We start from the raw sequence: 230,686 nt of genomic DNA, 5'->3' as shown, positions 1-230,686 counted from the left end.
CCACCCCACCGCTTCGGACAGCGCAGCAGCGCGGACGTCGCCGATCAACGGCACCGCCCCACCCGGGTTCGGCCGTCGTGAGGGTCACAGGGTGGGCGATGAGGGCCCGAGGATGACGATCGGCGCTTCGGCCTCCTCGCGGGCGCGTGCCGAGCCGGCCTCGACCTCCTCGCGGGTGACTTCCCTGTAGATCCGTTCCCCGTGTGCGTCAGTGATGTCGATGACGACCTTGGTCCACTCCTCGGCGGGCTCCTCAGGCACGTGCCCGAGCTGGTACACCGCATCCTTGAGCAGTTCCTCCGTGACCCGTACGCCGGTCAGCCGCTCGGCGAGGGCAAGGACCGCTGCCTTGGTGTCGGTGCTCGGGCCGGTGTCGTCCTCGTCCTCTGACAGATCGAATCCGATCTCACTCATCATGGGGAGCAGATCGTCAGGGGTGCTGCCATACCTGTCAGTGGGCCATTCAAAGGTAGTCCGAAGCTCACCGGCCTCGTACCAGTGGAACAGGTCGATCGGTGCGCCGCCGTTGGTGGAGTGCGTCACGGCGCGACCATCCGCCGACAGGGCCTCCAGGAATCGCGGCCGCATCCCCACACCGCCGTCGAACTGCAGGATGAGCGTCCAGCCGCCCTGCGTACCCGGCACGGTGAAGACACCCGCGATGAAGGCATCGTCCCAGTAGTCCGTCGCATCACGCTGGTCCAGATGCTGCTCGATCAGCTCGTCCAACCCCGTGCACGTGCCCTGCACCTCCGCCCCCATCGCACGCAGTACGTCGTCGGGAGCGACGTCCCGTACGAGGGTCAGGCCGTATCCGCCCTCCATCGCATTGCGGAACAGTGAGGAGGAACGAATCCAGGCGTAGTCATGTCCGGTTGCCGAGGTCATGCATCACAGTCTGCACGCCATCGCTGACAATCCTTTCGGCTGCGACGACGCCGTCGCGGGCCCCGAAGCCGTGGCGGCGCTACTGCTCGTAGGCCCACGCCCGGCCGGTCTGGCGGTACTCCTCGACGGGGATGGGAGCGACGCCCGTCCGCATCCGCGCGGTGTAGAGCAGGCCGTCGAGGTGGTCGATTTCGTGGTGGACCAGCCTCGCGAGCCCGCGTTCGTAGGTGGTGGTCACCAGATGGCCCTCCAGCGTCGTGGTCTCCACGGTGATCCGTAGCGGCCGGGGGACCAGGCCGCGGACGTCGAAGAACGACAGGCAGCCCTCGTACTGCTCGTCCTCGTCGCTGGAGCGGTCGGTGATGCGGGGGTTCAGCAGGACGATCGCCGGGGCACCGGGGCCAGGGGGCTGGACCACGGCAGCGGCCCGGCCGATCGCGATCTGCGGGGCCGCGATGCCCATGCCCTTGGCGAACGGGTGGACCTGCCCGATCCGCTCCATCGCGGAGAACAGCTGCTCGATGACCTGCTCGCCTGCCTCGCGCTCGGCCGGGAGGTCGAAGACGCGGGCAGGCTCGGCGAGGACGGGGGCACCGTTCTGCACGACGCCGAGGCCGCGCATCTGCTCGCTGGGCCGCACCTGGATCACCTGAACTCCCCTTGGTTCGCTTCACGTTCGGGTCGCGCCCGGAACCGCCATTCCAGACGGTACCGGGCGTGGAGTGCGGGTGTGGACGTGCTCCAGGAGAAGACCCGCATCCCGTTCTCCTCGCGCTGGACCGGTGCTGTTCGCAGCGGCGCCGCCTCGGCGGTCATGGAGGTCTCGGTGCCCCATACAGCGGGGTCGAGCTCGGCAGGGAAGGCGAGTTCGACCGCCAGGTGCTCCGTGGGCAGACGGACGGCGCGCTGGAACCAGCGGCCCCACTTCTCTTCGCCCACCGAGTAGGCGTATTCGATCCACACCGACTCGCCCGGGTACAGAGGGAAGCGGCCCTGTTCGTTCTCGAACAGCAGCCACACCTCCTTGAAGGCGTCGCGATCATGCTTGGCCTGCCAGCGCATCGCCTCACCGCGACAGGTCGCGGTCAGGGAGAGCTCGTCCCAGGTCAGCGGGTGCTCGCGGTAGTGGGCGTTGGACCGTTCCGGCTCGCCCGGGTAGCGGTCGACGCTGATGCGGATCAGGTAGCGGGTGATCGGCTCACTGCCGGTGTTCCGCAGCAGCCGGCGCATCGTGAGCCGGTAGAGGCGCCCGTCGTAGTCGAGGCGGGCCGCGTCGTGCTCGACGACGATCGCCGAGCCGGTCGCGTACGGCTGCTCGGCCCTGCGAGGGGCGGGTACGACCGCCGCCGGTGCCACGGGAGCCTTGGCCGTCTCGTAGTCCAGCCAGCGCTTCCAGATGGCCTTGCCCGCGTTCAGGGCCTCCTCCGCGCGGCGGGCGAAGTCCTCGGTCGGCTTGTGACGGCCCGACTCGACATGGCTCACGTAGGACGGGTCGAATCCCATCCTTCTGGCTAACTCCCGCTTGGCCAGACCCCGCACCTCACGCCAGTAGGCGACCTCCGCCGCGAACGCCTCGGCGGCCTGCTCGACCGTCAAGGCGTCGTCCCGCGCGTCCATCGAAGCCCCCGCCCTGGCCGTCGGATGAGATGAATGAACCGTGAGTGATCTCGATTCACCATTCTGTCACGGTCCCGGTCGCCAGTTTCCTTCCTCTACCGGCCCAGGTCGACCCCCGGGCCCAAACCAGGAGGGTCCCAGCGATGCGCGTGCTGTATCTGCTCAACGTCTCCAACTCCAGTCAGCTGTCCGCCGACTCCGGCTACACCTTTGCCGACATGCTCGCCCCGGCTCTGACCGACGCCGGGGCCGAGGTGACCGTGGTCTCGCCGGTCCCAGTCGGCGACACCCGCGTGCACTTCGCGCCCACCGCCTCGCCGTCCACCAAGTACCGGGCCCGCTTCGACCCCGGCATGGACGCCCTGGTCACCCTGATCCGCGACCGGCGGCCCGAGGTGGTGGTGGCCAACCAGGTCGAGGCCGCCCCCGCGATCCGGGCCGCGCTCCTGGAAGCCGGGGTGGACGCGCTGATCGCCGGCTACTGCCACTACCTGCCGTACTCCTTCACCGACACCGGCGTCCTGGAGCTGGACCCGGCGATGAACGACCGGGACCTGGGCCGAAGCGTGCTGCTGGCCTTCGCCGCCGGCCTCGCGGCCTGCGACCGCATCCTGGTCCACTCCTCCACCGCCGCCTCCTGGACCACCGCTGCCGCCGCCCGCACCGGCGTCGACCTCGGCGACAAGCTGCACATCGTCCCCGCCCCCAGGGACGTACGGCTGGTGCGCGACCCGGCCGACATCACCCCGCCCGAAGGCAGGGCCGCCGGCATCTACAACCACCGCCTGTACAAGCACTACGGCACCGCCCGCTTCACCCAGCTCGCCCGCCGCCTCGTCGCCGACGCCCCGGTACGGCTCACGGTGATGGACCTGTTCGGCACCCGCAGCCCCGAGCGCATCCGCCTCGACCCCAGCCCCGAACAGCACCTGGAGGAGCTGGCGACCACGGACGGCGTCACCATCGCCTCCGACCGCGGCGACCGCATCCGCTACCGCAACCTCCTGACCGGCGCCCACTTCGGCATCGCGCCCTTCCGACCCGGCTGCCCCTGGTCCATGTCGGTGATCGACTGCCAGGCCATGGGTCTGCCCGTGATCGGCCCCCGTACCGGCTGGCTGGCCGAGCACATCGACCACGAGCTGCTGTTCGGCACCGACGAGCAGGCCGTCCAGATCACCGAGCGCCTCGCCACGGACGCCGAGTTCTACCTGGTGCACGCCAAGCGCGCGTACGCCTCCACCGCCGACCTCACGCCCGCCGTGGTGGCCGCCCGCTACCTGGAGGCGATCAAGTGACCGGCTTCGACGCGGTCCAGCTCTCCTACGACGAGCCGCTGGCCGGCTCCCTGCACACCCGCCTCACCCGGGTGCTGGGCGGCACCGTCAAGCGCCTGCACGGCGTACGCGGGATGCGACGCGCCTACCGGCTCACGGCCGAGCTGGTCGACACCGAGCAGTTCTTCCTCGCCGACGGTGACTTCGCCATCGACCCCGAATTCCCCACCGCCGCGGTCCAGCCGCTGGCCGACGGGGTGGCGATGCGGGTATGGCAGGCGGTCAACCCGGTCAACGGCCTGACCTACGGCTACGGCGGGCTCAAACTGATCCGCCGCTCGGCGCTGAGGGAGATGGGCCAGGCCGTCGACGTGCTGGCCGCACTGCCCGGCCGGGTCGAGTTCTGCCGCCAGACCGCCGGGGTCACGCGGTTCAACCAGAGCCCGTTCCACGCGTGGAAGGCGGGCTTCCGCGAGTGCGCGATGCTCGCGCGCGGCAGCGAGTACGGCATGACCGACGCCTCCGCCCAGGAACGCATCGCCGCCTGGACGGCCAGTCGTGACGGCGAATTCGCCGCCTACGCGGCGGCCGGGGCCCGCGACGGAATCGGCTTCGCCAAGGCCGCAGCCCGCGACCCGCAGCGCTTCGAGGCGCTCAACGACCCGCCCTGGCTGCACCAGCACTTCACCACGCTGTACGGCGAGCAGGCGGTCACCGGATGAACACCGCCCCCGGACGGCTGGTGCTGATCGAGCCGTACGCGCACCGGGTCGGCGGACACCACCAGCGCACGCTGGCGGCGCTCGCCGCCGCGTGGCCGGACAGCCTCCTCATCGCCCCGGGCGGCCTGAGCGAGGACCTGGGCCCGCTGGTGCGGGCCGGTACCCAGGTCGCCGTCGGTCCGGCCGGGCCCGCGGCGAAGATCCTTCTGGCTGCCGCGAAGGCGGCAGCACGGGTCTCCGCCGCCGGCCAGCAGGTCTTCGCCTCCCGACGCTGGCCGCTGGCGGTCCGCAGGTCCCCGCACCAGGTCACCCTTCTCGCCCGGTGCCTGACCGAGGCCGCCTGCCTTCGCACCGCACGCCACCTCGCCTCGCGGGCCTCGGCGGTGGTGATCCTCAGCGCGAGCGAGGCCCTGCACGGCGTGGCCGCCCTGCTCGGCGGCACCCCGCACCTGCGGTTCATCCACGAGGTAGTCACGACGGAAGACCGCCTGGTCCGGTGGCTGGGCCGGCTTGCCCGCGCGGGCGAGAAGCGCGTGATCGCGTTGTACCCGACCACCGCCGTCCGCGACCAGGTCGCACCGGCCTTTCTTGACCTTCCCGGCGAGGTGCGGGCGTTCGCGGTTGATGACGGCCGCCCGCTGACCGACGCCGAGCGCGACGGCGCCCGCACCGCCTTCACCATCCCCACCGACGCGACGGCGGTGTGTGTGGTCGGCGGCTGGTGGCCGTACAAGGACATCCCCACCATCGACGCCGCCCTCGCCCGTCTCACCACCCCCCTGCACGTCCTGGTGTGCGGCACTCCACTGGACGACGCCGTCCTCACTCGCTGGCACCAACTCCCCAACGTCCGCCTTCACACCGTGCCCGGACCGGTCGGTGATCAGGTGCTGCGACTCGTCTACGCCGCCGCCGACGCGGCCCTCGTCGCCCGGAAGCCCGGCGTGGGCAAGGAATCGGGACTGGTCATGGACGCCGCCCGCCTCGCCGTCCCGCTGATCGTCTCCGCACACGACCCCGAGCTGACCGCCCGCCTCGACGGGGAACCATGGGTCCGGATCTTCCCGGCCGGTGATCCGGACACCCTCGCCAAGACGCTGGACCACCTCACGGACCAGGCGCCCGTTCGCCCGGGACCTTCGGCGCCCGGGGCACTGGACATGAACTCGGCGGCCGGGCAGGCCGCCTTCCTCACCGACACCTACACCCGTCTGACCAAGGAGTGCCGCCGATGACGTTCATTCCTCCCACTCTGGTCGCGGTCGTCGGGCCGGTCGAACCGGCCCTGCTGGCCGCCTGGATCGCCCACTACCGCCGGCTCGGCATCGAGCGGTTCCTGCTCGCCTTCCACTTCCCCAACCACGTCCCCGACGCCTGGCGGCACCAGCTCATCGCGGCCAGCCACGACCTCGGCATCGTCCCCGCCCAGATCAGCACCGGGCCGTGGCATGAGCACATCAACACCCAGCTCCGCGACGCCTTGCGCGAGCAGGCCGGTACCGGCTGGCACCTGATCGCCGACTCCGATGAGTTCCAGACCTACCCCGCCCCGCTCGATGAGATGATCGCCCGGGCCGAGGCCGCCAGGCACAAGGTGATCGGCGGGCTGATGCTCGACCGCGTCACGAACGACGGCCGCCTGGCCCTGTGGCGCCCGGAGATCGGGCTGGACCGGGCCTTCCCGCTCGGCGGGCACCTCACGCGCCGGCTCCTCAAGGGCGACCCCCGCAAGATCGTCCTCGCCCACTCCTCGGTGACCGTGGCGTCCGGCAACCACCGGGCACCGGACCACAAGCCGGACTCGGACACGCTCGCGTGCGTGCACCACTTCAAGTGGCGCTCGGGTGTCCTGGACGACCTGCGCCGGCGGGTCGATCTGTTCACCTCCGGCGAGTGGGCCGAGCACACTCCGGCCGTCCGCAGCGAGGCGTCCCGCCTGTTGCAGCACATCGACCGTCACAACGGCCGCATCGACGTCGCCGATCCCCGTCTGGCCTTCCGCCGCGTCACCCTCGACCGCCTGCCGGACGGCTGGGCCCCCGAAGCTGCCAAGATCGCCACCACCTGGCGGCCGCACACGGCTCAGAGCCAGCCCGGCTCCACGATTTCCTCGCCCTCGCCCTGAGGCGCCTCGAAGCGGGCGAAGAAGTCGTCCAGAGCCTCTGGCGTCACGACGAGCGCGTTGGCGTCCTCCCGGTCGTTGCGCTCCGCCAGCCTGCGCAGCAGCTCGTCACGCACAACCGGGAAGTACAGCAGCCGCCACCGCCCGCCGGCCGACTCCACCAGCTCCTTCATCGCCTCGCGGTCCTTACGCGGCCACAACCCGTGGTCCCACACCACATCCCGGCCCCCCGCGACCAGCTCAGCAAGCCGCTCGTGCAGCTCAGCGACGACCGGGGCCTCCTTCTCGAAGTAGGTGTTCTCCGGGTAGTCGACGCCGTACCGGCCGTGCCGTTCATAGAGGACCTCGTCCACCGATAGCCGCACAGCACCCTCGGGCTCCAGCTTCCGCTGGGCATAGGTGGTCTTCCCCGAACCGGTGAGCCCCACCAGCAGGAACACCACCGGAGTGCGCTCGGCCACCGCCAACTCCCCTCAACATCACAAGCGTTCCTTGGCCAGTCTGCCACCGCCGGCCGGCCCAGGACCCCGTTCCTCATCACCACCACCCGAAGGAGCCGCCCGTGTCCACCTCCGCACTCGCCCGCTCACTGCGGGCCTATGTCCGCCACGCCCCCGGAACGGTGGCCAAGGCCGGGCTCGTCGGCCGCTTCCTCGACGAGCACCTGCGAACCCATCCCGTCCACACCACCGTCCGGCTGCGGACCGGCGACAAGATCGGCGTCACCACCAGCGACGTCATCCAGCGCTACCAGTACCTGTTCGGCGAGTGGGAACCGAACCTGAGTACCTTCCTACGCGCCCGGCTCCGTCCCGGGGACACCTTCATCGACGTCGGAGCCCACCGCGGCGCCTTCAGCCTCCTGGCCTCCCACGCCGTCGGCCCCCACGGCCACGTCGTCGCCATCGAGCCCTTCCCGCAGTTCCACGACGACCTGACCGCCGCGGCCACCGCCAACCACCGCACCAACATCCGAGCCGTACGCTCCGCCGCCTCCGACACCCACGGCACGCTGACCCTGTACCTGGAGGACCCTGCCAACCTCGGCCACACCACCGCCGTCCAGCCCCGCCACGTACACATGGCCTTCGAGGTGCCGACCGCACCCCTGACCGACCTGGTCAGCAGGGCCGAGCTCGCCACCACCCGGATCATCAAGATCGACGTCGAAGGCGCCGAAGCAGCAGCCATCCGCGGATTGCTACCCGCGCTCACGTACCTGCGCAACGACGCGGAACTCGTCGTGGAAGTCACCCCAAAGCTGCTTGCCAAGCAGGGCGAGAGTGTCGCCGACATCATCGACACCCTGCACGAGCACGGCTTCCACGCGTACACGCTCACCAACGACTACGACCCGGCCACCTACCCCCGGGCCATGCGCCGACCGCAGCCGCCGGTCCGGTGCACCGAGACCCCGAAGCACATGACCGACCTGATCTTTTCCCGCGTCAACGCCGATCGCCTCACACTCGGGCGCTGAGCAGCACCTACCCCCACGTTTCGAGCGGCCCGGCCGGTCCGAGCCGCCCGCCAGGACCACCGACACCTTCCGGCACGTCGACGAGGAGTGGGCACGTGATCAACACAAGCGTGATGAACAGCCGCAACGCAGTCTGTGTGATCGTCCATGACAAGCACGCCGACACGATCGCCGCCGTTCTCTACACCGCCCGTAACTGGTCCCCGCAGCCGGCCTGGACCCTCCCCGGTGGCAAAGCTGAACCCGGCGAAGCCGTCGACGAGGCCGCTGCCCGCGAACTCCAGGAGGAGACCGGCCTGCTCGTCGACCCGGCGGATCTCGTTCTCGTCCACGTCATCCACGTCGAACAGGGCTCGGACCAGGCCGGGCAGTTCGTCCTGTTCGTCTTCGCCACCGACACGTGGACCGGTGAGCTGACCAACACCGAGCCGGACAAGCACCTGACGGCCGAGTGGGTCACCGCGAGCCTTCTGCCCACCCCCGCGTTCCCGACCCCCACGCAGGCCCTGGCAGCGTACCGGGACGGAGGCCCGTCCTTCTCACGCCATGGGTGGTCGGTCACCGCCGCGCAATGAGTCGGCACCAGGCGATCGGCGGGCCTGGTCGCCACACTGAGACGGCTCCGTCGGGTACCACCCACCTCGCACCAGACCGGATCGCCGCAGCGTGAGGACGTCACGTTCCGGAGTCGCACGGGAACACCCCAGGGTCCGACGTAGGCTCGGTGGCATGAGCCTGCGCCTGAGCACCGTGATCCTTCCCGTCGACCGCTGGCACGAGGGAGGCCGTGCGAAGTGGCAGCACGCTGAGGAACTCGGCTTCCACGCCGGGTACACCTACGACCACCTCTCCTGGCGGACCTTCTGCGACGGCCCCTGGTTCGGCGCCCTGCCCACCCTTACCGCCGCCGCCACGGCCACGGACCGCCTACGCCTGGGAACCCTCGTCACGTCGCCTAATTTCAGGCATCCAGTGACGCTCGCCAAGGAGCTGATCTCGCTCGACGACATCTCCGGCGGGCGGGTCACCCTCGGCATCGGCGCGGGCGGCAACGGTTTCGACGCCACCGCGCTCGGCCAGGAGGCGTGGACGCCGAAGGAGCGGGCGGACCGGTTCGGCGAGTTCGTGCCGCTGCTCGACCGTCTGCTCACCGAGGGCGCGGTCTCGCAGAAGGGCGACTTCTACACGGCGGAGGAGGCGCGGAACATCCCAGGCTGTGTCCAGTGCCCGCGACTGCCGTTCGCCGTGGCGGCGACCGGGCCGCGCGGGCTGCGGCTGGCCGCCCGGTACGGGCAGGCGTGGGTGACGACGGGCGACCCGAAGTTGTACGAGGAGGGGACCCCGGAGCAGTCGGTGGCGGCCCTGCGCGCCCAGGTCGAGAAGCTCGGCAAGGCGTGCGCCGAGTCCGGGCGGGATGTGGCCGAGCTGGACAAGATCCTGCTGACCGGCTTCACCCCGGACCGGGGCCGACCGCTGGAGTCTGTGGACGCCTTCGTCGACTTCGCCGGCCGCCACCAGGAGCTCGGCTTCACGGAGATCGTGATCCACTGGCCGATCGCGGGCTCCGACTTCGCTGCTGACCACGCGGTCTTCGAGCGGATCGTCACCGAAGGTCTCAAGCAACTCGGCTAATGACTGCGCTGCCAGGAGGAAAGGCCCAGCAGCTTCGCTGACATCCTGGTTCAGCTTCCTGGCACGCAAAGTCGCCGTTCAATCACACGGGATCCCTCAGAGAGTCGGCTGCCGCGTACTCCACGACGAGGGGGCTCGCCACGACGCACCGAGAGGTGGCACCGGCACTCGAAAGGAGCCCTGTGACACGTGCGTACCCAGTCATCATCGCCGACGTGTCGATGCTGTCGTCCTCATCGTCCAACGCATCCAGTAGCTCCTGCACGCCCTGGCGGTGCAGGCGCACCGCTTCCCGGGATGGAGTCTGCTCCAGTGGCAGCGGGTCGCGGTGCCTGGTGAGCGCCTCCACGACCTGCCCGGCCCTGGTGACGAATGCGGTCCCCAGGCTGGAGGCCGAGTTCTCCACTTCCAGCGCGGGACCGTCTACTGACATCGGGGTCCAGCCTCTGAGATGACGGACCGACCCATGCATGAGCAGACGACAGTCCTCGTCCGCTACGGAGCCTGTTCTCCCTCGGCCTGTAGGGTCCACGAACAGTACGAGATCTTGGTGAGCGCCACCGAGCGTCACGCAACGAAGTGGTGCTTCGAACTGCACCCACTGGCCAGGACGCAGGTCAGGTTGCGCGTACCAATCCGACATAAGCTCAACGTGCTTGGATACATCGCGAAGGTGCCGTAGCTGCCCTTGCTCCGCGTTTGCCGCGGGCGCGTCCATGTCGATGCCACCCAACGGCGTGGTCACACGGAGAGCACCCGTACGCGGGACACGCCGTGGCGCAGGTACGAATTGCCGCAGTTTGCTTTCCGACAGATAGACGATCTCGCGCACGGTGCGCTCCCGTTCGGTCGGTCTGGTCACGTGACACGCCATACTGCCACCCCACACTGACAGTGGCCGAAACAGCTCAATTGCGGATTGAATCAAGCCAGTTGCTCCACGGTTGTCCAGGCGGAGTCGACAATGAGCAGGCGCACACCGCAGGTGGTGATGACCTCTGGGGATGTCATGGACGACGAGCTTGATCTGGACTCGGCACTTCAGCGAATCGGCGAACGGATCGAAGGCATAAGGGAGAGGCAAGGGCGTCACGAGGAGACGCTGGACGTCTTCAGGGAGGGGCTGCACGACGTGGAAGCGGACGTCGTGAGGCTCAGCGGTGAGGTCAGCAATGTGCGGCAGGAGATCGCAGGGCTGGAGAGCGCGGTCACCGACACACGCCAGACGCTCGACACCTTCATCGAACAGTACGGACGCGACCGGGAAGTCTCCAAGGCCCAGGCGGAACTGTCTCGTCTAACTACTGAGTGGCACGCAAACTTCGCACAACGTAAGCAGACCCGTGCCCTGGCCCGCGGCCTTGTGCACACCCTCACCGCGCAGGCCGTCTACAGAAACGTGGTGAACACAGCCACCGTGCGGGCATGCTCCGAAGAGCGACTGCTACTCGAACCGACGTACTGGCTTGCGCCTGCCACCATGGCGGTCGCAGCCAAGTTCCGCAATGAGGAAGAGCAGGGTGAGCGAGCCCGGGCGCACGCCTGCGCCTTGGACGCCGCAAAGGCCAATCTCTTCTTCTCGTTGACGTGTTCTCGCCTCGGAGACGAGACCGAAGCCGCTGCATGGATGGACCTCTACCTCCAGTCGCTCGACCCCGATGAACTGGGCCAGGACTTCTTGGTCGTTCTGGACGCGATCGCCGGCAAGGAACTGGGCGAGAAAGCGCTTGGGTACACCCAGCAGGCCATGGCGCGATGGAACCGAGGCGGCTCACCCCTCTCAAGCACCAAGCATGCATCGCCCAGCAGGGGTGGTGGCTCCCCCCTGGAGTCCCGGCTGCTGGCCCTCCGCGGTCGCCTTACTGAGAATCGGTACGCAGCTCTGCGCAAGACATGCGGAGACCAGTGGGAGGTACTCCGGGGCGGTTGGGAACTGTCGACCGTGCCCGACAGGACCTTGACCCACCTCGAGTACATGTTTCCGGATGGGTTCGACGGGGCCGACGAGGTCGACACGCCGGTCGGCAGTGGCGGCCATGTGGAGAGCGCCCTTGAACGGCTCATCGACCAACTCGAGCCGGATGAAGCAGACATGCGCGAGAAGATGCGACGACTCGAGCGCGTCATCGAACACGGCGGCGACCTTGTGGCAGCCGACCGGGCGCACGAGTCGCCATTGACCCCCGACGCAGCCCCGGTCGCACTCATGACACTCCTCGATCAGGCTGTCTTCGATCCAGACGAAGTGCGGCTCGGCCAACCGGCTCGCCGCATGGCCCTGCGGGCCATCTGGCCGGATTTGGAGGAGGCTGCACAGCGCCTCGTCACCGCCTCCCGAGATCGCCTTCCGCGTCACATCACGTTGAGCGTCGCAGGCTGGGACTGCTCCGTCCCGACGGACCCGCAGCTGATGGTGCAGCCGGGCCGGCTTATCGATGAACTCGCCACGCACATCGAGCGACAGACTCAGGTCCGGTCGGACGCTGTAGTACGCAGATGGCCACGTGTGATCGCCGCCTTGGTGATCGGCACCTTCACCTTGGCGCTGGTGGTGCCGTTCGTCGACGGCGCGGCGCGATGGATCTTCGCGCTGCTCACGATCGGCCTGTTCACGGGGGCGGGGTGGGAGTTTGGAAGCGTCCCGCTCCGCAGGAGGCGCGTACGTGATCAGGGAGACCGATTGCGACACGAGGCTGTCGCAACAATGGACAAGGCGCTCCGCCAGTGCGAGAACCTTCTCGAGGATTGGCACGAGGCCGTGGAGCAGTTGGATCTCCTCACTCGTTGGGGAGAGAGTCAGAAGCGGGACTGATCGCCTTACGTCGGGATCCTGCCAGGGAGCGGAAACGGAACCAGATGGACACCTCCAAGCTGATCGGCGGCCGTTTCAAGGTGAAGGACCGCGCGGTCAGCGGTGCCATGGGTGACGTCTGGCCAGCCGAGGACACGAAGCTCGGCCGCACCGTGGCCCTGAAGTTCCTCGCACGACGACGTCTCCGACAGCAGGGAGCCGCCACGGAGTTCACCGATTGGACGGTGAAAAGGTTTGGGCGGGAGGGCGTTGCCATGGCACGGGTCAGCCATACCCACGTCGCGCAGATCTACGACACGGGCGAACACGAGGGTGAGCTCTACATCGTCATGGAGTACATCCAGGGCAGATCGCTCGCCGGCCATTTGAAGGAAGGGCCTACTCTCACGCTCGAGCGAACCGTGAGGTGGACATGGGAGATCTGCGAGGGCCTGGACGCCGCGCACTCACGCAAGGTGCTCCACCATGACATCAAGCCCGACAACATCATGATCACGAACGCGGGCGAGGTGAAGATCGTGGACTTCGGGCTCGCGTCCTTCGCCGATGTCACCCAGTCCCACACTGGTGTGGGAACCGCGCTGTACAAAGCGCCCGAGAGGTGGGCCGGTAGTCCGGGCAGTGTGCGCAGTGACCTGTACTCCGTGGGCTGCGTCCTGTACGAGATGCTGACGGGGCGCCCGCCCTTCGGCAGCCCGCAGGACGACCCCATGACCGTGGGCAGAATGCACCAAGACAACTCGCCGGCACCACCCAGCGCCCACCGCCCAGGCGTGCCCGATCAACTCGACCTCATCGTCCGAATCCTCCTGGCCAAGGATCCAGGAGAGCGCCCGCGAAGCGCGGAAGCGGTTGCCGTGGTGATGAGCGATATCCAGCACTCCTTGGGCGCTGAGGAGGTAGCCGTTGCGATGGGGCGGGGGCAGGCGCTTGACGCCGTGGACAGCAATGCTGGCCATTCGGAGCGTATTCGGGAATTGGATCGCCGCATCTTCGAACTGGAACTCCGGTTCGGGCCGTATGGCCATGCAGTGATCGATACGCGCATAGAGCATGCCGAACTCACTGGCCAGTCTGGCGACGCACGAGGGGCCGCAGCCCTGTACAACCGCCTCGGCCGTGACTGTCAGGACCTCTTTGGGCCACATGACGCGCGGGCGCTCAATGCCTTCGAAGGTGTGGCCCGGTGGATCGCCAGATCGGCGGAGTAACCGGCTCGTGCCTGAGGGCGTGCACAGCTCGGAGTTACCGTTCCTGGCGGATTAGGCCGATCCCCGACTCGGATTTCTCTGCGGACCTGATCGGTCTTCGAGAAGATCGCCGACGAGGCCGCAGCCCGGCTCGGCTGACGCTGCCCGGCACACCAGCACTCTGAGTTGCTTTGAGTATCCGTACGGATGCAGCAGGTGTCCGTGATGCTGAATGATCGCTCCTGGCTCGGCACGATCGACAAGGAGCGCGATGAAGCAGTCACGACGGCGGCGCGGTCAGACTGAGGTGGGCAAAGCTCGTCGCAAGGGGGTGTCTGTGGAAGATAACCCCACGCAGCAAAAGGTCCGCAGGCAGGGCACCAGCAAGCCACGCGTCGGCTATCTCGTTGTGCACGGAGTCGGCAACCAACATCGGGGCGTCGACTCCGAACGCTCGGTCCTGCGCCACATGGGCAAGACCATCGTGGCCCCACTCGCCAAAGCTCATGGCGCGTCGTCGGTCACCTGGACGGACACGGCGGAGTGCCGAGAGAGCTCTGCCGAGTGGCCGCTCGGGTCTCCTGCTCACGCGACCGTCAGCTTTACCATCCCCGGGCACCGAGCGGCAACGGTGCTCATCGCGGAGGCCGTGTGGTCGGACCGCTTCCGTCGACCCCCCTGGTACCTCCGCTGGCTGCTGACCCTGACCTACCTCGTGCGAAGTCTGCCTGCGGTGCTTCTCCTGGTCGGGCCAGATCGCCGTGACCGCTCTTTCTGGGTGCCGACCGAGACCTCCTCCAAGAGCACCTTTTTTCGTTCCATCCGCAATGGGCTGTGGCCCATAGGCTTTCTCACCAGTCCGGACATGGGGCGCATGGGTTGGCGGTTTCTCACTTCGCTCATGCTCTTGGCCGCATTCATGGCGCTACTCTCGGAGCACCCCTGGGTTGCCTGCGGTGCCGCCGGCGTACTCGTAGTCCTGCTGAGCACTCGCCTGAACGTTGCCGATCACGTGATCACGGCAGCCGTCCGGGACCAGGAGCGCGAGAAACTGCTCGACTATCTGGAAGATCGACTGCGCTGGATGCGAGAGCGCTGCGACAAGGTCGTGATCGTCGCTCACTCTCAAGGGGGCTTCCTGGCCCACCAGCTCATGGCTCGCCACGGAGGCCGTAATCAGCGGAAGGTAATTCGGCTGGTGGGGGTTGGATCAGGGCTCAAGCCCATCTGGATCCTTCAGCAGGCCAGGCGGCCATTTGTCGCAGCCGTGGCATGGGTGTTGCCTCTCGCTTCCATCTGTTTGGCCTGGGGAACCTCACCGCTATTCGAGCCGAGCAACTCCGCAGTAGCAGCAGGCATGTTGATGCAACTGACGGCGACCACGTCATCGCTGGCCCTTCCACTGGCCGCGCAGTCCCCCGAGTTCGGTACGACCATGATGCAAGGCGTGGCCGAGTCGTTGGAGAGGATTCAGTCGGGCATTCTCCTCGTGGGCGACATGACCTGGGACAGGTGGACAGCGATCGCCGTAAGCGGGGCATTGACCGTCGCGTGCGGGTTGATCATCAAGTTCCGTATCGCGCCCGACGCGAAGGCGCCGTTCGTCCTCCCGACGCCCAACGGGGCGAAGCCTCTGAAGTGGCATGAGTACAGCAGCCAGCACGACATGGTGGGCAGGATGCTGCTGCCCACGCTCCCTGCGGGAGTGGAACAGGAGGCCACACCGGTCCTGGGACACCCACTGCGCGACCACACGACGTACTTCGACGGCGAGGGACTGCTCACTCGCCGCCTGGCAGCCGGGCTGCTCATGGACGTCGAATCTTCAACTCGCTGGCGTCTTGGAGGACGCAGGTGGATGGAAACAGTTGCCCGCTACGAGCGGGCCCTGCGCAAGCAGCATGACCGGCGTCGCTGTTTTCAAGCAGTCCTCATGCTGTGGGCGGCATTCGCTGTCCTGGTACCTCGCATGGCGCGTGGAGCGACCCTGGTCGAGGCGGTCCTCGCAGGGTGGCTGCCCCTCGGGCTGATGACGGTGGTGCTGAGCGTTGTGTTCACCTGGCGCGGTCGGCGAAGCCACCGGAAGATGGTCGCCCTGCTCGACGCGGAGCTGCGAGGGCAACTCCAGGCCGACCCGCCTGTCAGGATTGTTCCACCCGAGTATCGAACCACCACTTCCCTGTCGTTGGCGATCGGCGCCGTGCTCGCCTTCTACGGAGCCTTGTGGTTGCGGATCCTGTCGGATCTGCACCCGGCATGGCATGTTCGCTCACCTGGAGCGCCACTCCTCGCCGCGATTCTGCTCGCGACCATGTCTGCTGCGGCGTGCTCCGGCTATCGGGTCAAGCGGCGGTGGGCCGCCGGTGCGGCACTGTTGGCCGCGCTGCCTGCTCTGACCTCTGGCGGGCCCATCGGTCTGCAGGCGTCTGGATGGACGACAGCCCCTGGGGGGACACTCGCCGCCACTGTTCTGGCAACCGTGGTGGTCGCCGTGATCAGCTTGTCTCGGGCGCGTGTGGTTCCGTTCCCCGAGGCGGTACTTGGCTCGACGCTGGAGCTACCCGGACAGCGGATGGCTGCTGGAAGCGGAACGGAAGGCAGCGTTATCAGCGTCTCGGGCGGTGACCACTCCAGCAGATAACGCCAAAATCACAGGTCAGCCTGCGATAGGTGAACGAGGCTTGACTGAGGTCACAAGGGTGCCCAAGCGGATACTCTGCGTTGCCATCGCGGCGGCCGTAAGGGTGGGCACGGAACCGAACCACGGCCCATCCCGGAAGGTCCGCCAGGAGAGGTGGTCGTACGTGTACGCGGTATGGAACCCGAGTTCTTCGGCCCGCCGCCAGATCTTCTGTCCTTCGGCCCACCGGTGGATGGGAAGGATCACCGTGCTCAGACGCATGGCCTCGACCATACGCGGCCTTTCCACTGCCACGGACACCACGGGTATACCGACGAAGCAGATTCGGGAAGCCACGACGGCGTCGCGATGGGCGTCGCTACCGTGGCGTCATGGGCACACGGGGTAGGGCCGAAATCGAGGCCGTGATCGAAGAGGCGACAGTGGACGCCTACGGCGAGGACGAACAGCGGACCGGTCTGTTCACCATACTTGAGGAGCGCCTCGGCCTGCCCTTCGTCACCGTGGTTCTCCGGCGTCGAGGTGACGGTGTGCGGCGTCGCCCTCACGCCGGACGGCAGAATCGTCGCCCTGTGCTCGCGTGGCCGTGTCCGGCAGTCGATCGGCATCCTTGACCTGCCGTTGCCCGCCCCTGCGCCCGAAGGTGTGGAGTGGATCGAGGCGTACCGCCATTGGGCCGGCCGTTCAGTCGGTCGGCGGCGCGTGGCTGGTGTCCGGGGCGATGTCGTACTACCCCAGGTCCAGTGCCAGCGACATCGCTCAGGCGGCGCTCGAACTGGCCACCAGCCAACCCGAGCTGGTCTTCCGCAACCCCCAGAAGATCGAGCAGGGGTGACAGCGGATGCGGGAGGACCGGGCCGCGTTCGTCGAGTTCTGCGGCGGCGACGAGTTGGTCCTTCCGCCTGCTGAAGCCGAGGACCTCCTCAACGGCAACGGCGCGATCGACTCCTCGCGCAGATACGTGCGCAGCCGGTAGTCACCGCGGAGTCGCCGACGGGTTAATAGGTCATGTACTACACTTCCCCTATGGACACGCCCCGCCCCGGCAAGACCCGAGTCACCAGCGTCTCCCTGCGAGCCGAGACCCTGGAGGCGATCCGCGCGCGCGCCGGCAAGCAAGGCGTCTCCTCCTATATCGAGGAGGCCGTGCAGCGGCAGCTCCAGCGCGAGGCCATCGACGAGTACATCGCCGCCGCTGAAGCGGAGCACGGCCCTGTCGACCCTGCCGAGGTGTCGGACAAGGCCGAGCGCATCCGTGCCCATCACGCAGCCCGCCGCGGTGAGTCCGCCCCGGCGGACGCCGCATGAGCGGGACCCTCGTTCTCGACAGCGAGGCCCTCTCCAAGCTCTTCCGTCGGCACCGCGATATGACCGTATGGCTGGACGTCGCTCGCAGACTGGACCTGCTCGTCGTAACGAGCGCCGCCACTCTGGTGGAGGCACGCGACCCGAAGGTGCCGCAGGCGGCGTTCGACCATGCCGTTTCCCTGGCCAAGGTGCGCCCGGTCACGGAGGAGATCGCGCGTGCGGCATGCAGAGTGCTCGCAGCAGAAAGCCTGCACGGCCACAAGTACGCCATCGATGCGATGCTCGCGGCCACGGCCCACTTGGAGCACGGCGATGTCACTGTGATCACGAGCGACACGGATGACCTCCGCCGGCTGTGCCTCCCTCGCATCGCCGTCGAGCCGATCTGAGCGCCGACGGCCGCTCCTTGCCCTGTTTCCACAGGTCAGCCCTTCTGGTCCCTGTCGGGGAACGCCTTGCCGGCGTGAAAACATGATCGCGGCGCCCGCTCGCCGACTCCGGTTGCTCGTTGGGACACCAAGCCCGTAGGTCAGTCTGGTGCAGGGGCCGCTGCGGGGCCTTGCCTTGTTGCCGTAGAGCACGCCGGTCAGATTTCGTCTTCCCCGTGGCCCCTTGGGGCGGGCGCCGCCTGTACGAACGGAACGAGGGGGAAGGGGCACGCGCCCGTGGCGGAGACGGATGCCGAGGAGAGCGAGCAGGGACCGGAGCTGGTGGAGCGGGTCGCGGCGATCGATATCGCCAAGGCATCCGGGATGGTGTGCACCCGGGTGCCGCACGAGGACAAGCCCGGCCGGAGAGTACAGCGTGTGTGGCACGTGGCCGCGACCAGCGGCGCCATCCTGGATCTCGCGGACCACCTGATATGCCAGGGCGTCACCCGGGTGGTCATGGAAGCGACCTCGACGTACTGGAAGCCGTTCTTCTTTCTCCTGGAGGCGCGGGGGCTTGAATGCTGGCTGGTCAACGCGCGTGACGTGAAGAACGTGCCTGGCCGCCCGAAGACCGACAGGCTCGATGCGGTGTGGCTGGCCAAGCTCGCCGAACGCGGCATGCTCAGAGCCTCGTTCGTGCCGCCAAAGCCGGTGCGGGAGCTGCGGGACCTGACCCGTTCCCGCGCGGTCCTCACCCACGAGCGCACCCGGCACAAGCAGCGCGCGGAGAAGCTCCTGGAGGACGCGCAGATCAAGCTGTCCTCGGTGATCTCCGACATCTTCGGCGTCTCCGGCCGCGCGATGCTCGAGGCGCTGATCGCGGGCGAACGCAGCCCCAGGGCCCTGGCCGACCTGGCACACGGCACCATCAAAGCCAGCCCCCAGGCCCTTCAAGAGGCACTGGCGGGCGGGTTCGAGGAACACCACGCGTTCATGCTGCGGATGCTGCTGGACACCGTCGACTACCTCACCATGCAGATCGACAAGCTCACCGCCCGCATCACCACCCGTCTCACCGAGCTGTCCACGACCCACGACGACAGGGACGGTGACAGGGACGACGACCGGCCCGGTCAGGGCATGCTGATGCCGCTGACCGACGTCGAGCGCCTGGACGAGATCCCCGGGGTGGGACCGGCCACCGCCCAGGTCATCCTCGCCGAGATCGGCACCGACATGAGCGTGTTCCCCACCGCCGACCACCTGGCCTCCTGGGCCCGCCTATCCCCACGCACCTTCCAGTCCGGCCCGAAGAACACCTCCGGACCCGCCGGCAAAGGCAACCCCTGGCTGCGCGGAGCACTCGGCGAAGCCGCCATCTCCGCCGCCCGCACCGACACCTTCCTCGGCGCCCGCTACCGCCGCATCGTCAAACGCCGAGGCCACCTCAAAGCACTGGTCGCCGTCGCCCGCTCCATCCTGGTCACGGTCTGGCACCTCCTGAACGACCCCACCGCCCGCTACCGCGACCTCGGCCCCGACTGGCACACCAAGAACCTCGATCCCGCCCGCAAGACCCGCGACCTCGTCCGCCAGCTCACCGCCCTCGGCCACGACGTCACCCTCACCCCGGCAGGCGCCTGACACACCACCGCACCGCCCCTCAACCCCGTCGGCACAGCCCCAGGGGCCACATCGCCATGCCCGTCGAACCCCCGAGTTTTCCGGTCAGCCCTTCTGGTCCCTGTCGGGGAACGCCTTGCCGGCGTGAAAACATGATCGCGGCGCCCGCTCGCCGACTCCGGTTGCTCGTTGGGACACCAAGCCCGTAGGTCAGTCTGGTGCAGGGGCCGCTGCGGGGCCTTGCCTTGTTGCCGTAGAGCACGCCGGTCAGATTTCGTCTTCCCCGTGGCCCCTTGGGGCGGGCGCCGCCTGTACGAACGGAACGAGGGGGAAGGGGCACGCGCCCGTGGCGGAGACGGATGCCGAGGAGAGCGAGCAGGGACCGGAGCTGGTGGAGCGGGTCGCGGCGATCGATATCGCCAAGGCATCCGGGATGGTGTGCACCCGGGTGCCGCACGAGGACAAGCCCGGCCGGAGAGTACAGCGTGTGTGGCACGTGGCCGCGACCAGCGGCGCCATCCTGGATCTCGCGGACCACCTGATATGCCAGGGCGTCACCCGGGTGGTCATGGAAGCGACCTCGACGTACTGGAAGCCGTTCTTCTTTCTCCTGGAGGCGCGGGGGCTTGAATGCTGGCTGGTCAACGCGCGTGACGTGAAGAACGTGCCTGGCCGCCCGAAGACCGACAGGCTCGATGCGGTGTGGCTGGCCAAGCTCGCCGAACGCGGCATGCTCAGAGCCTCGTTCGTGCCGCCAAAGCCGGTGCGGGAGCTGCGGGACCTGACCCGTTCCCGCGCGGTCCTCACCCACGAGCGCACCCGGCACAAGCAGCGCGCGGAGAAGCTCCTGGAGGACGCGCAGATCAAGCTGTCCTCGGTGATCTCCGACATCTTCGGCGTCTCCGGCCGCGCGATGCTCGAGGCGCTGATCGCGGGCGAACGCAGCCCCAGGGCCCTGGCCGACCTGGCACACGGCACCATCAAAGCCAGCCCCCAGGCCCTTCAAGAGGCACTGGCGGGCGGGTTCGAGGAACACCACGCGTTCATGCTGCGGATGCTGCTGGACACCGTCGACTACCTCACCATGCAGATCGACAAGCTCACCGCCCGCATCACCACCCGTCTCACCGAGCTGTCCACGACCCACGACGACAGGGACGGTGACAGGGACGACGACCGGCCCGGTCAGGGCATGCTGATGCCGCTGACCGACGTCGAGCGCCTGGACGAGATCCCCGGGGTGGGACCGGCCACCGCCCAGGTCATCCTCGCCGAGATCGGCACCGACATGAGCGTGTTCCCCACCGCCGACCACCTGGCCTCCTGGGCCCGCCTATCCCCACGCACCTTCCAGTCCGGCCCGAAGAACACCTCCGGACCCGCCGGCAAAGGCAACCCCTGGCTGCGCGGAGCACTCGGCGAAGCCGCCATCTCCGCCGCCCGCACCGACACCTTCCTCGGCGCCCGCTACCGCCGCATCGTCAAACGCCGAGGCCACCTCAAAGCACTGGTCGCCGTCGCCCGCTCCATCCTGGTCACGGTCTGGCACCTCCTGAACGACCCCACCGCCCGCTACCGCGACCTCGGCCCCGACTGGCACACCAAGAACCTCGATCCCGCCCGCAAGACCCGCGACCTCGTCCGCCAGCTCACCGCCCTCGGCCACGACGTCACCCTCACCCCGGCAGGCGCCTGACACACCACCGCACCGCCCCTCAACCCCGTCGGCACAGCCCCAGGGGCCACATCGCCATGCCCGTCGAACCCCCGAGTTTTCCGGTCAGACCGTGATAGGTGAACGAGGCTTGACTGAGGTCGCGGGTGTGCCCGGTCGCAACCGGCCGGTGGCCCTGACAGCGGCTGTGAACGTGGGCAGTGCGCCGAACCACGGCCCGTCCCGGAAGGTGCGCCACGACAGGTGGTCGTGCGTGTGGGCGGCACGGAACCCGAGTTCCTCGACCCGCCGCCACTTCTGGCGGCCTCCGTGGTGCCAGCGGTCGACGGGGAGAATCGCAGTGCTCAGACTCAGGTTCTCGGAGTCGAGCCTACGTCCCTCGCACAGACGTCCCGGCAGATGCCCTGTCCGTACCCGACTGGTGCCGATCACCCTGCCCGCGACAACCACTCTGAGTCTCCATGCGCGTACTCATATGTGCACCCTCCCGCACGCACGTGCGGGAGGTACGCGAGAATGCGCGTGTGACCTCAGCGAACGAGACCCAGCCGCTCCCCGCCGTAGTCCGGCTGATCGCCACCGACCTCGACGGCACCCTGCTGCGCGACGACAAGTCCGTTTCGGACCGGACCATCGCCGCGCTCGCGGCCGCCGAGAACGCCGGCATCGAGGTCTTCTTCGTCACCGGCCGCCCGGCCCGGTGGATGGGCGTCGTGAGCGACCATGTCCACGGTCATGGCCTGGCGATCTGCGCCAACGGCGCCGCGGTCGTGGATCTCCATGCCGGAGGAAGACTGATCGAGGCACGGCCGCTGGAGCGGGCGACCGCACTCAGGGTCGTCAGGGCCCTGCGTGACGCCGCACCGGGCACCACCTTCGCGGTCGAGCTGAGCACCGGCATCCACTACGAGCCGGACTACCCGCCCTTCCATCTCGACCCGGGCGCCACCGTCGCCACCGCCGAGAAGCTGCTCAGCGACGACGGCCCGGACTCCACCGCCCCGGTGCTCAAACTGCTGGCCCAGCATCCCGAACTGGCCCCGGACGGCTTCCTCGCTCTGGCGAGGGCAGCCGCAGGTCACATCGCCTCCTTCACCCGCTCCAGCCCCACGGCCCTGCTGGAGGTCAGCGGCAAGGGTGTCTCCAAGGCGTCCACGCTCGCGCTCTGCTGCGCCGAGCGCGGGATCTCGTCGGACCAGGTCGTGGCCTTCGGGGACATGCCCAACGATGTGGAGATGCTGACCTGGGCGGGCAGGTCGTACGCCATGGGCAACGCCCACCCGGAAGTCGTCGCCGCGGCGTCCGGGCGTACCGTCGCCAACAACGAGGACGGGGTCGCCGTGGTCATCGAGGAGATTCTCGCCGCACTCCAGGCCTGAGGCTCGGGGGAGCGGACCGCTCAGACGAAGACCCCGCGGTCCGCCAGCCACCCGACCGGGTCCACCCCCGACCCCAGATACGGGGTGACCCGCGTCTCGAAGTGCAAATGCGGGCCGGTCGAGTTCCCCGTGGTTCCCGACTGGGCGATCCACTGCCCGGCGTTCACCGACTCCCCCTGGTCCACAGTGACCGCGGCAAGATGGGCGTACTGCGTGTACCAGCCGTCCTCATGCTGGATGACGATCTCGATGCCGAAGCCCCCGCCGCAGGACACCGAGACCACCCGGCCGTTGCCGACGGCCCGCACCGGAGTACCGATGCTGACGGCGAAGTCCTGGCCGGTGTGCCGCTTCGCCCAGCGTTCACCCGCCTTGTCGAAACCGGCCGAGAGCGAGTAGTTGCGCACCGGCGCGACCCACTGGGAGCCGTCCGGCGACTCCGACTGGTCAAACCGCACCGCTCCCGCGCACTGACCGGCCGCGGCACTGCGGTTGGCCTTGTCCTGCAGCATCCACTGCGCCGCCTGCAGTTTGGTCTCGATCTTCTTCTTGATCTCGGCCAGGCGCGCGGCCTGCACCTCCAGAACCTCCAGTGCCTCCTGCGCCCTCTGCTCGGCTTCGGCGCTGCGGCGTTCGGCCTGTCTGGCGTCGTCCAGCAGCCGGTTCACCGCGAGCTCCATCCGCAGGGCCAGCTGCCAGCCCCGGATCATCTCCTCGGGATCGTCTGCGAGCAGCAGCTTCGCCGTGACCGCTAGGGACCCGCCACTGCGGTACTGGGCGCGCGCGACCATGCCGATCCTGTCGTGCAGCCGCCCAAGTTCACGGCGCGCCTGCCACAGCCGCTCCTCCAACTCCTCGGTGTGGGCCCGCTCGGCGTCGGCTTCGCGTCTGCCTTGCTCGTACGACGCCGCCGCCTCTGACGCCTCTTCATAGAGCCGTGCCACCTGTGCACTGACGGTGGGCCCGTCACTTGCCGAGGCCGGCGGCGCGGGCAGGAGGAGCACCAGACAGGCCAGCGTCACCAGTCCCTTTCCCCAGCCGAGTTCTGTCAGCAGTCGGCAGCGATCGCGGTGGTGGGAGCCCATTCACGGATCGTCACACCTCATTTGTCGGATGTGCGGCATTTAGCCGGTGTCGTCGCGCCAATCGGCCCGATCAGCGGTGCGGCACGGCAAGCGGCTCAGCGGCACGTTCCCGCTCCAGCATGCGCCGCAGCGGCCCTTCCACCACGGCCAGTTCGGCGTACGGACCACGCTGGACGGTCCTGCCGCCGTCCAACACCAGGACCTCGTCCACGGCATCGAGACCGTGCAGCCGATGGGTGATCAGCACGGTGGTACGCCCCTGCGTCGCCGCCAGCAGATCCGCTGTAAGGGCGTCCGCAGTGGCAAGGTCCAGGTGCTCGGCGGGTTCGTCGAGCAGCAGTACGGGGAAGTCGGCGAGCAGCGCACGGGCGAGGGCCAGGCGCTGGCGCTGGCCTCCCGAGAGCCGGGCGCCGTGCTCGCCCACCAGGGTGTCCAAGCCGTCCGGCAGGCTCTCGACCCAGTCCGACATCCGTGCGCCCGCAAGCGCGCTGCGCAGATCGGTCTCGGACGCGTCGGTACGGGCGAGCCGGAGGTTCTCCCTGATGGAGCTGTCGAAGATATGGGCGTCCTGGGCGCAGAGCCCGACGAGACGACGGATCGTGTCACCGTCCAGCGCGGCCGCATCCGCCCCCCCGAGGGTGTACGTCCCCTCCCTCACATCGAGGAAGCGCAGCAGCACCTGGGCGAGGGTGGTCTTGCCCGATCCCGAGACGCCGACGACGGCGACCCGCTTGCCCTCGGTGAGGCACAGCTCGAATCCGCTGAGGGCGTCACGCACCTGCCCCGGGTACCGCGCCGAGAGCCCGCGCACCTGGAGCGGAAAGGCCGATCGGGGCGCGGGGTCCGGATCCACCGGCTCCCGGACGGGCACCGGGGCGTCGAGCACCTCGAAGACCCGCTCCGCGCTGCGCACCGCCCGCTGCCGATAGCGCACGGCGAGCGGCAGCCCACTGACCGCTTCGAACGCGGCGAGCGGTGTCAGCACGACCACGGCCAGCTCCACGCCCTCGATCCGGCCCGCCTGTACGGCCGACACACCCGCATACGCGGCGAGCACGACGGTCAGCCCGCAGACCAGGGCGGACAGCGCGCCCCCGAGCGCGGACGCCGAAGCGGTGCGCGCCTCGATCCGGGCCAGTCGTGCGTCGGCCTCGCGCACCGCGCCCACCCTGCGGCCGAGCGCTCCGGCCACGGTCAGCTCGGCAGTGCCTCGGAGCAGTTCCACGATCCGGGTGGCGAGCACACCTCGCGCGGGGGCAACGGCGCGTTCGGCCCGCCGCGCCCACGCCGCTCCGGCCATCGGCACGGCGATTCCGGCGACCAGCAGCCCCACCGCCAGTACGGCCCCGGCCTCGGGCAGCAGCCAGGCCGTGAAGCCGACGGACAGAGCACCGACGATGCCGGCCGCTCCCACGGGCAGCAGCCAACGCAGCCAGTAGTCCTGGAGCGCATCCACATCGGCCACGAGCCGGGACAGCACATCGCCGCGCCGTGTCCGCAGCAGCCCTGCGGGGGTGATGCGCTCCAGCCGCCGGTAGACGCCGACCCTCAGCTCGGCGAGCATCGACAGCACGGCGTCATGGGACACCAGCCGCTCGGTGTAGCGGAACACGGCACGACCGATCCCGAAGGCGCGTGTGGCCGTCACCGCCACCATCAGATAGAGCACCGGCGGCTGTTCGGACGCTCGCGAGATCAGCCATCCGGAGACCGCCATCAGGCCCACGGCGGACCCGAGCGCCAGGCTTCCCAGCAGCAGCGCCAGCCCAAGCCGCCCGCGCAAACCTCCGGCCGTCGCACGCACCCGGCCCAGCGGCCCGCCCGAAGTGGTGGCCTTGGACAGCACGTCCATGGAGGACACCGGCTCGGCGTGATCCAGCTCGGCGTGATCCGGCTCGGCATCGTCCCGCGCGGCATCCTCATGGCCGGTATCCGGGCTCGTCTCCGGGTCGTCCGCCCCGTGAACCACCCGTGTACCGCTGATGTCCGAGGTGTCCGTACCGTCGCACGGGGCCGCACCCGGGCTCAGCTCGACCACCCGGTCAGCCACCGCCAGCAGGGCTGGCCGGTGCACGACCAGCAGCACGGTGCGCCCTGCGGACAGCCGCCTTACCGCCGCCACGACGCCCGCCTCCGTCTCACCGTCCAGCGCGGCGGTCGGCTCGTCCAGCAGCAGCAGCGGGCGGTCGGCCAGAAACGCGCGGGCGAGCGCGAGCCGCTGCCGCTGCCCGGCGGACAGGCCGGAGCCGTCCTCCCCCAGCACGGTCTGCGCTCCGTCCGGGAGCCCGGCCACGAAGTCCTGGGCCCCGGCGTCCCGCAGCGCCGCCGCGATCTGCGCGTCACTGGCATCCGGGCGGGCGAGCCGTATGTTCTCGGCGATCGTTCCGGCGAAGAGATGTGGCCGTTGCGGCACCCAGGCGATGCGCTCGCGCCATGCGTCGAGGTCCACGCCCGACAGGTCCACCGCCGCAGCATCGGCCGCCCCGACCCGTACTGCACCCTCGTCCGGGCGGATGAAACCCAGCACCACGTCAAGCAGGGTCGACTTCCCCGCCCCGCTCGGTCCGACCAACGCGACGGTCTCACCGTTCCGTACGGTCAGCGAGGCACCGTCGAGTGCGGGCACCGGGCGCCCCGCGTGCCGTACGGTCACCGAGTCCAGCTCCAGCCGGATCCCGCCGGAGCCCGGCAGTACGCCGGTACCGGCAGCGGGTACCGGCGTCTCCAGTACCTCGAAGATCTCCTCGGCGGCCGACAGGCCCTCCGCCACGGCGTGGTACTGCGCCCCGACCTGCCGGATCGGCAGATAGGCCTCAGGTGCGAGGATCAGCACCACCAGACCGGTGTAGAGGTCGAGTTCGCCGTGCACGAGGCGCATACCGATACCCACGGCCACGAGCGCCACCGAGAGCGTCGACAGCAACTCCAGCGCGAACGACGACAGAAACGCGATACGCAGTGTCCGCAGCGTCGCCCGCCGGTACTGACCGGTGATCGTCCGGATCGACTCGGCCTGCGCCTGCGCCCGCCCGAACACCTTCAGAGTCGGAAGCCCCGTGACCACGTCCAGGAAGTGCCCGGACAGCCGGGACAGCAGTGCCCACTGGCGCTTCATCCGCGCTTCGGTGGCCCAGCCGATCAGCACCATGAAGACGGGGATCAGCGGCAGCGTCCCCACGATGATCGCCGCCGACACCCAGTCCTCGGTGATGATCCGGGCCAGGACCGCCACGGGCACGACCACCGCGAGCCCCAGCTGCGGCAGATAGCGGGCGAAGTAGTCGTCGAGAGCGTCGAGCCCGCGCGTCGCCAGGGCCACCAGGGAGCCCGTGCGCTGCTGGTTCAACCAACCCGGACCCAGCCGTGCCGCCCGCTCCAGCAGCCGCATCCGCAGTTCGCTCTTGACCGCCGCACTCGCCTGATGCGCCGCGAGCTCCGTCAACCAGCTCACCAGCGCCCGTCCGGCCGTGACGGCGACCAGCAGGCCCAGCGGCAGCCCCAGCGCGGCGGTATCCAGCCCCCGCTGGAACGCCCCCACAACCACCTCGGCGATCAGCATCGCCTGGGCGACGACCAGCGCCGCTCCGACCGCGCCCAGCACCACCACCGCCACGATGAAGCGGCGGGTGGCGCGAGCGTACCGAAGCAGGCGCGGGTCGATGGGTTTCACGTGAAACATCCCTCGCTCGATGCGATGCGGTCCGGACCGGGGCGGCGGGCTCAGTGCGGGTCGGCGATGTGCTGCGTGCCGATCCGCTTGCGGAACACCCAGTACGTCCAGCCCTGGTAGACCATGACCAGCGGGGTGGCAATCACCGCGCACCACGTCATGATCTTCAACGTGTAGGGGCTGGAAGAGGCGTTGGTCACCGTCAGGCTCCATGCCTCGTTGAGCGAGGACGGCATCACGTTCGGGAAGAGCGTCAGGAAGAGCATCGCCACCGAGGCCGCGATCGTGACTCCCGACAGCGCGAACGACCAGCCCTCACGACCCATCCGGATCGCCCCGATCGCCCCGAGCAGCGCGACCACAGCCACCAGCATCGCGACCAGACTGGAGCCGTCCCCCTTGTCCGCCTGCGTCCAGCTCAGGAAGCCGACCGCAAGCACCGCCGTGACCAGTCCGAGCTTCAGCGCGAGGCCGCGCGCCCGCGGCCGGATGTCCCCCACGGTCTTGAGCGCGGCGAACACCGCCCCGTGGAACGTGAACAGGGACAGCGTGACCAGGCCGCCGAGCAGCGCGTAAGGGTTGAGCAGATCGCCGAGGGTGCCGACGTACTCCATCTCCGCGTCGATCTTGACCCCGCGCACGATGTTGCCGAAGGCCACGCCCCACAGCACGGCGGGGACCAGCGAGGTCCAGAAGATGGCGTGCTCCCAGTTGCGCTGCCAGCGCTCCTCCGGCCGCTTCACCCGGTACTCGAAGGCGACGCCGCGCACGATCAACGACACCAGGATGACCAGCAGCGGCAGATAGAAGCCCGAGAAGAGCGTGGCGTACCAGTCGGGGAAGGCGGCGAAGGTGGCGCCCCCGGCCGCCAGCAGCCACACCTCGTTTCCGTCCCAGACGGGTCCGATCGTGTTGATGAGCACGCGCTTCTCGGCCCGGTCGCGGGCGAGCAGCTTCGTCAGGATGCCGACCCCGAAGTCGAAACCCTCAAGGAAGAAGTAGCCGGTCCACAGGACGGCGATGACGACGAACCAGACGTCGTGGAGTTCCATGTGTCAGCTCCCAGCCCCAGTCTCGATCTCAGTCTCAGACGCGGGTTCAGTACGAGAAGGCCATCGGGCGGTCGGGGTCGCGGTCATGGCCGCCGATCTTGGTGGGCGGGCTGAGGTCCGCCTCGGTGAGCTCGGGAGGCCCGGCCTTGACGTACTTCACCAGCAGCCGGACCTCGATCACGGCGAGTACCGCGTACAGCGCGGTGAAGACGATCATCGAGGTGAGGACCTCGGCCTGGGACACCCCGGGGGAGACCGCGTCACGGGTGCGCAGCACGCCGTACACCACCCAGGGCTGGCGGCCCATCTCGGTGAAGATCCACCCCCAGGAGTTGGCGATCAACGGGAATCCGAGTGTCCAGACCGCCGCGAACCAGTAGAGCCCGCTGAGCCTCGCGCCGAGCGGTTTCCTGAAGAGCACCAGATGCGGCACCTCGTCCTCACCCACCCGCAGCGCCGCCGGAAGCAGGAACTTCTTGCGGGTCAGCCAGAGCCCGATGAGGCCCAGGGTGAGCGAGGTCATGCCGAACCCGATCATCCAGCGGAAGGCCCAGTAGGTGACGGGGATGTTGGGCCGGTAGTCGCCGGGCCCGTACTTTTCCTGCTCCGCCTTGTTGGTGTCGTTGATCCCCGGCACGTAGGAGGTGAAGTCGTCGTTGGCGAGGAAGGACAGCAGGCCGGGTATCTCGATGGCGACCTTGTTGTGGCCCTCGTCCACATCGCCGTACGCGAAGACTGAGAACGGCGCCGGCTGCTCCCCGTCCCACAGCGCCTCGGCCGCGGCCATCTTCATCGGCTGCTGCTTGAACATCACCTTGCCGAGGAGGTCACCACTGAGTGCGGTGAGCAGGCCCGCGATGGCGAGGGTGATCAGACCGAGCCGCAGCGAGGTCTTCATCACCGGAATGTGCTTCTTGCGCCTGAGGTGGAAGGCCGCGATGCCGACCATGAACGCGCCACCGGTCAGGAACGCCGCGGTCAGGGTGTGGAAGGCCTGGGTGAGCGCGGTGTTCTGGGTCAGGACCAGCCAGAAGTCGGTGAGCTCCGCCCGCCCGTTCTCCTTGTTGATCCGATAGCCGACAGGGTGCTGCATCCAGGAGTTGGCGGCCAGGATGAAGTACGCCGAGAGAACGGTGCCGATCGACACCATCCATATGCAGCCGAGATGGATCTTCTTGGGCAGCTTGTCCCAGCCGAAGATCCACAGTCCGATGAAGGTCGACTCGAAGAAGAAGGCGATCAGGGCTTCGAAGGCGAGCGGGGCACCGAAGACATCTCCGACGAAGCGCGAGTAGTCGGACCAGTTCATACCGAACTGGAACTCCTGCACGATGCCGGTGACCACGCCCATCGCGATGTTGATCAGGAAAAGCTTGCCCCAGAACTTCGTCGCCTTGAGGTACTTCTCCTTCTGCGTCCGCACCCAGGCGGTCTGGAGGCCTGCCGTCAGAGCGGCCAGGGAGATCGTCAGCGGTACGAAGAGGAAGTGATAGACGGTGGTGATGCCGAACTGCCAGCGCGCCAGGGTCTCCGGCGCCAGAGCCAGGACTGGGTCCACATCGTCCTCCTTGCGGGCGAGCTTGCGAACGAGCTTGTGAACGCGTTCACATTCACAAGCATTATGCCCCACCTCAAAACCGCACTGGTGGGCGGGTCCCCTGCCTGAGGGTGATCAGCTACCCGGCACAACCAGGGACCGGGCGGCGCAGAGGAACCGGAAAACCCCGGGTGGAACGCCGAGGACCCTGGTGAGCAGTGGCTCACCAGGGTCCTCGGCGGTGCCGATTTCCGCGCTCGGCGTCGGTCCGAGCCCGACTACATCTCCGCGCGGAAGGCCTCCGCCGTGTGCAGGAACACATCATTCGCCTCGCACTCGCCGACGGTGACGCGCACGCCCTCCCCGGGGAACGGCCGCACGATGACCCCGGCACCCTCACATGCCGTCGCGAAGTCGACCGTACGCTCGCCGAGCCGCAGCCAGACGAAGTTCGCCTGGGTCGGCGGCACGGTCCAGCCCTGCTTCAGCAGGCCCTCGTAGACCCGGTTGCGCTCGGACACCAACGACCCCACCCGCCCCAGCAGTTCGTCCTCGGCCCGCAGCGACGCGACCGCCGCGTCCTGCGCGAGCTGGCTCACCCCGAAGGGCACCGCCGTCTTGCGCAGGGCGGCAGCCACCGGCTCGTGCGCGACGGCGAAGCCGACCCGCAGCCCCGCGAGGCCGTACGCCTTGGAGAAGGTGCGCAGCACGGCGACATTGGGGCGGCTCCGGTAGAGCTCAAGGCCGTCTGGCACGTCCGTGTCCCTGATGAACTCGCGGTACGCCTCGTCCAGGACCACCAGCACATCGGACGGCACCCGATCCAGGAAGCGCTCCAGTTCCTCCCGGTGCACCACCGTGCCGGTGGGGTTGTTCGGGTTGCAGACGAAGATCAGCCGCGTGCGATCGTTCACCGCATCCGCCATCGCGTCCAGGTCGTGCACATCGCCCGCGGTGAGCGGGACCTGGATCGGTGTGGCACCGCTGATCCGAGTGATGATCGGGTAGGCCTCGAAGGACCGCCACGCGTACATGACCTCGTCACCCGGGCCCGCGGTGGCCTGGATCAGCTGCTGGGCGACGCCGACCGAGCCGGTGCCGGTCGCGAGATGCGACAGCGGCACGCCGAAGCGGTCCGAGAGCTCGTTCATCAGCCCGGTGCAGGCCATGTCCGGGTAGCGGTTGAAGGCCGAAGCGGCGGCGACCGCCGACTCCATCACACCGGGCAGGGGCGGATACGGGTTCTCGTTGGAGGACAGCTTGAAGGCGGTGGGCCCGTCGGCGCCGGCAGCGGCGGGCTTTCCCGGCTTGTAGGTGGGGATGCCGTCCAGCTCGGCGCGCAGCTTGGGGCTTGTCTCGCTCACCGCAGGTCCTCCTCGACCGTCATACACGCGTTCACTCGCCAATACTGCTCACCATATGAGGATTCCCGGCCCCTGTGCATGGGGGGGGAGGCCTGGGAAGGGGGCGCTTTTCAGCGACTGCACGCCGGTAGCTCACTCCGTGGCGCGCATCACCCGTAGTAGTGACTTGAGACCTCTTCGATACATCGCACCATCGACAGGCACCTCCCCCACGCAACCCGTAAGCCATCCCTGAAGCCCGTCAACTTCCTGTTTTTCAAAGGCATTTATGCCCGCGACACCATGCAGAATCGTGCCTGTCAACGGCTGCATATGCGGCCGGACCAACCGCTCGTCATCGCCCTACTATCGGCTCGCCATGACAGCAGCAGGGAAGCACCAGGTAAGCCGGACAGAGACAGCGCGCCGGGGCCGCCGGCAGGGCAGGGCGGGCATCCGGGACGTGGCCGCCGCGGCCGGTGTCTCCATCACGACGGTCTCCGACGCGCTCAACGGCAAGGGCAGACTTCCGGACGCCACCCGCCGCCATGTACGCGAGGTCGCCGACCGGCTGGGCTACCGTCCGTCGGCCGCCGCCCGGACCCTCCGTACCGGCAAGTCGGGCCTCATCGGTCTGACAGTGACCACCTACGGGGATGAACCTTTCACCTTCACCGAGTTCGCGTACTTCGCCGAGATGGCGAGGGCAGCGACCTCCGCGGCCCTCGCCCGCGGCTACGCCCTCGTCATCCTCCCCGCCACCTCCCGCCATGACGTCTGGTCCAATGTCGCCCTCGACGGCACCGTCGTGATCGACCCCTCCGACCACGACCCGGTGGTCACCGAACTGGTCCGCCAGGGTCTGCCCGTGGTCTCCGACGGCCGTCCGGCGGGCACCCTGCCCGTGACCGCCTGGGTCGACAACGATCACGAAGCCGCCGTACTCGATCTGCTGGACCACCTCGCGGCGGCCGGCGCACGCCGGATCGGCCTGCTCACCGGCACCAGCACGGACACCTACACCCGCCTGTCCACCACCGCGTACCTCGACTGGTGCGAGCGGGTCGGCCAGGACCCGGTATACGAGTCCTATCCGGCGCACGACCCCTGTGCGGGCGCCGTCGCCGCCGACCGACTGCTCGCCCGCCCCGACCGCCCCGACGCGGTGTACGGGCTCTTCGACCCCAACGGCACGGACCTGCTGGCCGCCGCCCGACGCTACGGCCTGCGCGTACCCGACGACCTGCTGCTGGTGTGCTGCAGCGAGTCGATGGTGTACGCCAACACCGAACCCCCCATCACCACGCTCTCGCTCAAGCCCCGGCGTATCGGCACGGCCGTCGTGCAACTGCTCATCGACGCCATCGAGGGTGTCGACGGCGGGGGACCGATCGAGCAGGTGATACCGACGGAGCTGATCGTCCGTACGTCCTCACAGCGCCGTTCGCCCCGGACCACCATCAGCCCGCCACGCTCGCCGTCCCAGGACTGAGAGCCCCCAAATCCGGGCGAAACGGTCTGTGAATTCGGGGTGTACCCGGATTCAGCACCCCTGGTGCATCACACAACACGGGCCGCATTCCTATGATGGGCGCACGACACCGCGGAGCTCCCCGACCAGGACGGTCCGACGGTGTACGGCGGCGCGACGGTGGTGGAGGGGTCGATGACTCAGGGGGCCGGTCAGGGACCCGTGGTGCGGACGGACACGGTGCGCGACTTTCGGGTGCCTCCGTACGCACAGGTCCCGGTGCAGTCGCAGGTCCCCCTGCCCGACGGGATGCCCGAGCGTCCGGAACAGGAGCCCGTGCATCCCGAACCGGTGCCCGCGCACACCGAGCCGCTGCCGGAGTCGTCCGCCGAGCAGTCGACCGCGGAGGGCATGGGCGCTCCCGCGGTCCCCAGTGACCCCCGCACTGCCCCTGCCCCTGCCCCTGCCCCTGCCCCTGCCCCTGCCCCTGCCCAGCCTCCCGTCCACCCGGGCAACGCTCTGCCGGGCGACGAACTCCCTGAGGGCTACACCCCCACCGAGCGCGACCTGCCCGTCATCAGCCGCCGCGGGGACACCGTGCAGGTGGAACTCGCTGCCGCCGAGGCACCACAGCAGGCACCCGACGGCCTCGGCCCCCTGTACGTCGTCGGCGATGTCCACGGGTACCTGGACGAACTCGTCGCCGCGCTCACCGAGCAGGGCCTGATCGACTCCGACGGCAACTGGGCCGCCGGCAACACCCGGCTGTGGTTCCTCGGCGACTTCACCGACCGCGGTCCCGACGGGATCGGCGTGATCGACCTCGTCATGCGGCTCTCCGCGGAAGCCGCGGCGGCAGGCGGCTACTGCAAGGCCCTGATGGGCAACCACGAACTCCTGTTGATCGGCGCCAAACGCTTCAGCGACACCCCGGTCAACTCCGGCGCCGGAACCGCCACCTTCCAGGCCGCCTGGCTCCTCAACGGAGGCCAGAAGAACGACATGGACCGGCTCCAGGACGTCCACCTCCAGTGGATGTCCCGGCTGGACGCGGTGGCCGAGGAGGACGGTCATCTGCTGCTGCACTCCGACACGACCGCGTACCTGGAGTACGGCACCACCATCGAGGAGGTCAACGACACCGTCCACGAGATCCTGACCCGAAACGACGCGGACGAGTGCTGGGACCTGTTCCGCAAGTTCACCAAGCGCTTCTCCTTCCGTGACGACGAGGAGGGACCGGAAGCGGTGCGCGAACTGCTCGCCGCATACGGCGGCACACGTGTCGTGCACGGCCACAGCCCGATCCCCTATCTCCTCGGGCAGGTCGGGACCGAGGACGCCGCCGACGGCGAGGAAAGCTCAGGGCCGGTGGTCGACGGTCCGCATGTGTACGCGAGCGGGCTGGCGATCGCCATGGACGGCGGAGTGACCATGGCCGGAAAACTGCTGGTGGTCCGGCTTCCACTCGCCGACTGAGGAAATTTCACGGCGATACGACATCAGCGATTTCCGGAAACCCCCTGTCACCCCGTGCCGTGACCGCTCTACCATCGGCTTATCCGTAGCAGGCTCTCCTCCGTTTCCGCCCAACCGCCCACCCAAGCGGGCGATACGGCCCTACGGAGCATCGGGGGATGCAGATGAAAAGCGCTCCGCACCTGCTGTCCGAGGATCGCGCCGCGTACGAGCGGATCCTCGATGACGTGCTGCGCCAGGCACACGACCGCCCGGATCTCGCCGCGGTCGGTGAACGGCTCAACACCGAACAGCTGCGCACCATGGCGCTCGGCGCCACCGCACTGATAACCAGCGCGGCCGCCGCCGAGTACGAACACTTCGTCAAGGTCCGCGAAGAACTGCGCTCTTCCCACGCGCCTTCATCCGCCGACGGCAGCACGATCGACCTCGCTTCGTCCGACCTGTCGGAACCCGGCTCAGGCGCCGGCCTCGGCGCGGTGCTCACCGTGCTGGCACCCGTACTGGCCGGTACCACCGCGGTGATCCTGCTCTTCGTGGGCTATGTGCTGAAGGCCCTCAAGCCCGAACCGTCCTTCGCCCGGACCTTGCTGGCAGCAGGCTGGTTCTTCGGGGCGCTCACAGCGGTGAGCCTACTCGCGGCGGTGATAGGGCTGCTGATCACCGCACTGCGCAACAGCGCGACGGAGGTTCCCGCCGACGAGACAAGCGGCGTGGTCCCGGAGGAGGTGGCGGAGGTCGCCCGGGCCCGCGAAGCCTGGCGCCACGCGCTACTGGAACGAGGCGTCATCCCGTTCCTCCGCTCCGCACTGGCCGACCCGAGCGCAGGTGTTTCGTCCGGCACACCCCGTCCGCTCAACCGCATCCCGAAGGTCGGCTACAGCGGCCCCGACTTCACCAGCCCCAGCGAGGGTTCATCGGGCTCGTCCCGTCCGGCCTTCACCAGCCCGGACTTCACCAGCCCGGACTTCGGACCGCCGGAACACCAGCCGGACTAGGGAAGAACGACCCGAACGCACCCAAGCCGAACAGCATGGTCGTCGCAGCTTCGGCTGTCGTCACCGACGAACAGGGGCGCATCCTGCTCCAGCGTCGACGCGACAACGATCTGTGCGCCCTTCCCGGCGGGGGCAAGGCGGACCGACGACTCCCCGGAATATCGTCGGTCAGCCTCGTTTGCGCAGGTCAGTCAGCCAGCGGAAGATAGACGCGGTTACCGGAAGCCGCGAACTCCTTTGACTTCTCCAGCATCCCGGCCTCGATCTCCTCCGGTGTAGCCTCCGAGTCGCCGCCGAACTGCTCTGTGATGCTTCTGCTGATCTTCATCGAGCAGAACTTCGGCCCACACATCGAGCAGAAGTGCGCGGTCTTCGCCGGTTCCGCGGGCAGTGTCTCGTCATGGAACTCCCGCGCCGTGTCCGGGTCCAGAGCCAGATTGAACTGGTCCTCCCAGCGGAACTCGAAGCGGGCGTCCGACAGAGCGTCGTCCCACTCCTGGGCACCCGGGTGGCCCTTGGCGAGGTCGGCGGCATGGGCGGCGATCTTGTAGGTGATGACGCCGGTCTTGACGTCGTCCCGGTTCGGCAGGCCCAGATGCTCCTTGGGCGTGACGTAGCAGAGCATCGCCGTGCCCCACCAGGCGATCATTGCGGCGCCGATGCCCGAGGTGATGTGGTCGTAGGCGGGCGCCACATCCGTCGTCAGGGGGCCCAGGGTGTAGAACGGCGCTTCCTCGCAGATCTCCTGCTGGAGGTCGATGTTCTCCTTGATCTTGTGCATCGGGACGTGCCCCGGCCCCTCGATCATGGTCTGCACGTTGTGCCGCTTGGCGATCCGGTTGAGCTCGCCCAGCGTCCTCAACTCGGCGAACTGCGCCTCGTCGTTGGCGTCCGCGATCGAGCCAGGCCGCAGTCCGTCGCCGAGCGAGTACGTCACGTCGTACGCGGCGAGGATCTCGCAGAGCTCATCGAAGTTCTCGTACAGGAACGACTCCTTGTGGTGCGCGAGGCACCAGGCCGCCATGATCGAGCCGCCGCGCGAGACGATTCCGGTCTTGCGGCGCGCGGTCAGCGGCACATACCGCAGCAGCACTCCGGCGTGGACCGTCATGTAGTCGACGCCTTGCTCGGCCTGCTCGATGACGGTGTCCTTGTAGATCTCCCAGGTCAGCTCCTCTGCCCTGCCGTCGACCTTCTCCAGGGCCTGGTAGAGCGGCACGGTGCCGATCGGCACGGGGGAGTTGCGCAGCACCCACTCGCGGGTGGTGTGGATGTTGCGGCCGGTGGAGAGGTCCATGACCGTGTCCGCGCCCCAGCGGGTCGCCCAGGTCATCTTCTCCACCTCCTCTTCGATGGAGGAGGTCACGGCGGAGTTGCCGATGTTGGCGTTGACCTTCACCAGGAACCGCTTGCCGATGATCATCGGCTCGATCTCGGGGTGGTTGACGTTCGCCGGGAGCACGGCGCGCCCGGCGGCGATCTCCTCGCGTACGACCTCGGGGGAGACGTTCTCCCGGATGGCCACGTACTCCATCTCCGGGGTGATCTCACCGCGGCGGGCGTACGCGAGCTGGGTCACCGCCTGTCCGCCGCGGCCGCGGCGGGGCTGGCGCGGGCGGCCCGGGAAGACCGCGTCAAGGTTGCGCAGCCCGCCGCGCGGCGAGGTGTGCTTGATCCCGTCGTCCTCCGGGCGGACGGGGCGGCCGGCGTACTCCTCGGTGTCTCCGCGGGCGATGATCCAGTTCTCGCGCAGCGGTGACAGCCCGCGGCGGACATCGGTGTCGGTGTGCGGATCGGTATACGGTCCGGACGTGTCGTACAGGGTCACGTCCTTGCCATTGGTGAGGTGCACCTGACGGACCGGCACGCGGATGTCGGGGCGTGAGCCCTCGATGTATCCCTTGTGCCAGCCGATGGACTTCCCGCCCTCGTTCTCACCCTCGTTCGGGCCGGAGGGGGGCATGCGTGTGTCCTGAACGGTCATCGTGACCTACTCCCTACGCCGGCATTACCCGGTAACAGGTTCGGCGGTCGGCGCAGCTGGTCTCAGCGCCCTCTCAGCCCGGTGCTCCGAGCTCCCGCGTGTGCAAAGGTGTCACCACGCTAGCGCCCCGTCTGGCGTGCTGAACAGTGGGCCCCCTCCGGGGTTGGGATGATCTGGCGGTGACTTCCTCGCCGCAGCCCCATGGACCCGACCACGAGCCGGATGGCGCCCACGGCCCCGGGCACACTCCCGTGCCCGTCCACGCACACAGCCACGGGCACGGACCGGCCGCGCCCGTGTCGCGTCATCTGCGACGGATCATCGCCGCGGTGGTGATCCCCTTCGCCGCCGCCGTGGCGGTGGGTCTGGTGGTGCTGTGGCCGGGCGGTGCGCCGGACCACGAACGCACCGGTGTCGGCTTCGACCGACAGACCGAGCAGGGGCGGGTGGTGCGGGTCGAACGGGTCGACTGCGCCGACGTGAACGCCGGACAGGTGCCGCCTACCGGGGACACCACCACCCCTGAGGGGCGCGCCGATCCAGACTCGCAGCAGGATGCGTGTGGAAAGGCCACCGTCGAGGTCACCACCGGTAAGGACAAGGGGCGTACGTTCGTCGAGATCGTGCAGCCTGACTCCTCACGGCAACTTCAGGCAGACCAGGGTGTGGTGGTGGCCTACGCCCCCGACGCGCCCCGCGAGCTCCAGTACTCGGTCACCGATGTGGACCGGGAGCTGCCGATGGCGCTGCTCGCCGGACTCTTCGCGCTCGCCGTGGTCCTGGTGGGGCGGATGCGCGGGGTGATGGCACTGATCGCGCTGGCCGTGAGTTTCGCTGTGCTCACCCTCTTCATCCTGCCCGCGATTCTGCAGGGCTCGAATCCGCTGGCGGTGGCGGTGGTCGGGGCGAGCGCAATCATGCTGATCGCGCTGTACATGTGCCATGGGGTCTCAGCCCGCACCTCGGTAGCGGTGCTGGGAACCCTCATCTCGCTGCTGCTGATCGGGCTGCTGGGTTCGCTGTTCATCGGCTGGGCGGTGCTGGGCGGGAACACGGACGACAACACCGGTCTGATCCACGGTCTCTTCCCGGAGATCGACATGTCCGGTCTGCTGCTCGCCGGCGTGCTCATCGGTTCGCTGGGTGTGCTGGACGATGTGACGGTGACCCAGACCTCGGCCGTGTGGGAACTGCACCAGGCCGATCCCACGATGGGTCCGCGCAAGCTGTACCAGTCAGCGATCAGGATCGGCCGGGACCATATCGCGTCAGTGGTCAACACCCTCGTACTCGCTTACGCGGGCGCGTCATTGCCCTTGCTGCTGCTGTTCTCCATCGCGCAGTCCAGCGTAGGCACGGTCGCCACCAGCGAGTTGGTGGCCGAGGAGATCGTGCGGACGCTGGTGGGCTCGATCGGACTCGTCGCATCGGTCCCGCTGACGACCGCGCTGGCTGCCCTGGTGGTCTCCGCCGACCGCCCGGGCACCACTACTGCCGGTGCGGCAGCACCGGCTCGCGGCGGCAAGGGCCGTCGGCGCCGTAAGTGAGCAGCACGGGCACGCGGATCCCCACCGGAAGTCCTCAACCGGCGTTCTCCTCCGCGAGGATGCGCCCGAGTGTCTCCTCCAGATGCTCCTCGAAGTCGCCGAGTGTGCGCTCCTGGCCGAGTGGCACGAGCTTGTCCGTGCGATCGAGGAACGCGACGAGGGGAGCGGCGCTCACCCGGAACAGCGCCCTCTCGGTTCCGACTTGGAGCCGGATGGCGACCTCGGAGCCCGCCTCCGAGCCGGTCGGCGCGATGCGCACATCGCCCTCTCCACTGGGTGCGCCCATGCCGTCCAAGAGCAGCTCGCGGGCGAAGGCCCAGGTTACGGGGGCATCGCCGGGCAAATGGAAGGTCATCCGAACCGCATACGGATCCTCCGTGTCATATCGGAGTTCCACCGGGATCCGAAAGGACAGCTCCTCGGAGACCAAGAAGCTCATCAGGACCTCGGCCCGAACAGACTCGCGCATCAGTACCCCGCAGTAGATGAAACGGCCAAGGAACGCCTTGCACTGGCCCTCTTGCCCGACATGGTGCTGCACATGCCCGGAGATCACAAGGAGTGATTTTTCAGATACTGACAGAGAGCGCCCATCAAGCGGGATGCCGCGTGCATATTCCATTTGCGCCCATCAGGGCGTGGCCACCAGGAAGGCCGAGATAGGCATGGTGAGAAGCGGCATTCCCGCCCACCAGGACCCTCGCCCGGCCGGATGGATTCATGTCCACCTTCCCCCGAGCGGGCTAACACGGGTCTTCGAATTTAGTGGGGGTGCGCCTGCCGTCGGCTCCGGCGGGTGGTCGCACAGCGTGAGCGTAGGCGCTGGTTGGCGCGGTTGCGGAAGCCGAAGGCGTTACGCGCTTCGAGCTTGATGAGGCGGTTGTTGCCTTCGGAGGCGGCGTTGGTGATGCCGGTGGTCAGGTAGGTCTCGATGCCGTCCCACCACTGCTCGATGGTCTCGGCGAGGGTGAGGAGTTCGTGCAGGTGGGCGTGGTCGGCGACGTGGGTGAAGAAGCGGTGGCGGGCGGCGGAGATCGCGGAGCGGTCGGGGGCGTGGTGGGTGCGGCTGACGGCCAGGCCGAGGAGGTCGCGCAGGAGTTCCTTGGCCTGCCAGGCCGCGTGGATCTGCCGGCCGTAGGTGCCCATGTACTCCAACTCGGTCTTCAGGAGGAGGCGTTGGTCTTCGGTGAGGTCTTCTTTGTTGCGGCGCAGGAGTTTGCGGACGGTGTAGATGCCGTCGCCCTTGCGGGCCCGGCGGCCGTGCTGCCGCCAGGTGAGGCGTCGGCGCAGGTCGGCGAGGTGGCGCTGGGCGAGTTGCACGATGTGGAAGCAGTCGACGACCACGGTCGCGTGCGGCAGGGCACGGTGGACGGCGGCGCGGAAGGTGGAACACAGGTCGATGGCGACGTAGCGCACCTGTGCCCGCCAGGATGCGGGCTGGGAGCTGAGCCAGTCGGCGACCGAGGTGGCGTTGCGGCCTTCGACCTGCCCGAACAGTCCTTGCCCGCCGATCACGTCGACGAAGCCGATGTGCCAGGCGTCCGCGACCAGTTCCCACTTCTGCGTGGCCGGGTTCTGGGCCCAGACCGGCTTGCCCCGCCGGGTCTCGTCGATCCCGACCGCCTCGGTCGCGGGCGGCGTCTCGGGCAGGACCGTCGCGGCGTAGTCCTCGAAGCATCGCTGCACGATGGGCCAGCTCAAGGACAGGTCGCGGCCGGCCTGCACGACGGTGCGGGATCCGTCGCAGACCGCGGCCCCCGCCGCCCGGCGCAGGGCGGTGGTGGTGCGCATCCCGGCGGGCACCGCGTGGATCGCCTCGGTGAACGAGCCGCGCTCGCACGCGGGTTCGGCGCAGTACCAGCGTGCCTTGCGCCACCGGATACTCACAGGGCGTCCACCGCAGGGCAGGTGCCGGGGCCGGGTGGTGCGGTAGTCCTTCAGCCGGGTGGCGAAGACCCCGCACGAGGGGCAGGCCCGGGCGGAGTCCTCGCTCGTGACCACGTACACCGTCGAACCGCCCGCCCCGTCGTCCTTGACCTGCGTCACACTCACCCCCTCCAGCCCCAGAAGTCGCGTTGCCGCTTCGTTGATGCCGGTATCGTCGCTGTTCAAGCCCGTGGGGTTTCATGATCGGTTGCCTAGACAACAACCATGATCACGAAGGCCCGCGGGCTCCTTGCGTCCAGGGCGCCCGCACCCCAACCACCTCACACAGCGTGACCGGCGAGCGCGCCCGTCACCGCCGCACCCCCCACTAAATTCGAAGACCCGCTAACACGCGTACGCACTACCACTTGCCGTGCGAGGACTCGTCCGACGAGCCCTTGAACTTCCGTACGAGGTAGACGAGTCCACCAACCAGCGCCGCGAACAGCAACACCTTGAAGAGCAGGCCTATGACGAACCCGATCACGGTCGCGATGAGCCCACCGAACACCACGATCGCGATCAAAGGGATCGCTACCCACTTCACCCACCATGGCATTCCCGAAAGCACTTCCTGCACCGCCATCGCCCCTACCTCGCTTCTGTGTGAGTTGTTCCGGTTTCGATGCTAGGGCGGGACAGGGGGCTCGCGGGGGCTCGGCAGCCCTTGGAGTCCCCTGATCCGCCCCCTAGGGAAAGCCGGCGCGGCGAGTCAGCTCTCAGGCGGAGAGAAGACCACCAGGACCCGCAGATCCTCGGTGATGTGATGGAACTTGTGGGCCACCCCTGCCGGTACGTAGACCACGCTCCCCCGGCTCACCTGGGTGGTCTCCATCCCGACAGTGAGCGAAGCCCGGCCGCTCACCACGAAGTAGATCTCGTCCTGACCATGCGGGCGCTGGGGGTCGAGTTCCCCTGCGTCCAGCGCGTAGAGCCCCGCCGACATGTTCCGCTCGCGCAGAAACTGCAAATACGCCCCGTCATTGGCGGCACGCTCCGCCTCCAGCTCATCCAGTCGGAATGCCTTCATCACTGTTGCTACCCGCCTACCCCTGCACTTGGTCCCATCGCGTCTGCCACGATCAGACACATGATGAATTTCCTCGTCAAGACGATCGCCAACGCCGGGGCCCTTGCCGTGGCAATCTGGCTCATCCAGGACATAACCCTCACCGGGGACACCGCCGGGCAGAAGACCCTGACGCTGATCCTCGTCGCGCTGCTCTTCGGCCTGGTGAACTTCTTCGTCAAGCCGATCGCGAAGCTGCTGACGTTCCCGCTCTTCATCCTCACGCTGGGGCTCTTCACCCTGGTGATCAACGCCCTGATGCTGATGCTGACCTCCTGGCTGGCCGACAAGCTGGATCTGGGATTCCATGTCGAGGGCTTCTGGACGGCCGTGCTGGGCGGTCTTGTCATCTCGATCGTGTCGTGGGCGCTGAACATCGTGTTGCCCGAGAGGGACTGAACCACCATGAACGGCGTCAGCGGAACCGAGGACATGGGCGAGGGCACCAGAGCCGTACGGGCAGGCCTCCCCGAGGCCAGGAAGCACGAGCCGACGCTGCCCGGGCCGGTGTTCGCCGCTCACTACCACCTGCCGGGCGAGCCGACCGGCCCGTACGCCTACGGCCGGGACGACAACCCCACCTGGACGCTGCTGGAGCGGGCCATCGGCGAACTCGAAGCACCGTCCGGCGGTACCGGGACAGCCGAAGGCCCCGAGACCGTGGTCTTCGCCTCCGGCATGGCGGCCATCTCGGCCGTGCTGCTGTCCCACGCGCAGGCCGGCGACACGGTCGTGCTCCCGGACGACGGCTATCAGGCGCTGCCACTCGTGCGCGAACAGCTCGAGGCCTACGGGGTCGAGGTCCGCACCGCGCCGACGGCCGGCGACGCACAGCTCTCCGTACTCGACGGGGCGAAGCTGCTGTGGATCGAGACACCGTCCAATCCCGGGCTCGATGTGTGCGACGTGCGACGGCTCGTGGCAGCGGCGCACGCCGCAGGGACCCTGGTCGCGGTCGACAACACCTTGGCAACCCCCCTCGGCCAGCGTCCGCTGGCACTCGGCGCGGACTTCGCCGTGGCCAGCGGCACCAAGGGCCTCACCGGTCATGGGGACCTGCTGCTCGGCTATGTCGTCTGCCGCGACGCCGAGTCGGCGGCACGCGTACGCCGCTGGCGCAAGGTGGTCGGTGCGATCCCCGGTCCGATGGAAGCCTGGCTCGCCCACCGCTCCCTGGCCACGCTGCAACTGCGAGCCGAACGCCAGTGCGCGAACGCGCTCGCGGTCGCCCTGGAGCTGAAGGACTTCCCCGAGGTGTCCGGGCTGCGGTATCCGGGGCTGCCCGACGACCCCTCGCACCCGATCGCGGCAACCCAGATGCACCGCTTCGGCTCTGTGCTCTCCTTCACACTCCCCGACCGTGCGCATGCCGAACGGTTCCTGGCCGGGCTGCGCATCGTGGACGAAGCCACCAGCTTCGGCGCTGTCCGCTCCAGCGCCGAACGCCGCGGACGTTGGGGCGGCGACGCCGTTCCCGAGGGCTTCGTCCGGTTCTCGGCCGGCGCCGAGGACACCGCCGACCTGGTGGCGGACGTACGACGCGCCCTGGCCGCCGCCTTCCACTGACGGGGCGGCACGACCGAGTCACCGGAGGACGGTGCGTGGCCCACAGCATGGACGGCCGGTCCGAGCCTCCCCCCTCGTGGCTCGGACCGGCCGTCCGATTCCGCTGCGGTGATCCGCTCGAACAAGGCTAGTTGACTCTGCGTCAGTGTCCAATCACACCAACGACAGCAACCTATCGACTTATTTATAGTTGGACGATGGACTTGGCCTTGTTGCGCACATTCGTCACGGTGCACCGGGCCGGCTCGTTCACCCGCGCCGCCACACTCCTCGGCCTCTCCCAGCCCGCGGTGACCAGCCAGATCCGCACTCTGGAGCGCCAACTGGGACGACCGCTCTTCCTGAGGCAGCCGCGCGGAGTCACGCCCACGCCCATCGGCGACGAACTCGCCCACCGGGCCGCACCTCATCTGGACGCCCTGGTGGAGATCACCGAGGCAGGGCTCGACCTGGACGAGGAGTCGGGCGTGGTCCGTACCCTGCATCTGGCCGGGCCGCCCGAATTCACCTCGCTGCGAGTGCTTCCGGCGCTCACCCCGCTGATAGCGGGGGGCCTCGCGTTACGGACCTCCTTCGCGGGCGACGCCGAGGAGACCCTGGAAGGACTCGCGGCCGGGCACCACGATCTTGCTGTCACGACGGCCCGCCCTCGCGGGGGGCTGCTCACCCCGACTCCCCTCTGCGACGAGGAGCACGTCCTGGTCGCAGCGCCGCGCTGGGCGGCGCGCCTCGTACCCGAGCTGCGCCGGGGCAAGCACTCCCTGGTGCTGGAGCAGCTGCCGGTGGTTGAGGTCCATGAGTCCCTGCCCTTCGTCTCCCGCTACTGGTCCGCCGTCTTCGACAGCCGTCCCGCCGCTACGGCGACCGTCATCGCACCGGACCTGCGGGCTGTTCGGGACTCCACGGCAGCCGGCGCCGGGCTCGCGGTGCTGCCCCGCTACCTGTGCCAGCGGGATCTGGCGAGCGGCCGGATCGTGACCCTGCTGGAACCCGACGTACCACCACTGCGCACTTACTTCCTCGTCGTCCGCGCCGGGACACTGGCGCTGCCGCACATCGCCCCCGCGCACGAGCAACTACTGCGCGCGGCGGCTGACTGGTGACGTGCGGCGGATCCGTGACGTTCGCGCGAACCGCGGTGACACCGAGCGACAACGGGTGGAGACGAGTTTCAGAACGGGTGTCATGGGCCACTCTCTTGCCATGACCGAACGGCCAGTGGTCAAGCGCACCGCACGCGCCATTCTGCTCGACGGCGACGATCTCGTTCTGATCAAGCGCACCAAACCGGGCATGAACCCGTACTGGGTCACGCCGGGAGGCGGAGTCGAATCCACGGACGCCACCGTCGTGGACGCCCTGCACCGGGAAGTGGATGAGGAACTCGGCGCCAAGATCGTCGATGTCGTGCCCTGCTTCGTCGACACCGTCGAGCACATCGTGGACGGAGGAGTCGCCGGCGTGAAGGTCCAGCACTTCTTCGTCTGCCGCCTGGCCTCGATGGACACGTCGAGGCGACACGGCCCTGAAGTGGAGGAGCCTCTCGGCGAGTACGAGATCGTCCGGGTGCCCTTCAGTCGTGTCGGGATCGCGGCCGTCCATCTGGTACCGCTGTCCCTGCGGCACTATCTGGACGGCAACATCGAGGGCGTACGAGCCATGCACGCTCCCGACCTGGGTTGACGGAAAGCGGTCCTGAGTCGACGAGCAACGGTCCGTCGAATGAGCCTCGCCGCCCCGTGCGGGCCCCACCCTGTCCCCGCACACCTCCGGCGGCTGTCTCCGGCCGGCCCCTGTCGCTCATTCCGCCGCGGCGACCAGGTCCTCAAGTGAGTCATGCCGGATCCGCTCGAAGGGGATGCCGATGCCCCGGAGTGTGTGCACGCCATTGCGGATCATGCCAATCGGTCCCGACAGATAGGCGTCGTACTCGTTCCAGGGACCGTATGCGCGCACGAGGTCCGGCAACTGGGCCCTGTCGTCGATGATCGGACGCACCTGGAGCCAGGGATGGCTCTGCTGGAGCCGCAGCATCGTGTCGATGTCATAGAGGTCGTGGTCGCTGCGCGCCCCGTAGAAGACCTCCACAGGGCGGCGCTCGCCGTGCTTTGCGACATCTTCGACCAGCGCCTTGATGGGGGCGATCCCCGTGCCGCCGCCCAGGCACAGCAGCCCGTTGTCGGAGCTGTGGTCCACCGTCATGGACCCGGCAGGAGGTCCGAGGCGCAGCACATCGCCGGGACGGGCGTGATGGACCAGCGCGTTCGATACCCAACCCGCGGGGACGGCCTTGACGTGGAAGGACAGCAGCCCGTCGTTACGCGGAGCCCCGGCGAATGAGTAATGCCGCCAGACCCGCGGCCACCACGGGGTCTCCAGACTCGTGTACTGCCCGGCCAGGAACGAGTACGCCTGGTCGGGACGCACGGTGATGACCGCGATCTCGGGGGTCCTGAGATCGTGCGAGACCACCTCGGCGTACCACCAGGGCGGGGCGTACCGCTCGTTCTCGGCGGCGGCGTCGATCATGACCTGGGAGATCGTCGTGTACGTACGGATCCAGGCGGCCTCGGTCTCGCGGTTCCAACTGGTCGCGGCAAAGCGGCTGAGCGCGCCGATGAGCGCCTCCCCCACGGCGGGATAGTGCGCGGGCTGGGTGCCGTACTTGCGGTGGCCGCGGCCCAGGTGCGCCAGATAGTCGACGAGCACTTCGGTGTTGTCCATGTGCTCGGCCGCCGTGAGCAGCGCCCTGAGCAGCCGGTCCCGCTGAGCATCCATCGCCACTGGGAACAGGGCGCGCAGCTCCGGGTGCCGAACGAAGAGCAGCGCGTAGAAGTAGGACGTCACTTTGTCCGCGACGGGGGCTATCTCCTCCATGGTCCGCCGCACCAGGACGGCGTCCGGTGAGGCGTCGTGGTTCCGGTCGCGGGGATTGGGCGCAGGGGTGGCCGGTGCTGCCGGCTGGGGGGCCACCGGAGGATTCGGCACGGCAGGCGGGGGCATCGCAGGAGGGATCGGTACAACAGGCGGGGGCATCGCCGCGGCTCTCGCCGCCCCCGTTCCGACCGGCCGTATCGCGGCGACGGGGCGGCGCGGCACAGCTCTCCGTCCCTCGGCGCCCCGGCCCCCGGCGGTACCACTGGCGGCAGCACCGTCGCCGTTCCCGTCCTCATGGGGCGTAGAACGATGCGCGGTGCCCCGCTTTCGCGGTGTGAACCAGTCGGCACCGTTCTCACGGCGCTCTCGGTCGTCTCGACCGTCTTGGCTATCGCTGTTCTCGTCTGAAGTGCCCTTGTCCGCCGACGCGGTGGTCGGAGCGTCCATGTGTGCCTCGCCTCGAGCGTCTTTCGGTCGGTCTACGCACTTCCCGCTGCCCAGGAACGTGCCTCAGATCCCCGCTCCTGCGGGAATCAGGACGAGTGGGACTGAACTGTGACACTGTCCGCAACACCTTCGTCGCAGCATGCCAGCCGGACACCGCCACGGAGACGAAGAGAGGAAAGTCCGGGTCTCCGCGGCTGTTCTCCCGTTACGCTGCATTGCCCCATGCCCGTAGCCCGGTTTCAAGAACACCGGACTTGTCTCGGCCAGTTCTGGTAAAGCACTGGACGAACGATCATCCGGTCCGACAGCCTGACCTCATGTCAACACCGCTCGGCCAGCTCCCCATCCGGCGCCTGACCAGGTCAGACGTGACCATATGCGCTGATCTTTCGGAAGACCGCGGCTGGCCTCGCGAGGAACACAAATGGGGTCTGCTTCTCGCCTCGGGCACGGGCTACGGCATTGATGACCCATCAGGCAAGGGCCTTGTCACCGCGTGCGTGGTGACGCGCTACGGGCCTCAGTCGGGGCAGCAGGGCGAGCTCGCCGCCATCGGCATGGTTCTGGTGGCCGAGCGGTTCGCCCGCCAGGGTGTGGGTCGGCGGCTGATGGAATACGTCATCGCGGAGACCCGCGAGACACCACTCACCCTCCATGCCACCCCGTACGGCCGGCCTCTGTACGAGGAGCTGGGCTTCGGTACCGTCGGCAGCGCCGAGATGGTCCGGGGCTTCTTCCGGCTCACCGGGCCGGTGCCACAAGCCACCACTCGCCCGGCGACCGCCGATGACCTTCCCGCCATCCTGCGGCTGGACGCCGAGGCTTTCGGTAAAGACCGCACCCACATGATCACAAGGCTTCCGGCCTTCGCCGATCAGTTCAGGGTCGCCGAGTCCGATGGCGCGCTGACGGGCTACGGGGCGCTCTGGCCGAACATGGAGACCCATGTGGTGGGCCCGCTCATCGCCCGTGACACGGATACCGCGAAGTCCCTGATCGCCTCGCTGGCGGCGAGCACTGACCGACCACTGCGTACGGACATCGACGTACGCCATGGCGAGCTACTCCACTGGCTGAAGTCATGCGGATTGGCGACGGTCGCCTTCAACACCGTGATGCTCCGGGGCGCCGGGGAGCTCCCGGGCTCCTGGGGTCGTCGTTTCGCGCCCCTGACGGTCGCGGCGGGCTGAGGAAGGCGGCACGAGGGGCGACCGGTTCGGGGATCGGAGCCCCGCCCGGCTTCGGACTGTTTCACGTGAAACACGATCCCGTCAGCGCGCGAGCACCTCACCGCGGAAGCCCGCGCCAACCTTCCGGGTCCACTCCCCCCGGGACCTCCGCCGCCGGATCATAGGGCTCACGGGTGAAGACGAATGACCCCAGGTCGAGATGGTCCACCGTGCCGTCGCTCCGCCGCACCACGGTCAACGTCTCCCCGGCGTAGTACCCGTCGAGCCCGATCCAGTCGACCTCGCTCACACCGGCGCGGAAGCGGGCACCACGTCCGACCCCCTTGAGTGGATACAACTCCAGACCACGGTCGGCCAGCACCTTCAGCCCAAACGCATGGGTGCCCCAGTACCAGGGCCCGGCGAGTTCCAGAACAGACGGGTCCACCTCCGGCATAGGACGCCAAGGTTCGGGGAACCTCGGCTCGGCATCGGCCACGATGCCGACGAGGTCGCCTGCCACAGTGCCGGTCAACGGACCCGATGTGGCGTTGGCGAGTGCGACCCCGGTGACCCCCTCCTCCACACTCACCCAGAGGCCGGCGACAAACCCGGGCAGCGAGCCGGAATGGCCGATCAGTGTGCGTCCGGCCCTGCGTACCAGTTGAAGTCCCAGACCGTAGCCGCTCTCCCAGTCCCCCGTCTCGGGCGGCACGGAAGGCGTACGCATCTCCCGTACGGACTCCGCATTCAGCACCCGCTCATCGCCGTCAGCGAGGAAGCCCCCGAAGCGGCAGAGGTCGGACGCGGTGGACCACAACTGCCCGGCAGGGGCCATCAACCCGAGGTCCTGGACGGGTTCCGGCATCATCACATCGGCCCACGGATGCACCGCCCAGCCCCCCGCATGCGGTGACCGCGGCTGGGCGCTCGTCCGGTCCATCCCGAGTGGTTCGAGGATCTCCTGACGCAGCACGGCTTCCCAGGACTCCCCACGCACCGCCTCGACCAGTGCACCGAGCAGCGTGTATCCGGGGTTGGAGTAGTGATGGCGGCGCCCCACGGGGTGCGCCAACGGCTGGTCACCGAGCACATCTCGCAACCCGGGCCGGACCGTACCCGGCGTACGCTCCCACCACGGAGACGGACTCTCCGCGGCCAGCCCCGCTCCGTGTCCGAGGAGTTGGGCGACGGTCACCTCACCGACACCGGTGCCTGGCAGGTACTTCTCCAACGGATCGCTCAGATCCAGCAGCCCCTCATCCCTGAGCCGCATCACCAGAACCGCCGTGAAGGTCTTGGTGATGGACCCGACGCGGTACTGGGTGTCGGCATCCGGCACCTCATCGGCGACGCAACTCCGCGCCCCACTCCACAGACACCGGCCGTCCCTTCCCACTGCCCCGACCAGGGAAGGCGCCCGCCCCTCTGCCTGCCCTACGGCGACACGGTGCAGCAGAGCTCTTACGGTGCCGGGGAGCAGGGGCGGGACATCCGACGACGGGTACGGCGAGTGCGCTGAGTTCACGCCCAAGCTCTACCAGACGGACTCACTGTCCCCACACGGCATTTCCGTCCAGGCCCGCAGGTTCCTGAATTGAAGCAACGGAGAGCGGTGAGATCTTCTGCCCCTCCTTCACATGCGATGAGATAGATCTCAGAGAATTCGCGACAACACGAGCAACTATCCATATTCATTCCATTTTGCCCGATGGGTTCCTCTCGACCGTGAGGCGGCCGGATCGAGATCTCGATACCCCCGTCCCCGATACCGGCCATACGATCACGCCTACGGCTGCCACATGAGCGTGTCAATCCCCGGCCGTCCTCAGACCACCACACCCGAAAGGGATCAAGTGAAGCTTCGCCGTGCCCTCGCGACAGCTGCCGCCGTTGCCTTGGCCAGCCCCGTCATGCTGCTCTCCGCCACTTCGGCATTCGCCGACACCGAGCCCGCGACGCAGACGGTGAACCAGCCGAAGACCTACGCCGAGTTGGAGAAGGCCGCCGCCGACGCGGAGAAGGCGTACGAGGACGCGGTCGCCGCCAAGGCGGCCGGGCTGGAGAAGCTGAAGGCGACCATGGCCGCCCTGGCCCTGGACACGCACCCGCTCAAGGCCACCGCCCTGGCCAAGGATGCGGTGGCCAAGGCCGCGGCGGTTGACAAGACGGTCGCGGACAAGGCCGTCATCGACGCCGAGGCCGAGCTGGAAGCGGCCCAGGACGATGCCGCGAAGGCCAAAGCGCAGGAGGCCCTCACAACTGCCAGGGCGAATGCAGAGAAGGCCTCCGCCGCCAAGGCGCAAGCCGACGCCGAGAAGGAGGCGGCTTGGGACGCATGGAACGACGCCAGGATCAAGGCGGCGCAGGAGTACGGCCTCGTCCAGAACGCTCCTGAGGAAGCCCTCAAGATCAAGGAAGCCGCGGGCAAGGCGCTCGCCGCCGCCAAGGAGTGCGTGCGTGTTTCGGGACTGACCGTCCTCGCGGACGGCCTGCCGTCCGAGATCGTCGCCGGAACCACGGTCGACTTCTCGTTCACGGTGACCAATGGCACCGACAGGACGCTGGATGTGGACCCGCTGGCCGTGGTCGTCCTGAATCCGGTGAAGAACATGGACTTCCTCAAGGTGGAGTGGTCCAACGGGTCCGACTGGCAGGAGCTCGACGCCGGGAGAAACAACTATGTCGCGACCGTCGACGCCATGAAGCCGGGCGACCGCAGCGCTGTGAAGATGAGGCTCACTCTCGATGAGGCGGCTCCGTCGGCCAAGGGCTTCGCCCTGTTCGCCGGCGATGCCTCCAGCGCATACAACCCGTGTATCCACGGCCCGATGAAGCGCTATGACTACGAGGTCCTGCCTGCCGGAAGCGAGCCGGGAGAGATCGACGACGCCAAGCCCGGCACGGTCGATGACAAGGACCGGCCGACACCCAAGCCAAGCCCGTCCGTGCAGGGCGGCACCTCGACCGAGTCGGTTGGCACGTCGGGCACTCCGGAGACGACCACCGCGAACGGAAGCGCCCTCGCCAGGACCGGTTCGCCCTCCGTCCTGCCCCGGCTCGCTCTCGTGAGCGGTGCTGCCGTCGCACTCGGCGCAGGTTCGGTCTTCGCCATTCGCCGCCGCAAGGCCGACAACAGCTGATGCCTGTCCGCTTGCGGGGCCACGGACGCGAGTCCTGACGCCGGTACCGTCATCGCGGAACTGGGGCCATGACCGGCAGGAGAGCCATGGCCCTTCATGCCGCAGCCCCAACCAGGGGCAAGCCGCATGCCTCGGCCTGCGGAAGCTGAGCCGGACATCCAAGCGAGGAGACCGGCCGACGCCGGTATGGCGGTCGCGGTCTCCTCGCCCAGGCTTCGTTCTGGTACGTGCTGTTCACCGATCCACTGGGCGGCCCGGTCACTCGTCCACGTTACCGGCACCGGCAGAACGCCCGAGTGACGTGACCATTCAGACCGCCGGTAGCTGGACGCGATGTCCCCTTCCGGCAACTCACATCGTGCTGAGGAACTCCCTTACGGCTGCGGCGAACTCTGCTGGGACGGTCCCATGGACGGTGTGCCCGGCGGGGAGTTCGACGAGCCTGGTGTGGGGGCGACGTGCCGCCATATCCTTCGCATGCTCGGCGCCGAGCACCGTGCTGCGGCTGCCTCGGATGAGCAATGCCGGGCAGTCGCTGGCAAGCCAGTCCTCCCAGTGATCCCCGTTGAGCTGCTGCGGGGAGGCGTTCATGTCCTTCGGGTCGAAGGCGAGCCCCCATCCGTCGGCGTACTCGCGGACGGCGTCCATGAGATGGCTCGCTGACAGTCCGAGTTCTTCCAGCAACTCGGCGGCTCTGCTGGCGCTGGCGCTGCTGCCCGCGTCACTGCTGCCCGGTCGCCGGCTCACCGATGGACGCTCAGTCGGCGAACGACCGTAGAGCGTGACGCCGCAGCCGCTGGTCCTCGAGCTGAACCTCCAGATGAGGCCAGGACGTGGTCAGGCGCGAAAGATCGCCGTCCAAGCACCTCGGTCTCGGGGAAGTCGAAGAACCGGAGATCCCTGGTGGCCATGACCGGCTTCTTCACGCTCTGGCCGTGCTCGTCGACCCGGGTGTCAGTGCCCCGTCCATCGTCCCGCACGGACAGGGAACCGTCGGGATGGAGAACTACGACGCATCGCCCCCCGCCCCTGCTTGCCGCTTCGTCAGCGGCATAGCCAAGCACCTCAAGGACGAGGTGCCACGGCCCTCCCGGAGCGAACTCGTCGGGATTGTGGCGGATGTGCGACAGGTGATCCACATCAACGAGGCCGGACCAATCGTGCGTCGTATTGACCCAGGAAGCCCTCGATGTGTCCACGAGACGAGTATCCCAGGTGATGACAGCCTCCACATGAATGTGCTGCCCGGTCTGAATTGTCAGACCCTGCGCTGAGAGTGCGGCGAGATGGGGCCGGTCCCGAGGCGCCTCCACGTTGTAGGTTCTCACTTTCGATGTCATTCGACGACGCCGTGACCTGGGCGTTCTCTCGCTGCCTCACGTCGTGTCAGGCCCTGCCGGTCTCAGATCCGTGTCATTTCCTACTGGCGCCCACGTAGGTCCGTCAGACGGGCCAGCCAGCGAGCACGGAGACTCAACCTGCCCCGGCGCGTCATCTGGGGACCGTCCTGCTCCGGGGTGCCCGGTCGCGCAGGACAAGCAGGGTCCAGCCGCGGCCGACTGGATCGAGTGGTCTGGTCGCGGCGGTGAAGAGCTCTGCGGCCCGGCGGTAGGAAAGCCGCCCTCGGCCGGTCACCGGGCAGCGGTCAGCTGCCGGTATGGAGGCGGGGGCCCTTCGGTCGGTGACGAACACCGGCCCCGCAGTGCGCCCGGCCAGCAGCATGGGCAGCAGGCGTGCCGTGCCCCATCCCCAGCTCAGGGCTGCTGCCGCGCGCGCCCTGGTGCGTCGGCTGGACAGGTCGAGGTGATCGATGTTGAGGGCGAGCACCTGTTCGACGGGGGCTCTCGACTCGTGGAGGAGGTGCCACAGAGTCAACTCCCTGAGTGGCGCCCGCAAGGCGAGGGCGGCGCGGGCCCGATCCGGGTCGGCGGCAGTCGCCCTCGCAGCCGTGAAAGCGTCGGAGGGGTTCGGTGCCGGTCCAGGACACGGCGCCGGCGGTGCCAGTCCGGCGGCCGGGTCTGCGGTGATCCAGCCTTCTGCCAGCCACCATGCCGTAGCGGCTCGAAGGCAGGCCAGTTCGCGGGCCAGTGTGCGTGACTCCGCAGCGGCGGCACGGTCGGCCAGTGCCCGTTGCAGCCGCTCTGGGGCCTTCGGGTCGTCGAGCAGGGCAAGAGGAACGACGGGCGGGTGGGCCCCCCGGCGCTCGCGACCGGTCGGAGCCCGGCGGTCGACCAATGGCCAGGACCACCCGACCAGCGAGATGCGGTAAACGCGGCGGGAGGCGCTGCCGAGATCGGCCGCGGCGAGATAGCGATCAACGGCTGCGCTGTACTCCACCGGCGCCAGGCGAGGTGTTCCCGCTCCGTCGGTTTGGTGCTGACTCATGCTGGCCATCCGCAGTAAATGAACTCCATGGAGCCTGCCCCATCCTTCTTCCGCTGAGCCTACCACCAGGCATGTTGCAGTAAATATAGGCCATTTACTGCGCCAATTACCCGGAATGGAAATTACTCGTGGAAGAATCAGATTTCTTTCTCGGAAACGCTTGCAGGGAATAGGCTGACGGAGGAAAAGTGCGGAGCCATGACGCTTCGCACTCGCCCGCCCGCTGCATCCAAGCCCCAGACAGCCACTCACCGCCTGCGCACGCTGCGGCACTCCTCGTTCCGCCGCTTCCTCATCGGCCAGAGCACGTCGTTACTCGGCACCGGGATGAACACGATCGGGACGACCTTCGCCGTGCTGCAGATGCCTGGCGGCGGGGTCGACGCCGTCGGCGTGGTGATGGCGGCGCGGATCCTCGCTGTGCTGGTCGTGCTGCTGCTCGGCGGCGTGTTCACCGATCGTCTCGGAGCCCGTGCAGTCATGCTGACAGCGGATCTGCTCCGGTTCACCGCCCAGGGCACGCTGGCCGTACTGCTGCTCACCCATAGCGCGAGGGTCTGGGAAGTGGTCGCGCTGGCGGTGGTCCTCGGAATCGGTGAGGGAGGGTTCAGCCCGGGTCTGACGGCTCTGGTGCCCGGTCTCGTTCCGGCAGATGACCTTGCGGACGCCAACTCGCTGCTGCAGATCGTCCAGGCTGTGACCTCGGTCGCAGGTCCAGGTCTGGCCGGTCTGCTCATCGCTGTTTCTGATGCTGGCACCGTGCTCGCTGTCGACGCGGTCAGCTACGGCGTGAGCGCCCTGGCCCTGGCTGGGCTGCCCCTGTCGCAGTTGGCCACGCCCCGCCATGGGTTGTTCACCGACCTGGGGCGCGGCTGGAAGGAGTTCACCTCCCGCACATGGCTGTGGGTCACGACCCTCCACATCAGCCTCTTCAACTTCGTTCTCTGGGCACCGTTCCTGGTGCTGGGTCCGACTCTTGCTCAGCAGCGGCTCGGCGGTGCCAGTGCCTGGGGGCTGGTGCTGGCCCTGTACGGCATCGGGTCAATCGGCAGCGGCCTGGCACTGCTCGGCAGGAACCCCAGCCGGGCGCTCGTCTGGTCCGTGGCCGCATCCGCAGGCTGGGCACTCCCGGCAGCAGCGTTGGCGGCGCGGTTGCCGCTGGGCTGGGTGGCCGCGGCCGCACTCCTCGCAGGGGCCGGGGCAGCGGTGTGTAACACCCTCGTGACGACCGTCATCCAGCGCGAGATCCCCGCCGAGGTCCGCGGACGGGTCAGTGCGTTCGACAGCCTGGGTGCCTTCGCCCTGGGGCCGCTCGGGCTGGCGCTGGCCGGGCCCGTGTCGAACATCGTGGGGGCAGACCGGCTCCTCGGGCTCGGTGTGTTGTGGCAGCTGACCGCGGTCGGGGTGGTACTGGTGTTCCCGTCCGTTCGACGGCACGGCGCAAGGTGAGGTGTGGGGCTGTCTTCTTCGTCCAGTGACAGCGCATCCATGTCGTCATCTGCTCATGACGGCGGGGGCGACTGAGCGCGGTCGCGCGCTCGGAGGGCAACGTTGTGGCTTGCTCCACCACGGGGCCGGAGAGGGATGTTGTGGGTGTGGGCCCACCGAGCCATGTTCGCAGTACTCATACCCGTCTCGCGGGCAAGGTCGGGCAGGGTTCGTCGGTGGACAACGTACTGCTCAAACAGCCATTCCCGTTCGATGGTGCCACGGTGTCTGTAGTCCTGGGGACCCTCCCTGAGCGGGATGCCGTACTCCTTGGCGAGATCGGTCAGCAGTCTGCGGGAGAAGCCGGTAAGGGTGGCGATCTGCTGGAGGGACCGGTGTTCGTCGAGGTAGAGCTGAGTGAAGCGCTCTGCCGGGATGGCTTGCCGGGCTTGCTGCCGGATGCGGCCGGTGGCTCTGGCAGCGTTCTTCGTCAGCGGGGGTGCGGGGGCTGGGTGTTCGTCGAGGACATGCCGGATGGCCTCGACGTTCGTGCCCAGGACTTGGGCGGCGTGCTGAACGGGGTGCCGCCGTTCTCGGACGAGTTGGTGCAGGCGGGGGAGGTCGATATGCGCCGGGTCGGGGCCAGGAAGGGAGAGTCCGGCCAGCAGGGCGGTGGGAGGCTGCCAGGTCGCGGGCTCTTCGTGGATGTGTTGCGCGGCGAGGAATTCGAGGGCTTCCTGTTGGAGGGCGTGTGCGAGTTCGGGGGTCTGAAGGGCGGTGAGCCTCAAGGACGTCGCCCGGAACTCTGCGCTGTCGAGCCCGCCCAGGTCGGGGACGGACTCGGCAGGCAGGCCGCTGAGGCGTTGGAAGAGTTGGCTGCGGGCGATGCGTTCGCGCCGGCTGGTCCCTGGCGGTGTTCCGGTGCGGCGGCAGATCTCCAGCCAGCGGTCATGGGGAAGCAGTCCGGTGTAGTCCAGGAGCCGACGCCGGCCGTAGTCGATGGGGATGTCATCGGCGTCAAGGCGGTCGGCGAGCCGGTCCAGGGCGGTGACGATGTCCGGCCATTGTGGAAGGTCGTCGAGTTCCTGGAGGAGGCGTGAGATCTCGATGCCGTCGATGGCATCGCCGACCAGCCGAGCGGACTGGTCCAAGGAGGTGCGGCTGTCGGGGATCAGCAGCAGGGCGGCGAGGGCGGGGGCCAGGGTCCGCGAATGTATTCCTTCGGGCGGTGTGAGCCGGACCGTCCAGTACGGCCAGAACATCGTGGGGATCTTTCTGGCTCGCTGCTCGATGTCCCGAGTGGTCCTTGCAGGCCGGCGGGGAGTCTCGGTCGTGCGGTAGCGGATGTGCTCGCTGGGGCGGAGGGAGGGGTCGAGGGCGGCCAGGTGCACGGACTGCAGCACCGGGCTGATGCCCTGGCCCCAGTCGTCGATGCTGGTAGCCGAGATCTGCGTGAGTTCCTCGCGTACTGCTTCCAGCAGGCCCCGCAGGGCCTCACCAGCCCGGTGGATTCCTGGCTGTTCCAGGATGCCCAGGGCCATGGTGACCGCGACCGCGGCATCCGCGGCTCGTGGCGGGGCCATGAACCCCGGGCGGTCCGCCGCCTGTTCCGTGCGCGGGACGATCGGATCGGTGGCGAGGTGCGCTTCTGCGATGTCGGCCGGCATCTGTTCACGCAGGACAGCAGCGGGAACGTCGCTCAGGACGCGGATGCCCAGGGCCCGGATGTCGGCCAGCACCGCCGGTGTCGGCTGGGGAACAGTCCGGTAGGGGCCGAAGGCCGCTGTCGGCCCGTCGATGATCTCCGTGACCCGGTCCTGCGCCATGAGAACCGGATGGCCAGGAGGCAGGCGAAGCGTCGAAACACAGGTCAGATCGGCGCCGCAGCCAGTCGTGACCGGACCGCCTGGGCGGATCGACGGATTGCCGCAGAACGGACTTGCTCCTCCGGGTGATTAGGCAGGCTGACCGCCGCGCGTCGCAAAGAGACTCCATCGAGTTCAGCGCCACGGAGTTCGTCGACGAGCCCACGATCGAACAGCCAGTCCCTGCGGTAGCCCGACAAGAAACGGACGTTCTCCAGCTCAGCCGCAGGTGGCTCGCTCCAGACCTCGTAACTCCACCCGCGAACCTCCATCGCCTCACGGGTCCAGCCGAAAGTGAAGGCCACCTCCGGCTTGGACAACCGGTGCAGTGGCTTCACATCCACGATCACAGGCCCCTCGTCGGTGACCAGAAGATAGTCCGGGATGTGCTTGCGCACGGCCCCGTCCACCTCGGCCTTGAGCAAAAAGGGCTGGGCCACGATGTGCCGTACGGACGGATCGAAATCAGCGAAGAGGAGCCTCTCCAGTTCGAGGCGCGACTCGTAGATGACGTGGTCGCGCATTGTGGCGGACCAGTAGGTGCCCGAGTAGTGCCGCTGGCCTCGGTACCAGCGGAAGGTCCGCCACGGGTCCGCCGCCGCAAGCCCGTCGATCGAGGAAGCAGTCCACTCCCGGTTCTCAAGCAAGCTGCCGTTCGGGCCCCGCAGGCTCACGGTGATCGATCCCGGGCTCAGCCCTGCCGCCATAAGTCACCCCCGGATCGCAGGCAGTCCCCTTCACGGACGCTACGTTCGCATCCGCGGGAGGCTCGCAGGCCGGACCTGAGACAGGGTCACCCAAACGAGTGACGGCGATGAGCAGCGATTCTCAATCCCGTGTCAGATCGGCCACTCGGATGACATCGCGACTGAGAAAATGACACGAGATTTGAGAACCTACACGTGGTCGTCAGGTCTGCGCCATGTCCACGAACCGCGAGTAGTGCCCCTGGAACGCCACCGTGATGGTGGCCGTCGGGCCGTTACGGTGCTTGGCGACGATCAGGTCCGCCTCGCCGGCGCGGGGGGACTCCTTCTCGTAGGCATCCTCGCGGTGCAGCAGGATGACCATGTCGGCGTCCTGCTCGATGGAGCCGGACTCACGCAGGTCGGAGACCATCGGCTTCTTGTCGGTGCGCTGCTCGGGGCCACGGTTCAGCTGGGAGAGTGCGATCACCGGGACCTCCAGCTCCTTGGCGAGCAGCTTGAGGTTACGGGACATGTCCGAGACCTCCTGCTGGCGGCTCTCCGCCCGCTTGGAGCCACCGGACTGCATCAGCTGGAGGTAGTCGATGACGACCAGCCGCAGGTCGTTGCGCTGCTTGAGTCGGCGGCACTTGGCGCGGATCTCCATCATCGACAGGTTCGGAGAGTCGTCGATGTAGAGCGGGGCCTGGGAGACGTCCGGCATACGGCGGGCCAGCCGGGTCCAGTCCTCGTCGGTCATCGTGCCCGATCGCATATGGTGCAAGGCCACCCGTGCCTCGGCGGACAGCAGGCGCATCGCGATCTCGTTGCGACCCATTTCGAGGGAGAAGATCACGCTGGGCAGATTGTTCTTGATCGACGCAGCACGGGCGAAGTCCAGCGCCAGGGTGGACTTACCCATGGCGGGACGTGCGGCGATCACGATCATCTGGCCGGGGTGCAGACCGTTGGTGAGGGAGTCGAAGTCGGTGAAGCCGGTCGGGACGCCCGTCATCTCACCGCTGCGAGAACCGATCGCCTCGATCTCGTCGAGCGCGCCCTCCATGATGTCGGCGAGCGGTAGATAGTCCTCGCTGGTGCGCTGCTCGGTGACGGCGTAGATCTCCGCCTGCGCGGAGTTCACGATCTCGTCGACGTCGCCGTCCGCCGCGTATCCCATCTGGGTGATGCGCGTGCCCGCCTCTACCAGGCGGCGCAGCACCGCCCGTTCATGGACGATCTCAGCGTAGTACGAGGCGTTGGCCGCGGTCGGCACCGACTGGACCAGGGTGTGGAGGTACGAGGCACCGCCGACGCGGGTGATCTCCCCACGCTTGGTCAACTCGGCGGCCACCGTGATGGGGTCGGCGGGCTCGCCCTTGGCGTAGAGGTCGAGGATGGCCTGGTAGACGGTCTCGTGGGCGGGCCGGTAGAAGTCATGGCCCTTGAGGATCTCGACGACATCCGCGATGGCGTCCTTGGACAGCAGCATGCCGCCGAGAACGGACTGCTCGGCGTCGAGGTCCTGCGGGGGAACCCGCTCGAACCCGCCGGGTGCGCCGTCGTCCCACGGGCCGCTCTCATGGCCGCGCTCGTGCTGCTCCTCGCGGCCACGCCCGCGGCCCTCTCCGCGCCTCTGGCGCGAGACGGGCAGTCGAGCACCCGGACCGACGTCGGTCCAGGGCTCGTCCAGGGGCTCGGGAATGCTCACCGGCCGCCTCCCCTCCCGTCCGCTCCACGGACCTCTCCGTGCCCTCTTTCTACGGCACGGCACTGACAGAAAACGTGCGGCCCGACTCCACCTGTGGCGCGTCGAGCGCCGGTCTACGTTAGGGCTCCCGGCACCGTCAGCCAATCTGGTTATCCACAGGCCATGTGGACGAGCGACGAGATGCTGTGGAGAACCCCCCGGAACCTGTGCACGGATCGGGGGACACAGCTGTGGACAAGTCGGGGCCCTCCTCATGACACACCATTTGACCTGCATGTTTTCCATCCACGGGCTGTGGGGGAGAAAAACTTTCCCAGGCGGGCCAAGATCAGAACAAACGGCGCACAGCCGAAGCCCCATCTCAGAGATTGGTAAGGATCACATATGCCTTGTATTCCTTACCTGTGGAAGATTAGATTGCCCGCATGACCCAGGCCACCGTGGCGCCGCACAACAGCCGGCGAAAGCATGACCGCGAGATCGTCGCGCTCGCGATCCCCGCCTTCGGCGCACTGGTCGCAGAGCCGCTCTTCGTACTCGTCGACAGCGCCATTGTCGGCCATCTGGGCACGCCCCAACTCGCCGGTCTCGGGGTCGCTGCCGCGCTGCTGATGACCGCGGTGAGCGTGTTCGTCTTCCTCGCCTACGCGACCACCGCAGCGGTCGCCCGACGCGTCGGGGCCGGTGAGCTGGGCGCCGCCATCCGTCAGGGGATCGATGGGATCTGGCTCGCCCTGGTGCTGGGCGCCGGCGTGATCGCCGTGATGCTGCCCGGCGCCCCCTGGCTGGTCGAGTTGTTCGGAGCATCGAATACCGCCGCGCCCTTCGCCGTCACATATCTGCGCATCTCCAGCCTGGGTATCCCGGCGATGCTCGTCGTCCTGGCCGCCACCGGGGTGTTGCGCGGCCTTCAGGACACCCGCACCCCTCTGTATGTGGCCATCGCGGGCTTCGCGGCCAACGCGGCACTCAACGCCGGGCTCGTCTACGGTGCCGGACTCGGTATCGCCGGGTCCGCCTGGGGAACGGTGCTCGCCCAGTGTGGGATGGCCGCCGCCTATCTCGTGGTCGTCGTCCGGGGGGCCCGTCGGCACGGCGCTTCCCTGCGGCCCGACGCCGCGGGTATACGCGCCAGCGCCCAAGCGGGAGCACCCTTGCTGGTGCGTACGCTCTCGCTGCGTGCCGTACTGCTGATCGCCACGGCCGTGGCAGCCCGCCTCGGCGACACCGAGATCGCCGGGCACCAGATCATCATTTCCCTCTGGTCCCTGATGGCCTTCGCGCTTGACGCGATCGCCATAGCGGGCCAAGCGATCATCGGCCGCCATCTCGGCGCCGACGACCCCGAAGGCGCCCGGCAGGTCTGCCGTCGCATGGTGCTCTGGGGCATCGTCTCGGGCGTCGTGCTGGGTGTGCTGCTCGTACTGGCCAGGCCGCTCATCATCCCCCTGTTCACCGGAGACCAGGCGGTGCGCAGTGCACTGCTTCCGGCACTGCTGGTGGTGGCTCTCTCCCAGCCGGTGGCCGGAGTGGTTTTCGTGCTGGACGGGGTGTTGATGGGCGCGGGCGACGGCCGCTATCTGGCGTTGGCCATGCTTCTGACGCTGGCCGCCTTCGCTCCCGTCGCCCTGCTCGTACCGGCCCTCGGCGGTGGCCTCACCGCACTCTGGGGAGCCATGACACTGATGATGACCGTGCGCATGCTGACTCTGTGGCTGCGCACTCGCTCCGGCCGCTGGATCGTCACGGGTGCGACCCGCTGATCGGGCACGCACCCGCGCCGTTTCACGTGAAACAGCACAGAGGGCCGCACCCGACGGGTGCGGCCCTCTCAGGCTCTATGAGCAGTCGCCTCAGGCGGCGACGACCTCGATGCCGAGCTTCGCGGCAACCTCGGGGTGCAGACGCACGGACACCTGGTGCGAGCCCAGGGTCTTGATCGGCGAACCGAGCTCAACGCGACGCTTGTCGACGTCCGGGCCGCCCGCGGTCTTGATCGCCGAAGCGATGTCAGCCGGGGTGACCGAGCCGAACAGGCGGCCGGCGTCGCCGGAGCGAACGGCCAGACGCACCTTGACGCCCTCGAGCTTGGCCTTGATCTCGTTGGCCTGCTCGATGGTGGCGATCTCGTGGATCTTACGGGCGCGACGGATCTGCTCTACGTCCTTCTCGCCACCCTTGGTCCAGCGGATCGCGAAACCACGCGGGACCAGGTAGTTGCGAGCGTAACCGTCCTTGACGTCAACGACGTCGCCGGCAGCGCCGAGGCCGGAGACCTCGTGGGTGAGGATGATCTTCATATCGTGGTCACCCTTCCCTTAGCGCGCGGTGGACGTGTAGGGCAGCAGCGCCATCTCACGGCTGTTCTTCACGGCCGTGGCGACGTCACGCTGGTGCTGCGTGCAGTTGCCGGTAACGCGGCGGGCACGGATCTTGCCGCGGTCGGAAATGAACTTCCGCAGCATGTTCGTGTCCTTGTAGTCCACGTACGCGGTCTTGTCCTTGCAGAATGCGCAGACCTTCTTCTTAGGCTTGCGCACAGGCGGCTTCGCCATGGTGTTTCTCCTGTGTGATCAAGAAGTAGGGGTACGAGCTGCCTCTTGGTCCTGTCCCTGAGGGACCAGGTCCTAGAAAGGGGGCTCGTCCGAGTAGCCGCCGCCGGAGCTTCCGCCGGAGCTTCCGCCCCAGCCGCCACCGCCGCCGCCCTGCTGCTGGCCGCCGCCGGCCGGCGCGCTGGTCGCCCAGGGGTCGTCGGCGGGAGCACCGCCGCCACCCTGCTGGCCACCGCCGGGGCCGCCGCCCCAGTTGCCGCCGCCCTGCTGCTGGCCGCCGCCGTAGCCGCCCTGGCCGCCCCGACCGGTGGTCTTGGTGACCTTGGCCGTGGCGTTCTTGAGGCTGGGGCCGACTTCCTCGACGTCCAGCTCGAAGACCGTGCGCTTCACACCCTCGCGGTCCTCGTACGACCGCTGCTTCAGCCGGCCCTGCACGACGACGCGCATGCCTCGCTGGAGCGATTCGGCGACGTTCTCCGCCGCCTGACGCCAGACCGAGCAGGTCAGGAAGAGGCTCTCGCCGTCCTTCCACTCGTTGGTCTGACGGTCGAAGGTGCGGGGAGTCGACGCGACACGGAACTTCGCGACGGCCGCACCGGACGGGGTGAAGCGCAGCTCGGGGTCGTCGACAAGATTGCCGACGACCGTGATGACGGTCTCGCCTGCCATGGGTGAACCTCTCGGCGGGATTGCTTCTGGCTGCTTGCTGCTACTCGAACCCGATGACCTCTGAGCTAGGCGCTCAGTGGGTCTCGGGGCGGAGGACCTTGGTCCGGAGGACCGACTCGTTCAGGTTCATCTGGCGGTCGAGCTCCTTGACGACCGCAGGCTCCGCCTGCAGGTCGATGACCGAGTAGATGCCCTCGGGCTTCTTCTTGATCTCGTAAGCGAGACGACGACGGCCCCAGGTGTCGACCTTCTCCACCTTTCCGTTGCCCTCACGGACGACGGAGAGGAAGTTCTCGATCAGCGGGGAGACAGCGCGCTCCTCGAGATCGGGGTCGAGGATGACCATCACCTCGTAGTGACGCATGTGGAACCCACCTCCTTTGGACTCAGCGGCCACGGTCGTTCCGTGGCAGGAGGGTCGTGATGCGTGAGCATCGATGTCTACGAGTAAATCAGGGCCCACTGACAATCGGGCTCGAGAACCGAGAATCCGAATGCAGGCCTGGGCAGACACCGATGCAGACGGTACACACTACCCTCACCCCTGCTTCCGGTTGAAATCCGGCGGCCCCTGGCCGCACCCTGTACACATCGGGTGTGGGCGGCGTCACAGTGCGCCGCCCTCCGGGAATGCGGGCCCGCAGGACCGCCAGGAGGTGCTTCATGGCACAGACAATGCGCTCGAACCCCACAGGCTCCCTTCTCGCCACGGACGGCAAGCCCCATCGGCTCCAGGACACCCTGATGGTGGCCACCCTGGTGCTGGGTTTGGTGTCGCTCGTGACGGCGCAGTTCGACTTTCTGCATCTACTCGCCTCGTGGACCGGGCTGATCGGCATCCTGGCCGGTGGTTACGGCCAGTTCATCTCCGTCACGACCCGCGAGCGCTTCCTCACGGTCGTCGGGCTCGGCGCCTCCGGCATCGGCTTCTTCCTCGGTATGGCCCGCGGCGGGCTCTTCGGCGGTCTGATCGGATACTGACTTTCCGCGGCCTGCCGCCGCCCCACCCGGCCCGTCCGCCACCGCGGATTCCCCCACCCCGCGGCCACGCGGGGCGCTGCACTGGACAAGTAGGCTTCCGGCGAGAGCTGGAACCCCTGTACCCATGGGGACACACCTGCCGAGGAGCGCCCCGCATGAGCCTGACCCTGAGGACCATCAGCCGAGAGCAGCATCTGGCGTACGTCCAGAGCCTGCCGTCGGCGAGCCACTGCCAGGTTCCCGCATGGGCGGACGTCAAGACGGAGTGGCGCTCGGAGAGCCTCGGCTGGTTCGACAGGAGCGGCGAGCTCGTCGGCGCCGGCCTCGTGCTCTACCGCCAGCTTCCCAAGATCAAGCGGTATCTCGCCTATCTGCCCGAGGGCCCGGTGATCGACTGGTACGCGCCGAACCTGGACGAGTGGCTGACGCCGATGCTGGCGCACCTCAAGAACCAGGGCGCGTTCTCCGTGAAGATGGGCCCGCCGGTGGTCATCCGCCGCTGGGACGCTCCCGCCATCAAGACGGGTATCCAGGACCCGGATGTGAAGCGGCTGCGCGATGTGCAGGCCACCCATGTCGAGCCCCGCGCGTTCGAGGTGGCCGACCGGCTTCGCAGGATGGGCTGGCAGCAGGGCGAGGACGGCGGGGCCGGCTTCGGTGACGTGCAGCCTCGGTACGTCTACCAGGTACCACTCGCCAACCGCTCGCTCGACGACGTCCTCAAGGGCTTCAACCAGCTGTGGCGGCGCAACATCAAGAAGGCCGAGAAGGCCGGGGTCGAGGTCGTCCAGGGCGGATACGACGACCTCGCGGAATGGCAGCGGCTGTACGAGATCACCGCTGTGCGCGACCGCTTCCGGCCCCGCCCGCTCTCGTATTTCCAGCGCATGTGGACCGTCCTCAACAACGAGGACCCCAACCGCATGCGCCTGTACTTCGCGCGGCACAACGGAGTGAACCTCTCCGCCGCGACCATGCTCGTCGTCGGGGGACACGTCTGGTACTCCTACGGCGCCTCCGACAACATCGGCCGCGAGGTCCGTCCCTCGAACGCGATGCAGTGGCGGATGCTGCGCGACGCGTATGCCATGGGAGCCACGGTCTACGACCTGAGGGGCATCAGCGACTCGCTGGACGAGACCGACCACCTCTTCGGTCTGATCCAGTTCAAGGTGGGCACCGGCGGCGAGGCGGTCGAGTACGTCGGCGAGTGGGACTTCCCGCTCAACAAGCTGCTGCACAAGGCTCTCGACATCTACATGTCGCGCCGCTGATCCTCCCGCGGTCCCCCACAGCATGTCCGAGCCTCCGGCCGTACCTGTGACTCGATCTGCATCCACCCGCAACCGATCCACCCCCTGCACCCTTTGACCCCCCAGAAAGGTCCCGGTCCCGGCCATGGCGCTCTCCCTTTATGTCGACACCGCGCGCTGGCGGGCGCACCAGAAGTCGGTGATCGGCCAGTTCCCCGGCATCGTCCCGGTCTGCAAGGGCAACGGCTACGGCTTCGGTCATGAACGGCTCGCCGAGGAGACGACCCGCTTCGGCGCGGACATGCTGGCCGTGGGTACGACGTACGAGGCGGCGCGGATCAAGGACTGGTTCAGCGGTGACCTGCTCGTCCTCACCCCCTTCAGACGGGGCGAGGAGCCCGTGCCGCTGCCCGACCGGGTCATCCGCTCGGTGTCGTCGGTGGACGGCGTGCACGCGCTGGTGGGCGCGCGGGTGGTCATCGAGTGCATGAGCTCCATGAAGCGCCACGGTGTGTCCGAGCAGGATCTGGGCCTGCTGCACGCGGCCATCGAGGACGTGCGGCTGGAGGGCTTCGCCCTGCATCTGCCGCTCGACCGCACGGACGGTTCGGATGCGGTCGAAGAGGTCATCGGCTGGATGGACCGGCTGCGCAATGCCCGGCTTCCGCTGCACTCCATGTTTGTGAGCCATCTGCGTGCCGACGAACTGGCCCGGTTGCAGCAGCAGTTCCCGCAGACCCGGTTCCGTGCGCGGATAGGAACCCGGCTGTGGCTGGGCGACCACGAGGCCACCGAGTACCGGGGCTCCGTCCTCGATGTGACGCCGGTGGTCAAGGGCGACCGATTCGGCTACCGCCAGCAGAAGGCAGCGTCGGACGGCTGGCTGGTCGTGGTGGCCGGTGGTACGTCCCACGGGGTCGGCCTGGAGGCTCCGAAGGCCATGCACGGTGTCATGCCGCGTGCCAAGGGCGTGGCCCGCGCGGGTCTGGCGACCGTGAACCGCAATCTCTCACCGTTCGTCTGGGCGGGCAAGCAGCGCTGGTTCGCGGAGCCCCCGCATATGCAGGTCTCCATCCTGTTCATCCCGGCGGACGCACAGGAGCCGCAGGTCGGTGACGAGTTGGTCGCCCACCTGCGTCACACGACCACCCAGTACGACCGGCTGGTCGACCGCTGAGCCACGGGACGGGCGTGCCGGGCCCGGCCGGGCCGCGTTCGAGCAGCGGCCCAGGCCCGGCAGCCGGTCAGCAGCTCGACATGGGCTCGGTCCCCCATTCCACCCGCGGTCCCTCCACCGCCGGGGCGGTGCCGCTCCGGCTACCCGGACGAACCTCGCGACCGAGCACGAACACGTCCGGCGCCCGGTCCAGCACCCCACCCGCGGGGTCGTCGGACCCGTCCTGACGCACGACATCACGCTCCGGCATGAGGATGTCCCTGATGATCACGGCGCAGAGATAGAGCGTCCCCAGCAGATGCACGGCGATCGCCAGCTGGTAGCCCTCGGTCGGCAACCCCTGGTGCTTGTCACCACTGGTCGTGTACGCGAGATACATCCAGATACCCAGGAAGTACCCGATCTCGCAGCCCTGCCAGATCAGGAAGTCCCGCCAGCGGGGTCTGGCGAGTGCCGCGAGCGGGATCAGCCACAGCACGTACTGCGGTGAGTAGACCTTGTTGACCAGGATGAACGCGGCCACGACGAGGAAGGCCAGCTGACCGAACCGCGGTCTCCGCGGTGCGGTCAGGGTGAGGGCCGCGATGCCCACGCACACCAGGGCCATCAGCACCTTGGCGAAGTCGTTGACGAGGTCCACGTCCAGTTCCTGGCCGGTGCGCTGGGTGATGATCAGCCAGAACGACCCGAAGTCGACCTGCCGCTCCTCGCTGAAGGTGTAGAACTTCTTCCACCCTTCGGGGGCGAGCAGCATCACCGGTACGTTCGTCACCAGCCAGGCGGCGGCCGCGCCCAGCAGGGACGCGCCGAACGCCCGCCACTTCCCGGCCCGCCAGCACAGCACCAGCACCGGTCCGAGCAGCAGCAACGGATAGAGCTTGGCCGCGGTGGCCAGCCCGATGAGCACACCGAACAGGAGCGCACGCCCGCGGGACCACATCAGCATCGCCGCGGCCGTCAGCGCTACGGCCAGCAGATCCCAGTTGATGGTGGCGGTGAGGGCGAACGCGGGCGCGAGCGCGACCATCAGCCCGTCCCAGGGACGATTGCGCTGGGTGCGGGTGACGCATACCGCGATGACCACGGCGCACACCAGCAGCATGCCCGCGTTGACCAGCCAGTACATCTGCTCGCGGTACTGGAGGTCCCCGTCGAACGGCGCCGTCAGCCAGGCGGCGACCTGCATGAACAGGCCTGTCAGGACCGGGTATTCGAGGTACTCCATGTCGCCGCTCAGCCGGTCCAGGTACGGGGTGAGCCCGTCCGCGAAGCCGCGCCCGAGGAAGAGATGGGGAATGTCCGAGTAGCAGGCGTGGGTGTACTGCGAGCTGGCGCCCCGGAACCACGCCCAGTTGTAGCAGGGCAGCTTCTGCACCATGCCCAGCGCGAACATCCCGATCGTGACCAGGGCGATGACCCGTACGGGTGTGAACCAGCTCCCGCCTACCCACGCGAACCGACCCAACGGGCCACCGATCAGCTCACTGCCGGCGGACGCGACCTCGTCCCGCCGCGTGGGAGGCACCACGGTTTGGTCCTGGTGCACGATCGTCTTCTGTGGGCTCGGCATGGGTCACATCCTGCCGTACCACCCTGTCGGTGCCGCCGTCCTGTGGATAACCGTGAGGGCCGCCGCGGCCGGGTGTCCCGGTGCGGCGGCCCTCACGGTAGGGCTCAGGGTGAACGCGGCGTCAGCCTCCCGCTCCCCCGAAGAAGCCGCCGTTGTCGGCGCCTCCGTCGTTGCCACCGTTGTTGCCGCCGTTGCCGTTGGTGCCGGGCGGCGGTGACGGGCTGGTGGTCACTCCACCGTCCGTGGCGCCGCCGTCCGCCGTACCTCCGATGTCATTGCCGCCGTTGTCGCCTCCGCCGTCCTGGCCGCCTACGGGGTCGCAGTTCCAGTCGAATCGCCCGCAGCTCTCCTCGGGATCAGGCGACTGGGACGGCTCCTCGGAAGGGCTCGCAGAGGGGCTCTGCGAGGGTTCCTCGGAAGGCGAGGCGGACACGGACGGCGACGGCGAGGAGCAGCGCTTGCCGGCCCCACAGACGGCCTCGGCGTCGAGCGGCTCCGGCTCGGGGAACGAGACGGCCTTCTGACCCTTGAGAGCGACCGTCATGTAGTCCTTGAAGATCTCGGACGGGAACGACGCACCGTGGATCTTCTTCTGCCCGCCGGTCCCGAACATCTCCAGGAACTTGCGGTTCTTGTTCTCCGCGTTGTCGTCCATCCGGTACATGTCGATGGCCGTCACCAGTTGCGGGGTGTATCCCACGAACCAGGCGGACTTGTTGCCGTCGGTGGTGCCGGTCTTGCCCGCGACCTCGCGTCCAGGGAGCCTGGCGTTGGTGCCGGTCCCCTTCTCCACGACGTCCTTGAGCACATCGGTCACATTGCTCGAGATGGCGGACGAGAAGGCCGTCTTGGACTTGTCCTCGTGCTTGTAGACGATCTCGCCCCCCTTCTTGACCTCGGTCACCGAGAACGGGTCGTTCTGCTTCCCCTCGGCGGCGAACGTGGCGTACGCACCTGCCATGCGGATGGCGCTGGGGCTGGAGATACCGAGCGAGAACGACGGGACGTTACCCTTGACCAGGCTCTCCTCTCGGAGACCCGCCTTGATCGCGGTCTGCCGGACGTTCGAGATGCCGACGTCCATGCCCAACTGGGCGAAGGGCGAGTTGGCCGAGTGGATCATGGCTTCGCGCAGGGTGATGTTCCGGTAGGACTCCCCCCCGTCATTGGTCTGGAGCCATTCCTCGTTCTTCTCGTTGCGCCAGACGGTGCCGTCGTAGTTCCTGATCTTGAGCTTGTTGACGCCGTTGTACTTGCTCTTGTCGGGATCGACACGGGTGCGGCTCTCCGCGCCCTGGTCGTCACCGAGCGACGGGTCACGCACGCCGTCCTGCATGGCCGCGGCCAGCACGAAGGGCTTGAACGTCGATCCGACCTGGGCGCCGGTCTCGTCGGCGTTGTTGGTGAAGTGCTTGGTCGCGTCGGTACCGCCGTAGACGGCCACGATCGCGCCGTTCTCCGGATTCACCGATGCACCACCGAACTGGACATGGGTGTCCTTGTCCGGGCGCTTCTCGGGGTCGATGTTCTCCTTGTAGACCTTCTGGACCGACTTCTGGAGCGCCTCCACCTTCTTCTTGTCGAAGGTGGTGCGGATCTCATAACCGCCCTTGGTCAGGTCACCGACCGTGATGCCTCTCTCGTTGTTGTTGATGAAGTTGGCCTTGGCCAAGTCCACCAGATAGCCGATCTGCCCGCCCAGCTGGGCATTCTTCTTCGGCTTCTCGACCTTGGGGAAGACACGGAACTTCTCGCGCTCCGCCACGTCGAGACGCTTGTCCTTGACCATCTCGTCGAGGATCCAGGTCCAACGCTCGGTGACGCGCCTGGTGTTGGCCTCCGGGGTGGCGGCCCGGTCGATCTCGGTGGCACCGGCCGGATCGAAGTACGTGGCGCCCTTCAGAAGTGCGGCGAGGAAGGCGCACTGGCTGGCGTCGAGATCCTTCGCGTCCTTGTTGAAGTAGGTGCGCGCCGCCGCCTGGACTCCGTAGGCGCCACGCCCGTAGTAGGAGGTGTTCAGATAGCCCGCCATGATCTGCTCTTTGGAAAGGCGGGTGTCCACCTTCATGGAGATGAAGAGCTCCTTGGCCTTCCGGCTCAGAGTCTGCTCCTGGTTCAGCATGGCGTTCTTGACGTACTGCTGGGTGATCGTGGAACCGCCCTGGGTCTGACCACCCCTCGCCATGTTGAAGACGGCGCGGGCGATACCCATCGGGTCGACACCCGAGTCGGTCTCGAACGTCTTGTTCTCCGCGGAGATCACGGCGGACTTCATTTCCGACGGGATGTTCTCGGGCGTGAGGATCTGACGGTTGACCTCACCACCCGTGGCGGCCATCTGGGTGCCGTCACTCCAGTAGTAGACGTTGTTCTGCGCCTCGGCGGCGGCGGCGGGGTCCGGCACGGCCACCACGGCGTAGCCGATGGTGCCCGCCACCATCAGACTACCGGCGAACCCGAGCCCCAGACCTGTGATGAGCTTCCACGACGGCACCCAGCGCCGCCAGCCGTACATGTTGTACCGCGGGTAGTCGATCAACCTCCGCTTGCCGGGGTCACCGCCCCAGTCACGGCCGGGATCGCCCTGGCCTCCGCCGCCGGTACCGCGGCGACCTGCGCCGTGGCCGCCGGCGCCTGCTCCGCCCGCCTCGGCGGCTCGTCTGCGTCCGCTGCCGCGCTGCGCGGCGCGGCGGGCCTCGGCACGTCCGCCGTACGACGGCTGTCCGTATGCGTCTGAAGGGGATCCCGTGCCTGCGCCCCCGTGCGGGGCTGCGCGGCGACCTGTCGGCTGCTGGGCGGCACGCCTGGCCGCGGCACGTCCGCCACCCTGCGGCTGGGGTGGTTTGCGACGGTGCTCGCTCATCGAACGACTACTCCTCGGGCAGGCGTAAACGCCTGGAAGCGGCAGTTGTGATCCGGTCCCCCCGCAATCAATACGGACCAGCCCGCGATCGGGCTCATCCGTGATGCATCCGGGAGGACGACGTTTGAAGGCGCCGCATGGTTCCCGGTGGTCTGCATGCCGCACAGCCTACGCATGGACAAAAACGTCTTGAGTGGAAAATTAACCCCTAAACCGGCAAGTCCCTCGCTGTGAATTGACGATGTGACGCCGGTCACGAGAGTCCCACTTGTCGCCACAGGAACACCGTTCTATCGTCTGGATGTATCGAGTCGATACATCAGAGCGGCATAAGTGCACCCGGGTCCGGAAGAACGGAGGAGGCGATCGATGAGCAGGCGTTCCGGCATCCTCGAGTTCGCCGTCCTCGGCCTGCTCCGTGAGGCCCCGATGCACGGATACGAGCTGCGCAAGCGGCTCAACACGTCGCTGGGGATCTTCCGGGCGTTCAGTTACGGGACGCTCTACCCCTGCCTCAAGACGCTGGTCGCCAACGGGTGGTTGATCGAAGAGCCGGGCAGCGCGCCCGAGGACGCCCTGGCCGCCTCGCTGGCGGGTCGACGAGCCAAGATCGTCTACCGGCTGACCGCCGAAGGCAAGGAGCACTTCGAGGAACTCCTCTCCCACACCGGCCCCGACACCTGGGAGGACGAGCACTTCGCGGCTCGTTTCGCCTTCTTCGGGCAGACGGAGCGTGAGGTGAGGATGCGTGTGCTGGAGGGCAGACGCAGCAGGCTCGAGGAGCGGCTGGAGAAGATGAGCGCCTCGCTCGCCCGCACCCGCGAGCGCCTCGACGACTACACGCTCGAGCTCCAGCGCCACGGCATGGAGTCCGTGGAGCGTGAGGTGCGCTGGTTGAACGAGCTGATCGAGAGCGAGCGAGCGGGACGGGACCAGCGCCGGTCCCCTTCCGCTGGAGACGGTCCTCGGCAGGACACCACATCTGATGAGACGGGCGGCCTGCCCCGGCATCAAGGGGCAGCGCCCTCGGAAGGGAGCCCTTCCAGGGCACCCGACCAGCCGGATCCGTCCGATGACACCACCAAGTGAGACCCCGCGGAACACGCAGGTCTCGTACGAGAACAAACAGGGACAGGGAGCAACCGGAATGGGTTCGGTTCGCGTAGCCATCGTCGGCGTGGGCAACTGCGCCGCCTCGCTGGTGCAGGGCGTCGAGTACTACAAGGACGCCGACCCGGCCTCCAAGGTGCCGGGGCTGATGCACGTCCAGTTCGGCGACTACCACGTCCGGGACGTCGACTTCGTGGCCGCCTTCGACGTCGACGCGAAGAAGGTCGGCCTCGACCTCGCGGACGCCATCGGTGCCAGCGAGAACAACACCATCAAGATCTGCGATGTGCCGAGCACGGGCGTGAAGGTCCAGCGCGGCCACACCCTCGACGGCCTGGGCAAGTACTACCGCCAGACCATCGAGGAGTCGGCCGAGGCTCCCGTCGATGTCGTCCAGGTCCTCAGGGACCAGCAGGTCGACGTCCTCGTCTGCTACCTGCCGGTGGGTTCCGAGGAGGCGGCGAAGTACTACGCGCAGTGCGCCATCGACGCCAAGGTCGCCTTCGTCAACGCGCTCCCGGTCTTCATCGCCGGCACCAAGGAGTGGGCCGACAAGTTCACCGAGGCCGGCGTGCCGATCGTCGGTGACGACATCAAGTCCCAGGTCGGCGCCACCATCACGCACCGCGTCATGGCGAAGCTGTTCGAGGACCGCGGTGTGATCCTGGACCGCACGATGCAGCTCAACGTCGGCGGCAACATGGACTTCAAGAACATGCTGGAGCGCGAGCGCCTGGAGTCCAAGAAGATCTCCAAGACCCAGGCTGTCACCTCCCAGATCCCGGACCGCGACCTCGGCGAGAACAACGTCCACATCGGTCCCTCGGACTATGTGGCCTGGCTGGACGACCGCAAGTGGGCGTACGTCCGCCTGGAGGGTCGCGCCTTCGGTGACGTCCCGCTGAACCTGGAGTACAAGCTCGAGGTCTGGGACTCCCCGAACTCGGCCGGTGTCATCATCGACGCCGTGCGTGCGGCGAAGATCGCCAAGGACCGCGGCATCGGCGGCCCGATCCTCTCCGCGTCCTCTTACTTCATGAAGTCCCCGCCGGTGCAGTACTTCGACGACGAGGCCCGCGCGAACGTCGAGAAGTTCATCAAGGGCGAGGTCGAGCGCTAACACGCACGTCCTCCTGGGCGCGAGTGCGCCCGTCCTTCCGGACACCCGAGGGTCCCCGTGGCATCTGCCCGGGGACCCTCGTTCTGTGTGACGCTGGCGGACATGCCTGTCGTAGGTGATCTGCGCGTACTCATGCGGTTCTCCGGGTTCCGCCGTCTGCTGGCCGTGAGGCTGCTCTCCCAGTCGGCCGACGGGGTCTACCAGATCGCACTCGCCACCTATGTCGTCTTCTCACCAGAACGGCAGACCTCCCCGGCCGCCATCGCTTCGGCCATGGCCGTACTGCTGCTGCCGTACTCGTTCGTCGGCCCGTTCGCCGGTGTACTCCTGGATCGCTGGCAGCGCCGACAGGTCTTCTTCTACGGCAATCTGCTGCGTGCCGCGCTCGCCACCGTCACCGCGCTACTGATCGTCGCCGCCCTCCCGGACTGGCTCTTCTACGCCTCAGCCCTCTGCGTAACGGCCATCAACCGCTTCATCCTGGCGGGACTGTCAGCCTCCCTGCCCCGGGTAGTCGATGAGGACCGGTTGGTGATGGCCAATTCCCTGTCACCGACCGCGGGCACCATCGCCGCGACCGCCGGAGGCGGGCTCGCCTTCGCCGTACGTCTAGGCATGGCCGACTCTGACGCCGCAGTCGTCCTGCTGGGCTCGGCGCTCTACCTCTGTGCCGGACTGGCCTCACTGAGGATGGCCCGCTCACTGCTCGGCCCCGACCCCGAGCAGTTGCAGCCGCGACTGGCGGCGGCATTGGCCTCCACCGCGCGGGGGCTCGTCAGCGGGCTGCGGCATCTCGCCGAACGCCGGACCGCCGCAAGGGCACTTGGCGCGATGACCCTCTTCCGCTTCTGCTACGGCGCACTGACGGTCATGGTGCTGACCCTGTGCCGGTACGCCTGGCCGACGACCGAGAGGCAGGGGCTGACCTTGCTGGGGTTGGCGGTGGGTGTCTCCGGGGTCGGCTTCCTCACCGCAGCCGTCATCACCCCCTGGGCGGTGAACCGGCTCGGCCCGTACGGCTGGATGGCGACATGCGCGGGCGGCGCGGCCGTCCTTGAACCGGCCCTCGGTCTGCCCTTCGCCCCCGTACCCATGCTCATCGCCGCGTTCGTCCTGGGCGCCGTCACCCAAGGAGCGAAGATCGCCACGGACACGGTCGTCCAGACAACCGTCGACGACGCCTTTCGCGGCCGGGTGTTCGCCCTCTACGACATGCTCTTCAACGTCGCCTTCGTCACGGCGGTCGGGCTGGCGGCACTGATCCTGCCCCCCGACGGCAAGTCCGGGCCGCTGGTGATCCTGATGGCGCTGCTCTATGCGGTGGTTGCGCTCATCCTGACGCGACACCGCGCAGACAAGGGCTGATGTTTCACGTGAAACACGGCGCCCGGCGCGACCGCGCGGGTGCGTGTTTCACGTGAAACACGATGAGCGCAGCACGGGGCTCAGTCCTGACCGGCCCACCACTCCTTGAGCGCCGCCACCGCAGCCTCGTGCTCCATCGGCCCATGCTCCAGACGCAGCTCCAGCAGCGCCTGGTAAGCCTTGCCGATCACCGGCCCCGGGCCGACGCCGAGAATCTCCATGATCTGATTGCCGTCCAGATCCGGACGGATCGAGTCCAGCTCTTCCTGCTCCTTCAGCTCAGCGATGCGCTCTTCAAGCCCGTCGTAGGCCCTGGACAGCGCGCTCGCCTTCCGCTTGTTCCGGGTCGTGCAGTCCGAGCGGGTCAGTTTGTGCAGCCGCTCAAGCAGGGGGCCCGCATCCCTTACATAGCGTCGCACCGCCGAGTCGGTCCATTCACCGTCACCGTAGCCGTGGAAGCGCAGATGCAGTTCCACCAACCGCGAGATGTCCTTGACCATGTCATTGGAGTACTTGAGCGCCGTCAGCCGCTTCTTGACCATCTTGGCCCCCACCACCTCGTGGTGGTGGAAGGAGACCCGGCCATCAGACTCGAAGCGGCGAGTCCTGGGCTTGCCGATGTCATGCAGCAGCGCGGACAGCCGCAGCACCAGATCAGGGCCTCCCTGCTCGAGGTCGATCGCCTGATCCAGCACGGTGAGCGAGTGTTCGTATACATCCTTGTGACGGTGGTGCTCGTCACTCTCCAGCCGGAGGGCGGGAAGCTCTGGGAGGAAATGACCGGCAAGGCCGGTCTCGACCAGCAGCGCCAAGCCCTTCCTGGGATGCCGGGAGACAACCAGTTTGTTGAGCTCGTCCCGGATGCGCTCGGCGGAGACGATCTCGATACGGTCCGCCATGTCGTTCATCGCGCCGATGACCTCGGGGGCCACCTCGAAGTCCAGCTGGGCGGCGAAGCGTGCTGCCCTCAGCATGCGCAGCGGGTCGTCGGAGAACGACTCCTCAGGCGTTCCGGGCGTGCGCAGCACCCGCGCCGCCAGATCCGCCCGGCCTCCATGGGGGTCGATGAATTCCATCTCCGGGAGGGCGAGCGCCATCGCGTTGACCGTGAAGTCCCGGCGGACGAGGTCCTCCTCGATGGATTCGCCGTAGGACACTTCGGGCTTGCGCGAGGTCCGGTCGTAGGCCTCGGAGCGATAGGTGGTGATCTCGATCTGGAAATCCTGCACCGCGTCCCCGACCGGGGCGCTCTTCTGGCAGCCCACAGTGCCGAACGCGATCCCCACATCCCATACCGAGTCCGCCCATGGCCGGACGATTCTCAGTACGTCCCCGGGGCGGGCGTCCGTGGTGAAGTCGAGATCGTTGCCGAGTCGCCCCAGCAGCGCGTCCCGGACCGATCCGCCCACCAGGGCAAGGCGGAATCCCGCTTGCTTGAAACGGTGAGCAAGCTCATCGGCGACAGGGGACACCCTCAGCAGTTCCGTGACCGCGCGGTGCTGCACCTGATTCAGGGCGGTGGGGTTGTCTTCGTTGGCGTTCGGCACAACAGCACAGGGTACGTGCCCGTGCGGACATGGGCTTCACCCTTTTACCGGTGCCTCGGGTCCCCGGATCAAGGTCACCAGCGCATCCCCGCAGCGATCATGTGGCGCAGTCGACGGCACTCCGCCATGGCGCACCTCGTTACCATGCCTGGATACGGCCGGTGCGGCCAGGTCACTCAGCCGAGGCACTGACACCGCCCACCAACGGCAGCAGACGACGACAAGGGACGGACGAGCGCGTGGCCGAGGCGGCAGAATTCCAGGGGATGGGGACCTCTCCTGCCCGCCGGTGGCTGCGGCGCACAGTCGCCGTCATCGCGGCAGCACCACTGCTGGCCGCTCTGATCAACGGAGCGGCGACACCGGCCGCGCAGGCCGCGCCGACGGCCCGGACCGCAGGTGTGGCACAGACCGCACCGGCTGCCGCGAAGACGCCCGCGTCGACCGGTGTCGATGTGTTCTTGGACACCTTGTCTCCCGCCGCTCCCGTGAAGGGCGACACGCTCACCCTGAGCGGCACCGTGACCAACAAGGGCAAGGAAGCCGTCACCGAAGCCGAAGTCGATCTCCTGGTGGGCCCCCGTCTGGACGGGCGCTCCGAGATCGACGACGTGTCCGAGCGCGGCGCGTACTCGCCCGGTGACGACGGCGACAAGCTGGGCGCCCCGTACACCGTCGAGCTTCCGACCATCGCAGCCGGCCTCAGCGAGGACTTCTCGCTGAGCGTCCCGGTGGGCAAGCTCGGTCTCGACGAGGACGAGAACGGCGTGTACCAGCTCGGAGTGGTCCTCTCGGGGCAGACCTCCAGCGAGCAGTACGAGCACGTCCTGGGCATCGAGCGGACCCTTCTGCCCTGGCAGCCGGTGGCTGCGGACACCAAGACCCAGATGTCCTACCTGTGGCCGCTGATCTCCTCGACACGGCTCTCGGCGGAGACCAACACGGACGAACGGCAGAGCCCGATCTTCGAGGATGACGCGGCCCTGGCGGCGGAGCTGGCTCCCGGTGGCCGGCTGGAGCGGCTTGTGTCGCTGGGCAGCGAACTGCCTGTGACCTGGGTCATCGATCCGGATCTGCTCGCCACGGTCGAGGCGATGGCCGGCGAGTACAAGGTCAGGACCGCGCCGGACACCACGGCGCCCGGCCGTAACCAGGACGTGGCCAAGCAGTGGCTGAGCTCGCTGGAGAAAGCGGTGCAGGGGAGCAACGTCGTCGCGCTGCCGTTCGGCGATCCCGACCTGGCGTCTCTCGCCCATCGAGGTAAGGACGTCTCCGGCTCCCTGAGCCAGCTCCAGTCGGCCACCACGGTCGCCGAGAGCACCGTGGAGACGATCCTCCATGTGAAGCCGTCCATAGACTTCGCCTGGCCGGTCGAGGGTGCGATCGACCCGTCGATCGTCGATGTCGCGACTTCGGCGGGCGCCGACAAGATCATCGCCCGCGGTGACAGCCTCAGGGAGACCGGCCCGGTGTCCTACACACCGTCCGCGGCACGGCCCATCGGCGGCGGTACCACGGCGGTCGTCGCGGACGCCCGGCTTTCCACTGCCTTCCAGGGCGATCTGGCCACGGCGGACGGCTCGACCCTCGCGGTCCAGAGGTTCCTGGCGCAGACGCTGGCCCTGACCCTCCAGGCTCCCAGCAAGCAGCGCACCGTCGTGGTCGCACCGCAGCGGATGCTGACAGCGTCCCAGGCGCAGACGATGGCGAACGCCCTGCACTCGCTCGCGGATCAGCGCTGGGTCCAGCAGGTGGACCTCATCGCGGTGGCGGCAGCGAAGCCCGACCCCGACGCGACCACGGACGTACCGGGCGCGAAGAGCTATCCGGGCCGACTCCGAGCCCAGGAGCTGCCGGTCCAGACCTTCCAGGACATCCGCACCACGCAGGAGACCCTGAACAACTTCAAGGTCATCCTCACAGCGCAGGACCGGGTCGTGACACCGTTCGGCAACGCGCTGGACCGGGAGATGTCCACATCCTGGCGGGGCAGAGCTGCCGCGGCGGCCGACTACCGCAGAGGGGTGCAGACCTTCCTGGAGGACCTCAGGACCGAGGTCAGGCTGATCGAGAAGTCCGCGCTGACGCTCTCGGGCCGCAGCGCCACGATCCCCGTGACGGTGCAGAACAAGCTGCTCCAAGGGGTCGACCTGGTCCTCAGGCTGGAGTCCGGCAACCCGACCCGGTTGAAGCTCGATGACCGAAGTGATGCGGCGGAGCAGCAGATCAAGGTCGAGGGCGGACACAGCCAGTCCGTGAAGTTCGCCGCCGCTGCCAACGCCAACGGCCCGGTCCAGGTGACCGCCCAGCTTTACACCAAGGAAGGGATCCCCTACGGCGACCGGATGACCTTCACAGTCAAGGTCTCCGAAGTCACCCCGACCGTGATGCTTGTCATCGCGGGCGGTGTACTTCTCCTTGTCCTCGCCGGAGTAAGGATGTACACCCAGCGCAAGCGCGCCGCCGCCCGCGAGGGCACCGCCGACGACGCTGATGCCGCCGCGCCCGAGGACGCAGACGATGGCGGCGATGCCGTCGCCGACACCGCGGCCGACAGCGCAGGGCAGCAGCCGAGTGACCCTGGGCCGGACACCCTTCCGGAAAGCAGGGACCCGTCGGACACGGGTGAGAAGGTGGACCATTGAGCGATGGCGTGGCCGGTCGGCCGGGGACGATGAGGTGGGGTATCCAATGAACGCGCCGTACGACGGTGACCGCGGGGAAGGCACGGGCGGCACCGCGCCCGCCCCGGGCGCCGGGTACCCCTCGCCCGGCCCCAGGGCATCCCGGTCCCCGGCTGCGAGCCAGGTGCCCCAGCCTGCGCACGAGCCTGCCCCTGATGCCACCGCCGACCCGTATGTGCAGGACGCCTACGCGCACGACCCCTACCGGTCGCAGGACCTTTCGGCCCAGGACCCGGTATCGGAAGCTCTCTACGACCGTGCGTCACATCCGCCGCCACCGCCCGGCTCCTATCCCCAGCCGCAGCCGCTGTACCAGCAGCCTCCGGTCCAGCAGTACGCCCCCGATCCTCGGGTGTGGGCCCAGACGCCCCCGCCCGAACCGGACGGCCCGTCGCGCCGCCTGCCGTACGGCGACGACACCCGTGCGGTGCGGTTCACCGGTGTCGACGAACTGCTGAGCCACGCGGGAGAGAACGAGACGGAGCAGGATGCTTTCGCCCATCTCTACCGGGACCAGCAGCAGGGCGCTGCCCGTACCCAGGTCAGGACCGAGCCGGAAGCAGAGCCGAAACCGGCACCCGCGCAGCCGAAGTCCGGTGCCGGTGGCCGTGCCGCGAGTCTGCTGAAGTCCAGTGCGGTGATGGCGGCAGGCACCCTGGTGTCGCGCATCACGGGCTTCGTCCGCAGTCTCGTGATCACCGGCGCCCTCGGCGCCGCGCTGCTCGGTGACGCGTTCACCGTCGCCTTCACCCTGCCGACGATGATCTACATCCTCACCGTGGGCGGCGGCCTCAACTCGGTCTTCGTACCGCAGCTCGTCCGCGCCATGAAGAACGACGAGGACGGCGGCGAGGCCTACGCCAACAGGCTGCTGACGCTGGTCATGGTCACCCTCGGCGTGATCGTCGTCATCGCGGTCTTCGGCGCACCACTGCTGATCGCCGCCATGTCACCCACCATCGCCGGCGATCCGCCGGCGAACAGCGTCGCAGTCACCTTTGCCCGCTACTGCCTGCCCACCATCTTCTTCATGGGTGTGCACGTGGTGATGGGCCAAATCCTCAACGCCCGGGGCAAGTTCGGCGCGATGATGTGGACCCCGGTCCTCAACAACATCGTCATGATCGCCACCTTCGGGCTCTTCATCTGGGTCTACGGCACCTCGGCGGACACTCAGATGAGTGTGCAGACCATTCCGCCGGAAGGCGTGCGCCTCCTCGGTATCGGCACACTGCTGGGTCTGACCGTCCAGGCGGTCGCGATGATCCCCTACCTCCGCGAGACCGGCTTCCGCTTCCGCCCCCGCTTCGACTGGAAGGGCAAGGGACTCGGCAAGACGGTCAAGCTCGCCAAGTGGACGGTGCTGTTCGTCCTGGCGAACCAGGCCGGCGTCCTCGTGGTCACCCAGCTGTCCACTGCGGCGGGAGCGGCGTCCGGCAAGGACGGCGCCGGTATCCTCGCGTACTCCAACGCGCAGCTCATCTGGGGCATGCCGCAGGCCATCATCACGGTGTCGGTCATGGCGGCGCTGCTGCCGCGGATCTCCCGTGCCGCGCACGACGAGGACTCCGGTGCCGTACGCGACGACATCTCCCAGGGTCTGCGGAACTCCGCCGTCGCGATCGTGCCGGTCGCCTTCTCGTTCCTGGCCTTGGGCGTCCCGATGTGCACCCTGCTGTACGCCTCCGCCGGTGTGGAGGCCGCTCGGTCCATGGGATTCATCCTCATGGCCTTCGGCCTGGGCCTGATCCCGTTCTCGGTGCAGTACGTGGTTCTGCGGGGCTTCTACGCCTACGAGGACACCCGCACGCCGTTCTACAACACCGTCATCGTGGCCGCGGTCAACGCGGCGGCTTCAGCCGTCTGCTATCTCGTGCTCCCGCCCGCCTGGGCCGTGGTGGGCATGGCCGCCTCCTACGGGCTCGCGTACGCGGTGGGCGTCGGCGTCGCCTGGCGTCGCCTGCGGAACCGGCTGGGCGGTGACCTGGACGGGGCACATGTGGTCCGCACCTACGCACGGCTCAGCCTGGCATCGCTTCCCGCGGCCCTCGTGGCCGGTGGTGTGGGCTTCCTGCTGCTGAGAACGCTGGGGGAGGGTGCCTTCGGGTCGCTGGTGGCGCTGATCGCCGGGGGAGCGCTTCTTCTCGGCATCTTCTTCGTCGCGGCCAGGAAGATGCGGATCGAGGAGCTCAACGCCATGGTCGGCATGGTTCGCGGGCGCCTCGGCCGCTAGGAGTTATCCGCAAGCCGCACTCAAACGTCCACGTCGTGCACAACCTTCGTCCACCACCGTGTGTCGTGCATAGCGCCGGACTGTGGGCACAATTGGCATGGCTGTTGGATATGGCGCAACGGATGGGGAGGCAGGGAACGACGGTGGCGGAACGTAGCACGGCTGCCGTCGACGTGGCCGACAACAGCGGAGACGAACCGCTGACCGCCAAGGCGGGTAAGGCCACGGCCGACGGGGTGGCGGAAGCCGACGACACGGCGGAGATGAGCGCCGAGGACATGGGCAGCGAGCACGAGAAGAGCGAGCTGTCCTCCATCAAGACGCCCGAGGTGCACAGCGGCCACAAACTCGCCCACCGCTACCGGCTGGAGGAGTGCGTCACCCGTCTGGACGGGTTCAGCAGTTGGCGTGCGGTCGACGAGAAGCTGCGCCGAGCCGTCGGGGTCCACATCCTCCCCGCCGACCACCCTCGCGCCCGGTCCGTGCTCGCAGCCGCCCGGTCATCCGCGCTGCTCGGCGACCCCCGTTTCGTACAGGTCCTCGACGCGGTCGAGGACGATGACATCGTTTACGTCGTCCATGAATGGCTGCCCGACGCCATCGAGCTCTCGGCACTGCTGGCCGCCGGGCCGATGGAGGCGCACGACGCCTACCAGCTGGTCAGCCAGCTCTCCCAGGCCATGACGGCGGCTCACCGCGAGGGCCTCGCACATCTGCGCCTCACCCCGAACGCCGTGCTGCGCAGCTCCACCGGCCAGTACCGCATTCGCGGGCTCGCAGTGAACGCGGCACTGCGTGGCATCAGCTCGGACCGTCCACAGCGCTCCGACACCGAGGCCATCGGCGCCCTGCTCTACGCCGCGCTCACCCAGCGTTGGCCCTACGAGAGCGATGCCTACGGTCTCTCGGGCCTTCCCAAAGGCGTCGGGCTGATCCCACCCGACCAGGTCCGCGCGGGTGTGCACCGCGGGCTTTCGGAGCTGGCGATGCGAGCACTGGTCAACGACGGGGCGACGGCATCCCGGCAGGAGCAGCCCTGCACGACTCCCGACGAGCTGGCCAAGGCAGTCGGGGAGATGCCCCGTATCCGGCCCCCGGAGCCGACTTTCGCTCCGCTCCCGGAGTACCAGCGCACGACGTACCAGCAAGGCACATACAGCCGCCCGGGCTCCCGTCCGGGGACCGCTCCGGCTCAGCCGGTTCCGCCCCCTCCAGCTCCGCTGGAGAGCCGCACGGGCACGGTGCTCAAGTGGACCGTCGCGGCGCTGCTCATCGCCGCACTGGGGCTCGGCAGCTGGCAGATCGCCGACAAGTTGCTAGACAACGAGAAGTCGACGGACCGGACCCCGGGGAACAGCCAGACCGACAGCGGGAAGCAGGACGACAAGCCGCCCGCCGCCGAGCCGCTGCGCATCACCGCCGCCTCGGTGTTCGCGCCCGGTGGGTCGGGCGTGGAGCCGGAGGATGTGCCCAAAGCCGTCGACGGCGACCCCGGTACGGCATGGGTCACCCCGAAGTACATCGGTTACCCCAACTTCGGCAACCTGCCGGAGCGGCGGGACGGAAGCGGGATCATCGTCGACCTGGGCAGCCCCAAGAACGTCTCGGAGATCTCTGTCGAGATGTACCGGGCGGGCCAGACGATCGAGTTGCTCGCCGCGGACAAGGACGCGACGGACCCGAGTTCGCTGAGTGACTTCCCACAGCGGATCACCGAGCCGGGCAAGGCCGGCCGGCAGGTTGCCAAACCGCTCGACAAGCCGGTCACGACTCGATACCTGCTCATCCACGTCACCGAGCTCCCCAGTGACGGCTCGTCCGATGGGTACCGCGGTGGCATTGCGGAGATCGCAGTCAAGGGCGGCGACAGCTGATTCGTGATGCCTGCCTCGGCGAGAGATGGCTCTGTCCGCCCTGACCGGAGTCACCGTAAGGTCAATGTCGTGGGAGGGGATGATGCGGTGGAGCAGAACGCTCTCGACGGTGCAAGCGACCAGGAGCTCCTGGAGCGCCATGTCTCAGGCGATCCAGACGCCTTCGGTGAGCTCGTACGGCGGCACCGCGACCGGCTCTGGGCCGTAGCCCTGCGCACGCTGGGCGACCGCGAAGAGGCGGCGGACGCGGTGCAGGACGCCTTTGTCTCGGCCTTCCGGGCGGCTCATACGTTCCGTGGCCAGTCCGCGGTGACGACCTGGCTCCACCGGATCACGGTCAACGCCTGTCTCGACCGTGCGCGGAAGGCCGCCTCCCGCCGGACCTCCCCCGTCGATGACACGGAGCGCCTGGAGCAGCTGCTCGAACCGGTGGAGTCCGCCGAAGCCCCTGCCGAGCGCCAGGATCTTCATCGCGAGCTCCTGGCGGCCCTGGCCAGAATCCCGGTGGACCAGCGCGCCGCGCTCGTCCTGGTCGATATGCAGGGCTATCCCGTCGCCGAGGCGGCGGCGATGCTGGATGTGCCCACGGGAACGGTGAAGAGCCGTTGCGCCCGCGGCCGTGCGCGGCTGCTGCCCATGCTCACCCATCTGCGCGGTGACTCCGGGAGCAAGCCCGGTGAAAACGGGGATAGCGAAGGTCGCAACAGGGGAAGGAACCGGACGCCAGGGACATCCGTCCCACCGGTGATGGGACCGAAGGACGCAGGGCCGAGTGATCCTGCCGGTGTGAAGGACGGAGGTGGGCGCGCGTGACCTCCTCGACCGGCACGAGTCAGCACCCGGATGTGTCGGAGATCGCCGATCTCACCGAGGGATTGGTGTCACCTTCCCGTCAGACCGAGATCAGAGGCCATATCGACAGTTGCTCACTCTGCTCCGAGGTTCACGAGTCCCTGCAGGAGATCCGTGGCCTCCTGGGCACCCTTCCGGGAGCCCCGCGGATGCCTGACGACATCGCGGGACGCATCGATGCCGCGCTGGCCGCTGAGGCGCTTCTCAGCGCCGGCGCCCTCCCCGAGAAGCCGGTGGATGCCGCCGATCCCCCCGGTGTTTCACGTGAAACACCGGGGCGCTCCGAGCCGGGCGGGACCGTTCCGACGGATCGTCCCGCGGGACGGCCTCACGCTGCCACAGGTCCCGGCCGACGCCGCACCACTCGGCGACGTCGCCGCACGGCCGTCCTGGGCGCTGCTCTGGGTATCGCCGCTGCGGGGATGAGCGTGCTCTTGGTCCGAGGTATGGGGACCGGCACCGACAGCGCCGAGAGGGCCCAGACCGGGCTCAGCACCGGCGATACCGCGAGCGGGCTCTCCCAGGGCACCCTCGGAGACCGGGTCCATCAACTGCTGGCCCAAGGCGCCACCGCGCAAGAGGTATCACCGGGCATGTCCAAGACCGGGCCGACCGTGCCTCGCATGCAGCCTTTGCGGACACCCGAGGGTGTGGAGGTACCAGCCTGTGTCCAGCGGGGTACAGGACGCGGTGAACCTCCCCTCGCGGCGGAGCAGAGCACGTATGAGGGGACCAGGGCCTTCCTTGTGGTGTTCCCGAAGCCCGGCGATGAATCCCAGGTGCAGGCGTATGTCGTCGACGCCTCATGTGTCGAGTCCGCTCCTGCCGGCAAGGGTGAGCTGCTGCTGACGGAGGCCTACCCCCGTCCCTGAGCGCGCCACCACCGTGCCACCGTCGTCACCTGGGTCCACGCCGGGACGGGAGCCGGGAGTGGACGCGCCTGGGACCCCGCGGGAATGCCTGCCCCTTAGGATCCGTTGGGTGGGGTGAGTGGTTGAAGGCGCTCCCCGCAGGCAGTAGGCAGTCCCCAGAGACGAGGAAGAAACCCGTGAGCGACGTCCGTAATGTGATCATCATCGGCTCCGGGCCGGCCGGGTACACCGCCGCGCTCTACACGGCGCGCGCCTCGCTGAACCCGCTGGTGTTCGAGGGCTCCGTCACCGCCGGTGGCGCGCTGATGAACACCACGGAGGTGGAGAACTTCCCCGGCTTCCGCGACGGCATCATGGGGCCGGAGCTGATGGACAGCATGCGGGGTCAGGCCGAGCGCTTCGGTGCCGAACTCATCCCCGACGACGTAGTAGCCGTTGATCTCACGGGTGACATCAAGACCGTGACCGACACCGCAGGCACTGTCCACCGTGCCAAGGCCGTCATCGTGACCACGGGCTCTCAGCACCGCAAGCTGGGCCTGCCCAACGAGGACGCCCTGTCCGGACGCGGAGTCTCCTGGTGCGCCACCTGCGACGGCTTCTTCTTCAAGGACCAGGACATCGCTGTGGTCGGTGGCGGAGACACGGCGATGGAGGAAGCGACCTTCCTCTCCCGCTTCGCCAAGTCCGTGACGGTGATCCACCGCCGTGACAGCCTGCGTGCCTCCAAGGCGATGCAGGAGCGCGCCTTCGACGACCCGAAGATCTCGTTCGCCTGGGACAGCGAGGTCGCCGAGATCCACGGCGAGCAGAAGCTCTCCGGTCTGACCCTGCGCAACACCAAGACCGGCGAGACCTCCGAGCTCCCCGTGACGGGCCTGTTCATCGCCGTCGGACATGACCCCCGCACCGAGCTCGTCAAGGGCCAGCTGGAGCTGGACGAAGAGGGCTACCTGAAAGTCGACGCGCCCTCCACGCGTACCAACCTCACAGGGGTCTTCGGTGCCGGCGACGTGGTGGACCACACCTACCGCCAGGCGATCACCGCAGCGGGCACCGGTTGCTCGGCCGCGCTGGACGCCGAGCGCTACCTCGCGGCCCTGGCGGACGAGGAGAAGGCCGCGGCAGCGGTGGCGGTCTGACCGCCCTCAACGACTTCCAGCCCCCATACCCCACACCCCCGCAAGACGAGGAGGCCACCGTGGCCCTGAAGATCGTTACCGACGCCAACTTCGAAGAGGAAGTCCTCAGGAGCGCAAAGCCCGTGCTTGTGGACTTCTGGGCCGAGTGGTGCGGTCCGTGCCGCCAGATCGCTCCGTCGCTGGAGGCCATCGCCGCCGAGCACGGCGACAAGCTGGAAATCGTCAAGCTCAACATCGATGAGAACCCGGCCACGGCGGCCAAGTACGGCGTGATGTCGATCCCGACACTCAACGTGTACCAGAACGGTGAGGTCGCGCAGACCATCGTCGGCGCCAAGCCGAAGGCCATGCTTCTGCGTGAGCTGGACGCCTACATCAGCGACGAGGTCTCTCAGGGCTGAAGCCTCACGCTTCGTTTCACGTGAAACATGAATGGGCCGCCCCTGACGGGTCGGCCCATTCATCGCCTCCGGGCCTCACAACGGCCGTAGCGCAGGTTCCTTCTGGACAGCCCCCAGCAGCCGGTCCAAAGCCAACTCCACATCCTCCTTCCAGGAGAGTGTGGTGCGCAACTCCAGTCGCAGCCGTGGATGCGCGGGGTGCGGACGGACGGTCTTGAAACCGACCGCCAGCAGATGGTCGGCGGGGAGCACACAGGCCGGCTCGGTCCAGCGGGCGTCACCGAACGCCTCGATCGCTTTGAAGCCCCGGCGCAGCAAGTCCTTGGCGACGGTCTGCACCATCACCCGGCCAAGACCCTGCCCCTGGTACGCCGGGGTGATCCAGGCAGTCATCAGCTGCACCGCGTCCGCCGAGACAGGGCTCGTGGGAAAGGCCGTGGATCGCGGGACATAGGCGGGTGGCGCATAGAGCACGAAGCCGACCGGCGCTTCGTCGACATAGACAACGCGACCGCACGAACCCCATTCCAGCAGAACGGCGGAGATCCAGGCTTCCTTTTCCAGCTCGGGCCTGCCTGCCTTTACCGCCGCTTCTCCGCTGACCGGATCAAGCTCCCAGAAGACACACGCTCGGCATCGCTTGGGGAGGTCTGAAAGGTTGTCCAGGGTGAGCGGTACGAGCCGACGCCCCATGAAGGCTGCTCCTCACTTCCTTCGACTGCCGTGCCAAGGGCAGCGGACAACACGCTCCGTTCCCGGAGCAGGCTGCCGATGAACCCGCCAACCGCGCCAATGCTCAGGCCGGCTGTCAGTAGCTGGCTACGGCTCAGCGATCGCATCGCTCGCCTTCCTCTGAGTTGGGTAAAAGGTGGATGCGCCATACCAGAACGCATCGTATCCACCCAGCGAGGACGCGCCTACCGTGAGACGGCAAAGGGCGGACCGTGTTCCGCCGACTGCCTGACACGATCCGCCCTGATGACCGGCTGGAGACTATGCCTCGCGGTCTTCCATGTCCTCATCCTCAAGGCTCTCGAGACTCTTCTCCATGACGCGCCCCTCACCGGGGGCCAGGGTGCCCAGAATCCGGTCAAGATCCTCCATCGAGGCGAACTCGACGACGATCTTCCCCTTCTTCTGCCCCAGGTCCACTTTGACCCGGGTCTCGAAGCGATCCGACAAACGCGAGGCCAGCTCACCCAGCGCCGGCGAGACCCGGCTGCCGGCCCGGGGGCTCTTGGCCTTCGGCGAGCTCGACGGGCGCGAGCCCATCAGGGTCACGATCTCCTCGATGGCACGCACCGACAGCCCCTCGGCCACGATGCGATGCGCCAACCGGTCCTGCTCCTCGGAGTCCTCCACAGAGAGCAGTGCCCGGGCATGCCCGGCGGAGAGGACCCCGGCAGCCACACGACGCTGGACCGGCGGGGAAAGCCGGAGCAGACGGAGAGTGTTGGACACCTGCGGACGCGACCGCCCGATCCGGTCGGCCAGCTGGTCATGCGTGCAGTTGAAGTCCTTGATCAACTGTTCGTAGGCATGTGCCTCCTCCAGCGGGTTCAGCTGGGATCGATGGAGGTTCTCCAACAGGGCGTCCAGCAGGAGCTTCTCGTCGTCCGTGGCTCTGACGATCGCGGGAATGCGCTCCCAGCCCGCTTCGCGGCAGGCCCGCCAGCGACGCTCACCCATGATGAGCTCATAGCGGTCCCGACCCAGCTGCCGTACCACTACGGGCTGAAGAAGACCGACTTCTTTGACGGACGTGACCAGTTCAGCCAGTGCGTCCTCGTCAAAGACCTCGCGGGGCTGCTGGGGGTTGGGCGTGATCGCGTCCAGAGGCAGTTCGGCGAAGTGCGCCACCGCGGGCGAGACCGTCTCGGGGAGCGCCTCGGGCTCCGGCTCGGCAGTGCGCTGCTCTGGGGGCAGCAGCCCCACCGAGGGTGCCTGAGCGGCTGGGATCAGCGCGTTGAGCCCCCGCCCAAGCCCTCTACGTCGCTCGCTCACTGGATCTCCTCCGACACACTGTGCTGCTGGTTGTTCTGACCGATCACATGCGCGGACCGGCCGTCGTACTGAATGCCGACCCCTCGCAGGGCGATCTCCCGCGCGGCTTCGAGATACGACAGCGACCCACTGGATCCCGGGTCATAGGTGAGGACGGTCTGCCCGTAACTCGGAGCCTCAGAGATGCGCACCGACCGCGGGATGCTCGTCCGGAGCACCTCCTCGCCGAAGTGGCTGCGCACCTCTTCCGCCACCTGCGAGGCGAGCCGCGTCCGGCCGTCGTACATCGTGAGCAGAATCGTCGACACATGCAGACCCGGGTTCAGGTGACCGCGCACCAGGTCGACATTACGCAGCAGCTGACCGAGTCCTTCCAGCGCGTAGTACTCGCACTGGATGGGGATCAGCACTTCCGCACCCGCCACAAGGGCATTGACGGTCAGCAGTCCCAGCGACGGAGGGCAGTCGATGAGGATGTAGTCCAGGGGCTGCTCATACGCCTGGATCGCACGCTGCAGTCGGCTCTCCCGGGCCACCAGCGACACCAGCTCGATCTCTGCTCCGGCAAGATCGATGGTGGCAGGAGCACAGAAGAGGCCTTCGACATCCGGGACGGGCTGGACCACATCCGAGAGAGGCTTGCTCTCCACCAGCACGTCATAGATCGAGGGGACCTCGGCATGGTGGTCGATCCCCAGGGCCGTCGAGGCATTTCCCTGTGGGTCAAGATCGATCACCAGAACGCGGGCGCCATGCAGAGCAAGCGACGCGGCAAGATTCACCGTGGTGGTCGTCTTGCCGACGCCACCCTTCTGGTTGGCGACCACCATGACGCGTGTCTGCTGGGGTCGGGGGAGCCCCTCACCGGCACGACCCAGAGCCTCCACCGCCAGCTGGGCGGCACGACCAATGGGGGTGTCGTCCATCGGCGGCGGTGTTTCACGTGAAACATCCTCCCCCGCCGACTCGGTACGGGGACTCGGGACCGGATCGGTCATCGGTCCCGCGATGTTGGCGTCGGACCGCAAGGATTCACTCTCCTCGACTTCAGGCTCGCAATGAGCAGAGCCTGCCATGGTTTCGGGGTCGCGAACCAGCGCGCTCGGTGGATCTGTGGAGAATTCCACCTCTGTGGACAAGCCCGTGACCCTCGGGATGGGCTTGCGGTCGCGCGGCGTGACGGCACGACCGCGGCTGATGATTCCCTGGAGTAGTGAGCGACGTTTCACGTGAAACACGATGCCCGCGCCCCTGGGTCACACCGTTACGACACTCCGAAATGCGTACGTAAGGGGATCCCGCGGAAGCAGGCGGCGGGATCGACTGAAGGCACAGGTCAGCGACGACGGCGCGTACGTCCCACTCGGGCCGCCTTGGCCCGCTTGGCGGCGAACCGAACACCGCCGGGACTTTCGCCGACCTCGACCCTCACCACCGTGGACAGCGGATCCACCACCCCCTCCCCGACATGAAGAACCGAGGTATCGACGACACCGAGCTTGGTCAGAGCCGCCCGAGCACCATTGATCTCCTCCTCCGCGGTGTCCCCCTTGAGGGCGAGCATTTCCCCATAAGGACGGAGCAGAGGAACGCCCCACCCCGCGAGCCGGTCCAGCGGAGCCACCGCCCGCGCTGTGACCACATGCACCGGCGGCAGTGTGCCGAGCACCTCCTCGGCACGGCCGCGCACCACCGTCACATGGTCGAGCCCCAGAAGCTCGACCACCTCCTGGAGGAAGTTGGTGCGCCGCAGCAGCGGCTCCAGGAGTGTGATCTTGAGATCAGGACGGACGAGGGCCAGCGGGATACCGGGCAGTCCGGCACCGGAACCGACATCGCAGACGGTGACCCCTTCAGGGACCACTTCGGACAGCACGGCGCAGTTCAGCAGGTGCCGCTCCCACAGCCGTGGCACCTCGCGTGGGCCGATCAGACCGCGCTTGACCCCCGCATCCGCGAGCAGTTCGGCATAGCGGACGGCCTCGGAGAAGAACTCACCGAATACCGTCCTAGCCTCTTCGGGTGCCTGGGGAAGCTCTGCTGCCTCCGTCACCGGAACCGTCCTTCCGTGCCGCGCAACCGCGCAGTGGTGCTGAGTTACAGGCTGACAAAATTCGGCCCCGCCTGCGAACAGACGGGGCCGACGGAACACTGGGTCAGGCAGGGAGTACGACGACGAAGCGCTGAGGTTCCTCGCCCTCGGACTCACTGCGCAGACCGGCTGCGGCAACGGCGTCGTGCACGACCTTGCGCTCGAACGGAGTCATCGGCTTGAGCTTCACCGGCTCACCGGTGTTCTTCACCTCGTCCGCCGCCTGGGCACCGAGTTCGGCAAGCTCGGAACGCTTCTTGGCGCGGAAGCCGGCGATGTCCAGCATCAGCCTGCTGCGGTCCCCGGTCTCCCGGTGTACGGCGAGGCGGGTCAGCTCCTGGAGCGCCTCCAGCACCTCGCCGTCCCGGCCCACGAGCTTCTGCAGATCCCGGCTTCCCGAATCACTGATGATCGAGACCGCTGCCCGGTCCGCCTCGACGTCCATGTCGATGTCGCCGTCGAGATCGGCGATATCGAGCAGGCCCTCAAGGTAGTCAGCGGCGATCTCCCCCTCCTGCTCCAGGCGGGTCAGGGTGTCGCCACCCTCGGCGGCGGAGGTGGTGCCTTCCGTCACGGATGGACTCCTTCTTACTTCTTGGACGACGGGTGCTTGGGCCGCTGCTGGCCCTTGCGCTGTCCGGACTTGGCTTGGCGAGCGGAAGAAGCAGAAGCGGCCTTGCCCGCCGGCTTCGCCGCGGTGTCCTGCGGTTCATCCTGCTTCTCCAGCGAGAGCTTCGCCGTCGTGGTCTGCGCGGCTGCGGCACCACCGGACTGACGCTGTGACTTGCTCTGCCGCTTGGGCTGCTGACGCCGGGCGCCGGAACCACTCTCAGCCTCGGCGCCGACGGCGTCACCCTTGATCACGGTGCCATCGGCCTGGGCCACGAAACCGGCCTTGGCCAGGCCCGTGATGAACCGGCGCTCGTTTTCATTACGGTCCGGCCCCTTGGCCACGATGGCCTGGACGATGTTGCGCTTACGGCGGCCCCGCACCTCTCCATGCGCGATGACGCCCTTCAGCAGACGCTGAAGGTAGCTGTCCTGAGCCTTGGAACCGGGTGTCGGGTTCTGGTTGATCACGTACATCTGCTGGCCCATGGTCCACACGTTGGTGGTCAGCCAGTAGACCAGGACACCGACCGGGAAGTTGATGCCCATGACGGCGAAGATCACCGGGAAGATGTACATCAGCATCTTCTGCTGCTGCATGTACGGGGTCTTCACCGAGAGGTCGACGTTCTTCTGCATCAGCTGGCGCTGCGTGTAGAACTGCGACGCCGACATCAGGATGATCATGATCGCGGTGACGATGCGGACATCCGTGAGCGAGGCGTGCAGCGCCTGGACCTTCTCCTCGGAGTCCGTGAACTTCGCCGCGAGCGGGGCACCGAAGATATGGGCCTTCTGAGCACTCGCCAGAAGCGGCTCATTGATCACACCAACGGTGTCGTTCGAGGCGATCTTGCTCAGCACGTGGTACAGCGCGAAGAAGAACGGGGACTGCGCCAGGATGGGCAGGCACGAGGAGAGCGGGTTGGTACCCGTCTCCTTGTACAGCTTCATCATCTCTTCGGACTGACGCTGTCGGTCGTTCTTGTAGCGCTCCTGGATGGCCTTCATCTTCGGCTGGAGCGCCTGCATGTTCCGCATCGACTTGATCTGCTTCACAAAAAGCGGGATCAGGCAGATACGGATCAGCACCACCAGGGACACGATGGACAGTCCCCATGCCCAGCCCGTGTCAGGGCCGAAGACCGCCCCGTACAACGAGTGGAACTGGACGATGATCCAGGAGACGGGTGTGGTGATAAAGCTGAAGAGACTGGCAATCGTGTCCACTAATCAGGCTCCTTGAGCATTGGGCGAGGTCTCTGCGGCCGGGCTGGTCTCAGGGGGTTGCCCGCCCTTGCCACCGCGCAGGTACTCACGCAGCAGCTGGTGCCAACGAGGTCGTTTTCTTGGAGGGACATGGTCCACGCCGCCGGGCGACCACGGATTGCACCGCAGGATGCGCCAGGCGGTGAGGGCTGTGCCCTTCACCGCGCCATGCCGGTCTATAGCTGTGTATCCGTAGTGCGAACACGACGGGTAGTACCGGCAGACAGGCCCGAGCAACGGGCTGATCGTCCACTGGTAAAGCTTGATCAGAGCCAGCAGCGGGTACTTCATCGCGCACCCCCTCCCAGCAACCGCTGAAAGGCGGCGTCCAGGTCTCGGGCAAGCTGTGCATGATCGGCGTCGCCCGCTCCGGGCAGCGCCCGTACGACCACCAGGCTACCGGGGGGCAGCTCGGACAGCCGTTCGCGTATCAGATGGCGCAGTCTCCGCTTCACCTGGGTGCGAGTGACCGCTCCACCCACTGCCTTGCTCACGACGAAACCCGCACGCGTCGGGGGAGCGCTCTCCCCAGGCGCGTGCGGGTCCGTTGCACCGCTGCGTAGATGGACGACAAGAAGCGGGCGGCCTGCCCGACGTCCTCGTCGTACCGCGGTCGCGAAGTCCTCGCGCCGCCTCAGCCGATTCTCGGTAGGCAGCACGTCATGACCTGTACGCGATCAGGCGGACAGGCGGGCGCGACCCTTGCTGCGGCGGGACGCGAGAATCGCGCGGCCGGCACGGGTGCGCATACGCAGCCGGAAGCCGTGGGTCTTCGCGCGACGACGGTTGTTCGGCTGGAAGGTGCGCTTGCTCACTCGGGGGCTCCAGTAATGAATCGGATGGTTGCGGGGCATCGCCTGGCTGTCACCGTGCGCCCACGAGTAGCTCGCAATACGCCCGAGTGCACCGCTTCACAATCACCGACCATGATCTACTGATCGTGACCTTTGCCCATCGGAGGCAGGCGGCAGCAGCCATCGACAACTCGACCTGGTTACGGTACGCGCGACTACGCCATTCGGTCAAACCAGGTTCATCGCGGGTCGGACCCCTCAGGGACTGGCAGACTGGCTGTACACAGGCTGTGGACAACGACTTGAACGCAACGGGGCGCCCTGACTACCGTGGCTGGACTCGAATTCGTTTCCTTCTGTCCCCGCCTGTCCTGCCTGCCCTTCCTGTCCTACCCGTCCTTCCCGCCCACCGGGCCTGACCGACCCGTCCCGAGAACCGCGCATTCGTGGGACCTGTGAGAGAGCGTGCCTTGTGGCTGACGTACCTGCCGATCTTGCCGCAGTGTGGCCACGAGTGCTGGACCAACTCCTCGGTGAGGGCCAACAGGCCATCGAACCGAAAGACAAGCAGTGGGTCGAGCGCTGCCAGCCACTCGCGCTGGTGGCCGACACCGCGCTCCTCGCCGTGCCCAATGAATGGGGCAAGCGAGTGCTGGAGGGACGGCTGGCGCCGCTGATCAGCGACACCCTCAGCCGTGAGTGCGGGCGGCCGATCCGTATCGCGATCACCGTGGACGACTCCGCGGCCGAACCCGGCCCCCCGTCGCCACCGGCCCCGGCTGCTCCGGTCGCGCAGCACCGCTACGAGGACTACGGGCACCGACCGGGACCCGACGACGGTCTGCCGTCCGTCCGCCCCGCCTACCCCGAATACCAGCAGCGCCCTGAGATCGGTGCCTGGCCGCGCGGTCAGGAGGACCTGTCCTGGCAGCAGCCTCGACTCGGCGCCTTCCAGGACCGCGAGTCGGCCGCGGAGCAGTGGCGTGAGCCCTATCCCGCGCCCCACGTCCAGCAGCCGCAGCACGACTACCGCTCTCCGGTGGCCGGCCACCGCCCCTACGACCAGCCGCGCGGCGAGCGCCACGAGCGGCCCGAACCGAGGCACGCGGGCCCAGGCGGACCCGGAGGGGCGACGCCGCCAGGCACCGCCGTGCCCGGCGCACCCGGGCCGCTGGGCGCCCAGCCGGCCCCGGCCCCCGGCCCCGGCGAACCGCACGCCAGGCTGAATCCCAAGTACCTCTTCGACACCTTCGTCATCGGCGCGTCCAACCGGTTCGCCCACGCAGCCGCCGTCGCGGTGGCCGAAGCACCGGCGAAGGCGTACAACCCCCTCTTCATCTACGGGGAGTCCGGACTCGGCAAGACACATCTGCTGCACGCCATCGGGCACTACGCGCGCAGCCTGTATCCGGGCACCCGCGTGCGGTACGTGAGCTCCGAGGAGTTCACCAACGAGTTCATCAACTCGATCCGCGACGGCAAAGGCGACACCTTCCGCAAGCGCTACCGCGACGTGGACATCCTGTTGGTCGACGACATCCAGTTCCTCGCGAGCAAGGAGTCGACGCAGGAGGAGTTCTTCCACACCTTCAACACGCTCCATAACGCGAACAAGCAGATCGTGCTGTCGTCCGACCGGCCTCCCAAGCAGCTGATGACCCTTGAGGACCGGCTGCGCAACCGCTTCGAGTGGGGTCTGACGACCGATGTACAGCCTCCGGAGCTGGAGACGAGGATCGCGATCCTCCGCAAGAAGGCCGTCCAGGAGCAGCTCAACGCGCCGCCCGAGGTACTGGAGTTCATCGCGTCCCGGATCTCCCGCAACATCCGCGAGCTGGAGGGCGCGCTGATCCGGGTGACGGCCTTCGCGAGTCTCAACCGGCAGCCGGTCGATCTCGGGCTCACCGAGATCGTCCTCAAGGACCTGATCCCCGGCGGTGAGGACACCGCACCGGAGATCACCGCGAGCGCGATCATGGCGGCGACCGCCGACTACTTCGGGTTGACGGTCGAGGACCTGTGCGGCTCGTCGCGCAGCCGGGTGCTGGTCACGGCACGCCAGATCGCGATGTACCTGTGCCGCGAGCTCACCGACCTGTCGCTGCCCAAGATCGGAGCGCAGTTCGGCGGGCGGGACCACACCACGGTGATGCACGCGGACCGGAAGATCCGGGCGCTGATGGCGGAGCGCCGCTCGATCTACAACCAGGTCACCGAGCTCACCAACCGCATCAAGAACGGCTGACAGCAGCCGCACCACCATCAGCACCGGCGCACCCCGCTCAAGGGGCCTCGCAGCCGACGGTCGAGGGCGCCCCGGAATCCGTTCCGGGGCGCCCTTCGGCGTCCTGAGGTCGTCCTGAGGTCGTCCCGGGGGCGTCGAGAGGGCGTCGAGTCGAAAGGCGAAGGGGTGGCCCTGGAGGGCGGGGCTGTCTCTGGCGTCTCGGTGACGGGAGGCCTCCGGCATCACGCGGGCGGAGCGTCCTTCGGTGTCACCGAGACAGGTCAGCGCTGTTCGAATACCCATCGTCGGGGGCCGGTTCTCCACAGAAGTCAGCAAGATCCACCGTCCACAGCCTGGGGACTCCTGAGTTGTCCAGATCGTGTCCACAGCGGCTCTCGCGAACACTTCATCACACCAGGTCAGCTGGTTGTGGAATTGTGGCCAACCGGCTTCCACAGACTGTGGATGAATCGGGTGTCCACAGGCCGTGATCCTGGTTGTCCCCACCCTGCCCACAGGCTGGGGCAGGTTGCCCACAGCTTGTGCACATGGCTGTCCACTGTTCGGCAACGAAACACCCGAGTTCACCGGACCGAGTGAAAGGCGTCACACAAGGCTCCCGGGTTGGCCTGTGGGGAACCCGGGTAAAGCTGGGGACAGCGCTGGGGAGAACTCCCCTTGGCCTGTGTACGGCGTGTGCAGAACTTTCGCGCGTCCACAGACGACCCCGGTTGTCCACCGACTCCACCCACAGGGGCGGTGGACAAAAAAGCGCCTCTGACCTGCCTGGACGGGGTTATCCACGGTTTCCACAGGCCCTACTACTACTCCCACTTAGAGTTAGCCAGGAATCCGCTTCGAAGTGGGTGCTGTGCACAACTCGGCGCCGGAACTCTGGCCAACGCTTGTCCTGACTTGACCCCGAGCCGCACCGAGTGTGGGTGCCGTGCGTCAGACTGGTCTCCGGCATCACCCCGGCTCCCCGCCGGCAGTCATGCCGACCACGAAGGCCAGCAGAGCGAGCGAGCAACAGCAGGAGGCGGTTCCGGTGAAGATCCGGGTGGAGCGCGATGTACTCGCGGAGGCGGTGGCGTGGGTGGCCCGGAGCCTCCCGGCACGTCCGCCGGCGCCCGTTCTCGCGGGCCTTCTTCTGAAGGCCGAGGACGGCGCGCTGAGCTTCTCCAGCTTCGACTACGAGGTCTCCGCGCGGGTCTCCGTCGAGGCGGAGGTCGAGGAGGACGGCACCGTCCTCGTATCCGGCCGCCTGCTGGCCGACATCTGCCGCGCCCTTCCGAACCGCCCCGTGGAGATCTCCACAGACGGTGTACGAGCCACCGTGGTCTGCGGCTCGTCCCGCTTCACCCTGCACACGCTGCCCGTGGAGGAGTACCCGGCACTGCCGCAGATGCCGACCGCGACCGGCACGGTCCCCGGCGAGGTCTTCGCCTCCGCCGCCGCCCAGGTCGCCATCGCCGCCGGACGGGACGACACCCTCCCGGTGCTCACCGGTGTGCGCATCGAGATCGAGGGCGACACGGTCACTCTGGCCTCCACCGACCGCTACCGCTTCGCGGTCCGCGAGTTCCTGTGGAAGCCCGAGTCCCCCGACGCATCCGCCGTCGCGCTCGTGCCCGCCAAGACGCTGCTGGATACGGCCAAGGCGCTGACCAGCGGCGACACCGTCACTCTGGCGCTGTCCGGCTCCGGTGCCGGTGAGGGCCTGATCGGTTTCGAGGGCGCCGGCCGTCGTACCACCACGCGGCTGCTCGAAGGCGACCTGCCGAAGTACCGGACGCTGTTCCCGACGGAGTTCAACTCGGTCGCGGTGATCGAGACCGCCCCGTTCGTCGAGGCCGTCAAGCGTGTCGCGCTGGTCGCCGAGCGGAACACCCCGGTGCGGCTGTCCTTCGAGCAGGGCGTGCTGATCCTGGAGGCCGGTTCCAGCGATGACGCACAGGCTGTGGAGCGCGTGGACGCCAAGCTGGACGGCGATGACATCTCGATCGCCTTCAACCCGAACTTCCTGCTGGACGGTCTGAGCGCCATCGACTCCCCGGTCGCCCAGCTCTCCTTCACCACCTCCACCAAGCCTGCGCTGCTCAGCGGCAAGCCCGCGGTGGACGCGGAGGCGGACGAGGCCTACAAGTATCTGATCATGCCGGTGCGGCTCAGCGGCTGACCTGCGTGGTCGCCGGCGATCGTCCACTCCCGGGGCCCTCGTACGAGCGACGGACCCCACAGGTGTGCACCCGCGTCCGGGCGTAGGCTCGGACGCGGGCACAGAACTGCACACGACCTGAAGGAATCACTGATGGAGCTCGGTCTCGTCGGCCTCGGCAAGATGGGCGGCAACATGCGCGAGCGGATCCGCCGCGCAGGCCACACCGTGATCGGTTACGACCGCGATCCGGACCTCGCCGATGTCCACAGCCTCGATGAGCTTGTGGACAAGCTGGAGGGGCCCCGGGTTGTGTGGGTGATGGTGCCCGCGGGTCATGCGACCCAGGCCGTCATCGATGAGCTGGCAGGGCTGCTGTCGCCCGGCGACATCGTCGTGGACGGAGGCAACTCCCGCTGGACCGACGACGAGCGGCACGCCGTCGAGCTGGGCATCAAGGGCATAGGTTTCGTCGACTGCGGTGTCTCTGGCGGTGTGTGGGGCCTGGAGAACGGCTACGCGCTGATGTACGGCGGCAGCGATGAGCATGTCGGCAAGGTGCAGCCCATCTTCGACGCGCTCAAGCCCGAAGGCGACTTCGGCGCCGTACACGCGGGCAAGGTGGGAGCCGGCCACTTTGCGAAGATGGTCCACAACGGCATCGAGTACGCGATGATGCAGGCCTACGCCGAGGGCTGGGAGCTGCTGGAGAAGGTCGACTCGGTCACGGACGTACGTGAGGTCTTCCGCTCCTGGCAGGAGGGCACGGTCATCCGCTCCTGGCTGCTCGATCTCGCGGTCAACGCCCTGGACGAGGACGAGCACCTGGACAAGCTGCGCGGTTACGCGCAGGACTCCGGTGAGGGCCGCTGGACTGTGGAGGCGGCCATCGGCCATGCGGTCCCGCTGCCCGCGATCACCGCCTCGCTGTTCGCGCGGTTCGCCTCCCGCCAGGACGACTCTCCCCAGATGAAGATGATCTCCGCTCTGCGGAACCAGTTCGGCGGGCACGCGGTCGAGGCCAAGAAGTAGTCCACAGGCTGTGCGCGGTGGTCCGTGCACATGTGCACGGACCGTGGTTGAGCACGGAGTAGAAGCCGGGGGAGGTCGGCGTTCCATATGCATGTCACGCATCTGTCGCTGGCCGACTTCCGCTCGTATGCCCGGGTCGAGGTCCCGCTCGACCCGGGCGTCACCGTGTTCGTCGGTGCAAACGGCCAGGGCAAGACCAATCTGGTGGAAGCCGTCGGCTATCTCGCCACGCTCGGCAGCCACCGGGTCGCCTCCGACGCTCCGCTGGTCCGGATGGGGGCGGACCGTGCAATCATCCGGGCCGCGGTCACCCAGGGGGAGCGGTCCCAGCTGGTGGAGCTCGAGCTGAACCCGGGGCGGGCGAACCGAGCCAGGATCAATCGATCGTCGCAGGTCAGACCGCGCGATGTGCTCGGGATCGTACGGACGGTGCTTTTCGCGCCCGAGGACCTCGCGCTGGTCAAGGGAGACCCGGGAGAGCGGCGGCGGTTCCTGGACGAGCTGATCACCGCGCGGTCGCCGCGGATGGCAGGAGTGCGGTCGGACTACGAGCGAGTGCTCAAGCAGCGCAACACCCTGCTCAAGACCGCCGCGATGGCGCGTCGCCATGGCGGGCGCGGGGCCGATCTGTCCACCCTGGACGTGTGGGACCAGCATCTGGCCAAGGCCGGCGCGGAGCTGCTGGCGCAGCGCCTGGATCTGATCGCGACGCTCCAGCCGCTCGCGGACAAGGCATATGAACAGCTCGCCCCCGGAGGCGGACCGGCGGCGCTCGAGTACCGGGGCTCGGGCGGCAGCGGAGCGCAGGGCCGAGCGGAGTTGTACGAGCAGTTGATCGGCGCGCTCGCCGATGTGCGCAAGCAGGAGATCGAGCGGGGGGTGACGCTCGTCGGACCGCACCGCGATGAACTGCTGCTCAAGCTCGGCGAGCTGCCCGCGAAGGGGTACGCGAGCCATGGCGAGTCCTGGTCTTACGCGCTGGCGCTGAGGCTGGCCTCGTACGACCTGCTGCGGGCGGAGGGCAACGAGCCGGTGCTGGTGCTCGACGACGTCTTCGCCGAGTTGGACGCCCGGCGCCGTGAGCGGCTCGCGGAGCTGGTCGCTCCGGGTGAGCAGGTCCTGGTGACGGCGGCGGTGGAGGACGACGTGCCCGTGGTGCTGGCCGGGGCGCGCTACGCGGTGGCGGAGGGCGCGGTGGAGCGCGTATGAGCGAGAACGAGGCGGCCGGGGCGACTGGAGCCGCCGGCGTGCCTGAGCCGTCGGGTGTGGATCTGGCCCGGGTGGCGCTGCGCGCGGCCAAGGAACAGGCTCGGGCACGCGGTGCGGCGGCCCAGGAGAAGCGGCAGGCCAGGCGGGGCGGCGGGCTGCGCTCCGGAGCCCGCGCGGACGGCCGCGACCCGCTGCCGCTGGGTGCTGCGATCAACCGCCTGATCACCGAGCGGGGCTGGGAGACACCCGCGGCGGTGGGCGGGGTGATGGGGCGCTGGCCGCAGATCGTCGGCGAGGACCTGGCGAAGCACTGCGTACCGCTGCGGTACGACGAGGAGCCGGACCAGCGGGTGCTGACGGTGCAGTGCGACTCGACGGCATGGGCGACGCAGCTGCGGCTGCTGGCACCGCGGCTGGTCGCCCGCCTGAACGAGGACCTGGGCCAGGGGACGGTGCGCGTGATCAAGGTGCTGGGACCCGGCGGTCCCGTGCGTCGCTACGGGGCCCTGCGGGCACCGGGGAGTGTGGGCCCGGGGGACACATACGGCTGAGGCCGCACCCGGTGACGTCGTCCGTCGTCCGACGGGGTCGGTGCCCGAGGCGGCATCGCCCGATTCGGCATGGCCGATCCGGCAGATGGGGCGAGGCTGTACAGGCACAGGCGGGTGCATGCCCCGGTGGGCCGCGCCCCGTCGAGAGCACGCGGCTTCGATGCGGCGCCGCGGTCCCTGTTTCCGGGCGCAGGGCAGACGCCGGACAGGCGCCTCGCGGACCGGGGTTCCCCCTGCCGCCCGTCCCCCTGAAACCAGGGGGACCCATGGGGTGTCCCTCACCGTAGCCGAGGGTTGACAGGCAGAAGCGCTCAATGCCCGTGTGAGCCTCTTGGAGCCCCTTCCCGGATATGGGGAGTCGGTCGGCGCCCGTTCAGGGCGGCACATGCGGACTCAGGTGCCCGCAAACCCCCATTCGGGTCGGCGATACCGGTAGACTGGTAGGCAATCCCGCCGTGTAGGCGGGACAGTCGATTTAATGCCGAACGACGCAGCCGCTCCCGACCAGTCCGGAGAACGGCTCGTGCTGTGCCAGAAAGGGCGCTTCGTGGCCGATTCCGGCAACCCCAACGAGAACCTTCCGTCCACAGCTGCCGATGGGAACGGCGAGGCATCCTCGTCGTACGACGCCAGCGCGATCACCGTCCTCGAGGGCTTGGACGCGGTCCGCAAGCGGCCTGGCATGTACATCGGCTCGACCGGTGAGCGCGGACTGCACCATCTCGTCCAGGAAGTCGTGGACAACTCCGTGGACGAGGCCCTGGCGGGCCACGCGAGCAGGATCGACGTGACGATCCTCGCCGACGGCGGTGTGCGCGTGGTCGACGACGGCCGCGGTATCCCCGTGGACATCCACCCGGTGGAGAAGAAGCCCGCCGTCGAGGTCGTGCTCACCGTGCTGCACGCGGGCGGAAAGTTCGGCGGCGGCGGATACGCCGTCTCGGGTGGTCTGCACGGCGTCGGCGTGTCCGTGGTGAACGCGCTGTCGACCAGGGTCTCGGTCGAGATCAAGCGGGACGGCTTCCGTTGGACCCAGGACTACAAGCTGGGTGTGCCCACCGCGCCGCTCGCCAAGCACGAGGCCGTCGAGGACTCGGGCACCACGGTCACGTTCTGGGCCGACGGGGACATCTTCGAGACCACCGAGTACTCCTTCGAGACGCTCTCGCGCCGCTTCCAGGAGATGGCCTTCCTGAACAAGGGCCTGACCCTGACCCTCACGGACGAGCGCGAGTCCGCGAAGGCGACGGTCGGCGCCGACGACCCCGACGCCGAGGCGGCGGAGGAGCCGAAGGCCCGCACGGTCACGTACCACTACGAGGGCGGCATCGTCGACTTCGTGAAGTACCTCAACTCCCGCAAGGGGGAGCTGATCCACCCCTCGGTCATCGACATCGAGGCGGAGGACAAGGAGCGGCTGCTCTCCGTTGAGGTCGCGATGCAGTGGAACTCGCAGTACAGCGAGGGCGTGTACTCGTTCGCGAACACGATCCACACCCACGAGGGAGGTACCCACGAGGAGGGCTTCCGCGCCGCGCTGACGGGTCTCGTCAACCGCTACGCACGCGACAAGAAGCTGCTGCGCGAGAAGGACGACAACCTCACCGGTGAGGACATCCGCGAGGGTCTGACCGCGATCATCTCGGTCAAGCTGGGCGAGCCCCAGTTCGAGGGCCAGACCAAGACCAAGCTCGGCAACACGGAGGCCAAGACCTTCGTGCAGAAGGTCGTCAACGAGCACCTCACCGACTGGTTCGACCGCAACCCCAACGAGGCGGCGGACATCGTCCGCAAGGGCATCCAGGCAGCCACGGCCCGGGTCGCCGCCCGCAAGGCCCGCGACCTCACCCGCCGCAAGGGCCTGCTGGAGAGCGCCTCGCTGCCGGGCAAGCTGTCCGACTGCCAGTCGAACGACCCCACCAAGTGCGAGATCTTCATCGTCGAGGGTGACTCCGCCGGCGGCTCGGCCAAGTCCGGCCGCAACCCGATGTACCAGGCCATCCTGCCCATCCGCGGCAAGATCCTCAACGTCGAGAAGGCCCGGGTCGACAAGATCCTCCAGAACACCGAGGTCCAGGCCCTCATCTCGGCCTTCGGCACCGGTATCCACGAGGACTTCGACATCGAGAAGCTCCGCTATCACAAGATCATCTTGATGGCGGACGCCGATGTCGACGGGCAGCACATCAACACCCTGCTGCTGACCTTCCTTTTCCGCTTCATGCGGCCACTGGTCGAGGCGGGCCACGTGTATCTGTCCCGTCCCCCGCTCTACAAGATCAAGTGGGGCCGTGACGACTTCGAGTACGCGTACTCGGACCGTGAGCGGGACGCGCTGGTCGAGCTGGGCAAGCAGCAGGGCAAGCGGATCAAGGAAGACTCGATCCAGCGCTTCAAGGGTCTCGGCGAGATGAACGCCGAGGAGCTGCGCGTCACCACGATGGACGTCGAGCACCGCGTACTCGGCCAGGTCACCCTGGACGACGCGGCGCAGGCGGACGACCTGTTCTCGGTGCTGATGGGCGAGGACGTCGAGGCTCGGCGCTCCTTCATCCAGCGCAACGCCAAGGACGTCCGCTTCCTCGACATCTGAGTCGGTCTCAGCTGACCGCTCGAAAGGACTGAAGACCAGCAATGGCCGACGAGAAGACCCCCGCCACCACCGGTACCGAAGAGGAAGGCACGCAACTGCGGATCGAGCCCGTCGGGCTCGAGACGGAGATGCAGCGCTCCTACCTCGACTACGCGATGTCCGTCATCGTCTCTCGTGCGCTGCCGGACGTACGGGACGGCCTCAAGCCCGTCCACCGCCGTGTGCTGTACGCGATGTACGACGGCGGCTACCGGCCCGAGAAGGGCTTCTACAAGTGCGCCCGTGTCGTCGGCGACGTCATGGGTACGTACCACCCGCACGGCGACTCCTCCATCTACGACGCGCTCGTGCGTCTCGCCCAGCCGTGGTCGATGCGGATGCCGCTGGTCGACTCCAACGGCAACTTCGGCTCCCCCGGCAACGACCCGGCCGCCGCCATGCGCTACACCGAGTGCAAGATGGCGCCGCTGTCGATGGAGATGCTCCGGGACATCGACGAGGAGACCGTCGACTTCCAGGACAACTACGACGGCCGCAACCAGGAGCCGACGGTCCTGCCGTCCCGCTTCCCGAACCTGCTGGTCAACGGCAGCGCCGGTATCGCGGTCGGTATGGCCACCAACATCCCGCCGCACAATCTGCGCGAGGTCGCGGCCGGCGCCCAGTGGGCGCTGGAGCACCCGGAGGCCAGCCACGAGGAGCTCCTCGACGCGCTGGTGGAGCGGATCAAGGGCCCCGACTTCCCGACCGGCGCCCTGGTCGTGGGTCGCAAGGGCATCGAGGAGGCGTACCGCACCGGTCGCGGCTCCATCACGATGCGCGCGGTGGTCGAGGTCGAGGAGATCCAGAACCGCCAGTGCCTGGTGGTCACGGAGCTTCCGTACCAGGTCAACCCGGACAACCTCGCGCAGAAGATCGCCGACCTGGTGAAGGACGGCAAGGTCGGCGGCATCGCCGACGTCCGCGACGAGACCTCGTCCCGCACCGGCCAGCGCCTGGTCATCGTGCTCAAGCGGGACGCCGTAGCCAAGGTCGTCCTCAACAACCTGTACAAGCACACCGATCTCCAGACCAACTTCGGCGCCAACATGCTGGCGCTGGTCGACGGGGTGCCGCGCACGCTGTCGCTGGACGCGTTCATCCGCCACTGGGTGACGCACCAGATCGAGGTCATCGTCCGCAGGACGAAGTTCCGGCTGCGAAAGGCCGAGGAGCGGGCCCACATCCTGCGCGGTCTGCTGAAGGCGCTGGACTCGATCGACGAGGTCATCGCGCTGATCCGGCGCAGTGAGACGGTCGAGGTCGCGCGCGAGGGCCTGATGGGCCTGCTGGAGATCGACGAGATCCAGGCCAACGCGATCCTGGAGATGCAGCTCCGCAGGCTGGCCGCCCTGGAGCGGCAGAAGATCGTGCAGGAGCACGACGAGCTCCAGGCGAAGATCAACGAGTACAACGGGATCCTCGCCTCGCCGGAGAAGCAGCGCGCGATCGTCAGCGAGGAGCTCGCCGCCCTGGTGGAGAAGTTCGGCGACGACCGGCGCTCCAAGCTGATCCCCTTCGACGGTGACATGTCCATCGAGGACCTGATCGCCGAAGAGGACATCGTCGTCACCATCACGCGCGGTGGCTACATCAAGCGCACCAAGACCGAGGACTACCGCTCGCAGAAGCGGGGTGGCAAGGGCGTGCGCGGTACGAAGCTGAAGCAGGACGACATCGTCGACCACTTCTTCGTCTCCACCACGCACCACTGGCTGCTGTTCTTCACCAACAAGGGCCGGGTGTACCGGGCCAAGGCATACGAGCTGCCGGACGCCGGCCGGGACGCACGCGGACAGCACGTCGCCAACCTGCTGGCCTTCCAGCCGGACGAGCAGATCGCCGAGATCCTGGCGATCCGCGACTACGAGGCCGTGCCGTACCTGGTGCTCGCCACCAAGGCGGGTCTGGTGAAGAAGACCCCGCTGAAGGACTACGACTCCCCTCGTTCCGGCGGTGTCATCGCGATCAACCTCAGGGAGACCGAGGACGGCCGTGACGACGAGCTGATCGGTGCCGAGTTGGTGTCGGCCGAGGACGACCTGCTGCTGATCAGCAAGAAGGCCCAGTCGATCCGGTTCACCGCCACGGACGACGCCCTCAGGCCCATGGGCCGGGCGACATCCGGCGTGAAGGGCATGAGCTTCCGAGAGGGCGACGAACTGCTCTCGATGAATGTGGTCCGGCCCGGTACGTTCGTGTTCACCGCCACCGACGGCGGGTACGCCAAGCGCACCGCGGTGGACGAGTACCGCGTCCAGGGGCGTGGTGGCCTCGGTATCAAGGCCGCCAAGATCGTGGAGGACCGCGGCTCCCTCGTGGGCGCGCTGGTGGTCGAGGAGACCGACGAGATCCTCGCCATCACGTTGTCCGGTGGTGTGATCCGTACGCGAGTCAACGAAGTCAGGGAGACGGGCCGTGACACCATGGGCGTCCAGCTGATCAACCTGGGCAAGCGGGACGCCGTGGTCGGTATCGCGCGCAACGCCGAGGCGGGACGCGAGGCCGAGGAAGTCGACGGCGACGACGCGGATGGCGCCGCCGGGGCCGAGGAAGGTGCCGTGGTGGCAGAGGCCGCCGCGGAGCGCGAGGAGTAGCAAGTGAGTGGAGCCGAGGGCGCCGGTCAGGGTGCCTCTGCCGGAGCCGCCCGACCCATGGGTGCCCCCGGCTCCGCAGGTGGCCCTCGGGGGGTTACGGTGACGGACACCGGGGGGCTCAAGCCCCCGTACGGGAACGACGGCGGGGAGCAGGAGCAGCCGGTGCAGCAGCAGGGAACGAAGCAGCCTTACCACCCACCTCAGGCGTACCCGTCGCCCCAGGGCGAGGAGGGTACTCAGGGGGGTGGCCCGCAGCCGGGTACGGAGGCCGGGCAGCCGGTCGCCGCGGACGCGGTACGCCGCCCCCGCACCGGGGCGACCACTCAGCCGAGGACGCGCAAGGCGCGTCTGCGGGTCGCCAAGGCCGATCCGTGGTCGGTGATGAAGGTGAGCTTTCTGCTCTCCATCGCCATCGGCATCTGCACGATCATCGCTTCGGCGGTGCTGTGGATGGTCATGGACGCCATGGGCGTCTTCACGGAGGTCGGCAGGACGTTCAGCGACGCGACGTCGGTCGGCGGCGAGGCCGGCGACAGCGGCGGCTTCGACCTGGAGTCGTTCCTCTCGCTGCCCCGTGTGCTGATCTTCACCTCGGTGATCGCCGTGATCGATGTGGTGCTGGCCACAGCGCTGGCGACGCTGGGAGCGTTCATCTACAACATCTCCGCCGGGTTCGTGGGCGGGATCGAGCTGACGCTCGCGGAGGACGAGTAGGCGGGGGTCCGGGGGGTAGAGAACCGATTTTGGGACTACCCCCCACGTGCGCTAACCTTCAGGAGTCAGCGCGCAGCGCGGAGGGGCTATAGCTCAGTTGGTTAGAGCGCATCCCTGATAAGGATGAGGCCACAGGTTCAAATCCTGTTAGCCCCACAGTGACCTGAATCCAGGTCAGAGGCCCGGTAGAGATCATCTTCTACCGGGCCTTCTGCATGTCTTGATCTTGAGAATCCACTACTGGTCCGTAACCTAACTCGAACACAACGTCGCAGTTCCGTAGAGGATCAGCTACCGGGTGTAGAAGGATGATCGCCACGGGTACAGTGCCAATTGGGGAGGCAGGCGTGGCAACACCGTCTGCCTGACACCACAGCCCCAGGCAAGTTCCCGTTGAGGTGCCGGGAGGCCCTCAACGGGAAAGACGCCCCCTGCCGGTCTTTGCAGGATGGCGTCCCGCCAAGTGGTGTAGAGGATCAAGGCGCCGGAATCCGCAGGCCAGGGACGGCGGCTCCGCCCTGCCGGGCGCCCAACCTGCCTCACCGGCAGGCTTGGTGGGCTGCTGCGCCGATGGAGATCACCACGGGCCGCGTACCGGAACGCACAGATCTTGATCCCCTACACCACGTCGCGGGACACGACCCTTTGCAGCAGGGGGCGTCGTGATGCCCACAGTAAACCGCCCCGTCTCAGAAGAAGCCGGGACGGCGTGAAACGGTCGGGATTCGACCAATACAGCCGAGCGGGCCGCGACGGACACCACATCACGTCGCGGCCCGCCCCTCACCGCCCTCCCGACCGTGCTCATGATCAAACAATTAGGGTCGACCCTAATCACAAATGATCATGGGGTCGGGAGCGTAGTCCAAGTGCCGCGCCCAACTCCGCTGACAGCCAGTGTCATCGCCCGCCGCCAAGCAGTCGGAGAACGAATCCGTCGCGTGCGCGAGCACCACAACCTCAGCCAGCGCGAGCTGTGCGAGCGGACCGGCATCGACATCGCGAGTTACAGCCGCATCGAGCAAGGCCACAGCTCACCGTTACTCGACACTCTGATCCGCATCTCAGACGCCATCGGCGTCGAGCTCGCCGACCTCGTGCAGCGCTGAACCCCGGCCGGCGCGACGGGGATACAGGAACCGGCCGGGGCAGTCAGAGAGCCGCTACACGGCCACCGGCGCAAGCACGTTGTCCGGCGCGTGCAGCCACAGGTACCCGCCTTCGCGGCCCACCGTCAGCCCGAACGACTCGGAGGCCGGGGAGCCGAGGTCGACGTAGCCGCGGTGCGCCGCTTCGATCTCGGACCACAGATGGCGCGGCCCGTACTCCCACACGTCGCCAGCGACCGCGGTCGCCGCCGATCCGTCCGAATGCTGTGCCCACACCTGCACCCCTGCGGATCCCTGGCTGTGCCACAGCCGTACGCCCGGCAGCCGGGCGCCCGCGTACAGGGCGAACCCAAGGTGCAGGATCGCGGACGCACTCAGACGGGTCTGACGGCAGCGAGCGGTGCCGCTGTCGACCGGTGCACCCTCGCTGGCCCGGTGTGAGCGCATCGGCATGTACGAGGCGCCGCCGTGGAACCGGCCCGACGCGGTACCGCTCTCCTGCACGGTGAGCTGTACCAGGGCTCCCGACCAGAACTCTCGGGCGAGCGGGGCGACGATCAGCCCGCCTGGGCGCATCTGGTCGACGTATGCGGCCGGGACATGCCGTAGGGCGCAGGTGGCCAGGATCGCGTCGAACGGGGCGACCCCGGGCCATCCCGCCTCACCGTCCCCGCAACGCAGGTTCGGCCTGTACCCCGCGGTGTGCAGCGCCGCCTCGGCGTGTGCCGCGAGCACAGGATCCAACTCGATGCTGAAGACCTGATCGCTACCGAGGTGCTCGGACAGCAGCGCCGCCACGTGGCCTGTTGCGGTGCCGATCTCCAGCACGCGGGCGTCATCCTCGATCTGGAGCAGTCCGAGTGATCGGGCGACCATCGAGGGTTGTGAGTTCGATGATGTCGCGATGCCGGGCCCGTCCTCGGCGCCGTCGTCCAGCTGGATCACGACCGGCTCGTCGGCGTGGATGAGAGCCAGCCGGTCAGCCGGTGAAGTGAGCGGCGTGCAGCCGTTAGGGTCCTGCCGCCACGCGCGGGCCGGGATGAACGGCTCGCGTGGCACGGCGTCCCACACCCGGCGCCATGTGTCGTCGAGCAGACCGCGCTCGTGCAGCTGCTGCACGAGCGCGGCGTGCCCGCCCAGTTGGGCAGTCGTCACGACGTCAGTCCTCCGTGACCTTGCCCGGACCACTGCCGTCAGGAGACGGCGGGGTCGGCGGCGGCGTCCACGGCTTGTCGCTCGGCTGCCCGGCGTGCTTGCCGCTGTCGCTCATGGTCGTGACCTCCTGTGTGGTGGGGTCGTGCACGGTCGGCGGACGTGGTGCAGTGTGCCCCGCTCGCGGTCCGCCGTAGTCCGGCGAGCGGGGAGCATCAGGGGCAGGCCCACACGTCGACGTCCAGGACGTGGACGCCCTGCCGGCCGCGAGCCCGGCCGGGGTTCACGGCGCCGACGGTGAGGGCCTTGCCGCAGGCGAAGCAGGCGCGGCCCTTGTACTGGTTCCAGTTCAGCTCGCTGACAGGCGGTACCGGCTGCTCTCGGCAGGGGCCGGTCATGGCGCGTCTACGGCGGTGCTGAGGCTTTCGTAGTGGTCGCACAGCGCCAGCACCGCCATGGCGACCTTCCGCGCGTGCCGACGTGCGGCGGTCGGCCCGGTCCCAGGGGGTGTCTTGACCCGCCGACAGGCGCCGTCCACGGCCACTTGCGCCACCTGCGCGGGCACGTCACCGAGCGGGGCGCGGCGGATCAACGCCTGGGTCTCGGGGACCATCAGGTACACGAAGCCGCACATCGCGGGGACGAGATCCGCCGATGTGGTCTCCTCGTCTTCCATCACCTGGCGGGCGACATCCCGCATGGTGGCGAGGTCCGGTGGCGCGCTCTCCACAGCACTTGCCAGGTCCTCGGTATGGTGCGCCATCGTCGCCCCCGGATTCATCACGGCTTGTCACTGGTTGGCTACATGACCAGCGTGACCGTGGGGGTAGGGGGCAACGCTCACAGATTTGTGAGCGCGCCTGTGAGCGTCAGAGCCCGATCCAGGCGGCCATGTGGCCGAGAGTCTCGGGCGTGCGGCGAGAAATGTGGACCAAGCCCTTGATGGTCTCCCGGGCCCCTGGGTGATACCGGGTCTGCTCCGGAGCGACACGCCGTGCGTGGACGATGGACGTGAGGGCCGCGTCCGTGCGGCCGATCTCCATTTCGCAGCGTGCCCGGTCAATGAGGAAGTGTGCGCGGCGAGACGTCGCCAGCGATGCCGGTAGCGCGATGAGGCGAGCCTGTTTCACCGCGTCGTCATAGTGATGCATCTCCACGGCCGCAGACATCTTGTGCAAGGCGACATTCGTCGGGCCGAAAGAGAGCCAGTGGATGTCCGAGGCGTCGCCCGTGCGCTTGGCGTAGGACCGGGCCTCGGCGATGTGAGCGTCGACGGCTGCCTTGTCGGTGGCCCGGGCCGCGATGACCGATGCGCCGAGGTGTAGTTGCCCGGCGACCGCGAGAGTCTCCCGGTCCTGTCCAGACTGGTGGAGCATGGCGTGGCCAGACCCGATCAGGCGCTGTCCGATCGTGTACTCGCCCTCGCGGAAGTAGACCAGGGCTCGCATGTACTGGCGTACGGCGGCGAGGCAAGGGTCAGAGGCGCGTTGGGCTGCCCAGTCCATGCGGTCCAGTGCGACCGCGCTGAGGTCGTAGTACCCGAGCTTCACCGAGATGTCATGCGCGGTGCGGTACGTGGATGCGAGTGCCTGCCACATATCCCGCGCCGGGGCGCGGTACGCGGTGGTCGTGAGCTCGGTGATGACGCCGGGGAGCGCCCGAGCGGCTTTCCTGAGGTGGGTGGCACGGACATCGGCGCACAGCTGATCGGCGGCCGCCACAAGCTGAGCCGCAGTCTTCGTCGTCAGATCCGGGTCCGCACCGAGGTCGTAGAGGTCGAGGGCTTCGCGGATGGGCCGCACCAGCTCCGCGAGGCGGTCTTGTTGAAGCTCAGTTATGTAGGGCTGTCCTGTCAGGACGGTCACGTCAACCCCGAGGGCGTGGGCGCATGCTGCCACGAAGTCGACGCTGGCAGGCCGCGCTCCGCACTCGACTTGGTTCAGCAGACTGTACGAGTAGGGGATTCGCGCGGACAGTTGCCGTTGAGTGAGTCGGGCGAGACGCCGTTGCTCCTTGATACGCGCGCCGGTGTGGTCGTCGTCCAGTCTCGGCATAATGGGCTCCGTTCCTGACTCGTCATCTGGAACGGTACTCGCGATCGCCCCCGCAGCCGCCCGGTTCGGGGGCGGTCGCATGTGATCGGATGGTCCGCATGACGAGGACCCTGTATTTGTTCGGAAGCGCCGCACCACCAGTGTTCGACGTCGCCCGTGTCATCGAGGCTGCGCAACGCCGCGGCTGGGAGGTCTGCTTGGGGCTGACTCCAACTGCGGCCGACTGGCTGGAGGACTCTCTGCCCGAGTTGGAGGCGCTGACTGGGCACCCCGTGCGGTCCCGGTACAAGCGGCCAGGTGAGCCAGACGTTTGGCCGAAGGCTGACGTAGTCCTGGTCGCGCCGGCCACATTCAACACCATCAACGCGTGGGCCCTCGGGCTCACCGACCGGTTCGTGGTCGGGGTCGTGGCGGAGGGTATCGGAAAGGGCATCCCGATCGTCGCGATGCCGTGCGTGAACGCGGCCTACGTGCGGCACCGGGCTTTCGAGCGGAGCGTGGCGGAACTCCGCGCCATGGACGTCACCGTGCTGTACGGGGAAGGCGGGTTCGTCCCCAACCAGCCGGGCCAGGGCCGCCCGTCTGATTACCCGTGGTCGGTGGCGCTGGACGCAGTCAGCGGGACCATCGGCAAGTAGACGCACGAAAACGCCCCCTGCCCGGCCCGAAGGCCAGACAAGGGGCGTTCATGAGTACTGGCGGCGATGCGGATCAAGCGCCAAGGTGAGCAGTCCGCGGCGCTCTGGAGCCGGCTCCGGAGCGCCGTCTCTCCGGCACACCAGTGCAGCCGGATCGTCTTCGGGAGCCTGCCACGAGTACCCGTCGGGACAGCCCGCCCCGTCGGCCCCAGCCTCTCCGGGCGGACCCTGCGGACCCCTCAACTACGAGCTGCCGCAGCGCCGTCCCGAGTGCGCTGTGATTCGGGTCGGTGTCCAGCCAGTGCGTCGTGTAGTGCCCCGCCCCGGGTGTCTCCGACTCCTTCTTGAGGATCAGGTCCCGCGCTTCGGCCACGGTGATCGTGGACCGGCGCTCCTCCGTCCGCAGGTGCACGCGGACGGCGGGCACCCCCAGCTGCGCGGCAGCCGCGACCAGCTCGCGGTCCTCGCTGCGGCGAAATCGGCGGGCGACAGGTAAGGGATGCCCTCCCGCTACGGGTAGTGCCCACCGGTCGGCCACCAGCCGCTGGCCTCCTCGCCGTTCAGCGTGCGACGGATCGCGCTGGTGGAGCCGTCCGTACCGCAGACGATATGGACAGCCCGGCCGACGAGCGCGTGATGAGCCAGGATCTGCCCGGCCCACAGCGTCTCGTCGTCCTGGTGTGGGGCGTAGTAATGGAGCGGCCGGCCAGTGGCCGCAGGTTACAGGTTTCTCTACCTCATCAAGCCCCGGCTGCGCTCCGCTCCGCCGGGCGCGCTTCCCGGCTCTGGCTGCGCCCGCGCTCCTGCCTTCGGCCCGCTCGGCGCTGCCGCCGCCGACGCGCGCCCACATGTGGATAGGCCGGTAGGCATGAGTCGATCACCGCATAGAGCGGCCTACGGTCAAGACGATGCCTCCGGCGGGGGATCGGCCGGCACCGGGATGGAGGGGGGCGCCGTTCCCGTCTGCGAGTCCGTAGTGGCGTGCGCGGGGTGCTCCCATCCCGTCCACCGTCGTGAATCGCCCCGGGTTTGATGGAGACATCGAAGACCCGGAAGGATGCCGATCATGGCTGCTCCCCGTAAGTACCCCGACGAACTGCGTGAACGCGCGACGCGTCTGGCGGTCGAGGCCCGCAAGGACCCGGTCGGCAGGGCCGGGGCGATCAAGCGCATCGCCGACCAGCTGGACGTGCACCCCGAGGCTCTGCGGGGGTGGGTCAAGCGGGCCGAGGCCGACGAGGGCGTCGTGCCAGGGACCACGGGCACAGAGGCCGCCCGGATCGCGGAACTGGAGCGGGAGGTGAAGGAACTGCGACGGGCGAACGCGATACTGAAGTCCGCCTCGGCTTTCTTCGCCGCGGAGCTGGACCGTCCACTGCGATGAAGGTCGCCTACATCGACCAGTACAAGGAGACGTTCGGCGTCCAGCCGATCTGTGACGTCCTCGCCGAGACGGACGCGCCGATCGCGCCGAGCACCTACTACGCCGCTCAGGGCCGTCCGCCGTCGGCCCGCAGCCTGCGCGATGCGGAGCTCACCGAGGAGATACGCCGGATCCACACCGACAACTACGGGGTCTACGGGGCCCGCAAGGTCCATGCCGCTCTGGTCCGCGAGGGACACAAGGTGGCCCGCTGCACCGTCGAACGTCTCATGCGGGCGGCAGGACTTCGCGGAGTGATCCGGGCCAAGAGCCCGCGCACCACCCGGCCCGCTCCCGAGACCGACCGGCCCGCCGACCTGGTCGAGAGGCAGTTCACCGCAACTGCACCGAACCAGCTGTGGGTTGCCGACATCACCTACATCAGAACCTTCTCCGGCTGGGTCTACGCCGCCTTCGTCATCGACGTCTTCTCCCGCATGGTCGTCGGCTGGCAGGTCGCTACCACCCTTTACACCGACCTCGCCCTCGACGCGCTGGAGATGGCGATCTGGCGCCGCCGGCACACCGGCGCCGACCTCACTGGTCTCACGCATCACTCGGACCGCGGCGTTCAATACCGTGCTATCCGCTACACCGAACGCCTCGCGGAAGAGGCTGCTGTGGCTTCGGTCGGCTCACGAGGCGATTCGTATGACAATGCCCTGGCCGAGGCGTTCAACAGCCTCTTCAAGGCCGAACTGATCCGCAACAAGGGACCGTGGACCGGCATCAACGACATCGAGATCGCCGTCGCCGAGTACATCGACTGGTTCAACCAGCGCCGCCTCCACGGCGAGCTCGGCCACATCACCCCGGCCGAGCACGAGGCTGCCTACTCCGCAGCTGAACCCCCTGCGTCACTCCAGAAAACCAGCTAACTCACACTCCACGAAACCCGGGGCTTGACATCGACCCAGGCAGAGCCGAGCAGACGCGGCCCATGGCGTCCAGGTCGTTCGTACAGTGGCACGCTCCACCTGGACGCCATGAACCACGCCCGCTCCACGGTGTGTGGGTCGACGGCGGACGGGATGGGACCCGGGGTGAGTGGTGGGAAGGGTGGCAGGGAACAGGCCCGGCCGCGATCACTCGTCCCGAGCCATTCCGCTGGCTGAGCTGCGACTGGGCACGGCCACCGAATTGGATACTGTCCCGAACTACCATCGCCCTTGGGGGGAACATGACCGTCATCAAGCTTCTGAGACCTGCCCTCGCCGCCACGCTCCTGGCCTCAGCCACGGCCTGCGGAGCGTCATCCGTGCCGGAGGCCTCGGCGAGCACCTCTACCAGCTCGGGGGCCGCCGAGACGCGTCGTACGGCAGACGCCGAGCCGGTCAGCGCCACCATGCCCGATGTCATCGGCGGCAATGCCGGGCGTGCGTACGAGCAGATGAGCTCCGAAATGGACATGATCTTCAAGGACGCGAGCGGCCAGGGTCGTCCGGTGGACGACCCGGTTGCATGGAAGATCTGCAGCTCCCAGCCGGACCCGTACCAGCAGATCACGGATTACCCGGTGGTCTTCCACGTGGTGAAAGTGTCGGAGAACTGCGAGGACACGACGCCGAAGTGATGTGTCCGAGACTCCGGCGTTCCGCAACGGTGTTCCAAACAAGTGCTGTGCAATGGCGAGGCAGCCTTGTCAAGACCGAGTGCGACGGCTGACACCAGCGGCTGACACCAACAAGCACGAACAGCAGCGGTCGGCGCCGGACCTCAGTGGACGATCGACCGAGGCGCAGGGGCCGTTGGCCGACGTTGACAGACCCCGGTGATCGACCTGATAAGCCGGTGATCGACCTGATAAGGATGAGGCCACAGGTTCAAATCCTGTTAGCCCCACCAGTACGAAGACCCCGAACCCGCAGTGGTTGGGGGTCTTCGGCGTTCGCGGCCGGTATCGGGCCGATCGGGTATCCCCTGGGGAAGCGGGAGTTGGTCGCTCGGTGGGCATGTCCCGAGGCGGGCTCAGGTCACCGAACGGTATCGATCGGTGTGTATAGTCGGGCGCCAGAGGTCCTCATACGTCAAGGAAAGACGAGGTCGCGCGGTGAAGAAGCTTCTCCTGGTCGCACTGGCCGCCATCGGCGGGCTCCTCGTGTACCGCCAGATCCAGGCGGATCGCGCCGAGCAGGATCTGTGGACGGAGGCGACCGACTCCGTGCCCGCAGGTTCGGGTGTGTGAGACACAAGCGGAACAGAGTGACGGAGCCCCGGCCGATGAAACGGCCGGGGCTCCGCGCTGTTCGGCGGCCGGGTAGGGTTCCGCGCCGTGTTGCATGTCCGTGACACAACAACCTTGCCTTCACCTTAGTGAATGACTAGCTTGCGATTGCAAAGTTGATGTCTGTGTTGAGGGGGGGACGGCAGCTGGAATCCAGGCGCAGGCGCCGAACATGTTCGACGCTTCTCGTGGGCGGGGCACTGCTTGCTCTGACGGGCGGGGTGCTGCCCGCCGCCGCCGCGCCGGGCGGGTCGCCGAGCGGGGCCGCGAAGGCTCCGCAAGGGTTCGGCCCAGGCGGACTGGTCATGGTGCTCGACTCGTCCGGTTCGATGGGCGACGACGACGGTACGGGACGGACCCGCATGGACGCCGCCCGCGCGGCAGTGGGCACCGTCGTGGACGCGCTCCCCGACGGACACCCCACCGGGCTCCGGGTCTACGGAGCGGATCAGCCCAAGGGCTGCACCGACACCCGGCTCGTCCGGCCCGTACAGGCGCTCGACCGTGCGGCACTGAAGCGGGCGGTCGCGTCCGTGCGGCCCAAGGGGGACACCCCCATCGGGCTTTCGCTCCGCAAGGCAGCCCAGGACCTCCCCAGGCCCGATGGCGGGGTGATCGGCACCCGTACGATCCTGCTGGTCTCGGACGGCGAGGTCACCTGCGGCACACCGGATCCCTGCGAGGTGGCGAAGCAGCTCAGCGACGACGGGATCGGGCTGCGTATCGACGCCGTGGGATTCCAGGTACGCGGCGCCGCCCGCAAGCAACTGGAGTGCATCGCCGAGGCGGGCAACGGGCGCTACTACGACGCACCCGACGCCGCAGCCCTGGCCCGCCAACTCCAGCGCTCCGCGCGGCTGTCCGCTGACGGCTACCGGCTGCGCGGCAAGCCGGTCGAGGGCAAGCCGGAGCGCACCGGGGCGCCCGTGCTCGCTGCCGGGCAGTATCTGGACTCCATCGGGCCGGGCGAGAAGAGGCACTACGCGGTCGACCTCGACGCGGTCTCGACGGCGGATTTCTCGGCGACGGCCGTGCCGCAACCCGGGTCCGCCGTCGATCGGCTCGACAGGCTCAGCATCGGGATCGAGTACGCCGGAGAGGACTCCGGAGGTTCCGTCAGCTCGTGCGAGACCAGTACCGAGTTCTTCTCCCAGACGGAGGGTGCGACCCCGCTCACTTCGGCGGTCGCCAGGGTGCCGAGCGAGGACGGCGGCGGCACCTGCGACAAGGCAGGGCGCTACTGGCTCGTCGTCGAGCGCAGGAGCGCGCCGGACTCGGACTCCGCCCGCTGGCCGCTGGAGCTGACGTACGGCACCGACAAGCCCCTCACCCCGGGTGTCACCCCGGCCGAGTCGCGTCCCGACTACGGCAAGGGCGGCAAGGACGCGACCCTGCCGCTGGGCGACCCGGACGACGTGGCAGGCGGCACCGGCTTCAACGATGCCAGGGAGATCGGCCCTGGCGTGTGGCGCGACCGGATCCTCCCTTCGCAGACCCTCTGGTACAAGGTCCCCGTCGGCTGGGGTCAGCAGCTGCGCTACGACGTGGAGTTCGCGAACGAGCCCACGGTGGACGGGATCACGGGGAACTGGTCGTACGGCGCCACGGAGGTGTTCACCCCGGCCCGTGCACCGGTGGGCGGCGGTACCACCGAGTTCACACAGCAGACGATCTACCGCGGGCAGCCCGCCGTGCTGAAGATGGGCACGGTCCCGGTCTCCTGGACCAACCGCTACGAGAACCACCCCAATGTCATTCCCGTGCACCAGGGCGGCGACTTCCACATCGCCGTCACACTCGGCGCCCGAGCCGCCGAGATCGCCGAGAACCCGCAGATCGGGGTGGTGCTGCGGGTCGCGGTGCTCGGTGAGGCGAAGTCGGGTCCGCAGTACGACGCCCCGGTGGTGGCGGACAAGGGCAACAAGCAGGCCACCCGCGAGGACGGCGGCGGGACCGACGGGGCAGGATGGATCAGCACCACGACCGCGATGGTCGCGGGAGGTGCCGCCGTCGTTCTGATCACCGGATTCGCTTTCGCTTTCCTACGTGTACGGACGGCACGGGGCAGGAACAGGACCAGCCGCACGGGCACGACATGGGGGAGGGACCGATGAGGCAGCGCGGCGAAAGCCGGAGCAAGGTCCGCGGCCGGACCGGGGTGGCGACGGCGCTGTGCGCGGCGCTGTGCGCCGTGGTGGCGCTGCCGGGCGGTTCGGCACAGGCGGAGGAAGCACCTGGCGTGTACACCTTCGACAGCGCCGCCAAGCCGGTCCGGGGCGCCACCGTCAGCAGCAACGCCCAGCTACTCGAAGCCGGTTCCGTCTACCGGGACAGCATCAAGAAGGACGCCAAGCTCTACTACCGCCTCGACCTCGACGCCAGGACGAACGCATATGTCTCGGTTGTCGCGGTGCCCAGGGCCGGTGGCAAGGTGGAGTACGGCGACGGCATCACGGTGACCATCCAGAGCGGCTCGAACAGCCGGTGCAGCACGCAGAACGCGCACTTCGAGTCGGCCGCCTTCACCCGTCCGATCGCCGCGTACGCCGGCCGGACGATAGAGCCGGGCAGCTCAAGCTGCCAGGAGCGCGGCGCGTACTACGTGCTCGTCGAACGGGCCACCAAGGCGACCTCCACACCGGACGGCTGGGATCTGGAGATCCGCTACGACGCGGAGCCGTCACTCAAGGCGGATGGGCCCACCGAGGCGCCCGAGGACTGGCCGTCCTCATCCCCCGCGCCGCCTGCCGGCGGGCCGCAGCGGCGGGCGGGTGGCACCGGTTTCAACGACGCCATGAGCATCGGCCAAGGCGAATGGCGTGACGACATCAAGCCCGGTCAGACCCGTGTCTTCCGGGTGCCGGTGGACTGGGGCCAGCAGCTCTTCGTCGCGGCCGATCTCGGCTCCAGCACGGCGAGCACCGAATACGTCGGCCAAGCCCTGGTGGTCGCGCTGCACAATCCCGCCCGCGGGCTCGTCCGCCAGAAGTCGGACTCCTACAGCGGTGAGCCCGCGTCGATGGGGTTCGAGTCCCTGCCTCCGGTGGCCTACGAGAACCGCTTCGACAGCAGCGACTCCACCAGCGGCATGCGCTTCGCCGGCTGGTACTACGTGTCAGCCACCCTCAGCCCGGAGCTTGTGAAGGAGTACGGGGACCAGGCCGTGCCGCTGACGCTGCGGGTGAACGTGACGGGGAAGGCGAAGCAGGGCCCGGGTTACGACGGGCAGGCCGGGATCTTCGCCGTCACGGACGACGACCGGGACGCGGCGGCCGACGGGCTCAGCGGACCGGGGGCGGCGAGGAGCGACACGATGAAGCTGGTCGCGGTGGCAGGCATCGGAGCCGGGACCGTGCTGCTGCTCGGCCTCGGAGGCTGGACGGTCGTGGCGCGCAGGCGCCCTACGGACCGGGCGCACTAGGACGCACCGATGAGGAGCGGGGAGCGGTGCGGCGGCGGCCGTCACACCTGGGTGAGTGCCCAGATGCCCACCGCGAAGCAGACCAGCGCCACCAGTAGCACCGGGACCGCCACCTTCGGGGGCGGTCCCGGACGCTTGTGCGGGCCGGGCTGGGGAGATCTCGGGGACTCGGCGGTGTAGGGACGGGTGGGAGCCTGCCCGAAGGCCGCCGAAGTGTTCTGCGCCGTCGGGGGCGTCTGCGGCTGGGACGGCGGCGCGAGGCGGAAGGAGCCCGTGTCGCCGGGGGAGGCCATGGGCGGCGGTGTATGCGGATCGTGCCCGACCGGCTGCCGCGCGGCCGGGGCAACCGGGAGACCGGTGTATGACGGGTATGACGGGTCGACCGCCGGGGGCGGGGGCGTCGTGGGGACCGGAGGGGTGGTCCCACTCGTGGCCGTGTGCGGCTCGGATCCGCCGCGGCCTTCGTGTGCCTGCCGCGCTTCGTGTCCCGTGGGAGGTCCGTGCTGTTCGTACTGTTCGGGCAGTCCGTGCTGCTCACGCTGTCCCGCGCCTTCGGCGTGGCCGGTGCCTTCGGCGTGGCCGGTGCTTTCGGCGTGTCCCGGGCCGCCGGGGCCGAACCCCGGGGGCAGCGGCCCTATCTGGTCGAAGACCTCCACCGGCTCCTCGTCCGCGCCCGAATCGGGGAGCAGCTCCACAGCGGATGCCAGTGCCTTGCGCGCACCCGTGGCCGTGCGGAACCGCGCCTGCGGATCGGGCTGGAGCAGGCCGGCGAGCACCTGCCACAGCGGCTCGGGGATGCCCTGGGGCGCGCCGGGAGTGCCATGGGCGGCGAAGTGCCCGACCAGGGCGCGGGAGTCCGGCTTCTGTCCGTGGAGGAGGTAGAGGGCGACAAGACCGACCGCGAACAGGTCGGCGGCGAAGTCGGGTTCGGCACCGAGCATCTGCTCGGGGGCGATGTATCCGGGCGTCCCCACGAAGTAGCTCGTCTCGGTCAGCCGAGGCTCTCCCTTGCGCATGGCGATACCGAAGTCGGACAGCCGCAGATGCGGCCGTCCGGTGCCGGTGGCCTCCAGCAGGATGTTGGCCGGCTTGATGTCGCGGTGTACGACGCCTTCGGCGTGCACCGCCGCGAGTCCGGACAGCAGCTGGTCGAGCAGGGTGCAGACGAAGCGCGGCGGCAGCGGGCCGTAGTCGCCGATCAGATGCGCCAGCGAACCCCCGCTCACCAAGTCCATGGTGAACAGCACCTTGTCGTCGTCGGCGGCCCAACTGGCCGGAGCCAGGACATGCGGGTGGTCGATGCGCAGCGCCTGCTCACGGACGAAGCGCAGCAGGGTGTGTGCGTCGCTCTGCTGGAGGACCTTGGCAGCCACATAGCGTCGCCGCCGCTGGTCCCAGGCGCGCCAGACCGCGCCGACACCACCCCGGCCGATCGGGTCGATCAGCTCGTACCGACCAGAGAAGACCTCACCCATCGTGCTGCGCCTGCCCCCGGTTCCCTGTTCTGGTGCGCCGTGTTCGGTCCGGGGGCGTCGGCGCCCCCGGACCGCGTACTCAGTGCTGGTGCGACTCGTAGTGGGCGACCGCGTCAGCCGTGCGCCCGGCGCCGTACACCTTGAGGAACTCTGCCAGCTCCGGATGCGTCGTCGCGAGAGTGTCCGCCGCGTCGATGATGTCGCCGGCCGCCGCCACCGACCGCAGCAGCGACTGGATCTCGCGGACCACACGCCGCACGGTCGGTGCGCCGGAGCTGTTGGTGGTCTGCCCGGTGCTGGTGAGGACGGACCCGCCCTGCGACTTCTTGATCTCGTCCATCCGGTCCGTGGCCTCGGCCGCGCTGATACTGCCGTCGGCCACCTGCCCGGCGAGCTCCTGCAGGGCTTGGACGCGCTGGACCACCGCGGGATTGCCGATCTTGGCCCGCTGTCCGCTCATCAGCTGGGAGAGCATCGGAGCGGACAGCCCGAGCACTGCCGCGAGTCGCGCCTGGTTCAGCCCCAGATCGTCGATCAGCCGTCGGAAAAGCGCCCCCAGAGGCTCTCCGTACCAGCTGCGCTGAAGCTCTCTGGCTCTCGCGGTCGTGTCCTGCTGTGCTGCGTCCATGTGCGTCTCCCCATCGCGCTTCCCCATGCGTCGGCTTCGCTGCCGCGAACCTGACGAGCATCCTACGGAGAGTGGTCGGATACCGGGAGTCCCAATCCTTTTGCAGGATCAGGGGGGTGACCCGGTACTCTGTTCCCTGTTCCGGGGCCTTAGCTCAGTTGGTAGAGCGCTGTCTTTGCATGGCAGATGTCAGGGGTTCGACTCCCCTAGGCTCCACTGTCAAATGCCATCTGACCTGCGGAAACGCAGTTTCAGAGGGATTCTTTCGTGCCCGCTGGTAGGCACATCGGTGTCCACCGGAGGTGGGAGAGACCTGGGATCCCACGGATTCGTTGGATCTTGTCTCCCCCGTGGATCCCCTGGGACCTGCGTGGTGAGGGGTGTCGGAGGAGCTGCGGCGCAGGCGAGGACAACGTCGCCGCGCAGGGGTCCGGGGGCGGTGGCGCGGACGACTGCGACCATCATGGCCGCGATGCCGCTCTTCATGTCGAAGGCATCGCGGCCGTACATCCTGCAGTCGCCTTGACCGGCGGCGGGCGCCACCTCCCTCGTGCCAGCGGTCGATCGGGAGGATCACAGTGCTCAGACGTGGGCTCAGGGTCCCGAGCCCACGTCCGTCGCACCTCGTGCATCCCTGTGTGTCCTTCGTGTCTCGTGCCTCAGGACTTGGGCGTCACGTGGAAGCGGATGGCCGCCGCCAGTTCCTCGCAGCGGCCGACGGCGTCCGCGCGGGTGGCCGCCGTCGCGAAGACGTAGCCCTTGTCGCTGGCGAGGAGGGAGTCCATGGAGGCGGTGCGGTCGCCGACGTGCTTGGCGAGGACCACGCCCTCGTCGGCGCCGGTGAAGTCCTTCAGGTACGGGATCATGTGCGGCGGTGTGGTGCCCTTCGGGACCCAGCGGACCGGCACCGACAGCTCGTCCACGCCGCTGATCGCGGTGATCACGCCCGCTTCCGCGTCGAGGAAGCGGATCGCGGCGCCGAGCTTCGGCTCCGGGGCCTCCTCAGGGAGCCGATCGATTCCCAGAGGGACGGTGAGGAAGAGACGGGCCGGGTCCCAGCCGGTGGAGCGGTTGACCATCTCGGGGATGCCGGCGCCCGAGAGCCGGTTGTGTGTCTCCAGGAGGCGCGGGCCGTTCGGGGTGAGCACGAACTCGCTGTGCGAGGGGCCGTCGGTGAGGCCCACCGCGTCCAGGACGCCGGCGGTCACCGTGTGGATCTCGTCCCGGAAGGGCGAGGCCTGGTCGCTGGAGACGCTGCACTCCCACTCGACGAAGTGCTCGTTCACCTTGTACTCGCAGATGCCGAGGACCACATGCCGGCCTTGGTGCGAGAAGGCCTCGACGCTGACGACCGGGCCTTGGAGGAACTCCTCGGCGAGGACGCCGCCGTAGCCGAAGTCCGCCACGGCCTTCACCGCCGCCGTGGCCTCCTCGGGCGTCTCCACACGGTGGATGTGGAGGCTGCCGGCGCCCTTGCCCGGCTTGAGGACGATGGGGCCGCCGACCTCCGCCAGGAACGCGACCGCTTCGGCCTCGTTCTCGACGATCCGGTGGCGGACCGGGCTCAGCCCGTGGCGGTCGAGGGCGGCGCGGGTCAGTGCCTTGTCCTGGATGATTCGGGAGACCTCGGGGTCGGTGCCGGGCAGGCCGAGCTTGGCGTTGACCTCGCCGACGGGGACGGCCGCGAGTTCGGTGGTGGTGAGGATGAACTCGAAGGGGTTCTCCTCGTGCAGCGGCTGAAGGAGGGCGAGGAGTTCGCTGGTGTCGGTGATGTCGCCGGTGACGATCGTGGAGACGTGCTCCTCGGCCTCGGCGCGGTCGAACTGGCCCTCCGTGTGGACGAGGGTGACGTCGATGCCGAGCTCGCGGGCGCCGTGCACGGGGGCGGGGCGGCCGCCGACGACGGCGATGCGGCGCGGGCGCGGGGTGGTCATGCGGTCGCTCCTTCGGTGGTGGTCGTAGTGGTACGGGTATGGCCCAGGGGGGTGCTCGGGTGCACCTCGCGCTCGATACGCGGCAGGATCTCGGGAAGGTAGATGTCCCGGATGGCGGACTCGTCGCCGTGCTTCTCCCAGTGCTCGCGGCTGGCCCAGCGCTCGACGAGGACGAACCGGCCGGCCGCCTCGTGGGACTGGTACGCCTCCCAGCTCACACAGCCGTTCTCGGCGAGGCAGACCGGGCGCATCCGGGTGAGGGCGTCGGCGACCGGGGCGATGTCCTCGGGGGTCCTGGTGTCGATGATGACGATGAGGTCGAACATCACTGTTCCTTGCCTTCCTGAGCTTGCTTGGGATCCTGGGCTACTCCGGCGCTGGTCCGGGCAAGTTCGGGGAGCCACTCGGCGATCGGCGGGAACCGGTGGCCGAGCGCGACGAGCCGGTCGGTCGTCACGCCGAAGTCGACGGGGAAGGAGTACGGGGACAGGGCCGGGTCGCCTGCCGGGTCGTCCTTCTCCGTGACGGTGGCGCGGAGCCCGGTGGCCCGTTCCACAGCCGTGATCACGTCGTGCGGGCCGGCGCTGTCGGGGGAGGCGACGTTGACGGTGCCGGTCGCGTCGGAGACGGCGGCCCAGGCCAGGAAGCGGGCCGCGTCCTCGGCCCGTACCAGCGAGGTCTGTCCGGGCTTCGCGTGAACGGTGATCGGCCTGCCCGCGACGACCCTGTCGTGGTGGAAGCGGAACCTGCCGGTGAAGTCGCCCTCGGCGGCGAGGACATGGGAGACGCGGGCCACCAGGACCGGCACCTGGGCAGTCCGGACGAGCGCGGCCTCGGCCTGCCGCTTTCCCTCGCCGTAGTTCTCCTCCAGGTACGACATGTCGAGCCAGGGCAGGTCGGTGTCGTAGTCGTACGCGGCGGGGTCGAGCTCGTCCTCGTGGGCGAGGACACTGATCGGCGGGGCCGGGATCCGCCAGCGGAAGGTGTCCTTGTTGTAGACCTCGATGGTGCTGGTCAGGACGATCTTTCCGGCTCGGCTGCCGAAGGCGCGGGCCGCCTCGACCGCCGCGTTCGGCGTGTAGCACATCTGGTGGATGACGGCGTCGAAGCGCTCGCCGGCCACCGCCTCGGTGAGCTCGCCCGGCCGGTTGACGTCGGCGCGCAGTCGTCGGACCGATTCGCCGAAGGGGTCCGGGGTGCGGCCCCGGGTGACCAGGGTGACGCGGTGGCCCTGGTCGAGCAGCTCACGGACGAGGATCTTCCCGAAGTACCGGGTCCCGCCCACGACACAGATGTCGGCCATCTGTTCCTTCTCCTTGGTTTCTTGTCGCTTGCCGCCCGCGGAGGGCCGGGGTGGCTAGGCGGCGGCCTTCTCGCGTTCCGGGGCGCCGGACGCCGGGGCCGGAGCCGTCTCCTCGTCGCGGCCCACCAGGCAGACCACGGCGCAGCCCGCCGCCACGGCGGCCGTCACATACCAGTTCACGCCGGGCAGACCGGTGTTCCGGGCCAGGTCGAAGAGGACGCCGGCCGACAGCGAGCCGACCATGTTGCCGGCGCTGCGGAAGAAGTGCATGGCGCCCATCGCCTTGGCAAGCCGGTCCTCGGGGACCTTGCGGGCCACCCAGATGTCGAAGGAGGGCACGAAGAGAATCTCGCCCAGGACGACGACGAAACAGCCGACGACGATCCACGGGACGCTCCGGCCGGCCCCGAAGGAGAGGAAAGCGGCGGTCATCCCGGCCAGGCCGATCGCCATGACGGCGCCCGGGCGCAGCCGCTTGATCAGGAGGGTGAAGACCGGGTACTGCAGCGCGAGCACGGTCAGGCCTGTGATCCAGAACGGCGCGGAGGGGGCCCAGTCGGCCGCGTACCGTTGCATGTGGAGCGGGATGCCGACGACGAAGCCGATGGAGAGGAACCAGAAGACCGCCGACAGGAGGAAGTAGCGGGTGGCGCCGCGTACTTCGATGCCCCTGAAGACGGCGGTGCTGAACAGCGCGGGACGCCGGCCGTCCGTCGCGGCGGGGGGCTCCCCGAAGCCGGCCTTCGGGATGAAGAAGGAGGCCACCAGGCAGTACGCCATGAAGAAGGCGAAGACCAGGGAGAAGAGGGTCCGCAGGTCGAGCCCGATGACGAGACCGCCGAGCAGGGCGCCGCCGAACAGGCCCATCTGGCCGAACATCTGGAAGGTCGAGAACGCCTTGGGGCGCTCGTCGTCCGGGAACGCCATGAGGACGTTCTTCAGGCCAGGGAAGGAGGTCCCGGAGCCGAAGCCGATGAAGAATCCGAGTGTGCCGTAGATGGCGAGCTCGTCGACGAAGCCCATCAGACCCAGGGCGACGGCCTCGGTCGCGGTGCCGAGGAAGACGGCGCCGCGGACCCCGACGCGGGCCGCGATCCCCTCGTAGAAGAAGGTCGCGAGGAGCCGGCCGACATACGTCATGCACATCACGACGCCCGCCCAGAAGCCGCTGCCGGTGCCGCCGAGCGTGGCGACGAGGACGGGGAACCAGATGAAGCTGCCGGTGTTGGCGAGCAGGATTCCGGCGTTGACGCCGATGAGCGCCCGCCGGCGGTCGGTGGTCACAGTGCGGCCTTCCCCTTCGAGTCGTTCGAGCGGAGCTCCGCGATGGCGTGCGCGAGGGCCGGGCGGTCGACGGGGACGCCCTGGACGACGGTGGCCAGCGGCAGGGCCGACAGGGGCCGGCCGGGAGCGTGCAGGTTGTAGGTGGCGCTCGCGCCGACGGTGAGCGGGTGGCGGCTGGAGCGGTTGCCGCTCATCTCGTCGAAGTAGCGGCGGCCGCCGACGGTCGCCTGGTGGCGCAGGGCCTCGGCGAGCGCCCGGTCGGTGTCGTCGCCGCGCAGGGCGTCGAGCTCACCCAGGAACGAATAGCCGTGGTACGCACCGAGGTTGCCGGCGTCGGTGCCGATCAGCAGGTTGCCCTGGCGGAGCGATGCGAGCGCGTTGTTCCGCATGTCGCGGAGGGCGGCGGTCCGGGTTTCCTGGCAGCCGTACTCGATGCCGAAGGGCTTCTCGATCCTCTCGACGTACTCCAGGTTGTACGGGTCCTGGGTCTCGCGGAAGCCCTCGCGGCCGTACTCGGTGAGGAAGTCCTCCTGGCTCATGATCATCGAGCGGAGGCCGGCGAGGGTGGAGACGAACCGCGCCCCGGCGAGGCCCTCCCACTCGGTGGGGGTGAGGGTCTTGTCGCGGACCGAGTGGGCGAAGAGCCGGAAGCCGCACGCGTAGGCGAAGAGGGTCTCCTCCAGGGTGTTGCAGTCGATGACCGCGGTCACCCCGCGTTCGGCGGCGATCTTCGCGGTGAGCCGCATGACCCGCTCGGAGAGCCGGGAGAAGCGGACCGGGCTGCCGGGCTGCTCGGTGCCGTCCGTGAACATCACCTTGAGGAAGGTGCCGCCGCGCTCGGTGTTGGAGCGCAGGGCGTGGTCCAGATCGGCCTCGACGGAGATCAGGTGGACGGGGGCCGGGAACTCGACGCCGTGGCCGCTGAGTCCGGCGGCGTTGGTCACCGCCGTCACCGCGTAGCCGCAGTGCACGAGCTCGGGGTACGGCCACGGGGAGGCGGCCCGGCCGGCCTCCCAGTCCTCGGCGAGGAGGGGGTAGCCGAACATGTCCACGATGTGGGTGACCCCGTGGTACAGGTACTGCAGGGCCGTGATCCGGGGATCGTCGACCGTGTCGTCCCAGTTCGGGGGGAGCGAGATGTGGGCGTGGGTCTCGGTGTAGCCGGGCCACAGCTCGGTCTCGGCGCCCGTACGGGCCGCGCCGGTGACCTTGAAGGCGGTGAAGACACCGTCCTCGGAGGTCACGTCGTACACGGCGGTGGGGTCGAGGGACGGGACGGCCACCCCGCGCTCGACGACGCGGCCCGGCTCCGTTCCGAAGTGGGCGGGGGTGTTCATCGGGCGACCTCGACGCGCATCTTCAGGTCGATCCGGTCCAGGCCCTCCTCGCAGCGCTTGTTGACCTCGTCGCGGTCGGCGCCGGTGAAGATGATGTGGCCGATCCAGTCGAAGTTGCTCTTGGAGAGCCGCGCCACGTCCGTGCCCGGCTTCTTGTACGCCTGCGCGCTGTGGAAGCCGGGGACCCCGGAGAGCGCGTCGAAGCCGATGGACTCGACGGTGCCGGCGATGGGGGCGCCGAACCAGTGGCCACCGGCCGTGGTCCTCCCCGGGAAGGGCAGCTCGGGGCGCTCGCCCAGGGCCTGGCGGATGACCTGGAGGTAGGTGTCGACGCCCGAGGAGATCTCCATCAGGGTCGGCACGATGCCGCCGACCAGGCGACCGTTGACCTCGCACAGGACCGGGCCGTCCGGGCCGAGCAGGAACTCGGTGTGGATGAAGCCGAAGTCGATGCCGAGCTCCTCCAGGACCTTGGTGGTCGTGGCGAAGAGCTCCTCCTGGAGCGGGTGGCCGTCGAAGTAGGTGGCGCCCATCTCGATGAAGTACGGGAAGCCGCTCAGCGGGCGGTCGGTCACGCCGAGGTTGACGATCTCGCCCTTGCCGAGCACACAGGACTCGACGGAGATCAGCTCGCCGGGCACGAACTCCTCGATGAGGATGTCCGGGATGCGTACGACTCCGCGACCATAGTCGACGACGTCGGCCAGCTCGGCCAGGTAGGCGATGAGGTCGTCCTCGTCCTTCAGGTGCAGGACGTGGAGGCTGGCCGTGCCGTCCGAGGGCTTCACGACGCAGGGGAAGCCGACCTCGCGGACCGCGGCCTCGACCTTCGTCACGTCGGAGACGTGGGCGAAGCGGGGCTGGCGGACGCCCGTGCCGTCCAGGGTGAGGCGGGTGAGGTGCTTGTGACGGGCGTTGCGGGCGCCGTCGACGCTCATGCCTGGCAGGCCGAGTGCCTGCGCCACGGCGGCGGTGTGAATGGTGTGGTACTCGCTGTAGGTGGTGACGCCGTCGATCGGGCGCTCGGCATGCAGCTTGGTGGCGAGGGCGATCAGCTCGTCGATGGAGAAGGCCTGCTCGCTCTTGACCACCCGGCAGTTGGGGTGGGCGTAGGCGGCCTCGGCGAGCGGGGAGACGGCGAGGTAGAAGTCCGGGTCGACCGAGACGAGGGTGACCTCGTGGCCGAGCTCCAGGGCGCCGGCGACGCCGGCGATGCCGTTCGGATTGCATTCGATCATGAGGATATGCATGAGGGACTCCCGGATTCTGAGAAGGGTGACGGCTGGGCGGGCGGTGCTTCAGACGGCGGTGGCGAGGGCCCGGCCCGCGGTGCGCGCCCGGTGGACCGCGCCGAACACGGCGGGCAGGTCGATGCCGAGCGAGGCCATGACCTCCTCGTGGTCACCGCCCTGGGCGGGCCAGCTCCGGTCCGCCGCCACGCCGGTGACCTCGTGGGCGGGCAGCAGCAGGGCCAGTGCCTCGGCGGTCCCGCCCTGCGCGCGGTGCTCCTCGATCACGACGAACTTCCGGTGGTACGCGCCGAGTTCGACGGCGGAGCGGGCGAGGTTCTCATGGTCCACGTACACCAGGTGGGCGTGCGAGACTCCGTGCAGGGCCTGGCGCGCGGCGAGCGCGAGCCGGGTGCCTTCCTCGCCGACCGAGACAAGGCAGACGTCGTCGTTGCCGGAACGGGACTCCCAGCGGACGGGCGGGAGTTCGGCGCCGTCCTGCTCGCCGTCCCAGGGGAGGGAGACGTATGCGGCATTGCGGCCGGTCCGGATGTAGTGCGGTTCCCCGGAGCGGACGGCGGCCCGGACCACGGCCCGCATCTCGGCCTCCCCGTAGGGTGCGGCGATGGTGACGCCCGGGATGCTCCGCATGACCGCGAGGTCCTCCAGGCAGTGGTGGGTGGTGCCGAACCAGGCCCCGGACACCCCCGCGTACGGCGCGACGACGGTCACGCCCGCGGCGAGGTAGCCGAGCGTCAGCTTCAGGCTCTCCGCCGCCCGGAGCACCGCGAACGGCGCGAAGGTGCTGACGAAGGGCTTGTAGCCGGAGGCCGCGAGCCCCGTCGCCATGTCGACCATGGCCCCCTCGGCGATGCCGAGGTTGAAGAAGCGGTCGGGGTGGGCGGCCTGGAAAGGGTGGCCCTTGCCGCCGAGGTCCGCCTCCAGGCAGACGACGGCGGTGTCCTTGGCGGCGAGCCGGGTGAGCTCGGCGCGGTAGGCGTCCCGGCCGGGGAGCGGCGCCGGGGTCTCCGGCGCGGGAGCCTCCTGGGCGGTGGCGGTCATCGGATGGCTCGCTTCCACTTGGCGGCACGGGTGGCGTCGATGGTCACGTAGTGGCAGCCGGCCTTCCCCTGTACGGCGGGGACACCCTTGCCCTTGACTGTGTCGGCGATGACAGCGAGAGGCCGGCGCTCGGCCGTGCGGTCGCCGGCGAGGATCGCGATGAGCGCCGCCAGGTCGTGTCCGTCGGTGTGGACGGTCTCGAAGCCGAAGGCCTCGAATCGCTCGGCGAGCCGGGGCAGCGGCGAGATGTCCTCGACATAGCCGTCGTTCTGGCCGCCGTTGCGGTCGACCACGAGGACGAAGTTGCCGAGGCCCTGGGCCGCCGCGACCTGGGCGGTCTCCCAGACCAGGCCCTCCTGGAGCTCACCGTCGCCGGCGACGGCGATGCCGAGTCCGCCGTGGCCGCCGAGGCGGCGGGCGAGCGCCCAGCCGGCGGCGTACGGGACGCCGTGGCCGAGACTGCCGGTCGGGAAGCGGACGCCGGGGACCTTGGGGCCCGGGTGCCCGGTGTAGGGCTGGTCGGCCCGTCCGTACAGCGGCGCCGGGTTCTCCGGCAGGATCCCGCTGACGTACAGGGCCGCGTAGAGTCCGGCGGCCGCGTGGCCCTTGCTGAGGACCACCTCGGTGCCGTCCCCGGCCGAGGCCCGGTGCAGGGCCGCGATCAGGATGTCGAGGACCGAGAGGCTGCCGCCGAGGTGGCAGCCGCGCGGGCTCGCCGCCATGTCGACGACGAGGCGCCGGGCCTCGACCGCGCGGGCGGCGAGGGCGGCGACGACCTCGTCGCCGGTGGCCTGTGTCTCCGCGGGGGCGTCGAGCAGGACGGTCATCAGTGGCTCCCCTCGGGCAGGGCGAACCAGCGGTTGACCGCGTCCGCCAGGAGCGAGCGGGCCGTGCGGTACTCCATGCCGCCGATCCGCTCCTCGTCGGTGTGGTCGAGCGCGGAGTCGCCGGGCCCGTACGCCACCATCGGCACGTTCTGCCACGTGGTGGCCAGCGTGTTCATGTCCGAGGTGCCCTTCTTCACCACGAACCGGGGCCGGACCCCGGCCTCGGCGAACGCCCGTGTGAAGACCTTGACCAGAGAGCTGGAGCGCCCGCCGGCGTAGCCGGGGGTGGCCCGCAGCACCTCGACGGTCACCCCGTCGCGGGGGCCGAGCGCGGCGGTGCGCAGCTCGGCGAGGTCGGCCGAGGGCGGCACCCGGAAGTTGAGAGTGCCGGTGGCGCGGTGCTCCTCGCGGCCGGTCTCGCAGGTGATGTCGATGACCGCGCTGAGCGCCTCGGGTGCTTTCGCGAGGACTGCCTCACGGATCCCGCCGAGGGCGCGGATCAGCACGTCGGGGGCGGAGACCGCGTCCATGCCGGCCGAGTGGCCGCTGGAGACGGCTGCCGTCACCCGGAGCTTGAATAGCCCGAAGTAGCCGAGGGTCAGCTTTTGCGAGCCGCTGGGCTCGCCGATGACGACCGCGTCCGCCGGGTAGTGATCGCGGACGTGGTAGGCGCCCTTGGAGGAGGAGATCTCCTCCTCGACTGCGCCGACCACGCACAGTCGGCCGTCCTCGGGGATGTCCGCGTGGGCGAGGACCTCCAGGAAGTTGGCGAGGCTGCCCTTGGCGTCCACGCTGCCTCGGCCCCACAGCTCGTCGTCGCGCCACTCGACCGGCCAGTGGTGGGGGACCGTGTCGAGGTGGCCCAGGAGGAGCAGGCGGCGCGGGCCGGTGCCGCGGCTGGCGACCAGGTTGCCCGCCTTGTCGATCTCGGCGGTCATGCCACGCTCGCGGCACCAGTCGGCGAGGAAGGCGGCGAGTTCGGCCTCGTCGCCCGAGACGGACGGCACGGAGACCGTCTTGGTCAGCAGGGCGAGGTCGGCCGCGGGCTCCTTGGCCCGCCAGAAGCGGGTCCAGCCGGTCGCGTCCGCCATGGTGTGCGGCCCGGTGATGGCGACGTCGGCGCTGCCCTCCAGGGCGATCTCGGCCGCGCGCACCTTCTGGCGCATGCGGCCGCCGGCGTAACGGGCGCCCTCCCCGGGGTAAACGTTGGCGAGGGTCGAGCCGGGGGCGGCCGGGTCGGTGAGGAGCCCGGCCGTGCCGGTGACCAGGCGCAGGTGGTCGGCGCCGAGCGCGTTGGCGAGGGTGGCGGCGAGGACGTCGGCGTCCACGTTGAGCGGGGCGCCGCCGTCCCGGTCGGCGACCGGGGGCGACAGGCAGACCACGTCGTACGTGTCGAGCAGCGCGGCGAGCCGCACGGCGTCGACGTCGGATGGGACGCCGGCGCGGTGGTCACGGACGACGAGGGTGCGGCCCTCGGCCGAGACCGCCTTAAGGGGGCGGTTGGCCCGGCCGGTGACCAGGCCGCCGCGGGCGGCGACGGCCGTGAACACCCCGAGGCCGAGGGCCTTCAGCTCGCGTTCGACGGCCGGGAGGGTGACCCGCTCGTAGGCGTCGACGAGATGGATCATCTCTTCCGGCGGGCAGTAGCGCACGGAGTCGCCGTTGGCCAGCGTCAGGTGCGGCATCGGGCGGCCGATGGCGGTGTAGTGGCACTTGATGCCGGTGGCGCCGCCGGCCACCAGGAGCACCCGGGCGTCACGGGCGACGAGGCCCGCGACCTCCTGGTGGATCGTGCCCCGGTCGAGGGTGGCGCTGCCGGCCTTGATCACGTAGAGCGGGCGGGTCACGGCGACACCGCCGTGGTGGGGAGCCCGGCCGTCTCGTCGAGACCGCAGATCAGGTTCATGGTCTGGATGGCCTGGCCGGCCGCGCCCTTGATGAGGTTGTCCAGCGCCGCGACGGCGACGACCTGGCCGTCGCGGACGGCGATGGCGACCTCGGCGACGTTCGAGCCGACGATGGCCTTCAGCATCGGGAAGTCCTGCGGCGCCTTGGGCGCAGGGCGGACCCGTACGAAGGGCTTGCCGACGTACGCCTTGGCGTAGGCCCGCTTGACGTCGAGGGCCGAGACCCCGGGGCGCAGCTTGGTGTACGCGGTGACCATGATGCCGCGCGCCACGTCCAGGCTGTGCGTGGAGAACCGCAGGTCGATTCCGGCGCCGGTGAAGTCCGCGAGGGCCTGGTGGATCTCGGGGGCGTGCCGGTGGCCGTACAGCTTGTGGACCCGGAAGTTGCCGGTGCGCTCGGCGGGCGGCTCGTCGCTGCCGCGGCCGCCGCCGGTGGAGCCGGTCTTGGCGTCGACGATGACCTGCTCGTTCACGAGGGACTCGGCGAAGAGCGGGTACAGGGCGTAGATGCTGGTGACGGCCATGCAGCCCGGAAGGCTGATGAACCGGCTCTCCGGTACCGAGGGACTCAGCTCCGGCACGAAGTACGCGAACTCCTCCAGCGGCGGGTGGGCCGCCGTCTTCGGGTAGTGCGTACCGATCTGCTTCGCGTCCCGCAGCCGGAAGTCGCCTCCGAGGTTGAGGACGCGCTTGGCGTGCGCGGCGATCAGCGGCAGTCGCTCGGGCAGCGCGCCGGTGGGCAGGCAGCCGAAGGCGACGTCGACCGGGTCGATGTCGGCGAGCTCGGCCAGCGGGCGGAACTTCAGGCCGGTGGCCTTGGGGTGGTTGCGGAGCCAAGGGTGGACGCTGCCGACGGCAGCGCCCGCGTTGCGTTCGGCGGAGAGGAAGGCCAGCTCGACCTGCGGGTGTTCGAGGAGGAGCCGGATGACTTCGCCGCCGGTGTAGCCGCTGCCGCCGATGACGGCGACGCGGACCCGGCCGGACTCGATGTCGTCAGCCAAGGCGGGCCGCCTTCTCATACGGACGCCGGTACTCGTTCGTCTCGACGAGCTTGCGGACGGCGTCGGGGCGATTGGCCACCTTGTGGAAGGCGTCGGCGTACCGCTGCACGCGCTCCCACTCGACCGGCGAGCGCAGCTCGCGGCAGAGGACGAGGGTGCTGTCGAGCATGCCGAGGGTGACCGGGAAGTCCTCCGGGCGGTGATCGCGCGCCGCCTGGGGGTTGAGCGAGAACGGGTAGCCGTTGCCGAAGCCGTCCCGGTGCGTGAAGGGCAGGTGGCAGGGGATCGGGGTGTTCTGCCACTCGCGGGCCGGCACGCCCTCGGCGACGAGGAGTTCGTGGACGGCCTCCTTGACCGCCCACACGGGCAGGTCGTCGAGGCCGACGGCCTCGGGGCGCAGCGCGATCCGGTACATGTTGTACGCGTGCACATGGCCATCCGGCACGTGCGGCGGCGTGAACAGGCCGGTGCGGGAGAGGGATTCGGCTAGGAGGCGTGCGTTGCGGGCGCGGATCTCGTCGTAGTACGGCAGTCGCTTGAGCTGGCTGGAGCCGAAGGCGGCGGCCACCCAGGACATGCCGTAGTCGATGCCGTGGCGGTCCAGGTAGGCGACGGCGCGCTCGTACGCATCCGCGGTGGAGAAGAAGGCGATGCCGCCCTCGCCGCCCAGCGGGAAGTTCTTGTCAGCCATCAGGCTCTGCCCGGCCGCGTCGCCGAAGGAGCCGGCGACCCGGTCGCCGATCTTCGCCGAGTGGGCGTGCGAGGCGTCCTCGACGAGGGCGAGACCGTGCTTGTCCGCGAGGGCGCGCAGCGCGGGCACGTCGGCGGGCAGACCGTGGACGTGGACCGGCATCAGGGCGCGGGTCCGCGGGGTGATCGCGGCGGCCGCGGCCTCGGGGGCCATGCAGTACGTGAGCGGGTCGATGTCCACGAAGACCGGGATCGCGTGGGCTGCGACGACCGCCTGCGCGGTGGCGATGAAGGTGAAGGCGGGGACGATCACCTCGTCGCCGGGCTGCACGCCGGCGCCGACGAGCGCCATGTGGAGGCTGGAGGTGCCGCTCGCGGTCGGCAGTGCGAACTCGGCGCCGACGTACTGGCGGTAGGTCTCCGCGAAGTCGGCGACGACCTTGTCGGGCGTCTGGCGCTGCGCCAGCATCAGGTTGAAGACGTCTTCCTTGGTGATGACCGGGAAGAGAGTGCGGCGCAGGGCCTTGGGGATCATCTCGCTGCCGCCGAGGGCGGCGAGCTCGTCCTCGATGTCTGCGGCGGAGGGCAGGGGGAGTGGCGAAGCCGGGAAGTCAGTGATCACGAGCGTGCTCCGGAGACGGCGGGGCGCGCCGCCTGGGTCAGGGCCATCCGTACGCAGGCGGCCACCAGGGGGCTGAGGCGGTAGTTGAACTGGACGCCGGGGATCAGGTCCGCGTCGGCCTCCTCCTGCGTCCACATCGTGCGCAGGTCGTAGGCGCCGAAGATCTTGAGACGCTCGGCGCGGTTCCAGACGTCCCGGTCGTCGGTGAGGACGGCTGCGGCGGGACCGAAGCCGAGGCCGGTCAGGTCCACGACCAGGGCGGGTGCGGTGGCGTCGGCGGCGAGTTCGCCGAGCCGGTCCGCGTTTGCCGTGTCGAGGGCCAGGTAGTCGTAGGCGGCGGGGCCGTCACCGGCGACGGTGACGCCGAGCCAGGCGAGAAACGCCGTCGTCTCCGCGTCCGTCCCGGCCAGGGAGATGGTGTCCCCGTGGCCGATGCCCTGGCCGGCGAGGGCGGCGTGCAGCGCCCCGGTGCGGCTGTTGAGCAGGACGGCATGGGCGCGACCGGTTTGCTTGGTGAGCAGCCGTTCCAGACCGGGGAGTTCCCGGTCGCTCTTCTCGATGCTCATGACCACGCCCGAGGTGAGGACGCGGGTGAGCACCGTTGCGGTGTCGAACAGTTCCATGGGGAGGTCTTCTCCGTCTTGTGCGGTCTACGGGTGGCCGGCGGCTTCGCGCGCGGGCGTGCGACGTACGGCGTGCGGCCTATGCGGCGGCGACGGCCGGGGCCGCGAGCTGCTGCGCGACGTACCCGGCGAGGTGGCCGGCCACGTTCACTCCGTGTACGGCGGAGGAGCGGGCGAATTCGGGGTTGGCGTTCACTTCGAGGACGAGGAGCTCACCGGTGGCCCGGTTCTCGACCAGGTCCACTCCGTAGAAGCCCTCGCCGAGGGCGTCGACGACGTGGCCGCAGAGCTTCTCGATCTCGGTGGTGAGCTCGACGCGCTCGACCTCGGCTCCGAGGTGGGTGTTGGTGCGCCAGTCGTCGGAGACGCGCTGGATCGCGACCACGGGCGTGCGGCCGACGACGATCACGCGCAGGTCGTGGCCGGGCTTGTCGACGTACTCCTGGACGACGACGGGGAACAGCTTCCCGCCGGCGTCGACGGACTCGCGGCCGCCGACCCAGGCCTCGACGCACTCGGAGCTGGTCAGCTTGGTGACTCCGCGTCCCCACGAGCCGCTGACCGGCTTCACGACCGCCGGCACCCCGAACTCGGCCGTGAGCTCGCGGACCTGTTCGTAGCTGAAGGCATGCCGGGTGACGGGATGCGGGATGCCGTGCCGTGCGAAGACAAGGGACTGCAATCCCTTGTCGTTGCACGTCTCGATGGTGGAGGCGCGGTTGAAGGTGGGGATCGCCGCGTGTTCGAGCCGGCGGGAGACGCTGATCGCGTCACGGTGGGAGAGGTTCCTGATCAGGGCTAGAGCGGGCGGGCCCGAACGGCCCGCCACCACCCCGGCCAGGTCCTCCATCAGCAACGGCTGGGCCGTCAGGCCCTCGTCCCGCAGCGCCCCGAGGAGAAGCTTCTCGTCGGGCCGCAGCATGGTGACCGAGAGCAGGACCTGGGCGTCGGAGGTCACTCGCCCCAGTCCTCCTCGACCTCCGGGGCGAGGTCGAGGCGCACGTCGGCCTCGGTCTTCTCTACCACCTCGTGCTCTTGGCCGCAGGCCGTGCATTCGGTGATCTCGCCCTTTTCCCAATCCGGCTGGACCTCGAAATCGGTGTCGCAGACGAGGCACTTCGGGGCCGCAATGGCGGTGGTCATTCTCTTTGCTCCTTTATCACTTGGGTATGCCGAAGATCCGGACGATGACGTTGTCCGTCAGGTCGGCGAAGGGCGCGTCGGTATGGGAGTGCGGCCGGACGGCGGTCAACGACACGTTGTGGCCGACGCGCCTGAAAGGCGTGATGAACACGTCATCACGGGTGTGAGGGAGGTGCGCGGGACGGGTCCCGGGGCGCGTGCAAGTCGGCCGTGGGCATGGGCCCGGCGCTCGATGGGGCCCGAGGGGGATCAGCCCCAGCCCGGGTCCTCCATGGAAGCGGTGCCGTCGGCGACGACGGAGTGGTCGGCTGAGGCGGGCGCGACGGCGGCGCCGACGATCACCGCGGAAGCCACCGAAAGGGCGGCCACGGCTCTGCTGAGAATCCTCTTGAACTTCATTCCCTATTCCCCCTGTCGATGAGGGTCGCCGTCCCTCCGGCAGCCCTGATGAAATCCTGCACCAGGGGGCAGGTTGCGGGAAGTCGCTCCTGGACGCATGATCATGCACTGCTGAAACCTGAAGGGGGGGCGTATGTGCCGTACGTCGGCTGCCGGGGAGGCCGGAGAACACACCGAGATCTGCGAAGAGGGGCGAAAGCTCTACAGTGCCGCCGTGACCAGCGGAGCGGTCGGCAGGGACGAGGCGCCGGAGTGCCTGACGATCCTCGGGCTCCTGGCACCCTCCACGGGGGATCCGGGCACACTGGTGCCCGTACCGCCCTCGGTCGCGACCACTGCACAGACATACCCGATGGAGCGGGCGATCCTGGCTCAGCAGCGGAAAATAGCCGAACTTCGCCGCACGATGTCCCAGGTCGATTCCATCTACCAGGAGGCCTGTCATGTCGGAGAGCCCAAGGTCCAGCGGCTCGCCGGCGCGTCGGTGATCAGTGCGGCCCTCGACGAGGCCACCTGCGGCGCCGACAGCGAGCTGCTGACCGCGCACCCGGGAGGGGGCAGGCCCAGGGAGATCCTCGAGGAGTCCCTCAAGCGGGTCGTACTCGCCCAGGAGCGGGGGGTCGTCCAGCGCACGCTCTACCAGCACACGGTACGGACCCACGCCCCGACGTTGGAGTACATCCGGACCGTCACCGCGGCCGGGGTCGAGGTGCGCACCCTCGACGAGGTCTTCGACCGGCTGATCGTGTGCGACCGGTCGACGGCGTTCATCCCGGACAAGGGTGGCGAGCGCAGCAACCACGCGATCGTCGTACGGGACGTGGGCGTCGTGCAGTTCTTCGTGTCCGTCTTCGAGCACGCCTGGGAGCGTGCCGAGCCGGTCTCCTTCAACCCGGACCAGCAGCGGCCCTCGCTGCTCACCGAGAAGACCAGGTTACGGGTGCTGCGGCTCATGGTCGACGGGTACACGGACGCGGCGATCGCCAGCCGTCTCGGCATGAGTACGCGGACGGTGGCGACGCACCTGAAGAAGACATCCGACCTGCTCGGCAGCAACAGCCGGGCACAGCTGGCCTACCTCCTGGCGCAGACCGGTCTCCTGGACAGCCCGCCGATCACGGATGCCGGAGCGGGAGCCGGAGCCGCCTTGGTCTCGGCGGGCAGGGCGTCGGGCGGCTGCACCTGCGAGAAGCACGGGGGTGAAGAGTACGAGTCCTGACCCGGTGGTCCGTGGGTGGCCCACGGCACGAACCGGATCCCTGACGAGGGCGACATCATCGACGGCTCCCTCGTCCCGGGCGGCTGGGCGCTGACCGCCGCCGAGGGCCCGGGGTACAACGATCCGCTCGCTGGTACGGGACTTCGCAGGGCAAGCGTTACAGCTTCGAGGACGTTCTGCTGATCGCGGAGGTGGTGTCGGTCTCCTCGGCCCGCAAGGACTACGACGACTGCACCGCCGAGTACGGCCGCTACGGCATCCCGGTCTATCTGGTCGTGGACCCGTACGCTCGGGAGGTAGTTGTCCACACCGAGCCCACCGGGAGGTCGCGTCCCGCGAGGTGGTGCAAGCGATCACACCCCGCGGCGGTGTGCGGTTGCGGGGTTCGGGGCGGGGCCTTCGTTCCTTTCCCATGCCGGCGCCGCGTCGCCGCCTTCGGACCAGTACGCCGACGTCGTCCCGGGTTGCGTGCGTCGTACGCGGGCGGTAGGAGGCGTACTCGCCCGCGGGGGCAAGGGATCCGGGGCCCGGGAAGGCCGGTGGGCGTGGTCGTGATCGTGGGGGCTGAGACAGGCGACGTAGACCATACGAGTGGTGTTGATCTGAAGATCGCTCGACTCGTGGCGTAGGTCCATGATTTTTCAAGATGCGTACAGATCATGAGGAAGGTATGTAAAACGCCCTACCTCGAAAGCGAGGGGTCATGGCCGCCGTCAAGGTCGCAAATCTGTGGACCGCCCTCATCTGCCTGTTCGCCGCGATGCTCGCCTCCCTGGGGCTGACCGGCACCGCATCCGCCGCCCGCAAGCGGCCCGTGTCGCCGATGCCCCTGGAGCCGACGGAGACGGAAGGTCACCGGGCCGCACTCCGGCCGCGGCGGCATACGGAGAAACAGACAGCGGCACCGGAACCGGCACATGCCACCGCTGACCCAGCGCGCCTGCCGAGCCAGCGAGCGGGTGGGCACAGCGGATCGCGGGACCGGTCGCTGCCGCCGACGATCAAGCAGCGGATCGGGGCAGAGGCACACGGGACCACGCCGTCGGTACGCCATCTCGCCGCGGAGCGGTACGGGTTGTCCGGGCCGGCCCTGCTTCAGGGTTCCTCGCCGCTCACCGGCGCCGCGCTCGCCAACGCGCCGGCATGAGGTGAGGCGCCGGGAAGCACTCCGCATCCCCGGCGCCCCATGGGACGAGTGTCAGCGACGGTCCTCGTCGTCAGAGCTGGAGCCCGCTTCTCCGGCGTCCTCGGCCTCCTTGGCCTCGACCTCCGGGTCGAGCACCGTCCGAGCTGTGAAGGACGCTCCGGAGTCCGCCGAGACCTCGGTGGGAGCCGGCGGTTCGACCAGCCAGTCGGGGTTGGCTTGCTTGTCCCACCACCGCCAGGCGGCGAAGAGCCCCAAGGCCACCACGGTGAGCAGCGCAGCGCCCTTGGCCGCGCGGCCCGTCTTCGCCCTCCGCTCGTGCTTCCGCACCAGCTTCCGGACTTCTTTCGCCGAGACCTGACCGCGCAGCGCGGCCAGGGCGGCTGTGGATCGGGCGGCGGCTTCCTGCCCCACGGGCTGGGCCACCGCGATGGCGTGCTCAAGACGCGGCTTCGTGTAGTCCGCGGTCTGGCGCGCGGTACTCCGGGTCATGACGGCGGCCCGGTGAGCTGCGATGTCGACTTTCGGCGGCACATGCGGGGCCAGATGGGCCCTGTACTGGGTACGGCACTGCTTACCGGCCTGATGGGCGGCACGGGAGACCCTGGGCGCGAGATAGACGCGGGCCTCTTGCGCATACTGAGGTTGAACTCGCGATAGCGGGCGGGTTGGTCATGGCGGTTCGATGAACAGGCCGGTCTCGGCGAGGCAGCCGTCAAGCAGGTGCGGGCGGTACTGGATCTTCTTCAGCTTGCGCTTCATGACGCGGACGAGGTGATCGAGGTTGGCGGCGGCGAAGTTCTCCAGCGACCGTTTGAGCAGCGACCACACTCCCTCGGCCGGGTTGAGGTCGGGAGCGTAGGAGGGCAGCTGGAACACCCTCAGCCACTCTTCGTTCTCCGCGATGAAGTCCGCGAGCTCGCCGGTCAGGTGGACATTCAGGTTGTCCCACACCCACACGATCGGGGTGCCGAGCTGGTGGTGCGCGAGCACGATCAGCTCGCGGTAGTCCCTCCAGGCGAAGCTCTTGCGCTCGCCCTTGCGTCCGCGCCAGACGTGCAGCCGGTAGAAGAAGTGCGGCCGGGCACCGGGCTTGAAGCACACGACGCCGGCCACCGAGGCCCGGCCCCGGTTGCTGCCGCGTACCCGCATCACCGGGGTCTGGCCGCGCGGCGCCCAGGTACGTCCCTTCGGCGGCCTCAGCCCCTGGCCCGCTTCGTCCTCGAAGCAGATGTAGGCGCCCAGGTCCGCCGCGGCACTTTTACCCGCGGCCACACCTCGTCCTTCCATACCTCGACCGCCTCGTCGTCCCGCTCGATCGCCCGGTGAGCGGGCACCTGCGCGGACCATCCGTGCCGCCGCAGCAGTTTCCACACACCCTGCACGGTGTAGCCGACGTGGAACATCCGCCCGATCAGCGTCTTGATCCGCACCAGTGTCCAGCCCTGGCCCTCGTCCCAGCCGTGCGCCAGCGGTCCCCGTGCCAGCTCCCGCTCCAGACGCTCCCACTGCCGGGGCGAGAGCCGCTCCACCGACATCGGCCCCTTGGAGCGCAGGGCGTCCAGGCCGCCCTCGCGCCAGGACCGGCGCCACTTCTCTACCTGCCGCTTGCCGACCCGTAACCCGGCCGCGATCTCAGCGGTCTTCTCACCCCGCCCGAACCGCGCGCCTGCCTCCAACCGCACCCGTTCCCGGGCCTGTTGCCCCTTCGGCGTCAGCCCGCCTCCCTGCGCGTACCTCATGAACCCGGCATACCGCAGGGATCACGAACTGTCACGACCAGCCGTCATCGCGAGTTCAACCTCAGTACTGCGCGGCCTGGTCCTTTGCCGTTTCGGCGTAGGGCGCCACCACTTCCGCGGCGTGCAGCACGCTCTCCTTGGCCGTATCGGTCGCGGCACGCACGCTGTCCATGCGGGTCACGGGATCCTCCTCCTCGGTGGCGGGGGTCGCGGCGGGTCGCAGGCGTTTGGGAAACCTGTTGTCCCTGGCGGGGCACAGTTCGCCTTTCCACCCTTCTCGAAATCATGCCCGTCAGGCGCCCGCTCGGCATGCGGGACAGGCATCCGGGTCACTGTTTCCATACCGACGCCACTTCCGTGCGAGGATCGGTTGACGTCAGAGAAGACTCAAGGAAGGCACATCGTGGCCGAGCAGCTTTACGCCACCCTGAAGACCAACCACGGCGACATCAACGTGCGGCTTCTGCCGAACCACGCGCCGAAGACGGTCAAGAACTTCACCGAACTCGCCACCGGCCAGCGCGAGTGGACGAACCCGGCGACCGGGAAGAAGACCACGGACAGGCTGTACGACGGCACGGTGTTCCACCGTGTGATCAGCGGTTTCATGATCCAGGGCGGCGACCCGCTGGGCAACGGCACGGGCGGCCCCGGTTACGAGTTCGCCGACGAGTTCCACCCCGACCTGGCGTTCGACAAGCCGTACCTGCTGGCCATGGCCAACGCCGGCCCGGGCACCAACGGCTCCCAGTTCTTCATCACCGTGGCGCCGACCGCCTGGCTGACCCGCAAGCACACCATCTTCGGTGAGGTCGCCGACGACGCGAGCAAGAAGGTCGTGGACGCCATCGCGACCGCCCAGACCAACCCGCGCACCGACCGCCCGGTCAGCGACGTCGTGATCGAGTCCGTCGTGGTCGAGACCCGCGAGGGCTGAACCCGGCCGCAGGCTCCCGCATGGGAACCTTTCCGCCCCGCTCGTCCGTATGACGAGCGGGGCGCGACGCGTTGACAGGCCCCGCAGGACAAGGGCCGGAAGAGGGGACCTCCTCATGGACCAGGCGCCAGGAAGCCCGGACCAGCACCAGGCGGCTCAGGGGTTGCCGAGCTGCTACCGCCACCCGGGCCGGGACACGGGTATCACCTGCACGCGCTGCGAGCGCCCGATCTGCCCGGAGTGCATGGTCAGCGCCTCGGTGGGCTTCCAGTGCCCGGACTGTGTGCGCGGCGGCTCCGGCACGGGGCACTCGGCGACCGCCGGCCGGCCGCGGACGATCGCGGGCAGCCCCATCACCGCGGGCGATCCCCGGCTTCTCACCAAGATCCTGCTGGGCATCAACCTCGCGCTCTTCGTCGCCGTGCGGGCCGACCCGCTCCTGGTCGCCCGACTCGACCTCGTGGGTGTCGCATACAGCCGGGAACTCGCGCAGGTGGTGGGTGTCGCCGACGGCGAGTGGTACCGCCTGGTGACCTCGATGTTCCTGCACCAGGAGATCTGGCACATCGCCTTCAACATGCTCGGCCTGTGGTGGCTCGGCGGGCCGCTGGAGGCGGCGCTGGGCCGGGTGCGCTTCCTGGCGCTTTACATGCTCTCCGGTCTTGCGGGGAGCGCCCTCACCTATCTGCTCGCCGCGCCGAACGCGGGCGCGCTCGGCGCATCCGGTGCGATCTTCGGACTGCTCGGCGCCACCATCGTGCTGATGCGCCGGATGAACTACGACCTTCGTCCCGTGCTCGTGCTGCTGGCACTGAACCTGCTGTTCACCTTCACCTGGAGCGGGATCGCCTGGCAGGCGCACATCGGCGGTCTGGTCGCGGGCGTCGTCATCGCCTTCGGCATGGTGCACGCCCCGTTCCGGCACCGGTCGCCTGTGCAGTTCGGGACCTGTGCGCTGGTGCTGCTGGCGATTGTCGTCACCGTGGTGCTCAGGACTCAGTCGCTCACCTGAACGTGTGTTTCCCACAGGTTGTCCACAGTGGGTGGCGGATCTTGTGCATGCTGTCGGGAACAGCTGTGCCCCTTGTCCCTGATCTGGGTTTTCCCAGGAGGGGCAAGGGGCGTGTGCGCAAGGTGAAGATCGCCGGAATGGCCGCCGCAGTCACACTGGCGTCAACATCGATGAGAGTTATCCACAGATCGTCTGACCTTTCCCACTGCTGTGGATAACTCTGTGGATAAGTGTGGGCCAGAGCTTGACGCCGGCATCGGACGCCTTCCGATGCCGACGTGTCTGCCTGTGCCACCCCGCCGACACCGCTACGCGGCTACTTCCACTGTGTGGAGACCGCGAAGCCGCCGGCGATGAAGCCGAAGCCGACCACGATGTTCCAGTTGCCGAAGGAGTCGATGGGGAGCCGGCCGTCGGTGACGTAGAAGACAACGATCCAGGCGAGCCCGATCAGGAACAGCGCCAGCATCACCGGCGCCACCCAGCTACGGTTCGTCAGCTTGATGGTCGTTGCCTGCTTCGCCGCAGGCGGCGGCGTGAAATCGGCCTTCTTGCGGATACGTGACTTCGGCACGAGGGACTCTCCTGTCGATGCGCTGCGTGACCGCGCAGGGAAATGTGGCTGGCGCCGGGGTGGGAGCAAGGGGTATCACGGGCTCCCCCGGGCGTCCGTTAGCGTAGTGCTTCCGCGGTCACCGTAGGAGTAAGGGTACGTTGAGCAATTCCGCCGACACTCCCCGAGGGCCGGTCCGCCGTTTCGTGCCGCGACCGGTCCGGTTGCTGACGGCTGCCGTTTTCGCGCTGGCCGGTCTGATCTTCGTCACCAGTTTCAACACCGCCAAGGGCACCAACCTCCGCACCGACGCCTCGCTGCTGAAGCTTTCCGACCTGATCCAGCAGCGCAGCGAGCAGAACGCCGAGCTGGACCGGTCCACCGCCGCGGTCCGCGGCGACGTGGACGCGCTGGCCCGCCGTGACGACGGCTCCACCAAGGCCGAGGACGATCGGCTCCGCGGCCTGGAGAAGGACGCGGGGACCGAGAAGCTCCAGGGGCAGGCCGTCAGCGTCACCCTCAATGATGCTCCTCCCAACGCCCACGCAGCCCCTGGCTACCCGGAACCCCAGGCCAACGACCTGGTCATCCACCAGCAGGACCTCCAGGCGGTGGTGAACGCGCTCTGGCAGGGCGGTGCCGAGGGCATCCAGGTCATGGATCAGCGACTGATCTCCACCAGCGCCGTGCGGTGCGTCGGCAACACCCTGATCCTCCAGGGCCGCGTCTACTCGCCTCCGTACAAGATCACCGCTGTAGGCGACCCCGATCGGCTCAAGCGCGCGCTGACCGCGTCGCCCGCGATCCAGAACTACCAGCTCTATGTGCAGGCGTACGGCCTCGGCTGGAAAGTGGACGAGCGTGACGCGGTGACTCTGCCCGGCTATTCGGGCACAGTGGATCTGCATTACGCGAAGCCCGTGAACTGAGGGCTGTCCCGTAGTGCCCGGCGGATCAGCGCGCGGCGTCAGATGTATGGGGTCTCTCCCGGCCCTTGGGGTCGAGGGGGCGCCTCGCAAGGCGAAGAGCCATCCTCATACCGGGCGTATTCGGATGATCCGACGACGCAGCGCGGGGGCACCTCCCGGCGAAGCCGGGGGAGTGCCGTAGCCGGCGTCGTGCGCCCGCCGGGGATTGCGGGAAAGCCGGGAGCCGGGCTCTAGGGGAGGGGGCACTGCCTATGCGAGCGGGCCGACCGCTGCGACTGATCGTCAGGACCCTCAGCGAGATGTGTCTGACCGCCGGGGCGGTGATCGTGCTCTTCGTGGCGTATCTGCTGTTCTGGACCGGGGTGAAGGCCGCCGAGGCCACGGACGGCGAGATCGTCAGGCTCCAGGAGGAATGGACCCGGCTTCCGCTCGGAGCGGCGGCGTCCGGTCCGCCGTCGGAACCGGCCCGCGCGTACGCGCCGGGCAAGCCCTTCGCCGTGATGTACATCCCCCGGTTCGGGGCGGCCTGGGACTGGCCGGTGCTGGAGGGCACCTCCGCCGGCACCCTCAAGAAGGGCCTGGGTCACTATCGGGGGACCGCACGTCCGGGTGAGACCGGGAACTTCGCGGTGGCCGGCCACCGTCGTACCTACGGGGACCCGTTCAAGGACTTCCCCCGGCTGCGGCCGGGGGACGCGGTGATCCTCACGGACGGGACGACCTGGTTCACCTATCGCGTCAAGCACGCGCCGTATCGCACCGTACCCAGCGATGTCGCGGTCATCGACCCGGTGCCGAGGCGGTCCGGATTCGACGGTCCCGGCCGCTATCTGACCCTGACCACCTGCGATCCCGAGTGGGGCAGCAGTCACCGGCTGGTCGTCTGGGCGCACCTCGACGCCACCCAACCTGTGACGGACGGCAAGCCGGAAGCTTTCCGCAGCTGACCCACGGGCCCCTTGCGCCCTTTAGTCTGGTCCCGTACGAGGAAAGGAAAGGGACAGCATGTACGGCTGGATCTGGCGGCATCTGCCGGGCAGCGCATGGGTGCGGGCGTTCATCTCGCTCGTGCTGGCTCTCGCGGTCGTCTATGTGCTGTTCCAGTACGTGTTCCCCTGGGCGGAGCCGCTGCTTCCGTTCAACGATGTGACGGTGGACGGTCAGTGAGCGCGCGCATTCTCGTCGTCGACAACTACGACAGCTTTGTCTTCAACCTCGTCCAGTACCTCTACCAGCTGGGCGCGGAGTGCGAGGTCGTTCGCAACGACGAGGTGTCGACCGCGCACGCGCAGGACGGTTTCGACGGGGTGCTGCTGTCCCCCGGACCCGGCGCACCGGAGCAGGCCGGGGTCTGCATCGACATGGTGCGCCACTGCGCGGCGACCGCTGTGCCCGTCTTCGGCGTCTGCCTCGGAATGCAGTCGATGGCGGTCGCCTACGGCGGTGTCGTGGACCGGGCGCCGGAGCTGCTGCACGGCAAGACCTCGTTCGTACTGCACCAGGGCAAGGGCGTGTTCGCTGGACTGCCGTCGCCGTTCACGGCGACGCGCTACCACTCGCTCGCGGCTGAGCCCACGACGGTGCCCGATGAGCTGGAGGTCACGGCGCGGACCGAGGACGGCATCATCATGGGGCTGCGCCATCGCGAACTGGCGGTGGAGGGAGTGCAGTTCCATCCCGAGTCCGTGCTCACGGAACACGGGCACCTGATGCTCGCCAACTGGCTTGAGCAGTGTGGCGACACGGGCGCGGTCGGCCGCTCGGCAGGGCTCGCGCCGGTGGTGGGCGGCAAGGCCCTGGCATGAACGGCCAGGGGGGTGCGCCGTGGCTCCGGGACGGGAGCGTTCCGGGGCAGTCCCCGGCTCCGGAGCAGTACGACTGGTCCGGGTACGGTCGGCAGGCCACTGAGACCCCCCGGGGATACGAGCAGGACTGGTACGGGCGGCAGTACCCTCCCGAACCCGCCGTGCACGTACCCGCGCCCGCACCTGTGCCGTCGACAGCGCCGGACCTGGTGACGCCCGAGCGGCCGCCGGGCGGTCGGGCCGAACGCCGGCGTGCGTCCAAGGCGCGGGGACGAGGGCGGCGCAGGGCGGCCGGCTCCACGGCGCCGCCTCCTTCACCTCCGGTACCGAGCGAGGAGGGCGCCCCGCTCACGCGGGTCGAGGCGCGCAGGCGTGCCCGAGCCATGAAGGACGGCCCGGCCGTCATCGCCAGCCGGGCTTTCGGTGAACTCTTCATCACCGTAGGTGTGTTGATGCTGCTGTTCGTCACCTACCAGCTGTGGTGGACGAACATCCTCGCGGGGCAGCAGGCCAACGCCGCCGCCGACAGGATCCAGGAGGAGTGGGCCAAGGGCCGTGCACCCGGCGCGTTCGAACCGGGGCAGGGCTTCGCGATCATGCACATCCCGAAGCTCGACGTCGTCGTCCCGGTCGCCGAGGGCATCGACAAGCTGTCCGTGCTGGACCGGGGAATGGTCGGGCACTACGCGGACGGCGCCCTCAAGACCGCCATGCCATCCGACAAGCAGGGCAATTTCGCGGTCGCCGGACACCGCAACACGCATGGTGAGCCGTTCCGTTACATCAACACACTGGTGCCCGGAGACCCGATCGTGGTCGAGACCCAGGACACCTACTACACCTACAAGATGACGAGCATCCTCCCGCAGACCTCCCCATCGAACACCAGCGTGATCGCTCCGGTCCCGGCAGGCTCCGGATTCACCGGGCCCGGCCGTTACCTCACCCTCACGACATGTACGCCCGAATTCACGAGTACGTACCGAATGATCGTGTGGGGCAAGATGGTCGAGGAACGTCCGCGGAGCAAGGGCAAGCCTGATGCGCTCGTCGGCTGAGGCGTGACGGAACGGATTCCCGGGACGACAGGAAACAGGGGCAGTGGCACGTGCGCGCAGCCGGATCGCCGGCGTCATCAGTGTCTTCGGCGAACTGCTGATCACCACGGGAGTGCTGCTTGCGCTCTTCGTCGTCTATTCGCTGTGGTGGACCAACGTCCTCGCCGACCGCGCGGCCACCAAGGAGAGCGACAAGGTGCGCCACAACTGGGCCGCCGCTCCCCAGGGGCAGGGTCCTGGAGCACTGGACACCCGGGACGGCATCGGCTTCCTCCATGTCCCCGCCATGGGCGAAGGAGAGGTGCTGGTGAAGAAGGGCACCGACCCCGAGACCCTCAACGACGGTGTCGCGGGCTACTACACCGAGCCGATCAAGTCCGCGCTGCCCGGCGACAAGCAGGGCAACTTCACCCTGGCAGCCCACCGCGACGGCCACGGTGCCAAGTTCCACAACATCCACAAGATCAGGACCGGCGATCCGATCGTCTTCGAGACCAGGGACACCTGGTACGTCTACAAGGTCTTCAAGGACCTGAAGCAGACCTCGAAGTTCAACGTCGACGTGCTCCAACCGGTACCGAAGGAGTCGGGCAAGACCGCGCCCGGTCGCTACATCACCCTGACGACATGCACGCCGCTGTACACATCCGACTACCGGTACGTGGTCTGGGGCGAGCTGGTGCGCACGGAGAAGGTCGACAGCGATCGCACGCGGCCCAAGGAGCTGCGCTGACGCCTCCTGGCCCGCCGCGGCCCGGTCACTCTGATACGCGGAGGGCTCAGCGGGAAGAGCGCCGGCCCCGGCGCCCCTCTCGGAGGGGCCCCGGGGCCGGTGTGCTGCTGATCGCGACCGCGTCGGGATCCTCAAGGCGCCAAGCGTGGCTCAGTCGTCGCCGAAGCCCGGGAAGAACCCTCCGCCGCCGTTGTTGTTGCCGCCCTGCTGGCCTCCGCCACCGATCGTCTGCAGGGTGATGGTCGTGGTCGCCGGGTCCGCCTGGGTACCGGGCCGCGGATTCATCGCGGCGACGAGCGCGTTGTCGTCCTGCGAGCTCCCGTTGGCGAAGGTGATGTTCGTGAAGCCGAACTGCGCCAGGATCTGCTTGGCCTCGCCCACCCGCTTGCCCAGTACCTGGGGCACCTGCGTCTGAGGCGTCTCCTGGCCCTTGGAGACCTGGAGCGTGATCGTGGCTCCCTTGGGCTGGTTGGAGTCGCCCGCCGGGTCCTGCGCCACGACCTCGCCCGCGGGCTTGTCGGAGTCGACATCGGTGCGCGCCACGGTGAAGCCGAGCTTCTCCAACTGGTCCTTCGCCGCGTCGAACTGCTGGCCCACCACCGGCGGAACCGTCTCCGTGGCCTGCTTGGCGACCTTCAGGGTGACCGTGGTGCCCTTCTCGGCCTTGGAACCGCCCTCCGGGGTCTGGCTGACGACCGTGCCGGGGGTCTCGTCCGACTCGATCTCCTCGATCTTGACCTTGAAGCCGTCCTTGTCCAGCCGTGCTTCAGCGGTGTCCTTCTTGGAGCTGGTGACATCCGGTACCTCCACCAGTGGCGCGCCCGCCGAGAGGACGACCTTGATGGTCCCTTCCCGGTCCATCATGGCCTCGCCGGTGGCGGCCGGGTCCTGGCTGCACACGCTGTTCTTGGGATGGTCGCAGCGCGTGGTGCCGCCCTGGACGACCTTCACGTTCACGTTGGTCCCGGACCGCTGTGCCTCGTCGAAGGTCTTGCCCACCAGGTTGGGGACGATGACCTGGCTGTCCCTGCCGTCCTTGAAGAGCTGCTTGCCGATGAGGATGGCGCCGACGAGCACCAGGATGCCCGCCACCACGAGCAGGATCGTCGAGGCGTTCGACTTCTTCTGGCGGCGTCGGTCGGGGCGGTCGTCGTATCCGTAACCGCCGTCGTCCGGGTTCACGGGCGGCAGCATCGATGTCTGCCCGGCCGGCGCCGCCGCGCGCAGCGCGGTGGTCGGCTGGTCCTCGGGGCGCTGGCCGTATGCGCTGCCGTAGCCGGCCGCGCCCATGGCCGTGGCCGCGGCGACCGGCTGGCCGTCGAGGCAGGCCTCGATGTCGGCGCGCATCTCGTCCGCCGACTGGTAGCGGTAGTCGGGGTCCTTGACCAGCGCCTTCAGCACGATCGCGTCCATCTCGGGCGTGATCTCGGGGTCGAAGTTGCTCGGCGGCTGGGGCTCTTCGCGGACGTGCTGGTAGGCCACGGCCACCGGTGAGTCGCCCACGAACGGCGGACGCACGGTGAGCAGCTCGTACAGCAGGCAGCCGGTCGAGTAGAGGTCGGACCTGGCGTCGACCTGCTCGCCCTTGGCCTGCTCGGGGGAGAGGTACTGGGCGGTGCCGATGACGGCCGCCGTCTGTGTCATGGTCATGCCCGCATCGCCCATGGCGCGTGCGATGCCGAAGTCCATCACCTTGACCTGGCCGGTGCGCGTCAGCATGACGTTCGCCGGCTTGATGTCGCGGTGGACGATGCCGTTGCGGTGCGAGTACTCGAGTGCCTGGAGGATGCCGGTGGTCATCTCCAGGGTCCGCTCGGGCAGCAGCTTGCGGCCGGAGTGCAGCAGCTCTCTGAGGGTCGAGCCGTCCACGTACTCCATCACGATGTACGGGATGGAGACCCCGTCGACGTAGTCCTCGCCGGTGTCGTACACCGCCACGATCGCCGGATGGTTCAGCGAGGCGGCCGACTGGGCCTCACGGCGGAACCGGGCCTGGAAGGACGGGTCACGGGCGAGGTCGGCCCGCAGCGTCTTCACGGCGACGGTGCGGCCGAGCCGGGTGTCGTGCGCGAGGTAGACCTCGGCCATGCCACCGCGGCCGAGCACCGAGCCCAGCTCGTACCGGCCGCCGAGGCGACGCGGCTCTTCCATAACAGTTCCAGCCCTCTCCGTCAGTCCCGACCGCACCCGTGTGTGTGGTCCGGCGGTGTGCTGTTCGCGCATACGCTACCGGCCAAGTCGCGTGGAATCCGCCCAAGCCCGGGACGCGATATGCGACCGGTACCGCATTGTGCGGTCTTGATGCACGGTGACGGGGTGATCAGTGACATCCGTCACTGCTTCCCGTCGAGCACCGCCTCCATCACCTTCTTGGCGATGGGCGCGGCGAGTCCGCCGCCGCTGATGTCGTCGCGCGCCGTGCCCGAGCTGTCCTCGACCACGACGGCCACGGCGACCGGCGATCCCTGGTCGGTCCTGGCGTAGGAGATGAACCACGCGTAGGGGCGCTCGCTGTTGTTCTCGCCGTGCTGGGCGGTACCGGTCTTGCCGCCGACGGTGACACCGTCGATCCGGGCGTTGGTACCGGTGCCCTTCTCGACGACGTTCTCCATCATCTTCTGGACGAGCTGCGCGTTCTCCTCCGAGAGCGGCTGGCTCATCTCCTCGGGCTCGGTACGCTCCAGCACGTCCAGGTTGGGCGCCTCCAGCTGGTCGATCATGTACGGCTTCATCAGCTTGCCGTCATTGGCGATCGCGGCGGTGACCATGGCCATCTGGAGCGGGGTGGCACGGGTGTCGAACTGGCCGATCGCCGACTGGGCGTTGCCGCCGCGGTCCATCTCCTTGTTGTAGACGGAGGCGGAGGCACGCACCGGGGTGTAGATCTTCGGGTCGTTGAAGCCGAACTTCTCTGCTGTCTCCACCATGTTGTCCCGGCCGACCTTGTCACCGAGGTTGGCGAAGACCGAGTTGCAGGAGACCCTCAGGGCCTCGCTCAGGCTCGCCTTCTCGCAGCCGCTGTGCTGGTTCTTCATCGGTGTGCTCGACAGCGGGATGATGTACGGCTCGGGTGTGTCGGTCGGCGCGTCGATGTCCTTGACGACACCGTGCTCCAGTGCGGCGGCGGCGGTGACTGCCTTGAAGGTGGAGCCGGGCGGGTAGGTCTCCCGCAGCGCCCGGTTCAGCATCGGCTTGTCCTTGTCCGCGTTCAGCGTCTGCCAGGCCTTCCCGTCCGCGTCCTGGCGGCCCGCGAAGGAGGAGGGGTCGTACGAGGGCGTCGATGCGAGCGCCAGGATCTTCCCGGTGCGCGGGTCGATGGCCGCGACCGCGCCCTTCTTGTCCCCGAGACCCTCGAACGCCGCCCTCTGCGCCTTGCCGTTCAGCGTGGTGACGACATTGCCGCCCTTCTTCTTGTCGCCCGTGAACATCGCCATGGTGCGGTCGAAGAAGAGCCGGTCGTCGTTGCCGCTGAGGATCTCGTCCTCGAGGTTCTCGATCTGCGATGAACCGAAGGCCTGCGAGGCGTAGCCGGTGACGGGTGCCCACATCGGGCCGTCGGTGTACGTGCGCTTGTACTTGAAGTAGGTGTCGTCGGTCAGCTTGGAGCCGGTGATCGGCTTGCCGTCGACGATGATGTTGCCGCTCTCGGAGGCATAGCGCTCGATCTGGACGCGCTTGTTGCTCTTGTGGCTGCTGAGCTCTTCCGCACGGACGTACTGGAGCCAGTTGTCACGGATCAGCAGCGCGAGGACCAGAAGGCCGCAGAAGATCGCGATTCGGCGCAGGGGCTTGTTCACGGTCGGACCACCTGGGTCATCTCGGCGTCGGGGTTCGGGGCGGGGGCGGGGGCCGGCCGGCGCGCGGTGTCGCTGATACGGATGAGGATGCCGATCAGCGCCCAGTTGGCGATCACGGACGATCCGCCGGCCGCGAGGAACGGCATCGTCATACCGGTCAGCGGGATGAGGCCCATCACACCACCGGCGACCACGAAGACCTGGAGGGCGAAGGCGCCGGTGAGGCCGATCGCGAACAGCTTCCCGAAGGGGTCGCGGGCGGCGAGCGCGGTGCGCACACCGCGCTCGATGATCAGACCGTAGAGCAGCAGGAAGGCCATCACTCCGGCCAGTCCGAGCTCCTCGCCGACGGTGGCGAAGATGAAGTCGGAGTTGGCGGCGAACATGATGAGGTCGGAGTCGCCCTGTCCGAGACCGGTGCCGAGGGTGCCGCCCGATCCGAAGGACATCAGTACCTGGGACATCTGGTCGCAGGCTTGGGCCGTCCTGGAGCCCTCGGGCGCGGTCGCCAGGCATTCGAAGGGGTCCAGCCAGGCGGCCACCCGGGCCTGGACATGACTGGCGAACTGCGAGACGACCACCGCGCCGCCCGCCGACATCAGCAGGCCCATGACGATCCAGCTGGTGCGCTCGGTGGCCACGTACAGCATGATCACGAACATGCCGAAGAACAGCAGCGAGGTGCCGAGGTCGTTCTCGAAGACCAGGACGAGCAGGCTCACCGCCCAGATCGTGACGATGGGCCCGAGGTCGCGGCCACGCGGCAGATAGAGCCCCATGAAGCGGCGGCTGGCCAGGGCCAGCGCGTCCCGCTTCACCATGAGGTAGCCCGAGAAGAAGACCGCGATGACGATCTTCGCGAACTCACCGGGCTGGATGGAGAAGCCGCCGACCCGGATCCAGATCTTGGCGCCGAAGACGTCGGTGCCGAGACCCGGGACGAGCGGGAGCAGCAGCAGGACGAGCGCGGCCGCCATCGAGATGTAGGTGTAGCGCTGCAGGACGCGGTGGTCCTTCAGCAGCAGCAATACGCCGACGAGCAGCGCGACGCCCAGCGCCGAGTACATCAGCTGGTTGGTGGCCTGCGGGGCGAAGGTGGAGAGCGCGTTCAGCCGCGGGGACTGGTCGAGCCGCCAGATCAGCACCAGGCCGAGGCCGTTGAGCAGTGTCGCCAGCGGCAGCAGCAGCGGGTCGGCGTACTTGGCGAACTTGCGCACCACGAGGTGCGCGACGCCTGCGAGGAGGGCGAGGCCGATTCCGTAACCGAGCATGCCGGCGGGGAGTTCGCCGGTGAGTGCGAGGCCCACATTGGCGTACGCGAACACCGGGATCGCGACGGCGAAGGCGAGCAGCAGCAGCTCGGTGTTGCGGCGGCTCGGCAGTTCGATCGCGCCGATGGTGGTCGTGTTGGTGACAACGCTCATGGTGGAGAAAGGCCCCCTACGGGTCTACCGCTTACCGCTCGTACCGCTCACTGCTTGCCGCAGTTCGTGGCGAGCTTCTGCTCCTCCTCCGAGAGGGTGGGGCCCGGAGAGGGAGCTGCGTTCGGCTTGGTCTGGGCGGACTGGTCGGAGGGCTTGGTGCCGGTGGTGCCACCGGCCTGCCCCTCACCGGGAGGTGCTGCGGGCGCGGTGTCCGCTGCGGCTTCGCGCTGCGCGTCCTTCTTGCAGGCGGTTGCCTGGGTGGAGAGCTCCACGATCTTGTCGCGCGCGGAACCGAGGCTGCTCTCGGCGATGGTCTCCTTGACCTGCTTCTGCTGATAGGGCGGAAGGTACTTGAGTTCGATCTCGGGGTGGTCCTTCTCGACCTCGGAGAGCGAGACCCAGCCCAGGTCCTGGCTGATACCGCGGTAGAGCGCGATGTGCTTGCCGTTGGTGCCGACGTAGTACTGGGTCTGGGTCCAGCGCCAGGCGCCGTACAGACCGCCTCCGAGCACGGCGAGCGCGAGCGTGCCGTAAAGGGATCTCTTGAGCCACTTCCGTCCGGCGGAGACCGGCTTGGTGAAGTCGTCGTCGGCGTACGAGCCGTAGCTGCCCTCCGGGGGCATTCCGCCGTAGCCCGCTCCGTCGCCACTGCCGGGGGGGCCGAAGCCGCCGGCGGCGGGCGGGACGGGGCGGCCGAGGCCGGAGGCGCGCCCAGCGGGGGTCTGCATGGCGCTGTTGTCGCCGAGCGGCATCTGGTTCTCGGCGACCGCGCCGACGATCACCGGGGTGTCGTGGAGCCGACCCGCGAGGGTGTCGCCGCCGTCGACGTCGAGTACATCCGCGACGATCACGGTGATGTTGTCGGGGCCGCCGCCGCGCAGCGCGAGCTGGATCAGGTCCTGCACGGTCTCCTGCGGGCCCTGGTAGCTGGCGAGGGTGTCCTCCATCGTCTGGTGGGACACGACGCCGGACAGTCCGTCGGAGCAGATGAGGTAGCGGTCTCCGGCCCTGACCTCGCGGATGGAGAGGTCGGGCTCGACGTGGTCGCCGCTGCCCAGCGCGCGCATCAGCAGGGAGCGCTGCGGATGGGTGGTGGCCTCTTCCTCGGTGATCCGGCCCTCGTCCACGAGGCGCTGCACCCAGGTGTGGTCCTGGGTGATCTGGGTCAGGACCCCGTCACGGAGCAGATATGCGCGGGAGTCGCCGACATGCACGAGTCCGAGGCGCTGGCCGGTCCACAGCAGTGCGGTGAGGGTGGTCCCCATGCCTTCGAGCTGGGGGTCCTCCTCGACCATGGCGCGCAGCTGGTCGTTGGCCCGTTGCACGGCCGTGCCGAGCGAGGTGAGGATGTCGGAGCCCGGGACGTCGTCATCGAGCTGCACCAGGGTCGAGATCACCTCGGACGAGGCGACCTCTCCGGCGGCCTGGCCGCCCATGCCGTCCGCGATGGCGAGCAGTCGGGGGCCGGCGTAGCCGGAGTCCTCGTTGCCCTCGCGGATCATGCCCTTGTGCGATCCGGCGGCGAAGCGCAGTGACAGACTCATGCGCACCTGCCCTGTCGACGCTGCTTCGGGGTACAGCCGGTCTCGAGCCACACTGCCCACCCTCCGGTCGGGAGCCGCCGGGCCCGGCCCAGTGCCGGTACCGCTGCGGAAGTCCCGATGGGGATCGCAGCGGCTTGCTCGCTCCGCTCGCTCATTGTCGTACTACTTCCGCAGCTCGATGACGGTCTTGCCGATACGGATCGGCGCGCCCAGCGGAATCGGCGTCGGGGTGGCGAGGCGGGCACGGTCGAGATAGGTGCCGTTGGTCGACCCCAGGTCCTCGACGATCCACTGTCCGTCACGGTCGGGATAGATCCTGGCATGCCGGCTCGACGCGTAGTCGTCGTCCAGGACGATGGTCGAGTCGTGCGCGCGGCCCAGCGTGATGGTCTGCCCCTGCAGTGCGACCGTGGTGCCCGTGAGGCTGCCCTCTGAGACCACCAGCTTGGTCGGGGCCCCGCGGCGCTGGCGGCCGGCCTGCTGCTGGCGCTGCTGCGGGGGCGCGGACGGCTGGCGGCCGGTCGCGGTGCCGGTCTGCTGCTGCCGGTTCTCGGCGCCCCGGCGCGAGCCGCGCTGGGTGACGCGCGTACCGAACAGGTCGCTGCGGATGACCTGTACGGCCACGATGACGAACAGCCACAGAACGGCCAGGAAACCCAGCCGCATGACCGTCAGGGTCAGCTCTGACATTGCCCCCGCTTCACCCTTCGGCTTGCCGGTAAACGATGGTTGTGCTGCCCACGACGATCCGCGAGCCGTCGCGGAGCGTAGCGCGGGTGGTGTGCTGCCCGTCCACCACGATGCCGTTGGTGGACCCGAGATCCTGGATCGTCGAGGGCGTGCCGGTCCGGATCTCGCAGTGGCGGCGGGATACGCCGGGGTCGTCGATCCGTACGTCCGCGTCGGTGCTGCGGCCCAGCACCATCGTCGGGCGTGAGATCTGGTGACGGTTGCCGTTGATCTCGATCCAGCGGCGCACCTGGGCGCCGGGCGCCGAGCCTCCCGGGCGCCCGGGAGTGGAGCCCGGCCGGTTCGTCCCGGGTGGTGGTGCCGACGGCATGGGAGGTGCCGCAGCAGGAGGGTAACCGTAACCCCCGCCCTGCGGGGCGCTCGGGGAGAAGCCCTGGGGGCCGCCGGCGGCGGGGCCGCGGTCCGGCACGCGGTCGGGCGACTGTGACGTACTCGACGCGAGTGTGCGGCTGCGGACCCGGTACAGACCGGTGTCGAGGTCGTCCGCCTTCTCCAGATGGACCTTGATCGGGCCCATGAAGGTGTACCGCTGCTGCTTGGCGTAGTCCCGGACCATGCCGGAGAGCTCGTCGCCGAGCTGGCCCGAGTAGGGGCTGAGGCGCTCGAAGTCCGGCGTGCTCAGCTCCACGATGAAGTCGTTGGGGACGACGGTCCGCTCGCGGTTCCAGATAGTGGCGTTGTTGTCGCACTCGCGCTGGAGGGCGCCCGCGATCTCGACGGGCTGCACCTCGGACTTGAAGACCTTGGCGAAGGTGCCGTTGACCAGGCCTTCGAGTCGCTGCTCGAAACGCTTCATGACTCCCATGGGGCACCTCCTCCGGTGTTGTCGCCCTGGTACTGCTTACCGATCGTATCCACGCGTGGGGAAAACGGCTGGTTCCCCTTCCCTGCCCCGTCGATGAGTGTCACCTCTCACACGGATCGCCATACGGATCGTAGATGCGGCCTCCTCACAGTGTCCCGCACCGGGGAAGCTCCTCGGGTGTGAGGTGGCGAACCCCTTCAGGGTGCCCTGCCCGCCGGTCGCCCCGCCCATCACGCTGTGCGACCGAATGCCCCTGCCTGTCCACTCTCCGTACCTCGCACTGTCGGTCGAGAGCCCCCTCCTGTCGGTCGTGGGCCCCGCCCTGTCTCCGGCACTCCTCCTTGTCTCCTCCACCAGCCGGAGGCGAAACAAACGCATGTGAACGGACCCTCCGCAGCGTGCTAGTGTTCTGCATGTCGCAAGGCGCTCGCACCGAAAAGGTGGGGGTGGGGCGGCAACACCCAATGCGCGGGTGGCGGAATAGGCAGACGCGCTGGATTCAGGTTCCAGTGCCCGCAAGGGCGTGGGGGTTCAACTCCCCCCTCGCGCACCATGAGAAACCGATGAAACGGGTTCTCGCCAAGGACGGAAGTCTTGGTGAGGGCCCGTTTTTCGTCCTCCGTGCCGGTCTTCATCCTGTGCTCTGTGCCGTGTTCTACGTGAAAGGGCCCACATCGTGACATAGGACACGTGTGGGCCCTGATCCGTGGTCGATCTCCCAGCGCCGCGGATCGCGGTGAAGCCGATGGGCCTCGGCGAACGTCTCGGCCATCTGCCGTCCGAGACGTCCGGCGGGTGGCGGGTGGCGGGGCGCCCTCCCGCCCACCGCTCGCCTACTACCTGTGCTCGGGGTTCGGGTAGTCGAAGCGGCAGCCCGCGTCCCACCCGGAGCGCTGGTTGCCATGGGCGGGGATGCCGCCGGCCTGCTTGAGCATGGTGGCGAGGTGCATCAGGTTCCACGTCATGAAGGTGGTGTTGCGGTTGGTGAAGTCGTTCTCGGGTCCGCCCGAGCCGGGGTCGAGGTAGGAGGGCCCTGGCCCGGCCTCTCCGATCCAGCCCGCGTCGGCCTGGGGCGGGATGGTGTACCCGAGGTGCTGGAGGCTGTAGAGGACGTTCATGGCGCAGTGCTTGACGCCGTCCTCGTTCCCGGTGATCAGGCATCCGCCGACGCGTCCGTAATAGGCGTACTGCCCACGGTCGTTGAGCTGAGACGAGCATGCGTAGAGCCGCTCGATGACCCGCTTCATCACGGAGCTGTTGTCACCGAGCCAGATCGCCCCGGCCAGCACCAGGATGTCGGCCGCCATCACCCGCTCGTACAGTGCGGGCCATTCGTCGGTGGCCCACCCGTGCTCGGTCATGTCGGGCCATACGCCGGTCGCGATGTCGTGGTCGATGGCCCGGACGAGTTCGGTGGTGACGCCGTTGGCTTCCATGATGGCGCGGCTCTTGTCGATCAGCCCTTCGGTGTTGCTGACCTCCGGTGACCGCTTGAGCGTGCAGTTGACGAACATGGCGCGGAGGTCGTCGTGGCGCGGCGACTCGTCGGACTGCGGCTGGGCGGTCACGGAACCTCCTTGAGCTGCCGCCGTGCCGTTCACGGCGGTGCAGACCGTCCATCGTGCTGGTCGGGCGACTGCGGTGGCCGTTGCGGCACGGTCGTGCGCCAGTGACCACCCCATCGGCTCAAGGGGTCGCGTGGCAGGACAGAAGTGGTCCGATCGGGCTTAATCGAAGAAGAGACGTTTGACGCGGAACAGCCGACGGAGGCAGCACCGACTGCGGGTGAGTTCGTAATGTTCTTGACGGAAGGCGCTCGGATCGGCGCCCATGACCCGGTAATCGCGCTTCGGGCCGACGCGGGCCCATGGGTTTCGGGGGAACGGCCGTGAGTCCTCGCAGCGGTGCCCGTGCCGCCCATGCGGACACGGACACCGCCGGGACCGAGACGGCCCAGGTCGGGACAGGCAGTACGGCCAGGGTCGGGATCTCACGCGGTATCGAGTCCCTGCTGGCAGAGGTGCTGGCCGACGTACTGCAGACTCGCGAGGCACCGGTCGACAGCGACTTCTTCACCGACCTGGGTGCTGATTCGCTGGTGATGGCGCAGTTCTGCGCGCGGGTGCGCAAGCGGGACGACCTGCCGACGGTGTCGATGAAGGACGTCTACGCGCATTCGACGATCCGCAGCCTGGCCGCGGCCTTCCCGGGTACGGCCCCTTCCCGGGGCGGAGGTGACGCGGCGGCTGCCGGGACGGCGGCCCGCTCGCCGGCCGGCACGGATGTGCGCTTGGCCGAGGTGCTGGCCGGCGTCCTGCGGGTGGAGCAGGTGCCGATCGAGAGCCACTTCTTCGATGATCTGGGTGCTGATTCGCTGGTGATGGCGCAGTTCTGCGCGCGGGTGCGCAAGCGGGACGACCTGCCGACGGTGTCGATGAAGGACGTCTACGCGCATTCGACGATCCGCAGCCTGGCCGCCGCGTTTCCGGGAAGTGACGTCTCCACGGCTCCGGCTCACCCGCCGCCGGCCACTGTCGCGCACACGTCGGTCCAGGCCGCCGGCGAGGCGTCGGCCGAGTCGGATGAGTCCGGGGTGCGGACCCTGCCGTATCTGCTCTGCGGGGCGGCCCAGCTACTCCTTTTCCTGGTCTTCTCCTGTCTGGGGGCTCTCGTCGCCATCGAGGGCTACGAGTGGGTCGTGGCGGGCTCGGGGGCGGTGGAGCTCTACGTCAGGGCGGTCCTCTTCGGCGTCGCGGTGTTCTTCGGCCTGTGTGCCCTTCCGATCGTCGCGAAGTGGGCGCTCGTCGGCCGCTTCACCCGGTGCAAGATCCGTGTGTGGAGTCCTGGTTATCTGCGTTTCTGGTGCGTGAAGTCCTTGATCCGGACCAGTCCGGCACGGCTGCTCGCCGGTTCACCGCTGTATGTGCTGTATCTGAGGGCTCTCGGCGCGCACATCGGCAAGGGCGTGACGATCCTGTCGCGCACCGTACCTGTCTGTACTGATCTGTTCACCGTCGGCCGCGATGCCCTTGTCCGCAAGGACGTGTTCCTCTCGTGCTACCGGGCGCACGACGGATGGATCGAGACGGGACCGGTCACCCTGGGCGCGGAGGTGACCGTCCATGAGCAGACCGTGCTCGACATCGACACATCGATGGGCGACGGCTCCCGACTCGGCCATGCCTCGTCCCTGCAGCCGGGACAGTGCGTTCCCGCTGGTGAGACCTGGCACGGTTCGCCGGCGCAGCCGGCGACGACCGACTACGCGGCCGTCGCGCCCGCCGAGTGCGGAACCCTGCGCAGGATCCTCTACAGTCTGGGCCAGTTGGCGGCCTTGCTGCTGTTGTACCTGCCGCTGACAGTGGCGGGTGTGAGCCTGGTGCTCACGGTCATGCCGCGGCTGAGCGGGGTGCTGAACCCGGTGACCCCGGCGGTCACCGGTCCCATGTTCTTCCTCGACGCCCTGGTGGCCTCCCTGGTGGCCTTCTTCGGCGCCCTGCTGGTGGGGCTGCTCCTGGTGGGCACGCTGCCGCGGCTGCTCGGCCTGGTGATCAAGCCGTACAAGGTCTATCCCCTTTACGGCTTCCACTACGGAATCCAGCGGGCCATTCTGCGGCTGACCAACATCAGGTTCTTCACCACGCTGTTCGGGGACAGCTCCGCGATCGTGCACTATCTGCGCTGCCTGGGGTACGACCTGTGCCGCATCGAGCAGACAGGGTCGAACTTCGGCACGCTGGTCAAGCACGACAGCCCTTATCTGAGCACCGTCGGCGGTGGAACGATGGTCGCCGACGGCCTGTCCATCATCAACGCCGACTTCTCCAGCACGTCCTTCCGCTGCTCCAGGACCGTGATCGGGCCGAGCAACTTCCTCGGCAACAACATCGCCTACCCCCCGAGCGGGCGCACGGGCGAGAACTGCCTGCTCGCGACCAAGGTCATGGTCCCCGTCGACGGACCCGTACGCGAAGGCGTGGGCCTGCTGGGATCGCCCAGCTTCGAGATACCGCGCACGGTGCTGCGCGACACCCGGTTCGACCATCTGGCCACGGGCGAGGAGTTGCGGCGGCGTCTGGCGGCCAAGAACCGGCACAACGCCGTCACCGCGAGCCTCCATCTGGTGGCCCGGTGGTTCCACTTCTTCGTACTCGCCCTCATCGCCATGGCCGCCATCGACCTCTACCACCTCCACGGTGCACCGGTGCTGGGGCTCGCGAGCCTGCTCACCATGGCGTTCACCGTCGTCTTCTTCACTCTGGTCGAGCGGGCGGTCACGGGTTTCAGGAGCCTGGAGCCGCTGTACTGCTCGATCTACGACCCCGCGTTCTGGTCGCACGAACGCTTCTGGAAGCTGACCTCGCACCGCTATATGCAGGTCTTCAACGGCACTCCGTTCAAGTCCCTGGTGTGGCGGCTGCTGGGTACCAAGGTGGGCCGGCACGTCTTCGACGACGGCTGCACGCTCATCGAACGGACTCTGGTGAGCATCGGAGACGAGTGCACCCTCAACGCCGCGAGCGTCATCCAGTCGCACTCCCAGGAAGACGGTGCCTTCAAGTCCGACCACGTCACGATCGGGCACGGTGTGACCCTCGGGGTGGGAGCGTTCGTCCACTACGGCACGACCGTCGGCGACCGGGCACAACTCGCTGCGGACACCTTTCTGATGAAGGGCGAGGAGGTGCCCCCTCGGGCGCGGTGGGGCGGGAACCCGGCCGCGGAACTGGCATCGCCGTGAGCGCGGAACCCGCACGGCCGTGAGCGAAGGCGGAATCGGCCGCAGGCTTCGGGAGCCTGTGGGTGTGCGTTCAGGTGGGAGAGCCCGCATCTAGAAGATCACTGAAAATCTCGGGTTTGGGCCCCGCGGGTGGCCCCGCGGGGCCAGACTGCTGTGTGTGCAGGGGGAATGGGCCGGGGAGACGGTCGGGCCGGATGTGTGGGAGACCTGCCGGGAGCTGATCCCGGCAGGGAGTGTGTTCGCGTTCCTGGCCGAGCACCGCGAGCGGCTGCTGCCGCCGGAGATGTTCGCGGACATGTACCCCTCGGCCAACGGGCGGCCGAGCCTGCCGCCGCAGGTGCTGGCGACGGCGGTGGTGCTGCAGAGCCTGTTCGGGACCTCGGATGTGGAGACCGTGCTGGAGCTGCGGTGCGACCTGCGGTGGAAGGCGGCGTGCGGACTGGGGCTGAACGACACGGCGTTCGACCCGTCGCTGCTGACCTACTTCCGGCGCCGCCTGCAGCGGTCCTCGGATCCGGGGCGGATCTTCACCCGGGTCAAGGAGGTCGTGGCCGCCACCGGCATCCTGCGCGGGAAGCGGCGCCGCGCGCTGGACTCCACGGTGTTCGACGACGCGGTGGCCACCCAGGACACGGTCACCCAGCTGATCTCGGCGATCCGCCGGGTGATCCGCGAGGTCCCCGGCGCCGGCCGCGTCGCCGCCGGGCATTGCACCGCTCACGACTACACCGACCCGGGCAAGCCGAAGATCGCCTGGGACGACGAGCAGGCCCGCGCCGGGTTGGTGGACGCGCTGGTCACGGACGCGCTCAACCTGTTGGGCCGCCTGCCCGAGCAGGAGCTGGGCGAGCGGGCCGCGAACGCGGTCGGCCTGCTGGCGCTGGTCGCGGGCCAGGATGTGGAGCCCGCCGAGGGCTCCGACGGGCGCGACGGGCGCTGGCGCATCACCCAGGGGACCGTCCGCGACCGCGTGGTGTCCACCGTCGATCCCGAGGCCAGGCACATCCACAAGAACCGCACCCGCCACCAGGAAGGCTTCAAGGGCCACGTCGCCGTCGAGCCGGAGACCGGCTTATTCACCGAGGTCGCCCTCGCCGCGGGCTGCGGCCCCGAGAACCACGAGGCGAAGATCGCCGAGGACCTCCTCGCCGCCGAGGACGAGCCGTGCGAGGTGCTCGGCGACTCCGCCTACGGCACCGCCGACCTGCGCGACCACCTCGAACAGCAGGGCCACGACGCCGTCCTCAAACCACCCCCGCTTCGCGCGGCCGTGCCCGGCGGCTTCACCAGCGACGACTTCCACATCGACACCGAGAACGGCCAGGTCACCTGCCCTGCCGGGCACATCGTCCCCCTCGGCAAGCCCCGGAAGACCGGCTTGCGGCAGGCTCAGTTCAAGAAGCTGTGTGCCGGCTGCCCGCTGCGCGAACGCTGCACCACCTCCAAGACCGGCCGCGTCCTGCAAGTCCACCCCCAGCACCAGCGCCTGGCCGACGCCCGTGCCCAGGCCACCGACCCCGCCTGGAAAGACACCTACCGCCGCTGGCGGCCACCCGTCGAACGCGGCATCGCCTGGCTGACCACCAAAGGCAACCGCAGACTGCGCTACCTCGGCACCCTCAAGAACGACACCTGGCTCCGCAACCGAGCCGCCGCCCTCAACCTCCGACGGCTCGTCAACCTCGGCCTCGAAGTGGCCGCCGACGGCACCTGGACCCTGACCCCGGCCACACCGTGAAGCACGGAGGGCGGCCCCGCCACCGGCGGACCGCCCCCACAACAAGATTTTCAGCAGCCTTCTAGGTGATGACCACCGACGCGTACGTAGCGCACGCACGGCGAAGGTCGTCCCATGAACACTGCCATGGATCGCACGGAGATCGCTTTGTGGACAAGGGACGCGGAGGGCCGCTGGTCGGCCAGGAGGATCTGGGTCGTGGTGCTCGACGGGGAGGCGTACGTCCGCTCGGCGTTCGGAGGGCGAAGTGCCTGGTACAGCCAGGTCCTGGGGCGCGCGGACACGGAGGTTGAGGTGGACGGGCACCGGCTGTCCGTCACCCTTCAGCCGGTGGCAGACCCGGAGCTCGTCCAGCGCGTCTCCGATGCCTACCGGGCCAAGTACGGGCTGAGCTGGCCGGGCCCCGTGGAGTCGATGAACGGTCACGAGGCCGCGGCCACCACCATGCGGCTAACGGATGTCGGGCAGGTCCCGCAGTTGCCTGCGTGAGGTGAGCCCGAGCTTGCGGAAGATGTTGCGCAGATGCGCGTCGACCGTGCGCGGGCTCAGGAACAGCTTCGCCGCGACCTCCTTGGAGGTGGCGCCGTCGGCGACCAGGCGGGCGATGTGCACCTCCTGCATCGTCAGTTGGTCCGATGCCTTCGAGGTACGGCTGCGGGCCTGCTCGCCCGTGGCGCGCAACTCGCCGGCGGCCCGCTCGGCGAACGCCTCCATACCGAGGTCGGACAGCGACTCGTGCGCCAGCCGCAGCGCGGACCGGGCGTCCCGCCGCCTGCCCTGGCGGCGCAGCCACTCGCCGTACAGCAGATGGGCCCGGGCGCGGTAGACGGCCAGTGCGCTGTCGTCGAGCAGAGCGATCGCCTCCTGGTAGGCGGACTCGTCCCCGGTCACCAGGGCCCGCGCATAAGCCTCGACGCCGAGTCCCCAGGCCTGCCGGCCGGCTTGGGAGCGTTCCCGGAGAGATGCGAGGGCCGCGTCTGCGACTTCGGTCTCGCCGCACCGCACCGCCGCTTCGACCAACTCGGGCAGGGCGAGGCCCGCCGTGCCGACCGCGCCGTACTCGACCGCCCGCTCAGCCGCCGCCAGCGCCGCGGGGTAGTCGGCCAGGCCGTTGTTGAGGACGGCTGTCGCCCACTGCACGCTGAGGCTCATCCGGTGCTCCACCGACGCGAACAGCTCGATGGCCTCATCGCGCCGCCCGCGCATCGCCGCCAGATGCAGGCGCGGGTAGACCAGCGGCGCCGCGCCGGTGGCGTCGGCGATCGCCTCCTCTTCGGAGATCTGCTCCATCGCTGCACCGAAGTCGCCCGTGTGCGCGCTCACGGTGGCCTGCATGGCCAGGCCGATCGGCAGCGCGTGGAAGGAGCCCGACTCACGGCCGGCCGCGACGGCACGGGCGGCGATGCCGTTCAGGGCGTCGAAGTTCCACAGCTCGGTGGCCACCATGAAGCCGAGTGACGGCCGCCTCGCCCACACCTCGTCATCGGCGTCGCCCACGACCGGCCTGAGGATCTCCCCCGCGGCCTGATGCCCCTCGCCGACCAGGCTGATCAGACCGCTCAGCACCGCCGCCGCACCGGACACCGGCGCATCCGCATGCGGGGCCTTCCTGGCAGCGTCCACCACCTGGTCGAGACCGCCGAGCAGCAGGCCCATCTCGATGGCGTCCAGGTAGCACTCCCGCGACCCGGCGGGATCGGTGGCCGCCAGCCCGGCGGCGGCACGCAGCAGGTATGCCGTGGGGCCTTCGTCCCCTCGGCGTCGGACGAACGACAGCCTGCCGCGGAGCAGGTCGGCCTTGGCGGCCTGGCTCGGGTCGTCCGTGCGGACGGTGGTGAGCAGGTCGGCCGCCGTGTCGAAGTCGCCCACCGAGAGCTTGGCCTGGACCGCGGCGAGTACCCGCTCGGCGCGTTGGGCCGGGTCGACCGTGAGCGCGGCCGAACGCTCGAGGAAGGCCGCCGCCGCGGCGACACCACCGCGTTCCTGGGCGCGGGTGGCGGAGGTTTCGAGCTCGGCGGCGACCTGTTCGTCCGGGCCGGCACAGGCCTGGGCGCGGTGCCAGGCCCGCCGGTCGGGGTCGGCGACCGGATCGGTCACGGCGGCCAATGCCTCATGCGCCCTGCGCCGCTCGTCCGGGGCCGCGGCGCGGTAGGCCGCAGAGCGGGCGAGGGGGTGGCTGAACCGGATCCGGGTGCCGAATTCGACCAGCGGAACGGACTGCGCCACGGCGGCCGCGTCGATGCCCAGTAGTTCGGCGGCACGCCACAGCAGGCCGGGGTCGCCGATCGGGTCGGCGGCGGCGAGAGTCACCAGCAGCCGGGCGGCCGGCGGCAGGAGCTCCAGTCGTGACCGGAAGCTCTGCTCGACCACACCGGGTACCGAGACGGGTTGGGCGAAACCGCCCGCCATTCCGGCGAGTCCTGCCGTCCTGGGCAGCTCCACCAGCGCGAGGGGATTGCCGCGGGCTTCGGCCAGGATGCGATCGCGTACCCGCTCGTCCAGCGGGGCGCGTACCACCTCGGCCAGCAGCGCGCGGGCATCGGATTCACCGAGGCCCTGGAGCGAATGACCGGGCAGCTCGTCCAGCTCGGGCAGGAGGCTCGGCTCGCGCGCGGCGAAGACGAGGGCGATCGATTCGGCCGAGACCCGGCGGGCCAGGAAGGCCAGTGCCTTGGCCGAGGCCTGGTCCAGCCACTGGGCGTCGTCGATGACGCAGAGAACCGGGCGTTCCCGCACGGTCTCCACCAGGAGGCCCAGCGACGCGACACCGACCAGGAAGGGGTCGGGTGCTCCGGTGTCGAGGCCGAAGGCGACCTCCAGCGCCTTGCGGTGGGGCGCGGGCAGCGCGGACAGCTGTCCGGTGACGGGTGCGAGCAACTGGTGCAGCGCGGCGAAGGACAGCTCCATCTCGAACTCGGCGCCGGACGCTCGGATGACGAGGAATCCGTCCGCGACCTCGTCCAGTCGCCGCAGCAGCGCGCTCTTGCCGATGCCCGGCTCGCCGCGCAGGACGAGGGCCCCGCCCCGGCCCTCCCGCGTCGCTCGGAGCAGGGTGTCGAGCCGGCGCATCTCGTCCTGGCGGCCGATCAGCACATCCGTATTCGTCTCGGGCATGTCCGAAAACCTATGCGGTCGCGCGCCGCAGGGAAACGCCGGGATGATCACGGTCGTCGACGGCGCGGCCGTGGCTGCCCGCCCCGCGGCCACGACCGCCTGTGGAGCGCCGACGACTGCCTGAGGGGGCGGTGGCAGCTGCCCACGAAACGGTGGAAGCCGCCTGCGGAGCGCCGGCAACCACCCAGGGAACGGTGGCGCTGCCTGCCGAGCGTCGGTCACTGCCTGCGGTCGACGCCCTCCGCTTGACGAGCGACCGCTGCCGCCTGCGGTGCAGGACCGCCGCGACCTGCGCATCGACCGCTCGCCTACAGGTCAGCGGCCGTGAGCCGTATAGGTGATGACTACCGACGCGAGCGGCGAACGCCCGCTGCGAGTGTCTAGCCATGACCCGCACCGCAACGCAACGGCCCACAACCGGCTGGATACCGCTGGTGGTCCTGGCCACGGCCCAGTTCCTGGTCGTGCTGAGCACCTCGATCGTGAACGTCGCCCTGCCCCAGATCCGGACAGGACTCGAACTGTCGGACACGGGCCAGGCATGGACGGTCAACGCCTACGTACTGGTCTTCGGCGCACTGCTGCTGCCCGGTGGGCGGGCGGGCGACGTGTACGGCCTTCGCCGCGTGTTCCTGCTCGGCGTCGGCCTGTTCGCCCTCTCCGCACTCGGCGCCGCACTGGCACCCACGGCGAGTGTGCTGATCGTCAGCCGGGCGGCGATGGGAATGGGCGCCGCGATGCTTGCGCCCACGGCGCTCGCCCTTGTGCTGACGCTCTATTCCGGCAAGGAGCGGCGTGGCACCGCGCTCGGGGTGTGGGGCGCGGTCTCGGGGGCCGGGGGCGCGGCGGGTGTGCTGCTGAGCGGGCTGCTCACCAGTCTGTTCGGCTGGCGTGCGGTGTTCTTCGTGATGGTGCCTCTCGCTCTGGCCGTCCTGGTGGCCACCCGGCTGCTGGTCGAGGCCGACCGGCCGCGCGGCGGAACCCTGGACGCGGCGGGGGCGGTGACGGTGACGGCAGGGCTGGTGGCGCTCACCTACGGCTTGTCGGGCCCTTGGCCGCTCGCCGTGATCGGCCTGGCGCTGCTCGGCGTGTTCGCGGTGCTCCAGCGCCGTGCCGCCGCCCCGCTGCTGCCGGCGCGTATGAGGGTGGTGGCGGTGCCCAACGTCCTGATGGCACTGCTGGGCGCGGTCTGGCTCGGCCTCTTCTACTTCCTGCCGCTCTACCAGCAGCGGGCCCTCGGCTACTCCCCGCTGGAGGCCGGGCTGACCCAGCTGCCGCTCGCCCTCATGATCACCCTTTCGTCGTGGGTCACCGGCAAGGTCTCCAGCCGCCATGTGCTCCCGGTCGGCCTGCTGGTCCTCGCGACCGGACTGGCCTGGCTGTCCCGGACCCCGGCGGACGGAAGCTTCCCGATCGACCTGCTCGGCCCGACGCTCCTCATCGGCACCGGGCTGGGGGCGGCCTTCGTCCGGCTCACCGCGATGGCCTCATCGGGCGTCCAGCCCGCCGACAACGGCCTGGCCGGCGGGCTGGTCAACGCCACCCGGCAGATCGGCGGAGCCATCGGCCTCTCCTTCCTGGCCCTGCTTCCCACCTTTGGCGCGGCCTTCCTGGCCTGCGCCGTCCTGACCCTCCTCATCTCGGCTCTCTCGACCCGAAAGGCCTGAACATGTCTCTCGACAAGCCCTACATCAGCGGTCACTTCACCCCCGTCACCGACGAGATCACCGGCCACGAGTTGAAGGTGCGCGGCACCCTCCCGCCCGAGCTGAACGGCCGCTACTTCCGCAACGGCCACAACCCGAAGCCGGGTGTCACGCCCACCCACTGGTTCCGCGGCGAGGGAATGCTCCACGGAGTCCGCCTCCAGAACGGCCGGGCCGAGTGGTACCGCAACCGTTGGGTGCGTACGCCCTTCCTGGACGGGGTGCCGTTCACCGGAACCGAGCTCGAAGTCAGCGCCGCCGCCACCAACATCATCTTCCACGGGGGCCGCTATCTGGCCCTCCAGGAGGCCAACCTGCCCTGGGAGGTCAGCGCCGACCTCGACACGATCGGCGTCCACGACTTCGGCGGCAAGCTCACCAGCTCGATGACCGCCCACCCGAAGGAGGACCCGGAGACCGGCGAGCTGCACTTCTTCAGCTACAGCCCCTTCCCGCCGTACCTGACCTACTACGTGGCCGACGCCTCCGGCGCCATCGCCAGGTCGGAGGTCGTGGACGGCTCCGGTCCCTCGCTCATGCACGACTTCGCCATCACCCGCGAGCACGTCGTCTTCATCAACTCCCCGGTGGTCTTCGACCATGCCGAGCAATCCGGAATCCCCTACCGCTGGCACGACGACGTCCCGCTGCGTATCGGTGTGATGCCGCGTGCCGGAGGCAAGACCACCTGGTTCGATGCGCCCGGCCAGGCCGCGCTGCTGCATGTGGCCAACGCCTACACCGACGCGCGGGGCCGGATCGTCCTCGAAGCACCGCGCTTCGACCGTTCCGCCTGGGAGAACTCGTGGAAGTGGTGGGTGGGTGCCCCCGGTTACGGCACCAGCCCCGACGCCGGCTCGACCTTCTACCGCTGGGTCATCGACCCGGCCAGGGGCAGGGTCACCACCGAGTCGCTCAACGACCTGGTGACCGAGTTCCCGTCGATCAACGAGGCCCACACCGGTGCGGACTACCGCTACAGCTACGCCATCGCCTTCCCCGGCGCGGGCCTGTCGGGCTACCACACCGTCAAGCTGGACTCGCGGAGCGGGCAGCAGCAGCTGTTCGCCCACGGCGAGGGCCGGATGCCGGGCGAGGCTGTCTTCGTGCCCGCCGACGGCGGCTCCGCTGAGGACGACGGTTACCTGCTCACCATCGTCAGCGACCTCAAGGCCGATGCGTCGGAGCTGCTCGTCCTGGACGCGGGCGACCTGAGCACCGTGGCCGCGGTCGAGCTCCCCCGCAGGGTTCCCGCCGGCATCCACGGCGACTGGATCCCCGACACCGAGCCGTCCGACCGAGCCGGATTCGCCGTCCGGCCCGCCTGAACCTGCCCGGCCCGTCTGACCTCCCGTTCCGCCTGATCGACCTGACTGCCCGAATCCCTCCCCAGCCGCCCGGGCCGCCCTTGACTCCCCCCTCAGCGGCGGTCCGGGCCCCCGACATCGAGGAATCGTCATGACCTACCCCACGACCATCGACGAGAGCGCGCCCATCGTCGCCGAGCACTCCATCCGGATCGCCGCTCCGCTGGAGCGCGTCTGGCGGCTGCACACCGACGTCGGGTCCTGGCCCGAGTGGCTGCACGCCGTCAAAGAGGCGCGGCTTGACGGCCCCATCGCCCCCGGCACCACCTTCCACTGGGTGACCGCGGGCCTGTCCATCGACTCCACCATCTACGAGGTCGACGCATCGCACCGCATCCTCTGGGGCGGTCCCGCGCACGGCATCACCGGCGTGCACGAGTGGACCTTCAGCGATGACGGCGAGTGCGTCGTGGTCCGCACCAGGGAATCCTGGGCCGGCGCGCCTGTCGACGCCGATCGGGACAAGCTCGCCGCCCTGCTGGACGACTCGCTCGGCACCTGGCTCGCCGCCCTGAAGAAGGCGGCGGAGTAAGTGGCCCGGCCGCTGACCGGCGGGGCCCGGGCAGCCGGATGGCGGGGGTGGTCCGGACAGTCGCCGGATGGCCGTACGCGGTGCCGGGCGAGGACCGTGAGGCCTATGGCACGGCGGGAAGCGGATGCCGTATCGCGCCCGGACGCGCACCCGGAAGGGTCCGGGACCGCGACGGTGCGTGCCGCCTCCGGCGGGGTTTCCGCCACGGGGCGGCTGATCGGCCTCGATGTGGCCCGCGGACTCGCGGTCCTCGGTATGTTCACCGCACACCTGAGCCCCGATCCGGCGATGGACGGTGTGCAGGGCTGGGTGTTCGAGCTGGCCCGCGGCCGTCCCGCCACGCTGTTCGCGGTGCTGGCCGGATTCACCCTGGTCATCCTCACCGGACGTCCGGAGCCGAGGACCGGGCGGGCCGGGCGGCAGGCGATGGCGCGGGTGCTGATCAGGTCCGCGGTGCTGATCGTGCTGGGGTACGCCCTGACCGCCCTGGACACCCCGATCGATGTCATCCTCGCCGCCTACGGGATGCTCTTCGTCCTCGCCCTGCCGCTGTACCGCCTCTCGGCGCGTGCGTTGGCCGCCGTCGCCGTGGTGACCGCGCTCGTCATGCCGCCGATCCGGTATCTGCTGGCGGTTGCGATCGACGGCGGAGAGTGGTCGGACGCGGTGATCGCCCTCGACCCGCTGGCCAGGATCACCGACTCCGAAGGGTTCATCGAGCTCTTCGTCACCGGCGAGTACCCCGTACTGACCTGGATCCCGTTCATCCTCACGGGCATGGCCGTGGCGAAGCTCGACCTCACCCGGCGGGTGCTCACCAGGATCGCCACCGCCGGATGCGCGCTGATCGTGCTCGGCTACGGCGGCTCCTGGCTTGCCCTGCACCTGGTGCCGGGCGCGCTGCCCGCGGTGGCTGCCGCAACGGACGGCGGCTCGGCCGGGTCCGCCTGGTGGTCCGACACCGTCGGCGATCCCGAGACCTTCACCCCTTACTGGCTGCTGGTGGCCGCGCCTCACAGCCAGACGACCTGGTCCATTCTGGGCAGCACCGGCTTCGCCCTCGTGGTGATGGCGCTCTGCTTCATCGCCGTGGACCGGTCCGCCTCCTTCCGGTGGCTGTCCGCCCCCGTCGCGGCGGTCGGCTCCATCGCACTGACCGCGTATACCGCCCATATCATCGCCATCTGGGCGCTGGGCATCGACGACCTCGACGTACTCTCGTACTCCGCCTGCCTGGTGCTTCTGCTCAGCTTCAGCGCGGTGGCCATGCTGTTCGCCATGTTCTGGACACGCCGGTTCCGGCGTGGGCCGCTGGAGTACCTGGTGTACGCCGCGACCACACCGGCCCTGCTGGTCGCATGACCGAGGAGGCAGTTCCGTGACGATACGTCTGACGCTGTACGCCACCGCCGGCATGGCCACCAGGGACACCGTCCTCGGTGACGGGCCCCTGAGCGGCACCCTCAGCGCAACCGGCCTCGCGGGAGTGGCGCCTCAGCATCACGACGCGGTCGTACGCGCCCCGTCGGCGCGCTGCGCGCAGGCCGCCGCCGCCCTCGGTCTCGCATCGGACGCGGTGATCGAACCGGTCCTGCGCGACATCGACTACGGCACCTGGAGCGGCCGTACCGTCGGCGATGTCGCCGCGACCGATCCGCACCGGCTCAGCGCATGGCTCAAGGACCCGGATGCCACGCCTCCCGGGGGTGAGTCCGTGCGGCAGTTGTGCCGGCGGACGCGTGCGTGGCTGCGAAGGTTGGAGGGGTCCGACGGGCCGGACGGGCTGGGCGGGCTACGAGGGCCGGACCGGTTGTCAGGGCAGCGCGGGCGGGTGCGTGAGCGCCGACGCGGCGGTTCGTGCGGCTCCGCCGACGCCCACACCCTGGTCATTGCCGAACCGGCGGTCGTCCGCGCTCTGCTCGTCGATGCCATGTGCGTACCGGTGACCGCCTTCTGGCACCTGGACGTGCCGGTGCTGTCCGCGGTGTCGCTCCTGTCGCCTTCGCCCGAGCGCGGCGGCGTCTGGGACGTCGAGTCCAAGGGCGCGCCCGTCGTGCGGAGCCGCCGGCCCGCCGACACTTCGGACGACCGGGTCGGGATCTGATCCGGGCGGTCTGCGGCCGAGGCCTCGACCGCAGACGCCGACTTGCGACCAAGGTCGAACGGGGCAGCGACGAAAGTGGGCCGCGAGGCGCGGAAGCCCACGGCTAGGGTTTCGGCGTGGACGCGTCATCGAACTCCTGGGCGGCCCGGATACCTTCCCGGGTGAGCTCCCCGATAGCTGTGGGCTGGCGCTGGTTCGCCCAGCCAGGGCAGTGGTCCCGGCGCAGGATCGCGGGCGAGGTCGTGCTCGCGCTCATCCTGGGGCTGCTGGTGGTGGGCCTCGGCGATCTGGTCGGGGAATCCGCCCCGGAGCTCTACGGCGGAGCGTGCGCGGCGGTCGTCCTCTCGGTGCTGCGGCGCCGACTTCCGGTGAGCGTGCTGGTGCTCACCTCCGGTCTGTCCACCGTCATCGACGGTTTCGTGCCGATGATGATGATGGTCGTCGGCTGGTCGGCGGGCCGGCGGATCCCGGGGGCGGGTCGGGCGCTCGCCGCGTTCACCGGCGCCTATCTGCTCGGTTTGGGCGGGACACTGCTCGACGGTGGCTGGTCGAGGAACCATCTGCCGACCTTGGTGCTGCTCACCACCCTGCTCTTCCTCGCGACGACGGTCGTACCCGGCCTGGCCAGCCGTTACTGGTTCCAGCGCAGGACCCTGCTGCAGACACTCCAGGACCGCAACCTCCAACTGCTGCGCGAGCGCGAGATGGTGGCCTGGCAGGCACGGCTGAGGGAGCGCCAGCGGATCGCCCAGGACATGCACGACAGCCTCGGGCACCAGCTGGCACTCATAGCCGTGCACACCGGAGCGCTCGAGGTCGATCGTGAGCTCACCGACCGGCAGCGGGAGGCAGTCGGGGTGCTGCGGGAGGCATCAGTGACCGCCATGCACGAACTGCGTGAGGTGGTGGGCATCCTCCGGGACGGGGTGGAGGCGTCGGCGCCCGTGGCTGATGAGTCAGGGCGTGTCGCGCGCGGGACGGCCGGTATCGCGGAGCTCGTCGAATCGGCCAGGGCCGCCGGCCCGGGCTCCGCGGCCGGTGCCGGGTACGCGGTCGAGCTGCGGCGGCTCGGCGATGTCAGACCGCTTGCGGCGGCGGCGGACCACGCCGCGTACCGGATCGTCCAGGAGGCGCTGACCAATGCCTTCAAGCACGCTCCGGGCGCGCCGATCGCAGTGGAACTGCGCTATGAGCCCGACTCGTTCGTGGTGGAGATCGTCAACGCTGCTGCGGCGGACACCGCGCAGGTGGTGGGAGAGGTCGTCAGCGGCGGTCAGGGGTTGACCGGGCTGCATGAACGGGCCCGGCTGGTGGGCGGAATGGTGCACGCCGGACCGCTCGACGACGGCGGTTTCCGGGTGGCTGGTGTGCTGCCGTACGGGGTGGTGGAAGCCGCGCCGATCGTCGGTGCCATGGACGACTTTCGGGGGCAGCGTCCGGCGGTCCCGCCCAGGAACGGTGTGCCGGTCACGGACTGGACCGTTTCGGAGAGGGAGTTGGCGATGGGTGGCAGGATCGGGGGCGGCCGTAGCCGGACGGGCGGGGTGGCGCTGGGGTGCGGGATCGCCGTGGCGGCCGTCGCGCTGCTGGTGGTGGCGAGCCTCTTCGGGGTCTTCTTCCTGATGGGGTCGCTTGACAAGGGCATGATCACCCCCGATGAGTACGACGCGGTCGAGGTGGGGATGCCCGAGGCGGACGTACGCGGCCAACTGCCGGACGGCGACACGTTCGCGACGGTGGGACTCCAGGGCACCGGACCCAAGCGTCCGGCTGGTTCGTCCTGCTTTGTCCTTATGTCGTCGGAGACGGGAGAGAGCATGGAGTCGGAACCGGTTTTCCGGTTCTGCTTCAAGGACGGCAAGCTGGTGGAGAAGCGGGCGTACGAAGCCAAGCGCTAGGGTCTTCGGTCTGGATCAGACCGGATCGGCGCGCGGTGCCAGGGCACGCGAGCCCGACGAGGTCCGGACGGAGAACTCCGGTCGGCGTGGTGCCGACGTGAGTGGTGGGGGGAGACGCTGTGACCCGGTCCCGGAGCCGAGGGGCGCCGATCAGAGTGGCGGTCGTCGATGACGAGCCGCTGATCCGCGCCGGGATCCGGATGATTCTCACCTCGGATCCGGACATCGAGGTGGTGGGCGAGGGAGCCAACGGCCGTGAGGCCGTGGAGCTGACCCGGACGCACGACGCGGACGTGGTGCTTCTCGACATCCAGATGCCGGTGATGGACGGCCTGACCGCGCTTTCCGAGCTGCGCAGAGTCGCACCGAAGGTCAGGGTCATCGTGCTGACGACCTTCGGCGAGCGTGAGAACGTGCTGCGGGCGCTGGAGCAGGGTGGTGCCGGGTTCCTGCTGAAGGACACCGCCCCCGCGGAGCTGATCCGGGCCGTGCGCGCGGCTGTCGCGGGGGACGCCTATCTCTCCCCCGCCGCGACGCGGCATGTGGTGGACCAGCTTGCCACCGGGCGGGCCGCGGCCCGGGGCGAGCAGGCCAGGGCGCGGGTGGCGGGGCTGAGCGCTCGCGAGCGGGACGTGCTCGCGTTGCTCGGGGAAGGGCTCTCCAACGCGGACGCGGGGCGCAGGCTGCATATGAGCGAGGCGACCGTGAAGACGTATGTGAGCCGGATTCTGGCGAAGTTGGAGTGCGAGAACCGGGTGCAGGCGGCTCTCCTGGCGCGGGACGCCGGTCTTTAGCACGCCGTCCCTGGGGGACGTCCGCCTCTGGGACGTCCGCCTCTGGGGACGCGGGTCTTCAGGACGTCGGCCTTCGGGAAGGCAAGTCTTCAGGACGTCGGCTTTCACGACGCCGGCCTTCAGGACCGTGTACGGCGCACAGCGCTGTCCTTCCGGGGAGGTTCGGCCGCCGGCGCCCCGCGCGGGGCTCGGAACCTCGCGGCAGGGCTCGTCGCGAGGTGGTGGGGTGAGCTGGCGTGGGGCCGCCGGCTAGGGCGTGTTGCGAAAGTCCCTCCTGACCCGCGGCGTCTGGCACGCACGCTCGCTGCGTTGTCGGAGTCATCCACGTACGTCCAGTACGAGGATGATCCTCCGCCTTGCGATCGCACGCACCAGACGCCGCAGGCCCCGCCCTGCGGGCGGACGGAGCTACTTTCGCAACACGCCCTAGGCGGCGAGGCGCTGGGCGAGGTCCTTCGCCCGCTCGGTGGCCTGCTCGAACGCCTTGGCCCGGGAGGCTTCGGCCATCGGTACGAACCGGGCCATCTCCGGCTTCACCGGCGCCGGCGTCATCTCCGGGACGATGAAGTCGACCGTCGCGCCGAGCATGCCGGTGAACACCTTCTCCAGGTAGTTCTGGACGAACTCGAAGTCCTGGCGCGGGGTGCCGGGCGCGTATGAGCCGTCCCGGCTGGCGACCACGGTGACCTGGGTGCCCGCGATCGGGCCGTCGGGAAGTGCCGCGTTGTCCACAGGGGGAGACGGCCGTCTGACGTGCGAGTACCTTCTAGGGCGTGTTGCGAAAGTGCTCCGTCCGCCCGCAGGGCGGGTCAGGAGGGACTTTCGCAACACGCCCTAGGTCATCGACGCCGATTCGGTGCGGTCGGCGGAAGAGCACGACGGGGGAGGCGGTCCCGCCATGGGCGAGGTCGAGACGGTGGTGCCGGTGCAGCGGCGGGTCCCCGGTGTCGGGGGAGTCCGGATTCCTGAGGTGTCCGGCTTCGCACGGCCCGGAGGCAGTGGGCGGGAAGCCGCCAAGGAAGCGGGCAAGGCGCTGCGGGCCAAGGTCCCGCGCTCTTCGCATGACAGTCTGACGATCACCGCCCGGCGGCCGGACGCGGTGCGAGCCGTCGAGGAGTCCAGCCGCGGCCGGGTGCCCGAGCTCACCCCGATCAGGGTGGGGCGGATGGCGGCGACGCCCTTCGCTTTTCTGCGTGGCGCGGCGGGACTGATGGCCCATGATCTGGCGGCGACTCCGGTCACCGGTATCGCGGCCCAGATCTGCGGTGATGCCCATGCGGCCAACTTCGGTCTCTACGGCGACGCGCGGGGACGCCTGGTCATCGATCTGAACGACTTCGACGAGACCGTCAGGGGCCCCTGGGAGTGGGATCTCAAACGGCTTGCTGCTTCGATCGTGCTGGCCGGACGAGTGGCGGGTGCCGATGAGGACACCTGCCGCAAGGCCGCGTTCGACGCCGCCGGGGCGTACCGGAGGACCATGCGCCTGCTCGCCAAGCTGCCCGTGCTGGACGCGTGGAACGCGATCGCGGACGAGGAGCTGGTCTCGCACACGGACGCCCGTGATCTCGTGGGCACCCTGGAGCGGGTCTCGGAGCGGGCCAGGAGCAACACCAGCGCGCGGTTCGCCGCGAAGGCGACGACGACGGGCCCGGATGGCGCCCGCCACTTCGTCGACGCCCCGCCGGTGCTGCGCCGGGTCCCGGACGAGGAGGCGAGCGCCGTTGCGGCATCGCTCGGGGAGTATCTGCGCACGCTCTCGGAGGACCGGCCGCCGCTGCTCGCCCGGTACGCGATACACGATGTGGCCTTCCGGGTCGTGGGCACCGGCAGCGTGGGCACGCGGTCCTATGTGGTGCTGCTGGTCGACCACCGGGGCGAGCCGCTGGTGCTCCAGGTCAAGGAGGCCCGTGCCTCGGCGCTGCTGCCGCATCTGGAGGCCGCGGGCTTCGAGCCGCCCGAGCAGCTCCATGAGGGGAAGCGGGTGGTGCAGGGCCAGAAGCGTATGCAGGTGGTCAGCGACATCCTGCTGGGCTGGACGACGGTCGACGGCCGGCCCTTCCAGGTGAGGCAGTTCCGGAACCGCAAGGGCAGCGTGGACCCGGCCGCCCTCGCACCCGACCAGGTGGACGACTACGCGCGGATGACGGGCGCGCTGCTGGCCAGGGCGCATGCCCACAGCGCCGATCCGCGGCTGCTCGCCGGGTACTGCGGCAAGAACGAGGAGCTGGACGAGGCGGTGGCCGCGTTCGCCGTGCGGTATGCCGACCGTACGGAGGCGGACCACGCGGATCTGGTGGCCGCGGTGCGCGGCGGGCGGATCGCGGCGGAACTGGGCGTGTGACCGTTCGCACGCCGGACCGGGCCTGCGGGGCGAGGGTCTGCCATACGCTGGGCGGGTGACCGAGGACCCGCCCGGGGTGCCGACCATCCTGGCCGACGACGAGCAAGGCGACCATCGCGTGGACGAGCAGAGCAGCGTGGATGAGCACGGCGCCGATGGCGCGCGGACCGTGTCCGACGGCCCGTCGGCCGACGGCGCCACCGACGGCGAGCGGCCCGAGGCGCGGCTGGCGCGTGCGGTGAGTGCCGCGGAGCAGGCGCTGATCGAGTTCGAGATCGCGGTGGAGACCTTCCGGGTCGAGGTGGAGAACTTCTCCCGGCTGCACCACCAGAAGCTCGGGCCGATGTACGCGCGGCTCGATGAGCTGGACGCCCAGATCGCGGAGGCCCAAGCTGCCCGTACCGGAGATCCGGAGGATCTGCGCCGGGCACGGGAGGCCAGGGCCATGGTGCTGCCGATGCCCGGAGTGGACGAGCTCTTCCACGACTGGATCGGCTCGGACGGCCTCTCGCCGGAGGCCGCCGCGATGCTGACCGACCACCAGTCGGTGCAGCCGCCGAAGCGGGTGCGGCCCAGTGACGAGGCACGCAGGCTGTACCGGGATCTCGCCCGCAAGGCGCATCCGGATCTGGCCCAGGACGAGAAGGAGCGGGCACGCAGGGAGGCGTTCATCACCCGGGTGAACGCAGCCTACGGCCGCGGGGACGAGGCCGAGCTGGGCGAACTGCTCCGGGAGTGGGAGTCCGGCCCGGCGCCGGAGGCTTCACCGCTCACCGAGAGCGAGGCGCTCTACGCACGCCTGGAATGGCTGTCGCAGCGCAAGGAACTGCTGACGTTGATCGCCAGGGAGCTTGAGGACAGTGCGATCGGTGCGATGCTGAGAATGGCTCCGGATGACCCGGACCGGCTGCTTGACGAGATCGCGGAACAGCTGCTGTCGCAGGTCGCACAGCGGGAGGCCGAGCTGACCGGCCTGGTGCAGTAGGTTTCCAGGAACGTTCACGAAATGACGAGAGAAGGCCCGCAGCCATGAACTTCGCCCCGCTGCCGTCGATCGAGGTCGCGTCCGTGCCGGCCGACTGTCTGGTGCTCGATGTCCGCGAAGGCGACGAGTGGGCGGCAGGCCATGTCGACGGTGCTCTGCACATCCCCATGAGCGACTTCGTGGCCCGCTTCGGCGAGGTCACCGAGGCTGTCGCCGATGGCCGCCGCGCCCATGTGATGTGCCGGGTGGGAGGCCGCTCGGCTCAGGTCACCCAGTACCTGGTGCAGCAGGGCATCGACGCTGTGAACATCGACGGCGGCATGCTCGCCTGGGAGTCGGCCGGCCGTCCGATGGTCACCGAGGACGGCCGCCCGGCGTTCGTGCTGTAGCCGCGGAGCCGCCCTCTGGCCCCCTGCACGGTCAGCCGAGCGGGTGGGCGGCCAGCAGATCGCCCAGGGCTTCCTCATGGGCCGCGGCCGGACCGAGGGAGAGTTCGATCTGCTTGGCCCAGGCGTGGTAGCGGTGGAGCGGGTAGTCGGTGTCGGCGCCGAAGCCGCCGTGCAGGTGCTGCGCGGTCTGGACGACGCGGCGAACGCCCTCGGATGCCCAGATCTTCGCCACCGCGATATCACCGGAAGCGGGCAGCGGCCCGCTCGCTTCGGTGCCGATCCGCCAAGCCGCCTGCCAGAGTGTCGCCTCCATCGCCCGTAAGTCGATGTACCGGTCGGCGGCCTGCACGGCCACGGCCTGGAAGGTCGCGACGGGGAATCCGAACTGCTCACGCTTGCCGGTGTACTCGCTGGTCATCGACAGCACTCGCTCACCCAGCCCCAGGGCCAGAGCACAGGTCCCGGTCGCGAGCAGCCCGCGCAGCCATTCCCAGGCGCCGTCCGCCACGATCAGGGCGTCGGCGCCGATCCGCACCCGGTCGAGAGCGACCTCGGCGAAGAGCTCCCCGCTGGTGGAGAACTGCGCGGCGAGTGACAGGCCTTGCTGCCCGCGGCGCACCAGCGCGAGTACCGCTCTCCCGTCGTCGGTGTGCGCCGGTATCGCCATCAGGTCGGCGCACTGTGCCCAGGGCACCCCGGTCTGTACTCCGTCCAGAATCCAGGAGCGGTCCTCCTCCGCGGCCCGGACTCCGAGCTCGGCGGGATCGTGACCGGTGCGCCCGTTGGCACCCACCGTCAGGACCAGCTCTCCGCGGCCGACCCGCGGCAGCAACTCGGCGCTCAGTGCCGGCCCTCCGAAACGCTCCACGGCCATGGCGACCGCGCAGGTCTCCAGCAGCGGCACCCGCGCCAGCACCTTCGCCGACTCGCGCAGCACCAGGCAGAGCGCGAGAGGGTCGAGGCCCGCTCCGCCGTACCGCGGATCGAGCACCAGACCCAGCAGATCAGACCCCGCCAGTCCGGCCCACAGTGCCCGGTCGAACTCCTCCGCCACCGCGCCGGGTGCGAGAGCCGGACTCGGCACCGAGTCAGGGGCCACTCCTGAGAAGACAGCCCTGGCTGCCTCGACAGCCGCCTGCTGCTCCTCGCTGAAGGTGAAGTCCACTGTCCCGTCCCTTCGCGCATCGGACCGCCGACATCCGTCCGATCCACCAGATCTGACGGACCGTCAAGATAAAGCAGGGCGACGCGGAAGGGAATGGCGCGGATGGCGCGGCAGACCGCACCGCCCGCTCACCGGCCCGGGATCAGCGGTCGAAGTCCAACTCCACCTCTGGGGTCACGGGATGAGACTGGCACGCGAGCACATAGCCGGCCTCCGTCTCTTCCTCCTCCAGCGCGAAGTTCCGATCCATCCGGACCTCACCGGACACCAGGAACGCCCTACAGGTCCCGCAGACGCCGCCCTTGCAGGCGTATGGAGCGTCGGAGCGTGCCCGCAGCACCGTCTCCAGCAGCGATTCCCCTTCCTGTACAGCCCACTTGCCCGAGCGGCCGTCCAACGTCGCACTCAGCGTGGCACTCGCCGGCGCCGTGGACGGAGCAGGGGCGGGCGCCTCGTCCACATGGAAGATCTCCTCGTGGATACGGGCGCGCTCCACACCGAGACCGCGCAGAGCCCGCTCGGCGCCCTGGACAAGACCCAACGGGCCGCACAGGAACCAGCCGTCCACCTCCGCCACCGGAAGCAGCGACGGCAGCAGCCCGGTCAGCCGCTCCTGGTCGAGCCGCCCGGACGGCAGCCCCGCCTGCTGCTCCTCCCTGGACAACACGTTGACCAGCTGAAGCCTTTCGGGATACCGGTCCTTGAGGTCGGCCACCTCCTCCAGGAACATCGTGGAGGCCGCCGTACGGTCGCTGCGGATCAGGCAGAACCGAGCTCCCGGCTCCCGCTCCAGCAGCGTCGCCGCGATCGACAGCACGGGAGTGATCCCGCTGCCGCCGACAACGGCCGCGAAGTGCCCTGGGCGGGGAGCCAGTACGAACCGGCCCATCGGCTGCATGACCTCGACCGTGTCCCCAGCAGCGAGTTCCTTGAGGGCATAGGTGGAGAATTCCCCGCCGTCGACCAGGCGGATGCCCACGCGGAGCACCGGCGCCCCGCCGTCAGCGGAGGCCGGAGCGCAGATCGAGTACGTACGCCGGATCTCCTCGCCGTCCGCCCCTGTACGGCGGACGGTGATGTGCTGGCCGGGAGTGTGCCGGAAGGCGTCGTGGAGCTCGGCGGGTACCGCGAGGGTGACGGCCACCGAATCGTCCGTGAGCCGCTCGACCTCGGTGACCCGGAGCGGATGGAACATCTACAACTCCTTGAAGTGGTCGAACGGTTCGCGACATGCCGTGCAGCGGCGAAGTGCCTTGCAGGCGGTGGACGAGAAGCGGCTGAGCAGCTCCGTGTCCGCGGAGCCGCAGCGCGGACAGCGCACCGTGAGCGTGACCGGCACCGGCCCCGCCGTCGCACCGTGTCGTGGCGGCGCTATTCCGAATTCCGCCAGCTTGCGCCTGCCCTCGGCGGTGATGTCGTCCGTCGACCAGGCGGGGGAGAGCACCTTGACCACCGACACCTCCGCAATGCCGTGTTCATGGAGCAGTCGCGCGATGTCCGAGGACATCGCCTCGATGGCGGGGCAGCCCGTGTAGGTGGGGGTCAGCTCGACCTCGACCTTTCCCGGCCCGAGAAGCCGCACCCCCCGGAGCACACCCAACTCCTCCAGGGTGAGCACTGGCAGCTCGGGGTCGGGCACCGACCCGGCGAGCCCGCGCAGCTCGCTTTCCAGCACAGTGTCGGTCACCATGACGCCCCCGGGTGGCTGCGGTGCAGATGCTGCATCTCCGCCAGCATCCGCCCGAACGACTCGGTGTGCAGCCCCTGCCGGCCGGCGCCCGCCGACCAGGCTCCGGTGTCCGCTGTGGCGGGCACGGTCAGCGTGGCCCGCCCGAGCACAGCCGTGACCGAATCGAGCCAGCGCGCCCGCAGCGCGTCCCAGTCCGCTTCCAGGCCCTCGATCGGCTGGAACATCTCCCCGGTGAACCGCCACAGCGCATCGCATGCCCGCTGCATCCGCTCATGGCTCTCCTCGGTGCCGTCTCCCAGGCGCAAGGTCCACTGCTCGGCATGGTCCTGGTGGTACGCCACCTCTTTGACGGCCTTGGCCGCCAGCCCCGCGAACTCGCTCTCCCCCGCGGCCAGCTCGGCGAAGAGCAGCCGCTGGAAGGTGGAGAAGTAGAGCTGGCGGGCGATGGTGTGCGCGAAGTCGCCGTTCGGCTGCTCGACGAGCTGGAGATTGCGGAAGGCCCGCTCTTCGCGCAGATATGCGAGCTCGTCCTCGTCGCCGACCAGTGACAGCAGAGTCCGGGCTTGTCCGAGCAGGTCGAGCGCGATGTTGGCCAGCGCCACCTCCTCCTCCAGGACCGGCGCGTGACCGGCCCACTCCCCGAGTCGCTGGGAGAGCACGAGGGCGTCGTCGCCGAGCGCGAGCGCGGCCTTCACAGGTGCTTCACCCCTTCGGGGATCTCGTAGAAGGTGGGGTGCCGGTAGGGCTTGTCGGCGGCGGGCTCGAAGAAGGGGTCTTTCTCGTCCGGCGATGAAGCGGTGATCGCCGCGGAGGGCACGACCCAGATGGAGACGCCCTCATTGCGCCTGGTGTAGAGATCGCGGGCATTGCGCAGCGCCATCTCCGCGTCCGGGGCGTGGAGACTGCCGGCGTGAGTGTGGGAGAGCCCGCGGCGCGAGCGCACGAACACCTCCCACAGCGGCCAGTCGGTCGAGCTGCTCATGCCGTCGCCTCCTTCTGCTTCTGCGCTTCGGTGTGCTTCCCGTCGGTCCGGGGCCCGGGGTCCTCCGTGGTGCGGGCCGGCTTCGCGGCGAATGCCGCGGCTGCCTCGCGGACCCAGGCGCCTTCCTCATGGGCACGGCGGCGCTGGGAGATCCGCTGCTCGTTGCAGGGGCCGTCGCCCTTCAGGACCTGCCAGAACTCGTCCCAGTCGATGGGGCCGAAGTCGTGCTGCCCGCGCTCCTCGTTCCACCGGAGCTGCGGGTCGGGGAGGGTCAGGCCCAGAGCCTCGGCCTGAGGGACACAGATGTCCACGAAGCGCTGCCGGAGCTCGTCGTTGGAGTGTCGCTTGATCTTCCACTCCATGGACTTCGCCGAGTGGGCCGACTCGGCGTCCGGGGGGCCGAACATCATCAGCGACGGCCACCACCAGCGGTTCACCGCGTCCTGCGCCATCTCGTGCTGGGCGGGAGTGCCCTGGGAGAGGGCCAGCAGCAGCTCGTACCCCTGGCGCTGGTGGAACGACTCCTCCTTGCAGATGCGCACCATCGCGCGTGCGTATGGGCCGTAGGAGCAGCGGCAGAGCGGGACCTGGTTGGTGATGGCCGCGCCGTCCACCAGCCAGCCGATGGCGCCGACATCGGCCCAGGTCAGCGTGGGGTAGTTGAAGATCGATGAATACTTCTGGCGGCCGGAGTGGAGCTTGTCGAGCAACTCGTCGCGGCTTGCCCCGAGGGTCTCCGTCGCGCTGTACAGGTACAGGCCGTGGCCTGCCTCGTCCTGCACCTTGGCCATCAGGATCGCCTTGCGCCGCAGCGAGGGCGCACGGGTGATCCAGTTCGCCTCGGGCTGCATGCCGATGATCTCCGAGTGCGCGTGCTGCGCCATCTGGCGGATCAGCGAGGCGCGGTACTCATCGGGCATCCAGTCGCGCGGCTCGATGCGCTCGTCGGCGGCCACGGCAGCGTCGAACTGCGCCTGGTGCGTCGTCGCAGCGGTCATGTCCTCGGTCACTGCCGTCATCGGACCCCCTACCGACCGATCGTTCGGTTGAATCCCTTCAATGGTGAGTCCGAGGCCCGTAAGGTGTCAACCCTGTGGATAACCGCGGTGTGCCGGCGGACCGAAGAGACTCATGGGAAACGGGGCGGGATGGACTCGTACGGCAGCGAGGGCGCGAGGCGTGAGAGCGCGCCTTCGGGCGAGGGCGGCGCCCCGGGTGGCATAGCGGGCCTTTCCGTTCCCTCCCAGGTGGTGGCGGTGATCGCCCTCGCCGTCGTCGGCGCCCTCGCCTGTGTCCACCTGGGGATGGTGTTCCTCCATGTCGCCCCCACGAACACCCTGACGAAGCAGCACGGTGAGTTGGTCGATGCGTGGGTCTACCCCGAGTTCGAGCAGAACTGGAAGCTCTTCGCCCCCAATCCGCTGCAGCAGAACATCGCGGTCCAGGTGCGCGCCGAGGTCGCCGACGGTCAGGGTGATCGCAGGATCACGGAGTGGATCGACCTCTCCGCTGAGGACGGGGCGGCGATCCGCGGGAATCTCCTCCCCAGCCACGCCGACCAGAACGAGCTCCGCCGCGGCTGGGACTTCCTCGTCAACTCCCACACCGAGGACAACCGGCCGAACGGCCTGCGCGGTCGGCTCTCCGAGCAGTACGTCCGCCGCATCGTGATGCTCCGCCTGGAGCGGCGCGACCTCGACGGCCGGGTCGAGCGCATCCAGGTCCGGTCCGCCACCCGTTCGGTCAAGGTCCCGGCGTGGAGCAACGAGAAGACCGACACCCGGGTGTACTACCGGCAGTTTCCCTGGTGGAAGGTCACCGAAGCGGATCTCCCGCTCGACGCCCGCAACGACGGCGGCGCGGTCACGGCGTGGGCGGACGACACGGAGGCAGCCCAGTGAGCCAGGCCCATGGAGCCAGTGGGGCCCATGAGGGGCATGCCGCCCCCGAGGGGCAGGGGCGCGAGGCGCCCGAGCACCGGCTGGCCGCCGCCATCCAGCGTGTGACGGCCACGGCACTGGGTCCGTACCAGACGGCGGTCGTCCGGATGGGCTTCGCCTTCACCTGGCTGGTTTTCCTGCTCTGGGAGTTTCCACAGCGCCATGAGCTGTACGGTCCCGACGGCCCGTGGGGCTGGGACATGGCCCGGCAGCTGATCGGGGACAACCACTCGTTCACCGTGCTGATGTGGTCCGACAGCGGGCTCCTGTTCGAGGCCGTCTACGCGATCGCCGTACTGTCCAGTGTTCTGCTGATGCTCGGCTGGCACACCCGCGCCATGTCGGCGGTCTTCATGGTCGGTGTCCTGTCACTCCAGAACCGTTCCATCTTCATGGGCGACGGCGGTGACAACGTCATCCACCTCATGGCGATCTACCTCGTCTTCACCCGCTGCGGGCAGGTGTGGTCCCTCGACACCCGGCGCGCCCGAAAGGCCGTGGCCCAGGGCGGGCCCGGGCGGGTGGGCGCAGCCGCAGGCCCGGTGCTGTGGCTGCTGCTCGGTGCCGTGCTGCTCGTGAGCTCGCGGCTCGAGCGGGTCGGCGGCGAGTGGTGGGTGACCCTGATCCTGTGGGCGCTCTGGCTCGCCCAGGGAGCATGGTGGCTCGTCAACCTGAAGGCGCCGCGGAGCGAGGTGCGCAGCCTGCTGGACGTACTCGCCAACATCCTCCACAACACCGCTCTCGCCGTGATCATGGCCGAGGTCTGCCTGATCTACGCCACCGCGGGCTGGTACAAGATCCAGGGCTCCCGCTGGCAGGACGGCAGCGCCCTGTACTACCCGCTCAAGCTGGACTACTTCACTCCCTGGCCCGCGCTCTCCGACATCCTGGCCGGCAGCGGGCTGATGGTGATGGTGGTCACCTACGCCACGGTCGTCGTCCAGGTGGCCTTCCCCTTCACCCTCTTCAACCGCAAGGTGAAGAACGTCCTGCTGGTGGCGATGATGCTGGAGCACGCGGGGATCGCCGTGCTGCTCGGGCTGCCGTTCTTCTCGCTCGCGATGATCGCGGCTGACGCGGTGTTCCTGCCGACGGCGTTCCTTGTCTGGCTCGGTGGGCGGGCGGCGCTGGGCCGCGACCGGCTGCTGCCCCGTGGCGGGGGACGGGTGCCAGGGCAGCGCGGTGCGTCCGATGAGCAGCCCGCACGTACCCTCGTCGGGTGAGCAGTGAGACCCAGGAACCGGTTCAGTACGACGACGGGTACGGCCCCGAGGTCGGTGTCGGCCCGTATCCGGGCCCCTGGCCGGAGGGTGGACCGTACGACCAGGAGCTACTGGCCCACGGCGATCGCCGCAACGTCGTCGACCGGTACCGGTACTGGATGCGGGAGGCGATCGTCGCCGACCTCGACACCCGCCGCCATGACTTCCATGTGGCCGTGGAGAACTGGGGCCACGACTTCAACATCGGCTCCGTGGTGCGGACCGCCAACGCCTTTCTGGCGAAGGAGATCCATATCGTCGGGCGACGCCGCTGGAACCGCCGTGGTGCCATGGTCACCGACCGCTACCAGCATGTGCGCCACCACGGCGACACGGAGTCGCTGACCGCCTGGGCCGCGGCGGAGGGCCTGCCGATCATCGGGATCGACAACCTGCCGGGGGCGGTGCCGCTGGAGCGCACCGTGCTGCCCCGGCGCTGTGTGCTGCTCTTCGGCCAGGAGGGCCCCGGACTGACCGAGGAGGCCCGCAAGCATGCCGCGATGGTCTGCTCGATCGCGCAGTTCGGCTCGACTCGCTCGATCAACGCGGGAGCGGCGGCGGCGATCGCGATGCACGCCTGGATCCAGCGCTACGCGACGATCACCGAGAACTCCGGAACCTGACCCCGGTCCGGTCCCGCGACGCGGGATCGGACCGGGGCCTCGGAACCGTCAGGCCTGGCGGCGCACTTCCACCACCCGGAAGCGGTTGGAGACGAAGGCGCCGTCGCACAGCGCCGCGTTCGCCGCGGGGTTGCCGCCCGAGCCGTGGAAGTCGGAGAACGCCGCGGTCTGGTTCACATAGACACCGCCGGTCAGGTTGAGCGAGAGCTGCGCGGACTCCTCCAGGCAGACCTCCTCGACCGCACGCTCGGTGTCGGCTGAGGTCGTGTACGCCCCGACCGTCATCGCGCCCTTCTCACGGACCGTGCGGCGCAGCAGGTCCACCGCGTCCGCGGCGGAGTCGACCGCCACGGCGAAGGCCACGGGGCCGAAGCACTCCGACATATAGGCGGCCTCGTCGTCGGGCTTGGCGCCATCCAGCTTCACGAGCACCGGAGTGCGCACCACGGCGTCCGGGAACTCGGGGTTGGTGACCGCACGCGAGGCCAGGGCCACCTCGCCCAGACCGGCCGCCGCTTCGAGGCGAGCCTTCACATCGGGGTTGACCAGCGCGCCGAGAAGGGCGTTCGCGCGGGCGTCGTCTCCGAGGAGACCGGACACGGCCGCGCTGAGGTCGGCCACCACCTCGTCGTAGGTCTTGTCGCCCGCGTCCGTCGTGATGCCGTCCCGCGGGATCAGCAGGTTCTGCGGGGTGGTGCACATCTGGCCGCTGTACAGCGACAGCGAGAAGGCCAGGTTGGAGAGCATGCCCTTGTAGTCGTCGGTGGAGTGGATGACGACCGTGTTGACACCGGCCTTCTCGGTGTAGACCTGGGCCTGGCGGGCGTTCGCCTCCAGCCAGTCACCGAACTCGGTGGAGCCCGTGTAGTCGATGATCTTGATCTCGGGCCGGACGGCCAGGGTCTTCGCGATGCCCTCGCCCGGACGCTCGGCGACCAGCGCGACGAGGTTCTGGTCGAAGCCCGCCTCGCCGAGCACCTCGCGGGCGATGCGCACGGTGAGTGCCAGCGGGAGCACCGCTCGGGGGTGAGGCTTGACCAGCACCGGGTTGCCCGTGGCCAGGGAGGCGAACAGGCCCGGGAAGCCGTTCCACGTCGGGAAGGTGTTGCAGCCGATGAGCAGCGAGACACCGCGTGGAGCGGCCGTGAACGACTTGCTCAGCTCCAGAGGGTCACGCTTGCCCTGCGGCTTGGACCAGTCCGCCGCCGCGGGCGTGCGCGTCTGCTCCTCGTAGGCGTATGCCACCGCCTCGAGCCCGCGGTCCTGGGCATGCGGGCCACCGGCCTGGAACGCCATCATGAACGCCTGGCCGCTGGTGTGCATCACCGCGTGGGCGAACTCGTGGGTGCGGGCGCTGATCCGGGCCAGGATCTCCAGGCAGACCAGGGCGCGGGTCTCGGGACCGGCCGCTCGCCAGGCGGCCATGCCCGCGCGCATCGCCGGCAGCAGCACGTCGATGTCGGCATGCGGGTACTCGATGCCCAGCTCGGGGCCGTAGGGCGAGACCTCGCCGCCCGTCCAGCCGTCGGTGCCGGGCTGGTCGAGCTCGAAGCGCTTGCCCAGCAGGGCCTGGTAGGCCGCGAGGCCATCGGCTGCACCGGTCTCGCCGTACGCCTTGGGGTGCTCCGGGTGGGGCGACCAGTACGCCCGGGAGCGGATCGCCTCAAGAGCCTGGTCGAGCGTCGGCCGGTGGGTCTCGGTCAGCTGGGTCTCGGTCAGCTGCATGGAAAGACCAACTCCTCGTCGAGCTGGGCAGGGAAACACGGACAGGGTTAGAGTAACCGAACGATCGGTCGGGACAAGGGGGCCCGCAGAACCTGTGGACAACTCGTAGGGGAGGATCACAGCCATGACCGCCATCGAGGCCGAAGCCGCAGGCGAAGCCGCGCTCACGGAACCCACCGTCACCGCTGTCGCCGCCGACGCCGTCGGGCGAGACCGCACCGTGGCCGTCGTCGGCACCGGCACCATGGGCCAGGGCATCGCCCAGGTCGCGCTGGTCGCCGGACACCGCGTCCGTCTCTACGACGCCCTGCCCGGACGCGCGGAGGAGGCTGCGGGCGCGATCGCCGCCCGCCTCGACCGGTTGGTCGCCAAGGGCCGCATGGACCCGGCCGCCCGGGACGCGGCGCGCGAGCGGCTCCACTCCGCCGCCGGCCTCGACGACCTCGCCGACGCGGCGCTCGTCGTGGAAGCGGTGGTCGAACGGCTCGACGCCAAGCAGGAGCTGTTCACCGCCCTGGAGAAGACCGTCTCCGACGGCTGCCTGCTCGCCACCAACACCTCGTCCCTGTCCGTGACGGCGATCGCGGGCGCCCTGCGCGTGCCCGGCCGCTTCGTCGGGCTGCACTTCTTCAACCCCGCACCGCTGCTCCCGCTGGTCGAGGTCGTCAGCGGCTTCGCCACTGACGAGCAGGCGGCCGTGCGCGCGTACGAGACGGCGAAGGCCTGGGGCAAGACCCCGGTCCGCTGCGCCGACACCCCCGGCTTCATCGTCAACCGGGTGGCACGCCCCTTCTACGCGGAGGCGCTGCGGATACACGAGGAGCGCGGCGCGGACCCGGCGACGATCGACGCCGTCCTGCGGGAGTCGGGTGGTTTCAGGATGGGCCCGTTCGAGCTCACCGATCTGATCGGCCAGGACGTGAACGAGGCCGTGACCCGCTCGGTCTGGGAGTCCTTCCACCAGGACCCGAAGTTCACCCCGTCGCTCGCCCAGCGGCGTCTGGTCGAGTCGGGCAGGCTCGGCCGCAAGACCGGCCGGGGTTGGTTCTCGTACGCGGAGGGCGCCACCCCGCCTGAGCCGCGCACGGCGCCTCCCGCCGAAGCCCCTCGCAAGATCACCGTCCGTGGTGATCTCGGACCCGCGAACTCGCTCGTCGGGCTGTTCGAGGAGGCCGGGCTCACCGTCCGGCGCAAGTCGGGAGCCGGGTACATCACGCTGCCGGGCGGCGCGCGGCTGTGTCTCGCGGACGGCGAGACCTCGGCCGAGTACTACGGGCAGGAGATCATCTACTTCGATCTGGCGCTCGACTACGCGCGGGCGACCCGTATCGCGCTGTCGGCCGACGCGGAGACGGTCTCGTCCGAAAGCCTTCGGGAAGCGATCGGGCTGTTCCAGGCGGTCGGCAAGCAGGTTTCCGTGATCGGCGACGTGCCGGGCATGATCGTGGCTCGTACGGTCGCGATGCTGGCGGACGTCGCAGCGGACGCGGTGGCCAGGGGTGTGGCCTCGGAAGAGGACATCGACATCGCGATGCGGCTCGGCGTGAACTACCCCGCCGGCCCCCTGGAGTGGGCCTCCGCGGTGGGCTTTCAGCGGATCTGCGACATGCTGGGCGAGCTGCACACCCGCTATCCCACCGGCCGCTACGCGCCGTCCCTGGGGACGGTCCGCCGGGCCTGCGGCGAGAATGGGCGTAAGAGGGAGCGTGGCGAGCGCGCGGAGAGCGCGGAGAACGCCGGGAGCGGGGACAGCCGATGACCACAGCCAGACGGGACACCTACACCCCGGAGACCCTGCTCTCCGTCGCCGTCAGTGTCTTCAACGAGCGCGGCTACGACGGCACCTCCATGGAGCACCTCTCCAAGGCCGCCGGGATCTCCAAGTCCTCGATATACCACCACGTCGCGGGCAAGGAGGAGCTCCTGCGCCGTGCGGTCAGCCGGGCGCTGGACGGGCTCTTCGGCATTCTGGGTGAGCCGGGGGCGCAGGGCGGCCGGGCCATCGGGCGGGTCGAGTACGTGACCCGGCGCACCGTGGAGGTGCTGATGGCCGAGCTGCCCTATGTGACCCTGCTGCTGCGGGTCCGGGGCAACACCCAGACCGAGCGCTGGGCCATGGAGCGGCGCCGGGAGTTCGACCACAGGGTGGCCGACCTGCTCAAGGCCGCGGCGGCCGAGGGCGACCTGCGGGCCGATATGGACATGCGACTGGCCACCCGGTTGCTTTTCGGCATGGTCAATTCCCTGGTGGAGTGGTACCGCCCGCAGGCGGGCACCGGCTACGACCGCGAGCAGGTGGCCGAAGCGGTCGTACGGCTCGCCTTCGACGGGCTGCGGGCCGCGGCGTAGCCACCGCTACCGCCGCGAGTGGTCCGGGTCCAGGTCCGTCTCCTCGAAGACCAGCAGGGTGCGGGTGGAGAGCACCTCGGGGATCGACTGGAGCTTGGTCAGGACCAGCTCGCGCAGGGTGCGGTTGTCCGGTGTGTGGACCAGTAGCAGCACGTCGAAGTCCCCGCTGACCAGCGCTATGTGCGCGGCCCCCGGCAGTTCCTGGAGCTGCTCGCGGACGGTGCGCCAGGAGTTCTGCACGATTTTGAGCGTGATGTAGGCGGACGCGCCGTGCCCGGCGCGTTCGTGGTTCACCCGGGCGCTGAAGCCGCGGATCACGCCGTCCTCGATGAGCCGGTTGATGCGGGCGTACGCATTGGCCCGCGATACGTGCACCCGCTCCGCCACGGAGCGGATCGACGCCCGTCCGTCCGTCTGGAGTATGCGGAGGATGTCCCGGTCGATCGCGTCGAGCGGGCGGGGCGGTGGGCCCGGTACCGGGGTGCCGGGCACCACCTCGAATTCCGTGTGGTCCTCGCCGTCGGCCATTTGTTCAGCTGCCATGTCCCCCCACCTCTCCGCCGTGGACGACCTGCTCCTATCCCAGGCTGTGGAGAACCGTTTGTCCACAGGCTGAAGGTGCCTGTAGCCAAAATGCGCCCACGACCGAACAATCGGTAGGTGAGGCGCCTCACACTCCGCGCCCTTTTCTCGGTTCCTTATGCCCGCTCCCACGAGGAGGTGCTCGCGTTGAAGAAGAGCAGCATGACGGTCCAGGAGCGACCGGGTGCCGCCTACCAGCCCACCCCGCCTCCGGCGTGGCGGCCGCGTACCGACCCCGCGCCGCTGCTCCCGGACGCCGAGCCGTACCGGGTGCTCGGTACGGACGCGGTGGCCGGGGCCGACCCGCAGCTGCTGCTGCGGCTGTACGCCGAGCTGGTGCGCGGCCGCAGGTACAACGCGCAGGCGACCGCGCTCACCAAGCAGGGCAGGCTCGCGGTCTACCCGTCGACCACCGGCCAGGAGGCCTGCGAGATCGCGGCGGCGCTGGTCCTGGAAGAGCAGGACTGGCTCTTCCCCAGCTACCGAGACACCCTCGCGGCCGTCGCCCGCGGCCTCGATCCGGTCGAAGCGCTCACGCTGCTGCGCGGCGACTGGCACACCGGATACGACCCGCGGGAGCACCGCATCGCACCGCTGTGCACCCCGCTCGCCACACAGCTGCCGCACGCCGTGGGCCTGGCCCACGCGGCGCGTATCAAGGGCGACGACGTCGTGGCGCTCGCCATGGTCGGCGACGGCGGCACCAGTGAGGGCGACTTCCACGAGGCGCTCAACTTCGCCGCCGTATGGCAGGCCCCGGTCGTCTTCCTCGTGCAGAACAACGGCTTCGCGATCTCCGTGCCCCTGGCCAAGCAGACCGCGGCGCCGTCGCTCGCCCACAAGGCGGTCGGCTACGGCATGCCGGGACGGCTGGTCGACGGAAACGACGCGGTCGCGGTGCACGAGGTGCTGTCGGAAGCGGTGGCACGTGCCCGGCGCGGCGGTGGCCCGACCCTGGTCGAAGCGATCACCTATCGCATCGACGCCCACACCAACGCCGATGACGCCACCCGCTACCGCGGCGACAGCGAGGTCGAGGCCTGGCGCGAGCACGATCCGATCATGCTGCTGGAGCGGGATCTGACCGCGCGGGGACTGCTGGACGAGGACACCGCGCAGGCGGCCAAGGACGCCGCGGAGGCCATGGCCGCACGGCTGAGGGAGCGGATGAACGCCGATCCGGTGCTGGACCCGATGGATCTGTTTACGCATGTCTACGCCGAGCAGACGAGCCAGCTGAGGGAGCAGGCGGAGCAACTGCGCGCCGAGCTGGAGGCGGAAGGCGGCGACGCGGCGCAGGGTGCGCACGGTGCGGAGGATGAAGCACGATGAGCACGGCAACGGCCAGGCAGACCAAGCCCGCCACCATGGCGCAGGCACTTCAGCGTGCGATGCGCGACGCGATGGCCGAGGACCCGACGGTCCATGTCATGGGTGAGGACGTCGGCACACTCGGCGGGGTCTTCCGGGTCACCGACGGTCTCGCCAAGGAGTTCGGCGAGGAGCGCTGCACGGACACCCCGCTCGCCGAGGCCGGAATACTCGGCACGGCCGTCGGTATGGCGATGTACGGCCTGCGGCCGGTGGTCGAGATGCAGTTCGACGCCTTCGCGTACCCGGCGTTCGAGCAGCTGATCAGCCATGTCGCCCGGATGCGCAACCGCACCAGGGGTGCCATGCCGATGCCGATCACGGTGCGAGTGCCCTACGGCGGCGGTATCGGTGGCGTCGAGCACCACAGCGACTCGTCCGAGGCGTACTACATGGCGACTCCGGGTCTCCATGTCGTCACGCCCGCGACGGTCGAGGACGCGTACGGCCTGCTGCGGGCCGCCATCGCCTCCGACGACCCGGTGGTCTTCCTGGAGCCCAAGCGGCTCTACTGGTCGAAGGCCGACTGGTCGCCCGAGGCACCCGCCGCCGTGGAGCCCATCGGGCGCGCGGTGGTGCGCCGCCCGGGGCGCAGCGCGACGCTCATCACCTACGGACCCTCGACGCCGGTCTGCATGGAGGCCGCCGATGCGGCCCAGGCCGAGGGCTGGGACCTCGAAGTGGTCGATCTGCGCTCCTTGGTCCCCTTCGACGACGAGACGGTGTGCGCGTCCGTACGCCGCACCGGACGCGCGGTCGTCGTCCATGAGTCCGGCGGCTTCGCGGGACCCGGCGCGGAGATCGCGGCACGGGTGAGCGAGCGCTGCTTCCACCACCTGGAGGCCCCGGTGCTGAGGGTGGCCGGTTTTGACATTCCCTACCCGCCGCCGATGCTGGAACGACACCATCTGCCCGGAGTGGACCGCATCCTGGACGCCGTAGCCAGGTTGCAGTGGGAGGCGGAGAGCTGATGGCCCAGGTGCTCGAGTTCAAGCTGCCCGACCTCGGCGAGGGGCTGACCGAGGCGGAGATCGTGCGCTGGCTGGTCGCGGTGGGCGATGTCGTCGCCATCGACCAGCCGGTCGTGGAGGTCGAGACGGCAAAGGCGATGGTGGAGGTGCCCTGCCCCTATGCGGGCGTGGTCACCGCGCGCTTCGGTGAGGAGGGCGCCGAGTTGCCGGTCGGGGCTCCGCTGCTGACGGTGGCGGTCGGCGCGGACCAGGCGCAGCCTGGCGGCTCCGGGCACTCCGGTGCGCCCGCGACCGGCGAGTCCGGGGATGCCGCCGCCTCCGGAGCCGAGGCCTCCGGTAACGTGCTGGTCGGCTACGGTACGGGCGCCCCCGCCGCGCGCCGCAGGCGCATCCGGCCGACGGGGCTCTCGTCGGGCCAGGGTGCCGGCGTCCGTTCCGCTGCGGAAGCGCCGCATGGCCGGACCTCGCACGGTGACCGGCCCGTTGGCGGGCACACCCTTCCCGAGCCCGTATGGGACAGCGCGGTGGAGAGCCCGGCACCTGACGAGTTCGTCGGCGAGGAGCATTCCACCGCACCCGACCCCGGCATGGCCCGCACCACGCCGGGGTCGGGTGCGGCGACCGCCGTACCCCACCGCGAAGGGCCCGTGGCGGTGATTTCCCCGCTGGTCCGCAGACTGGCCAGGGAGCACAGCGTCGATCTGCGGCAGCTGCACGGCTCGGGGCCTGACGGGCTGATCCTGAGGGCCGATGTGGAGCACGCGGTACGAACCCTCGCCGCGCCTTCCGCCCCGGCTCTGCCATCCGTCCCTGCGGCGGCCGGCCACACCGCATCCGCGGGCCGTACTCCCGTGCCGGAGGCGGCGCCCGCACGCGCACCCCGTGCCGTCGGCGCGGGTGGCGAGCGGATCCCGCTGCGCGGAGTGCGGGGTGCCGTGGCGGAGAAGCTGTCCCGGAGCCGCAGGGAGATTCCGGAGGCGACCTGCTGGGTCGACGCTGACGCGACCGAGCTGATGGCCGCGCGCAGGGCGATGAACGCTGCGGGTGGACCGAAGATCTCTCTGCTGGCGCTGCTCGCCAGGATCTGCACGGCCGCGCTCGCCCGCTACCCCGAGCTGAACTCCACCGTGGACCTCGAAGCCCGGGAGATCGTGCGGCTGCCCGAGGTGCACCTCGGTTTCGCCGCCCAGACCGAGCGCGGCCTGGTCGTCCCTGTCGTGCGGGACGCCCACGATCGCACGGCCGAGTCGCTCACCGACGAGTTCGCCCGGCTGACGGAGACGGCCAGACGAGGCGCCCTCACCCCTGGGGACCTCACGGGCGGGACCTTCACGCTGAACAACTACGGGGTGTTCGGTGTGGACGGTTCCACACCGATCATCAACCACCCGGAGGCGGCGATGCTCGGCGTCGGCCGTATCGTGCCCAAGCCCTGGGTGCACCAGGGCGAGCTCGCGGTACGGCAGGTCGTCCAGCTGTCACTGACCTTCGACCACCGGGTGTGTGACGGAGGCACGGCCGGCGGGTTCCTCCGGTATGTGGCGGACTGCGTGGAGAACCCGGCGGTGCTGCTGCGCACCCTGTAGCGGTACCGGTAGCCGCTCCCCGGCGCCACGGGCGCCTCGGAGCGGCACAAGGCGGGCCCCGCCTTCCCGGGCGAGGGCCCCGGCAGCCCATACTGCTGGTGTGACTGGCGATGAGGCGGGGACTGCCGGTGCCGCGGATACCGCGGGGCCCGGCTATGACGCGATCGTGCTCGCCGGGGGCGCCGCCGCCCGGCTGGACGGCGCGGACAAACCCGGGGTGACCATCGGCGGCCGGGCGTTGCTCGATCGTGTGCTCACCGCGTGCCGTGGTGCCGGTCGGACCGTGGTCGTCGGTGCTCGCCGAGCCACCATCAGGCCGGTGCGATGGGTACGGGAGACCCCGCCGGGCGGCGGCCCGCTCGCCGCGCTGGATGCCGGGGTGCGGGAGACCTGCGCGGAGACCGTGCTCGTGCTAGCCGCCGATCTGCCGTTCACCGGAGACACGACCGTACGCCGGCTCGTCGAGGCCCTCGCTCGCAGTGGGCGGGAAGCGGCGCTGCTCACCGATGGCGACGGCCGCGACCAACCGCTGGTCGCGGCCTATCGGACCGAGCCGCTGCGCCGCGAACTCGCCCTCATCGCCACGGAGTACGGGCATCTCTCCGGGCTGCCGCTGCGGCTGCTCACCCATGAACTGGAGTTGGAGCGGGTGGCCGCTGGGCCCCTGGACTCCTTCGACTGCGACACCTGGGAGGACATCGCAGCGGCCAGGGCCCGCATCAGAGAGCATGGGCACGTGCTTGATGAATGGATCAACGCGGTCAAGGCCGAACTCGGCATCGAAATCGACGTCGACACCGGCGTCCTGCTCGACCTCGCGCGGGATGCCGCCCACGGTGTGGCCCGCCCCGCCGCGCCGCTCACCACATTCCTGGTCGGATATGCCGCTGCCAAGTCGGCCGGTCCTGATGCCGAGGCCGTGGCAGCGGCAGCCCGGAAGGCCGCGGCCCTCGCCGAGCGATGGGCCACCGAAACGGGTGGCGCTGATGGTCCTGATGGTGCCGGCGAGAAGGGCAAGGCGGGTAACTGATGACCGTGCGGAACCATGCGAGGCTGGGTGACACCGGTGAGTTCGGTACAGGTGCGTTCGGAGGGCTCCTGCTCGCCGCCCATGATGCCGGTGACGTCGACGAGTCTGGTGTGACCGGTAGGACCGGCGGGACCGGGAGTTCCGACGCGGATGCCGCCGGTACCCACGCCGAGGGTGCGCCGTCCGGCACGGTACCTTCCGGTCGGGTTGAGCACGCCCCGTCCGCCCCGTCCGACGCGACGGACCCGTCCGACCCGTCCGCCCCGTCCGACGCGACGGACCCGTCCGACGCGACGGACCCGGCCGATGAGACCGGTGCACACCGCGCGGCCGATACCGGTGACGCGGATGACGACGACGGTTCCGAAGAGGCACTGGCACTGGTGAGGGGGCACCGCGGCGGAAACGGTAATCCCTCCGGCGCGCGGCAATCAGGGATGTCCTGGCATGAGGCACGTTCCCGCGCGGCCCGTGCGGGCCGGCGCGCCCGCCTCGGAGCCCGGCAGGTTCCCCTTGGCCAAGCCCTGGGCCAGGTGCTCGCCGAACCCCTCGAGGCGCTCACCGATCTGCCGTCCTTCGACACCTCCGCCATGGACGGTTGGGCCATCTCCGGGCCCGGTCCCTGGAAGAGCCGGGTCGGGCATCCCGCCAAAGGCCGGCCCCTCGGCATCCTCGCCGGACACGGTGCCACCGGGACCCTCGCCGACGGCGAGGCGGTACGAATCGCCACCGGAGCCCGGATCCCCGACGGGGCCACCGCGGTGCTTCGCAGCGAGCACGCCCGCATCGACGCCGGCGGTAATCTGCACGCCCACCGTCAGGTGACCCACGGTCAGGACATCAGGCCGCGCGGCCAGGAGTGCCGCTCCGGTGATGAAATCCTGCCCGAGGGCGTGCCGGTGACCCCTGCCGTGCTGGGGCTTGCGGCGGCCGCCGGTTACGACCGGCTGCTGACCGTGCGCCCACCCCGAGTCCAGGTACTCGTGCTCGGCGATGAGCTGCTGTCCGACGGCCTGCCGCATGACGGCCTGATCCGCGATGCCCTGGGGCCGATGCTCGGCCCCTGGCTGCGGGCGCTCGGTGCGGAGACCGTCGGCACGCTCCGTGTCCGTGACGACGCCGACACCTTGTACCAGACCGTGACCGAGTCGGAGGCCGACATCCTCGTCACCACGGGCGGGACGGCCGCGGGACCCGTGGATCATGTGCACCCCGTGCTGCGCAGGGCGCGGGCGGAGCTGCTGGTGGACGGGGTGGCCGTACGCCCCGGCCATCCGATGCTGCTCGCACGCCTCACGACCGGGCGGACGGCGGAGACGGGCACCGGCGCGGAGCGCTATCTGGTGGGCCTGCCGGGAAACCCGCTGGCTGCCCTGTCCGGGCTGGTCACGCTCGCCGAACCGCTGCTGCGGGCTATGTCGGGGCAGGAAGCGTCGGGAGGGGCGACGCCGAGCCGTTCGTTCGCGTCTCTCGGCCACGAGGTGCAGGGGCATCCGGAGGACACCCGCCTGGTGCCGGTGGTGCGGCGGCGCGGACGGCTCGTGCCGCTGCGCTACAACGGTCCAGCCATGCTGCGGGGGATCGCCGCCGCACACGGCCTTGTCGTCGTACCACCGGGCGGGGCGCGGGCGGGGGACGAGGTCGAGGTGCTGGAGCTTCCCTGGCCGCCTTCCCACGCGCCCGCGACGCCGACGATGCCGACGATCGATGGGCGTTTCACGTGAAACTTCCCGGCCAGGACCAGATGGCCCGGCAGGCGGACGAGCAGCTGGTCACCACGCGGGTCAGGATGCCCCGCAGAGTGGTCGAACACCCATTGCGGCAGGTGGGGAAGCGGCTGCTGCTCGCGTTGATAGTGATGGCGATCACGGTGCTGGTCGTTTGGTTCGACCGGGGCGGCTACCACGACAACGCCGACGAACAGGTCACCTTCCTCGACTGCGTCTACTACGCCACCGTCACCCTCTCCACCACCGGTTACGGCGACATCGTCCCGTACAGCAACAGCGCGCGGCTGGTGAACGTGCTCGTGGTGACGCCGCTGCGCGTGCTTTTTCTGATCATCCTGGTCGGCACCACCCTTGAGGTCCTCACCGAGCGGACCCGGGACGAGTGGCGGCTGAATCGCTGGAGGCGCACCTTGAGGGACCACACCGTCGTCATCGGCTTCGGGACGAAGGGGCGCTCCGCCGTCCACACCCTGTGCGTCACGGGTCTGAAGAAGGAGCAGGTCGTCGTCATCGACCCGAGTTCCAAGGTTATCGAGGCCGCGAACCTGGACGGTTTCGCGGGAGTCGTGGGCGATGCCACCCGCAGCGATGTGCTCCAGCGGGCCGAGATCCACAAGGCCCGCCAGGTCATCATCTCCACCCAGCGGGACGACACGGCGGTGCTGGTCGCCCTGACCGCACGGCAGTTGAACCGCGGCGCGCGGATCGTCGCGACGGTGCGTGAGGAGGAGAACGCGCCGCTGCTGCGCCAGTCCGGGGCCGATGTGGTGATCACCAGCGCCAGCGCCGCCGGCCGGCTGCTCGGGCTCTCGGTGCTGAGTCCCAGCGCGGGCAGGGTGATGGAGGACCTGATCCAGCAGGGCAGCGGTCTCGACATCGGCGAGCGGCCGGTGACCAAGGGTGAGGTGGGCAAGAGCGTCCGGGAGACGGACGATCTCGTGATCAGTGTGCTGCGCGGGCACCGGCTGCTCGGCTACGACGATCCCAAGGCGAGTCCACTGCAGTTGACGGACCGTCTGATCACCATCGCCCGGGTTGCGGATCTGCGTTCGCCGGGCGCCGTCGAGTAGGCGCCGGAAAGCTCCGGAGTAGCCTCGCGATCATGCATGCGATCACGATTCCCGAACCGGGTGGTCCCGAGGCGCTGGTCTGGACGGAGGTGCCCGATCCGGAGCCTGGCGAGGGGGAGGTCCTCGTCGAGGTGGCCGCCAGTGCCGTCAACCGTGCTGACCTCCTGCAACGCCAGGGCTTCTACGACCCTCCCCCGGGCGCGTCCCCGTACCCCGGACTGGAGTGCTCGGGGCGTGTCGCCGAGCTCGGGCCCGGTGTCTCCGGATGGAAGGTCGGCGACGAGGTGTGCGCCCTGCTGTCCGGCGGTGGCTATGCGGAGAAGGTGGTCGTACCGGTCGGACAGCTGCTGCCGCTGCCCGACGGAGTGGACCTGATCACGGCGGCGGCGCTGCCCGAAGCGGCCTGCACCGTGTGGTCGAACGTGTTCATGCTGGCCCATCTGCGGCCGGGGGAAACGCTGCTGGTGCACGGTGGGGCCAGCGGTATCGGCACCATGGCGATCCAGCTCGCGAAGGCGGTGGGCGCGAAGGTGGCGGTGACCGCGGGGAGCCAGGACAAGCTGCGCCGCTGTGCCGAGCTGGGCGCGGACATTCTGATCGACTACCGCGAGCAGGACTTCGTGGCGGAGCTCAGGGCCCAGACCGGAGGCAGCGGTGCGGATGTCATCCTCGACATCATCGGCGCCAAGTATCTGGACCGGAACGTGCGGGCGCTGGCCGTGAACGGGCGGCTCGCTGTGATCGGTCTCCAGGGCGGTGTGAAGGGCGAGTTGAACATCGGTGCGCTGCTGGCCAAGCGCGCCGCTGTGATGGCCACCTCGCTGCGCGGGCGCCCGCCGCACGAGAAGACGGCGATCGTGGCGGCCGTACGCGAGCATGTCTGGCCGCTGCTGGCGGGCGGGGTCGTACGCCCCGTGGTGGACCAGCACCTTCCGATGAACGAGGCTTCCGAGGCGCACCGCGCCCTGGAGCAGGGCACCCACGTGGGCAAGGTGGTGCTGGTGGTACCGAAGGCATCCTGAACAAACCGATGGCTGGGATCCGCCCGAGGCGGATCCCAGCCATCAGTGCGTTCGCCGGAGTGTCCGCGGGAGAACCGAGTCCCAGCCGGTCACAGCACTCAGAGGTACGGCCCCGACCGGATCGCGCCGTGCGAGGGGTCGTCGTCATCTGTCGGAGCGCCGGGCGGAAGTGCCCTGCGCATCTGTTCCAGTTGGGCGCGTGCCGCCATCTGCTGGGCGAACAGCGCCGTCTGGATGCCGTGGAAGAGCCCCTCCAGCCAGCCGACCAACTGTGCCTGCGCGATGCGCAGTTCCGCTTCCGACGGCACGGCGTCGTCGGTGAACGGCAGGGACAGACGCTCCAGCTCCTCGACCAGTTCAGGAGCCAGCCCGTCTTCGAGCTCCTTGACGGAGCCCCGGTGGATCTCCTTGAGCCTGACGCGGCTTGCCTCGTCCAGAGGAGCCGCCCGCACCTCTTCCAGTAGTTGCTTGATCATGCTGCCGATGCGCATGACCTTCGCCGGCTGTTCGACCATCTCCGTCACGGGGACCTCGCGCGACTCGTCGTCAGCTTGACCGCTACCGAACGACATCCCGTCCTGCCCCATGATGAGGACATGCGGTGTCTCCGGCGACCGTTCATTCCTCGGCATCTCCATGCCGCCATTCTCTCGCACAACTGCGTCACCAGACGGTGTGCCCCCGTAGGAGGGTGATCCACCCTCCTACGGGGGCACCGGTGCCGATTCACATGGCTCTGCCGGTCAGGTTCCGCAGGTCATGTCGCCTCCCGCCTGGCCATGGCGCCCTCGGAGCGCGTGACCAGGGCGGCCAGGACCGCCGCGCCGACGGGGACCGCGATCAGCAGGGCGGTGAGGGTGCCCCAGGGCACGACGATCGGCACGTACGGCAGGTTGTCGATCCGGCCGTATCCCTCGTCCAGCGCCTTCTGGTACCACACCTCCGCACTGCGGCGCTCGCTCAGCCGCAGACCGATGGCGGGCAGCACACCAGCCGCTGAGCCCAGCACCACGCCCATCGTCGCGACCACACCGCACTGGAAGCCGCTGAGAGTGCGGCGCACCCGGGGCGGGGCGCCCACGGCGGCGAGTGTCTTCAGATCCGCCTCGGCGTCCGCCTGCGCGAGCCCGGTGGCGATGCCCGCGGCGCCGATGGTGATCAGCCCGGCGAAGATGGTCAGCGCCAGCATGGTGATGTCCTGGTCGGCGACATAGCCCTCCTCGACATGGAGGTCGATCTCCGAGCCCGACTTGTCGAGCGCCGCGTCGAGCTTCTGCAGCTGCTCGGTGCTCGGCTTCTGCCCGGTCGTGTAGTACGCGCCGTACGGCACGGTCAGCAACCCGGCCGACTTGGCCGCCGATGGTGGGATGAGCATGGCGACGCCGTAGGACTTGGGCTTCCCGGGCACCTGGTGGACGGGGAAGGACTTGACCGTGCCCACGGGCACGGTGCCCGCGGCCGAGGCCCTGTCGTCCTCGGTCTTGGTGACCAGCCGGATACCGACCGTGTTGCCCTTGGCGGCGTCGACGTTGAGCTTCGTGAACGAGACGGCCTTGCCCTCGGCGAGGGCCCTGGCGGCTCCCGGGTCGTCGATGCCGAGGACCTTCAGCAGCCTCTCGTCGCCGATGTACACCTCACCGCTGGAGTCGTCCTTGCACCGCCAGTCCGCGGCGAGCTCCCGGCGCTGGGCCTTGCTGAACCGCGCGGCGGGGTCTGGGACGCCGGGACCGGCGTCGGCCCACAGCGGGCACTCGTTCGCCTTCGGTACGACGATCTCATGGCGTCCGCAGTCGGGGCTCTCGGAGTACCTGGTGCACTGCTCCTTGCCCACGGTGATCCGGTCCACATCGGCCCGCGTCTCGACCGGCAGGTGCTTCTGCACGGCCTCCCGTGCCTGGGCGACATCCCGCCCGCCTGGCTCGTCCACCAGGAGGGACACCGCTCCCGCGGGGAGCTGGGCCACATAGGTGGCCTTGCTCTCCGCATCCCGGCTCACCTGGAAGGTGGTGACGGCGACCGTACCCGCGACGGCGGCCAGTACCGCGGCCACGGCAGGCGCCGTACGGCCCCGGTTGCGCACCGCGTCGCGCAGCGCGAGCCGCGGGGACAGCGGCAGCCAGCGGCCGATCCGGCCGAACAGCCCGACCAGAGCCGGCGTCATCGCCACCACGCCCAGTTCGGCGATGGCGCTGCCGCCCGCGACGAGGAGGTACTGCTCGCTGAAGAGCGAGCCGTACAGGGCGATCGCGCCGCCCAGCAGCACCGCGCCCAGACCGAGCAGCGGAAGGACCCGGCTGCTGCGACGTACGCCGCGGCGGCCGGTCAGCGAGGCGAGCACGGTCTGCCGGGACGCGGTGACGGCCGGGACGATCGCGGCGAGCAGACCGGTGAGCACCGCGAGCAGCGCGATGCCGAGCAGTTCCAGCGGCCGGATGCCGAAGCTGCCGAAGCGTGCGCCCATGTACTCCTCGAGGAACGGGCGCAGAGCGAAGGTGAGCCCGATTCCCAGCAGTGTGCCCACGACGGCGGCAGCGGCGCCGATCACCAGACCGCCCGCGAGGACGATGGCCCGGATATGGCGGCGGTCGCCGCCGTTGGCTCCGACCAGTCCCAGCTGGCGGCGCGAGCGCCGGGCACCCACCGCGAACGCGGGACCGGCCAGCAGGCAGATCTCCAGCATCGCCAGACCCACGACGGTGGCGGCCGCGGCCAGAGCAGCGGCCTTGGCCGCGGTGCTCTGCTCGAAGTGGCCGCCCCAGTTGGGCGACTGGTACAGCGGGACGTCCGACCGGGCGGGCGGGCTGAGCTGCACGGTGCGCGAGACGACCACCACGCCCTTGCTGTTGGCCTGCTTGACCATGTTCCACGTGAAACCACCCGACACGCTCACCAGATAGCTGGTGCTCTTGCCGACCCCGGGAAGGCCGTCCGCGAGCAGGGCCTTGTCGAGCGGGTCGAGCAGCGCTCCGGGCAGGGCGGCGACCTGGTCGCTGTCCAGCGCTCCGGGGAGCTCGTACGAGCCGCTGATCGTGTATTCGCGGTCGAGTCCGCGCGCCGAGACCTTGGAGCCGACACTCAGCCCACTCGCCTCAAGGAAGTGCGTTGTCGCGGCGACTTCTCCGGCCCCTTGCGGGAACCGGCCGCTGATCAGAGTCATCATCCCCGCGGCCATGGGATCGGTGGCCTTCAGCTCACGGACGTCGGTGTGCAGCAGTCCGTGCGTGGTGCGCAGCTTCGCGGAGCCGCTTGAGTCCTTCAGGGACTTGGCACCCGCGGGAAGGGCCTTCAGCAGGTCGGTGGGACCGTCCGGCCAGGGTTTGTCGTCGTAGTTGTCGACCGGTACGTAGTCGGCGCCGTCGGGGCTCTGGTAGAGGGCGACACCGCCCATACCTGCGCCGGAGAGCCGGGCGTCGGCGGCGCCGATCGACCGCTCCAGGGTCTGCTCGATGGATAGCTCGGCACTGCGCAGGGTGAGATCGGCGGCGCTGACCCCGAGGATGGGCAGCGCGATCATGGCGAGGACGAGGAAGCTGCGTCCCTTGGAGCGCAGGGCGTCGCGCCGGGCGATGCGTATCGCCGCACGCCAGGAGTGGTACCAGTGGTTCACCGTTCGGCCGCCTGCCCGCTCAGCAGGGAGTCTGCGTCGCTGCGCACCGTCTGGTCGACCACGGCGCCATCGCGGAGGAAGACCACCCGGTCCGCCCAGGCGGCGAAGCGCGGCTCGTGGGTCACGAGGATGCCCGCCGCGCCCCCGTCGCAGCGGGTACGCAGCAGGGCGAGGACGGACTCGCCGGTCTCGGAGTCCAGGGCGCCAGTGGGCTCGTCCGCGAGGACCAGCCGGCGATCGCCGACCAGGGCGCGGGCGATAGCGACCCGCTGCTGCTGGCCACCGGACATTTCGTCGGGGAAGCGGTCGGCCAGATGGGCCAGGTCCATCTCCTCGAGTGAGGCGATGGCCTCGGTGCGGGCCTTGCGGGCGGAGATGCCGTCCAGCTCGCGGGGCAGCGCGATGTTCTCGGCGGCGGTGAGCGCCGGTATGAGGTTGTAGTCCTGGAAGACATATCCGATGCTGCGGCGGCGCAGAGCTGCCAGGGTCTTGCGGTGGGCGGTGGTGATGTCCGTGTTCTCCACGATCACCTGGCCGGAGGTCGGGGTGTCCAGACCGCCGGCGATGGTGAGCAGGGTGGACTTGCCCGAGCCGGACGGACCCATGACGGCGACCAGTTCGCCCGGGTGGACATCGAGGTCGATACCGCGCAGCGCGTGCACCTCCGTGGCGCCGCTGCCGTGGACGCGGGTCAGCTGGCGGAGCTGAAGCACAGGATGCGGCTGTGGCTTCTGTTGCTGCTGTGACTGGCTGGACATGGGTGGTCCCCCTTGGGCGTACGCAGGGGCGTACGGGAGTGAGCGGATGTGCTGAGCAGAGGTCGTAAGTGGGGCGCACCGAGTGACGTGCTGCGTGGGACGCGCGGGGTCGGACACTCTGAGCGACCTGCTGAACAGGGCGTGCTGGGTGGACGCGCGGAGCCGCGGCCCGTGTCGGGACGGTGCCCGAGGTCAGCTGCGGCGTCGTAGCCGGCCGGCAGCGCGCGCGGCTACGGGAACGGGCGCGGAAGCAGGTGGGGCGGGTGGGGGCGCCTGCTCCAGGGGCGGCTTCGCCGCGGAGAGCCGGATGAGCCGGGCCTCACAGTGATCGAGCCAGCGTGCCTCGGCCTCGGTCTGGAAGATGAGCTGTTCCAGCACCAGCAGCCAGGCGACATCGGCCCGGTCGGTGGGTTCGGTCTCCAGCGCCTGCGCCTTGAGGCGTGTGTAGTCCTGCATGGCCTTCACCGTGTGGCGGCGCTGCGACTGGATGACCTCGCGGATGTCGACCGTGGAGGTGCCGACCGCCATGGCCAGCTTGATGGACAACTCGTCCCTGGCCGGGCTGGTGCGGTCGACGGGACGCTCGTACCAGGACCGGAGCTCGGCCCGTCCCACGTCGGTGATGGCGTAGAGCGAGTGCCCCGCCTCGTCCTCCCCGTCGGGTACGACCATGCCGTCGCGTTCCAGTCGGCCCAGGGTCGTGTAGACCTGGCCCACGTTGAGTGGCCAGGTGGCCCCCGTGCGTGACTCGAACTCCGTACGCAGTTGGGAGCCGTAGCGAGGGCCTCTTTCGAGGAGGGCCAGCAGCCCGTGGCGGATCGACATACTCAGTATGTATACCGAGTATGTCGTCACGGGCAACCGACCTGAGAGGGATACGGCGCGTAGGACCTGCGAGGGGTGGTGGTCCCTGGGAGGGGTGCGGCCGTCTGCTCCGGAGGCGGGGTTCAGCGTCGCCGCAAGCGCAGTCCTATGTAGCCGAGACCCAGCCCCATCAGGGTGAACCCCGTGCCGAGCGTGAGTGAGGGGATGCGCTGTTCCTGCGGCGGGGGGCCCGCGTGCGGAGCCGTGTCGCCGACAGCCGCTGATGATGGAGTGACGGGAGTCACAGGCATGTTGGATGGGCCGAAAAGGGTCGACATGGCTGAAGGGGTGGATGTGTCGAATGTATTCGGCGTGAGGGGTGCGAAGGGCGCGAGGCGCTTTATGGACGGAGAAAACGGCGGCCCCACTGGGACGAAGGGTGCCGAAGGGGTCGCCGGTGATGGTGATATGGAACCCGTAGGCGACGCCGATGGCGTGGGGTGACGTCCCGGCCGCTGCCGCCCCTCGCCTGCCTCTCGGCCCGCCAGTGATGGCGCGGGTGAGGGGCGGGAGGCGAGGAGGGCCCGGGGAGCGGTGCGGGTGTCGCGCGCGGCGGTGTCCGCGGTCTGCGCGGCGGCCGGTGGGGTCGATGTCAGGGCGGCGAGGGCTGCTGCGGCCACGAGGCCGGTGACGGCGGGAGCGCGCAGGGCGCGATGGGTGTGGGTGGCGCGTCGGATACCGAGGCCGCGAAGGGCGCGGAGTCGGGGGTCTGTCGCCGATGTCATCGAGTGCCCCCTCTCGTGCCATGTCGCCCTGAGTGCCTGATGTGTCGGACCAAGCATCACATGTGTGCTGAAGTAGGGCATCTCGGGTGTTCTGAGTGGGTGAGAGTGGGAGTTCCGGAGCGGGAGCCCGGCGAGCGGTTGCGGGAGGGCGTACGGCGGCCCTGGGTCAAGGGCGCTCGGCCGTCAACAGTCGGCGGGGCATGATGCCAACGGAGTACGGATCGCGATGCGTGTCCCCTGACTGCCTGATCGGGAGACGGGTGTCGCGGGGCTCGCGTACTCATCCCGTCCGTGTCGCGGATGTCACACCGGACCTGCCGGCCCGTGAGCGGCGAAGTCCACGACCTCGACCATGCCGCGCTTCCCGTACACGTCAAGCCAGGTGCCCGCTCCGCGACCCCGCCGGGAAGGAGGGCCCGCGCGAGTGTTACAGGAAACTCACAAAATCCCATGAATGAATGCCTGGCGAATCCCGTATCCGCACAGCGGGGGGTTGGTCGCGGCGGGCCGGGTGGGCCTGATGCCCCGGCCCATCCCGAACCGGGGCGGCGCCCGGAACCTGTAGCGTGACGGGGCAGGGTACTGACGCACCAAAGGAAGGCCGCGCGCGCGACGCGCGGGGCGACACGAACACGACGGCGAGGACTGATGGCACCCGAACCCGAAGCAAGCGGCGGCGGAGTCCCGGATGCCGCTGACTCCTGGGCGGGCGTGGGCGGGCTCGTCGGCGATGGTCGCTACCGGCTGACCGGCCGTCTCGGCAGAGGCGGTATGGCCGAGGTGTTCTCGGCCGAGGACGTGCGGCTCGGGCGCACCGTCGCCGTCAAGTTGCTCCGTGCCGATCTTGCCGAGGACCCTGTCTCGAAGGCCCGCTTCACACGTGAGGCGCAGTCCGTCGCCGGCCTCAACCACCATGCCATCGTCGCCGTGTACGACTCCGGTGAGGACGTCGTGGGCGGTCAGTCCGTGCCGTACATCGTCATGGAGCTGGTCGAGGGCCACACCATCAGGGACCTGCTGGTCAACGCGGCGCCGCCGCCGCCCGAGCAGGCGCTGATCATCGTATCCGGAGTGCTTGAGGCGCTCGCGTACTCGCACCAGCACGGAATCGTGCACCGCGACATCAAGCCCGCCAATGTGATCATCACCAAGAGCGGCGCGGTCAAGGTGATGGACTTCGGCATCGCCCGCGCGCTGCACGGCGCGTCGACCACGATGACCCAGACCGGCATGGTCATGGGCACCCCGCAGTACCTCTCCCCCGAGCAGGCTCTCGGCAAGGCCGTGGACCACCGCTCCGACCTGTACGCCACCGGCTGTCTGCTCTACGAACTGCTCGCGCTGCGCCCGCCGTTCACTGGTGAGACCCCGCTCTCCGTGGTCTACCAGCACGTCCAGGACATGCCCGTGCCGCCGTCCGAGGTCTCGGACGTGGCCCCGCCCGAGCTGGACGGCCTCGCCATGCGGGCGCTCGCCAAGGACCCGGACGATCGCTTCCAGAGCGCCGAGGAGATGCGCGGTCTGGTGCAGTACGGGCTCCAGATGCTCCAGCAGACGGGCAGTCACACCGGTACATGGGACACCGGACCGGTCGAGATGTACGAGGGCGCCGGTTACACCCCCGCGATGGGGATGTCCGCGACGACCGTGATGGGGAACCCCAACGCCGGTGACACTCCGCAGGGTTCGATCCTCCCGCCGCGCAACCCCGACGACGGCGGCTACAACGGCGACTACGCGGGCTCCGCCGGCAACACCGGCGGCCGCGGCGGGCGCGGCAGGTTGCTGGCGTTCGTCGCGCTCGCGCTGATCGCCATCACGGCGGGCGTGGCCTTCGCGATGACCCGGCCGGACCAGTCCACGAACGATCAGAAGCAGCGGACGAACATCACCGAGACTCCCGAGAAGTCGCAGGAGTCGAGCCTCGAACCGGTGGTGCCCGAAGAGGAAGAGCAGCAGCCCGAGGAACCCGGCACCGACAACGGCGGCAACCAGGGCGGCGATTGGACGCCCCAGGATCCGCCCCAGAAGCAGAGCCCGTCCACGGAGCAGTCCCAGGGCACGGACGCGGGTACGTCGACGGGTACGGACGCGGGCACGGACGCGGGTACGTCGACGGGTACGGACGCGGGCACGGACGCCGGTACGTCGACGGGTACGGACGCGGGCACGGACGCCGGTACGTCGACGGGTACGGACGCGGGCACGGACGCGGGTACGTCGACGGGTACGGACGCGGGCACGGACGCGGGCACGTCGACGGGTACGGACGCGGGCACGGACGCGGGTACGTCGACGGGTACGGACGCGGGCACGGACGCCGGTACCGACCCGGGCGCGGGCTGACGCCGACGGCACGGGCGGCGGATTGGGGCCGGCGGACCGGCGGTTGAACCACCCGCGTCACCCGGCGAAGGCCTCACACACCGCCTCGTACTCCCTCGTCCACCACACCGCCAGGGCCGACACCGCCGGGAACTGCGGGTCGGCCCTGCGGTCGTGCAGCTGGTAGCGCCAGCGCAGTATCCAGAAGTCGTTGAGCCGCTCCCACCACACCCGGTGCACGGCCGCCGCCAGCTCCGCGCTGTCCGCGTCTGCCGCACGCCGGTACGCACGGGCGTACGCCCGTACCTTCGGCAACTCCAGCTCCCCCGAAGGCCGTACGAAGAAGATCGCCGCGGCCCGTACCGCCTCCTCGGCCCGCGGTTGCACACCCAGCCGGTCCCAGTCCACGATCGCCGCCGCCTCGCCGCCCCGGTAGAGCACGTTCAGCGGATGGAAGTCCCCGTGTACCCAGCCCCTCGCCGTGCCCGGCGGTGGTCTGCGGTCGGCGTGCCGTTCGAGCAGTAACCTTCGCTCTCGAAGCCGGTGTTCGGCCAGCAGGTCGAAGGAATCGCGAGGGCGGTGGCGGCCGGCCAGCTCCAGCAGCTCACCGATCAGCGCGAAGGTCTCCTCGGGGTCGGCGCTGTCGTGCTCCGCGGGCTGCCCATCGGCCTCCATGACCTGATCGAGCCCCGTGTGGACCCGCCCGAGCAGCGCTCCGAGCCGCCGGGACTCGGCGGTGGTCAGCTGGGCACCCACCCGGTGCCGCCCGTCCACCCAGGGGTGCAGGGCATAGCAGCGTCCGCCGATCACGGCCACGGTGTCGCCCGCGGTGTCCTGCACGGGTGGGGCGACGGGGACCCCCAGTGACTGGAGCCGCTGGGTGGCGCGGTGCTGGCGCACGATCGTGTCCCGGTCGGCTGTGGGTGCGTCCAGGTGGTGCTTCAGGAAGTAGGCGCCGCGGGTGGTGGCGAGCCGGTAGCCGCGGTTGAGGAGTCCTTGGGCGAGGGGCTCGCAGGAGAGGGGCTCGCCGGGATTCTCGTACCGCCGCAGCAGTTCACCGAGCGGGGGTGGAGCGGTAGCAAATGAGCGCGGCACCCGACAAATGATAGATCACTCAGCGTGTCGCGCGTGTCGCTCCTCGGAATACTCCGGACGGGCGTACGCACGGCGCCTTTCCGTGCTGTTCGGTGCTCAGTGGCGCTCCGCCTGCATCCGGGCCACATACGCTGCGGCCTGCGATCGCCGCTCCATTCCCAGCTTGGCCAGCAGTCCCGAGACATAGTTCTTGATCGTCTTCTCGGCGAGATGCAGCCGCTCGCCGATCGCCCGGTTGGTCAGCCCTTCGCCGATCAGATCCAGGATCCTGCGCTCCTGATCGGTCAGGCCGCTGAGCTTGTCGTCCGTGTGCGGGCTGCCGCCGTCCCGCAGTCGTTCCAGGACGCGCGCCGTGGCCACCGGATCGAGCAGCGACTTGCCCGCCGCCACGTCCCGCACCGCCGCCACCAGTTCGCTGCCGCGGATGGCCTTGAGCACGTAACCCGAGGCCCCGGCCATGATCGCGTCGAAAAGCGCCTCGTCGTCGGCGTACGAGGTGAGCATCAGGCACTTGATGTCCGCGTTCTGCGAACGTACCTCGCGGCACACCTCGACCCCGCTGCCATCCGGGAGGCGGACATCCAGCACGGCCACATCCGGGCGTACCGCGGGAATCCGCACCAGTGCGTCAGCGGCCGTGCCGGCCTCTCCGACGATCTCGATGCCGTCCTCCATCGAGAGCAATTCGTGCACTCCGCGCCGGACGATCTCATGGTCGTCCAGCAGGAATACAGTGATTTTTCGGGCTTCGGGCACAAAAGTAAGTCTCACATATTGGCTCTTCCCGTGCCCGGGGTGCCCGGGATACCGTGCCCGTGTTCCGGCGGCCTGCTCGGCCGTGACCAGTGCTCTGACCTGCGGCTGCTCCCGCATTTCCCGATTTACTTGGAAATCCAAGCAAAATCGCAGGTCAAGTGGGGTTTCGCAGGAATGCGGCCCACTGGGTAACGTGCCTGTGACAGGGCGCACGCCGGGGCACCTGTCACGCCTGTTTCCCGACGGATACCCAACGGTGCACCCACCCCGTGCCCGGGTACGGGTACAGGTGAGCCGCACTGGTACCCGGCGGACCCCGGGGGCCGGACCGACGGAGGAGCACGCACGTGACCGTGGAGAGCACTGCCGCGAGCAAACCGCGCCGCAGCAGTAAGCGCGTCAGCGCCGTAGCAGAGAAGGGCGCCGCCGCGAGCGCCGAACAGGGCGTCGCCGCGAGCCCGGCCAAGGCCGCGGCCAAGCGCGCCGCGGCCAGGAAGAGCGCCGCCAGGCCGCAGCAGGCCGGGCAGCGCGGCGAGCAGGCCGGCCGGCAGGCCGAGCCCGAGCTCGTACAGCTGCTGACGCCCGAGGGTGAGCGGGTCGAGCATCCGGACTACGACGTCGACCTGAGCACCGAAGAACTCCGCGGGCTCTACCGCGACATGGTGCTCACCCGCCGCTTCGACTCCGAGGCGACCGCGCTCCAGCGCCAGGGTGAGCTGGGCCTGTGGGCCTCGCTGCTCGGCCAGGAGGCCGCGCAGATCGGCTCAGGGCGCGCCCTGCGCGACGACGACTACGTCTTCCCGACCTACCGCGAGCACGGCGTCGCCTGGTGCCGCGGGGTGGACCCGACGAACCTGCTCGGCATGTTCCGCGGCGTGAACCACGGTGGCTGGGACCCGAACAGCAACAACTTCCACCTGTACACCATCGTGATCGGCTCGCAGACGCTGCACGCGACCGGCTACGCGATGGGTGTCGCCAAGGACGGCGCGGACTCCGCGGTCATCGCCTACTTCGGCGACGGCGCCTCCAGCCAGGGTGACGTGGCCGAGGCGTTCACCTTCTCGGCGGTCTACAACGCCCCGGTCGTGTTCTTCTGCCAGAACAACCAGTGGGCCATCTCGGAGCCCACCGAGCGCCAGACCCGCGTCCCGCTCTACCAGCGTGCCCGCGGCTTCGGCTTCCCCGGCATCCGGGTGGACGGCAACGACGTCCTCGCCTGCCTGGCCGTGACCCGCTCCGCGCTGGAGCGCGCACGGCGCGGCGAGGGCCCGACCCTGGTCGAGGCGTTCACGTACCGGATGGGCGCCCACACCACCTCCGACGACCCGACCCGCTACCGCCACGACGACGAACGGCAGGCGTGGGAGGCCAAGGACCCGATCCTGCGGCTGCGCCGGTTCCTGGAGGCCCAGGGCCATGCCGACGAGGCTTTCTTCACCGCGCTCGACGAGGAGAGCGACGTGCTGGCCAAGCGCGTCCGCGAGGCCGTGCGAGCGATGCCCGACCCGGACGACATGTCGATGTTCGACCATGTCTACGCAGACGGCCACGCGCTGGTCGACGAGGAGCGCGCGGAGTTCGCCGCGTACCAGGCGTCGTTCGCGGACGCCTCCCAGGAGGGCAAGTAAGCCATGACCGCAGAGAAGATGTCCCTCGCGAAGGCGCTCAACGAGTCGCTGCGCAAGTCCCTGGAAACCGACCCCAAGGTCCTCGTCATGGGTGAGGACGTCGGCAAGCTCGGCGGGGTCTTCCGGATCACCGACGGGCTCCAGAAGGACTTCGGCGAGGACCGGGTCATCGACACCCCGCTCGCCGAGTCCGGAATCGTCGGCACCGCGATCGGCCTGGCGCTGCGCGGCTACCGCCCGGTGGTCGAGATCCAGTTCGACGGCTTCGTCTTCCCGGCGTACGACCAGATCGTCACCCAGCTCGCCAAGATGCACGCCCGTGCGCTCGGCAAGGTCAAGATGCCGGTCGTCGTCCGCATCCCGTACGGCGGCGGCATCGGCGCGGTCGAGCACCACTCGGAGTCCCCCGAGGCGCTGTTCGCACATGTGGCAGGCCTCAAGGTGGTCTCGCCTTCGAACGCGTCCGACGGCTACTGGATGCTCCAGCAGGCCATCCAGAGCGACGACCCGGTGATCTTCTTCGAGCCCAAGCGGCGCTACTGGGACAAGGCCGAGGTCGACACCGAGGCCATCCCGGACCCGCTGCACGCGGCCCGGGTCGCCCGCACCGGCACCGACCTCACCCTCGCCGCCTACGGCCCGATGGTGAAGGTCTGCCTGGAGGCCGCCGCTGCGGCCCAGGAGGAGGGCAAGTCGGTGGAGGTCATCGACCTCCGCTCGATGTCCCCGATCGACTTCGACGCAGTCCAGCGGTCCGTCGAGAAGACGGGCCGGCTCGTGGTCGTCCACGAGGCTCCGGTGTTCTACGGCTCCGGAGCGGAGATCGCGGCCCGTATCACCGAGCGGTGCTTCTACCACCTGGAGGCGCCGGTGCTGCGCGTGGGCGGCTTCCACGCCCCGTATCCGCCGGCCCGGGTGGAGGAGGAGTACCTGCCGGGGCTCGACCGGGTGCTCGACGCCGTCGACCGCTCGCTGGCGTACTGAGGAGAAGGTCGTGACGACGATGACGGAAACCCCCGCGACTTCGGCGCGCTTCCGGGAGTTCAAGATGCCCGACGTGGGCGAGGGACTCACCGAGGCCGAGATCCTCAAGTGGTACGTACAGCCCGGTGACACCGTCACGGACGGTCAGGTCGTGTGCGAGGTCGAGACGGCGAAGGCGGCCGTCGAGCTGCCCATCCCGTACGACGGCGTGGTGCACGAGCTGCGCTTCGGCGAGGGCACCACGGTGGACGTGGGCACCGCGATCATCACCGTGGACGTGGCTCCGGGCTCCGGCCCGGTCGAGCCGCCCCCGGCGGCGACCGAGCCGACGCTCGCCGCCGCCGAGCCCGCGGCCCAGGCCGAGGAATCAGACGGGCAGGAGGACAAGCCCGCCGGGCGCCAGCCGGTGCTCGTCGGCTACGGCGTCGCCGAGTCCTCCACCAAGCGCCGCCCGCGCAAGGGCACATCGGCGCCGCAGCAGAACCAGGCCGCCGCGGCGGTGCAGGCCGAGCTCAACGGCCACGGCTCCGCCCCGCCCTCGCTGCCGACCGCGGCCCGCCCGCTGGCCAAGCCACCGGTCCGCAAGCTGGCCAAGGACCTCGGCGTCGACCTCGGCACCGTCGTGCCCACCGGCCCGGACGGCATCATCACCCGGGACGACGTGCATGCGGCGGCAGCTCCCGCGGCTCCTGCCCAGGTACCCGCCCCGGCCGTGGCGCCCGAGTCGGCGGCAGCCGTCGCCGCTCCGGCCGAGGCCACCGCGGCGGCGCCCGGTGCACGCGAGACCCGTATCCCCGTCAAGGGCGTACGGAAGGCCACCGCGCAGGCGATGGTCGGCAGCGCCTTCACCGCCCCGCATGTCACCGAGTTCGTGACGGTCGACGTCACGCGCACGATGCGGCTGGTCGAAGAGCTCAAGTCGGACAAGGACATGGCCGGGCTGCGGGTGAACCCGCTGCTGCTCGTAGCCAAGGCGCTGCTGGTCGCGATCAAGCGCAACCCGGAGGTCAACGCCTCATGGGACGAGGCGAACCAGGAGATCGTGCTCAAGCACTATGTGAACCTGGGCATCGCCGCCGCCACCCCGCGCGGTCTGATCGTGCCGAACATCAAGGACGCGCACGACAAGACCCTGCCGCAGCTGGCCGGGTCGCTCGGCGAGCTGGTGAGCACCGCCCGCGAGGGCAAGACCACCCCCGCGGCCATGCAGGGCGGCACGGTGACCATCACCAACGTCGGAGTCTTCGGCGTGGACACCGGTACGCCGATTCTCAACCCGGGGGAGTCCGCGATCCTCGCGGTCGGTGCGATCAAGCTCCAGCCCTGGGTGCACAAGGGCAAGGTCAAGCCGCGCCACGTCACCACGCTGGCGCTGTCGTTCGACCACCGGCTGGTGGACGGCGAGCTGGGCTCGAAGGTCCTGGCGGACACCGCCGCGGTCCTGGAGCAGCCCAAGAGGCTGATCACCTGGGCCTGAGCAGCAGGCACACGGTCGGAGAGACCCCGCGCGTCATCGCGCGGGGTCTCTCCGTTCGGTGCTGCCGCGCCCGTCGCCCCGGTCGGCGATCCGCACGGGGACGGCGAAGGGCCCGCCGATCGTTCCCCGTCGGACGGGCCCTTCAGAGTGCTGCGAGGGGCCGGGGCGTGTTCGCTCGCAACACGCCCCGAACCCGTCAGTCGCGCTGTGCGCCTGCCGGCAGCGAGCGCAGCTCCATCGTGCGTGCCGACGAGGATCCGAAGCCGTAGTCCAGTATCTTCGCGGCGTCGTTGTAGCGGTCAGTGCCGTTGAGCACGACGCCCGTGTACGTCTTGCCGTTCCGGGTGGCGGCGAACACCAGGCAGGGGCCCGCGGCCGTGCCGGTGCCGGTCTTCACACCGATCGCACCGCTGTAGGAGCCCAGCAGCTTGTTGGTGTTGTACCAGGTGTAGGTGCGGGTGCCCCCGGAGCTCGTGGGCGCGGTGGTCTTGTACGAGGTCGCCTTGACCACCTCGCGGAAGGTGGGGCTGCTCATCGCGTGGCGGGCCATCCACGCCATGTCCGCGGGAGTCGTGTAGTTGTTGCCCGTGGGGGAGATGCCGTCGAACGAGTCGAACTTCGTGTTCGCCAGCTTGAGCGCGGCGGCCTTCTTGTTCATCTTCCCGATGAACGACTTGGTGCGCGCGGCCCTGGTGGAGCCGGTGCCGAAGGCGTCGGCGAGCGCGTACGCGGCGTCGCAGCCGGACGGCAGCATCAGGGCGGACAGCAGCTGGCGGACGGTCAGCTTGTCACCGGTCTTCAGGTCGGCGGTGCTGGCACCCTCGCGGGCGACGTAGTCCCGGTAGGCCTGCTTGATGGTGACCTTCCTGTTGAGGTTCACGCCGGGCTCGGTGAGCACCGTGATGGCCGTCACTATCTTGGTGGTGCTGGCCATCTGGCGCCGGGTGTTGTTCGCCTTGCCGTAGACGGCCTTGCCGTCAGCCTGGTTGAGCAGGAATCCGCCCTTGGCGCTGGTGGACGGGACGGGACGGGTCGCCGCCTGGGCGGGAGCCGCGAGAGGTGAGACCGTCAGCAGCAGTCCGCCGGCGAGAACCGAGACCGCGGTCCTGCGCATACCGGTGAGGCTGTTTATCAAGGGAGCGCTCCGTTTTGGCAGATACGTCAGCTGTCGACATGTGAGACGAGCGAAAGGGCCCCATGGATGTACGGATGTTGTGGAGATCTCCATTCGCCGGAGTCCTCCTTCTGTGTGGGGCCGATTCCTCCCGCACTGTCCGTGTCGCCCTGTCTGCATGCCGGACGCGGTCTCCAAATGCGTCTCTGTTGTATCTAAGCTGCGTGCATGCCCGCCGCCCCTGCCGCAGCCGACCGTGTCTACGCCCACATCAAGCAGGCCGTACTGGACCGCCGTTACGAGGGAGGGACGCTCCTCACCGAAGGCGAACTCGCCCAGGCGGTCGGGGTCTCCCGCACCCCGGTGCGCGAAGCCCTGCTCAAGCTGGAGATGGAAGGGCTGCTCAAGCTCTACCCCAAGAAGGGCGCCCTGGTCCTCGCCGTATCCGCACAGGAGATCGCGGATGTGATCGAGACCCGGCTGCTGGTGGAGGAGTTCGCCGTACGCAAGGCCGTGCCGGCGCCCGCCGCGCTCGTCGAGCGGCTGGCGGAGCTGGTGGACGAGCAGCGCCGCCGAGCCGAGGAAGGCGACCTCGCCGCGGTCGCCGCCACCGACCGCAGCTTCCACGCGGAGATCGTGCGGTACGCCGGGAACCAGCTACTCGCCCGCCTCTACGACCAGTTGCGCGACCGCCAACTGCGCATGGGTGTCGCGCTGATGCACGCCCAACCGGAACGGATCAGCAAGAACATCACCGAGCACGCCGACATGCTGGAGGCCATCAAGGCCGGAGACACCGAACGCGCCGCCGACTGTGTGCGCCGGCATCTGACCTGGGTGAGGGTGCTGGTACGGGGTGAGGATCGATGAGCTCCCCCGGAGCATCCGTGCCCGCCGGCCCGCCCGGTGGACGCAGGGCGATGGCGGTCTGGAGCATCGGTGTCGCGGTCTACTTCGTGGCCGTGATCTTCCGTACGTCCCTGGGCGTCGCCGGACTCGACGCCGCCGACCGCTTCCACGTCAACGCCTCGGCGCTGTCCACCTTCTCCATACTCCAGCTGCTGGTCTACGCGGGCATGCAGATACCCGTCGGCCTGCTCGTCGACCGGATCGGCACCAGGAAGGTACTCACCCTGGGGGCCGTCCTGTTCACCGCAGGGCAGCTCGGCTTCGCGCTCTCCCCCACCTACGGGACGGCCCTCGCGTCGCGCGCGCTGCTCGGCTGCGGCGACGCGATGACGTTCATCAGCGTGCTGAGGCTCGGCGCCCACTGGTTCCCTGCCCGGCGCGGACCGATGATCGGCCAGGTCGCCGCGCTGTTCGGGATGGCGGGCAATCTCGTCTCGACCATCGTCATCGCCCGGCTGCTGCACGGGATCGGCTGGACCGCGACCTTCGCGGGCAGCGCGCTGGCCGGGATCGTCGCCCTCGTACTGGTGTCGCTGCTTCTCAAAGACCACCCGGACGGCTCCGAACCCCTGCCGGCCCCGCACGCCGGGTCCGCATTCGTACGCCGCCAGATCGCCGAGGCCTGGCGCGAGCCGGGCACCCGGCTCGGGATGTGGGTGCATTTCACCACCCAGTTCCCCGCGCAGGTGTTCCTGCTGCTGTGGGGCATGCCGTTCCTGGTCGAGGCGCAGGGCAGGTCTCGGGAGGCCGCGGGCGAACTGCTCACGCTGGTGGTGCTCACCAACATGGTCGTGGGGCTGGTGTACGGGCAGATCATCGCCCGCCGCCACACTGCCAGGGCCCCGCTCGTGCTCGGTACGGTCGCGGCCACCGCCGTGCTGTGGGCGGCGACCCTCGCCTACCCGGGCGCGCAGGCCCCGTCCTGGCTGCTGATCGTGCTGTGCGTGGTGCTGGGCGCCTGCGGACCCGCCTCGATGATCGGCTTCGACTTCGCGCGCCCCGCGAACCCGCCGCAGCGCCAGGGCACGGCCTCCGGAATCGTCAACATGGGTGGCTTCGTGGCCTCGATGACGACGCTGCTCGCCGTGGGTCTGCTGTTGGACAGCACCGGCGACGACTACCGGGTCGCCTTCGCGTCCGTCTTCGTGCTCCAGGCCCTGGGTGTCGCCCAGATACTGCGGCTGCGCGCCCGCACGGCACGCCGCGAACGGGAACGGCTGGTGGCCAGCCGGGTGGAGGCCGTGCACGTACCGGTGTGACGGCTCTCGGAGCCACCGCGGGTCCGGGCGTGACGGCGGGACGTCAGGGCGTGACGGCGAAGTGGCCCAGGATCGCCGTGGCCAGAGCCGCGTCGCCCTCGACCTTGATCCGGTCGGCCACGGCCTCCGGCTTCACCCGGCCTGCCGCGAGGCGTACATACGTCTCCCAGTCCAGGGCGAAGGCCACGGCCGGACCCAGGGCCGGAGCCCCGTCGATCGTGCCTCGTCCCTCCGCGTCCACCCGTACCGTACGCAGGAACTCGACCGGCCCGCTCACGTCGAACACCACCGTGGAGCGCGGCGGGGCACCCGCGTCCCGGGCGACCACCTTGGGCAGCACCGTGAGGAAGTTGTCGCGCACGATGAGCGCGCCGGGCGCATCGAGGTTGCCCGGCTTGCCGAGAGCGGCACGGAGGTCCTGCTCGTGCAGCCAGACATCGGCCGCCCGCATCCGGTAGGCCAGCTCCACCGTCTGCTCGGCGCCGAGCGGAGCCCGCATCAGGGTGTCGGGCGCGCGGTTCTCGTTCCGCATCTGGCGGTTGCGGCGGATGACCGTGTACTCGAGTTCGGAGGTCATCTCGGGCCCGGTGTGGTGCCGCCGTACGTCGACCTGCATCTCCATGTAGCGCGCGAACTCGCTGCGCACATGGTAGAGATCGCGGGGCAGGCTGTGGATCGGCCGGGGATCGCCGAGCATCTCGCACTCCATGCCGATGACGTGCGAAACGAGGTCGCGCACCGACCAACCCGGGCATGGCGTGGGGCGGTTCCACTCGCCCTCGACAAGCGGCTGCACCAGCTCGGATATCGCTTCGATGGAGTGGTTCCAGGCGTCGGCGTAGGTCTGGAGGCTGGGATGGACGGTCACGGAACCCCTCGACGGTTGTGCGCGGGCTGGTTGCTGGGCAGCGGCCGGGGGTCCTGGGGGTGGCCCCCGGAACAGAACAGTACGCTGCCATCAGGCACCCCGGCAGTGCTTTCGGACGACGATCGTAGGGCTGTGCTGACAGCTCGAATGCCAGGACGGTGGTAGTGTGCGCGCCTCGCTCATCCAGATCGCTGTAGACCCGGACGAATCCGTTGATTCCCGACGGCGGCGCGCCGCCGCCCTCGTGCGGGAGCAGTCCGGCGCGGACCTGGTGGTGCTGCCGGAACTCTGGCCGACCGGGGCATTCGCGTACGACTTGTTCGCGGCCGAGGCGGAACCGCTGGTGGGCGGTCCGACCTACGAGGTGATGGCCGAGGCGGCGGCCGACGCGGGGGTCTGGCTGCACGCGGGCTCGATCGTGGAGCGCGGCGCGGGGTTCGACGGGCCCCTGTACAACACCTCACTGGTGTTCTCCCCCGCGGGTGAACTCACCCGTACCTACCGGAAGATCCACCGCTTCGGCTTCGACAAGGGCGAGGCCGTGATGATGGCCGCCGGCGCCGAACTGGTGACCGTCCCGCTGCCCGAGGCCACACTCGGGCTCGCCACCTGCTACGACCTGCGCTTCCCCGAGTTGTTCAGGGGACTCGTCGACGCGGGCGCCGATGTCCTCGTGATCCCGGCCGGCTGGCCCGAACGCCGACGCGCCCACTGGACCCTCCTCGCCAGGGCCCGTGCCGTGGAGAACCAGTCGTACGTACTCGCCGTCGGCACAGCAGGCACCCACGCGGACGTCCGGCAGGCCGGCCACAGCATCGCCGTAGACCCCTGGGGCGAGGTGCTCGCCGAGGCAGGTTCGGGGGAGCAGGTCCTCACGGTGGACCTGGACCTGACCGGACTGGGCGTGACCCGCGAGCAGTTCCCGGCCCTCAAGGACCGTGTGCTCGGCCTGGCGGAGCCGCGTCGCTGACGCGGCGGACCGCTGTTCAGTACTCGGTGCCGAAGTTCTGCACCCACCAGGGCCCGTTGCCGCCGAGGTTCACTCCGACGCCGAAATCCTCGTAGTCGCAGTCGAGTATGTTGTCGCGGTGGGTGGGGCTGTTCATCCAGCCGATCATCGCCGTCACCGGATCCCCCGGCCCGCGGTGGAGGTTCTCGCCCCACATGCCCACCGGATAACCGGCGGCACGCAACCGCTCGTCCGCGTGCCGTCCCTCGGTGTCGACGTGCTCGTAGTAGTCGCGGGCCGCCATGTCGTCGGCGTGCGCCTGAGCGACTTTCTGCATCCGTGCGTTCACCCGCAGCGGCTCGCAACCGGCCTTCGCCCGCTCGGCGTTGACCAACTCCACGAGTTGATCGCCGAACCGTGCCGCCTTGCTCTTCGCCTTGTCCTTCCCCGTCTCCTTCTCCTGCTGCTTCGACGGGGCCGGTGTGGGCTTGGCCGTGCGGTTCTTGTTGCGTGATGTGCTGGGGGACTCCGCCTCGTGCGGCGAGCGGCTCCGGTCGCCGGAAGCATCGGACGGCTTCGCCGACGGAAGAGCCGTCGGGATGGTGGCCGGGGGTATGAGCCCGGAGAGCCCGCCGATGCGCTCCACATCGGTACCCGAATCCGCAGGCAGCTCCTGTGCCACCGACGATGCCCGATCTCCCCCGTCGCCGTCCGACCCGCTCAGCGCGAAGATCCCACCCGCGAGCACCGCGGCCGCGGCGATCCCGACAACGGCGGACGTCGGCACGTCCACCCGCAACCCCGTCTGCGGACGCCGACCGTGCCGCCCCTTTCCGGCGGCCCGCCGCCGCCCACCGCTGCGGACCCCGCGGTACGGGTCGCGCCCGCCATGGCCGTCGACCTCGCCGTATCCGTCGTGTCCGCCCACCGGATTCCGGAGCGTCCGGGACGCTCCGGAATCGGGGAACCAGGTCGGCTTCTTCATGTGGTGCATCGGGCCCCGCACTCTCATCGGAAATTGGGTCGGTCCGGCGGAAGGGAGAGTGCCGAGCAGGATACGGGATAACAGTTTTCGGCCCCAGGTCTGAGAACTTCCCTGTCCCGACACGCGGGGGAATGCGTCGTGACGCGTCCCGAAGGGCGGGTCGAGTCGGCCGCCCGGGGTCAAGGTGCCGGTGGGCGTCGGTCGGATGTGACGCCCGCGTCCGAAGGCGTGGTGTCGGCCAGCGGCCACAGTCGTTCGCAGGGGCGATCAGTGGCCCGGAGGTCAGGCCGTCCGCCCACTGCGGACGGCTGGGGTCTCCCGTGCCGGGCGAAGGACCGGAACCCTGCAGTGGCAAGCTTGAAATATGAACGATGCTGCCCCGGCGCCCACCCCCGCGCCCCGCCGTGCCCGTGTCCGTGCCCCCGAGCTGATCGGCAAGGGCGGCTGGATCAACACCGGCGGGAAGGACCTGAAGCTCGCCGACTTCCGAGGTCGCACATTGATCTTGGATTTCTGGACGTTCTGCTGCATCAACTGCCTGCATGTCCTGGACGAGCTTCGCGAGCTTGAGGAGAAGCACCGCGACACCGTCGTGATCGTCGGCGTGCACTCGCCGAAGTTCGTGCACGAGGCCGAGCACCGGGCGGTCGTCGACGCCGTCGAGCGCTACGAGGTGCATCACCCGGTGCTCGACGACTCGGAGCTGGCGACCTGGAAGCAGTACGCCGTGCGGGCCTGGCCGACGCTGGTGGTGATCGACCCCGAGGGCTATGTCGTCGCCCAGCACGCCGGCGAGGGGCACGCACACGCCATCGAGCGGCTGGTCGAGGAGTTGGAAGCCGAGCACGAGGCCAAGGGGACGCTGAGGCGCGGGGACGGGCCCTATGTGGCGCCCGAGCCGGTGGCCACGGATCTTCGGTTTCCCGGGAAGGCGGTCCTGCTGCCGTCCGGGCACTTCCTGGTCTCCGACTCGACGCGGCACCAGCTGGTCGAGCTCGCGGCGGACGGTGAGACCGTCGTGCGCCGTATCGGCGAGCAGGGGGACGGGGGCGGCTTCAGGGAGCCGCAGGGGCTCGCGCTGCTGCCGTCCGGCAAGGTGGTCGTCGCCGACACCGTGAACCATGCGCTGTGTGTGTACGACCCGGAGACCGGGGTGGTCGAGAGGGTCGCGGGGACCGGGAGGCAGTGGTGGCAGGGGTCGCCGACCTCGGGGCCCGCGCTCGATGTGGACCTATCGTCGCCGTGGGATGTGGCCTGGTGGCAGGGCAAGGTGTGGATCGCCATGGCCGGGGTGCACCAGCTGTGGACATACGACCCGGAGGCCGGGACCGTGCGGGTGGCGGCGGGGACGACCAACGAGGGGCTGGTGGACGGTCCTGGCGACGAGGCGTGGTTCGCGCAGCCGTCCGGGCTCGCCGCCGCCGGCGACCGGTTGTGGGTCGCCGACTCCGAGACATCGGCGCTGCGTTGGATCGACGCCGACGGCGCGGTGCACACCGCGGTCGGTACCGGGCTGTTCGACTTCGGGCACCGGGACGGCCCCGCGGAGCAGGCGTTGCTTCAGCATCCGCTCGGGGTGACGGCCCTGCCGGATGGCTCGGTCGCCGTGTCGGACACGTACAACCACGCGCTGCGCCGCTACGACCCGTCGACCGGCGAGGTGACCACCATCGCCACCGATCTGCGTGAGCCGTCGGCAGCCGTGCTGGTGGACGAGGACATCGTGGTGGTCGAGTCGGCCAGGCACCGGCTGACCCGGCTGCGGCTCCCTGATGAGGCCGTCCGGGTGGAGGCCGTGGCCCATCGCACCCAGCGCGCCGCCACGGATGTGGCGCCTGGCTCCCTGAGGCTCGACGTGGTGTTCCAGGCGCCCGCCGGGCAGAAGCTCGACACCCGCTACGGCCCTTCGACCCGACTGCTGGTCTCGTCGACCCCGCCCGAGCTGCTCTCGGCCGGTGACGGCGCGGGTACGGATCTGTTCCGTGACGTGGAGCTGAACCCCGAGGTCGCCGAGGGCGTGCTGCATGTCTCGGCGATGGCCGCCTCCTGTGACGACGATCCCGCGAACGAGTATCCGGCCTGCCATGTGCACCAGCAGGACTGGGGTGTTCCCGTGCGGGTCGCACCCGGAGGCGCGGCCCGGCTGCCGCTGGTGCTCGCGGGCATGGACGACTGACCCGCGAGAGGTCAGCGCACCAGGCTCTGGTGCGACGAGGGGCGGCCTGCCGCACCGTCCAGGCAACCGGTCACCCACAGCGCGCGGTTGTGGGTGGCCCGGCGGCCTCCCGCGCCCTCCGACCGCAGCCACCGCTGAGCAGTTCCTTGGTCCGGTCGCCCTGCACATCGGCCTGGCGGATCCGGGTGCCCATGATGTGCCCGCCCTCGTAGGCGACGTCGTCGCCCAACGGCGGACGGTCGTTGAACCGCCAGATCAGGAACGCGGCGACTGCCGCACCTGACAACGCGCACACCATGAGCACGGTCAGAACCCTGCCGCGCCGCCCTCGGACCCGGTGGCGCACCAGGTCCGTCTGCCCCATCAGAACCATGACTCAGACGGTGGCAGGGGCGGTGTTCCGCAGATGTTGGCGCCGGGTCAGCGCCGGTCTCCGTCCACGTAGGTCGGTGTCACGGGTGGCACGATCGCGCGGCGCCGCCGGGCGATGCTGGTGAAGACGGCGACTCCGATGAGGCCGACCGCCATCATGATCAGACCGACCAGGTCGAGGTTGACGCTATCCGTCTGCCAGTCGGTCGCGAAGGTGAGAATCGCGCCCGCTCCGATGAGCAGGATGCAGCCTCCCAGGCCCATGTTCTTTCGCCTCCTGAAGCAAGCAAAGCAGCGTGGTCGTTCGGGTACCCGCGATCCCGACAACCACGCCGCTTCAGGAGATTCGGCGGCGCCGCCGCCCCTGGCTCAGGCTTCGAGGAACGCCACGAGCGCGTTCGCCAGCAGATACGGGTCGTCCGCAGCGCAGAGCTCTCGGGCGCTGTGCATGGAAAGGATGGCGACGCCGATGTCCACGGTGCTGATTCCGTGCCGTGCCGCGGTGATCGGGCCGATCGTCGTGCCGCAGGGCATCGCGTTGTTGGAGACGAACGTCTGCCACGGCACTCCGGCCCGCTCGCAGGCCGCCGCGAATACGGCCCGGCCGCTGCCGTCGGTGGCGTACCGCTGGTTGACGTTGACCTTCAGGATCGGTCCCCCGCCCGCGCGCGGGTGGTGGGTCGGGTCGTGGCGCTCCGCGTAGTTGGGGTGCACGGCGTGTCCGGTGTCGGATGACAGACAGATCGTCCCGGCGAAGGCGCGGGCCCGGTCCTCGTACGAGCCGCCGCGGGCGAACACCGAGCGCTCCAGCACCGATCCGAGCAGTGGGCCGTCCGCGCCGGTGTCCGCCTGCGAGCCGTTCTCCTCGTGGTCGAAGGCGGCGAGCACCGGGATGTACGGCAGGCCGTCTCGGGTTGACACCGCGGCGAGCGCGGCCGTGCCGGCGTGTACGGACAGCAGGTTGTCCATGCGGGGCCCGGCGAGCAGTTCGCGGTCGCGGCCGAGATAGGCGGGTGCCTCCAGCGCGTGCGTCATCAGGTCCCAGCCGGTGACGTCCCCGGCGGTCAGCCCGGACTCCTCCTCCAGGAAGGCGATCAGGTCGCCGTCGCTCACAGAGTCGCCGAGCCCCCAGACGGGCTGCATGTGCTTCTGCTTGTCGAGCTGGAGGCCCTTTTCGTAGATCGCGCGGTCCATGTGGATGGCGAGCTGCGGCACCCGCAGCAGCGGGCGGTCGATGTTGACCAGCCGGGTGCTGCCGTCGCGCAGCGAGAGCCGGCCCGCGATGCCGAGGTCGCGGTCCAGCCAGGAGTTGAGCAGCGGTCCGCCGTAGATCTCGACCGCCACCTGCCGCCAGCCGTGGCCGCCCATGTCGGGCTGCGGCTTGACCCGCAGGTTCGGTGAGTCGGTGTGGGCTCCGATGATCCGGAACGGAGTGTGCGCCGCCGCGCCCTCGGGCACGTACCAGGCGATGATCGCGCCGCCCCGCAGCACGTACTTTCCGCCGTGCGTGCCGTCCCAGGTGTCGGTCTCCTCGACCTGCCGGAATCCGGCCTTGTCCAGTCGTGCGGCGGCGTTCGCCACGGCGTGGTAAGGGGAGGGGGAGGCCGCGAGGAAGGACATCAGGTCATCGGTGTGGCCGCGATCGAAGGCGGTATGGGCGCTGCTCGTCATGGCCCCCAGCCTAAGTGGCCTGGAAACGCCGGTCGATCTCGCTCAGGTCGATATCGATGTCGTACGGCACGGACAGCTTGAGCCGGTCGCGGTGGATACCCGTCGCGACGCAGTGTGATGATCTTGGCGGCCACTCGGCGTACCGGGGTTCGTGGCCGGTCCTTCGGTCGGTAGGAGCAGAGCGAGCTGGGCCGCTTGAGGAAGCGGTCCGCTTCTCGGAGGCGGCGGGTGCCGTTGTCGAGCTTCCTGTGGACCTTCTCCGCCAGCGAGGCCAGGAACTTTCGGATCTTTGCCGGGTTTCGGCATGTTGGCGGACCACGCTGCGGCGGGTGTGCTTGAGGACCTTGGTGAACGAGATGCGGTCAGGACCGATGCCGTGGCGTCGGCCAAGTGCATGATGATGCCGGTCAGGCAGCGATGCACGACGAGGTGCGCCCACACCTTCTGACGCACCAGCCGCGGATCGACGCGGCGGTGCCGTTCGCCTGGGTCACCGCGGATGAGGCATACGGGCAGGCCGATCACTTCCGGGTGTGGCTGGAGGAACGCCGCGTGGCGTATGTGCTGGCCACCGTCTCCGGCCGGCCGACTCCGAGGCCGTGACCCCCAGATGCGGTTGCAGTACTAAGACTGCCAGTAGAAGAGCAGGGCTCCCACGGAGAGCGGCTCGCGCCGGCCGAAGTAGTAGACGCTGAGGCCGGATACCTCGATCGAGCCGAGGTCCGGGTTCACCCAGCGGAATCCGGCCGATTCGAGCGCGGCGCGCGCCGCCGTGACGTCGTGATCGTCCGACCACCGCCACAGAAACGTGTCGGAGCCGTCGTTGCCGCACACGAACCGGCCGAGCGTGCTCACCTCGACCGCGCCCTGCCGGTGCCTGATGAGGTGGAAGGTACCCTGCCCCGTACCCCGTTCCTCGCCACAGCTCACGGGCGGCTCCGGAGCGAGGTCCGCGGCGGCGAGGGCTGCCGTCGCCCGTCGCAGTTGCTCGTCCTGATCAGGTGGCGGGGGAAGGGCCGCGCAGATGCGTTCGACGGCCCATCGTGGATCGCTCTCCGCTCCGCCGTGGCCCCCGTACTCGCGCAGGATTGCACCGCGGATCTCCTCGTCGAGGCCCTCCACTTCGACCCGGGGACTGCCGAGCGTGCGGTAGCCCGCTTGTATCTCGGGGGTGTCGAAGGTGTGGAGGTACAACGCGAGCAGCGCCCGCAGTGCGTCCTCCTGGGGCGGTCGCTGGGCGAGGTACGCGCGGAGGGAGTCCTCGTGAGCACAGCCAGGAGGCGGAAACGCGACGGAGTTCATCGTCTCAGCCTAGGGCTCGTAAAGAATCACCGTGCGGGTTTGATCTTCCGCGGGGGCTGGCTGCCGTACGTGTCGAGGTGGGCGGCCACGTCAGTCGGGGTGCGGAATCAGCGGTTGAGGGGCGGGGTCGCGTGCTCGGCCAGGAGGGGCCGTACCTCTTGGACGGCCCGCGTGAGCGTGCTTCCGGCGACGCCGAAGAGCCGGGCGGGCAGGTCACGGGTGCCGATCTTGCGTAGGCAGAGGACGGCGGCCAGGATCCGGTCCGCATCGGAGAGCTTGTCCTTGGCGCCCGCCCTGCGGTCACGGCTGCTCCCATGGACGGGATTCCGGGCCGTGCTGCCGGCCTGGGGGGCTGTCCCGTGATCCCCGGCGGATACGCCGGTGCCGCCACCCGAACGAGTCGGGTGGCGGCACCGGGTCGGCTGGCAGGGGCTGCTTAGAACGCGGCCTCGTCCAGCTCCATCAGCTCGTTGTCGACGCCATCGGCGATCTCGCGGGCCAGGCCCACACCCGGCAGGACGTTGGCTGCGAAGAACTTCGCGGCCGCGATCTTGCCCTGGTAGAACGCCTTGTCCTTGGCGGACGCGGTCGCCAGCTTCTCGGCGGCGACGGCCGCGCCGCGCAGCAGCAGGTAGCCGACGACGACGTCGCCGGAGGCCAGCAGCAGGCGGGTGGTGTTGAGGCCGACCTTGTAGATGTTCTTGACGTCCTCGCCGGTGGCGGTGAGGTCGGTGAGCATCCGGCCGACGATGCCCTCCAGGTCCACGGCGGCCTTGGCGAGCGCGTCACGGGCGCCGGCCAGCTCGTCGCCGCCGTCGCCGACCGCGAGGAACTTCTTGATCTCCTCGGCCAGCAGGTTCAGGGACGCGCCCTGGTCGCGGACGATCTTCCGGAAGAAGTAGTCCTGGCCCTGGATCGCGGTGGTGCCCTCGTAGAGGGTGTCGATCTTGGCGTCCCGGATGTACTGCTCGATCGGGTACTCCTGGAGGTAGCCGGAGCCACCGAAGATCTGGAGCGACTGGGCGAGCTGCTCGTACGCCTTCTCGGAGCCGTAGCCCTTCACGATCGGCAGGAGCAGGTCGTTCAGGCCGTGCAGCGCCTTGGCGTCCTCGCCCGCGGCCTCCTTGATCGCGATCTCGTCCTGGACGGACGCGGTGTAGAGGACGAGGGAGCGCATGCCCTCCGCGTACGCCTTCTGCGTCATCAGCGAGCGGCGCACGTCGGGGTGGTTGGTGATGGTGACCTTGGGTGCGGTCTTGTCCATGAACTGCGACAGGTCGGAGCCCTGGACGCGCTCCTTGGCGTACTCCAGCGCGTTCAGGTAGCCCGTCGACAGGGTGGAGATCGCCTTCGTGCCGACCATCATGCGGGCGAACTCGATGATCATGAACATCTGGCGGATGCCGTCGTGCTTGTCGCCGATCAGCCAGCCCTTGGCGGGGTGCTTGTCGCCGAAGGTCATCTCGCAGGTGTTGGAGGCCTTGAGGCCCATCTTGTGCTCGACGTTCGTGGCGTAGACGCCGTTGCGCTCGCCCAGCTCGCCGGTCTCCCAGTCGAAGTGGAACTTCGGCACGAGGAAGAGGGACAGGCCCTTGGTGCCGGGGCCGTGGCCCTCGGGGCGGGCGAGGACGTAGTGGAGGATGTTCTCCTCCATGTCGTGCTCACCGGAGGTGATGAAGCGCTTGACACCCTCGATGTGCCAGGAGCCGTCCTCCTGCTGGATCGCCTTGGTGCGTCCGGCACCGACGTCCGAGCCGGCGTCCGGCTCGGTGAGGACCATGGTGGAGCCCCACTGCTTCTCGACCGCGATCTGGGCGATCTTCTTCTGGGCCTCGTTGCCCTCGTCGTGCAGGATGCCGGCGAAGGCCGGGCCCGAGGAGTACATCCAGATGGCCGGGTTCGAGCCCAGCAGCAGCTCGGCGTACGACCAGACGAGCGACCGGGGCGCGGTGGTGCCGCCGATCTCCTCCGGCAGGCCGAGGCGCCAGTACTCGGACTCCATGAATGCCTTGTAGCTCTTCTTGAAGCTGGCGGGCACCGGAGCGGTGTTGGTCTCCGGGTCGAAGACCGGCGGGTTGCGGTCGGCGTCCGCGAAGGACTCGGCGAGCTCGTTCTCCGCGAGGCGGGAGAGCTCGTCCAGGATGCTCTTGGCGGTCTCGACGTCCATCTCCGCGAACGGGCCGGTGCCGTACAGCTTGTCGCGGCCGAGCACCTCGAAGAGGTTGAACTCGATGTCGCGGAGATTCGACTTGTAGTGGCCCATGGCGACGGCTCCGTATGGATTGGGAGGGGGTCCTCGTACGTCAGTACACACATCTACCGATTGGTAGTCGAGATGATGCTACCCGTCGGTAATAAGAGGCAACCCCTAACGGACATCTGTGACGCGTCCCGCATGTGCGGATGACGCCGAGGGTGCGGCTCTCCTGTGGATCGGCGCTTGAGTGGCGCTGAGGGGAGGTGGAGGGGTGCTGACCAGCGCTGTTCCTGCTCGTGATCGACTCATTGCCGGTTCGGGGCCGGCTGGGGACCGGCTGCGGTTCCGTCCTGGGTCGACCGTGTTCGGCGGTGTCCGGTACCCACCCCGTCAGGGCGCGATGGCTCGGTAGGCTTGCGCCCATGTACGGCTACGACCAGAACCCGGGTGCCCAGCATCACTACGGCGCCCCGCCGCAGCAGCCCATGCACGGCGCCGGAATGCCGGGTGCCGGTTACGGTGGCGGCCAGGCCCCGGGCTATGGGGAGCAGCCGCTGTACCCGGAGCCGTCGCCGCCGTCGCTCGCCGACGCGGTGCGGGCGTTCACGACCGGGTCGCTGTCCGCCGAGGACTTCCAGCAGATCTTCGCCACGTCGAAGGTGTACTGCCCGCGGGGCGACAACCCTGGATTCCTGGCGCTGCACAACACCCAGCAGCCGGTGATCCCCATGTTCACCTCGCTGAAGGAGCTGCGCCGGTACGCGGGCAAGGAGTCCAAGCACTTCGTGATCACCGGAGCCGAGGTGATCGACCTGCTGCCGACCGGCTACGGCTTCGTCCTGGACATGGAGGGCGACCACCGGATGGTGTTCGACGCCAAGGCCGTGGAGCAGATGGTCGACTTCGCGATGCGGCGCATGTACGGCTGATCGGTATATACGGCTGATCGGATGATCGGCTCGTCGGGCCTGGCCGGACGCCCGGGAGGAATTCCTCTCGGGCGTCTCGCGTTGGGGGTGGCAAGAAGTTCAGCGTTCAACTAATCTGGACGCACAAGGAGGTCACCCCATGCCCGCAGTGACTGTCGAGAACCCGCTCACCCTGCCGCGCGTCAGCGCTTCCGCGGACGCCGTGCAGCGTCCGGTACGCGCCGTGACCACGGCTCCCAGCGGTTTCGAAGGGGAGGGCTTCCCGGTGCGGCGCGCGTTCGCCGGGATCAACTACCGGTACCTCGACCCGTTCATCATGATGGACCAGATGGGCGAGGTGGAGTACCAGCCCGGGGAGCCGAAGGGGACCCCCTGGCATCCCCACCGGGGCTTCGAGACCGTCACTTACATCATCGACGGCGTCTTCGACCACCAGGACTCCCACGGTGGCGGCGGCACGATCACCAACGGCGACACCCAGTGGATGACGGCCGGTGCCGGGCTTCTCCACATAGAGGCTCCGCCGGAGCACCTCGTCGTGTCCGGCGGGCTCTTCCACGGTCTCCAGCTGTGGGTGAACCTCCCGGCCAAGGACAAGATGATGGCCCCCCGCTACCAGGACATCCGCGGTGGCCAGGTGCGGCTGCTGACCTCGCCCGACGGTGGCGCGCTGCTCCGGGTGATCGCGGGCGGGCTGGACGGCCACGAGGGCCCCGGCATCACGCACACCCCGATCACGATGGTGCACGCGACGCTGGCGCCGGGGGCGGAGGTCGGCCTGCCCTGGCGGGAGGACTTCAACGGTCTCGGATACGTGCTGGCCGGCCGCGGCACGGTCGGTGCCGAGCGGCGCCCGATCGAGCAGGGGCAGACCGCCGTCTTCGGCGAGGGCTCCGCGCTGACCGTCCGTGCGGACGAGAAGCAGGACGGGCACACCCCTGACCTGGAGGTCGTGCTGCTCGGCGGGCAGCCGATCCGGGAGCCGATGGCGCACTACGGGCCGTTTGTGATGAACACCCGCGAGGAGCTCCAGCAGGCGTTCGAGGACTTCCAGAAGGGGCGGCTGGGCACGATCCCGGCGGTGCACGGCATGTGACACCGGCGCCCGTCCGGTCCCTGAAACTGATGGGGTGTCACCCGCCCGGGCCCGGTGGGCGGGACGCCCCGGCGGTGCCGTGATCCGCTGGAGGGATGCAGCCACAGCCCGGGGCGCCGTGGCCCCTCCTTCCCCGGCCCGTCTGGCGGCTGGCCGCCTGGTGCGCCGCGGTGCTCCTGGCGGCCGGGGTCGTCGCCGTCGGCATCAAGGTGATCGTCGCCTTCAAGACCGCCGTCATCCCGGTACTGCTCGCCGTGCTCGGCACCGCGCTGCTCAATCCGCTGTACCGGCGGCTGGTCGACATGAAGGTCCGGCGCTCGATCGCCGCGGGACTGACCTGTGCCGCCGTCGTCATCGTGGTCGGTGGCGCGATCTACATCGTGGTCAACGCGCTCATCGAGTCGGGCGACCAGATCGTCACCTCGCTGCGGCAGGTTGCCCGGGACCTCGCGAAGCAATTCGGGCCCGCCGGCACGTCCCTGGAGGACCTGGCGTCCAACTCCAAGGACTTGATGGCGAAATTCGGCGGCACCGCCGCCACCGGGGTGATCTCCGGACTGAGCGTGGTCGGCGAGATGATCGCGATCGCCGTGCTCGCCCTGCTGCTGATCTTCTTCTTCCTCCGCGACTCCGATCACGCGGTCCGCGCCCTGCGCTCCTTCGCCCCGCATGCGAGCGCGGACACCGCTGAGGCGATGGGCCGCAGGGCCTTCGAGGCGGTCGAGGGATTCATGCGCGGGACCACCCTGATCGCGCTGATCGACGCCGTCTGCATCACCCTCGGCCTGCTGATCCTGCGGGTGCCCGGCGCGGTGGGTCTCGGTGCCCTGGTCTTCGTGTTCGCCTACATCCCCTACCTCGGCGCGTTCATCTCGGGCTCGGTCGCCGTGCTGGTGGCGCTCGCCGACCGCGGCTTCGTGATCGCGCTCTGGGCGCTCGGCGTGGTGCTGGCCGTGCAGGTCCTGGAGGGCCACATCCTCCAGCCGATGATCCAGAGCCGTACGGTCCAGATGCACCCGGCCGTGGTGATGCTGGCCATCACGGCGGGCGCGGGATTGGCCGGGATCCTCGGCATGCTGCTGGCCGTACCGCTGACAGCCGCCGCCTTCGGGGTGTTCAGCGAACTGCGCAAGCGCTATGCGCCGGTCGGCGAGCCGACCGAGGGGCCGGCGTCCGGCGGCACCCCGCCCGGGACCGCGCCGCCCGGCCCGCCCGGCCCGCCCGGCCCGCCCGGCCCGCCCGGCCCACCCGGCCCACCCGGCCCACCCGGCCCATCCGAACCGTCCGGACCGTCCGACGGCCCCGGCAGCCCGCCCGGTGGGCCCGGCTCGTAGAGCTCGAACCAGATCGACTTGCCCTCGCCGCGCGGCTCCACACCCCAGATGTCCGCGAGCACCTCCATCAGCACCAGCCCGCGCCCCGATGAGGCCAGCTCGCCCGGCTGCCGCCGGTGCGGCAGCTCGTCGCTGGAGTCCGAGACCTCCACCCGCAGCCGCCGGCTGCCGAGGTCGCCCGTCGCCTCCGCCACCAGCAGGGCGTCGCAGTCGGTGTGGACGAGCACATTGGTCATCATCTCGGAGACCATCAGCACCGCCGAGTCGACCTGCTCTCCGTCCGCCCAGTCGTGCAGCAGCTCCCGCAGCTGGCGGCGCGCGACCGCGACCCGCGCCGGATCGGCCTGGGCGACGGTGAGCACCGTACGGCGGGCGCTCCGGGGCGGTGGCCCGCCGTGCCGCGACAGCAGCAGCACCGCGATGTCGTCCTCGCGGCGGTCGGCGAGCGGTCCCCTGGTGAAATGGGACTCGGGCCCGTGCACGGCCTGGACCAGCGCGTCGGCGAGTTTCTCCAGCGCCTGTCCGCCGCTGAACGGTGCCTCGAGCACGGACCGGACGCGTTCCCAGCCGGAAACGAGGTCATGGCCGCCGGTCGCCAGCAGGCCGTCGGTGCAGACCATGATCGTCTCGCCCGGCTCCAGAGTGATCCTGGTCGTCGGATAGTCCGAGTCGGGGTCGATGCCGAGCGGCAGCCCGCCCTCCGTGGGCCGCAGTATCACCGTGCCGTCCGCCATCCGGATCGCCGGGTCGGGGTGCCCGGCGCGGGCGATCTCCAGAGTGCCGGTCGCCGGATCGCACTCGATGTACAGGCAGGTCGCGAACCGCGGCCCGCTGTACGCCCCGGCCCGCTCGACCAGGTCGCCGTCGTCGTATGTGTCGGCCTCCGCGTACTCGTGCAGCCCCGTCAGGAATCGGGAGGCCCGTGCCAGCACGGCGTCCGGGCGGTGTCCTTCGGAGGCGTAGGCGCGAAGCGCGATCCGCAACTGCCCCATCAGCACCGCGGCTCGTACGTCATGGCCCTGTACGTCCCCGATGACCAGGGCGATCCGGCCCCCGCCCCCGCCCGCGACCCGGGTGCCACCGGGCAGCGGGATCAGGTCGTACCAGTCGCCGCCGACATGCGGTCCGCCACCGGTGGGCACATAGCGTGCGGCCACCGACATCCCCGGGATCCCGGAGCCCAGCTCGGGCGTCGCCGACCAGGGGCCGCGTACGGGATCGCGCGGGTCGTCCGTGACACCGGCCCGGGACAGCGCCTGTGCCAGCATCCTGGCCACCGTGGTGAGCACCGAGCGGGCATCCGATGTGAAGGCCACGGGCTGGGCGAAGGAGGCGAGCCAGACCCCGACGGTGCGCCCTGCCACGATGAGCGGCAGGAAAGCCCAGGACTGGCGGCCGAAGCGCTCCACGAGCGGCCACACGATCGGGTAGCGGCGCCGGTAGTCCGCGGGCGTGGGGATGTAGAGAGCCCGGCCGCTGCGCAGGACGTCGGCCGCGGGGAAGGCGGTGTCCAGGGGTATGTCCGTGAGGACGGCCTCTTTGTCCGGGTCGTAGCCGTGGTGTCCCACGACGGTGAGCCGGTCGCCTTCCATACCGAAGACCACGAGACCGTCAGGCGCGAACCCGGGCATGTCCAGGGACGCGGCGACCCGCAGTACCTCCCGGGTGGAGCGCGCCTCGGCCAGGGCACGGCCGGCGTCGAGCAGGAACGCCTCGCGTGAGCGGCGCCAGCCGGTGGCCGTGGGGGCACTGCGCGGCGTCGCGCTGCCGCCGCCGGGGCCGTCGCCCGTGCCGCCGTCCCCGCCGTCGACCTCGGATGCACCGTCACCGGATGTCGCGCCCCGGGTCGGCCCCGGGCCCCCGACCGCCGGCACCGCCGCGAACTCCTCCACCACCGTTCCCACGATCAGGTAGTCGCCGTCCGCGATGACCGGTTTGCAGCGGCTGCGCACCGTGCGCAGCACGCCGCCCGCACCGTCGATGATCCGCATCCGGAGATCCGTCACGGAGCCGTCGGCGACCGCGACCGTCACGAGCCCGTAGACCTCCTCCCAGTCCACCGGGTGGAAGCGGGCGCGCAGGGTGGCCACGGGGACGGTGCCGGCATCGGCGGGCAGCCCGAGCAGCCGTGCCGCCTCGGCGTCGAGGGTGACGGTCCCGGATGCGTTGTCCCAGCGCCATACGCCGGTCGCCACAGCGGCCAGGACGGCCGGGACATCTTCGCGACGCAT

At 69.1% G+C, this 230,686-nt stretch carries 198 protein-coding genes, 3 tRNA genes, 9 pseudogenes and 1 riboswitch; of the genes and pseudogenes, 109 read left to right on the top strand and 101 right to left on the bottom strand.

The genetic code is table 11. The features are described 5' to 3' along the window. Positions 1 to 84 precede the first annotated feature (84 nt). The 3 genes from V1460_RS01045 to V1460_RS01035 form a co-directional block, all read right to left on the bottom strand. Complete coding sequence (locus V1460_RS01045) at positions 85 to 888, bottom strand: DUF6461 domain-containing protein (RefSeq protein WP_338671562.1); 804 nt, start codon at positions 886 to 888, stop codon at positions 85 to 87. Between the two features lie 79 nt (positions 889 to 967). Next, on the bottom strand, positions 968 to 1,537 hold the full coding sequence (locus tag V1460_RS01040; protein WP_338671561.1) for a peptide deformylase: 570 nt from the start codon (positions 1,535 to 1,537) through the stop codon (positions 968 to 970). After that, positions 1,534 to 2,505: a helix-turn-helix transcriptional regulator gene (locus V1460_RS01035; RefSeq protein WP_338671560.1), complete on the bottom strand. Its 972-nt coding sequence runs from the start codon at positions 2,503 to 2,505 to the stop codon at positions 1,534 to 1,536. Before V1460_RS01035 ends, V1460_RS01040 begins: the two co-directional genes overlap by 4 nt. 143 nt (positions 2,506 to 2,648) lie before the next feature. Between V1460_RS01035 and V1460_RS01030 the strand changes: the two genes are divergently transcribed. Genes V1460_RS01030 through V1460_RS01015 form a run of 4 tightly spaced genes read left to right on the top strand, consistent with a single transcriptional unit; the run spans position 2,649 to position 6,629 of the window. Continuing rightward, positions 2,649 to 3,803 carry a glycosyltransferase family 1 protein gene (locus V1460_RS01030; RefSeq protein ID WP_338671558.1) on the top strand — a complete coding sequence of 385 codons (1,155 nt, stop codon included), beginning with the start codon at positions 2,649 to 2,651 and terminating at the stop codon, positions 3,801 to 3,803. Next, positions 3,800 to 4,504 (top strand): hypothetical protein, encoded by a 705-nt coding sequence (locus V1460_RS01025; RefSeq protein WP_338671556.1) that lies wholly within the window; start codon positions 3,800 to 3,802, stop codon positions 4,502 to 4,504. Before V1460_RS01030 ends, V1460_RS01025 begins: the two co-directional genes overlap by 4 nt. Continuing rightward, complete coding sequence (locus V1460_RS01020; RefSeq protein ID WP_338671555.1) at positions 4,501 to 5,739, top strand: hypothetical protein; 1,239 nt, start codon at positions 4,501 to 4,503, stop codon at positions 5,737 to 5,739. The genes V1460_RS01025 and V1460_RS01020 overlap by 4 nt, the downstream gene beginning before the upstream one ends. Beyond that, entirely contained in the window at positions 5,736 to 6,629 is an 894-nt protein-coding gene (locus tag V1460_RS01015; protein ID WP_338671554.1) for a glycosyltransferase family 2 protein, read from the top strand. The genes V1460_RS01020 and V1460_RS01015 overlap by 4 nt, the downstream gene beginning before the upstream one ends. Here V1460_RS01015 and V1460_RS01010 read toward each other — a convergent pair. Then, positions 6,587 to 7,087 carry an ATP-binding protein gene (locus tag V1460_RS01010; RefSeq protein WP_338671553.1) on the bottom strand — a complete coding sequence of 167 codons (501 nt, stop codon included), beginning with the start codon at positions 7,085 to 7,087 and terminating at the stop codon, positions 6,587 to 6,589. The genes V1460_RS01015 and V1460_RS01010 overlap by 43 nt on opposite strands. A 101-nt stretch (positions 7,088 to 7,188) precedes the next feature. Between V1460_RS01010 and V1460_RS01005 the strand changes: the two genes are divergently transcribed. The 3 genes from V1460_RS01005 to V1460_RS00995 all read left to right on the top strand — a co-directional run bounded on the left by V1460_RS01005 (position 7,189) and on the right by V1460_RS00995 (position 9,738). Beyond that, complete coding sequence (locus tag V1460_RS01005; protein WP_338671552.1) at positions 7,189 to 8,106, top strand: FkbM family methyltransferase; 918 nt, start codon at positions 7,189 to 7,191, stop codon at positions 8,104 to 8,106. A 95-nt stretch (positions 8,107 to 8,201) separates the two neighbouring features. Next, positions 8,202 to 8,681, top strand: coding sequence for an NUDIX domain-containing protein (locus V1460_RS01000; protein ID WP_338671551.1), 480 nt, complete (start codon positions 8,202 to 8,204; stop codon positions 8,679 to 8,681). Between the two features lie 154 nt (positions 8,682 to 8,835). Continuing rightward, the gene (locus V1460_RS00995) at positions 8,836 to 9,738 is read left to right on the top strand and encodes an LLM class flavin-dependent oxidoreductase (protein WP_338671550.1); all 903 of its coding nucleotides are present in this window, start codon (positions 8,836 to 8,838) and stop codon (positions 9,736 to 9,738) included. Between the two features lie 82 nt (positions 9,739 to 9,820). Here V1460_RS00995 and V1460_RS00990 read toward each other — a convergent pair whose 3' ends face one another. Beyond that, positions 9,821 to 10,612, bottom strand: a complete 792-nt coding sequence (locus tag V1460_RS00990; protein ID WP_338677843.1) for an SAVMC3_10250 family protein — start codon at positions 10,610 to 10,612, stop codon at positions 9,821 to 9,823. A gap of 135 nt (positions 10,613 to 10,747) precedes the next feature. On the opposite strand from V1460_RS00990, the gene V1460_RS00985 reads away from it, so the two are divergent. From V1460_RS00985 to V1460_RS00975, 3 genes are all read left to right on the top strand, one after another. Continuing rightward, positions 10,748 to 12,550, top strand: coding sequence for a hypothetical protein (locus V1460_RS00985; RefSeq protein WP_338671549.1), 1,803 nt, complete (start codon positions 10,748 to 10,750; stop codon positions 12,548 to 12,550). A 44-nt stretch (positions 12,551 to 12,594) separates the two neighbouring features. Further along, complete coding sequence (locus V1460_RS00980) at positions 12,595 to 13,761, top strand: serine/threonine-protein kinase (RefSeq protein ID WP_338671547.1); 1,167 nt, start codon at positions 12,595 to 12,597, stop codon at positions 13,759 to 13,761. Between the two features lie 250 nt (positions 13,762 to 14,011). Further along, the gene (locus V1460_RS00975) at positions 14,012 to 16,381 is read left to right on the top strand and encodes a hypothetical protein (protein WP_338671546.1); all 2,370 of its coding nucleotides are present in this window, start codon (positions 14,012 to 14,014) and stop codon (positions 16,379 to 16,381) included. Positions 16,382 to 16,405: 24 nt separating this feature from the next. Here V1460_RS00975 and V1460_RS00970 read toward each other — a convergent pair. After that, positions 16,406 to 16,642 (bottom strand): annotated as a pseudogene (locus tag V1460_RS00970) (LLM class flavin-dependent oxidoreductase); the annotation flags it as partial. A gap of 580 nt (positions 16,643 to 17,222) precedes the next feature. Between V1460_RS00970 and V1460_RS00965 the strand changes: the two are divergent. From V1460_RS00965 to V1460_RS00945, 5 genes are all read left to right on the top strand, one after another. Further along, complete coding sequence (locus V1460_RS00965) at positions 17,223 to 17,357, top strand: hypothetical protein (RefSeq protein WP_338671543.1); 135 nt, start codon at positions 17,223 to 17,225, stop codon at positions 17,355 to 17,357. 50 nt (positions 17,358 to 17,407) lie between these two features. Further along, the gene (locus V1460_RS00960) at positions 17,408 to 17,689 is read left to right on the top strand and encodes a hypothetical protein (RefSeq protein WP_338671542.1); all 282 of its coding nucleotides are present in this window, start codon (positions 17,408 to 17,410) and stop codon (positions 17,687 to 17,689) included. Beyond that, a complete protein-coding gene (locus V1460_RS00955) occupies positions 17,686 to 18,078 on the top strand; it encodes a PIN domain-containing protein (RefSeq protein ID WP_338671541.1) in 393 nt (130 codons plus the stop codon). Before V1460_RS00960 ends, V1460_RS00955 begins: the two co-directional genes overlap by 4 nt. Positions 18,079 to 18,354: 276 nt before the next feature. Continuing rightward, positions 18,355 to 19,704 carry an IS110 family transposase gene (locus V1460_RS00950; protein ID WP_338671540.1) on the top strand — a complete coding sequence of 450 codons (1,350 nt, stop codon included), beginning with the start codon at positions 18,355 to 18,357 and terminating at the stop codon, positions 19,702 to 19,704. 325 nt (positions 19,705 to 20,029) lie between these two features. After that, positions 20,030 to 21,379, top strand: a complete 1,350-nt coding sequence (locus V1460_RS00945) for an IS110 family transposase (RefSeq protein WP_338671540.1) — start codon at positions 20,030 to 20,032, stop codon at positions 21,377 to 21,379. A gap of 87 nt (positions 21,380 to 21,466) precedes the next feature. On the opposite strand, the pseudogene V1460_RS00940 reads toward V1460_RS00945, so the two are convergent. Continuing rightward, a pseudogene (locus tag V1460_RS00940) lies at positions 21,467 to 21,712 on the bottom strand (hypothetical protein); the annotation flags it as partial. Positions 21,713 to 21,882: 170 nt separating this feature from the next. Here V1460_RS00940 and V1460_RS00935 point away from each other — a divergent pair. Then, the gene (locus V1460_RS00935) at positions 21,883 to 22,737 is read left to right on the top strand and encodes a Cof-type HAD-IIB family hydrolase (protein ID WP_338671538.1); all 855 of its coding nucleotides are present in this window, start codon (positions 21,883 to 21,885) and stop codon (positions 22,735 to 22,737) included. Between the two features lie 20 nt (positions 22,738 to 22,757). Here the strand turns inward: V1460_RS00935 and V1460_RS00930 are convergent, their stop codons facing one another. The 5 genes from V1460_RS00930 to hisC form a co-directional block, all read right to left on the bottom strand. Beyond that, positions 22,758 to 23,822 carry a peptidoglycan DD-metalloendopeptidase family protein gene (locus V1460_RS00930; RefSeq protein WP_338671537.1) on the bottom strand — a complete coding sequence of 355 codons (1,065 nt, stop codon included), beginning with the start codon at positions 23,820 to 23,822 and terminating at the stop codon, positions 22,758 to 22,760. Between the two features lie 70 nt (positions 23,823 to 23,892). Further along, complete coding sequence (gene cydD / locus V1460_RS00925; RefSeq protein WP_338671536.1) at positions 23,893 to 27,492, bottom strand: thiol reductant ABC exporter subunit CydD; 3,600 nt, start codon at positions 27,490 to 27,492, stop codon at positions 23,893 to 23,895. Between the two features lie 50 nt (positions 27,493 to 27,542). Continuing rightward, entirely contained in the window at positions 27,543 to 28,544 is a 1,002-nt protein-coding gene (gene cydB, locus V1460_RS00920; protein ID WP_338671535.1) for a cytochrome d ubiquinol oxidase subunit II, read from the bottom strand. Positions 28,545 to 28,590: 46 nt separating this feature from the next. Further along, positions 28,591 to 30,102 (bottom strand): cytochrome ubiquinol oxidase subunit I, encoded by a 1,512-nt coding sequence (locus V1460_RS00915; protein ID WP_338671534.1) that lies wholly within the window; start codon positions 30,100 to 30,102, stop codon positions 28,591 to 28,593. A 257-nt stretch (positions 30,103 to 30,359) separates the two neighbouring features. Then, positions 30,360 to 31,445, bottom strand: a complete 1,086-nt coding sequence (gene hisC, locus V1460_RS00910; protein ID WP_338671533.1) for a histidinol-phosphate transaminase — start codon at positions 31,443 to 31,445, stop codon at positions 30,360 to 30,362. Between the two features lie 358 nt (positions 31,446 to 31,803). Between hisC and V1460_RS00905 the strand changes: the two genes are divergently transcribed. From V1460_RS00905 to V1460_RS00890, 4 genes and pseudogenes are all read left to right on the top strand, one after another. After that, a complete protein-coding gene (locus V1460_RS00905; protein ID WP_338671532.1) occupies positions 31,804 to 32,916 on the top strand; it encodes a LacI family DNA-binding transcriptional regulator in 1,113 nt (370 codons plus the stop codon). Between the two features lie 159 nt (positions 32,917 to 33,075). Then, positions 33,076 to 34,374 carry a metallophosphoesterase gene (locus V1460_RS00900; protein ID WP_407077584.1) on the top strand — a complete coding sequence of 433 codons (1,299 nt, stop codon included), beginning with the start codon at positions 33,076 to 33,078 and terminating at the stop codon, positions 34,372 to 34,374. Between the two features lie 158 nt (positions 34,375 to 34,532). Continuing rightward, complete coding sequence (locus V1460_RS00895) at positions 34,533 to 35,372, top strand: hypothetical protein (protein ID WP_338671530.1); 840 nt, start codon at positions 34,533 to 34,535, stop codon at positions 35,370 to 35,372. A 35-nt stretch (positions 35,373 to 35,407) separates the two neighbouring features. Next, positions 35,408 to 35,506, top strand: a pseudogene (locus V1460_RS00890) (NUDIX domain-containing protein); the annotation flags it as partial. A 53-nt stretch (positions 35,507 to 35,559) separates the two neighbouring features. Here the strand turns inward: V1460_RS00890 and thiC are convergent. Beyond that, on the bottom strand, positions 35,560 to 37,356 hold the full coding sequence (gene thiC / locus V1460_RS00885; protein ID WP_338671529.1) for a phosphomethylpyrimidine synthase ThiC: 1,797 nt from the start codon (positions 37,354 to 37,356) through the stop codon (positions 35,560 to 35,562). Beyond that, positions 37,350 to 37,464, bottom strand: a riboswitch (TPP riboswitch). It overlaps the preceding gene by 7 nt. Positions 37,465 to 37,535: 71 nt before the next feature. Here thiC and V1460_RS00880 point away from each other — a divergent pair. Beyond that, positions 37,536 to 38,903 carry a YibE/F family protein gene (locus tag V1460_RS00880; RefSeq protein ID WP_407077377.1) on the top strand — a complete coding sequence of 456 codons (1,368 nt, stop codon included), beginning with the start codon at positions 37,536 to 37,538 and terminating at the stop codon, positions 38,901 to 38,903. 34 nt (positions 38,904 to 38,937) lie between these two features. Here V1460_RS00880 and V1460_RS00875 read toward each other — a convergent pair whose 3' ends face one another. The 4 genes from V1460_RS00875 to V1460_RS00860 all read right to left on the bottom strand — a co-directional run bounded on the left by V1460_RS00875 (position 38,938) and on the right by V1460_RS00860 (position 41,859). Continuing rightward, a complete protein-coding gene (locus tag V1460_RS00875) occupies positions 38,938 to 39,372 on the bottom strand; it encodes an SsgA family sporulation/cell division regulator (protein WP_338677841.1) in 435 nt (144 codons plus the stop codon). A gap of 293 nt (positions 39,373 to 39,665) precedes the next feature. Beyond that, positions 39,666 to 41,015: an ISL3 family transposase gene (locus V1460_RS00870; protein ID WP_338671528.1), complete on the bottom strand. Its 1,350-nt coding sequence runs from the start codon at positions 41,013 to 41,015 to the stop codon at positions 39,666 to 39,668. Positions 41,016 to 41,190: 175 nt separating this feature from the next. Next, the gene (locus V1460_RS00865) at positions 41,191 to 41,415 is read right to left on the bottom strand and encodes a DUF5326 family protein (RefSeq protein ID WP_338671527.1); all 225 of its coding nucleotides are present in this window, start codon (positions 41,413 to 41,415) and stop codon (positions 41,191 to 41,193) included. A 126-nt stretch (positions 41,416 to 41,541) separates the two neighbouring features. After that, a complete protein-coding gene (locus tag V1460_RS00860; RefSeq protein WP_338671526.1) occupies positions 41,542 to 41,859 on the bottom strand; it encodes a cupin domain-containing protein in 318 nt (105 codons plus the stop codon). Between the two features lie 60 nt (positions 41,860 to 41,919). Between V1460_RS00860 and V1460_RS00855 the strand changes: the two genes are divergently transcribed. From V1460_RS00855 to V1460_RS00840, 4 genes are all read left to right on the top strand, one after another. After that, positions 41,920 to 42,297: a phage holin family protein gene (locus V1460_RS00855; protein ID WP_338671525.1), complete on the top strand. Its 378-nt coding sequence runs from the start codon at positions 41,920 to 41,922 to the stop codon at positions 42,295 to 42,297. Positions 42,298 to 42,303: 6 nt separating this feature from the next. Further along, positions 42,304 to 43,464 carry a cystathionine gamma-lyase gene (locus V1460_RS00850; protein ID WP_338671524.1) on the top strand — a complete coding sequence of 387 codons (1,161 nt, stop codon included), beginning with the start codon at positions 42,304 to 42,306 and terminating at the stop codon, positions 43,462 to 43,464. 197 nt (positions 43,465 to 43,661) lie between these two features. Continuing rightward, on the top strand, positions 43,662 to 44,567 hold the full coding sequence (locus V1460_RS00845) for a LysR family transcriptional regulator (RefSeq protein WP_338671523.1): 906 nt from the start codon (positions 43,662 to 43,664) through the stop codon (positions 44,565 to 44,567). A 100-nt stretch (positions 44,568 to 44,667) separates the two neighbouring features. Further along, positions 44,668 to 45,147 carry an NUDIX hydrolase gene (locus V1460_RS00840; RefSeq protein ID WP_338671522.1) on the top strand — a complete coding sequence of 160 codons (480 nt, stop codon included), beginning with the start codon at positions 44,668 to 44,670 and terminating at the stop codon, positions 45,145 to 45,147. A gap of 117 nt (positions 45,148 to 45,264) precedes the next feature. On the opposite strand, the gene V1460_RS00835 is transcribed toward V1460_RS00840, so the two are convergent. After that, positions 45,265 to 46,788: a globin domain-containing protein gene (locus V1460_RS00835; RefSeq protein ID WP_338671521.1), complete on the bottom strand. Its 1,524-nt coding sequence runs from the start codon at positions 46,786 to 46,788 to the stop codon at positions 45,265 to 45,267. A 317-nt stretch (positions 46,789 to 47,105) separates the two neighbouring features. Here V1460_RS00835 and V1460_RS00830 point away from each other — a divergent pair, with 317 nt between their 5' ends. After that, on the top strand, positions 47,106 to 47,978 hold the full coding sequence (locus V1460_RS00830) for a GNAT family N-acetyltransferase (protein ID WP_338671520.1): 873 nt from the start codon (positions 47,106 to 47,108) through the stop codon (positions 47,976 to 47,978). Between the two features lie 97 nt (positions 47,979 to 48,075). Here V1460_RS00830 and V1460_RS00825 read toward each other — a convergent pair whose 3' ends face one another. After that, positions 48,076 to 49,485 (bottom strand): serine hydrolase domain-containing protein, encoded by a 1,410-nt coding sequence (locus V1460_RS00825; protein WP_338671519.1) that lies wholly within the window; start codon positions 49,483 to 49,485, stop codon positions 48,076 to 48,078. A 328-nt stretch (positions 49,486 to 49,813) separates the two neighbouring features. Between V1460_RS00825 and V1460_RS00820 the strand changes: the two genes are divergently transcribed. Next, the gene (locus tag V1460_RS00820; RefSeq protein WP_338671517.1) at positions 49,814 to 51,100 is read left to right on the top strand and encodes a hypothetical protein; all 1,287 of its coding nucleotides are present in this window, start codon (positions 49,814 to 49,816) and stop codon (positions 51,098 to 51,100) included. Positions 51,101 to 51,451: 351 nt separating this feature from the next. Here the strand turns inward: V1460_RS00820 and V1460_RS00815 are convergent, their stop codons facing one another. Next, a complete protein-coding gene (locus V1460_RS00815; RefSeq protein ID WP_338671515.1) occupies positions 51,452 to 51,847 on the bottom strand; it encodes an alpha/beta hydrolase in 396 nt (131 codons plus the stop codon). Between the two features lie 251 nt (positions 51,848 to 52,098). On the opposite strand from V1460_RS00815, the gene V1460_RS00810 reads away from it, so the two are divergent. Next, positions 52,099 to 52,374 carry a hypothetical protein gene (locus V1460_RS00810; RefSeq protein WP_338671514.1) on the top strand — a complete coding sequence of 92 codons (276 nt, stop codon included), beginning with the start codon at positions 52,099 to 52,101 and terminating at the stop codon, positions 52,372 to 52,374. A gap of 217 nt (positions 52,375 to 52,591) precedes the next feature. Here the strand turns inward: V1460_RS00810 and V1460_RS00805 are convergent, their stop codons facing one another. Further along, a complete protein-coding gene (locus V1460_RS00805) occupies positions 52,592 to 53,485 on the bottom strand; it encodes a hypothetical protein (protein ID WP_338671513.1) in 894 nt (297 codons plus the stop codon). Positions 53,486 to 53,683: 198 nt separating this feature from the next. Between V1460_RS00805 and V1460_RS00800 the strand changes: the two genes are divergently transcribed. Beyond that, on the top strand, positions 53,684 to 54,934 hold the full coding sequence (locus V1460_RS00800) for an MFS transporter (RefSeq protein WP_338671512.1): 1,251 nt from the start codon (positions 53,684 to 53,686) through the stop codon (positions 54,932 to 54,934). A gap of 53 nt (positions 54,935 to 54,987) precedes the next feature. Here V1460_RS00800 and V1460_RS00795 read toward each other — a convergent pair whose 3' ends face one another. From V1460_RS00795 to dnaB, 3 genes are all read right to left on the bottom strand, one after another. Then, on the bottom strand, positions 54,988 to 56,739 hold the full coding sequence (locus tag V1460_RS00795) for a hypothetical protein (RefSeq protein WP_338671511.1): 1,752 nt from the start codon (positions 56,737 to 56,739) through the stop codon (positions 54,988 to 54,990). Between the two features lie 44 nt (positions 56,740 to 56,783). Next, a complete protein-coding gene (locus V1460_RS00790; protein ID WP_338677840.1) occupies positions 56,784 to 57,425 on the bottom strand; it encodes a TnsA-like heteromeric transposase endonuclease subunit in 642 nt (213 codons plus the stop codon). A 262-nt stretch (positions 57,426 to 57,687) separates the two neighbouring features. Beyond that, complete coding sequence (dnaB, locus tag V1460_RS00785) at positions 57,688 to 59,175, bottom strand: replicative DNA helicase (RefSeq protein WP_338671509.1); 1,488 nt, start codon at positions 59,173 to 59,175, stop codon at positions 57,688 to 57,690. Positions 59,176 to 59,600: 425 nt separating this feature from the next. Here dnaB and V1460_RS00780 point away from each other — a divergent pair, with 425 nt between their 5' ends. Continuing rightward, positions 59,601 to 60,938 (top strand): MATE family efflux transporter, encoded by a 1,338-nt coding sequence (locus V1460_RS00780; protein WP_338671507.1) that lies wholly within the window; start codon positions 59,601 to 59,603, stop codon positions 60,936 to 60,938. A 90-nt stretch (positions 60,939 to 61,028) separates the two neighbouring features. Here V1460_RS00780 and rplI read toward each other — a convergent pair whose 3' ends face one another. The 4 genes from rplI to rpsF form a co-directional block, all read right to left on the bottom strand. After that, complete coding sequence (rplI, locus tag V1460_RS00775; protein ID WP_338671506.1) at positions 61,029 to 61,475, bottom strand: 50S ribosomal protein L9; 447 nt, start codon at positions 61,473 to 61,475, stop codon at positions 61,029 to 61,031. Positions 61,476 to 61,493: 18 nt separating this feature from the next. Next, positions 61,494 to 61,730, bottom strand: a complete 237-nt coding sequence (rpsR, locus tag V1460_RS00770; RefSeq protein ID WP_005315025.1) for a 30S ribosomal protein S18 — start codon at positions 61,728 to 61,730, stop codon at positions 61,494 to 61,496. A gap of 72 nt (positions 61,731 to 61,802) precedes the next feature. Further along, positions 61,803 to 62,396: a single-stranded DNA-binding protein gene (locus V1460_RS00765; RefSeq protein ID WP_338671505.1), complete on the bottom strand. Its 594-nt coding sequence runs from the start codon at positions 62,394 to 62,396 to the stop codon at positions 61,803 to 61,805. Between the two features lie 73 nt (positions 62,397 to 62,469). After that, positions 62,470 to 62,760, bottom strand: a complete 291-nt coding sequence (rpsF, locus tag V1460_RS00760; protein ID WP_004950685.1) for a 30S ribosomal protein S6 — start codon at positions 62,758 to 62,760, stop codon at positions 62,470 to 62,472. Positions 62,761 to 63,059: 299 nt separating this feature from the next. On the opposite strand from rpsF, the gene V1460_RS00755 reads away from it, so the two are divergent. From V1460_RS00755 to V1460_RS00745, 3 genes are all read left to right on the top strand, one after another. Further along, positions 63,060 to 63,377, top strand: a complete 318-nt coding sequence (locus tag V1460_RS00755) for a hypothetical protein (protein WP_338671504.1) — start codon at positions 63,060 to 63,062, stop codon at positions 63,375 to 63,377. Positions 63,378 to 63,532: 155 nt separating this feature from the next. After that, positions 63,533 to 64,651, top strand: coding sequence for a peptidoglycan bridge formation glycyltransferase FemA/FemB family protein (locus tag V1460_RS00750; RefSeq protein WP_338671503.1), 1,119 nt, complete (start codon positions 63,533 to 63,535; stop codon positions 64,649 to 64,651). Between the two features lie 124 nt (positions 64,652 to 64,775). Continuing rightward, positions 64,776 to 65,807 carry an alanine racemase gene (locus V1460_RS00745; RefSeq protein ID WP_338671501.1) on the top strand — a complete coding sequence of 344 codons (1,032 nt, stop codon included), beginning with the start codon at positions 64,776 to 64,778 and terminating at the stop codon, positions 65,805 to 65,807. A 67-nt stretch (positions 65,808 to 65,874) separates the two neighbouring features. Here the strand turns inward: V1460_RS00745 and V1460_RS00740 are convergent, their stop codons facing one another. Together V1460_RS00740 and V1460_RS00735 are read right to left on the bottom strand one after the other, a co-directional pair. Beyond that, a complete protein-coding gene (locus V1460_RS00740) occupies positions 65,875 to 67,377 on the bottom strand; it encodes a glycosyltransferase 87 family protein (protein WP_338671500.1) in 1,503 nt (500 codons plus the stop codon). A 121-nt stretch (positions 67,378 to 67,498) separates the two neighbouring features. Next, on the bottom strand, positions 67,499 to 70,240 hold the full coding sequence (locus tag V1460_RS00735; RefSeq protein ID WP_338671499.1) for a transglycosylase domain-containing protein: 2,742 nt from the start codon (positions 70,238 to 70,240) through the stop codon (positions 67,499 to 67,501). 369 nt (positions 70,241 to 70,609) lie between these two features. On the opposite strand from V1460_RS00735, the gene V1460_RS00730 reads away from it, so the two are divergent. The 3 genes from V1460_RS00730 (at position 70,610) to V1460_RS00720 (ending at position 73,835) form a co-directional block, all read left to right on the top strand. Then, positions 70,610 to 71,329, top strand: coding sequence for a PadR family transcriptional regulator (locus V1460_RS00730; protein WP_338671498.1), 720 nt, complete (start codon positions 70,610 to 70,612; stop codon positions 71,327 to 71,329). A 58-nt stretch (positions 71,330 to 71,387) separates the two neighbouring features. Beyond that, a complete protein-coding gene (locus V1460_RS00725; protein WP_338671497.1) occupies positions 71,388 to 72,470 on the top strand; it encodes an inositol-3-phosphate synthase in 1,083 nt (360 codons plus the stop codon). Between the two features lie 102 nt (positions 72,471 to 72,572). Further along, positions 72,573 to 73,835 carry an MFS transporter gene (locus V1460_RS00720; RefSeq protein WP_338671496.1) on the top strand — a complete coding sequence of 421 codons (1,263 nt, stop codon included), beginning with the start codon at positions 72,573 to 72,575 and terminating at the stop codon, positions 73,833 to 73,835. An 80-nt stretch (positions 73,836 to 73,915) separates the two neighbouring features. On the opposite strand, the gene V1460_RS00715 is transcribed toward V1460_RS00720, so the two are convergent. Beyond that, a complete protein-coding gene (locus V1460_RS00715) occupies positions 73,916 to 75,382 on the bottom strand; it encodes a CCA tRNA nucleotidyltransferase (RefSeq protein WP_338671495.1) in 1,467 nt (488 codons plus the stop codon). A 239-nt stretch (positions 75,383 to 75,621) separates the two neighbouring features. Between V1460_RS00715 and V1460_RS00710 the strand changes: the two genes are divergently transcribed. The 7 genes from V1460_RS00710 to trxA all read left to right on the top strand — a co-directional run bounded on the left by V1460_RS00710 (position 75,622) and on the right by trxA (position 85,440). Then, the gene (locus V1460_RS00710; protein ID WP_338671494.1) at positions 75,622 to 78,027 is read left to right on the top strand and encodes a DUF6049 family protein; all 2,406 of its coding nucleotides are present in this window, start codon (positions 75,622 to 75,624) and stop codon (positions 78,025 to 78,027) included. Between the two features lie 46 nt (positions 78,028 to 78,073). Then, positions 78,074 to 80,299 carry a murein biosynthesis integral membrane protein MurJ gene (gene murJ, locus V1460_RS00705; RefSeq protein ID WP_338671492.1) on the top strand — a complete coding sequence of 742 codons (2,226 nt, stop codon included), beginning with the start codon at positions 78,074 to 78,076 and terminating at the stop codon, positions 80,297 to 80,299. A gap of 143 nt (positions 80,300 to 80,442) precedes the next feature. After that, a complete protein-coding gene (locus V1460_RS00700) occupies positions 80,443 to 82,173 on the top strand; it encodes a protein kinase family protein (RefSeq protein WP_338671491.1) in 1,731 nt (576 codons plus the stop codon). Between the two features lie 69 nt (positions 82,174 to 82,242). After that, positions 82,243 to 82,986, top strand: a complete 744-nt coding sequence (gene sigM / locus V1460_RS00695; protein WP_338671490.1) for an RNA polymerase sigma factor SigM — start codon at positions 82,243 to 82,245, stop codon at positions 82,984 to 82,986. Beyond that, the gene (locus tag V1460_RS00690; protein WP_338671489.1) at positions 82,983 to 83,897 is read left to right on the top strand and encodes a hypothetical protein; all 915 of its coding nucleotides are present in this window, start codon (positions 82,983 to 82,985) and stop codon (positions 83,895 to 83,897) included. Before sigM ends, V1460_RS00690 begins: the two co-directional genes overlap by 4 nt. A 176-nt stretch (positions 83,898 to 84,073) precedes the next feature. Continuing rightward, positions 84,074 to 85,039 (top strand): thioredoxin-disulfide reductase, encoded by a 966-nt coding sequence (gene trxB, locus V1460_RS00685; RefSeq protein ID WP_338671488.1) that lies wholly within the window; start codon positions 84,074 to 84,076, stop codon positions 85,037 to 85,039. Between the two features lie 59 nt (positions 85,040 to 85,098). After that, entirely contained in the window at positions 85,099 to 85,440 is a 342-nt protein-coding gene (trxA, locus tag V1460_RS00680) for a thioredoxin (protein WP_338671487.1), read from the top strand. Positions 85,441 to 85,515: 75 nt separating this feature from the next. Here the strand turns inward: trxA and V1460_RS00675 are convergent, their stop codons facing one another. The 9 genes from V1460_RS00675 to rpmH form a co-directional block, all read right to left on the bottom strand. Continuing rightward, the gene (locus V1460_RS00675; protein ID WP_338671486.1) at positions 85,516 to 86,133 is read right to left on the bottom strand and encodes a GNAT family N-acetyltransferase; all 618 of its coding nucleotides are present in this window, start codon (positions 86,131 to 86,133) and stop codon (positions 85,516 to 85,518) included. Between the two features lie 300 nt (positions 86,134 to 86,433). Next, entirely contained in the window at positions 86,434 to 87,444 is a 1,011-nt protein-coding gene (locus tag V1460_RS00670; protein WP_338671485.1) for a ParB/RepB/Spo0J family partition protein, read from the bottom strand. After that, positions 87,441 to 88,520: a ParA family protein gene (locus V1460_RS00665; RefSeq protein WP_338671484.1), complete on the bottom strand. Its 1,080-nt coding sequence runs from the start codon at positions 88,518 to 88,520 to the stop codon at positions 87,441 to 87,443. The genes V1460_RS00670 and V1460_RS00665 overlap by 4 nt, the downstream gene beginning before the upstream one ends. A gap of 260 nt (positions 88,521 to 88,780) precedes the next feature. Then, on the bottom strand, positions 88,781 to 89,497 hold the full coding sequence (rsmG, locus tag V1460_RS00660) for a 16S rRNA (guanine(527)-N(7))-methyltransferase RsmG (protein ID WP_338671483.1): 717 nt from the start codon (positions 89,495 to 89,497) through the stop codon (positions 88,781 to 88,783). A gap of 103 nt (positions 89,498 to 89,600) precedes the next feature. Next, complete coding sequence (locus V1460_RS00655) at positions 89,601 to 90,110, bottom strand: R3H domain-containing nucleic acid-binding protein (RefSeq protein ID WP_338671482.1); 510 nt, start codon at positions 90,108 to 90,110, stop codon at positions 89,601 to 89,603. A 14-nt stretch (positions 90,111 to 90,124) separates the two neighbouring features. Continuing rightward, complete coding sequence (yidC, locus tag V1460_RS00650) at positions 90,125 to 91,375, bottom strand: membrane protein insertase YidC (protein ID WP_338671480.1); 1,251 nt, start codon at positions 91,373 to 91,375, stop codon at positions 90,125 to 90,127. A 3-nt stretch (positions 91,376 to 91,378) separates the two neighbouring features. Next, complete coding sequence (gene yidD, locus V1460_RS00645; protein ID WP_338671479.1) at positions 91,379 to 91,705, bottom strand: membrane protein insertion efficiency factor YidD; 327 nt, start codon at positions 91,703 to 91,705, stop codon at positions 91,379 to 91,381. After that, entirely contained in the window at positions 91,702 to 92,073 is a 372-nt protein-coding gene (gene rnpA, locus V1460_RS00640) for a ribonuclease P protein component (protein ID WP_338671478.1), read from the bottom strand. Before rnpA ends, yidD begins: the two co-directional genes overlap by 4 nt. Positions 92,074 to 92,091: 18 nt before the next feature. After that, positions 92,092 to 92,229 (bottom strand): 50S ribosomal protein L34, encoded by a 138-nt coding sequence (gene rpmH / locus V1460_RS00635; protein WP_003956500.1) that lies wholly within the window; start codon positions 92,227 to 92,229, stop codon positions 92,092 to 92,094. A gap of 451 nt (positions 92,230 to 92,680) precedes the next feature. Between rpmH and dnaA the strand changes: the two genes are divergently transcribed. The 10 genes from dnaA (at position 92,681) to V1460_RS00585 (ending at position 106,434) form a co-directional block, all read left to right on the top strand. After that, positions 92,681 to 94,453, top strand: a complete 1,773-nt coding sequence (gene dnaA, locus V1460_RS00630; protein WP_338671477.1) for a chromosomal replication initiator protein DnaA — start codon at positions 92,681 to 92,683, stop codon at positions 94,451 to 94,453. 1,027 nt (positions 94,454 to 95,480) lie between these two features. Next, on the top strand, positions 95,481 to 96,611 hold the full coding sequence (gene dnaN, locus V1460_RS00625; RefSeq protein WP_338677839.1) for a DNA polymerase III subunit beta: 1,131 nt from the start codon (positions 95,481 to 95,483) through the stop codon (positions 96,609 to 96,611). Positions 96,612 to 96,743: 132 nt separating this feature from the next. After that, the gene (gnd, locus tag V1460_RS00620; RefSeq protein WP_338671476.1) at positions 96,744 to 97,622 is read left to right on the top strand and encodes a phosphogluconate dehydrogenase (NAD(+)-dependent, decarboxylating); all 879 of its coding nucleotides are present in this window, start codon (positions 96,744 to 96,746) and stop codon (positions 97,620 to 97,622) included. Between the two features lie 87 nt (positions 97,623 to 97,709). After that, positions 97,710 to 98,831, top strand: a complete 1,122-nt coding sequence (recF, locus tag V1460_RS00615) for a DNA replication/repair protein RecF (RefSeq protein WP_338671475.1) — start codon at positions 97,710 to 97,712, stop codon at positions 98,829 to 98,831. Continuing rightward, complete coding sequence (locus tag V1460_RS00610; RefSeq protein ID WP_338671472.1) at positions 98,828 to 99,382, top strand: DciA family protein; 555 nt, start codon at positions 98,828 to 98,830, stop codon at positions 99,380 to 99,382. Before recF ends, V1460_RS00610 begins: the two co-directional genes overlap by 4 nt. A gap of 523 nt (positions 99,383 to 99,905) precedes the next feature. Further along, entirely contained in the window at positions 99,906 to 101,975 is a 2,070-nt protein-coding gene (gene gyrB / locus V1460_RS00605) for a DNA topoisomerase (ATP-hydrolyzing) subunit B (protein WP_338677838.1), read from the top strand. Between the two features lie 41 nt (positions 101,976 to 102,016). Further along, entirely contained in the window at positions 102,017 to 104,611 is a 2,595-nt protein-coding gene (gyrA, locus tag V1460_RS00600; RefSeq protein ID WP_338671471.1) for a DNA gyrase subunit A, read from the top strand. Positions 104,612 to 104,710: 99 nt separating this feature from the next. Further along, positions 104,711 to 105,325 carry a DUF3566 domain-containing protein gene (locus V1460_RS00595; RefSeq protein WP_407077376.1) on the top strand — a complete coding sequence of 205 codons (615 nt, stop codon included), beginning with the start codon at positions 104,711 to 104,713 and terminating at the stop codon, positions 105,323 to 105,325. An 82-nt stretch (positions 105,326 to 105,407) separates the two neighbouring features. Then, positions 105,408 to 105,481, top strand: a tRNA-Ile gene (locus V1460_RS00590). A 650-nt stretch (positions 105,482 to 106,131) separates the two neighbouring features. Further along, positions 106,132 to 106,434 carry a helix-turn-helix transcriptional regulator gene (locus V1460_RS00585; protein WP_338677837.1) on the top strand — a complete coding sequence of 101 codons (303 nt, stop codon included), beginning with the start codon at positions 106,132 to 106,134 and terminating at the stop codon, positions 106,432 to 106,434. A 54-nt stretch (positions 106,435 to 106,488) separates the two neighbouring features. On the opposite strand, the gene V1460_RS00580 is transcribed toward V1460_RS00585, so the two are convergent. The 4 genes from V1460_RS00580 to V1460_RS00565 all read right to left on the bottom strand — a co-directional run bounded on the left by V1460_RS00580 (position 106,489) and on the right by V1460_RS00565 (position 109,640). After that, positions 106,489 to 107,589, bottom strand: a complete 1,101-nt coding sequence (locus tag V1460_RS00580) for a methyltransferase domain-containing protein (RefSeq protein WP_338671469.1) — start codon at positions 107,587 to 107,589, stop codon at positions 106,489 to 106,491. Positions 107,590 to 107,801: 212 nt separating this feature from the next. Next, entirely contained in the window at positions 107,802 to 107,984 is a 183-nt protein-coding gene (locus V1460_RS00575) for a hypothetical protein (RefSeq protein WP_338671468.1), read from the bottom strand. Further along, entirely contained in the window at positions 107,981 to 108,349 is a 369-nt protein-coding gene (locus V1460_RS00570) for a DUF6415 family natural product biosynthesis protein (RefSeq protein ID WP_338671467.1), read from the bottom strand. Before V1460_RS00570 ends, V1460_RS00575 begins: the two co-directional genes overlap by 4 nt. 106 nt (positions 108,350 to 108,455) lie before the next feature. Continuing rightward, a complete protein-coding gene (locus V1460_RS00565; protein ID WP_338671466.1) occupies positions 108,456 to 109,640 on the bottom strand; it encodes a helix-turn-helix transcriptional regulator in 1,185 nt (394 codons plus the stop codon). 89 nt (positions 109,641 to 109,729) lie between these two features. On the opposite strand from V1460_RS00565, the gene V1460_RS00560 reads away from it, so the two are divergent. Next, entirely contained in the window at positions 109,730 to 110,278 is a 549-nt protein-coding gene (locus V1460_RS00560) for a flavoprotein (RefSeq protein ID WP_407077375.1), read from the top strand. Positions 110,279 to 110,788: 510 nt separating this feature from the next. On the opposite strand, the pseudogene V1460_RS36200 reads toward V1460_RS00560, so the two are convergent. After that, positions 110,789 to 110,953 (bottom strand): annotated as a pseudogene (locus V1460_RS36200) (hypothetical protein); the annotation flags it as partial. 391 nt (positions 110,954 to 111,344) lie between these two features. On the opposite strand from V1460_RS36200, the gene V1460_RS00555 reads away from it, so the two are divergent. The 5 genes from V1460_RS00555 to V1460_RS00535 all read left to right on the top strand — a co-directional run bounded on the left by V1460_RS00555 (position 111,345) and on the right by V1460_RS00535 (position 117,346). After that, positions 111,345 to 112,579 (top strand): IS3 family transposase gene (locus V1460_RS00555; protein ID WP_338671464.1). Its coding sequence is split into 2 segments (ribosomal slippage): positions 111,345 to 111,624 and positions 111,624 to 112,579, totalling 1,236 coding nucleotides; the frame shifts between segments, so codons are not numbered across the junction. Between the two features lie 302 nt (positions 112,580 to 112,881). Beyond that, positions 112,882 to 113,274: a hypothetical protein gene (locus V1460_RS00550; RefSeq protein ID WP_338671460.1), complete on the top strand. Its 393-nt coding sequence runs from the start codon at positions 112,882 to 112,884 to the stop codon at positions 113,272 to 113,274. Positions 113,275 to 113,751: 477 nt separating this feature from the next. After that, positions 113,752 to 113,886 carry a DLW-39 family protein gene (locus V1460_RS00545; RefSeq protein ID WP_003958712.1) on the top strand — a complete coding sequence of 45 codons (135 nt, stop codon included), beginning with the start codon at positions 113,752 to 113,754 and terminating at the stop codon, positions 113,884 to 113,886. Between the two features lie 227 nt (positions 113,887 to 114,113). Then, positions 114,114 to 116,039, top strand: coding sequence for a VWA domain-containing protein (locus V1460_RS00540; RefSeq protein WP_338671459.1), 1,926 nt, complete (start codon positions 114,114 to 114,116; stop codon positions 116,037 to 116,039). Next, entirely contained in the window at positions 116,036 to 117,346 is a 1,311-nt protein-coding gene (locus V1460_RS00535; RefSeq protein ID WP_338671457.1) for a hypothetical protein, read from the top strand. The genes V1460_RS00540 and V1460_RS00535 overlap by 4 nt, the downstream gene beginning before the upstream one ends. 41 nt (positions 117,347 to 117,387) lie before the next feature. Here V1460_RS00535 and V1460_RS00530 read toward each other — a convergent pair whose 3' ends face one another. Together V1460_RS00530 and V1460_RS00525 are read right to left on the bottom strand one after the other, a co-directional pair. Then, entirely contained in the window at positions 117,388 to 118,821 is a 1,434-nt protein-coding gene (locus V1460_RS00530; protein WP_338671456.1) for a serine/threonine-protein kinase, read from the bottom strand. A 79-nt stretch (positions 118,822 to 118,900) separates the two neighbouring features. After that, entirely contained in the window at positions 118,901 to 119,449 is a 549-nt protein-coding gene (locus V1460_RS00525; protein ID WP_338671455.1) for a DNA-binding protein, read from the bottom strand. A 143-nt stretch (positions 119,450 to 119,592) separates the two neighbouring features. Between V1460_RS00525 and V1460_RS00520 the strand changes: the two genes are divergently transcribed. Next, positions 119,593 to 119,665 (top strand) — tRNA-Ala (locus tag V1460_RS00520). 443 nt (positions 119,666 to 120,108) lie between these two features. Here V1460_RS00520 and V1460_RS00515 read toward each other — a convergent pair. The 16 genes from V1460_RS00515 to V1460_RS00440 all read right to left on the bottom strand — a co-directional run bounded on the left by V1460_RS00515 (position 120,109) and on the right by V1460_RS00440 (position 134,810). Then, positions 120,109 to 121,383 carry an ATP-grasp domain-containing protein gene (locus V1460_RS00515; RefSeq protein ID WP_338671454.1) on the bottom strand — a complete coding sequence of 425 codons (1,275 nt, stop codon included), beginning with the start codon at positions 121,381 to 121,383 and terminating at the stop codon, positions 120,109 to 120,111. Further along, the gene (locus tag V1460_RS00510) at positions 121,380 to 121,709 is read right to left on the bottom strand and encodes an antibiotic biosynthesis monooxygenase (RefSeq protein ID WP_338671453.1); all 330 of its coding nucleotides are present in this window, start codon (positions 121,707 to 121,709) and stop codon (positions 121,380 to 121,382) included. Before V1460_RS00510 ends, V1460_RS00515 begins: the two co-directional genes overlap by 4 nt. Then, positions 121,709 to 122,686 carry an NAD-dependent epimerase/dehydratase family protein gene (locus tag V1460_RS00505; protein WP_338671451.1) on the bottom strand — a complete coding sequence of 326 codons (978 nt, stop codon included), beginning with the start codon at positions 122,684 to 122,686 and terminating at the stop codon, positions 121,709 to 121,711. The genes V1460_RS00510 and V1460_RS00505 overlap by 1 nt, the downstream gene beginning before the upstream one ends. Before the next feature lie 54 nt (positions 122,687 to 122,740). Then, a complete protein-coding gene (locus tag V1460_RS00500; protein WP_338671450.1) occupies positions 122,741 to 123,970 on the bottom strand; it encodes an MFS transporter in 1,230 nt (409 codons plus the stop codon). Continuing rightward, positions 123,967 to 125,307, bottom strand: a complete 1,341-nt coding sequence (locus V1460_RS00495; protein WP_338671449.1) for a hydrolase — start codon at positions 125,305 to 125,307, stop codon at positions 123,967 to 123,969. The genes V1460_RS00500 and V1460_RS00495 overlap by 4 nt, the downstream gene beginning before the upstream one ends. Further along, positions 125,304 to 126,557: an ATP-grasp domain-containing protein gene (locus V1460_RS00490; protein ID WP_338671448.1), complete on the bottom strand. Its 1,254-nt coding sequence runs from the start codon at positions 126,555 to 126,557 to the stop codon at positions 125,304 to 125,306. Before V1460_RS00490 ends, V1460_RS00495 begins: the two co-directional genes overlap by 4 nt. Positions 126,558 to 126,605: 48 nt before the next feature. After that, positions 126,606 to 127,598: a transketolase gene (locus V1460_RS00485; RefSeq protein ID WP_338671447.1), complete on the bottom strand. Its 993-nt coding sequence runs from the start codon at positions 127,596 to 127,598 to the stop codon at positions 126,606 to 126,608. Beyond that, complete coding sequence (locus V1460_RS00480; RefSeq protein ID WP_338671446.1) at positions 127,595 to 128,425, bottom strand: thiamine pyrophosphate-dependent enzyme; 831 nt, start codon at positions 128,423 to 128,425, stop codon at positions 127,595 to 127,597. The genes V1460_RS00485 and V1460_RS00480 overlap by 4 nt, the downstream gene beginning before the upstream one ends. Further along, positions 128,425 to 130,272, bottom strand: coding sequence for a M20/M25/M40 family metallo-hydrolase (locus tag V1460_RS00475; protein WP_338671445.1), 1,848 nt, complete (start codon positions 130,270 to 130,272; stop codon positions 128,425 to 128,427). Before V1460_RS00475 ends, V1460_RS00480 begins: the two co-directional genes overlap by 1 nt. Beyond that, positions 130,269 to 131,333 (bottom strand): N-acetyl-gamma-glutamyl-phosphate reductase, encoded by a 1,065-nt coding sequence (argC, locus tag V1460_RS00470; protein WP_338671444.1) that lies wholly within the window; start codon positions 131,331 to 131,333, stop codon positions 130,269 to 130,271. Before argC ends, V1460_RS00475 begins: the two co-directional genes overlap by 4 nt. Next, a complete protein-coding gene (locus V1460_RS00465) occupies positions 131,326 to 132,645 on the bottom strand; it encodes a DegT/DnrJ/EryC1/StrS family aminotransferase (RefSeq protein ID WP_338671443.1) in 1,320 nt (439 codons plus the stop codon). Before V1460_RS00465 ends, argC begins: the two co-directional genes overlap by 8 nt. Beyond that, the gene (locus V1460_RS00460; protein WP_338671442.1) at positions 132,642 to 133,268 is read right to left on the bottom strand and encodes a DegT/DnrJ/EryC1/StrS family aminotransferase; all 627 of its coding nucleotides are present in this window, start codon (positions 133,266 to 133,268) and stop codon (positions 132,642 to 132,644) included. The genes V1460_RS00465 and V1460_RS00460 overlap by 4 nt, the downstream gene beginning before the upstream one ends. Before the next feature lie 79 nt (positions 133,269 to 133,347). Next, positions 133,348 to 134,226, bottom strand: coding sequence for a RimK family alpha-L-glutamate ligase (locus V1460_RS00455; RefSeq protein ID WP_338671441.1), 879 nt, complete (start codon positions 134,224 to 134,226; stop codon positions 133,348 to 133,350). Next, on the bottom strand, positions 134,223 to 134,411 hold the full coding sequence (locus tag V1460_RS00450) for a lysine biosynthesis protein LysW (protein ID WP_338671440.1): 189 nt from the start codon (positions 134,409 to 134,411) through the stop codon (positions 134,223 to 134,225). Before V1460_RS00450 ends, V1460_RS00455 begins: the two co-directional genes overlap by 4 nt. Before the next feature lie 16 nt (positions 134,412 to 134,427). Next, on the bottom strand, positions 134,428 to 134,562 hold the full coding sequence (locus V1460_RS00445) for a hypothetical protein (protein WP_338671438.1): 135 nt from the start codon (positions 134,560 to 134,562) through the stop codon (positions 134,428 to 134,430). A 98-nt stretch (positions 134,563 to 134,660) separates the two neighbouring features. Beyond that, positions 134,661 to 134,810 (bottom strand): hypothetical protein, encoded by a 150-nt coding sequence (locus tag V1460_RS00440; RefSeq protein ID WP_338671436.1) that lies wholly within the window; start codon positions 134,808 to 134,810, stop codon positions 134,661 to 134,663. A 214-nt stretch (positions 134,811 to 135,024) separates the two neighbouring features. Here V1460_RS00440 and V1460_RS00435 point away from each other — a divergent pair, with 214 nt between their 5' ends. The 3 genes from V1460_RS00435 to V1460_RS00425 all read left to right on the top strand — a co-directional run bounded on the left by V1460_RS00435 (position 135,025) and on the right by V1460_RS00425 (position 137,176). Beyond that, positions 135,025 to 136,029: a LuxR C-terminal-related transcriptional regulator gene (locus tag V1460_RS00435; protein WP_338671435.1), complete on the top strand. Its 1,005-nt coding sequence runs from the start codon at positions 135,025 to 135,027 to the stop codon at positions 136,027 to 136,029. An 83-nt stretch (positions 136,030 to 136,112) separates the two neighbouring features. Further along, the gene (locus V1460_RS00430) at positions 136,113 to 136,658 is read left to right on the top strand and encodes a Uma2 family endonuclease (protein WP_338677836.1); all 546 of its coding nucleotides are present in this window, start codon (positions 136,113 to 136,115) and stop codon (positions 136,656 to 136,658) included. 74 nt (positions 136,659 to 136,732) lie between these two features. Then, positions 136,733 to 137,176 (top strand): DUF6344 domain-containing protein, encoded by a 444-nt coding sequence (locus V1460_RS00425; RefSeq protein ID WP_338671434.1) that lies wholly within the window; start codon positions 136,733 to 136,735, stop codon positions 137,174 to 137,176. A 51-nt stretch (positions 137,177 to 137,227) separates the two neighbouring features. Here the strand turns inward: V1460_RS00425 and V1460_RS00420 are convergent. The 4 genes and pseudogenes from V1460_RS00420 to V1460_RS00405 all read right to left on the bottom strand — a co-directional run. After that, positions 137,228 to 137,812 (bottom strand): annotated as a pseudogene (locus tag V1460_RS00420) (DUF5324 family protein); the annotation flags it as partial. Between the two features lie 33 nt (positions 137,813 to 137,845). Further along, the gene (locus tag V1460_RS00415; RefSeq protein WP_338671433.1) at positions 137,846 to 138,463 is read right to left on the bottom strand and encodes a transposase; all 618 of its coding nucleotides are present in this window, start codon (positions 138,461 to 138,463) and stop codon (positions 137,846 to 137,848) included. Continuing rightward, entirely contained in the window at positions 138,373 to 138,915 is a 543-nt protein-coding gene (locus V1460_RS00410) for a winged helix-turn-helix domain-containing protein (RefSeq protein ID WP_338671432.1), read from the bottom strand. Before V1460_RS00410 ends, V1460_RS00415 begins: the two co-directional genes overlap by 91 nt. 64 nt (positions 138,916 to 138,979) lie before the next feature. Next, positions 138,980 to 139,096, bottom strand: a pseudogene (locus tag V1460_RS00405) (DUF5324 family protein); the annotation flags it as partial. A gap of 222 nt (positions 139,097 to 139,318) precedes the next feature. Between V1460_RS00405 and V1460_RS00400 the strand changes: the two are divergent. Beyond that, positions 139,319 to 139,852 carry a peptidylprolyl isomerase gene (locus V1460_RS00400; RefSeq protein WP_338671431.1) on the top strand — a complete coding sequence of 178 codons (534 nt, stop codon included), beginning with the start codon at positions 139,319 to 139,321 and terminating at the stop codon, positions 139,850 to 139,852. Positions 139,853 to 139,967: 115 nt separating this feature from the next. After that, positions 139,968 to 140,864 (top strand): rhomboid family intramembrane serine protease, encoded by an 897-nt coding sequence (locus V1460_RS00395; RefSeq protein ID WP_338671429.1) that lies wholly within the window; start codon positions 139,968 to 139,970, stop codon positions 140,862 to 140,864. Positions 140,865 to 141,180: 316 nt separating this feature from the next. Here the strand turns inward: V1460_RS00395 and crgA are convergent, their stop codons facing one another. Then, complete coding sequence (gene crgA, locus V1460_RS00390) at positions 141,181 to 141,438, bottom strand: cell division protein CrgA (protein ID WP_338671428.1); 258 nt, start codon at positions 141,436 to 141,438, stop codon at positions 141,181 to 141,183. 140 nt (positions 141,439 to 141,578) lie between these two features. Between crgA and V1460_RS00385 the strand changes: the two genes are divergently transcribed. From V1460_RS00385 to V1460_RS00360, 6 genes are all read left to right on the top strand, one after another. Continuing rightward, positions 141,579 to 142,346 (top strand): DUF881 domain-containing protein, encoded by a 768-nt coding sequence (locus V1460_RS00385; RefSeq protein WP_338671427.1) that lies wholly within the window; start codon positions 141,579 to 141,581, stop codon positions 142,344 to 142,346. Between the two features lie 251 nt (positions 142,347 to 142,597). Next, positions 142,598 to 143,293 carry a class E sortase gene (locus tag V1460_RS00380; protein WP_338671426.1) on the top strand — a complete coding sequence of 232 codons (696 nt, stop codon included), beginning with the start codon at positions 142,598 to 142,600 and terminating at the stop codon, positions 143,291 to 143,293. 58 nt (positions 143,294 to 143,351) lie between these two features. Further along, the gene (locus tag V1460_RS00375) at positions 143,352 to 143,513 is read left to right on the top strand and encodes a hypothetical protein (RefSeq protein ID WP_338671425.1); all 162 of its coding nucleotides are present in this window, start codon (positions 143,352 to 143,354) and stop codon (positions 143,511 to 143,513) included. Continuing rightward, positions 143,510 to 144,151 (top strand): aminodeoxychorismate/anthranilate synthase component II, encoded by a 642-nt coding sequence (locus V1460_RS00370; protein WP_338671424.1) that lies wholly within the window; start codon positions 143,510 to 143,512, stop codon positions 144,149 to 144,151. Before V1460_RS00375 ends, V1460_RS00370 begins: the two co-directional genes overlap by 4 nt. After that, positions 144,148 to 145,209: a class E sortase gene (locus V1460_RS00365; protein WP_338671423.1), complete on the top strand. Its 1,062-nt coding sequence runs from the start codon at positions 144,148 to 144,150 to the stop codon at positions 145,207 to 145,209. Before V1460_RS00370 ends, V1460_RS00365 begins: the two co-directional genes overlap by 4 nt. Positions 145,210 to 145,252: 43 nt before the next feature. Beyond that, positions 145,253 to 145,942 (top strand): class E sortase, encoded by a 690-nt coding sequence (locus tag V1460_RS00360; RefSeq protein WP_338671422.1) that lies wholly within the window; start codon positions 145,253 to 145,255, stop codon positions 145,940 to 145,942. 150 nt (positions 145,943 to 146,092) lie between these two features. Here V1460_RS00360 and pknB read toward each other — a convergent pair whose 3' ends face one another. The 6 genes from pknB to V1460_RS00330 all read right to left on the bottom strand — a co-directional run bounded on the left by pknB (position 146,093) and on the right by V1460_RS00330 (position 154,262). Continuing rightward, a complete protein-coding gene (pknB, locus tag V1460_RS00355; protein ID WP_338671421.1) occupies positions 146,093 to 148,093 on the bottom strand; it encodes a Stk1 family PASTA domain-containing Ser/Thr kinase in 2,001 nt (666 codons plus the stop codon). 182 nt (positions 148,094 to 148,275) lie between these two features. After that, positions 148,276 to 149,739, bottom strand: a complete 1,464-nt coding sequence (locus V1460_RS00350; protein WP_338671420.1) for a penicillin-binding protein 2 — start codon at positions 149,737 to 149,739, stop codon at positions 148,276 to 148,278. Then, the gene (locus V1460_RS00345; protein WP_338671419.1) at positions 149,736 to 151,163 is read right to left on the bottom strand and encodes an FtsW/RodA/SpoVE family cell cycle protein; all 1,428 of its coding nucleotides are present in this window, start codon (positions 151,161 to 151,163) and stop codon (positions 149,736 to 149,738) included. Before V1460_RS00345 ends, V1460_RS00350 begins: the two co-directional genes overlap by 4 nt. Before the next feature lie 47 nt (positions 151,164 to 151,210). Further along, the gene (locus tag V1460_RS00340) at positions 151,211 to 152,707 is read right to left on the bottom strand and encodes a Stp1/IreP family PP2C-type Ser/Thr phosphatase (RefSeq protein ID WP_338671418.1); all 1,497 of its coding nucleotides are present in this window, start codon (positions 152,705 to 152,707) and stop codon (positions 151,211 to 151,213) included. Between the two features lie 162 nt (positions 152,708 to 152,869). Continuing rightward, the gene (locus V1460_RS00335) at positions 152,870 to 153,397 is read right to left on the bottom strand and encodes an FHA domain-containing protein (protein WP_338671417.1); all 528 of its coding nucleotides are present in this window, start codon (positions 153,395 to 153,397) and stop codon (positions 152,870 to 152,872) included. 10 nt (positions 153,398 to 153,407) lie between these two features. Beyond that, complete coding sequence (locus V1460_RS00330) at positions 153,408 to 154,262, bottom strand: DUF3662 and FHA domain-containing protein (RefSeq protein WP_338671416.1); 855 nt, start codon at positions 154,260 to 154,262, stop codon at positions 153,408 to 153,410. A gap of 466 nt (positions 154,263 to 154,728) precedes the next feature. Here V1460_RS00330 and V1460_RS00325 point away from each other — a divergent pair. Further along, positions 154,729 to 154,815 (top strand) — tRNA-Leu (locus tag V1460_RS00325). 283 nt (positions 154,816 to 155,098) lie between these two features. Here the strand turns inward: V1460_RS00325 and V1460_RS00320 are convergent. Continuing rightward, a complete protein-coding gene (locus tag V1460_RS00320) occupies positions 155,099 to 155,776 on the bottom strand; it encodes a flavodoxin family protein (protein ID WP_338677834.1) in 678 nt (225 codons plus the stop codon). A 374-nt stretch (positions 155,777 to 156,150) separates the two neighbouring features. On the opposite strand from V1460_RS00320, the gene V1460_RS00315 reads away from it, so the two are divergent. The 3 genes from V1460_RS00315 (at position 156,151) to V1460_RS00305 (ending at position 161,230) form a co-directional block, all read left to right on the top strand. Then, positions 156,151 to 159,003 (top strand): Pls/PosA family non-ribosomal peptide synthetase, encoded by a 2,853-nt coding sequence (locus V1460_RS00315; protein ID WP_338671415.1) that lies wholly within the window; start codon positions 156,151 to 156,153, stop codon positions 159,001 to 159,003. A gap of 157 nt (positions 159,004 to 159,160) precedes the next feature. After that, complete coding sequence (locus tag V1460_RS00310; RefSeq protein WP_338671414.1) at positions 159,161 to 160,741, top strand: IS1182 family transposase; 1,581 nt, start codon at positions 159,161 to 159,163, stop codon at positions 160,739 to 160,741. Positions 160,742 to 160,855: 114 nt separating this feature from the next. Next, positions 160,856 to 161,230, top strand: a complete 375-nt coding sequence (locus V1460_RS00305) for a DUF2255 family protein (protein ID WP_338671412.1) — start codon at positions 160,856 to 160,858, stop codon at positions 161,228 to 161,230. Here the strand turns inward: V1460_RS00305 and V1460_RS00300 are convergent. Further along, the gene (locus V1460_RS00300; protein ID WP_338671411.1) at positions 161,192 to 163,855 is read right to left on the bottom strand and encodes a LuxR family transcriptional regulator; all 2,664 of its coding nucleotides are present in this window, start codon (positions 163,853 to 163,855) and stop codon (positions 161,192 to 161,194) included. The two genes, V1460_RS00305 and V1460_RS00300, sit on opposite strands and share 39 nt — an antisense overlap. 386 nt (positions 163,856 to 164,241) lie before the next feature. On the opposite strand from V1460_RS00300, the gene V1460_RS00295 reads away from it, so the two are divergent. The 7 genes from V1460_RS00295 to V1460_RS00265 all read left to right on the top strand — a co-directional run bounded on the left by V1460_RS00295 (position 164,242) and on the right by V1460_RS00265 (position 172,256). Then, positions 164,242 to 165,522, top strand: coding sequence for an MFS transporter (locus V1460_RS00295; RefSeq protein WP_338671410.1), 1,281 nt, complete (start codon positions 164,242 to 164,244; stop codon positions 165,520 to 165,522). A 2-nt stretch (positions 165,523 to 165,524) separates the two neighbouring features. Next, complete coding sequence (locus V1460_RS00290) at positions 165,525 to 166,889, top strand: carotenoid oxygenase family protein (RefSeq protein ID WP_338671409.1); 1,365 nt, start codon at positions 165,525 to 165,527, stop codon at positions 166,887 to 166,889. Between the two features lie 130 nt (positions 166,890 to 167,019). Further along, positions 167,020 to 167,460 carry an SRPBCC family protein gene (locus V1460_RS00285; protein ID WP_338671408.1) on the top strand — a complete coding sequence of 147 codons (441 nt, stop codon included), beginning with the start codon at positions 167,020 to 167,022 and terminating at the stop codon, positions 167,458 to 167,460. Positions 167,461 to 167,565: 105 nt separating this feature from the next. Continuing rightward, positions 167,566 to 168,822, top strand: a complete 1,257-nt coding sequence (locus V1460_RS00280) for a DUF418 domain-containing protein (protein WP_338671407.1) — start codon at positions 167,566 to 167,568, stop codon at positions 168,820 to 168,822. 16 nt (positions 168,823 to 168,838) lie between these two features. Beyond that, a complete protein-coding gene (locus tag V1460_RS00275; RefSeq protein ID WP_338671406.1) occupies positions 168,839 to 169,564 on the top strand; it encodes a histidine phosphatase family protein in 726 nt (241 codons plus the stop codon). A gap of 161 nt (positions 169,565 to 169,725) precedes the next feature. Continuing rightward, complete coding sequence (locus V1460_RS00270) at positions 169,726 to 171,462, top strand: histidine kinase (protein ID WP_338671405.1); 1,737 nt, start codon at positions 169,726 to 169,728, stop codon at positions 171,460 to 171,462. Between the two features lie 149 nt (positions 171,463 to 171,611). Continuing rightward, a complete protein-coding gene (locus V1460_RS00265) occupies positions 171,612 to 172,256 on the top strand; it encodes a response regulator transcription factor (protein ID WP_338677833.1) in 645 nt (214 codons plus the stop codon). Positions 172,257 to 172,682: 426 nt separating this feature from the next. On the opposite strand, the pseudogene V1460_RS00260 reads toward V1460_RS00265, so the two are convergent. Further along, positions 172,683 to 172,964: pseudogene (locus tag V1460_RS00260) on the bottom strand (FMN-dependent NADH-azoreductase); the annotation flags it as partial. 190 nt (positions 172,965 to 173,154) lie between these two features. Between V1460_RS00260 and V1460_RS00255 the strand changes: the two are divergent. The 3 genes from V1460_RS00255 (at position 173,155) to V1460_RS00245 (ending at position 175,974) form a co-directional block, all read left to right on the top strand. Then, entirely contained in the window at positions 173,155 to 174,600 is a 1,446-nt protein-coding gene (locus V1460_RS00255) for a DUF2252 domain-containing protein (protein WP_338671404.1), read from the top strand. 169 nt (positions 174,601 to 174,769) lie between these two features. Continuing rightward, on the top strand, positions 174,770 to 175,585 hold the full coding sequence (locus V1460_RS00250) for a J domain-containing protein (protein WP_407077583.1): 816 nt from the start codon (positions 174,770 to 174,772) through the stop codon (positions 175,583 to 175,585). A 44-nt stretch (positions 175,586 to 175,629) separates the two neighbouring features. Beyond that, complete coding sequence (locus tag V1460_RS00245; protein ID WP_338671402.1) at positions 175,630 to 175,974, top strand: rhodanese-like domain-containing protein; 345 nt, start codon at positions 175,630 to 175,632, stop codon at positions 175,972 to 175,974. A 31-nt stretch (positions 175,975 to 176,005) separates the two neighbouring features. On the opposite strand, the gene V1460_RS00240 is transcribed toward V1460_RS00245, so the two are convergent. From V1460_RS00240 to paaA, 6 genes are all read right to left on the bottom strand, one after another. Next, positions 176,006 to 177,139 (bottom strand): acyl-CoA dehydrogenase family protein, encoded by a 1,134-nt coding sequence (locus V1460_RS00240; RefSeq protein ID WP_338671401.1) that lies wholly within the window; start codon positions 177,137 to 177,139, stop codon positions 176,006 to 176,008. 142 nt (positions 177,140 to 177,281) lie between these two features. Next, positions 177,282 to 178,334 carry a 2Fe-2S iron-sulfur cluster-binding protein gene (locus V1460_RS00235; RefSeq protein WP_338671400.1) on the bottom strand — a complete coding sequence of 351 codons (1,053 nt, stop codon included), beginning with the start codon at positions 178,332 to 178,334 and terminating at the stop codon, positions 177,282 to 177,284. Further along, positions 178,335 to 178,829, bottom strand: coding sequence for a 1,2-phenylacetyl-CoA epoxidase subunit PaaD (gene paaD / locus V1460_RS00230; RefSeq protein WP_338671398.1), 495 nt, complete (start codon positions 178,827 to 178,829; stop codon positions 178,335 to 178,337). Further along, positions 178,823 to 179,524, bottom strand: coding sequence for a 1,2-phenylacetyl-CoA epoxidase subunit PaaC (gene paaC, locus V1460_RS00225; protein WP_338671397.1), 702 nt, complete (start codon positions 179,522 to 179,524; stop codon positions 178,823 to 178,825). Before paaC ends, paaD begins: the two co-directional genes overlap by 7 nt. Next, a complete protein-coding gene (gene paaB, locus V1460_RS00220) occupies positions 179,521 to 179,811 on the bottom strand; it encodes a 1,2-phenylacetyl-CoA epoxidase subunit PaaB (RefSeq protein ID WP_262006247.1) in 291 nt (96 codons plus the stop codon). The genes paaC and paaB overlap by 4 nt, the downstream gene beginning before the upstream one ends. Then, positions 179,808 to 180,830 carry a 1,2-phenylacetyl-CoA epoxidase subunit PaaA gene (paaA, locus tag V1460_RS00215; RefSeq protein WP_338671396.1) on the bottom strand — a complete coding sequence of 341 codons (1,023 nt, stop codon included), beginning with the start codon at positions 180,828 to 180,830 and terminating at the stop codon, positions 179,808 to 179,810. Before paaA ends, paaB begins: the two co-directional genes overlap by 4 nt. A 129-nt stretch (positions 180,831 to 180,959) precedes the next feature. Here paaA and V1460_RS00210 point away from each other — a divergent pair, with 129 nt between their 5' ends. The 3 genes from V1460_RS00210 to V1460_RS00200 all read left to right on the top strand — a co-directional run bounded on the left by V1460_RS00210 (position 180,960) and on the right by V1460_RS00200 (position 183,636). After that, positions 180,960 to 181,712: a DUF5819 family protein gene (locus tag V1460_RS00210; protein ID WP_338671395.1), complete on the top strand. Its 753-nt coding sequence runs from the start codon at positions 180,960 to 180,962 to the stop codon at positions 181,710 to 181,712. An 80-nt stretch (positions 181,713 to 181,792) separates the two neighbouring features. Beyond that, positions 181,793 to 182,974: an HTTM domain-containing protein gene (locus tag V1460_RS00205; protein WP_338677832.1), complete on the top strand. Its 1,182-nt coding sequence runs from the start codon at positions 181,793 to 181,795 to the stop codon at positions 182,972 to 182,974. Next, the gene (locus V1460_RS00200) at positions 182,971 to 183,636 is read left to right on the top strand and encodes a TrmH family RNA methyltransferase (RefSeq protein ID WP_338671394.1); all 666 of its coding nucleotides are present in this window, start codon (positions 182,971 to 182,973) and stop codon (positions 183,634 to 183,636) included. Before V1460_RS00205 ends, V1460_RS00200 begins: the two co-directional genes overlap by 4 nt. A gap of 48 nt (positions 183,637 to 183,684) precedes the next feature. Here V1460_RS00200 and paaN read toward each other — a convergent pair whose 3' ends face one another. Beyond that, positions 183,685 to 185,361, bottom strand: coding sequence for a phenylacetic acid degradation protein PaaN (gene paaN / locus V1460_RS00195; RefSeq protein WP_338671393.1), 1,677 nt, complete (start codon positions 185,359 to 185,361; stop codon positions 183,685 to 183,687). A 124-nt stretch (positions 185,362 to 185,485) separates the two neighbouring features. Between paaN and V1460_RS00190 the strand changes: the two genes are divergently transcribed. Both V1460_RS00190 and V1460_RS00185 read left to right on the top strand, forming a co-directional pair. Beyond that, positions 185,486 to 187,120, top strand: a complete 1,635-nt coding sequence (locus tag V1460_RS00190) for a 3-hydroxyacyl-CoA dehydrogenase (protein ID WP_338671392.1) — start codon at positions 185,486 to 185,488, stop codon at positions 187,118 to 187,120. Then, positions 187,117 to 187,710, top strand: coding sequence for a TetR/AcrR family transcriptional regulator (locus V1460_RS00185; protein WP_338671391.1), 594 nt, complete (start codon positions 187,117 to 187,119; stop codon positions 187,708 to 187,710). Before V1460_RS00190 ends, V1460_RS00185 begins: the two co-directional genes overlap by 4 nt. 6 nt (positions 187,711 to 187,716) lie before the next feature. On the opposite strand, the gene V1460_RS00180 is transcribed toward V1460_RS00185, so the two are convergent. Next, positions 187,717 to 188,238 carry an Lrp/AsnC family transcriptional regulator gene (locus V1460_RS00180; protein ID WP_338677830.1) on the bottom strand — a complete coding sequence of 174 codons (522 nt, stop codon included), beginning with the start codon at positions 188,236 to 188,238 and terminating at the stop codon, positions 187,717 to 187,719. Between the two features lie 216 nt (positions 188,239 to 188,454). On the opposite strand from V1460_RS00180, the gene pdhA (V1460_RS00175) reads away from it, so the two are divergent. The 7 genes from pdhA (V1460_RS00175) (at position 188,455) to V1460_RS00145 (ending at position 197,072) form a co-directional block, all read left to right on the top strand. Beyond that, on the top strand, positions 188,455 to 189,624 hold the full coding sequence (gene pdhA, locus V1460_RS00175) for a pyruvate dehydrogenase (acetyl-transferring) E1 component subunit alpha (protein ID WP_338677829.1): 1,170 nt from the start codon (positions 188,455 to 188,457) through the stop codon (positions 189,622 to 189,624). After that, positions 189,621 to 190,634 (top strand): alpha-ketoacid dehydrogenase subunit beta, encoded by a 1,014-nt coding sequence (locus tag V1460_RS00170; protein WP_338671390.1) that lies wholly within the window; start codon positions 189,621 to 189,623, stop codon positions 190,632 to 190,634. The genes pdhA (V1460_RS00175) and V1460_RS00170 overlap by 4 nt, the downstream gene beginning before the upstream one ends. Next, on the top strand, positions 190,634 to 192,220 hold the full coding sequence (locus tag V1460_RS00165; RefSeq protein WP_338671389.1) for a dihydrolipoamide acetyltransferase family protein: 1,587 nt from the start codon (positions 190,634 to 190,636) through the stop codon (positions 192,218 to 192,220). The genes V1460_RS00170 and V1460_RS00165 overlap by 1 nt, the downstream gene beginning before the upstream one ends. Before the next feature lie 100 nt (positions 192,221 to 192,320). Beyond that, complete coding sequence (locus V1460_RS00160) at positions 192,321 to 193,250, top strand: NTP transferase domain-containing protein (protein WP_338671388.1); 930 nt, start codon at positions 192,321 to 192,323, stop codon at positions 193,248 to 193,250. Beyond that, positions 193,250 to 194,974, top strand: a complete 1,725-nt coding sequence (locus V1460_RS00155; protein WP_338671387.1) for a molybdopterin molybdotransferase MoeA — start codon at positions 193,250 to 193,252, stop codon at positions 194,972 to 194,974. Before V1460_RS00160 ends, V1460_RS00155 begins: the two co-directional genes overlap by 1 nt. 20 nt (positions 194,975 to 194,994) lie before the next feature. Next, positions 194,995 to 196,050: a potassium channel family protein gene (locus tag V1460_RS00150; protein ID WP_338677828.1), complete on the top strand. Its 1,056-nt coding sequence runs from the start codon at positions 194,995 to 194,997 to the stop codon at positions 196,048 to 196,050. A gap of 32 nt (positions 196,051 to 196,082) precedes the next feature. Then, on the top strand, positions 196,083 to 197,072 hold the full coding sequence (locus tag V1460_RS00145) for an NAD(P)H-quinone oxidoreductase (RefSeq protein WP_338671386.1): 990 nt from the start codon (positions 196,083 to 196,085) through the stop codon (positions 197,070 to 197,072). Positions 197,073 to 197,170: 98 nt separating this feature from the next. Here V1460_RS00145 and V1460_RS00140 read toward each other — a convergent pair whose 3' ends face one another. From V1460_RS00140 to V1460_RS00125, 4 genes are all read right to left on the bottom strand, one after another. Then, positions 197,171 to 197,710: a bacterial proteasome activator family protein gene (locus V1460_RS00140; protein WP_338671385.1), complete on the bottom strand. Its 540-nt coding sequence runs from the start codon at positions 197,708 to 197,710 to the stop codon at positions 197,171 to 197,173. Positions 197,711 to 197,829: 119 nt separating this feature from the next. Next, entirely contained in the window at positions 197,830 to 200,679 is a 2,850-nt protein-coding gene (locus tag V1460_RS00135) for an ABC transporter permease (protein ID WP_338671384.1), read from the bottom strand. Beyond that, a complete protein-coding gene (locus tag V1460_RS00130) occupies positions 200,676 to 201,437 on the bottom strand; it encodes an ABC transporter ATP-binding protein (protein WP_338671382.1) in 762 nt (253 codons plus the stop codon). Before V1460_RS00130 ends, V1460_RS00135 begins: the two co-directional genes overlap by 4 nt. Before the next feature lie 192 nt (positions 201,438 to 201,629). After that, positions 201,630 to 202,262: a PadR family transcriptional regulator gene (locus V1460_RS00125; protein WP_338671381.1), complete on the bottom strand. Its 633-nt coding sequence runs from the start codon at positions 202,260 to 202,262 to the stop codon at positions 201,630 to 201,632. A gap of 1,412 nt (positions 202,263 to 203,674) precedes the next feature. Here V1460_RS00125 and V1460_RS00120 point away from each other — a divergent pair. Then, positions 203,675 to 205,372: a protein kinase domain-containing protein gene (locus V1460_RS00120; protein WP_338671380.1), complete on the top strand. Its 1,698-nt coding sequence runs from the start codon at positions 203,675 to 203,677 to the stop codon at positions 205,370 to 205,372. 57 nt (positions 205,373 to 205,429) lie between these two features. Here the strand turns inward: V1460_RS00120 and V1460_RS00115 are convergent, their stop codons facing one another. Together V1460_RS00115 and V1460_RS00110 are read right to left on the bottom strand one after the other, a co-directional pair. Continuing rightward, a complete protein-coding gene (locus V1460_RS00115; RefSeq protein ID WP_338671379.1) occupies positions 205,430 to 206,446 on the bottom strand; it encodes a phosphotransferase in 1,017 nt (338 codons plus the stop codon). 96 nt (positions 206,447 to 206,542) lie between these two features. After that, entirely contained in the window at positions 206,543 to 207,202 is a 660-nt protein-coding gene (locus V1460_RS00110) for a response regulator transcription factor (RefSeq protein WP_338671378.1), read from the bottom strand. A gap of 347 nt (positions 207,203 to 207,549) precedes the next feature. Here V1460_RS00110 and pdhA (V1460_RS00105) point away from each other — a divergent pair, with 347 nt between their 5' ends. The 3 genes from pdhA (V1460_RS00105) to V1460_RS00095 are packed head-to-tail and all read left to right on the top strand — an operon-like array spanning position 207,550 to position 211,294. Then, positions 207,550 to 208,833 carry a pyruvate dehydrogenase (acetyl-transferring) E1 component subunit alpha gene (gene pdhA, locus V1460_RS00105; RefSeq protein ID WP_338671377.1) on the top strand — a complete coding sequence of 428 codons (1,284 nt, stop codon included), beginning with the start codon at positions 207,550 to 207,552 and terminating at the stop codon, positions 208,831 to 208,833. Positions 208,834 to 208,836: 3 nt separating this feature from the next. After that, complete coding sequence (locus V1460_RS00100; protein ID WP_338671376.1) at positions 208,837 to 209,817, top strand: alpha-ketoacid dehydrogenase subunit beta; 981 nt, start codon at positions 208,837 to 208,839, stop codon at positions 209,815 to 209,817. A gap of 10 nt (positions 209,818 to 209,827) precedes the next feature. Further along, on the top strand, positions 209,828 to 211,294 hold the full coding sequence (locus V1460_RS00095; protein WP_338671375.1) for a dihydrolipoamide acetyltransferase family protein: 1,467 nt from the start codon (positions 209,828 to 209,830) through the stop codon (positions 211,292 to 211,294). A 196-nt stretch (positions 211,295 to 211,490) separates the two neighbouring features. On the opposite strand, the gene V1460_RS00090 is transcribed toward V1460_RS00095, so the two are convergent. Next, a complete protein-coding gene (locus V1460_RS00090) occupies positions 211,491 to 212,408 on the bottom strand; it encodes a serine hydrolase (protein ID WP_338677827.1) in 918 nt (305 codons plus the stop codon). Between the two features lie 228 nt (positions 212,409 to 212,636). Between V1460_RS00090 and V1460_RS00085 the strand changes: the two genes are divergently transcribed. Both V1460_RS00085 and V1460_RS00080 read left to right on the top strand, forming a co-directional pair. Continuing rightward, on the top strand, positions 212,637 to 213,278 hold the full coding sequence (locus V1460_RS00085) for a GntR family transcriptional regulator (protein ID WP_338671373.1): 642 nt from the start codon (positions 212,637 to 212,639) through the stop codon (positions 213,276 to 213,278). Further along, positions 213,275 to 214,576 carry an MFS transporter gene (locus tag V1460_RS00080; RefSeq protein WP_338671372.1) on the top strand — a complete coding sequence of 434 codons (1,302 nt, stop codon included), beginning with the start codon at positions 213,275 to 213,277 and terminating at the stop codon, positions 214,574 to 214,576. Before V1460_RS00085 ends, V1460_RS00080 begins: the two co-directional genes overlap by 4 nt. 43 nt (positions 214,577 to 214,619) lie before the next feature. Here the strand turns inward: V1460_RS00080 and V1460_RS00075 are convergent, their stop codons facing one another. After that, a complete protein-coding gene (locus V1460_RS00075; protein WP_338671371.1) occupies positions 214,620 to 215,444 on the bottom strand; it encodes a maleylpyruvate isomerase family mycothiol-dependent enzyme in 825 nt (274 codons plus the stop codon). A 166-nt stretch (positions 215,445 to 215,610) separates the two neighbouring features. Here V1460_RS00075 and V1460_RS00070 point away from each other — a divergent pair, with 166 nt between their 5' ends. Beyond that, the gene (locus tag V1460_RS00070) at positions 215,611 to 216,414 is read left to right on the top strand and encodes a carbon-nitrogen family hydrolase (RefSeq protein ID WP_338671369.1); all 804 of its coding nucleotides are present in this window, start codon (positions 215,611 to 215,613) and stop codon (positions 216,412 to 216,414) included. Between the two features lie 16 nt (positions 216,415 to 216,430). On the opposite strand, the gene V1460_RS00065 is transcribed toward V1460_RS00070, so the two are convergent. Further along, a complete protein-coding gene (locus tag V1460_RS00065) occupies positions 216,431 to 217,378 on the bottom strand; it encodes a CAP domain-containing protein (protein WP_338671368.1) in 948 nt (315 codons plus the stop codon). A gap of 364 nt (positions 217,379 to 217,742) precedes the next feature. Between V1460_RS00065 and V1460_RS00060 the strand changes: the two genes are divergently transcribed. After that, entirely contained in the window at positions 217,743 to 219,554 is a 1,812-nt protein-coding gene (locus V1460_RS00060; protein ID WP_338671367.1) for an NHL domain-containing thioredoxin family protein, read from the top strand. Positions 219,555 to 219,624: 70 nt separating this feature from the next. Here V1460_RS00060 and V1460_RS00055 read toward each other — a convergent pair whose 3' ends face one another. The 3 genes from V1460_RS00055 to V1460_RS00045 all read right to left on the bottom strand — a co-directional run bounded on the left by V1460_RS00055 (position 219,625) and on the right by V1460_RS00045 (position 221,597). Next, on the bottom strand, positions 219,625 to 219,927 hold the full coding sequence (locus tag V1460_RS00055) for a hypothetical protein (protein WP_338671366.1): 303 nt from the start codon (positions 219,925 to 219,927) through the stop codon (positions 219,625 to 219,627). A 47-nt stretch (positions 219,928 to 219,974) separates the two neighbouring features. Then, the gene (locus tag V1460_RS00050) at positions 219,975 to 220,190 is read right to left on the bottom strand and encodes a DUF6458 family protein (protein ID WP_338671365.1); all 216 of its coding nucleotides are present in this window, start codon (positions 220,188 to 220,190) and stop codon (positions 219,975 to 219,977) included. A 105-nt stretch (positions 220,191 to 220,295) separates the two neighbouring features. Further along, positions 220,296 to 221,597, bottom strand: a complete 1,302-nt coding sequence (locus tag V1460_RS00045) for a M18 family aminopeptidase (protein ID WP_338671364.1) — start codon at positions 221,595 to 221,597, stop codon at positions 220,296 to 220,298. Positions 221,598 to 221,987: 390 nt separating this feature from the next. Between V1460_RS00045 and V1460_RS00040 the strand changes: the two genes are divergently transcribed. After that, positions 221,988 to 222,200, top strand: a complete 213-nt coding sequence (locus V1460_RS00040; protein WP_338678373.1) for a hypothetical protein — start codon at positions 221,988 to 221,990, stop codon at positions 222,198 to 222,200. Positions 222,201 to 222,221: 21 nt separating this feature from the next. On the opposite strand, the gene V1460_RS00035 is transcribed toward V1460_RS00040, so the two are convergent. From V1460_RS00035 to V1460_RS00025, 3 genes and pseudogenes are all read right to left on the bottom strand, one after another. Continuing rightward, positions 222,222 to 222,899 carry a hypothetical protein gene (locus V1460_RS00035; RefSeq protein WP_338671363.1) on the bottom strand — a complete coding sequence of 226 codons (678 nt, stop codon included), beginning with the start codon at positions 222,897 to 222,899 and terminating at the stop codon, positions 222,222 to 222,224. Positions 222,900 to 222,925: 26 nt separating this feature from the next. After that, a pseudogene (locus V1460_RS36195) lies at positions 222,926 to 223,264 on the bottom strand (hypothetical protein); the annotation flags it as partial. A gap of 71 nt (positions 223,265 to 223,335) precedes the next feature. After that, the gene (locus tag V1460_RS00025; protein WP_338671362.1) at positions 223,336 to 225,162 is read right to left on the bottom strand and encodes an acyl-CoA dehydrogenase; all 1,827 of its coding nucleotides are present in this window, start codon (positions 225,160 to 225,162) and stop codon (positions 223,336 to 223,338) included. Positions 225,163 to 225,518: 356 nt separating this feature from the next. Between V1460_RS00025 and V1460_RS00020 the strand changes: the two genes are divergently transcribed. The 3 genes from V1460_RS00020 (at position 225,519) to V1460_RS00010 (ending at position 228,455) form a co-directional block, all read left to right on the top strand. Further along, positions 225,519 to 226,025: an SseB family protein gene (locus tag V1460_RS00020; protein ID WP_338671361.1), complete on the top strand. Its 507-nt coding sequence runs from the start codon at positions 225,519 to 225,521 to the stop codon at positions 226,023 to 226,025. 139 nt (positions 226,026 to 226,164) lie between these two features. Continuing rightward, positions 226,165 to 227,121: a pirin family protein gene (locus V1460_RS00015; RefSeq protein WP_338671360.1), complete on the top strand. Its 957-nt coding sequence runs from the start codon at positions 226,165 to 226,167 to the stop codon at positions 227,119 to 227,121. Between the two features lie 95 nt (positions 227,122 to 227,216). Continuing rightward, a complete protein-coding gene (locus V1460_RS00010; protein WP_338671359.1) occupies positions 227,217 to 228,455 on the top strand; it encodes an AI-2E family transporter in 1,239 nt (412 codons plus the stop codon). Here the strand turns inward: V1460_RS00010 and V1460_RS00005 are convergent. Then, positions 228,422 to 230,686: pseudogene (locus tag V1460_RS00005) on the bottom strand (SpoIIE family protein phosphatase); the annotation flags it as partial. The gene V1460_RS00010 and the pseudogene V1460_RS00005 sit on opposite strands and share 34 nt — an antisense overlap.

The organism is Streptomyces sp. SCSIO 30461, from assembly GCF_037023745.1.
Classification (GTDB): Bacteria; Actinomycetota; Actinomycetes; order Streptomycetales; family Streptomycetaceae; genus Streptomyces.
The sequence above is the reverse complement of the archived record's forward strand: the minus strand, read 5'-3'. Positions and strand labels throughout refer to the sequence as shown.

Excerpts from the sequence above, each read along its gene's own strand:
- V1460_RS01045 (WP_338671562.1), bottom strand. The coding sequence starts at position 888 with ATGACCTCGGCAACCGGACATGACTACGCCTGGATTCGTTCCTCCTCA.
- V1460_RS01035 (WP_338671560.1), bottom strand. The coding sequence starts at position 2,505 with ATGGACGCGCGGGACGACGCCTTGACGGTCGAGCAGGCCGCCGAGGCG.
- V1460_RS01030 (WP_338671558.1), top strand. The coding sequence starts at position 2,649 with ATGCGCGTGCTGTATCTGCTCAACGTCTCCAACTCCAGTCAGCTGTCC.
- V1460_RS01020 (WP_338671555.1), top strand. The coding sequence starts at position 4,501 with ATGAACACCGCCCCCGGACGGCTGGTGCTGATCGAGCCGTACGCGCAC.
- V1460_RS01015 (WP_338671554.1), top strand. The coding sequence starts at position 5,736 with ATGACGTTCATTCCTCCCACTCTGGTCGCGGTCGTCGGGCCGGTCGAA.
- V1460_RS00995 (WP_338671550.1), top strand. The coding sequence starts at position 8,836 with ATGAGCCTGCGCCTGAGCACCGTGATCCTTCCCGTCGACCGCTGGCAC.
- V1460_RS00990 (WP_338677843.1), bottom strand. The coding sequence starts at position 10,612 with ATGGCGTGTCACGTGACCAGACCGACCGAACGGGAGCGCACCGTGCGC.
- V1460_RS00985 (WP_338671549.1), top strand. The coding sequence starts at position 10,748 with ATGGACGACGAGCTTGATCTGGACTCGGCACTTCAGCGAATCGGCGAA.
- V1460_RS00980 (WP_338671547.1), top strand. The coding sequence starts at position 12,595 with ATGGACACCTCCAAGCTGATCGGCGGCCGTTTCAAGGTGAAGGACCGC.
- V1460_RS00975 (WP_338671546.1), top strand. The coding sequence starts at position 14,012 with ATGAAGCAGTCACGACGGCGGCGCGGTCAGACTGAGGTGGGCAAAGCT.
- V1460_RS00965 (WP_338671543.1), top strand. The coding sequence starts at position 17,223 with ATGCGGGAGGACCGGGCCGCGTTCGTCGAGTTCTGCGGCGGCGACGAG.
- V1460_RS00960 (WP_338671542.1), top strand. The coding sequence starts at position 17,408 with ATGGACACGCCCCGCCCCGGCAAGACCCGAGTCACCAGCGTCTCCCTG.
- V1460_RS00955 (WP_338671541.1), top strand. The coding sequence starts at position 17,686 with ATGAGCGGGACCCTCGTTCTCGACAGCGAGGCCCTCTCCAAGCTCTTC.
- V1460_RS00930 (WP_338671537.1), bottom strand. The coding sequence starts at position 23,822 with ATGGGCTCCCACCACCGCGATCGCTGCCGACTGCTGACAGAACTCGGC.
- cydB (WP_338671535.1), bottom strand. The coding sequence starts at position 28,544 with ATGGAACTCCACGACGTCTGGTTCGTCGTCATCGCCGTCCTGTGGACC.
- V1460_RS00905 (WP_338671532.1), top strand. The coding sequence starts at position 31,804 with ATGACAGCAGCAGGGAAGCACCAGGTAAGCCGGACAGAGACAGCGCGC.
- V1460_RS00895 (WP_338671530.1), top strand. The coding sequence starts at position 34,533 with ATGCAGATGAAAAGCGCTCCGCACCTGCTGTCCGAGGATCGCGCCGCG.
- thiC (WP_338671529.1), bottom strand. The coding sequence starts at position 37,356 with ATGACCGTTCAGGACACACGCATGCCCCCCTCCGGCCCGAACGAGGGT.
- V1460_RS00875 (WP_338677841.1), bottom strand. The coding sequence starts at position 39,372 with ATGCGCGAGTCTGTTCGGGCCGAGGTCCTGATGAGCTTCTTGGTCTCC.
- V1460_RS00865 (WP_338671527.1), bottom strand. The coding sequence starts at position 41,415 with ATGGCGGTGCAGGAAGTGCTTTCGGGAATGCCATGGTGGGTGAAGTGG.
- V1460_RS00860 (WP_338671526.1), bottom strand. The coding sequence starts at position 41,859 with ATGAAGGCATTCCGACTGGATGAGCTGGAGGCGGAGCGTGCCGCCAAT.
- V1460_RS00855 (WP_338671525.1), top strand. The coding sequence starts at position 41,920 with ATGATGAATTTCCTCGTCAAGACGATCGCCAACGCCGGGGCCCTTGCC.
- V1460_RS00850 (WP_338671524.1), top strand. The coding sequence starts at position 42,304 with ATGAACGGCGTCAGCGGAACCGAGGACATGGGCGAGGGCACCAGAGCC.
- V1460_RS00845 (WP_338671523.1), top strand. The coding sequence starts at position 43,662 with ATGGACTTGGCCTTGTTGCGCACATTCGTCACGGTGCACCGGGCCGGC.
- V1460_RS00840 (WP_338671522.1), top strand. The coding sequence starts at position 44,668 with ATGACCGAACGGCCAGTGGTCAAGCGCACCGCACGCGCCATTCTGCTC.
- V1460_RS00835 (WP_338671521.1), bottom strand. The coding sequence starts at position 46,788 with ATGGACGCTCCGACCACCGCGTCGGCGGACAAGGGCACTTCAGACGAG.
- V1460_RS00830 (WP_338671520.1), top strand. The coding sequence starts at position 47,106 with ATGTCAACACCGCTCGGCCAGCTCCCCATCCGGCGCCTGACCAGGTCA.
- V1460_RS00810 (WP_338671514.1), top strand. The coding sequence starts at position 52,099 with ATGGAGAACTACGACGCATCGCCCCCCGCCCCTGCTTGCCGCTTCGTC.
- V1460_RS00805 (WP_338671513.1), bottom strand. The coding sequence starts at position 53,485 with ATGAGTCAGCACCAAACCGACGGAGCGGGAACACCTCGCCTGGCGCCG.
- V1460_RS00800 (WP_338671512.1), top strand. The coding sequence starts at position 53,684 with ATGACGCTTCGCACTCGCCCGCCCGCTGCATCCAAGCCCCAGACAGCC.
- V1460_RS00795 (WP_338671511.1), bottom strand. The coding sequence starts at position 56,739 with ATGGCGCAGGACCGGGTCACGGAGATCATCGACGGGCCGACAGCGGCC.
- V1460_RS00780 (WP_338671507.1), top strand. The coding sequence starts at position 59,601 with ATGACCCAGGCCACCGTGGCGCCGCACAACAGCCGGCGAAAGCATGAC.
- rplI (WP_338671506.1), bottom strand. The coding sequence starts at position 61,475 with ATGAAGATCATCCTCACCCACGAGGTCTCCGGCCTCGGCGCTGCCGGC.
- rpsR (WP_005315025.1), bottom strand. The coding sequence starts at position 61,730 with ATGGCGAAGCCGCCTGTGCGCAAGCCTAAGAAGAAGGTCTGCGCATTC.
- V1460_RS00765 (WP_338671505.1), bottom strand. The coding sequence starts at position 62,396 with ATGGCAGGCGAGACCGTCATCACGGTCGTCGGCAATCTTGTCGACGAC.
- rpsF (WP_004950685.1), bottom strand. The coding sequence starts at position 62,760 with ATGCGTCACTACGAGGTGATGGTCATCCTCGACCCCGATCTCGAGGAG.
- V1460_RS00755 (WP_338671504.1), top strand. The coding sequence starts at position 63,060 with ATGGCACAGACAATGCGCTCGAACCCCACAGGCTCCCTTCTCGCCACG.
- V1460_RS00750 (WP_338671503.1), top strand. The coding sequence starts at position 63,533 with ATGAGCCTGACCCTGAGGACCATCAGCCGAGAGCAGCATCTGGCGTAC.
- V1460_RS00745 (WP_338671501.1), top strand. The coding sequence starts at position 64,776 with ATGGCGCTCTCCCTTTATGTCGACACCGCGCGCTGGCGGGCGCACCAG.
- V1460_RS00740 (WP_338671500.1), bottom strand. The coding sequence starts at position 67,377 with ATGCCGAGCCCACAGAAGACGATCGTGCACCAGGACCAAACCGTGGTG.
- V1460_RS00735 (WP_338671499.1), bottom strand. The coding sequence starts at position 70,240 with ATGAGCGAGCACCGTCGCAAACCACCCCAGCCGCAGGGTGGCGGACGT.
- V1460_RS00730 (WP_338671498.1), top strand. The coding sequence starts at position 70,610 with ATGAGCAGGCGTTCCGGCATCCTCGAGTTCGCCGTCCTCGGCCTGCTC.
- V1460_RS00725 (WP_338671497.1), top strand. The coding sequence starts at position 71,388 with ATGGGTTCGGTTCGCGTAGCCATCGTCGGCGTGGGCAACTGCGCCGCC.
- V1460_RS00720 (WP_338671496.1), top strand. The coding sequence starts at position 72,573 with ATGCCTGTCGTAGGTGATCTGCGCGTACTCATGCGGTTCTCCGGGTTC.
- murJ (WP_338671492.1), top strand. The coding sequence starts at position 78,074 with ATGAACGCGCCGTACGACGGTGACCGCGGGGAAGGCACGGGCGGCACC.
- V1460_RS00675 (WP_338671486.1), bottom strand. The coding sequence starts at position 86,133 with ATGGGGCGTCGGCTCGTACCGCTCACCCTGGACAACCTTTCAGACCTC.
- V1460_RS00665 (WP_338671484.1), bottom strand. The coding sequence starts at position 88,520 with ATGGCAGGCTCTGCTCATTGCGAGCCTGAAGTCGAGGAGAGTGAATCC.
- yidD (WP_338671479.1), bottom strand. The coding sequence starts at position 91,705 with ATGAAGTACCCGCTGCTGGCTCTGATCAAGCTTTACCAGTGGACGATC.
- gnd (WP_338671476.1), top strand. The coding sequence starts at position 96,744 with ATGGAGCTCGGTCTCGTCGGCCTCGGCAAGATGGGCGGCAACATGCGC.
- recF (WP_338671475.1), top strand. The coding sequence starts at position 97,710 with ATGCATGTCACGCATCTGTCGCTGGCCGACTTCCGCTCGTATGCCCGG.
- V1460_RS00610 (WP_338671472.1), top strand. The coding sequence starts at position 98,828 with ATGAGCGAGAACGAGGCGGCCGGGGCGACTGGAGCCGCCGGCGTGCCT.
- gyrA (WP_338671471.1), top strand. The coding sequence starts at position 102,017 with ATGGCCGACGAGAAGACCCCCGCCACCACCGGTACCGAAGAGGAAGGC.
- V1460_RS00585 (WP_338677837.1), top strand. The coding sequence starts at position 106,132 with ATGATCAAACAATTAGGGTCGACCCTAATCACAAATGATCATGGGGTC.
- V1460_RS00575 (WP_338671468.1), bottom strand. The coding sequence starts at position 107,984 with ATGACCGGCCCCTGCCGAGAGCAGCCGGTACCGCCTGTCAGCGAGCTG.
- V1460_RS00570 (WP_338671467.1), bottom strand. The coding sequence starts at position 108,349 with ATGGCGCACCATACCGAGGACCTGGCAAGTGCTGTGGAGAGCGCGCCA.
- V1460_RS00565 (WP_338671466.1), bottom strand. The coding sequence starts at position 109,640 with ATGCCGAGACTGGACGACGACCACACCGGCGCGCGTATCAAGGAGCAA.
- V1460_RS00560 (WP_407077375.1), top strand. The coding sequence starts at position 109,730 with ATGGTCCGCATGACGAGGACCCTGTATTTGTTCGGAAGCGCCGCACCA.
- V1460_RS00550 (WP_338671460.1), top strand. The coding sequence starts at position 112,882 with ATGACCGTCATCAAGCTTCTGAGACCTGCCCTCGCCGCCACGCTCCTG.
- V1460_RS00535 (WP_338671457.1), top strand. The coding sequence starts at position 116,036 with ATGAGGCAGCGCGGCGAAAGCCGGAGCAAGGTCCGCGGCCGGACCGGG.
- V1460_RS00530 (WP_338671456.1), bottom strand. The coding sequence starts at position 118,821 with ATGGGTGAGGTCTTCTCTGGTCGGTACGAGCTGATCGACCCGATCGGC.
- V1460_RS00525 (WP_338671455.1), bottom strand. The coding sequence starts at position 119,449 with ATGGACGCAGCACAGCAGGACACGACCGCGAGAGCCAGAGAGCTTCAG.
- V1460_RS00515 (WP_338671454.1), bottom strand. The coding sequence starts at position 121,383 with ATGACCACCCCGCGCCCGCGCCGCATCGCCGTCGTCGGCGGCCGCCCC.
- V1460_RS00510 (WP_338671453.1), bottom strand. The coding sequence starts at position 121,709 with ATGTTCGACCTCATCGTCATCATCGACACCAGGACCCCCGAGGACATC.
- V1460_RS00505 (WP_338671451.1), bottom strand. The coding sequence starts at position 122,686 with ATGGCCGACATCTGTGTCGTGGGCGGGACCCGGTACTTCGGGAAGATC.
- V1460_RS00495 (WP_338671449.1), bottom strand. The coding sequence starts at position 125,307 with ATGAACACCCCCGCCCACTTCGGAACGGAGCCGGGCCGCGTCGTCGAG.
- V1460_RS00490 (WP_338671448.1), bottom strand. The coding sequence starts at position 126,557 with ATGCATATCCTCATGATCGAATGCAATCCGAACGGCATCGCCGGCGTC.
- V1460_RS00485 (WP_338671447.1), bottom strand. The coding sequence starts at position 127,598 with ATGACCGCCACCGCCCAGGAGGCTCCCGCGCCGGAGACCCCGGCGCCG.
- V1460_RS00480 (WP_338671446.1), bottom strand. The coding sequence starts at position 128,425 with ATGACCGTCCTGCTCGACGCCCCCGCGGAGACACAGGCCACCGGCGAC.
- V1460_RS00460 (WP_338671442.1), bottom strand. The coding sequence starts at position 133,268 with ATGGAACTGTTCGACACCGCAACGGTGCTCACCCGCGTCCTCACCTCG.
- V1460_RS00450 (WP_338671440.1), bottom strand. The coding sequence starts at position 134,411 with ATGACCACCGCCATTGCGGCCCCGAAGTGCCTCGTCTGCGACACCGAT.
- V1460_RS00440 (WP_338671436.1), bottom strand. The coding sequence starts at position 134,810 with ATGAAGTTCAAGAGGATTCTCAGCAGAGCCGTGGCCGCCCTTTCGGTG.
- V1460_RS00425 (WP_338671434.1), top strand. The coding sequence starts at position 136,733 with ATGGCCGCCGTCAAGGTCGCAAATCTGTGGACCGCCCTCATCTGCCTG.
- V1460_RS00415 (WP_338671433.1), bottom strand. The coding sequence starts at position 138,463 with ATGGAAGGACGAGGTGTGGCCGCGGGTAAAAGTGCCGCGGCGGACCTG.
- V1460_RS00410 (WP_338671432.1), bottom strand. The coding sequence starts at position 138,915 with ATGAGGTACGCGCAGGGAGGCGGGCTGACGCCGAAGGGGCAACAGGCC.
- V1460_RS00395 (WP_338671429.1), top strand. The coding sequence starts at position 139,968 with ATGGACCAGGCGCCAGGAAGCCCGGACCAGCACCAGGCGGCTCAGGGG.
- V1460_RS00380 (WP_338671426.1), top strand. The coding sequence starts at position 142,598 with ATGCGAGCGGGCCGACCGCTGCGACTGATCGTCAGGACCCTCAGCGAG.
- V1460_RS00375 (WP_338671425.1), top strand. The coding sequence starts at position 143,352 with ATGTACGGCTGGATCTGGCGGCATCTGCCGGGCAGCGCATGGGTGCGG.
- V1460_RS00365 (WP_338671423.1), top strand. The coding sequence starts at position 144,148 with ATGAACGGCCAGGGGGGTGCGCCGTGGCTCCGGGACGGGAGCGTTCCG.
- pknB (WP_338671421.1), bottom strand. The coding sequence starts at position 148,093 with ATGGAAGAGCCGCGTCGCCTCGGCGGCCGGTACGAGCTGGGCTCGGTG.
- V1460_RS00345 (WP_338671419.1), bottom strand. The coding sequence starts at position 151,163 with ATGAGCGTTGTCACCAACACGACCACCATCGGCGCGATCGAACTGCCG.
- V1460_RS00340 (WP_338671418.1), bottom strand. The coding sequence starts at position 152,707 with ATGAGTCTGTCACTGCGCTTCGCCGCCGGATCGCACAAGGGCATGATC.
- V1460_RS00335 (WP_338671417.1), bottom strand. The coding sequence starts at position 153,397 with ATGTCAGAGCTGACCCTGACGGTCATGCGGCTGGGTTTCCTGGCCGTT.
- V1460_RS00330 (WP_338671416.1), bottom strand. The coding sequence starts at position 154,262 with ATGGGAGTCATGAAGCGTTTCGAGCAGCGACTCGAAGGCCTGGTCAAC.
- V1460_RS00320 (WP_338677834.1), bottom strand. The coding sequence starts at position 155,776 with ATGTTCGTCAACTGCACGCTCAAGCGGTCACCGGAGGTCAGCAACACC.
- V1460_RS00305 (WP_338671412.1), top strand. The coding sequence starts at position 160,856 with ATGAACACTGCCATGGATCGCACGGAGATCGCTTTGTGGACAAGGGAC.
- V1460_RS00300 (WP_338671411.1), bottom strand. The coding sequence starts at position 163,855 with ATGCCCGAGACGAATACGGATGTGCTGATCGGCCGCCAGGACGAGATG.
- V1460_RS00295 (WP_338671410.1), top strand. The coding sequence starts at position 164,242 with ATGACCCGCACCGCAACGCAACGGCCCACAACCGGCTGGATACCGCTG.
- V1460_RS00290 (WP_338671409.1), top strand. The coding sequence starts at position 165,525 with ATGTCTCTCGACAAGCCCTACATCAGCGGTCACTTCACCCCCGTCACC.
- V1460_RS00285 (WP_338671408.1), top strand. The coding sequence starts at position 167,020 with ATGACCTACCCCACGACCATCGACGAGAGCGCGCCCATCGTCGCCGAG.
- V1460_RS00280 (WP_338671407.1), top strand. The coding sequence starts at position 167,566 with ATGGCACGGCGGGAAGCGGATGCCGTATCGCGCCCGGACGCGCACCCG.
- V1460_RS00255 (WP_338671404.1), top strand. The coding sequence starts at position 173,155 with ATGGGCGAGGTCGAGACGGTGGTGCCGGTGCAGCGGCGGGTCCCCGGT.
- V1460_RS00245 (WP_338671402.1), top strand. The coding sequence starts at position 175,630 with ATGAACTTCGCCCCGCTGCCGTCGATCGAGGTCGCGTCCGTGCCGGCC.
- V1460_RS00235 (WP_338671400.1), bottom strand. The coding sequence starts at position 178,334 with ATGTTCCATCCGCTCCGGGTCACCGAGGTCGAGCGGCTCACGGACGAT.
- paaD (WP_338671398.1), bottom strand. The coding sequence starts at position 178,829 with ATGGTGACCGACACTGTGCTGGAAAGCGAGCTGCGCGGGCTCGCCGGG.
- paaB (WP_262006247.1), bottom strand. The coding sequence starts at position 179,811 with ATGAGCAGCTCGACCGACTGGCCGCTGTGGGAGGTGTTCGTGCGCTCG.
- paaA (WP_338671396.1), bottom strand. The coding sequence starts at position 180,830 with ATGACGGCAGTGACCGAGGACATGACCGCTGCGACGACGCACCAGGCG.
- V1460_RS00210 (WP_338671395.1), top strand. The coding sequence starts at position 180,960 with ATGGACTCGTACGGCAGCGAGGGCGCGAGGCGTGAGAGCGCGCCTTCG.
- paaN (WP_338671393.1), bottom strand. The coding sequence starts at position 185,361 with ATGCAGCTGACCGAGACCCAGCTGACCGAGACCCACCGGCCGACGCTC.
- V1460_RS00190 (WP_338671392.1), top strand. The coding sequence starts at position 185,486 with ATGACCGCCATCGAGGCCGAAGCCGCAGGCGAAGCCGCGCTCACGGAA.
- V1460_RS00185 (WP_338671391.1), top strand. The coding sequence starts at position 187,117 with ATGACCACAGCCAGACGGGACACCTACACCCCGGAGACCCTGCTCTCC.
- V1460_RS00180 (WP_338677830.1), bottom strand. The coding sequence starts at position 188,238 with ATGGCCGACGGCGAGGACCACACGGAATTCGAGGTGGTGCCCGGCACC.
- pdhA (WP_338677829.1), top strand. The coding sequence starts at position 188,455 with ATGACGGTCCAGGAGCGACCGGGTGCCGCCTACCAGCCCACCCCGCCT.
- V1460_RS00170 (WP_338671390.1), top strand. The coding sequence starts at position 189,621 with ATGAGCACGGCAACGGCCAGGCAGACCAAGCCCGCCACCATGGCGCAG.
- V1460_RS00165 (WP_338671389.1), top strand. The coding sequence starts at position 190,634 with ATGGCCCAGGTGCTCGAGTTCAAGCTGCCCGACCTCGGCGAGGGGCTG.
- V1460_RS00155 (WP_338671387.1), top strand. The coding sequence starts at position 193,250 with ATGACCGTGCGGAACCATGCGAGGCTGGGTGACACCGGTGAGTTCGGT.
- V1460_RS00150 (WP_338677828.1), top strand. The coding sequence starts at position 194,995 with ATGGCCCGGCAGGCGGACGAGCAGCTGGTCACCACGCGGGTCAGGATG.
- V1460_RS00145 (WP_338671386.1), top strand. The coding sequence starts at position 196,083 with ATGCATGCGATCACGATTCCCGAACCGGGTGGTCCCGAGGCGCTGGTC.
- V1460_RS00140 (WP_338671385.1), bottom strand. The coding sequence starts at position 197,710 with ATGGAGATGCCGAGGAATGAACGGTCGCCGGAGACACCGCATGTCCTC.
- V1460_RS00130 (WP_338671382.1), bottom strand. The coding sequence starts at position 201,437 with ATGTCCAGCCAGTCACAGCAGCAACAGAAGCCACAGCCGCATCCTGTG.
- V1460_RS00125 (WP_338671381.1), bottom strand. The coding sequence starts at position 202,262 with ATGTCGATCCGCCACGGGCTGCTGGCCCTCCTCGAAAGAGGCCCTCGC.
- V1460_RS00120 (WP_338671380.1), top strand. The coding sequence starts at position 203,675 with ATGGCACCCGAACCCGAAGCAAGCGGCGGCGGAGTCCCGGATGCCGCT.
- V1460_RS00100 (WP_338671376.1), top strand. The coding sequence starts at position 208,837 with ATGACCGCAGAGAAGATGTCCCTCGCGAAGGCGCTCAACGAGTCGCTG.
- V1460_RS00090 (WP_338677827.1), bottom strand. The coding sequence starts at position 212,408 with ATGCGCAGGACCGCGGTCTCGGTTCTCGCCGGCGGACTGCTGCTGACG.
- V1460_RS00085 (WP_338671373.1), top strand. The coding sequence starts at position 212,637 with ATGCCCGCCGCCCCTGCCGCAGCCGACCGTGTCTACGCCCACATCAAG.
- V1460_RS00080 (WP_338671372.1), top strand. The coding sequence starts at position 213,275 with ATGAGCTCCCCCGGAGCATCCGTGCCCGCCGGCCCGCCCGGTGGACGC.
- V1460_RS00065 (WP_338671368.1), bottom strand. The coding sequence starts at position 217,378 with ATGAAGAAGCCGACCTGGTTCCCCGATTCCGGAGCGTCCCGGACGCTC.
- V1460_RS00060 (WP_338671367.1), top strand. The coding sequence starts at position 217,743 with ATGAACGATGCTGCCCCGGCGCCCACCCCCGCGCCCCGCCGTGCCCGT.
- V1460_RS00055 (WP_338671366.1), bottom strand. The coding sequence starts at position 219,927 with ATGGTTCTGATGGGGCAGACGGACCTGGTGCGCCACCGGGTCCGAGGG.
- V1460_RS00050 (WP_338671365.1), bottom strand. The coding sequence starts at position 220,190 with ATGGGCCTGGGAGGCTGCATCCTGCTCATCGGAGCGGGCGCGATTCTC.
- V1460_RS00045 (WP_338671364.1), bottom strand. The coding sequence starts at position 221,597 with ATGACGAGCAGCGCCCATACCGCCTTCGATCGCGGCCACACCGATGAC.
- V1460_RS00035 (WP_338671363.1), bottom strand. The coding sequence starts at position 222,899 with ATGAACTCCGTCGCGTTTCCGCCTCCTGGCTGTGCTCACGAGGACTCC.
- V1460_RS00025 (WP_338671362.1), bottom strand. The coding sequence starts at position 225,162 with ATGGGCCACTACAAGTCGAATCTCCGCGACATCGAGTTCAACCTCTTC.
- V1460_RS00020 (WP_338671361.1), top strand. The coding sequence starts at position 225,519 with ATGTACGGCTACGACCAGAACCCGGGTGCCCAGCATCACTACGGCGCC.
- V1460_RS00015 (WP_338671360.1), top strand. The coding sequence starts at position 226,165 with ATGCCCGCAGTGACTGTCGAGAACCCGCTCACCCTGCCGCGCGTCAGC.
- V1460_RS00010 (WP_338671359.1), top strand. The coding sequence starts at position 227,217 with ATGCAGCCACAGCCCGGGGCGCCGTGGCCCCTCCTTCCCCGGCCCGTC.